Genomic DNA, 230,686 nt, shown 5'->3' on the forward strand with positions numbered 1-230,686 from the left:
CGCGTTCAAGCTGCTGTAATAGCCCTTCCATGCCATAGGCGAATTCAGGGCGGGTGATTTCTTTCGCATAGGTAGGGCTGACCGTGGTGACGTGATCGGCGTAAAACAGCCCGGCTTTTAAGAATGAGATTTGGCCATAAAATTCCAGCCCATAAATCTGGAAGAAATCCTGTGGTAGATATAGCTCAGCCATGTGATGGGCTGAAAATAAGCCCTGATAGGCAAGGTTGTGTACGGTAAACACAGAGCGAGCCGGGCGACCCCGCGCCGCCAGATATGCGCAGGCAAGGCCCGCATGCCAATCATGAGCATGAACGACCTGCGGACGCCAATAGTGGTCACAGCCGCTGGCCAGCTCTGCCGCGACCCATCCCAGCAAACCGAAACGTCGATGGTTGTCTGAGTAGGCATACATCGCCTGATCGTGATACGGGCTGCCGGGGCGGTCATAAAGATGCGGGGCATCAATCAAATAGATACCCACGCCCTGATAATGACCAAAACGCAGCGTAACGCGACCGGCAAAGGTATCCAGCGTGGCGACTTCATGTGTTTCAGGGATACCTTCTTTCAGCGCTGGAAATCCAGGGAGAAGAACGCGGACATTCGCTCCCTGAGCAATTTGCGCAGCAGGCATTGCACCGACAACGTCGGCTAATCCACCTGTTTTGAGCAGGGGAAACAGTTCGGAACAGACGTGCAATACGTACATCGGTAGTCCTCAGTCAGATTGGGCGCTAGTACCCGCTAGCCTTTCTGTTTACAGGGAGTCACACCCAACATTTCATCTCATAAACGAGCCAGCATTTCGCGCGTGACCAAGACAACACCGCCTTCAGAACGGTAAAAACGCTTGCTGTCTTCTTCTGCATTCTCCCCAATCACCATGCCTTCAGGCAGAACGCAGGCGCGATCGATAATGCAGCGGCGTAGGCGGCATGAGCGGCCAATGTTGACGTCAGGTAATAAAACAGATGAATCAATGGTGCAGAATGAATTAACGCGAACCCGAGGGAACAGCACCGAGTGAACGACCACGGAGCCGGAAATAATGCAGCCGCCTGACACCAGAGAGTTCATGGTCATGCCGTGGCTGCCTGAACGGTCTTGAACGAACTTGGCGGGTGGCAGCGATTCCATATAGGTGCGAATTGGCCAGCGTTTGTCATACATGTCGAGTTCTGGTGTGACCGAAGCTAAATCGAGATTGGCGCGCCAATAGGCATCCAAGGTTCCAACGTCGCGCCAGTACGGGGCAACGTCGTGCTCGTCGGTGCTGGTGACGCAGGAAAGCGTGAAGGGATGCGCCCAGGCTTTTCCCTGCGCGGTAATTTTAGGGATCAGGTCTTTACCAAAATCGTGGAAGGAATCCGCGAGGCTCATGTCTTCTTCCAGCAGCTGATAAAGATATTCTGCGTTAAACACATAAATACCCATGCTGGCGAGCGACATATCTTCATTGCCGGGCATAGCGGGTGGATTCTGTGGTTTCTCCAGAAACTTCAATATCTGGTGATCGTTGCCAACTTCCATCACGCCAAATTCGCTCGCTTCACTACGCGGCACGGGAATACAGGCCACGGTACATTCCGCACCGCTCTCCACGTGGTCGATCAGCATGCGCGAATAGTCCATTTTGTAGATATGGTCACCCGCAAGAATAACCACAAATTCAGCGTCATAGCGCCGAATAATATCCAGATTTTGATACACCGCATCGGCGGTTCCTTTGTACCAATGTTCTGACGCATCGCGCTGCTGAGCGGGCAGGAGATCGACAAATTCATTCATTGACTCGTTCAGGAACGACCAACCACGCTGAATATGCTGCACCAAGGTATGCGAGTGATATTGGGTGATCACCCCAATGCGACGAATACCGGAGTTGATGCAGTTCGATAGCGCAAAATCGACGATACGAAATTTACCGCCAAAGTGAACGGCCGGTTTCGCACGCGTCTTAGTGAGATCCTTCAAGCGAGAGCCGCGGCCACCTGCCAGAATCAGGGCCACAGACTGCTGAGGTAATTGACGGGCCAACATCAACTGGTTCTGATTTTCTGACTTAACCATTTCTGACTCCTTGTTTTTATGCGTGCAGTCCGCTCTTTAGGCCTTGGACTGCGCGTTGTAGGGCTATGAACGAATCAGTACGCATATGCTGTGTGCAGGCATGACCACGCGTTCAGTGTTGTTTACGGTATCCAATGCGTTGAATGGTGCAGACGCTTGCCAATGACCCGAAGGGAGGCAAACCTCTGCGTCGTTCTGCGCTGGATTCACGATCATTAACCAGTCGCCAGATAGCTGAATCTGTAGCAGTGACGGGGCGATAGCCTGCCATTCATCGGGCGTGAGCGGCTGTGCATGGGCATTCAGCCAGACAACGTTGCCATCGTTTTCATCCCACCACCGGTTGGCACAGAGCGCGGGAATGCGCTTGCGCAGCTGAATCAGCGAGGCGGTGTACTCCGTTAACGCGGTATCTGCGCAGGACCAATCCAGCCAAGCGATTTCATTGTCTTGGCAGTACGCATTGTTGTTACCTTGCTGGCTGTGGCCCATTTCATCACCGGCCAGAATCATCGGAGCGCCCTGTGAGAGCAGCAGCGTGGCGAGCAACGCCCGCTGGCTACGGCTTCTTCGGCGCTGGATGTCCTCATCGGCGTCTATCCCTTCCACGCCGTGGTTGTTGCTGTAATTGCTGTTGGTGCCGTCGCGGTTTTCCTCACCGTTAGCCAGATTATGTTTGTCGTTAAAACTCACTAAATCGTGCAGGGTAAAGCCATCGTGAGCGGTGATTTGGTTGATGCTCGACGACGGTGCGCGCCCGTGATGGCGAAATAACTGGCTTGAGGCCGCAAAACGCTCGGCAAACGCGCCCGCGCTGAGAGAGCCCTGTAGCCAAAACTGGCGAACTTCATCCCGATAACGATCGTTCCATTCCGAAAAGGTGAGAGGAAAATGCCCTAACTGGTAGCCATTGGGGCCGATATCCCACGGTTCGGCGATGAACTTCACCCGAGAGAGAACAGGATCTTGGGCGATGGTAATAAACAACGGCGCATGCCGATGAAAATCAGCGTTGCGCCCAAGCACGGTGCCTAAATCAAAGCGAAAACCATCCACATGGCACTCTTCAACCCAATAGCGCAGACAGTCCATGACCCACTGCACGCTATGCGGCTGAGTTAGCCTCAGCGCGTTACCACAGCCGGTCCAGTTTTCCAACGCGCCCTGCGCGTTTCGCCAGTAATAGCTGCGGTTATCGATGCCGCGTAACGACACCATCGGGCCGGTTTCGTCCAGCTCGGCGGTATGGTTAAACACCACATCCAGAATGACTTCAATTCCGGCGGCGTGTAGCGCTTTGACCGCGTCGCGAAATTCACTTAGCGGGGTAGTTTTGCTGCGGCCCGAGTGAAAGCTAGGCTCGATGGCAAAAGGGGCGAGAACGTTGTAGCCCCAATAGTTGGTGAGGCCGATTTTCTGTAAACGAGGCTCGTCGGCATGCAGCTGCACCGGCAGCAATTCCAATGCGGTAATACCCAATCGTTTTAGGTATTCAATCATCACCGGATGAGAAAGAGCGGCGTAGCTGCCGCGTAATTCCTTTGGAATTCCCGGATGTTGCTGGGTGAGGCCGCGTACATGAGCTTCATAAATCACGGTATCCCCCATAAAACATGAGGAGGGCGATCGTTCTCCCAGTCGTAGATCTCTTCACGCACGATGCAGTGGGGGACGATGTCGCGATCGTCCCGCCAGTCTGGTTCGTGTAGGCCGCCACACAGGCGATCGTCCAGCGGTAATGTGCCCGTGAGCGCGCGAGCGTAAGGATCAATCAGCAACTTAGCCGGGTTAAAGCGCTGGCCCTTTTCAGGACGCCACGGGCCATGAACGCGATAACCATATTCCAACCCCGCTTTTGCCCCAGGTAACAGCCCGTGCCAAACGTCGCCGCTGCGTGCCGGAAGCTCGTAGGATTCCTGATGCCCAGTTTTGTCAAAAATGCAGAGTTCAACCCGCGTCGCGTGAGACGAGAAGAGTGCAAAATTGACGCCTTCGGGCGTGATGTGGGCTCCCAGCGGGCCCGGATTACCGGGTTTTAGCATCAGACACAGCCTCCGACGGTGACGCTGGTTGAGGTACTAGCTGCAAATAGAGCGTTGCCAGCGGTGGCACGGAGATCTCGATAGAGAGCGGGCAGCCGTGGCTGCCAACGGATTGGCTATCGACGCCGCCCTGATTGCCAACATTGCTGCCGTGGTAATAGTAAGAATCGGTGTTCATGATTTCTTGGTAGTGCCCTGCATGCTCAACGCCGATGCGATAATGTTCGCGAGGTACCGGCGTGAAGTTGCTGACAACCAAAACTTCGTTGCCTGTTTCATCGCGGCGAACGAAGGCAAATACCGAGTTCTCATGATCGTCGACCACGCGCCAGCGGAAACCGCGTGCATCACAATCCCAGCGATGCAGCGCCGGATAGTCGCGATAACAATGGTTGAGGTCGCGCACCAGACGCTGCACGCCGTTGTGCCAGTTGTCTTCACCTTCTAGCAAATGCCAGTCAAGGCTGGTTTCGAAATTCCACTCGCGGCCTTGGGCAAATTCACAGCCCATAAACAGCAGTTTTTTGCCCGGATGAGCCCACATAAAACCGTAGTAGGCGCGCAGGTTGGCAAATTTTTGCCATGCATCGCCGGGCATTTTGTCGAGCATGGAGCGTTTGCCGTGCACGACTTCGTCATGCGACAGCGCCAGCACAAAGTTTTCACTCCATGCGTACAACAGGCCAAACGTCATTAAATTATGGTGATATTTACGATGGACCGGATCGAGCTTCATGTAGTCCAGCGTGTCGTGCATCCAGCCCATATTCCACTTGTAGTGAAAGCCCAGACCGTTGGCGTCGGGCGGCAGCGTAACGCCGGGGAAGTCGGTAGACTCTTCTGCCATCGTGACGGCGCCGGGGCGCTGTTCACCGATGGTTTTATTGGTATAGCGCAGAAAATCGATGGCTTCGAGGTTATGGTTTCCGCCGAAGCAGTTTGGGATCCATTCTCCCTCTTTGCGGCTGTAATCGCGGTGGATCATCGACGCAACGGCGTCTACGCGCAGGCCGTCAATGCCGTAACGCTCCATCCAGTACAGCGCGTTTCCGGCTAAGAAGTTGCGTACTTCGTAGCGGGAATAGTTATAAATCAGCGTGTTCCAGTCCTGATGATAGCCTTCACGCGGATCTGAATATTCATATAAATCGGTGCCGTCGAACTCTGCTAGCCCCCAAGTATCGCTGGGGAAATGGCCCGGAACCCAATCCAGCAGGACGTTGATCCCCGCTTCATGCGCTTTATCCATAAAGTAGCGGAAGTCTTCTGGCGTACCGAAACGGCGCGTTGGCGCGTACATGCCTAGCGGCTGATAGCCCCATGAACCATCGAACGGGTGTTCGTTAATCGGCAGCAGTTCGATATGGGTGAAGCCCATGTCTTTGACGTAGGGCACCAGCTGTTCCGCCATTTCACGATAGCTGAGCCAGAAGTTGTTATCGCTGTGGCGGCGCCATGAGCCCAAATGCACCTCATAGATGGAAACCGGCGCGTTGAGCTGATTAGCCGCGCTGCGTTTTTCATCCGGCGGAACTTTGTCTGGCAGTGGGGTCACTAGCGAAGCGGTGTCTGGGCGCATTTGCGCTTCAAAGGCATAGGGATCGGCTTTAAGCACGGTGTTGCCATGCGCATCGATAAGCTCGAATTTATACAGCTGACCCGCCTGCACGCCGGGAATGAAAAGCTCCCAAATGCCGCTTTCCTGTCGGATACGCATGGGATGGCGGCGGCCGTCCCAAAAATTAAACTCGCCGACCACGGAAACCCGCTGCGCATTCGGTGCCCAAACGGCAAAGCTGACGCCGCTGATATCAGCCAGATGCGTGGGATGGGCGCCTAAACTTTCATAGGGGCGTAGATGCTTGCCTTCGGTGAGCAGCCAATTATCGACTTCGCCGAGTAAAGGGCCAAAACGGTAGGGATCTTCGATGATTTGTTGATGATCGTTCCACGCGACGTTGAGCAGATAATCAAACGGATTTTTACGGCGCGGCAACAGGCCAGTAAAAAAACCGCGTTCGTCGATCAGATCAAGCTGAGCAACCATACGCGTCGTTTTGCGATCGAGTACCTGTACAGAGGTTGCATCAGGCAGCAGAGCGCGTACCACCAAACCTTTGGAGGTTTGATGCATGCCTAAGATAGAAAAAGGGTCAGCACAATGACCCGCTAGAAGCTGTTGCAGCATTTGACTGCTGGGAAGTACGGACATGGCATTCTTCCTTAGATTCACAGCATGAATCCATCATTCAATCATTCGTTTCTGAATAATTGCTAATAGACATCATGCCCGCCATTCAGAATATTTTTTGTGAGTGTTACTCGATAATTTTTGAGTAAAAACACAAAGGCACAAATCGCTACAGCATCACCGCCTGCTGGCTTTTTTATTGGATGGCTAACTTATAAATTAACCATTTTTAAGCATAGCCAGCTTTTCTAGATACATTTGCTAAACGGAGGGTTATTTTTTGTGATAACGAATGGGAAAAAAGAATTAGCAGAAAAATAGACCGCGAAAATGGCTTTCACGGTCTATTGGCAGAGTCGTTGAGTTAAGCCGCAGAAACCTTGCGGCGGCGTTTATCTAAATCGCTGATAAGCAGATTAATATCAGGATCGCTAAACATCTGTTCTAGGGTTTGGGTAAGCTTGCGCCGCCAGTTCGGATACTGGTCGCTGGTGCCCGGAATATTGACCGGCTTTTCCATATCGAGCCAATCTTCTGGCTGTAAGCCGAGTAAAGCGCTGGCGCTATCTGCCACGTAGCGCTGTAAGCCACGGTTGAGAACCGGGCTCATGGCTAAGCGGTCAGCTCGCCGTCCAATTTTTTGCGGTATACAGCCGTATTGATGCAGGCCATCCAGCAATCCTTGCTTAGCCGCCTCGCGATCCTGATGCAGTTTTCTCAGCACCTCAAGATCGGGATAAAGCCCCAGCTCCCTGCCTAAATGCAAATCATCGGCTTGCCAATAGCCGCGCAGCGTTGGCAGATCGTGGGTGGTGATGGTTGCCATTGCCTGCACGGTGTATGACTGCGGCGCACGGAAGCTGTTTTCCTGATCGTGCTCGAAATAGAGAACTTTGTAGGAGTAGACGCCACAATCACGCAGTTTAGCGATGATTTCAACGGGCACTGTACCGAGATCCTCACCGATAACCATGCACTGATTGCGCTGGCTTTCTAGCGCTAAAATGGCCAGCAAATCATCCACCGGATAGCGCACATAGGCGCCTTTATCGGCGGTTTCGCCATAGGGGATCCACCACAGGCGCAGCATCGACATGACGTGATCGATACGCAATGCGCCACAGCAGGTCATGTTAGCGCGCAGCATATCAATGAACGGCTGATAGGCACGCGCAGCCATAACGTGGGGATCCATCGGCGGAAGCCCCCAGTTTTGCCCAAGTGGGCCAAGAATATCCGGCGGTGCGCCTACCGAAGCTTTCAGGCAATATAATTCGGTTTCCCCCCAGGTTTCAGCGCCGCCTTCGGCGACGCCAACGGCGAGATCGCGATACAGCCCAATCGGCATCTTTTGTTGCTGGCAAACTTCGAAACATTCGGAAAGCTGGCTGTACGCAAGCCATTGCAGCCAGAGGTAGAAATCGACTTTATCCGTGCGCTGACGGCAAAAATCGGCTACGCCGCTGCTGTCTGCGCTGCGCAGATTGTCGGGCCATACTGGCCAACCCCACATGGTAGGATCTTGGGCATTCAGATGTGCATGTAATGCATCGAACGCCGCTTGCTGGTACAGGCTATGACCGCCTTGTTCAACAAACTGACGGAACGCTTTCAGGCGCTTATTGCTGCTTTTTTGCTGGATAAACGCGGGGAATGCGCGCTGTAGCGCATTGATCTTCAACGAGATAACGCTGGAATAATCAACCCATTCGCTGGCGCGAGCTTCGCTTAGGCGTCGCTGCGTTTCGGTATTGTTCCACCACGCTTGCGCTTCGTCACTGAGCTTAAACTCTTCCACTTGGTTGACATCAATGTAGGCCACGTTCAACCAGCGACGTGAGGATGGGCTGTAGGGGCTGGCACTTTCTGGGTTAGCCGGGTAGAGCGAATGGATCGGATTAAGGCCGACAAACGCCCCTCCACGCTTCGCCACGTTTAGCACCATCTGTTTGAGATCGCCGAAATCGCCGATGCCCCAATTATTATCAGATCGCAGCGTATAAAGCTGTACGCAGGCACCCCAAAGTTTACGGCCGGTCAGCAAGGCGTCTGGCTCATAACAGCGTTGAGGCGTAACGATAATTTGGCAAGTCCACTGCTGCGTTTCATCGCTTAACGTGAGTTGATGATAGCCCTGCGGTAGATCACGTGGCAGCGTCAGCGTTTTGCGTCGCTGTATTTTTCCTTGGAAGCGAGTCGCGTTAGGTGCCGATTTATCTGACGAGTGGGCTTCTAGCGCGAGCGTCCAGGTGTATTCTCCGGTGGTATGGAGATTGAGGATGCATGGGCGGCCTTGGGTAAACACCATCACCGGCGGAATCGGTGAGCCGACCTGAGTCGGCGTAAATGGATGCATCGCTTCCAGCAGGCGCTGCTTGGTTTCCGCGCTGATCGCCTGTTGTTTGCCGTGAGCATTAATGTAGCTGGCCGCGATACCTGCTTCCACCGCCAGACTTTCCAGCAGCTTCCGCTCGGCCTGCTGATGCTCCGTTATTTGTTCCATTGGTGGCGTTGTTTTCTCTTGCATGGAACAGCTCCTTAACGCTTTGCCTGCCAGATTCTCTTCTGGTAATCGCGGATTGACCGGTCAGAGCTGAACATGCCGACACGTGCGGTATTTAAAATCGTGGCGCGTGTCCATTGCTCTTGGTCGCGATATAACACGTCCACTTCTTTTTGCGCGCGGCAGTAGTCAGCAAAATCGGCCAAGACCAAATACGGGTCACCGCCGTCTAACAGGCTATGCAGCATTTGATCAAACGCTTGCTTATCGCCGTTGCTGTAATGACCTTTGGCCAACTCGTCCAGAATCAATTTCAGCTGCTTATCTTTACGATAAATCGCCTTAGGCTGATAGCCTTTGGCCAGCGTGGCTTTTACCTGCTCTACGGTTTGGCCGAAGATAAAGATGTTTTCCTCACCCACTTCCTGCGCAATTTCGACGTTTGCACCATCCAGCGTCCCGACGGTTAATGCGCCGTTGAGGGCAAGTTTCATGTTGCCGGTGCCTGAGGCCTCTTTACCCGCCGTGGAGATCTGCTCAGAGATATCAGCCGCAGGGATCATGAGCTCAGCGACGGAAACACGATAGTCAGGAATGAATGCGACCTGCAGACGTCCTTTCATCAGCGGATCGTTATTGATCTTCTCCGCGACTTTGTTGATCGCGTAGATAATATTTTTAGCCAAATAGTAACCAGGAGCGGCTTTTGCGCCGAACAGGAAAACGCGTGGTACGCGGTCAGCCTGAGGGTTGTCGCGCAGCTCGTGATAGAGCGCCAGAATGTGCAAGAGATTCAGGTGCTGACGTTTGTATTCGTGCAGGCGTTTGATTTGCACATCAAAGATCGCATCGACGTTAAGCTCCAGACCCATCACGTTTTTAACGTATTTGGCTAATGCGATTTTGTTGTCGCGTTTGATGGCCTGATATTTTTGACGGAACTTCGCATCGTCAGCATAGGATTCAAGGCCTTTCAGCACGTCTAAATCGTTCGCCCACTCTTTTTTCAGCGTTTTGTCGATAAGGCTCGCCAGCGCAGGATTACACTGTTTTAGCCAACGGCGCGGCGTGATGCCGTTGGTGACGTTATGGAATTTGTTGGGCCAGAGCTGGTGGTATTCAGGGAACAGATCTTTAACCACTAAATCTGAATGCAGTTGGGCAACGCCGTTGACCGCAAAACCGCCCACCACGCATAGGTTAGCCATACGCACTTGTTTATCGTAGTGAACAGCCAGTTTAGCCCATACCGCTTCATCATTAGGCCATTGCTTTTGAACCTGTTTTTTGAAGCGGGCGTTGATCTGTTTGATGATGTCAAAGTGGCGTGGCAGCAGGCTGCGAACTAAGCGTTCGTCCCAGCATTCCAGCGCTTCTGGCATCAACGTATGGTTGGTATAGGCAAAGGTGTTGTTGGTGATAGCCCACGCTTCATCCCACGACATCTGATGTTCGTCCAGCAGCACGCGCAGCAGCTCGGGGATCGCAATTGTTGGGTGCGTGTCGTTGAGCTGAATCACTTCATATTTTGGTAAGTCTGCCAGCTTGCGGCCTGCCAGATGGTGTTTGTGCAGAATGTCAGCCACGGAGCAGGCGCAGTGGAAATATTGCTGCATCAGGCGTAAGCGTTTACCGGCCTGATGGTTGTCATTGGGGTAAAGCACTTTGGTGAGCTTGGCGGCTTCAATACCGTCGCTTTCTGCTTTGAGGAACTGACCATCGTTGAACTTAGTTAAATCAAACGGGTGCGCATGGGTGGCTTGCCACAGACGCAGCGGTTGGCTCACGCCGTTGTGATAGCCCAGAATCGGCAAATCCCACGCTTCGCCACGCAGCGTGAGCGCTGGCTGCCAGCGTACTGAACCGTCTGGCTGTTTGACCAGCTTACCGCCAAAGTTAACGTCCACATTCAGGGCGCTGTTATGGCGGAACCACGGGTAGCTTTCGCGCTCCCAGTTGTCTGGCGCCTCCATCTGGTGACCTTCGCTGAAGGACTGACGGAAGAGACCATATTGATAGCACAAGCCATAGCCTGTTGCTGGTTGTTCAACGGTTGCCATGGAGTCCAAGAAGCAGGCCGCTAAACGGCCTAAACCGCCGTTGCCCAATGCTGGATCGGTTTCTTGCTCCAACAAATCGCTGAGCAGAACGTCATGCGCTGCGAGGGCTTTTTCTACGGCGTCATACCAGCCCAGATTAATCAAATTGTTTGCGGTTAAGCGCCCAATCAGAAACTCCATGGATAGGTAGTTAACATGGCGCAGCTCGCTTTTTGCCACGGCCTTTGGCTGCGGTAATGCAGACAGCTGCTCGGCGATTGCCGCACTCACAGCCTGCCACCATTGATGCTCCGTCATCTGGTTTGATGCGGTTAGTCCGAAGTGCTGCCATTGGCGGGTAAGCGCCGCCAAGAATACGTCCTTATCAAATGGTATGTGCGACATATCAGTCTCTCTCAAAGCATAAAGTTCAGGAATTGACGTTATCCTGCCGACCCACCGGTTTTATAACATCCTCCCGAAGGGGGATGAGGCGGGGAGGAGGGGCGGGGCGTAGTCAAAACTGTGATCCAAACCCGTTATCTTTCGCGTCACAGGCGTGTAAATTCAGCTCTGATTACCAAGATGTAGCCCATAAAATCGACAAAGGCTGTGCAATAAACTCGCAACTAAAGGATTAAGAATAGGAGCAAAAATGTTCCTATGTCGAGGGAAGCCGTGCTGAAATGCGGCTTCACGCCAGCAAGAGAAAAAGATGAAGCGCTAACCTAAACAGAGAATCAATGAAACCGTACTGAGTCATTTTCTCAGCAAAGATGTAAGAAGATGTGAGAAGTGTGATCGACTGCAATTTCCTGCTACCTAGTCGTCATGCTCTGTTGCATTAATCGGTGTGATATCCCAAGTTAAACAGGACTAATTAATTACGAAGCGCGAAATAATTAAGCAATATTTAAAACGTATATTGCTGTGGTTTGCTTTGGGCTTTCTTTGTGGGACTTTACCATGCTCATTCCGTCGAAATTAAGTCGCCCTGTGCGGCTACAAAATACGGTGGTACGCGAACGGTTATTAACCAAGCTTGCGTCAGCCGGTAACTACCGTCTGGTGCTGGTTAATGGGCCTGCGGGTTATGGTAAAACCACGCTATTAGCGCAGTGGGCAGAGGAAAATGCACATTTAGGTTGGTTCTCTTTAGATGAGAGCGATAACCAGCCCGAGCGTTTTGCCAGCTATCTGATTGCGGCATTGCAACAGGCTACCGGCGGACATTGCAGCAAAAGCGAAGCAATGAGCCAAAAGCATCAGTACGCCACGCTGTCTGCGCTATTTGCTCAGCTTTTTATTGAGCTTTCTGACTGGTCTGCACCATTGTGTTTGGTTATTGATGATTATCATCTGATCACTAATGCGCAAATCCATGAGGCGATGCGCTTTTTCCTGCGCCATCAGCCAGATAATCTCACCGTCATTTTATTGTCACGCACGCTCCCACCGCTGGGCATCGCCAATTTACGCGTGCGCGAGCAGCTTTTGGAAGTGGGTACTAAGCAGCTGGCTTTTACCCATCAAGAAGCGTCACAGTTTTTCAATCACCGTTTGAAATCACCGATGGCAGAGACTGAAAGCCATCAGCTGTGCGATGAGGTTGAAGGCTGGCCGACGGCGCTACAGCTGATTGCGCTTTCTGTGCGCCAATCAACAACCACGGCGCAGGAGTCGGCGCGGCGCTTAGCAAAGATCAACGCTAGCCATCTTTCGGATTATTTGGTGGATGAAGTGCTCGATCGCGTTGATGCGACGACGCGTAACTTTTTGCTGCGCTGCTCAGTGCTGCGTTCGATGAATGATGTGTTGTTGACTCGCTTAACCGGTGAAGATAACGGCCAACAGCAGTTGGAAGAGCTTGAGCGGCAGGGGTTGTTTATTCATCGAATGGACGCTGACGGTGAATGGTTTTGCTTCCATCCCTTATTTGCCAACTTTTTACGTCAACGTTGCCAATGGGAGCTGGCGGCAGATTTGCCCGATCTTCATCGCCGAGCGGCGCAGGGTTGGCTCGATCAGGGATTTCCCGCCGAGGCAATTCATCATGCATTAGCCGCAGGTGACGTCGAGATGCTGCGCGATGTATTACTCCAGCATGCGTGGGAGTTGTTCCATCAAAGCGAGCTTTCGTTGCTGGAAGAGTGCTTAAAAGCCCTGCCGTATGAAAAACTGATTCAGAACCCGCGCTTAGCTCTGCTACAAGCGTGGCTGGCACAGAGCCAGCATCGTTACAGCGAGGTGAATACTCTGCTGGAGCGCGCTGAGCATGAAATGCATGTGCAGAAAATTGAAATAGATGGCGTGATGTTGGCCGAGTTTGATGCGCTGCGGGCGCAGGTGGCGATCAACGATGGTCGCCCTGACGATGCCGAACGGCTGGCCGTGGAAGCGTTAAAACATTTGCCGATCAGCAGCTATTACAGCCGTATTGTTACTAGCTCGGTGATGGGTGAAGTCCACCACTGCAAAGGTGATTTAGCCCGTGCGTTGCCGATGATGCAACAAACGGAGCAGGTTGCGCGCCGCCATCAGGCCTACCATTACGCACTGTGGGCGATGCTACAACAAAGCGAAATCCTCATTGCGCAGGGCTTTTTACAAGCGGCCTATGAGACTCAAGACAAAGCTTTTGAGCTGATCCATGAACAGCATTTAGAACAGCTGTCGATGCATGAATTCCTGCTGCGTATTCGTTCGCAGGTTTTGTGGTCGTGGATGCGTTTAGACGAGGCAGAAGAAGCAGCCCGTAAGGGTCTAGACGTGTTGGCGAACTACGAGCCGCAGCAGCAGCTACAATGCTTGGCGATGTTAGCCAAGTGCTCGTTGGCGCGTGGCGATTTGGACAACGCCAACCAATATTTGCGGCGTTGTGAGAACTTATTGCAGTCTGGCCGCTACCATCGAGACTGGCAAACCAATACCGATAAGCCGCGGGTGATTGCGTGGCAGATGACCGGCGACCGCGCTGCCGCTACCCAGTGGCTGATGCAGGCGGAAAAACCATCGCGGGCCGATAACCATTTTCTACAAGGGCAGTGGCGCAACATTGCGCGAGTTCAAATTCTGCTGGGGCGCTATGAAGAAGCCGAAGTGGTGCTTGATGAGCTAAACGAAGAGGCAAGGCGTTTGCGTTTAGTGAGCGATCTCAATCGTAATCTGCTGCTGTGTAATTTGCTGTATTGGAGCACCGATCGCAAAAGCGAAGCTCTGCGCGTATTGATTGAAGCGCTAAGTTTGGCTAATCGTACCGGTTTTGTCAGTCATTTCGTGGTTGAGGGCGAAGTGATGGCGCAGCAGCTACGCCAGCTGTTGCAGCTCAATACGCTGCCAGAGCTGGATCAGCACCGCGCTCAGCGCATTCTGCGTGATATCAACCAGCATCATCGGCATAAGTTTGCGCATTTTGATGAGAGCTTTGTTGAGCGCCTGCTCAATCACCCTCAGGTGCCGGAGCTTATTCGTACCAGCCCGTTAACGCAGCGAGAATGGCAGGTTCTGGGGCTGATTTATTCTGGCTATAGCAATGAACAAATCGCCGGTGAGCTCGACGTTGCCGCAACAACCATTAAAACCCATATTCGTAATTTATATCAAAAGCTCGGCGTTGCGCATCGCCAAGAGGCAGTTCAACAGGCGCAAAATATTATGAAAATGATGGGGTATGGCGTGTAGTTAACGCCATCTAACCTTCCCATTTGTAGGGAAGGTTAGCGAGGGCTACAGGAGATAGGCTAGACTTATCGACTCATGGCCGTGATAGGCACTTCTGCATCTGGCTCATGGGTAATTCGGTTACGCAAATCGCGGCGAATCAGCTCAATCGACCAGAACCAAAAGAGATGCCCTAATATTTCAGAGATATATTCATCAACGGGCAGCTGTGACAGCGGCGGTGTGAGCCCCAGCAATGGGAAACTAATGCCGTGAACCGCAATCGTTGAAATAATCCCCGCCATCAGTCCTTGCCACATTTTCACCTTTGGAAAACGTTCTGCCACGATGCAATAGCCGATGGCAAATACCAATGAGAAGATAATGTGAGTCACCATCACCGGATTAATAATATGTTCAGAGAACGTATACACCGTGGTGGTTGGATCGATGCCAAGATAATCACGTAAAAATAGATAGGGCGGATTAAACTCAGCGCGGCCATCGGTAATGGTTCGCGGCGGTAGGGGAACTTCAGCCCCCCATTTTACAAACGCCGACATAATCCCTGCGGCGAAGCCGACTAACGCAGCTACGCCATAGCGGCGGCGTGCTGGGTTACTTTGTACAAATAACGCGTTAATTGTCATGGTAGCCTTCTATAGATATCAAAGAATTACTTCTGCCCGTAATAAGCATTCGGCCCATGTTTGCGGCTGAAGTGCTTATCCATCAGATACCCGTCAATGTGGCGTAGCCGTGGGTTAATACCACAGGCAATCCACGCCATTTTTGCCACCTCTTCCATCACGACGGCGTTATGCACCGCATCGACGGCATCTTTGCCCCATGAGAATGGCCCATGCTGATACACCACGATCCCAGGCGTATGCAGTGGATTAGTATCGCCCAGCGTTTCCACAATCACTTTGCCGGTGTTGAGCTCATATTCTCCAGCGACTTCAGCGGCGGTTAGGGCGCGAGTGCAGGGGATATCACCAAAGAAATAGTCTGCATGGGTAGTGCCAAGCGCGGGAATGGATAACCCTGCCTGCGCCCATGCGGTGGCGTGAGTGGAATGGGTGTGCACAATGCCGCCGAGGTGTGGATAGCGGCGGTAGAGTTCAAGGTGCGTCGGCGTATCGGAGGAGGGACGATAGCGGCCTTCGACGATATTGCCCTGAAGGTCTACCACCACCATGTCTTCAGCCTGCATGGTTTCATACGGCACGCCGCTTGGCTTGATAACCACCAAACCGCGCTCGCGATCGACAGCGCTGACGTTGCCCCATGTGAACGTGACCAGACCGTAATGAGGGAGGGCCATATTAGCGTCAAAAACCTGCTGTTTGAGCTGCTGCATTAGATTGTCTCCTCCACCTTAAGTCCTGCGTTGGTCATACGCTGTTTCACCCAGTCGCGTGCGGCCTTAACTTCTTTAACCGGATCGGCAGCCGTTTCGCTCCACATTTCAATTAGATAAGGGCCACAGTAGCCGGTTTCTTTGAGGGTGGTAAAACAGCGCTCAAAATCAACGACCCCGGTACCAAACGGCACGTTTTTGAATACGCCCGGCTGAGTATCTTTGACATGAACCGCCACAATGTGGCCGCTTCCAGCCTGTAACTCCATTTGCACATCGTTATCCCACGCGGAGAGATTGCCGATGTCTGGATAGAGCTGGAACCAAGGATTATTCAGATAATGGGCATAGCCCATGGCTTTGCTGATTGAATTCATCAGCGGGTAGTCCATGATTTCCATGGCCAACGTGACCTGAGCACGGCTAGCCATTTCGACCGACTGTTTCAATCCATCGCGGAAACGTTCGCGGGTGGCGTTGTTGGCTTCTTGATAGTAAACGTCGTAGCCCGCGAGCTGGATCACCCGAATGCCGACGTCTTGTGCGAAGAGAATAGCTTTACGCATGATTTCTAAGCCCTGAGCACGAACGCTGTCGTCTTCAGAGCCCAAAGGAAAACGGCGATGCGCGCTTAGGCACATCGAGGGTACGCGCACGCCGGTTTGGGCAATGGCATTCACCAGTGCCAAACGTTGTTCACGACCCCAGTCAAGCCGTGCCAGACGTGCATCGCTTTCATCAACTGACATTTCGACAAAATCGAAACCGAGTTCGGCTGCCAACTGCAATCGAGGCAGCCAGTCTTCTCCCGCAGGGAGCGCTTTTTCGTAAATTCCGAGAGGAACGGCTTTCTGGAGCATGATATTTACCTTAGCCCCACAGCTGGGCGATAGAACGTTTGAATTGGCGAGCCGCTTCAACTGGGCTTGCGGCATCGCGAATGCTACGGCCAGCGATAAATACGTGAATTGGAATGCCTTTAAACAGCGGCAAATCTTCTAACGCCAATCCGCCGGTGACGGTGACTTTAAAGCCCATATCGGCGAGGCGGCGGATAGCGGAAATATCGGCTTCGCTCCATGCAACGCCAGCGGCCTGCGCATCACGGCTGCGGTGATAAACCACCTGCTGAATGCCTGCGGTACGCCACTCTGCGGCTTGTTCCCACGTCCAAAAACCAGTCAGCTCAATTTGCACATCGCCGTTAAACTCTTTTGCGGTGTCGAGTGCACCCTTGGCGGTGTTGATATCTGCGCAGCAAATAACGGTGACCCAATCTGCATTAGCTTCAAAACACATGCGCGAAAGAATTTTTCCTGCGTCGGCGATTTTGGCATCGGCCAGTACGATTTTGTGTGGATAGAGCGCTTTTAGGTCGCGAACGGCGCGCACGCCTTCACCGACGCAAAGGATTGTGCCGACTTCAATAATATCGACCTCTTCGGCAATCAGACGGGTGGTTTTGTATGCGTCGTCTAAGGTTTGGTTATCTAAAGCAACTTGCAGCATCGGTAATGAATGAGACATTTTTCTACTCCAAAAGTCAGTTTTTGGCATGATCTTCCCCAGCCTCCCGTTTTAAGGGAGGAGCAAATTTGTACATTGCATTCCCTCCCCACTTCAGGGGAGGGCTAGGGCGAAAGGTAAGCGTTAGGCCTGTGCGGCGTTGGTCTGATCGATCAGATCTAAAACATCCTGTTCGGTGCGGCACGCACGTAGACGATCAAAGTTTGCTTCGTCTTCGAATAGGTTAACGATCTGCATGATCCCCACCTCTTGGTGAGTGTTGGCATCAACGGCAGCCATAGTGATCAGGATATCGACGGGATCGTTATCTTCATGATTAAACGAAAGCGGCGTTTTTAGCGTGACTAGCGAGAACCCTGTTTTCTTCACCCCCTCTTCCGGCCTGCCGTGCGGCATTGCTAAGCCGGGGCACAGCACGAAATAAGGCCCGAAGCGCTCAACGCCATCCAAAATGGCTTGATAGTAACGCGGCTCGACGACGTCGGCCTGAACCAGCAGATCGACTCCGATTTTTACCGCTTCCTGCCAAGTGTTTGCTTCGGCCTGCAAACGAATGGAGTGGTTTTGTGCCAGTGAATCGCGCAGTTTCATATCCGCTCCTATTACTTAATATCTTTAGGGAAGTGCGCTTTAATCACATCCATCAGCTTGGGACCGAAGTCGGCGGCAGAAAGCATATTGCGTACGCCAACCACGTATTTATTGCCCGTAACCGTAATTTCATCGGCGACATGGGTTGATGCAATGATGATGTCAGCACCGCTGAGTTCCGATTTATATTCGCCAACGGCGCAGCTGTTAACGCTGTGGTCGATATTTTGCTGCGTTAGAAACTGGTCAACTTTCATTTTCATAATCATGGAACTGCCTTGCCCACAACCGCATACCGCGAGGATTCGTACTGTCATGATTCGTGCTCCAGTTAATTAATTTGTAGAAGATTCGTTGAGTGCTATTTTTTCGGCGTCTTCTTCGGCTCGCAGAGTACGGCTAGCGAAGAACATATAAATCAGTGCAATAACGATAATAATGCCCATAAACCACAGACCAAGGGTGAACCCTTGCATAATCGGTGGTGCCAGAATTGACCAGTCAGCCATTCCCATCCATGCGCTGAGCCCGGTGAGTTTTATCGCCCATACGCAGCCAAAGATTTCAATCATGCCCATCAGCAGGCAGATTTTCAGCGCTGCTCGCCAGCCACCATAGTGGTTAGCAAATACGCCGATGGTTGCGTTTGAGAAGAACATCGGGATGAATCCCGGAATGATCATGATTGAAGAACCGATTCCAACCAAAACACCCACGGCGATGAGTTGTCCGATGGTGCCCCACATGAATCCCCAAACTACGGCGTTAGGCGCAAAGCTGTAGATGGCCGCACAGTCGATTGCCAGTACAGCTCCTGGGATCAGGCGCTGAGAAATCCCGTTGAAGGCTTCAGAGAGTTCGGCTACGAACATACGCACGCCTTGGATGATGATGAAAATGGCGACGGCGAATTGGAAGCCAGTTTGTAGGATATAAATCGTCCAGTGGGTTTTTCCTGCCATTTTTTGTACGGTATCAATCCCAAAGGAGCACAGGATTGCGCCGAAGAAAATGGTCATGACGATGGCGGTGGACACAATATTGTCGTGGAAGATGTTGAGCCAGCCGGGGAGTTTTAACTCTTCAACACTCTCTTCTTTCTTTCCCAGATAAGGTGCGATTTTACAGGCTACCCATGCGGCAAACTGCTGCTGGTGGCCGATTGAAAACCCGCATCCCTCGGTAACATCCTGCGTGGGTTTGAACATCATATTGGAGGTTATACCCCAATAGAGAGACACCAGAATTGCGGTGCAGATGATGGTTGTCCACATCGGGTAGCCGAAGATATAGAAAAATACGGCAATTAGACCCGCCTGCTGAAACATGATGTGGCCAGTGAGCATAATGGTGCGGATGCCGGTCACGCGGCGGAAAAGTACGTAGAGAATGTTAAGCGCTAGAGCGAGAAGCACGGCGTAGCCGACCCAGCTATACGCATCTCCCATACGTTCGACGGTCGCCATCATTGCTGCATAAGTATCTGAGATGGCGCCGTTGATGCCATAGACTTCGGATAATTTGGCAACAACAGGTTTAAATGTGCCTGTCAGGATCCCCGAACCGGCTTGCAGCAGCATGAAACCAATGATGGTTTTAATGGTGCCTTTGATAATGACCGTTGCACTCTTGCGTAATAGCAAATATCCCAAACATGTCACGATACCCAGTAGTAGTGGGGCGTTGGTCATGACCTGATTAAAAAATATGGTGAAGATGTTGTAGAGGGTTTCCATAAAGCACTCCGCTCGGCTTTTGGCTTTCATTCCTGCCGTGTTTTTCTTTCTTGTGTCACAGACAGGTTCTGTTTTGTACAAAATCACTCTAGCAATCACAAAGAATCACTTAAAGATTTAATTTGATTATTTGTGATTTGTATCTCAACTTGAATTGTGTGGATATAAAATAAAAGATGAAAAGTAACGATGTGTTTATTTTTACCATTTAAAACAGAATATTACCTATTCACTAGGCGAATTTTAGTGTTTGTGATTGTTTTTAGTGATGGTTTTTATGTGAACTAAATCATAAAAAATTTGCTTTTGCTCAGTCACGTAATCGTGGTAGATTTTTCACAACAAATCATATTTAATCTTTTTGTGATTTATATTGATTAATTAGCGCGAAGGTAACGCTATTTACTTATCGCAGACGTGAATATTATGAGGGGCATACCATGAGTAAGATTGAAAGCATCAGCCGTGAGTCTTGGATCCTGAGCACATTCCCTGAGTGGGGTTCTTGGCTAAACGAAGAAATCGAACAAGAGAACGTTGCTCCTGGGACTTTTGCGATGTGGTGGCTAGGCTGCACAGGCATTTGGCTGAAATCCGAAGGTGGTGCCAATATCTGCGTCGATTTCTGGTGCGGCACTGGGAAACAGAGTCACGGTAACCCGCTGATGAAAGATGGTCATCAGATGCAGCGCATGGCTGGGGTGAAAAAACTACAGCCTAACCTGCGCACTACGCCGTTTGTGCTGGATCCTTTTGCAATTCGCCAGATTGATGCGGTGCTTTCTACTCACGATCATAACGACCACATTGACGTTAACGTCGCCGCTGCGGTAATGCAAAACTGCGACAGCAGCGTGCCGTTTATTGGCCCGCAGACCTGTGTGGATTTATGGATTGGCTGGGGCGTGCCGCGTGAACGCTGTATCGTCATGAAGCCGGGTGATGTGGTGAAAATCAAAGATGTTGAGATCCATGCGCTCGATGCCTTTGACCGCACGGCGCTAATTACGCTGCCAGCGAATGAACAAGCCGCAGGTGTTTTACCAGATGGTATGGATAAACGCGCTGTGAACTATCTATTTAAAACACCTGGCGGAAACCTATATCACAGCGGTGATTCACATTATTCTAACTACTATGCCAAACACGGTAATGAGCATAAAATTGATGTGGCGTTAGGATCGTATGGAGAAAATCCGCGAGGTATTACGGATAAAATGACCAGCTCTGATATTCTGCGTATGGCTGAGTCGCTTAAAACTCAGGTGGTTATTCCTTTCCACCATGATATCTGGTCAAACTTCCAAGCCGATCCACAGGAAATTCGTGTGCTGTGGGAGATGAAGAAAGATCGCTTGAAATATGGCTTTAAGCCGTTTATTTGGCAGGTAGGAGGCAAGTTTACCTATCCGTTGGATAAGGATAATTTTGAGTATCATTATCCGCGTGGGTTTGATGATTGCTTCACCATTGAGCCGGACTTGCCGTTCAAATCATTCTTATAGTTATCAGTATAATATCGGTATCTCAAGCCGGGCTATATGCTCGGCTTTTGTGTTTTTAAGCGTGTTATTTTTGATCGTTTTCAAATATAATCACCAAATAATCATTTATGCGCTGGAATTAATCATGACTGAATCGCAAAGACACCAGACTTTACTGGAAATGCTGCAACAAACGGGGTTTGTTACCGTTGAGCAGGTGATTGATCGCCTTCAGGTTTCACCTGCAACGGCGCGTCGTGACATTAATAAGCTCGGCGACAGCGGCAAACTGAAAAAAGTTCGCAACGGCGCAGAAGCCGTAAGCCAAAACCGTGTGGCTTGGACGCCGATGAACATTCATCAAGCACAGAATCATGAAGAAAAGGTACGCATTGCGCGTGCGGCTTCACAGCTGGTTCAGCCCGGCGAAAGTATCGTGATTAATTGTGGATCGACGGCCTTTACGCTGGGGCGCGAAATCTGTGGTAAAGACACTCAGGTGATCACCAACTATCTGCCATTGGCCAATTTTTTGATTGAGCAGGAGCACGATAGCGTTGTCATCATGGGCGGCCAATATAACCGTAGTCAGGCGATTACGCTGGCACCACAGGAGGGAGAATCTTCTCTTTATGCGGGACATTGGATGTTTACCAGCGGCAAGGGGCTGACCGCCGAAGGCCTGTATAAAACCGATATGCTCACGGCGATGGCCGAGCAGAAGATGTTGAACTATGTGGGAAAATTGGTGGTATTAGCCGACAGCAGCAAAGTAGGCCAGCGTGCAGGCATGCTGTTTAGTCGCGCAGAGCAGATTGATATTGTGATTACTGGCAAAGATGCCGATGAGAAAGTGATTGAACAACTGAAAGCGCAGGGCGTTGAGGTGATTTTGGTTTAAGTCGTACCCTATTTTAAAAGCCCTGCTTCTTAGCAATAAGAGCAGGGCTTTACTATTAGCAGCGGCTAATATTAGTAGTAAGAGTGCTCGCCACGCTCATGTTCAGTGAGGTCACGCACGCCCTTGAGTTCAGGGAATTTCTGCAGCAGCTCTTTTTCGATGCCTTCTTTCAGCGTGTAATCGACCATAGAACAACCGTTACAACCGCCACCGAATTGCAGAATCGCAATACCTTCTTCGGTAATTTCCATCAGCGTCACTTTGCCGCCGTGGCCAGCCAGCTGTGGGTTGATCTGCGATTGCAGCACGTATTCAACGCGTTCGATCAACGGTGCATCGTCATCCACTTTGCGTATTTTGGCATTCGGCGCTTTCAGCGTTAGCTGAGAGCCCAACTGGTCAGTCACAAAATCGATTTCCGCGTCTTCCAGATACGGCGCGCTCACGTCGTCAACATAGGCCGATAATTTCTCGAAATCGAGTTTGGTATCGTTCGCTTCTACCGCATCCGGTGGGCAATAAGACACGCCGCATTCAGCGGTTGGAGTGCCTGGATTGATAACGAAAACACGGATTTGGGTGCCTGCTTCTTGGTTTGCCAGCAGCTTGGCAAAGTGCTCTTGGGCAGCTTCGGTAATACGGATCATGGCATTTGCTCAATAGTTGACTTATCTGGTTGGTTATAATACGCCGATTGCAAAGTGCTCACAAGGTTCTACAAAGGCATACAACTTGTATGGATTTAGCACCTTGGGCGAGGAGAAGGCGGCTAACTTCACCAATCGTGCTACCGGTGGTAAGCACGTCATCGACCACTAAAACATGTTTTCCGCTCAGATTTTGTTGGCAGCTGAATGCATTGCGTAAATTACGCCGCCGTTGGATCGCATTGAGGCTCTGCTGTGGTTTGGTTTTCCGCGTGCGTGTAATGACATCGGGGAAATAGGCGCACCCTAGCCATCGGGCTAGAGGGCGAGCTAAGCGGTCGCTTTGGTTGAATCCTCGTCGCCATTGGCGTTGATGATGCAAAGGGATCACGGTGATAAGATCGGGTTTTGGCAGTTGCCGAGTACGGCGGGCGTACAGATAACTCAACATCATCAGGCGCGAGAGTGCCGATGCGATTTGCCATTTGCCCTGATATTTTAGACGATGCACTAACTGACTGAGCGGTGGCTGATAATCACTAACAAATATAAGCTGCTGCCAATAAGGTGCTTTTTGTATGCAGCGGCCACAGGCTTGCGTGGTGTGCTCGCTGGGTAGGCCGCAGCAGGGGCAAACTCGAGGCTTTAGCAGACAGGCAGCAGAACAAAAGCTACAGATCCCTTGTGTAGGCATGACGAGCGGGAGCTGGCAAATCCAGCAATGTGCGCTGAGGTTAAACATATTTCTCCTCCTGAGATGATACTCAACAGACGGACAATAACTGATGAATAAGCTTTATTGGCATACCAGCGGCGAAGGCGATCGCGATCTTGTGTTGTTGCACGGATGGGGATTGAACGCAGAGGTATGGCGTTGCATTTTGCCGCGATTGAGCACGCAGTTTCGTGTGCACCTCATCGACTTGCCGGGCTATGGACGCAGCCAAGGATTTGGCGCTTTAACGCTGGAGCAAATGAGCGATATCGTGATGCAGCAGGCGCCTGACAATGCGGTTTGGCTCGGTTGGTCGATGGGGGGCTTGGTCGCCAGTGATATTGCACTGCGTTACCCAGAACGTGTTGCCGCGCTGGTGACCGTATCGTCTTCGCCATGTTTCACCGCCCAAGGCGAGTGGCCGGGTATAAAAAGCGAAGTGTTAAGCGGATTTCAGCGCCAACTGAGTGAAGATTTCAAACGCACCGTAGAGCGCTTTTTAGCTCTGCAAACCTTAGGTACTGAAAGCGCTCGACAGGATGCGCGAATTTTAAAAGACGTCGTCCTGACTCAGCCGATGTCTTCTGTGGAGGTATTAAACGGTGGACTAGATATCCTGCGCTCCGTGGATTTACGTGAGCAAATGGCTGATTTGAACATGCCGTTGCTGCGTATTTACGGTTATTTGGATGGATTGGTGCCGCGCAAGGTTGCTGCGCTGCTCGATGAATCTTGCCCGAATAGCGAATCTGTCGTTATTCAGAAATCGGCGCATGCGCCGTTTGTGTCACATCCGGGGGAGTTTTGTGGGGTAGTGGAGAGTTGGGTTCAAGAAGTTGGGAAGGTATAAGATTTTGGGCGCTTTTATGAGAACGGTGAAGGTTTTCATATTAGAGCGGTGAAGGTTTTCGTCCGCCCATTAGCAAATATGACCTATGAAACCGCTGGCGTAGGCGTCCGACGAGAGGTTGCCAGCGCGCAACCTCTCGACTCTCGCGCTTTTTACCGAGCCGTATGTCCGACCGGTTTCGGAGCGTACATCCTGTACGCCCTCAACCTGCCACCAGCATCCCTGCTGGCGGCTCTAAAATGCATTCTTTCAACATAAAAAAGACAAAAGACATTTTTGTCTTCTTATCTTTTTATTTTATTTCTCTATTTTTCTTTTAATTGTTTAAGTCTTGGTAGGGAGAGCCGCCGGTACAGGGATGTTCCGGCGGAGTTTGGGGCGCCCTGGATGGGCGATACCAAACCGTAGCGAAGATGGCGTCACGGATAAAAAGCGCGAGGATTGAAGGGGCGCGCGCTGGCGCCCCTCATCGGACGCCTTCGACTTAGTATGTATGTGGATGCCGTTGCTGATAGGCGACCGAAACCTTACATCGTGAGATCATAGATATTTGGTGATGCACTGCAGTTACAAAAGGCTATACGAGCCTCAGTAATCAATGAACACTCTTCGCCTTATACACCACTGTCTCACAGTTCTTACTGGTTTCAGGGCAGCCTTTGCAGCTGCCGCTGACACAACCGTTGTCGATATCGTCGACCTTTTCCACACAACCCATTTGCTCTAAGCGTTGTAGCATCGCCAGCACCATAGCTGGCGATCCATTGACTTCGCGGCAGAGCTGGTTGAGTTCGATACGGCCATGTAGGGCCACCGTATCGCGTACTTTTAACAGGCTTGCCATATTTGGTCCTCTTAGCTCAATGACGCGTAGCTGCCACTAGTGGCAGCTGCCTTTGCCAGTATCGCAGCAGCATTCGCTGGCCGGATCATTGACTAAGCGTACCGTCACACGGTCGCGTGAGCGGCGTAGTGCAACTAACACCAGCGCATTGAATATCACCACCGCAGCAATCGTGATTGAACTGTACTGCGGATGAGAGGCGAAATTAGCCACCTGATAGAAGACGGCTGCCAATGAGTAGGCTACGTTGAGGCCCCAGAGAATGGAGAAGGTCATCCAGCCACGGCTGCTTTCACGCGCAATTGCACCCATTACCGATACACAAGGCACATACAACAGCACGAAGATCAGATAAGCATAGGCGGCGCTGGCGCTGCCGAATTTGCTGCCCATCACGCCCATGGAGCCAGATTCCATTTCACCGTCGCCTTTGCTGGCTTCAATTGGGTTAGCAAATACGCTTAGGCTGAAGGTGTCTTTCAGGCTCTGCCAAGTTTCGCTAACGGCACCTTCAAGTCCGCCAATCAAGCTGTATGCGGCAGGGTCAAACTCTTCCTCATGGATTTGTTCAGCGGTATACAGGGTATTCAACGTACCCACGACCACTTCTTTCGCCATTGCGCCGGTGACTAAACCGACGGTGGCCTGCCAGTTGTCGCTATGCACGCCAATCGGTTTCAGCAACGGCGTCATCACTTTACTCACGGAAGCCAGCGCCGAGTCGTTGATGCTATCAACGGCTTTACCGCTAAAGGAGAAGCTATTGAGTGCGCCAATGAAGATACTGACGATGATGATGACTTTACCGGCGCGCATCACGAAGCCTTTCAGGCGCTGCCAAGTTTGCAGTAGCAGGCTTTTCAGGTGTGGTACGTGATAAACCGGCAGTTCCATCACGAACGGCGAGGCTTCGCCACGCATGATCGTGTGTTTGAGCATCAGTCCGGTCAGAATCGCCATCACGATACCGAGCATATACAGCGAGAAGACGACCAGTGCGCCGCCCTGACCAAAGAATGCGGCAGAGAAGACGGCAAAGATGGCCAAGCGTGCCCCGCAGGACATGAACGGCGCCATCAATACGGTGATTAAACGTTCACGAGGCGCATCCAGAGTACGAGCACCCATAACGGAAGGCACGTTGCAGCCGAAGCCAACGATTAACGGCACGAATGATTTACCCGGTAAGCCCAACGCCTGCATCATGCGGTCAACCACGAAGGCGGCACGCGCCATGTAACCGGAATCCTCAAGGAAGGAGAGGAATAGGTACATCATGCCGATTTGTGGCACGAGCGGCAGCACGGTGTTAATACCGCCACCGATCCCTTGTGCAAGGAAAATGGTTAGCCATTCTGGGAAGTGCAAGGTGTAGCCAACCCATTGCAAACCCTGAATAAAGATGGTTGATGAACCCACATCAAACAGCGGCTGAAGTGCGCCACCGATGTTGATCGCCAGAACGAACATCACATACATCACCAGCAGAAAAATAGGTATTCCCAGCCAGCGGTTAAGAATGATGCGGTCCAGTTTTTCCGTCAAAATATTCGGCAGTGCGGTGGCCGTGTTGCTCACAGAATCACAGATGTCGGTGATACTTTTATAGCGTGAGTCAGCAATGATCAGCGCCGGATCTTCGTTAAGGGTACGCTTTAGCGTTTCCTGAACTTCTGGCAGGATTTTCAACGCATTGCTGGCGCGAGTGGAGCTATAGATATCCCCTTCGAGCAGTTGCAGCGCTAACCAGCGACGTTGCTGAACGGCAAGCGTATCCGGCATGGCCTGAGACAGACGATCAACCTGACCCAACAGCAGCGGCGGGTATTCAACCAATGCTTCAACGGCGCAGGTAGGAGGCAAATCAATGGCTTTTTTCAGCTCAGCAATACCGTTGGCACGCGTCGATACTAAAGGAATGACCGGGCAACCAAGGCGCTTGGACAGCGCATCGATATCAATATCAATTTTCTGGCTGCGAGCAATATCCAGCATATTCAGTGCGATGATGCATGGAATACCCAGCTCAAGCAGCTGCAGTGTCAGATAGAGGTTGCGCTCTAGGTTAGATGCATCAACCACGTTGATGATTAAATCAGCGTCGCCGCTCAGGATATAGTGGCAAGCAATCTGCTCGTCCAGCGACGTTTGCTCAGAAATCGTGGTCAGGGAGTAAGTCCCTGGTAGATCCACCAGTTTGACCTGATTTTCTAGGGTAGAAAAATGGCCTTCCTTGCGCTCCACGGTGACGCCAGCCCAGTTACCTACGCGCTGGCGAGCGCCCGTAAGCTGGTTGAACAACGTGGTTTTTCCCGAGTTGGGGTTACCAATTAACCCGATGGTGAGCTGTTTCATAATCCAACATTGTATGAGAAGAGTTTGTAGTCGACGACAAGGCCACAGGCCGTAATGTCGCCATCCCTAAAAATGGCTGCGGGTAAAAAGTCAGCAGCAAAATGAATCGTTTTGTTATGCGCCGTTGGCGGTGATCTGTGAGGCAATGACGTTAGCCTGATTGGCGTCCACCTGAGCGATTGGCTCAATCATCAATAACTCCAGATCTTTTTTACGCAGCACAAGGCTGACGCGACGAGATTTCACTTCAATGGGATCGCCTAGCGGTGCAATACGTACCACGCTAAATGGAGAACCAGGCAAAAAACCCAGAGAAAGTAATTTCTGACGATAGGCAGGGCTAATTAAAGGCGAGAAGCCAATGATTTTATATTGGTGGCCCGGAAGAAGCTGATGCATAAAAAACCTTCTTACATTCGGTAATTTGCTACGAGGAAACACTCGGGTCTGAAGCTTATAGGTCAGACAGGAGAACCGGATTATCTTTATCCTTGGCGATAGCGCCGTGCATTCTAGATAGGTGATGCAAGTTGGCAACGGAGAATGCGTAAAATAATAATATTGAGAATTATTATTATAATCACAGAACAAAAACCGCCGAGCTCATACTGAAGTGTGTTTCCAGCTCTCTCGGCGTTTCAACTATGATTCGGTCCTTATTATGCCGTTTTAGCACTATTTTTCAGCTATCGCAAATGAGAATCATTGGTTAAAACGGTTAAGGATTTGTTCTTATTTTCATGATTTATGCGTTTGAAATAAGACGATATCAAGACCATATATTCAATATATTTGATGGAATCAATAGCAAAAGTAAGGGTAAGCAGTTAGTTAAGAATTAATAATGGCGGTTTAACTGCGTGGCGGGAATATTTGTGTGTTAATAAAACTGAGTTTCGAAATATTAACGGTGTTAAAAATTACGCTGTAAAAATAAATCCATTAACTATTTATTTTCAATGTATATACATATGCATTTGCGCTCTGCGTGCGTAATTGCAATGAATACTCATTTAGATTTGTAAATTGTGATGCATCTCACTTTCCCTCGCAATAATGGCAAGGGAAAGGAGATTGGCTTATTGCGCGGTTAGCGCTTCATTTTGCCAAAGGCGGCGGCCAGCGCGTCGCCCATTGCGCTGTTATTACCGCTGTCTGGTTTTTTGTCATTTCTCGCTTGGCGAGCCTGATTGTTCGCCGGACGTTGACGATCTGGCGTGCGTTCTGTGCTGCTGCGACGAGAACCGCTTTCGCCCGGTTGTTCGTCCAAACGCATCGTCAATGCAATACGTTTACGCTGCAAATCGACTTCCATCACTTTGACCTTAACAATGTCGCCAGCTTTCACGACTTTATGCGGATCGTCGACAAACTTATCTGCCAGTGAAGAAATATGCACCAAGCCATCTTGGTGAACGCCGATATCAACAAAGGCACCAAAGTTGGTGACGTTGGTGACTGAGCCTTCCAGAATCATACCCAGTTGTAGGTCGTTCATGGTTTCAACGCCGTCGGCAAAGGTCGCGGTTTTGAACTCAGGGCGCGGATCGCGTCCTGGTTTTTCCAGTTCCTTGATGATGTCGGTGACCGTTGGCACACCAAAACGCTCGTCGGTAAACTCGCTAGCCTTCAGGCCGCGCAGCTCCGTTGGATTGCCCATCAACTCCTGTAGACTTTGGCGTGTGGCTGCCAAAATACGTTCAACGATAGGATAGGCTTCCGGGTGAACGGTTGATGCATCCAGCGGATTGTCACCGTGGTTAATACGCAGGAAGCCAGCACATTGCTCGAACGCTTTAGGGCCTAAGCGGCTGACTTTCAACAGCTGTTCACGGTTGCTGAAACGGCCATTTTCGTCACGCCATCCGACGATATTTTGCGCCATCAAACGAGTGAGCCCTGCAACGCGAGCCAACAGCGGAACTGATGCGGTGTTGAGATCGACGCCAACGGCGTTCACGCAGTCTTCTACGACGGCATCAAGTTTTCGTGCCAGCTGGGTTTGGCTAACGTCGTGCTGATACTGGCCGACCCCGATTGATTTCGGATCGATTTTCACCAGCTCAGCCAGTGGATCTTGCAGACGGCGTGCGATAGATACCGCTCCGCGAATCGACACGTCCAAGTCTGGGAACTCTTGCGCCGCGAGCTCAGACGCTGAATAAACGGATGCGCCTGCTTCGCTGACGATAACTTTTTGGCCTTTGACCTCAGGGAACTGACGCTGAACATCTAAATAGAAGCGCTCAGTTTCGCGAGATGCGGTGCCATTACCAATCGCCACCAGTTCCACGTTGTGTTTGATACACAGCGCTGCCACTGAGGCGGCGGCTTTTGCGGCCTGTCCGGTGTGTGGATAGATGGTGTCTGTTGCGACGAGTTTACCTGTGCCATCGACTACGGCCACTTTAACGCCAGTACGTAAACCGGGATCGAGGCCCATCGTTGCTCGCATACCTGCCGGAGCAGCCATAAGCAGGTCGTGCATATTGCGGGCGAAAACGTTAATGGCTTCATCTTCGGCACGTTCGCGCAAGGTGCCCATTAGCTCAGTTTCAAGATGCAGCAACACTTTGATACGCCAAGTCCAGTTCACCACCGCTTTGCGCCAAGCATCAGCCGGTGCATTGTTTAGGCGTAAACCTAAATGATCGATAATGATTTGTTCGCAATAGCTTTCGCGTGGGGCTTGTTCAAACTGAGGATCGGCGTTCAGGGAGAGTTGTAATACTCCCTCGTTGCGGCCGCGGAACATGGCCAGTGCGCGGTGAGAAGGGACATTGGCAATCGGCTCGTGATGATCGAAGTAGTCACGGAATTTTGCACCCTCTTCCTCTTTGCCTTCAATCACTTTGGAAACCAGATGAGCATTTTTCCAGAGGTAGTTACGCACTTTAGCCAGCAGTGCGGCATCCTCAGAGAAACGCTCCATCAGAATATAGCGAGCGCCATCGAGCGCGGCTTTGGTGTCGGCAACGCCTTTATCGGCATCAACGTAGCGGGCGGCCAGCGTTTCAGGATCTTGCTGCGGGTCTTGCCACAGCGAATCGGCCAGCGGCTCAAGGCCTGCTTCAATCGCGATTTGCCCACGGGTGCGGCGCTTAGGCTTGAAGGGAAGATATAAATCTTCCAGCTCGGTTTTGCTCATGGTGCCCTTGATGGCACCGGCAAGCTGTTCGGTCAGTTTGCCCTGATCGTCGATAGATTTCAGAATGGTAGCTCGACGTTCTTCCAGCTCGCGCAGATACCCCAAACGGGTTTCTAACTGGCGTAGCTGGGTATCATCTAAACCGCCGGTGACTTCTTTACGGTAGCGAGCAATAAAAGGGACGGTGTTCCCTTCGTCCAAGAGGCGAATGGCGGAATCAACCTGCTCTGGTCGCGCTTGCAGTTCACTCGCAATAATGCGGCTCAATGAATCATTCATAGAATCAGTATGTCCGTAAGTTTAAAAATTATGGGCAAGTATATACTTTTTGATGCATAAACATGCCAGCTCAAGGGGCCGCGAAGCGCTCGGATAATGCCGAATTATGCTTTCGGATATTCAATCTCATTGATGTACCACACCGCTTCACCTACCGGCGTGGTCACGGTAACCGCATCGCCAACCTCTTTTTTAGCAATGCGCGCGCCATCGGTGAGTCGATAGAGATATAGTCTTTCTGGCCGAAAATTTCATCGTAGCCAACGATACGAAAACGCTTAATGACGCCTTCATCATTTTCGACTTCTACCCACGCGCCGAAGAACACCTTCCCATCCTGCTGTGGTGAATAGTCAACGATGCGCAGTTGCTCAAGGCATTTAGTGAGATAGCGGACTCGACGGTCGATTTCGCGTAGGCGCTTTTTATTATATTGATAGTCTGCGTTTTCGCTGCGGTCGCCGAGGCTGGCTGCCCATGTCACTTTCTTTGTCACTTCAGGACGCTCTTCGCGCCACAAATAATCTAGCTCCTGCTTGAGCTTTTCGTAGCCGCCGCGTGTAATCAGTTGCGTTTTCATTCTTTGCTGCCCTGTAAAACACATGAAAAAGAAGTCGAGGTATTCATTTCTGCCTGCATGAGGCGGGGATGGAACGTTATATCACGAATCGTAAGATTACAATTCGCGGCGAGAAGCTTCATCTTGCGATGCTGATTTGATCGCATTTTTGCCATAATAAGTGTAATAACTGCCCGTAAGCATAAGATAAATAACCTTTGTAACAATTTAGGCTAGAATATAAACCATTATCTGCTGTCTCAATTGCCACAGTTTCTGAACAATAGGCATCCTTAAAAAGATCGCTTTAATTATATCGGCTCAGCGTGTCGGGCATACAGCCTTTGGCGCCTTTGGGAGTACACCATGCAAGAGAACTACAAGATTTTAGTTGTTGATGATGACATGCGCCTACGTGCGTTGTTAGAGCGCTACCTGACCGAGCAAGGTTTTCAGGTGCGTAGTGTCGCCAACGCCGAGCAAATGGATCGCTTGCTAACCCGTGAATCTTTCCACCTGATGGTGCTGGATTTAATGCTACCGGGCGAAGATGGTTTGTCTATCTGCCGCCGTCTGCGCAGCCAAAGCAACCCAATGCCGATCATTATGGTAACGGCCAAAGGTGAAGAGGTCGATCGTATCGTTGGGCTGGAAATTGGTGCCGACGACTACATTCCTAAGCCGTTTAACCCGCGTGAGCTGCTGGCTCGTATCCGTGCGGTGTTACGCCGCCAGGCCAATGAATTGCCGGGTGCGCCGTCTCAAGAAGATGCGGTGATCTCCTTTGGTAAATTCAAACTGAATCTCGGTACGCGCGAGATGTTCCGTGAAGATGAGCCTATGCCATTAACCAGCGGCGAATTTGCGGTGCTTAAAGCGTTAGTGAGTCATCCGCGTGAGCCACTGTCTCGCGATAAGCTGATGAATCTGGCCCGTGGCCGTGAATACAGCGCGATGGAACGTTCTATCGACGTGCAAATTTCACGCTTGCGCCGCATGGTTGAAGAAGATCCTGCACATCCTCGCTATATCCAAACCGTTTGGGGTTTGGGCTACGTCTTTGTGCCGGACGGCAGTAAAGCATGAGGCGACTGCGCTTCTCGCCGCGTAGCTCATTTGCCCGCACGTTGTTGCTGATTGTCACCTTACTGTTTGTCAGTTTGGTGACAACCTATTTGGTGGTGCTGAATTTCGCGATTCTGCCTAGCCTACAGCAATTTAATAAGGTGCTGGCGTATGAAGTCCGTATGTTGATGACGGACAAGCTACAGCTTGAGGATGGTACACAGCTGGAGGTTCCTCCGGCGTTTCGGCGCGAAATTTATCGTGAGCTGGGCATTTCTCTGTATACCAATTCTGCGGCGGAGGAGAGTGGTCTGCGCTGGGCGCAGCACTATCAATTCCTCAGCCAGCAGATGGCGCAGCAGCTGGGCGGCCCAACCGATGTTCGCGTTGAAATAAGTAAGAACACACCGGTGGTGTGGCTCAAAACGTGGTTATCGCCTGATATTTGGGTGCGCGTTCCGCTGACGGAAATCCATCAGGGAGACTTCTCTCCGCTGTTCAGATATACCTTGGCGATTATGCTGCTGGCGATTGGTGGCGCATGGCTGTTCATTCGCATTCAGAACCGACCCTTGGTGGAACTTGAACATGCCGCCATACAGGTGGGGAAAGGACATATACCCCCGCCGCTGCGTGAATATGGCGCGTCTGAAGTTCGCTCCGTGACGCGGGCATTTAACCAAATGGCGGCAGGGGTTAAGCAACTTGCCGACGATCGTACCCTGCTGATGGCGGGCGTGAGCCACGATTTACGCACGCCGCTGACGCGTATTCGTTTAGCGACGGAGATGATGAGCAGCGAAGATGGCTATCTGGCGGAATCGATAAACAAAGATACCGAAGAGTGCAATGCCATCATTGAGCAGTTCATTGACTATCTGCGCACTGGGCAGGAAATGCAGACCGAGATTTGCGATCTGAACGGTATTTTGGCCGAAGTCGTGGCCGCTGAAAGCGGTTATGAACGGGTGATCGACACCGATCTTGCTGAAGGTGAACTGCTGGTTGATGTGCATCCGCTGTCGATTAAGCGTGCTGCGGTCAATATGGTGGTTAACGCTACCCGCTACGGTAACGGCTGGATTAAAGTGAGCAGCGGCACTGAAGGCAAAAGGGCATGGTTCCAAGTGGAAGATGACGGCCCTGGTATCGCTCCAGAGCAGTTAGCGCATCTCTTCCAACCTTTCGTGCGGGGCGAAAGTGCCCGAACAACCAGCGGAACAGGGCTGGGGCTGGCGATCCTGCAACGTATTATCGACGGGCACTCTGGTAGCTTGGATATCGGCACCAGCGAACGCGGTGGGCTGCGTATCCGCGCATTGTTATTGATGCCTGAGTCAGATCCTCTTACAGCGCATGACTCAAAATCAAGTCATAAAAAGAAAGACAAAGAGTCTCATCACTGATGATTCATCGTCTTTGCCGATGTGAATAAGTTGAGATAAACACGCTAGAAAAATAAAAGGAGCCAAATGGCTCCTTTTGTATTTTTACCGCTAAATCAAACCTTAGGGCCGACTTTCACCAGTGCCGCACCTGCTGGCGTGTCGGTGTATTTATCAAAGTTAGTGACAAAACGCTGCGCCAGATCTTGCGCTTTTTCCTGCCACTGCTCTTTGCTGGCGTAGGTATCGCGTGGATCCAGAATGTCAGGATTCACACCCGGCAGCGCCGTGGGTACTGCCAGATCGAAAATTGGTAGCGTGAAGGTTTCAGCGTTATCAATCTCGCCGCTCAGAATGGCATCGATAATGGCGCGCGTATCTTTGATAGAAATACGTTTGCCGGTTCCGTTCCACCCGGTATTCACCAGATAGGCCTGAGCGCCCGCCGCTTGCATGCGCTTAACCAGCACTTCTGCATATTTGGTTGGATGCAGAGACAGGAATGCAGCACCGAAACAGGCGGAGAAGGTAGGCGTTGGTTCTGTTACGCCACGTTCGGTACCAGCCAGTTTGGCGGTAAACCCAGACAGGAAGTGATACTGAGTTTGGTCTGCGGTTAAGCGAGAAACCGGTGGCAGCACGCCAAATGCGTCGGCGGTTAAGAAAATAACCTTCTTCGCGTGGCCCGCTTTTGAAACCGGCTTAACAATGTTCTGGATATGGTAAATCGGGTAAGAAACGCGGGTGTTTTCAGTTTTTGAACCGTCGTTAAAATCGACCGTGCCATCTTCCAGCACGACCACGTTCTCCAGCAGTGCATCGCGGGTGATCGCGTGGTAGATATCTGGTTCAGCCTCTTCAGACAGCTTGATGGTTTTCGCGTAGCAACCGCCTTCGAAGTTAAATACGCCGTCATCGTCCCAGCCGTGCTCATCATCGCCGATGAGCTGGCGCTTTGGATCGGTTGAAAGCGTTGTTTTACCCGTGCCAGACAGGCCGAAGAAAATCGCCACGTCGCCTTTTTCGCCCACGTTGGCAGAGCAGTGCATAGACGCGATATTTTTCAGCGGCAGCAGGTAGTTCATGATGGAGAACATCCCTTTCTTCATTTCGCCGCCGTACCACGTACCGCCGATCAGCTGGATGCGTTCAGTAAGGTTAAACGCAACAAAGTTCTCAGAGTTTAATCCCTGTTCTTTCCACTGCGGGTTGGTGCATTTGGCGCCGTTCATCACGATGAAATCGGGCTTGAAGCTCGCCAGTTCTTCGTCAGTAGGGCGGATAAACATGTTTTTAACGAAATGAGCCTGCCATGCGACTTCGGTAATGAAACGAACGCTTAGGCGGGTGTCGCTGTTTGCTCCGCAGAATGCATCGACAATGAATAAACGCTTACCTGAAAGCTCTTTGGTGACGAGCGATTTCAGATGCTGCCAAGTTTCAACGGAAAGAGGGTGGTTATCGTTTTTGCCTTTCCCTTGATCTGACCACCAAACGGTATCGCGAGTCACATCGTCGCGCACAATGTACTTATCTTTCGGTGAACGACCGGTGAAAATCCCAGTATCAACGGCAACTGCGCCAAGCGTTGTTACTGTTCCGCGTTCATATCCCTCTAGATTAGGAGCGGTTTCTTCTTGGAAGAGCAGGTCATAGCTAGGGTTGTAGATGATCTCAGCTGCGTCAGTAATTCCATATTCTGCTAAATCCTGTGGGGTTAAGCCTTTCGTATGCATGACACTACTCCTTTCCTTGTAAGATTAGATTTTTTACTAGGTCTAGTGTCAAAGATTGGAGCCTGTTTAACCGAGAGAACCATCAAAAAAAACAATTTTCATCCGGCTTTCATTCAGTTATGAGATGGATGCCACGGAATTTGCGCGTAGATAATCTATATATGCTGAGCAGGATCAATGAAAAAGCCCGCACAATGGCGGGCTTCGTGTTTGGCATGACGACATTAATGCTTAATGAACGCACTCGTCGTTGTGGTTTTGTCCACCTGCCAGTAATGATTCGATATCAATTTTATCAAATACATAGTGGTTACCGCAGTAATCACAGTGCATATCGATGTTGCCATCTTCTTCTAACATGTGGTTCAGCTCTTCCACTGGAACGGTCAGCAGTGCGCTGGCGCTGCGCTCGCGTGAACAGGTGCAGCGGAAAGTGACGTCTTGTGGCTCATACAGGGTGACTTCTTCCTGATGATAAAGACGATAAAGCACTTCGTTTGCTGGAAGACCGAACAGCTCTTCAGATTTTACCGTCGCGGTCAGCTGAGCCAGATGCGATAAATCTTCCACGTTATTCGGCTGTGCAGGCATGATTTGCAACAACATACCGGCTGCACATGCATTGCCATCGTGCTCACCGGTACGGATGAACAAACGGGTTGGCAGCTGTTCAGACTGCATGAAATAGGCTTCTAAGCATTCAGCCAGCGTTTCACCTTCTAGGCCAACTACGCCCTGATAACGCTCGCCTTCGCTTGGTGTGATGGTAATAACCATCACCGCATTGCCTAACATTTCACGCATGCTGCTGCCTTCGGCGATATCGCCCTGCAAACGTGCAACGCCGCGCATTTCCTGCTGGTTGTTACCGTTGATGACGGCCATTTTCAATGGGCCATCGCCCTGAAGCTGAACGGTGATGTCACCGTCAAATTTCAGCGTAGCGGTCAGAAGGCTAGTGGCAACCAACAGTTCGCCCAGCAGCGTTTGTACCGGTGCCGGATAGCTGTGGTTTTCGAGCATCTGCTGGAAAGTGTGGCTGGCGGTGACCAGCTCGCCGCGAACGGCCATATTTTCAAACAGATAGCGATGTAATTGGTCGTGATTAGACATGGTTTTCTCTCTTAGGACTGCCGGTTTATCCAGCTAGCCGTTTTTAAATTTATTCGTTTGAAGCTTGTTCGCTTTTAAATTTCAGCAACGTGCGACGCTCTTTTTTGTCAGGGCGGCGATCGGGATGCGGCATGGTTAGCGCATTCATCTTGCGTGCGAGTGCAACCTTTTCGCGGTTTTCAATGCTGGCCGCTGTTTCTTCATAAAGCTGCTGAGCATCGGCGGCGCCGCGTCGCTGTGCCGTGAGCGCGGTGACGATAACGGTTCGATCGTCATTGCCTTGGCGTAGCTTAATTTCAGCGCCAATCTCTACGGATTTGCTGGGCTTACCGCGCTGTCCGTTGTAGTGGACTTTGCCACCGTCGACCATGTCGCGGGCAATGGCGCGGGTTTTATAGAACCGTGCGGCCCAGAGCCATTTATCCAAACGAATGGCGCTGTCTTCCTGTTCGTTCTTACCTTTCATGTCGGCTCCTACCTGTATGAGTTCGCCCAAGGTGCCGAGCTTTCGCTGCCGCAGCGAACTACTGTGGCTGAAAGGCTGGCAATAATGTACGGTAATCATTCATGGACGGATGGCGTGAGAATTGCTTTTCGGCCATGCTTGAGTCCGGGTTGCGAACACCAAGGCAGTAGCGAATACCATAGCTTTGGGCTGCATCCAGAATGGGTTCGGCATCATCGACAAACAGCGTAGTTGCAGGATTAAAACCAGTACGTTTTTGTACCGCCTGCCACAGTCGCTGATCTTCCTTCGGATAACCAAATGTGTGGGTGGAAAATAATAAATCAAGATGCTGATCGAGTCCGGTGTGCTGCAACTTCACCGCAAGCCCGTGTGGATGGGCGTTAGTCAGCAAAATAGTTTTTCTGCCGCTGGCACGAAGTGCCTCTAAAAACGGTTGAGTATCTTGGCGTAAACGCGCACGAGCGCCAACTTCGGAGGTCATTTGATAGATATCTAAGTCTAGACGATCGCTCCAATAGTCAAAGCAGTACCAATTCAGCGTATGTTGCACCGCGTTATATTCATGGCGGATGAGTTTTTTGGCTTCATCAAGCGTAATGCCGCGGCGCTCGCTCAGAGTCTGTGGCACCAGATTAAGCCAAAAGTAGCTGTCAAACTCCAGATCAAGCAATGTTCCATCCATATCTAGCAATACGGTTTCGATTTCTTGCCAATTAAAATTCGGCTGATGGTTCAGGGTAGGGGACATACAGGCTCCTGCTAGATAGGCGAAAAGGCCAGCGGATGCTGGCCTTAAGGAATTATATTTTTACTCGAGTGGCTTGTCATGCCAGCCCTTGAAATTAACGGCGCGGGGCGGTATCAAAAGGCATGATGTTATGGTTAATGCACTGGTCGTAGTAACGTTGTATCTCAGGAATACGATTCATCGATTTCTGTATTCTGAACATAAACATCAGTGCGTTAACGATAATAATCAGCGTCACAGCGAGCAGCAGTGCGCAGGTTAAGATGTATCGCCATAGCGTTAGGCCGTCGGGTTCGCTGTGCAACATAATATGCCGAGTACCGTTGGCATCGGTACTTAGCTCGGTGATCACGCCGCTGGCTTTAAACGGGGTAGCCAGTAGCTGCTGTGAGAGTGACTCCAGCTCACGCCACTGATCGATAGCCGTGTAATCGTAGAGTGAAATGGCAGGCTGTGGATGATTTACCAACTGCTTACCTTCATCGCTGATAATCAAAAACCCGCCCGGCGGCGTTGCGGTGAGTGACTGTGCGGCCTGATGCGTCTCGCGATAATAGAACGAAGAGACGGCGCTATTGACGATGTTTGATAATAGCTGGGCACTCGCCGGACGTAGCAGCACGTTCACGCCGTCCAGCCCCCCGTTTTGCGCTTTTTTCAGCAGTGCGCTCCATGATTTGCTGTTGCCAAGATTCACCAGCGAATTTTTTAGTCTTGTGCATTCAGACTGTTGCGCACAGAGATCTTCGGTTCGCAAAACGATATCAGCAAAGTCATCTAGCAAGATCATGCCGGATTTTTGAATTGCGCTAGCCAGTCCTGGGTTAACTTTCTGATCTTCATTGTTCGCGTTTAGCTGGCGATTCACCGTCGCAAGCAATGCCGCGGCGTTATCTACGATATCAGACGCGGGTGCAGACATTGGGGTTGCGTTGCTCCAGTAAATCGCCGAGCAATCAAAAGGCATAAAGGGATAGCGCACTCCGTCTTGATAGGACGCGGGAACACGGCACATGCCGGTACCTTGAATGTTTAAGGTATCCCCAACGTGCAGCGGCAGCGCAGCCAGCGATTTCACGCTATTCACATCAACGCTGTGTGTTCCATGTAACCACGCGGAGCTGAGTTTGAATGGGATGCTGAGAGGCTGAGTCGTGAGCAGCAACGTGAGCGTAAGAAGCGCTCCACCGAGCAGCACGATATTGCGTCCCCAGCGCTGCAGGGGAAAGTTTTTAACCTCATCGTGCAGTGAGAGGAAACGCCCCTGACGCACCACGTGCCGACTGAGATACATCTCGATATCGGTTTTATGCCCGAGATCTTTTTGAATATAGTTCTGCCAATGTGCGGGATAGATGAGATCTAAGGTGCCTAGAGATACGTTGTTGATTTGCCCAACGTTAGACTCGCCAAATAACCCCCAGCGTTTGGGGATCCCGCGGATGCAGTGGATTTCTTTCAGATCGCGTTCGGAAGGGCGACTGTACAAGCGCCAAATACCCCATGCGATAAGCCCCGTGGCAACGGTGAGCAGCCACGGCATCAAGGCGTTAGGGCTCATGAGGCTGGCATACAGCATGAGTAATGCCACCACGATGACGATAGATTCGCGAATACCGCCTTGCTGGCTGAGCTGGTACTCCAACTGGGTTTCTTTGCGAACGCCTTGCAGCTCGACTTTTTCACTTTCGGTTTGGCGAATTGAAGCGCTGCTGGTGCTATCGGGAGGAGGAAGCAAATCCTCGTGTGCTGCGTCAACCAACGAGTGGCCGTTGATGGAGATAACCAAAGGAATGCTGTGAGTTTTGATCACCTCAAGCTGGTTATCGTCGGCGATATATTGTTCCCAAAAAACGGGCAGGTGAACCTCAATATTATCAAGGTAATAGCGTCTTTTATTGGGATCGTCGGTGGTCAGTTCGTAGCGGGTTATCGCATGGACGAGCGGGTAAACGCGATCCCCCTGAGGCATCAGGCGATGTTGAGCTACGGGCATGGGTGCATGAGAAGAACCTGAAGGAGAGTCTAGCTTATTGAGATATTGCTCAATGGCCTGAAGTTCATCTTTTTGCAGTTTGCGCAGTTTAGTTTTAAGAAATGGGAAAGATGTTGTTAATAAGGCAGATTTTTTCATCTTAGACCAATAGGCACATCCGGCAATCAGCAGGCAAAGGATCAGTAGGATTGATGCGATAGCTGGTGCGCTCATGCCGACCCCGTTTGGTAATCATCACCTTTCCACCTTGTCCAAAAGGACATTATACTGATGAATTATAAAGCGAATATAAATATATGTTATGAAATGATTTTATTTATAGTTTTGCAAAGATTGTCGCATATTTAAGTAAAAAGGTTAGCAGTCGGAGCCTGCTGATTATATCGGCATTATCCGATTTTTCTCATGTGTGGCAAGTAATAGCGGCTTATTGGGTAGAATTTTTTGACTCTGGCTGGCTGGAAACAAGACTGCAAAATATACTCAACAATTGTTGCGAATCTCACACCTTCTGCGCACAATGCAGAGTAGCTAATTACTGTGATCTGCATCTATAAACGAAAATATCGAATCAAAATATGTCGCCTGTCAGTCGCCATTCCCATGATTTGGATAGTGCAGTATTACGATAATCGACGGGAAACCATTAATTCGGGGCCATCATGGAAAAACTCCCACAAAAGCCAAAAATTCTCAGCGTGGAAACCATTGCACGCTCACGCCTGTTTAATGTGGAGTCGGTGGACTTAGAGTTTAGCAATGGTGTGCGCCGCGTGTATGAGCGTATGCGTCCCTCTGAGCGCGAAGCCGTGATGATTGTGCCTATCCTCGGTGACGACCTACTGCTGATCCGCGAATATGCTGTCGGGATTGAGAGCTATGAACTTGGTTTTCCTAAAGGGCTGATTGATCCTGGCGAAGACATTTTTCAGGCGGCAAATCGAGAGTTAATGGAAGAGGCGGGTTTTGGTGCCGAGCAGTTCACTTTTTTGCATAAGCTGACGATGGCTCCTTCCTATTTTTCCAGTCGGATGAATATTGTTTTGGCCGAAGACCTTTTCCCTGAGCGTTTGGAAGGGGATGAGCCAGAACAGATGCCGGTTGTGCGCTGGCCGATCGCGCGCATGATGGAGCTGCTTGACGATCCTGATTTCCGCGAAGCGCGCAGCGTAAGCGCGTTGTTCTTAGTGCGAGAGCTTTTGGCTGCGCGAGCCGTTAAGGCTGGCTGATTTACGTCAGCGCGAAATATAAAAAAGGGGCCAATTGGCCCCTTTGTCATTTCAGTGGTTCTGCACTAGAACAGTTCGTGGCTTTCGCCACCGCTGTCGGTCACCGTGGTGCCTGCTTCATGTACCGAGTACTCCGTTGGCTGAGTGCCATCGATAAAGTATTCAGACTTGCTGCCAGCGCCTCCGCCTGAGAGTTTGCCGGTGTATTTGTCGATAGTGACGCTAACAATACCCGGAGGTGGTGCCATTTTCTGCTCAGGAACGCCTTCTAATGCGGCTTTCATAAAGTCATCCCACGCTGGCTGGGCGCTTTTCGCACCGCCTTCGCCGCCGGAGATTTGATCTTTAATTGCGCCAGACGCGGTGGTTCGGCCTAAATCGCGACGATGATCGTCAAAACCAATCCAAACGCTGGTCACGATATCTGGGCCATAGCCAGAGAACCACGCATCTTTTGAACTGTTGGTCGTACCGGTTTTACCACCGATATCATGACGTTTCAGATCACGCCCTGCACGCCAGCCGGTACCCATCCAGCCGCCACCGGGCTCACCCCAGATATTGCTGTTGAGTGCGTCATGCATCAGGAACGCCAGCGGCGTGTTGATCACATGCGGTGCGTATTGTTGATCCGAATCCTGACTCATCTGCGCTGGTGTAACTTGCTCAAGCTGAGGCATCGGCACCGCCGCGTTAGCGTTGCTATCCTGAGAGACGGCGACGTTTTCGACGCTGTCATCGGTAAGCGCAACGGCTTTTGGCGTTTGCCCATAAATCACTGGCAAATTACAGCTTTCGCAAACAACCTTCGGTTTAGCTTCGAAGACCACTTTATCTTCACCGTCGATAATTTTGGTGATGAAGTAAGGGTCAATTAAGTAACCGCCGTTAGCAAATACCGCATAGCCGCGAACCAGCTGCATTGGGGTAAACGACGCAGAACCTAACGCTAAGGATTCGGTATGCACGATATTTTGCGCAGGGAAGCCGAAGCGCTGCAGATATTCCGCTGCATAATCTACTCCCATCGCACGCATCGCACGCACCATCACCACGTTCTTCGATTCACCTAAGCCCTGACGCAGGCGAATTGGGCCTGCATACGTTGGCGGTGAGTTCTTAGGACGCCAATCGGTGCCTGCACCCGCATCCCAGCGAGAGATCGGTAAGTCGTTCAGAATCGATGCCAGCGTTAAGCCTTTGTCCATCGCTGCCGTATACAAGAACGGCTTGATGTTAGAGCCCGCTTGGCGCAGAGCCTGAGTGACGCGGTTAAATTTACTTTGGTTGAAGTCAAAACCACCCACCAGTGCTTTAACGGCACCGTCTTGCGGGTTAAGGGAAACCAGCGCCGAGTTCACATCTGGAACCTGCGCCAACCACCATTTCTGCTCTTCATCCTGACGAACCCAAATTTGCTGGCCCGGCTGAATCACATCGTTGACGCGACGCGGCGTAGGGCCTTGAACGCGATCGGTTTTGAACGGACGCGCCCAGCGAACTGTCGCCATTGGTAGCGTGACATTATCGCCGTTGGCAAGCATGACGGTGGCTTCATCTGCGCTGGATTCAGTGACAACCGCAGGCAGCAATGGCCCATAGGTTGGCAATGTTTTGAGCGAGTTCATGATTTGCTCACGCGACCATGTTGGCTGACCCACTTTCCACAGCACATTAGACGGCCCACGGTAGCCGTGGCGCATGTCATAGGCGATAACGTTGTTACGTAACGCGCTTTGAGCGGCTAATTGCAGGCGCTTGGTGACGGTGGTGTAAACCTTATAGCCATCGGTATAGGCATTTTCACCGTACTGTTTCAGCATCTCCTGACGCACCATTTCAGACAGATAAGGTGCAGAGAAGTCGATTTCTGGCCCGTGGTAGCGCGCTTCTAACGGCTCGCTACGTGCTTGGTCATATTCAGCGCGAGTGATGTATTTCTCGTCCAACATGCGGCTCAGTACCACGTTACGGCGAGCTAAGGCACGGTCATGAGAATACAGCGGGTTAAAGGTTGACGGTGCTTTTGGCAGACCGGCAATCATGGCAATTTCGCTCAGCGTCAGCTGATCGACGGTTTTGCCAAAATAGACCTGTGCAGCAGCGCCAACGCCGTAGGCACGGTAACCCAGATAAATTTTATTGAGATACAGGTCGAGAATTTCATCTTTAGTCAGCAGTTGCTCAATGCGGATCGCAAGGAAGGCCTCTTTGATCTTACGCATCAGCGTGCGTTCTGGACTCAGGAAGAAGTTTCTCGCCAGCTGTTGGGTAATGGTACTCGCACCTTGCGAGGCATGACCTGTGAATAACGCCACGGAAGCGGCGCGGAAAATCCCCACCGGGTCAACACCGTGATGTTCGAAGAAGCGACTGTCCTCAGTCGCAATAAAGGCATTCACCATCTGCGGCGGAACTTGTTTCAGCGGCAGAGGTACACGGCGTTTTTCACCGTATTGCGCGATGAGATACCCATCGGCGCTATAGACTTGCATCGGTGTTTGCAGACGGACGTCTTTAAGCGTCGCGACATCGGGCAGCTGTGGCTCAACGTATTTGTATAGACCAAATACTGTGGCCGCTCCCAGCAGAATGCAACAGACTGCAAGAATGATTAGATACTTTACGAACTTCACCTAGAATTTCCCATCACTTGTCAATTGGGCAGTTTATAAACAAACGCGCAGTAGTATAAAGGCAACCCAGCACGGAGGATACGTTCTTTTCTTTCATTGACGATACGGAGATCGCTGCATATGTTCGCACGGACTTGGCAGTTAGGGATAGATATTCAGCCTCGGACATTTTGTGCCGTGGCAGTCAGTTATCAGCGTAAAGGCTGGCAGCTCAGGCGTTGGTGGCAGTTTTCATCACACATAAATGTGGTCGAAAGTGGACGATTATGCCAATCGGAATGGCTGAATAATCGACTTTCTGACCTACGCCGCCAGCTTCCCGGTAGAACATCAGTACGTATCGGCCTATCGCCGGAAATCATTATGCAGCAAAGCATTTCAACGCCCGAGATGAGTTTGCCCATCAACCTACAGCGCAACATTCTTGATTTAGCCGCCGAGCGAAGCCTTATGCTGCCTCGATCTGAGTTTGTCTGCGACTACACGCGTTTGCCCTCCCACCCGAAAGCATGGCTGATGACCGCTGTGCGCCAGCAAGATATGCACGATTGGCAAACCCCATTGATTGCTGCCGGTCTGACACCGAACGTTGCGGATATCACCCCTTGCGCGCTACGGCGAGCGGCGGCTCTCAGCGGGCAGTCGCCAACGGCATTATTGCTGCATGTGGGGGAATATGTGCTGACGTGGACTGCGCCTTTCTCTCAGCCGCTGGCGTTTGGGTTTATCGCGCGCCAAAGCGGTGAGTCGATGCCTGAACTGATCGAACGAGCCGTTGCGCATGCAGGGCTTCAAGGGATCGACAGCCCAGAAGTACTCACTTGTGGAACTAACAACGCCTCAGGCTGGTCGCCATTTCGAGCGCTGACTTACCTACAACCGCCTTTGCCCTCGCAGCCGGAGATGTTTGCTTTGGCCGTCGGGTTGGCGTTGTGCGAGGAGAGAACTTCATGGAGCAGATAAACCTTTGCCCTTGGTTTTCGATTTTGCGCACTCAGCGGCTACGGCTTTGTATGCTGTGCTTCGCGGCTGTGGTGGCTATTTTGATATTGATAGCCATCTATTCCGCTTATCAAGTGCATCGCCAAGTTCAACGTTGGGAGGCTGCAACAGCCGTGTCGCAACGACAGAGCCAGCAGTTACAGCATCAGCAGGTTCAACTCGCCGCGTGGACGCTACAGGCAAAAAATCAGCTGCGCCAGAATCAACAATCTGAGCGCAACCGCGAAAACGATCGGCAGATCCTAGCCTTTATTTTAGCGCTACAACGCCGTATTCCGGCGCAGGTGTGGCTGACACGTCTTTCATGGCATGCAAATCGCTTAGCCATTGAAGGGGTGACGTCAACACCGGCCGCCGTTTCAGCCTTTACACAACACCTGCATCAAAGCGCCGTTTTGCCCGAGCTGCAACTCATGAAAATGAGCGTGGCCGAATCAGGGCTACAAAAATTTTTGCTTGAAGGTGGTCAGCATGAATAGCGCTACAGAGTATGTAATTGATTGGTTATGTGAGTTAAGCCAACAGCGTTTTTATGCGGTTGTCTGTGCCATCTTCCTGTCTTGCAGCGCGCTAGGTGGGTTTGGCGTGGTCGCGTTGTCTCAACGGGCTGAATCATCTTCTTGGCAACGTCAGCAAGATGCACAAGCCGCGTGGGAGCGATTGAGTATTCATGTCTTAAGCCAGCAGGCCTCACTGTTGCAGCTTTCTATTAATGCCATATCGATAAAACCGTTAGCGGCGCAGTGTGCTGATTTGCCCGTTGGTGAACGTTTTTCTCAACAGATGGCGTGACAGAAAGAACCGAAAGTTCATGGCGAAAAGGGAGCCGGTTGGGGGATCAAAGGCTCGCTAAGCTTCTCTCAGCTTGTGCAGTTAGTGAATGAACTGGCTAGCTGTGCTCGGTTCATCACACGGCTAGAGCTTGAGTCGGAATCTGAAACGATCTCAGGACAGCTCTCACTCGCGGGAGAGGGAATATGAAGAGTCATGGCTGGCAAGTTCCTGTGTTTGTATGCCTAGGCGTTATATCGGTTAGCTCCTCTCAGGCGGAAAGAGATCCTTTTCATCCTTTGATACCGCCATCAATATCCGTTGAGACTGACACTGGGCGGGTTTTGGGCGTGATTGGTGATGGCCGCTGTTGGCGAGTGTGGGTGGCTTCAACGAGCGGGGGCGCAATGGTTGCTGTGCCGTTGTTCTCGCCGCGTAGTGATGTGGAAGATGCATCGAAAAATAATGAGTTTTCGGTGTTCGAAAAACCGGCTGTTTATCCGTTTAGTTGTCCGGCGATAAGCGCTGAAAGGGAGTCCATGGAATGAAAAAGGTGAAAAAGGAATTTTGGTATGGTTGTTTGCTCTGGCTTAGCGCTTTTTCGGCACTCTCTGCGCCGTCGCGTGATAGCACCCCAATAACCCTTACCTTCTTTGACGCGCCTTTGGTTAACGTGCTGCAGGCGCTAGCGGATAATCGCCACCTTAATTTAATGGTGAGTGACGAGGTTAAAGGAAATACCTCAGTGAAATTGGTTGATGTACCGTGGCAGCGGGCATTACAAGCAATAGCACGTATGAATCAGTTATCGATTGAACAAACGGGCAATATTCTCTTTGTACAGACAGCGGAGAGCGTTGATAGGCACCTGGAGTTGGTGCATAAAAAACAGCAGCAAGAGAAAGATCTGGAGAAAACGTCTGTTTCCATTGCGTTGCAGCAGGCGGATGTGGATGCCGTGGTCAAAAGCCTGACGCAACAAAAAAGTGGGTTGTTAAGCGCACAGGGCAGTATCAGCGCCGATCCGCGCACCAACACGATTTTGGTGCGGGACTTTCCCGAAAATACCCGAGCGGCTCAGGCTTGGATCGCAGAGCTCGATCAACCCGTTTCACAGGTGCAGTTAACCGCGCATATTGTGACCATCAATCGTGAAAGCTTGAATGAGCTAGGGATTCGTTGGGGAACTACAGAGCCTGAAGATAGCGCGACGTCTGACTCAAGCGGCTTTCGGCTGAACCAATTCAACATGGGGTTGCCGGTGGAAGGGCGTGCATTTAACGCTGGTTTTCAAGTTGCGCGCATTGGTGGTCGCTTATTAGAGCTGGAGCTTTCGGCTCTGGAAAAAGAGGATAACGTGGAAATTATTGCCAGTCCTCACCTGATGGCGACAAATTTACAGACGGCAAGTATCAAACAAGGTACTGAAATTCCTTATGAGGTTTCTAGCGGTGCCAGTGGATCGACCTCGATAGAATTTAAAGAGGCGGTGTTGGGGATGGAGGTCACGCCTCGGGTGATGCGAAATGGAAAAATCACGCTGATGTTACAGATCACGCAAAATATGCCGGGTAGGAGTATTAAGCAGGGTGATGGAGAAGCTTTGGCCATTGATAAGCAGGAGATCAAAACACAGGTCACCCTGAATGATGGCGAAACTGTTATCCTAGGCGGGATTTTTCAACGGCAAACTGTGCATGGAAAAACACAGGTGCCAAAATTGGGCGATGTTCCCTTACTTGGTGCGCTGTTTCGCGACTCAACGGAAGAGGCAAAACGGCGTGAACTGGTGATTTTTATCACGCCAAGATTGGTAAAAACGGAAATGCCCACTGCATTACTCAGGAATTAAGCATTCGATACTTTTTTGCTCAAAAGGTAGAAATTTTTATCACATGAATGGTTTCCGCGTTTGACGCTGCGCTTGATTTAGCTTACAAGGGTAGCGAATTAAGCACCGAGCTTTTCCGTACCCCGGCCAAAGCGTTATCGCCGTGAAGTAACCTTTGGCGTGCGCTGTGATTTATTCGGTTGCCAAACTACCTAGAGTGTTGAGATAATTTTTCGTCTGATCTCACACTATCGCTCATGAGGTTTCAGTTTAGGTCCCGTCGCTAATTTGATTGGCGGGGCGGGTTATCATTAACGAATTGTCTTAGTAGTACCGAAAAACATGGCAGAGAAACGCAATATCTTTCTGGTTGGGCCTATGGGTGCCGGCAAAAGTACTATTGGTCGTCAGTTAGCTCAGCAACTGAATATGGAGTTCTTCGATTCCGATCAAGAAATTGAGCGACGCACCGGCGCTGATGTTAGCTGGGTATTCGACGTGGAAGGTGAAGAAGGATTCCGCGATCGTGAAGAAAAAGTCATCAATGAACTGACTGAAAAACAAGGCATTGTTCTGGCAACTGGTGGTGGTTCCGTGAAATCTCGCGAGACTCGTAACCGCTTGTCAGCTCGCGGCGTGGTTGTTTATCTTGAAACCACTATCGAGAAGCAATTGGCTCGTACACAGCGTGATAAGAAACGTCCGTTGTTGCAGGTAGATACACCGCGTGAAGTGCTGGAAGAGTTGGCAAAAGAACGCAATCCACTGTACGAAGAAATTGCTGATGTGACCATCCGTACAGATGATCAAAGTGCTAAAGTTGTTGCTAACCAGATTATTCATATGCTGGAAAGTAACTAATAATACCCTTGTTACTTGGGTTATCGCGACGTTAGCTGTGTGCGTTCGCCGGAATAACTTACTCATGTAGGTTGGTCGGGGTTCGTTCACGTGCTGGCTTTCAGTTATCCCAGCTAATTTGGCTATACACTGAATTCTTAATCTGAAAAAGGTTCTGAGCACACCATGGAAAGGATTACCGTCACTCTTGGGGAGCGTAGCTACCCGATAACGATAGCCTCTGGTTTGTTTGAGGAGCCTGCTTCATTTCTGCCTTTAAAGGCAGGCGATCAGGCTATGTTAGTGACCAATGAAACACTGGCGCCAATATATCTTGAACGTGTCAAACATGCGCTTGAGCAGACCGGTGTTCGGGTAGATCAGGTGATCTTGCCGGACGGCGAGCAATACAAAACGTTGTCTGTGATGGAGCAAGTCTTTACTGCATTGCTGCAAAAGCCCCACGGGCGTGATACCACGCTTATCGCTTTGGGCGGCGGTGTTATTGGCGATCTAACCGGTTTTGCGGCTGCGTGCTATCAGCGCGGAGTGCGTTTCATTCAGGTGCCAACAACATTGTTGTCTCAGGTCGACTCTTCCGTTGGCGGGAAAACAGCCGTTAACCATCCACTGGGTAAGAACATGATCGGGGCCTTTTATCAGCCCGCGTCTGTCGTGGTGGATATCGACTGTTTGAAAACGCTGCCAGCGCGCGAACTTGCTTCAGGCTTAGCTGAGGTTATCAAGTACGGCATCATTCTTGATGGTGAATTCTTCGTATGGTTAGAAGAGCATCTGGATGAGCTATTGGCGCTTGATAATAAAGCTATGGCGTACTGCATTCGCCGCTGCTGTGAGCTTAAAGCTGAAGTCGTCGCCGCGGATGAGAAAGAGCAGGGTGTACGTGCACTGCTGAATCTTGGCCATACTTATGGCCATGCGATTGAAGCAGAAATGGGCTACGGTAATTGGTTACACGGTGAAGCCGTTGCGGCGGGTATGATGATGGCCGCTGAAACTGCGCGTCGTCTGGGCCAATTCAGCGAGGCAGATGTCGCTCGTGTAAGAACGTTAATTGCACGTGCTGGGCTACCAGTTACTGGGCCAAAAAGTATGACTCCAGAATCTTATTTACCACACATGATGCGTGATAAGAAGGTGCTGGCGGGTGAACTGCGTCTGGTGCTGCCAACAGCGATTGGTCAGTCAGAAGTACGTTCAGGCGTAGCCCATGAGATTGTCTTGGCTGCGATTGCGGATTGCCGCGGTTGATGATGTTGTTGAATCATTGAATATTGAATTGACCGGTGAGAATCAAAACGCCCCACCGGTTTTGCCTCTGACTGGAGGGTGGATATGGAAGAAGAAGAGTTCAAACCTGATGAAGATCTAAAGCCTGATGCAAGCGATCGTCGCCCGACGCGCACACGCAAGGCTCGTCCTTCAGCACCGAAATTAGCGGTATCTCGTCAACATATGATGATGGGGATTGGTATTTTAGTGCTGTTGGTGTTGATCATCGGCATTGGTTCAGCGTTGAAATCGCCTTCGAAAGGTGAGGCAGGCCAGCAGGCTAGCAACGGTGGAACCAAAGATATCAGCCTGTCGGGATCTTCTTCCTTATCCAATAATACGGCGAGTAATACCACTGATGCCCACGATGGCAGCGGTGTGAACAACTCCGGTATGATTGATCATTCCGCTGACGCTGGAAACGCGCCAGCCGCGCAGCCACAAGACGTGTCTGTTCCGCCGATTTCCAATACGCCAACTCAGGCTGCACCTGTTCAAGGTGAGCAAGGGCAGCAGCGTATTGATCTGGCTGGCAACAACATGTCTGATGCGTTGACTCAACAGCAAGGGCAGGTTGACTCTGCGGTGCAGGGTATTGATGGTGGAGCTAATGCTTCAACATTGCCAACGGCTCCGGCTACCTTGGGATCGGGTGCTGCTGTTTCTAAGCCTGCTACCAACAACGGAACTGCGCAAAATATCCGTCCGATCCAAACTAAGCCTGCGTCTACGGCAAACAGTAATGTCACCAAGCCGCACTCAGGCAAAACAACGGTTAGCAAAACGCCTACGCATACGGCAAACGCTGCTAAACCAACAAACACCAAGACGCCAGCAACGACGGCCACTAAACCTGCAACACACGCGGTCAGTTCTGCCGTTAGCGGTGCGAATGCGTCACTGAAAGGTGCGCCTTCTAACCACTACACGTTGCAGTTGAGCAGCGCATCGCGTTCAGATTCTTTGAACGCCTATGCGAAAAAACAGAATTTGGCTCATTATTGGGTTTATGAAACTACCCGTAACGGCAAGCCTTGGTACGTACTGGTGAGCGGAAGTTACTCAAGCTCGGCTGAAGCAAAACGGGCGGTGTCTACGCTGCCTGCTGATGTTCAGGCGAAGAACCCTTGGGTACGTCCGATGAGCCAAGTACAAAAAGACGTTAAAAAATAAACAGTGGTATACCTAAGTTATTGCAGCTGCGAGATCGCTTATGGTCGTCGCAGCTGCCAATAAGAACGGTATAAAATGCGCGCTGATGTGCTGTCTAGAACAGTGTTTGATCCGCCGATTTGAATTGTAAAAGTAGCTTACTGACGGCATGAAGAAAAACCGCGCTTTTTTAAAATGGGCTGGTGGAAAGTATCCACTGGTAGACGAAATTCGTCGATATTTGCCTGCCGGAAAGCGGTTGATCGAGCCCTTTGTTGGGGCCGGTTCCGTATTTTTGAATACGGATTATGAGGAATACCTGTTAGCGGATATTAACGCTGACCTGATCAATCTGTACAACATCGTTAAAACTCAGCCTGATAACTTTGTTCGTGATGCTAAAGTGATGTTTAGCGGAGAGTTTAATCAATCTGAGATGTTTTATGCCCTGCGGTCTGAGTTTAATCAGAGCCAGGATCCGTACCGCAGAGCGGTGTTGTTCCTGTACTTGAACCGACATTGTTATAACGGATTATGCCGCTATAACTCTCGTGGTGAATTCAATGTACCGTTTGGTCGCTACAAGAAACCCTATTTCCCTGAAGCTGAATTGTATTGGTTTGCGCAGAAAGCGCAGAAAGCGACTTTTGTTTGCGAACACTATACACAGTCGATGAGCCAGGCGGTGGATGGAACGGTGGTGTATTGCGATCCGCCTTATGCACCACTGTCTGCAACTGCGAACTTTACGGCTTATCACACCAACAGCTTCAGCATGACAGATCAATTAAAGCTCGCTGAAGTGGCATCAAACTTATCGTTGCAGCATAAAATCCCGGTTCTGATCTCTAATCATGACACCGAGCTGACACGCCACTGGTATGCACAGGCCGATCTGTTTGTTGTGAGCGCACGCCGAACGATTAGCAGCAAAGTCGGTGGACGTAACAAAGTAGACGAATTGCTGGCGCTGTATTCCTGAAATTTGCACAGTGTCTGAACCGAGCACATGGAGAAACGGATGAAACAGTATTTAATTGCCCCGTCGATTTTGTCTGCAGACTTTGCCCGTTTGGGGGAAGATACTGCCAAAGTTTTGGCGTCAGGCGCTGACGTTGTTCATTTTGACGTAATGGATAATCATTATGTCCCGAATTTAACCATCGGTCCGATGGTGTGTAAGGCACTGCGCGATTACGGTATCACTGCGCCTATTGATGTGCACTTGATGGTGAAACCCGTCGACCGCATCATTCCAGACTTCGCTGAGGCAGGCGCTAGCATTATCTCTTTCCATCCTGAAGCCTCTGAGCATGTTGATCGTTCATTACAGCTGATTAAATCCTTGGGCTGCAAAGCCGGTTTGGTGTTCAATCCTGCAACATCGCTGAGCTATCTTGAATATGTGATGGATAAAGTGGATGTGATCCTGCTGATGTCGGTGAATCCCGGCTTCGGTGGTCAGTCGTTTATCCCTGCAACGTTGGATAAACTGCGTCAGGTACGTAAGCTTATCGATGCCAGCGGCCGCGACATTCGTTTAGAAGTCGACGGCGGTGTGAAGGTCGATAATATTGGCGCCATCGCTGCCGCCGGTGCAGACATGTTTGTTGCTGGCTCCGCGATCTTTGGTCATCCAGATTACGAACAGATTATCACTCAGATGCGTGGCGAAATTGCCAAGGCGTGTAATGAGTAGCTCCGGCTCTACCCAGTTCATATCCAAACGTTTTGAAGGCATTCAGGCGATTGCCTTCGATTTGGATGGCACGCTGGTGGATAGTGCTTCGGGCCTAGCGGCTGCTATGGACAAAGCTATGAAGGAATTAGGCCTGCCTATTCCTGGACTGGAGCGGGTAAAAAACTGGATCGGAAACGGTGCTGATATGCTGGTGAATCGCGCCTTAGTCTGGGCCGATCAAGAGCCAACCGATGCACTGTGTCAGCGTACCCGCGCCGCATTTGATTTTTATTATGCCAGCACGGTTGAAACGGGCAGTCAGCTTTATCCTGAGGTGGCGCAAACGCTCGCTTCGTTGTCTCAGCATGGTTATTTGCTTGCGCTGATTACCAATAAGCCTACGCCGTTTGTTCGACCATTGTTGATCTCCCTTGGCATCGATAGTTATTTCACTCATATCGTGGGTGGTGATGACGTGGTGAAGAAAAAACCCCATCCCGCGCCGTTATATCTGGTACTGGCCAAAACTGGCGTACTGGCGAGTGAATTGCTGTTCGTCGGCGATTCTCGTAACGATATTCAGGCCGCGCATGCCGCTGGGTGTCCATCGGTGGGGATGACCTATGGTTATAACTACGGTGAACCCATCGAACGCAGTGAGCCAAGCTGTGTGCTAAACCAATTTTCTGACTTGTTGCCCCTGATCGGGCTGCCCCCTTTAAGCTAAGACGTATAGGAACTGTGACATGAGTAAGCCCATCGTTTTCAGTGGCGCACAGCCATCTGGTGAACTGACCATTGGTAACTACATGGGTGCTTTGCGCCAGTGGGTGCAGATGCAAGATGAATACGACTGCATTTATTGCATCGTTGACCAGCACGCTATCACCGTGCGTCAGGATGCTCAGCAGCTGCGTAAAGCGACTTTGGATACGCTGGCGTTGTATTTAGCCTGCGGTATTGATCCAGAGAAAAGCACTATCTTTGTTCAGTCTCATGTTCCTGAACATGCTCAGCTTGGCTGGGTGCTTAACTGCTACACCTATTTCGGTGAGCTGAGCCGTATGACGCAGTTCAAAGATAAATCGGCACGCTATGCTGAAAATATCAATGCGGGTTTGTTCGATTATCCTGTGCTGATGGCGGCGGATATCTTGCTGTATCAAACGACTCAGGTACCGGTGGGCGAAGATCAGAAACAGCATCTGGAACTGAGCCGCGATGTGGCAGCACGTTTCAACGCACTTTATGGTGATATCTTTAAAGTGCCAGAGCCGTTTATTCCTAAGTCTGGTGCTCGCGTGATGTCTTTATTAGAGCCGACCAAAAAGATGTCCAAATCTGATGATAACCGTAATAACGTTATCGGCTTATTGGAAGATCCTAAGTCTGTTGTTAAGAAGATCAAACGTGCGGTCACCGATTCTGATGAGCCAGCAGTAGTGCGTTATGACGTCGTGAATAAGGCCGGTGTTTCCAACCTGCTGGATATTCTGGCTGGCGTAACGGGTAAAACTATCCCAGAACTCGAACAAGAGTTTGAAGGTAAGATGTACGGCCATTTAAAAGGTGCCGTTGCCGATGCAGTTTCTGGAATGCTGACAGAACTACAGGAGCGTTATAACCGTTTCCGTAATGATGAAGCTTTCTTGCAACAGGTCATGCGTGACGGTGCTCAGAAAGCGCGTGCGCGTGCACAAGACACGGTGAAGAAAGTCTATGATGCTATTGGCTTTGTTGCTCAGCCATAATATCTAACGCTTAGTCGTAATCAAAAACCCGCTTATTGATGGCGGGTTTTTTGTTTCTAATAACCCCATGAGTTTTCTATTTATTGAAATGTGAATTTATAATATTAAGAAATTTATGCTTGTTTGTTCGGGGAAATAAGAAAGGAAATAAACTATAACGATAGATGGCGTAGCTTAATATTATTTATGCTCATCAGTAATAAACTGGCAAGCATAAATAGGTTAATTTCTGATATGTTCATTCAACCAAATAATTCTATGGTTGTTTCTCCACAGGGCCACAGCCGCCGATCATTTTAGAAATAGAAAGAGCAGGGGTGAACCAATAGTCATAGCTACAGTTTTTTGCTTTGTTATCAATGTGTCCGCTGCATGCGGTCAGTGTTGAAAGAACTGCGGCGACAATGGCAATTTTAATCAGGTTGTTCATTAGATATTCCTTATCTTAAATGCGTATTGATAGTTTTTAAATATATTCCACTTGGATGAAAATTATAAATATAAACTAGGCTGTAAAATAGAACGGCTGCACTATAAGTTATAAAAAATATACTGACAAGTTAATTGGCTATTTAATTACTCTATAAGTAATGAAAGCTTATTTAAGCAAAGTTAAACTGTTATGAATATGATGCTGTTTATAGATTGGTATGTGCTGATTAGCCTAAAATTAATATATCCTCCTAAATATAAAGGAGGATATATTTTTAGTGAGTCTAAAGTAATTATTTTAATTTTGGCTATCAATAGCGTTTAGTCATTTCTGAAGTTATAGGTAAAGGTGGCGCTAAAACGCCAATCTCGACGATTGCTATCGCTGGGGAGGTCAGCAATCGGACGTGCGCCTTCAAAGGTCAATGAGTAATGCTTGTTATCACCCAACATAACACCAACGGCATAGGAGGCAAGGTTCTGAGTGGGCAGGCCGCTTTGGTTAAACTGGGTATGTGCCGTATCCATCAACACATAAGGTTGCACGGTCTTTAGCCATTCTCCCTGTTCTCTATTATGCAGATAGCGCATTTCTATTTGTCCCCCATAGCCATAATCGCCGCTGGCTTCGCCATCTGGATAGCCTCGGCCATAGCGCTGTGCACCAAATGAGACTCGCTCTGGTTCAGGTAGCGTGTTATCGGTCCAATCACCTTCAAGCGAAGTGCTTAAGCGCCACTTTTTATCAAACAGATAAGCCGCTTCTCCATTCCATCTATAGCTCGTAAATGATAGGTCTGCGGGGGAATTGGTATTGGTTGCGCCGAAGTCGTTAATGCCTTGCCGTATACCAAATCGCGTACTCCAATAGGACTGGGTATATTCACGATAGCCGTTGAGAGAAAATTCTGCCGCTGGATAGCGTGTATGGAAATTGGCATCGGGCAAGGCAGCCTGCTGGGTCGCATTTCTGACCCGCAGTTTGTAGTCGTAGCGTTTGTCGAGATAGTCGAGTTCACCATTCACGGTCCATTGCTGCTGACGAGTTAGCATCAATGGATAACTGAATGCGACGCCTCCGTTGTACTGCGTCTGTTTCTCTTTAGCATCAAGAGAAACACCGTTGCTTGTTGTAAGAAGCGTGGTGTAATCGTCAGGATTTTGTTGAACAAAGCTCCCTTTGAGCTGCATAAGCAGCCCGCTGTCGTTGACATATTGCTGATAGTTCAACCCTAGCAGGCTTTTGCGTGTGCTTTTATCGAGTGGGACTAATGTCGAAACGGCAAGCTGTTCGCCATAGTTGCTAAATCCGCTGAACGTGGCGTTCACGAAAGCGAGGCTTTCGCCTTTACGTGAGTCGAATGTGGTATTGACATCCCAGTTGCGTGGGTGCTTCGCGTCGACAACCATTTCTGCTGCGCCAAAGATATTATTGGGCGGCGCGGCGCTGGCGGTGACTTTGGTATCAGGGGTTTTCGACATCAAAATGCTATAGCGCTCAAAGGTTTTCTGTGTGAGCGGCTTCTCTTCCATGATGCGTTTTGACAGTTTTGTCAGCCAGCCGCCAACGGCCGCGTTATCGCTTTGAATTCTTGTATTAGCAATATAGCCTTCGACCAGACCAACCTGCACGTTACCGTTGTGAAAATTATCAGCGGGAAGATAGGCATAGGAAAGAACATAGCCGTCTTTTTGATATCTCTGGGTTATGGTGTTGGTGATGGAGATAAGTGTGCTCAAAGGCACTTTCTGACCAATAACCCCGGTATAAGGCTGAATCAATTCCTGTAACGGATAGCGGGTTCCACCAATAAAAACGATATGCCTCACATCAATCAGCGTATTCGGTGTGAGCGTAGGGATGTTGTTTGAAGGGGAGGAGACTTTGGGAACATCGACCTTTGAAGGCTGAGGGAGCGGTTTTCCTGCCTGAGTTGCTAGTTTTGTTGGATTATTAGGATCGATAAAAGCAGGAAGTATTTCCGCAAAGCTGCTGCCAATCGTCATACCAGAGAGTACAACGGCCAGAGTTTTTAATTTCATAGCGGGTTCCTTATGAAGAAAAATCAAAGAAACTCAACGAGCAAATTGGCGATCCCGGACCGCTTGGCAATAAACCTACGGGATCGCCATAATAACTTGATATGTTATTTATTCTTAGGTGTGAGTAATCCAGAGACTCCACCCAATAACCCACTAGAGCCGTTATTGCTTGTTGCACCAGAGGCTCCGGTTGTCGAAACCCCAACCCCAGCCCCAGTGACGCTCGTTACTCCAGAGGTTATACCGCTTACCGTGGTGATTAATCCGCCACCTAAGCCAGCACTGCCAGCAGGCGTTGTCGCTGAAACTCCAGCGCCTAAACCTGCCGTGATCGAACCAAGGCCACCAGCGCTACTGCCAGAGGTCGTTGGCTTCACTAACCCACCGCTATCGGTCACCGCATTACCCACGCTTGTTACTGCTTGGCCAGCACCATTTAAGGCAGGGACACTGGTGCTCAGCTGTGAGCCAGCGCCGCTGACACCGTTTCCAACGCTGGTAAGGAGCCCATTCACCGGTGTGCCAAGTCCAGTGGCTCCGCCAACGGTCTGCGTTACGGTTTGAGTCTGAGAAAGTACAGGATTTACCACGCTAGTTACGCCGGTAGTTGTGCCGGAAAGGGCTCCCGTTTGTACGCTGGTCGTCAACCCGTTACTGACATTGGTGACAAGACCTCCGGTTCCGCTTACTAAGCCACCTGCGGTTTGTGTCACACCATTGAGCGGTGTGTTACCACCTAATGCACTGACATTGTTGCCAATGCCTGTGACACCTGATCCGACGTTACCGGTAGCTTTCGTGACACCAGCGACGGTTGTCCCTAATCCGTTGGCATTTGAACTGTTACCGAGCCCGTTTTGTAAACCAGAACCAATATTAGAGACAGCGCCGCCGCCGGTGCTGGTGACTATCTGCACCGTAGATGTCACTGGGTTATTGGCGGGCAGAGGAAGCTGAGTACCCAGCGAACTAATCTGGCTACCTACGCCGTTGAGAGCACCGCCAGTATCTTTGATAATATTAGCCGCTGCCGTTTGTGAGGATGAACCTCCGCCGGTTCCACCACCAGAACCTCCGCCGGTTCCGCCACCAGAGCCTCCGCCGGTTCCGCCACCAGAGCCCCCGCCGGTTCCGCCACCAGAGCCCCCGCCGGTTCCACCACCAGAGCCCCCGCCGGTTCCACCACCAGAGCCTCCGCCGGTTCCGCCACCATCAGACCCACCGCCAACGGTGCCGGGAGAACCATTTTTTGCCGTATTGTGCGAGCCACCGCCGCCGCCACTACAGGCAGCAAGCGACAGCGCTAAAATTATTGCCACCCCAATGGTACTTAGGCGGCCAAAAGTTTTCTGGCTCATAGGATGACTCCGCAGATGAAAACGCCAAAGCGGCGTAATTCAAGTGTAAGAGTTAGAATTATCCTACGCCATGTGAAGGAATCCTTTATTTTCTTCTGTGATGAATAATATGAATTTTTAGTTTTTAATTGATGTGAAGCCTTGAGCTTGCTGCTCTCAAGGCTTTATTTGGATGCGGGGTTTTGCGGAGGTATTAATCCAATTATCTGACAATAATTAAGATTTATTTATTAGTTGTCCCACTGAACCAATTCAGTTTGTCGCGCAGGGAAACGACAGCACCAACGATAATCAGGCTTGGACTTTCAACCTGTTGTGCCAGCTCACCTAAAGCAGCAAGTTCGCCTGTGACCACTTTCTGCTGCACTGAAGTACCGTTTTCCACCAAGGCAACAGGCATGGACTCGCTCATTCCGTGTTTGATTAACTGTGTCTGGATTTCAGTGGCTTGGCTCAATCCCATATAAAACACTAAGGTTTGTTTTTCAGCCGCTAAATTTGCCCAGTCGAGCGAGGTATCTTTTTTGGCATGGCCGGTAACCAAACGCACGCTTTGAGCGTAATCACGATGGGTGAGTGGAATGCCACTGTAGGCTGAACAGCCGGACGCCGCAGTAATCCCGGGAACGACGGAGAAGGCAATGCTGTCATCTGCTAGCACTTCCAGCTCTTCGCCTCCGCGACCAAAAATAAAGGGATCGCCACCTTTTAATCGCACCACGCGTTTGCCATTGCGGGCGTTGCGCAGCAGGATTTGGTTGATTTCATCTTGAGGTACGCAGTGGAAACCCGCGCGTTTGCCCACGAAAATACGTTCAGCGTCACGGCGGACTAAATTCATGATGTCGTCAGAAACCAGACGGTCATAAACCACGACGTCAGCCTGTTGGATCTGCTGCAAGCCTTTCAGCGTCAGTAGCCCTGCATCCCCTGGTCCAGCGCCGACAAGAACCACTTCGCCACGCTGCTCCAATGGTTGTTCAAACAGATCGGTAAGATGCTTATCGACCATCTCGGCGTCTTGGTTTGCCAAAGACTGAGCAAGACGATCGTGCGCGAACAGGCGCTCCCAAAAACGCCTGCGTAGCGTAATCGTTGAGAATTTATCTTTCACCTGCTGGCGTAGGTCACCGGCAAGGCGGGCTAGCTGACCCAAATGCTGAGGCAAAATAGCTTCAAGCTTTTCACGTAGCAATCGAGCAAGTACCGGCGATTTACCGCCTGAAGAAACCGCCACCATCAGCGGGGAGCGGTCGATGATAGAAGGCATGATGAAACTGGCACGTTTAGGGGCATCGACCACGTTGCAGAAGATCTGACGCTCACTGGCTTGCTGATAGACAAGATCGTTAACGTTCTCATCATCGGTTGCAGCAATAACCAGCCAAACGCCTTCCAACAGCGCGGGAGAAAATTCGCCATGTGCCTGTTTTAGCTTGCCATCTTGTGCCCATAGATCAAATTGTGGGGTGAACTCTTTGGCGTTAACCATGATATCTGCCCCTGCATCCATCAGCAGTCGTGCTTTGCGTTCAGCGACTTCGCCACCGCCGACGAGCAGGCAGGCTTTTTGCTGCAGTTGACAAAAAATCGGTAAATAGTCCATCCAACAATCCTCACTACGGAAATTTGCTTCGGCAAAAAATAGCGCACCGCCTGAGCGATGCGCCATAAAATCATTAAGCAGTCTGATTTTTTTGTGCCGCGGCTTCCGTTACCGGGCGCTGTGCGCGCGGCGTTGCATACCAGTAGCCAAGGCCCATAAAGACCGCACCGGATAATGTATTACCCAGAGTTACCCACAGCAGATTATGGCCGATACCGCTCAGGGTAAAGGATTCGCTGTGGTTGCCGAGCCAAGATAGGGCAAAAAGGGTCATGTTGGCAACCGAGTGCTCGTAGCCAGAGGCGATAAATGCGAGCAAACACCACCAAATGGCCAAGAATTTGCCAGCACCTTCAGTGCGTAGCGCCATCCAAATCGCTAAACAGACCAGCCAGTTACACAGCGCGCCTTTGAAGAACAGCACGGCAGCGGGTGCCGTGGTTTTCGCCAGTGCGGCGGTGTGTACTAAGCTGCTATCGACAGGCAGTAAACTTCCGCCACCGTAATAATATAAAACGGCAACGAAGATTGAACCGATCAGATTGCCCAACCACGTTTGCGGCAGAATGGCTAACCACTGGCCTCCGCTAATGGTGCCTGCTTTAACGCCCAGCGTGAGGAACATGGTGTGGCCGGTAAACAGCTCAGAACCGGCAATGATCACCAGCGTTAAGGCGATACCAAACGTTGCGCCCATAAGCAAAGGACGCAGCGCGGGTTCAACCATATTGCCGAGCGTGAAGATCAGAATGATGCCGAGGCCAACATAAGCCCCCGCCATCGCAGAGCTAATCCAAAATCCAAACGGGTTATCTTTGTTCAGGCGAACAATGCGTGCCGCATTGGTTGCGCATTTATTGATGGTGTCGGTAAACATACTGGCTTCCATGATTTAAGGTTAAAAAACGAATTCTTGAATGTCCCCCTCATTTTCCCCCTTGCAGAGGAAAGCGTTGCGCACCGTTTACCTGCCCTCATCTGGGTAAGAGAGGGCAACTATTTATGTTTCGGTATGGCACCGTCTGTCCCTCCCCCTGAGAAGGGGGAGGTTAGGAGGGGGATTTTGCGATGATTAATCCGCCGAACGTACCTGCACAAACCCATCAACCAAACGGGTTGCAAAATGCGGCACGGAATGGGCTTCGTCTTCGAGGCAAAGTCCATCTACCAAGCGGAAATGCTGCTTTTTCAGCGGGCTAGCAACCCACAGCTCGCCCTGATGTTCAGCAATCAATCCACGAGATAGCACGCTTGAACCGGCAAAAGGATCGATATTGGAGATGGCAAAAACCTGCTCATCTTGGTAAGGACGGAACACCGCGACCTGATGAGTCCCCACCAAAGCGCACACGCCGGTGCCGGGCAGAATATCGTTTAACGGGCAAACATTAATCCACTGGCTCATGCGTTAGCCTCCTCGGTTGCGATCAGGGTGACAGGAATACGCTCGTCTGGGCGTGCAGGACGATGCTGAGCGCGTTCAGACACGATCTGAACGTTAGGGTCACGTTGATCGCTGTTGATGAAGTGAGCGAAGCGTACCTGTGCTTCTGGGGTGTTTACGGTTTCAGTCCATTCGCAGATTACTTTTTCGCGCAGGCGGGCAATTTCTTGCTCCAGCAAGGCATTCATCCCGAGTTTATCGTTGATGATGACGGAACGCAGGTAGTCGATACCGCCTTCCAAGCTTTCTAACCAAACAGATGTACGCTGTAATTTATCGCCGGTACGGATGTAGAACATCATGAAGCGATCGAGGTATTTGATCAGCGTTTCGCGATCGAGATCGGCAGCCAGCAAATCACCATGGCGTGGTTTCATCCCGCCGTTACCACATACGTAGAGGTTCCAGCCATTTTCGGTGGCGATAATACCGACGTCTTTGCCCTGTGCTTCTGAACATTCACGCGTACAGCCGGAGACACCGAATTTCATTTTGTGCGGTGTACGAATGCCTTTGTAGCGGTTTTCTAATTCCACGCCGAAGCCAACGCTGTCGCCTACGCCGTAACGACACCAGGTGCTGCCGACGCAGGTTTTTGCCATGCGCAGTGCTTTGGCATAGGCGTGACCCGTTTCAAAGCCTGCTTCAATCAACTTGCTCCAGATCGCGGGCAAATCGTCTTTCTGCGCGCCAAACATACCGATACGCTGTGAGCCGGTGATTTTGGTATACAGGTTGTATTCGCGTGCGATCTGGCCGATGGCCAGCAGGCCTTCTGGGGTGATTTCACCGCCAGCAGAACGAGGGATCACCGAGTAGGTGCCGTCTTTCTGAATATTCGCAAGGAAGTTGTCATTGGTATCCTGCAGCGGAGTGAGCTCCGGTTGCAGAATGTAGTCGTTCCAGCATGACGCCAGCAGAGAGCCGACCGTTGGCTTACACACTTCACAGCCGTAGCCTTTGCCGTATTTTTCCAGCAGCTCGTTGAAGGATTTAATCTCTTCGACGCGGATGAGGTGATACAGCTCTTGGCGCGAATAGGCAAAGTGTTCGCATAGGTGGTTATTGACTTCAATACCTTGCTTCGCTAACTCGGCGTTAAGCACCTGAGTCACGAGCGGAATACAGCCGCCGCAGCCGGTACCGGCTTTCGTTGCCGATTTAATCGCTGCAACGGTATGACAGCCCGCGTTGACCGCTTTGATAATGTCGCCTTTGCTGACGTCAAAGCAGGAGCAGATCTGCGCCGTTTCTGGCAATGATTCCACGCCGATAGCCGGTTTACCTTTGCCCGCGTGTGCAGGCAGGATCAGGCTGTCTGGGTGTTCTGGCAGTTCAATATCGTTGAGCGTGAGCTGAAGCAGATTGCCATAGTCGCTGGTATCGCCCACCAACACCGCGCCGAGCAGGCGTTTGTTGTCGGCGCTGACGATAATGCGTTTGTAGATTTCTTGGCTTTCATCAAGATAAACGTAGCTGCGAGCGCCTTCGGTGCGGCCGTGTGCATCACCGATGCCGCCGACGTCTACGCCCAGCAGTTTCAACTTGGCGCTCATATCTGCGCCGTGGAAGCCGTTTTCGTTGCCAAGCAGGTGGTCAACGGTGACCTGAGCCATCTTGTAACCAGGAGCAACCAAGCCGAAAGTACGGTCGTTCCATGATGCGCATTCGCCGATAGCGTACACGTCAGGATCGGAGGTTTGGCACTGATCGTTAATCACGATCCCGCCGCGACGCGCAGTGGCTAAGCCACATTGATGCGCCAGTTTATCCTGCGGGCGGATACCGGTTGAGAAAACGATGAAGTCGATTTCAAGCTCGGTGCCGTCGGCAAAGCGCATGGTTTTACGCGCTTCGCTGCCGGAATGAATGATTTCTTGGGTATTTTTGCTGGTATGAACGCGCACGCCCATACGCTCGATTTTTTCACGCAGTTGCTGGCCGCCCATCGGGTCGAGCTGCTCAGCCATTAATACCGGTGCAAATTCGATAACGTGAGTTTCAACGCCCAGATTTTTCAGCGCACCAGCGGCTTCTAAGCCGAGAAGGCCGCCGCCGACCACGGCACCGCGTTTGCTACGGCGTGCACAGGACTCAATGGCGTTAAGATCTTCGATAGTACGATAAACAAAGCAATCCTGACCTTCGCTGCCTTTGATTGGCGGGATCCACGGGTATGATCCGGTTGCCATAATCAGCTTGTCGTACTGGATAGTACGGCCAGAGTTGGAATAGATGATTTTCTCACTGCGATTGATCGTAATCGCACGTTCACCGACTAGCACGTTGACGTTGTGCTTTTGGTAGAAGCCTTCTCGAACGAGCGACAGCTCTTCGGCGGTGTGATGTGAGAAGTAGGAAGAAAGATGAACTCGGTCGTAGGCGACACGAGGCTCTTCACAGAAAACGGTAATCTCAAATTGATTCGGTTCAGCCTTTTCTAATAGTTCTTCGATGAAGCGGTGGCCGACCATCCCGTTACCGATAATGGCGAGTCTAATTTTGCTCATTTTTGCCTCAAATTTTAAAATCCTACGCCTACCATAATCCTCCGTAGTTTGTACTTATTGATGTAAATCAATTTGACCCCTATATACCTCTAAGGTGGTAGTTATCTGATTTTATTGATATTTTGTTAAGTTGCGGATTTTTCGCAACTTTGGCTGAAACGTGTCAGTTTGATAATAAAAGAGCCATGAAAAGTGAAATGCTATTTTGTTTTATTTTTAAGCAATCTTGAAAGTGGAGCGGTTCAATGATGAGAAATATATAAAATTTTTATTACCCATACGAAAACGATTGCTTTTTGTAGGCAGAGGAATAGAATGCGGCGGATTTTTTGGCCTGAAAACAGCGAAAGGAGGAATGTCGTGTCGCAAGATAACAACTATAGTCAGGGGCCTGTACCGCAGTCGGCGCGGAAAGGGGTATTAGCATTGACGTTCGTCATGCTGGGATTAACCTTCTTTTCTGCCAGTATGTGGACCGGAGGTGCTCTCGGAACCGGTCTTAGTTATCATGATTTCTTCCTCGCAGTACTCCTCGGTAATCTTCTTCTCGGTATTTACACTTCTATTCTCGGTTACATCGGCGCTAAAACTGGCCTCACCACACATCTTCTTGCGCGATTCTCTTTTGGTGTTAAAGGCTCTTGGCTGCCATCACTGCTGCTGGGCGGAACGCAGGTAGGGTGGTTTGGAGTCGGCGTGGCGATGTTTGCTATTCCGGTAGGAAAAGCCACCGGGCTCGATATCAATTGGCTGATCGCGATTTCCGGGTTGCTGATGACGGTAACGGTGTTCTTTGGTATTTCAGCGTTAACGGTGCTTTCGGTGGTTGCGGTTCCGGCTATTGCTTGCCTGGGGGGCTACTCAGTTTGGCTCGCGGTGCACGGCATGGGGGGGTTAGATGCGCTGAAATCTGTGGTTCCGGCTGAGCCTTTAGATTTTAACGTTGCTTTGGCGCTGGTGGTGGGCTCTTTTGTCAGCGCAGGAACGTTAACCGCTGACTTTGTACGCTTCGGGCGTAATGCCAAAATGGCGGTGCTGGTTTCGATGGTGGCATTTTTCCTCGGTAACTCTTTGATGTTTATTTTTGGCGCGGCCGGTGCGGCGGCATTGGGCATGGCGGATATCTCTGATGTCATGATTGCTCAAGGTCTGTTGCTGCCCGCCATTGTGGTGCTGGGGCTGAATATCTGGACCACCAACGACAATGCGCTCTACGCCTCGGGCTTGGGTTTTGCCAACATTACCGGTATGTCGAGTAAAACGCTGTCGATCATTAACGGCATCATCGGCACTATTTGCGCGCTGTGGCTGTATAACAATTTTGTTGGCTGGTTGACGTTCTTGTCTGCGGCTATCCCACCGGTTGGCGGCGTTATCATCGCTGACTACCTGATGAACCGTCGCCGCTATGAGCACTTTGCTACCGCGCGTATGATGAACGTAAACTGGGTGGCTATTCTGGCCGTCGCGCTGGGGATTGCCGCCGGCCATTGGCTGCCGGGTGTGGTTCCGGTGAACGCGGTGCTGGGCGGAGCGCTGAGCTATCTGGTGCTTAATCCAATTCTAAATCGTAAAACTGCAATGACAGCAGGATCAACAATAACAAATGCGGAGGCAAACGGTGCCGAATAACACATTACAGGCGGTGATTAACGCTCGCTTAGCGGGGAAAGAAGGGCTCTGGCAGATCCATCTTGAAGACGGAAAAATAACGTCAATTGAAGCGCAATCTGACGTGATGCCTGCTTCAACGAAATGTTTGGATGCTGAGCAGGGCTTAGTGTTACCGCCTTTTGTTGAGCCACATATTCATCTGGATACCACCCAAACGGCGGGACAGCCAAGCTGGAACCAGTCTGGAACCCTGTTTGAAGGTATTGAGCGCTGGGCCGAGCGCAAAGCGCTATTGACCCATGAAGATGTAAAACAGCGCGCATGGCAAACCCTGAAATGGCAAATCGCCAACGGTATTCAGCATGTGCGTACTCACGTGGATGTTTCTGACGCCACGCTAACGGCGCTGAAAGCGATGTTAGAAGTGAAGCAGGAAGTGGCTCCGTGGGTTGATCTGCAAATCGTTGCTTTCCCACAGGAAGGGATTATGTCGTATCCCAACGGCGAGGCGCTGTTGGAAGAGGCGATGCGTCTGGGTGCAGACGTGGTTGGTGCTATTCCACACTTTGAATTTACCCGCGAATACGGCGTGGAGTCTCTGCATAAGACGTTTGCGTTGGCGCAAAAATATGACCGTCTGATCGACGTTCACTGTGATGAGAACGATGACGAACAATCTCGCTTTGTTGAAACGGTTGCCGCGCTGGCACACCGAGAAGGCATGGGCGCACGCGTAACCGCGAGTCATACAACGGCGATGCACTCCTATAACGGTGCCTACACTTCGCGTTTATTCCGCTTGCTGAAGATGTCTGGGATTAACTTTGTGGCGAACCCACTGGTGAATATTCATCTGCAAGGACGCTTCGATACCTATCCAAAACGCCGTGGCATTACCCGCGTGAAAGAGATGCTGGAATCCGGCATTAACGTTTGCTTCGGCCATGATGACGTGTTTGATCCATGGTATCCGCTGGGTACGGCAAATATGCTGCAGGTATTGCATATGGGGCTGCATGTCTGCCAGCTGATGGGCTATGGTCAAATTGACGATGGTGTGAATTTGATTACCCACCACAGTGCGAAAACGTTGAATCTAACGGATTATGGTATTGCGGCGGGGAACAGTGCGAATCTGATCGTATTACCGGCAGAGAGTGGTTTTGATGCGGTGCGTCGTCAGGTTCCTGTTCGCTACTCCGTTCGTCACGGCGCAGTGATTGCCTGCACCCAGCCAGCGAAAACCACCCTGCATTTAGGGCAGTCTGAAACCGTCGACTTTAAACGTTAATCGCGTTGTTGCGGCAATAAAAAACCGGCCCTGTTATAGGCCGGTTTTTTTTATCAGGAAGAACCCGATTTATTTAGTGCTGTGACCGTGCAGGCGGTGACGCGTCACGAAGCCCAACAGTAAACACATCACGAAGACCACAAGGTACAAGCCATTGGCTGTTGCCAGCGCTGCGTGAGCACCGCTTTTTGCCACGATTGGGCCAGTCACAATGAAGGTCAACATGGTACCGATGGTGCCGCAGGTCAGAATGAAGTTCACCAGCTTTGGTGAAGATACTTTGGTTTGCAGCGAGCCCAGCGTGATCAGCGTGGTGTAAATTGCGCTGCTGACAAAGCCCAGACCCAGAATGTACAGGCTCAGCATGCCAACCTGCTCGGTGGTGACGAACAGATACATCATCACGGTAGAGAGCGCAGCCAGAACGGTCACGATGCGTTGCAGATCGAAGAAACGCAGAATGAAGCTGAAGATCCACATCCCAACCATATAAGCAGTCCAGAAGTTACTGACTAATGCGCCAGCTTCTTCGATGCTCATGTTGAAATGTTTGCTGGCGTATTCTGGTACCCACTGGATAAAGCCCAACTGGCCGAGGATGTAGCACAGTGCGGCAATCGACAGGAAGAGAACGCCGATACCCCATTTCTCTTTTACTACAGGCTCGCTCTGGTCGTCTTTTTTCTGCCCCAAAATAGGGAAGTCAGACATCAGCGTCAGGACGAAAATGGCCAGATACAGCACGCCGATGCAGGCGTAAACCCAGTACCACGTCACGTGATTCGCCAGCAGCGTAGCGGCAACGATTGGGAATACCATCCCCGCCATACTGAAGAAGGAGTCGGTGAACAGCAGGCGTGAGCCACGCTGACGACCTTCATAGATATGGGTGATGAGGAAGGTACCGATAGACATGGTAATCCCGCTCACTACGCCCAGTACAAACATGCACAGGGAGAACATCACCAAGCTGTGGCCGACCATCAGGCCCGCAACGGCTAAGATCATCAGCACGAAGCCGAAAATCAGCTGGCGTTTAAGAGGGATAATTTCCATTAACCATGCGTTAAGGAAAATAGAGACCAAAATACCGGCATTAAGAAACGTAAAGGTGTTACTCATGCTGGAAATCGGCAGATTAAAGTATTCTGCGATATTGCCCATCACCATCCCGGTGACGATCACCAATGCACCGGTAAGCGCATAGGAGAAGAAACTGATCCATGTTAGGCGAATGCGGTTGCTGTTGGTCATAGCAAGGCCCGTGTCAGTAGTATTGAGAAATAGGAAAGTATTTACGAAGGATCAAACTAAGAATAATCGATCCCACAAGGCGGCGAATCCTAGCATAGTTGTAGGCGATTTTTGTGATATATGTCGATTTTTTGCTGTAACGATATGAATGAGTTTCTTACAAAAGCGATCTGAGTAGAAATTATTGCACTCAGATCGTCACTGATTACCTTTTGGCGGCAATGACCGAACCACGATCGATGATGGTAGGCATAAAAACTTCCGGTGTGCATTCGGGATCGATAAGGCGTTCGGTGGCGTGGCGAGCCATATCGGTGATAGGGAAATGAATACTGGTTAATGCAGGACGCACAAAGGCCGCCCGTTCGCCGCTGTCATAGCAAATCAGCGAGATATCGTTTGGGATCGTTAAGCGATGTTCGGTAATCGCCAGCAGTGCGCCAATCGCCATCTCTTCATTGCAGCAATAGATCGCGGTCGGTCGGCGGCTTTGCAAAAGTTTGTCCGCCATCTGATAACCGCTTTGCATATCATAGTCACCTTCTAAACAGGCCACGGGCAGCAGTCCGGCGGCGTTCATCGTATCGAGAAAACCTTGGCGGCGTAGCTGGCTGGAATGACGAGAGGAAGGGCCGCTGATACAGGCAATTTTTGTATGGCCTAAATCAATCAGCTGTTTGGTGGCCATTTGGCTGGCGCGGTGATGATCGAAGGCAACGCAGCGATCTTCAAGGCCTGGCACCAAACGATCCAAAATCATAAAGGCTTTGCCTTCTTGCGCCAGCGTGCAGAGTTGCTCATCGCTCAGCGCTCTCACGTGCAGGATCAGCCCATCACAGCGTAGGTTGTATAAACGCTGAATGGCCTGCCATTCGTTGTCAGCGCTATTTTTTCCCTGAGTCACCAGAAGCTGTTTACGGCGGCTTTCGGCTTCGCTTTGCACGTTATCCATCAGTGCGCCAAAAAAACCACCGCGATAAGAGGTTGTGACTAAGCCGATCGTTTGACTTTGGTTAGACGCCAGCGCCCGTGCGGCTGGGTGTGGGCTATAGCCTAACTCGGTGATGGCGGCTTCAACCATGAGACGCGTTTTTTCTTTGACGTTGCTATCGCCATTCACCACGCGTGAAACGGTGGCGCGAGAAACACCGGCAAATGCAGCAACGTCTTCAAGCGTCGTCATGGTCAAATTCCTTATGATGATGGGATCTAAAACCCTCCTTGCGGCGAAGCAACGAGGGGATTGCGGTTAATTAAATTGTGGCAGATACGCTTTGTTTACGGCTAGCACTTCATCCAATAAAGGTGAAGCCAGTCCGGCATCGCCAATTAATGGGTTGGTGACCAGCGCTAGCAGCGCAGATTTTCGGTCACCGTGTACGGCGGCTTCGATCGTCAGGCGTTCGAAAGACTTTACCTGTTGCGTGAGGCCAACCATGGAAACGGGTAGCGAACCGAATGCGAGCGGGTGCGCGCCCTGAGCATCTACGATGCAGTCGGTTTCGATAACGGCATCGGCAGGCAGATCGTGAATGGCTCCACGGTTTGGCGTGTTGACGACTAAACGGGTGCCAAGATTATTGTGGATTGCACACATGAGCTCGAGCGCAACTTCTGAATAAAATGAGCCGCCGCGGAAGCTTAACTGTTCTGGTTTATGGTCTAAATGAGGATCGGCATACAGCGCAAAGAGCGCTTTCTCGACTTCCATCACCTGTTCTGCGCGGGTGCCTTCGGCGCTAGCCTCGGTGATTTCATCTTTCAGCATCGTGCGGGTTCGGTAGAAATAGCGATGGTAGGGGCAGGGTATGGCACCTAGCGCGCGCAGAAACTCCGGCGGCCACGGCTCTTCTTTGATGTTATTCATGGTGAGTGCTGCGCCGTCGCAGAGCATGTCGATCACCCGTTGCGTCTGGTCTTGCCCATCAGCGGTGACCTGATGCACCCAAACCATATGGTTGAGGCCTGCGAAACGTAGCTGGACGTCTCGATATGGCCGTTGCAGCATTTTGGCAATCATGTGGTGCATGGTGACGGGAACGTTGCATAGGCCAATGATTTTGGCTTTGGTATAGAGAGAAACTGCTTCGGTAACGATGCCTGCTGGATTGGTGAAGTTAATGATCCAGGCATCGGGAGCCAGCTGTTCGACTTTGCGGGCGATGTTTAGCATCACCGGAATAGTGCGCAGCGCTTTGGCAAAACCGCCGACGCCGGTAGTTTCTTGCCCAATTAATCCAAACTTTAAGCCGAGACGTTCATCGGCCGCACGCGCCGGTAGCTGACCTACGCGCAGCTGAGTTAATACAAAACTGGCTCCACGAATGGCATCGTCGGGGGTGAAATGGACGCTGACCTTCACCTGCTCAAAGCCATTGCGCGCCAGCATTCGACGAGTGAGATCGGCAATGATCTCCACCTTGTGACGGCCTGCTTCAACGTCAACCAATGCCAGTTCAGACAGCGGAATTTGCTTAGCCCGCTGAATAATGCCTTCAACCAACTCCGGTGTATAACTACTGCCTCCGCCGATGATGGCAACTTTTATCGGGATCATGCGAGTTTCTCCGTTTTATCTGGCAATGAGGGTTTCGATGATCATCAGGACAACACGAGGAGCAGCGAGATAAATAGCGTTGGGGTTTATCACCCGCCTCATAAACCTGATAAATCAGATCGCGTATTTTGTGTTAATCATAAAATGAGAGCGCTCTCATTTAGGTTTAAGACTAGCAACTTCCATCAATTGGTTTGCGAGTCAGTTCGCAAAAATTCATTTTTGAATAATTAGGTGGAGGATGAAGTGTGATCTTGATTACAAAATTAGGTGTTTTTCGTCGCTAAGAGGCGGCATTTTTTCAGACTTATCCCATCGTTAAGTAAATGTGAGTAAATGGGTAGCTTATAGGCTGGCGCCTAATTAGAATCGATAAGTTAATTTGTTGTTCACCTGCTTTGAAAAAGCCCGCTGAGAAAGGATGTGTCATGTTCAAGAGAGTATTCGTCACCCTAACCGCGCTATTTTCGCTGACGGTATTGGCTCCGGCCGCATTGGCTGCCAACAGCCATGTTTTACTGTCGACGACCGCTGGTAATATTGAAATTGAGTTGGATAGTCAAAAAGCGCCGGTGTCGGTGAAGAATTTCCTCGACTACGTGAACAGCGGGTATTACAACAACACGATTTTCCATCGTGTGATCCCTGGTTTTATGGTGCAGGGTGGTGGATTTACTGCGGATATGCAGCAGAAAACCACGAATGCGCCAATCAAAAACGAAGCCGATAACGGTTTGCGTAACCTGCGCGGCACTATCGCCATGGCGCGTACCGCGGAAAAAGACAGCGCAACCAGCCAGTTCTTCATTAACGTGGCCGACAATGCCTTCTTAGACCATGGCCAGCGTGATTTTGGCTACGCGGTATTTGGTAAAGTGACAAAGGGAATGGACGTGGTAGACAAAATTGCTCAGGTACGTACTGAGAACGTCGGCCCATACCAGAATGTCCCTTCTAAGCCGATCGTAATTACGTCGGTAAAAGTACTGCCATAATCTCTGACATTCGGTTTGATGTTATGAGCTGAGATTCCCGCCGCTGTTGGCGGGAATTTTGTTTCTAGCGCTGCAAAAAATTCTTCAATAGCTGGTGGCCCTGCTCGCTTAAAATGCTTTCAGGGTGAAACTGCACGCCTTCAACGTCTAGAGTGCGATGTCGCACGCCCATAATCTCGTCGGGTTCGCCGTTGCGTTCACTCCACGCGGTGATCTCCAAGCAGTCGGGCAGCGTCTCTTTTTCCAGAATCAGTGAATGGTAGCGCGTTACCGTTAGCGGGTTGTTTAGGCCATGGAATACGCCGCTGTTGGTGTGGCGAATTGCGCTGGTTTTGCCATGCATGACCTGACGGGCGCGAACCACGTTAGCACCGAAAACCTGCCCCAATGCCTGATGACCTAAGCACACGCCTAACAACGGTATTTTCCCCGCAAAGTGTTCGATGGCGGCTAAAGAAATCCCAGCATCGTTTGGCGTGCAAGGCCCAGGTGATATCACCAGATGTGAAGGTGCCAGCGCTTCGATTTGCTCAAGCGTGAGATCGTCGTTGCGGCGGACGATGACGTCGGCGTCGAGTTCGCAAAAGTATTGGTAGAGGTTGTAGGTAAAGGAGTCGTAATTATCGATCAGCAACAGCATCAGAGGTTCGCTTTGTACGGAAATGACATCAGATGCCCCGATGATAAATCATGCGGGGCATAAGTAAGAGCATAAGAAAGCAGGGGGTTATTTACGCCCGCCCATAATCGAGCCTAAAACGCCGCGCAAAATTTGGCGGCCGAGCGAACTTCCTACCTGACGCGCCATGCTTTTTGCGGTGGTTTGTACCACGCCATCTTTCTTACCGCCGCGAGGACCGGTGGTGCCGAACAGAATTTCATTCAAGCTGCCCATCAATCCGCCGCCTTCTTGCGCGTTAGCTTCTGGTTTTTTCACGTCGTCAGCGCTGGCCTTTTCATCGCCGCTTTCCACCGTGCTGAAACCCTGCTGGGTGATTTTTTCATAGGCGGATTCGCGATCGACGGCTTCGTCATAGCGACCATATAACGGTGAATGGTTTAGAGCGTGATTCAACTCATCGGCGGTTAACGGTCCCATGCGGGATTCGGGGGCGATAACCATCGCGCGCTCAACGATGGTGGGACGGCCGCTTTCATCAAGGAATGAAACCAACGCTTCGCCTACGCCCAGCTCGGTAATAGCCTGCTCGGTGCTGAATTCGGGATTCGCGCGCAGGGTTTGCGCTGCGGCTTTCACGGCTTTTTGATCGCGTGGGGTAAACGCACGTAGCGCATGTTGAACGCGATTGCCCAGTTGGCCGAGAACATTGTCGGGGATATCCAGTGGGTTCTGGGTGACGAAATAGATCCCGACGCCTTTAGAACGGATTAGTCGTACCACCTGCTCTATTTTATCCAGCAGGGCGCTAGGCGCGTCGTTAAACAGCAAATGAGCCTCATCGAAGAAGAACACCAGCTTTGGTTGCTCAACGTCGCCAACCTCAGGTAGCTGTTCAAACAGCTCGGCCAATAGCCACAGAAGGAATACGGAGTAGAGCTTCGGCTGATTGATCAGTTTGTCGGCGGCCAGCAGATTAATAATGCCTTGCCCATTGGCGTCGCAGCGCATCAGATCTTTGATATCCAACATCGGCTCGCCAAAGAAATGATCGCCGCCTTGCTGATCCAGCGTCAGTAATCCGCGCTGAATCGCGCCAATAGACGCGGTAGAAATATTGCCATACTGGGTGGTGAACTGTTTGGCATTATCACCCACAAACTGCACCACGGCGCGAAGGTCTTTCATATCGAGCAGCAGCAGGTTGCTGTCATCGGCAATCTTAAACACCAGCTGCAACACGCCGGATTGCACATCGTTTAAATCCAGCAGGCGAGACAGCAACAGCGGGCCTAAATCTGACACCGTGGCACGAATAGGATGGCCTTTTTCGGCAAAAATATCCCACGGAATAATCGGACACGCCTGCGGCGACCAGTCGGTAACCTGCAAAGCATCTAATCTTTTCTGTAATTTATCGGAAGGCGTGCCGGCAGCGGCGATACCTGACAAGTCGCCTTTTACGTCGGCCAAGAAGACGGGAACACCAATACGAGAGAACTGCTCTGCCATTTTTTGTAGGGTCACGGTTTTACCCGTACCCGTTGCGCCGGTAATCAGTCCGTGGCGGTTGGCCAGCGCCGGAAGAAGTTGCAGCGTGACTTTTTGATTCTTAGCAATGGTAAGCGGAGCGCTCATGGTCAGTCCTTAAGTGAAGAGGCGGAACGTAACTTCCAAGTTCAAAGTATAAGCACGCTGAATCTTAGTCTCAACTTTAACCGTTGTTATTGAGCGGGGAGGTTTTAGCAAAACAAACGCAAATTACGGTTGCCATAAAATGATTTATTATGCATATTTTGTGATTATATTTTCATTAAATGGCTGGCAAATCGTTGTTGGCGATGTGAATAAGGTGGAAAAGTGATGGCGAAGCAGCAGGCAGTTGCAAGAGACACATTTGAAAAGGTGATGTTGCCTATCTATGCACCGGCAGATTTCGTTCCCGTGCGCGGTAAAGGGAGCCGAGTGTGGGATCAGCAAGGGCGAGAGTATGTGGATTTTGCGGGCGGTATTGCCGTGACGGCATTAGGGCATTGTCATCCTGCGTTGGTTGCTGCGCTACATGAACAAGGCGAAAAGCTGTGGCATGTGAGTAATGTTTTCACCAATGAGCCTGCGCTACGTCTGGCACAAAAACTGATTGATGCCACCTTTGCCGAGCGTGTCTTCTTTGCAAACTCCGGCGCGGAGGCAAACGAAGCGGCGTTTAAACTGGCTCGTTACTATGCTTCCAGCAAAATTAGCCCTTTTAAATCCAAGATTATTGCCTTCCACCACGCCTTTCATGGCCGTACCTTATTTACGGTTTCCGTGGGGGGTCAGCCAAAATATTCAGACGGCTTTGGCCCGAAGCCTGCCGACATTGTGCATGTGCCATTTAATGATTTAGACGCCGTTCGCGCTGTTATCGACGATCATACCTGTGCAGTGGTGCTTGAGCCCGTTCAGGGCGAGGGCGGCGTAATGCCTGCGACGCAAAGCTTCTTGCAAGGCGTGCGTGAGCTTTGCGATCGGCATCAGGCGTTGTTGGTGTTCGATGAAGTACAAAGTGGCATGGGCCGAACCGGTAAACTCTTTACCTACATGCACTACGGCGTAACGCCGGATATTCTCACCACCGCCAAAGCGCTGGGAGGCGGTTTTCCGATTAGCGCCATGTTAACAACTCATGAAATTGCCAGCGCCATGCAGGTAGGCACCCATGGTACCACCTATGGCGGTAATCCACTGGCCTGTGCGGTTGCTGAGGCGGCTTTGGACGTGATCAATACATCTGAGGTGATGGCGGGAATTGAAGAGCGCCATGGCCTATTTGTGGAAGCGCTGGAGAAGATCAATGCCCAATACAATATCTTCACTCAGGTGCGTGGAATGGGGCTGTTGTTGGGCGCTGAACTGAGCCCTGCCTATCACGGTAAGGCGCGAGATATCTTACATGCTGCCGCCAGTGAAGGACTGATGCTGCTGAATGCAGGGCCGGATATTCTACGGTTTGCGCCATCGCTGGTTGTCGAGTTTGCCGATATCCATGAAGGCATGGCACGGCTGGAAAAAGCCATTGCCAAAGTCGTAGGCGGTCATTAATCCCTGAGTTTACGGCTCATCCAAATCCCGTGATGTGGCCGTTGCCGCCATGCTATCGACGAAATGGTATGCATGGCGCGTAAGTGCGCAATGATGCGCCGCAGATGCACTTCAATTTGCGTAACGGGCATCCCGTTAGTTTCTTGATCGTCAGACTGAAATACGGCGGCGTTGTCATTGAGCGTTGGACCATCGTGCTCCAAACGTTGCTGGCAAAGCTGCAATGCAATTTCACAACGCTGCAAATAATCCTGTGCCAGATTCTCGGTAAGCATGTAGTGATCGCGTGCGAGGATCGTCATGGCATTGAGGTGCTCAACGATAAACTGGCTGTGGGTGATCCACAGGCGCATATCCGTTAAATAGCGTGAATCAAACCCCGGTTCCTGCATCGCCTGATTCAGCGAAGTAAAGACGGCGTTGTGTGCCTGATTCACTTTCATGCGCGCATAGGCCAGCGCAGCCGTTTTAGGTTCAGGCGACAGTAAAAGGCGCAGCTCGTCTTGATAGGCTTCTAATGCCTGATGCGCATTTTTACGCAGCAAGCCGCTTTGCCACTGTGGCCACAGCCAGATGGTGCTGGCAAAGGCAAGAATACAGCCGAGAACCGTATCGATGAGACGCGGAACTAAGAAATGTAGCCCGTTAAGCTGTAACAGCTGGAGCGTATACACCGCCGTGATGGTGAAACCAATCACGGCCAGCCCGTAATTTTTCCTGAGAACTAAATAAGCCGCGATGGTTATCACCAGCATGCAGCTTAGCGTGACGTTCAACGGCAGGTTGAGCTGGAGCAGTCCTGCGGCAGCAATTAGCCCAACGAAAGTGCCTAGCGCACGGTGCTGGATCCTAACGCGCGTTGCGTTATAGCCATTTTGGATCACCAGCATGATCGTCAGCAAAACCCAATAGGGCTTTGGCAGATGAAATAACATGCCGAGGCTACTGCCTGCCGCCAGCGTAATGCCTAATCGTGCGGCGTTGCGCAGCGCGACTGACTTTAACGAAAGATAGGCGCGCAACGCAGGCCAGAAGGGAAGCCGTTGCTGAGTGGACATCAGATTGCGTTGATATAATGGGCGTTGGCGCTCGAGTAGGCGAGCCACGCGGCTAAAATGGTAGTAACAGAATTTGCCAACGGGGTTATCTGGGTGCTGATTAGACAGTTTTTCTAGCGCAGATAGCTCGTTATCCATCGAGAAATGTTGGGGATAACGGTGATATAAAATATCGTCAGCAACCGTTTTGAGCCGTTCTGTAATGACCTGAGCATTGCGGCGTAAAATCGCTTCGGCCTGACTTTTTTCGACCAGCTTTTGTACTTCATCGGGCTGAGACAGGCTAACGGTGATGTGTTCTTGCAAATCTAATGCGACCTGAAAATAGCGCAGCAGGCGTTTGTATTCAGGATTATGCACCAACGAAAGCATGTGCATTTGTTGGTATATCTGAGCAATAAGATCCATCACTTTTTGCTGACGTTGCAGCAACGGAGGCAGTGCGGTTTCAGGATCGATATGCTGAGTTAGCAGGCTGTACTTGGCTTCCATGTAGTCGCCAAGCTGAACGTAAAGCTGGCTGAGGTTTTCGCGGATCGGTTGCCCCTTCCACAGCAGGAACCAAAACCAGGTGAAAGCGCCATACCAAATAGTACCGACAATATACAGCAGTGGCCCATGCCAGATCGGCACGCTTCCCGCCATACTCAGGGTAAAAATAGAGGCAACCAGCGCTGCTGGCATAAGTCGCGCATGTAGCGGGCTAATCTCACCGTTAACGCCGAGCAATAAAGCCAAACCGAGCATGATCAGCGGTAGGGGAATTTGCCAAAGTAAGCATTGCTGTAGCAGAAAACTGCTAAAGGCAAATAAGCTGCCGCCAACGACTAAGCGTTTGATAAAGCGTTTATGTGGGGTATCGAGTCCGGCAATATTGCAGCAGGCGGGAACTAAAGAGAACATCAGCCCAAGTTGTAGATTACCTATCAACAGACCGAATAGCACAGGAAGACACAGCACCAGCGTTTGACGCAGTGCGTAGTTGACTTCCGGGTGGTAGATGAACCGCCGCCACATAGCCAAAGAAACCCGTGCAGCAAGGCTACACGGGCGTCATCTATCAGCGAGTGCCGTAAACGACGATGGTTTTTCCGTGTGCGGAGATCAGATTTTGATCTTCCAGCATCTTCAGAATACGACCAACGGTTTCACGGGAGCAGCCAACGATCTGGCCAATTTCCTGACGAGTGATCTTGATCTGCATACCATCTGGATGAGTCATGGCATCTGGCTGTTTGGCCAGATTCAGCAGGGTCTGAGCGATACGACCGGTTACGTCCAAGAACGCAAGGTTGCCGACTTTTTCAGAGGTAACCTGTAAGCGGCTAGCCATCTGAGCAGAAAGGCGCATCAGAATATCTGGATTGACCTGAATGAGCTGGCGGAATTTCTTGTAGGAAATTTCAGCCACTTCACAGGCGGTTTTTGCACGAACCCAGGCGCTACGTTCTTGCCCTTCCTCAAATAAGCCTAGTTCACCAATGAAATCGCCCTGATTCAGATAAGAAAGGATCATTTCTTTGCCTTCTTCATCTTTAATCAATACAGCAACGGAGCCCTTAACGATGTAGTACAGGGTTTCAGCCTTTTCACCTTGGTGGATCAGGGTACTTTTGGACGGATACTTGTGGATATGGCAATGAGACAAGAACCATTCAAGAGTCGGGTCTGTTTGCGGTTTGCCGAGAACCATTCGCTATTATCCTCTGTTGTTATCGCTGCCCTAATATCGGGATACTGATCCTGACAGTGTGCTTATCGTGGCACGGGGCTTTGCTTATTAACTTGTTATAGCACTTCATAATCGAGATATAGAGTAATAGGCTAAGGTAATTATTTCCTAGAGTTATTGATCTATACCCGTTTCAATCCATAAAGATCCATTTCGGCATAGTTTGTAGCACAGCTTTGTGCAGGTGTCTTGTGTTGTCTCGCTTCAGCATCAAGAAGTGAGGCCTCGGATTGCCTGTTTTTTATAGAAAGCGTAGTCTGATGCCAAAATTTAACCAAAGGGGTGATAAACATGCAGGCACGAGTGAAATGGGTTGAAGGGATGACTTTTCTGGGTGAATCCGCTTCAGGACACCAGATTCTTATGGATGGAAACGCTGGCGACAAAGCACCAAGCCCAATGGAAATGGTGCTGATGTCTGCGGGTGGATGCAGTGCGATTGACGTGGTTTCAATTTTGCAAAAAGGGCGACTGGACGTGCGCGACTGTGAAGTGAAATTAACCTCTGAGCGTCGTGAAGAAGCCCCTCGTTTGTTTACTCATATCAATCTGCATTTTGTGGTTACCGGCAAAGGGCTGACCGATAAAGCCGTTGAACGTGCGGTTGCCTTATCGGCCGAGAAGTATTGCTCGGTAGCGCTGATGTTGGGTCAGGCGGTGAATATTACTCACAGCTTTGAAACTATCGTGGTTGAGTAACGTTTTTACTCCCAAGCATAGTTTTGGCATTCCCAACGTAATAAATCCAGGAATCGCCGCGCCGTTAAGGTGAGCGGCGATTTTTGCGAATAGAACACGCAGTATTGGGCGGTGGGTAAATCGTCGATAGGCAATGCACAGAGCGTATTGCCTAATCCCAGCGGAGTCCGCATCGCCCGAGCCACGATGGTCAGATATTGTGCCTGTTGCACCATGCTTAATCCGCAAACCACGGAGTCCGTTCGGATCGGTGATTGGCTAAGCTGGTGGTAAAAATTCCCCATGGCGGATTCTAGCTGCTGGTAATAACCCATATCGGTTTCGGGTATCAGCCATTTTGCGTGCTTCAGCTCTTCTAACGATTTCGCTTGAGAAAATGGGTTGTCGCGGTGAGCGATAATGCAAAAGGGCGATTCAAATAACGGCTCACGTACCAGATCTATTGGCGTGGTTTCGGCTGTTAGCGTGCCGATGGCAAAATCGAGTCGCCCTTCACGCAAAGCCGGTAGAAGCGTCGAGAGCTGCGCTTCTTTGGCGTGTATATTGGCCTGTGGAAACTGAGACTTAAAGGTATCAGCGGCCTGAGGAAACACGGTTAGCGCAATTAGCGATGAAAAGCCTACAGAAACTGATCCTTGAGAATATTGGCTTATCTGCTCAATTTCATCTGCCGCGCGCTGTAGTTCTTCCAAAATAAGCTGCGAGCGTGCCGCAAACGCGCTTCCTGTTTCAGTCAGCATCATTCCTTTGGCTCCGCGCACGATAAGCTGCGTATTCAGCGTATGTTCCAATTCTTTGATCGCTCTGCTTATTGCTGGCTGTGACTGGTTTAATGCGCGTGCGGCGGCGCGAATACTTCCGCGACGAATCACTTCCTGAAACGTTTTTAACTGCTGAATTTTTGGCAGATATTTCACCGCGCTTCCCCTATCAATAAAAAGCATCACCCCCAAAAAAATGACATCTTACACGGTGTGGGTAAAGACGATATTTTCATCAATGCCATCTGGCGCGCAGTTAATAAAAAGAAAGCGATGCACATCACATAAGCACCCCTATGCGTTTGAGCCTCTGTCAGGGTTGACGCCGTTCAGCGAGGAGTTTGGCTATGCAATTTCAGCGCCGTTCATTGATGATTTTTTTACTGTTTATCGGTTACGCCATCGTTTATATCGACAAAACCGTGGTGGGGTTTGCTCTGCTACCTATCGAACGTGAGTTTTCACTCCAGCCTGAGCAATTAGGCTATATCACCGGCGTTTTTTTCCTCGCCTATTCTATTTTCCAGATCCCCGCCGGTTGGCTTAACGATCGCTTCGGATTCAAAAAAGTCTTGTGTAGCTCACTGTTCCTGCTGGGCGGGTTTGCTATGTGCTTTGGCTGGTTGGGGCTCACTTTTGGTTTATTGCTGACGTTTCGTTTTCTAGCGGGTATGGGACATGCGGGCTATCCAACCTCCTGTGCGAAAGCGGTGACGGCGAATTTTCCCGTTGAGCAGCGTACTTTTGCTCAGTCTATTCTGTTGTCTTCGGCAGGACTGGCGATGACGTTAGGCCCGCTGGTGGCGGTATATTGCCTTGAGCATATTGGCTGGCGCGGGTCTTTTGCGTCGTTGGGGATTTTGGCATTTATAATCTCTGGCTGCATTTTATGGCTGGTGCCAAATCCACAAAGAGCATTGCCAATATCTTCTCCGCAGCGGCAGAGCGTGCCTTATCGCCAGCTGTTGAAAAGTCCTATCGTTATTTTGCTGTTTATCGCCATTTTTTGTTTGAACATTCCGTCCTACGGTCTGATGGCATGGCTGCCTAAATTCTTGGTGCAAAATCGTGGGCTGCCGCTGGGCGTATCCAGTTTAGTGGCGGCGGCGGGCGGATTAGGGATGTGGATTTCGTCTTTGTGCACCGGTTATTTCGTTGGCAAATACATGCAGGGTAAAGAGCACAAAGTGGTCTGCAGCTGTTCGTTGCTGAGCGCGGTGTGTATTGGGTTGGTTTACGCCACGTCTTCGGCTATTTCGGCCAGCCTGTTTTTATTCTTCGGTTATGTGTTCCTCATGGCGTCGTTTGTCACCGTTTTCACTTTACCAATGAAACGTTTGCCGACTGACGTAATGGGCGCCGCGATGGGGATTATTAACACCGGCGGTACCTTGGGCGGCTTTGTCGCGCCGATTGCCATGGGGTACCTGGTGAAGATGAGCCAAGGCTATTTTTCTACTTTTGTTTTTCTAGTTGTGGTGATGATTGTCTCTGGGCTGGTGATCCTGCCGTTGGCAGGTAAAACCTATCGCCCAGTTCGTGAAGCTGCGTAACGGGGGAGATGTACGATGAAATTTGAACTTGATGCTATGTTGTTATCTGTTATGCCGGATGTTATTCGTTGGCGTCGGCATATTCACGCACACCCTGAACTCTCCTTCCAAGAGCAGAAAACAGCCGACTATATTGCCGAACAACTGTCTCGTGTAGAGAACATTTCGATATCACGCCCGACGAATAACAGCGTGGTGGTTGATTTAGTGGGGGCATTGAGCGGCCCTCGCTATGCGTTACGCGCTGATATTGATGCATTACCGATTCAGGAAGAGAGCGAAGAGTCTTTTGCCTCAACGCATTCTGGTGTGATGCACGCATGTGGGCATGATTCGCATGCGGCGATGCTGATGGGCGCTGTCAGCGTTTTAGCTCAATGTCACCGCCAATTACGTGGACAGGTGCGCTTTATATTTCAGCACGCTGAGGAAGTTCCGCCCGGTGGCGCACAAGAGCTGATTAAGCTCGGTGTTTTAGACGGCGTGGACATGATTTTTGGTTTGCACGTCATGCCGAATTTCCCAACGGGGGTTGTGGGCTGGAAATCGGGCGTGTTTTGCGCATCCAGCGACAACTTTGATATCACCATCAAAGGAAAAGGCGGCCACGGCTCTATGCCGCAGCTGTGTATCGATCCGGTGGTTATTGGCGCTGAAGTGGTGACTGCGCTGCAAAATATCGTTGCGCGTAAAATCGATCCTTTGCAGACGCCGGTATTAACCGTTGCGACGTTTAAATCAGAGGGCGGCTACAACGTGATCCCTCAAACGGCTGCTTTGGCTGGCACGTTGCGCACTCATGTGGCGAGCGTGCGTGAGAAAGTGCCGCAGCTGGTTGAGCAAACCGTCGCAGGAATTACGCAGGCGCACGGAGCGGATTATGATATTCGCTGGACGCGAGGCTATACCATCGGCAATAACGACGTTGAGGCGAGCCGGATTGCGCGTGAGGTTATTGAGCGGCAACTCGGAAAAGAAACCGTGCTTGAAATGCCCGCGCCGATGTTTGGCGGCGAGGACTTCTCTTTTTATCTGGAGAAAGTACCGGGCTGTTTCCTGTTTATCGGCAGCGGGAATGAAAATTTGGGTGCAGTTTATGGCGTCCACAATCCAAAATTTAAATTGGATGAAGACGCTATGCGTATCGGCTTGAAGCTACATCTGGGCTTTATTCAGTATCTATTAATGGCCGAATAATCGGCGCGGTTATTCGATCTTTTTCCCTTCGATCAGGCGCTGCACCAGCGGCGTCATGATCAACTCCATCGCCAGCCCCATTTTCCCCCCAGGAACCACCAGTGTGTTGATGTGTGAAATAAACGAGCCTTGCAGCATCGCCAGTAGGTAAGGGAAGTCAATGTTGTCTAAGCCCTGAAAATGGATCACGACAAAGCTTTCATCGGAAGAGGGAATCGCTTTGGCGGCAAAAGGGTTGGAAGTATCAACCGTAGGCACTCGCTGGAAGTTTATGTGGGTGCGCGAGAACTGCGGCGTGATGTAAGTAATGTAATCTTCCATTGAACGCACCACTGAATCCATCACGGCTTCACGTGAATGGCCGCGCTCGCCGGTGTCTCGCACTAATTTTTGGATCCACTCCAGATTGACGATTGGCACCACACCTACCAGTAAATCGACGTGCTGCGCCACGTTATGCTGTTGGGTGACAACGCCGCCGTGCAGCCCTTCGTAAAAGAGCACATCGGTGGGTTCTGGCAGCGCTTCCCATGGGGTAAACGTACCCGGAACCTGATTGTAGGGAACGGCTTCATCGTAGGTATGCAGATATTTACGGGAACGCCCGCGACCGTGCTGGCCGTATTCAAGAAAGCTTTGTTCTAAAAAAGAGAAGTCATTGGCTTCGGGGCCGAAATAGCTGATGTGGCGGCCTTGTTCGCGAGCTTTACGAATTGCCGCGTCCATTTCTGGCCGCGTATAGCGGTGAAAACTGTCGCCTTCCAGTTCAGCAGCCTTGAGATGGAATTGCTGAAAAATTTTACGGAAGGCGACGCTGGTGGTGGTGGTACCGGCACCACTGGAGCCGGTTACTGCAATAATCGGGTGTTTGGCTGACATAGATAACACGGCTCCAGTGATTGGGGATTAACGGTTTATCTTAGACCGTAATAATTCATCTCTATGGTTGTATCCTGAATCTGGATATCGCTCCACTCTTTTGGTTTTGTTTTTAATTGGCCATTCAAAATGAGACTTTTGAGCTTAGCGCTATCGTGCTTGTTTTTAGCTAAATACTCGTCAAAGTCCATTTTGTTAATCACGGTCCATTTGCCCTCACGCTGGGCATAAACTTGGCAGAATGGCGCTTGAGGATCGCTGAAACTGCACAGGATAGGTTCTTGTTTACCATCCCCGTTCAGATCCAACGTTGTTAAAACACAGCTATTTGCCTGTAGGTAACATTCATCTATGCGCTCTTCCCGAAAGTTATTTTCTGATAGCGACGCCCACCAACTTGAATCTGGCGGTGTGACGCCTGCGGCGAGCTGTATGTTTTTACGTGCGTTCTCCACCGTAAGTATCGCGGGTTTTTGTTGATTGTCATCATTGTCATAACCCCCCCAGCGATTGGTTTGTATCAGTATTTTTTCCAGTTTTAATTTTCGGCCGGGATCGCTGATAAATTTGGCATCGTGGCGTAGTGCTTGAAGTGCGTCGTTGCCTCTACGGCCTGCATCAAAACGTAGCATGCTGAGATCCAGCTTATCCGGTGATACCTTTTCTGCGGCATAACGCTGCATCTGGTTGTTTACGCTAATGCGATACGGGTCGATGACTGGTGAATTGCAAAGAATGAGAATAGCCCCGATCAGGCACATCATCTTTTTGTTGATGTTGCCTAGCGAGTGAAGCCAGATCGTGTTTTTGCGTACTACGGCAGTTGCATAGGCGAGGCTCAGACAAAGCGACAAGCCAACAATGACAGCGGCCCATATCCGATCGGGTGTCCAGCCATGTTGCACGATCCTAAGACCTAAATAGTACGTGGCTAATATTGCGTAGACGGGCAAAACAAGTAGTGAGCCGTTGATGATATAGCGAATGATTTTTGGATAGGGTTTCTGCTCAGCATTGTCGGCGCTGAGGTATACCGCATTAACCAGCAGAGCTAATAGCAGAGACATGGTAGTAAGCAGCGTAGTGGCTGACGACCACTGCTTGGCTAAGGTGTTTATCCCTGTAAACGGCAAACTGAAGATAAAAATCAGTGCGAAAAACGACAGTAGAGGAAGCAAGCCTTTCACCACCAGAGAGAGGAGCTTGCGTACCGTGATGATTAACTTTTGGTTGGTCCGACAGATTAGAACGCCGATGGCGAGAACTAAGCTATTGGCAAAGTATGTGAATATTTGGTGCTTAAAGAAAAGATTGTAAAAGAAATCAATACCAATCAATTTGAAGAGGCCTGCGCCCAGCGACAAAATCCCCCACATCAAGCCCGCAATAAGCAGGGTTAATACTACTGTGATGGTATTTTTCCAAATAGAGTTGTGCAAATCAGCGTAGTTGGCTGGTGAGTTTGGGTTTTCTATTCGCACCTGCAGCCATGGCAGGGTGACAAAGATAATCGCGGCAAGAGAGAAATAAAATGTCGCTAAAATGCCGGTTCCATAATCTCTTAGACCAACATCGTTCCAATTTACCCACGTTGTCATGGCGATAAAAATCACGGCGTAGGCAAGCAGTGCTTTCCAGAGCGTTTTGTTGCGTAATGTATTAACCGACAAGACGAACAACAAAGGTAGCGATAGTGATAATACCAACACATACAGCAGCGTGGTCTTATGGCCTAGCCTCCACTCTTGAGTGCTGAAGTCGTTGCATAGGTAGAGTAATGCACCCTGCATGAGACACGCGATAATAATCAATATGCGAGTGTTGAACGGTAAATCAGAGGGCGATATTTTAGATTCGGAACTATGTTGGGTGACGTTTTGTGAAAGTAGAGACATCCATGCTTCTCCTGATTGTTTAAGCGCCGCTTTTGACATCAAACCAGCCAAAATATTTGGATGCCTTTACTTAATATTGGTTTTATTAACCGGATGTTTAAAGGCTACTCATACTCTTCTGGTGCATCTCGGAACTGCCCTTTAGGCATGATATTCACCGTTTCATGGAGTTCTGACCACACCAAAACGGCTTCACCATTTTTTAGCTGCCGACGCACGTCTTCAACCTTTTGCGTCAATGACTTTTCATGTACGCCATAGTCGGTGCCTTCGCGCAGAACGAAGGATTCGATCAAACTATCCAGCGTATCTGCGGCCAAATTTTCCCAAGGGATAATCACTGCGTGTTCTCCAAAAATGGGGTTAACCAAGAAGGGATGCGTTGTTCTAACCACATCTGAGGTTTGTTAAAACTGCCACCGATGAAGCCAACGTGTCCACCAAATTCGGTGAGCTGATATTCAATATTAGGCGGTAAATCTTCCGGCCGTGGGATCACTTCCGGTGTCATAAACGGATCGTCTTTAGAATGGATGATGAGCAGCGGAACGGTGATTTTTGGCAACAGCGGTAGGGCGCTACAGCGACGGTAGTAGTCCGTTGCATTATCAAATCCGTGGATACGTGAGGTAATCACATCATCGAAATCGCGAATGCGTTTTAAACCTTTCAGCGTTTTTAAGTTCAACGGTAAGGTGTTTGGGTAGCGTTCGAGCTTACGCTGGGCGTTCTGCTTGAGCTGGCCTAAGAGATAGCTTTGATAAACCCGTGAAAAACCTTGTTCTAGCCGATATGAGCAGGGCTCCAACATCAGCGGGGCGGAAACAATAACGGCGGCATTGAGCGTGGCATTTTCGCCTTCTTGGCCTAAATAGTAAGCCAGCATATTGCCGCCGAGTGAAATACCCACCGCGGCAGTGGGCGCCTCGCCGTAAGTTTCGCGTAGCCAGTTGAGGAAGAAGCGCGCATCTTCGGTTTCACCTGAATGGTAGATGCGGTTCATTTTATTTGGCTCTCCGCTACAGCCGCGAAAATGCATAACCACACCCAGCCATCCGGCTTCTTTCCATGCGTGCAGCAAACCATGTGCATAGGGGCTGTAGAAACTCCCTTCTAAACCATGGAACAGCACGACTCGCGGCTTATGCTGCGCCTGTTCAGGCGGCTCGCTCCACGCTAGGTCAATAAAGTCACCGTCGGGTAAGGCTAAGCGCTGCCAGTGTGGCTGTAATAGCGGCTTGCGCCGGAATAACCTTGGCAAAATAGTTTGCAGATGCGGATTACTTATTCCGCGCATAGGAGAGAATTGATTATTCATAAGGTGATTAATTTTCATGTCATCGTTCTTGTGCGATCAATATCACACTGATAGCTTCAAGGTCACGACAAACATAAAGGGGTGGGAGTGCCCAACAAATGGAACTTGGTCTATTTCTTTCAATGCTAGGGTTTTTGTGGGTAGCGGCGATCACGCCTGGGCCAAATAATATGCTGCTGACCTCGTCGGGGGCGAACTTTGGCTTTATGCGCTCGGTGCCGTTGATGCTGGGTATTATGCTTGGAATGCAGTCGCTGCTGCTTTTAGTAGCGTTTGGCGTTGGTAGCCTGCTGCTGGTTTACCCTACGTTGCATACCGCCCTAAAAATATTGGGTAGCTTATATCTGCTGTATATCGCTTGGAAAATCGCGACCTCCAGCTATGAAAAACTCGACCCCACGGCGGTAAAAGTTAAAAAACCGGTTAATTGGTATCAAGGCTGGTTGCTTCAATTCTTGAATCCCAAAGCGTGGCTGATGGGATTAGGTGCCGTCGCCAGTTTTAGCCTTGCGGGTACTGAATATAATCATTCCATTATTGCGATCAGCGTCGCGATGTTTTTGGTTAATTTAGTCTCCGGCATTATTTGGCTAGGTTTTGGCACCGTGATTGGTCGCTTGCTGAACAGCCGTCGCGCTTGGTTTACGTTTAACATCTCCATGGGATTGCTGACCGCAGCCTGTGTCTTGCTCATTTGGCACTGATTCAGATGTCTCCAGCTCGCTGGAGACGCGTTCATTTCTTCAATGTGATATGCCGTCGATAACATTGACCCTAGCCGCTCAGACGCCAAACTTCAATTATCTCTATTTGGAATAAAGAATAATTTTTTATTCCTTCTTAACTAAATTTCGCTCAGCTAAAACTGTGTTCAACGCGGGGCATTGTGCTCCTGACTCAGAAAAATAAGCGGAGCAGATGATGGCGAACAAACCTTTTTCTTTACGTAGCGTGGCTGCGTTTCTCACCCTCTCTTTAGCCGCAACGAGCGCATATGCACTTGATGTGACCGTGGCGTATCAAACTTCCGCAGAACCGGCCAAAGTGGCACAGGCGGATAACGCCTTTGCCAAAGCCTCAGGCGCGAAGGTGGATTGGCGTAAGTTCGACAGCGGTTCAAGCGTAGTGAAAGCTTTAGCTTCCGGCGACGTGCAGATTGGTAATATTGGCTCTAGCCCGTTGGCCGCAGCGGTGAGCCAAGGCTTGCCGATTGAAGTTTTTCTGCTGGCCTCTCAGTTGGGGAACTCAGAAGCGCTGGTGGTGAAAAAAGAGATTAAATCTCCGCAGGATCTTATCGGTAAGCGTATTGCCGTTCCTTTCGTTTCAACCACGCACTACAGCCTGCTTGCGGCGCTTAAGCATTGGGGAATCAAACCCGATCAGCTCACCATTTTAAACCTTCAGCCACCGGCGATTGCTGCGGCGTGGCAGCGCGGTGATATCGATGGCGCTTATGTTTGGGCGCCTGCGGTTAACGAATTGGTGAAAACCGGCAGCGTGTTAACCGACTCAGAACAGGTCGGCAAATGGGGCGCACCGACGCTGGACGTATGGGTAGTACGTAAAGACTTCGCGCAACAGCATCCCGATGTAGTAACGGCTTTTGCGCGCACGACGTTAGCGGCGCAGAAGGCCTATTTGGCCGCGCCCGAGCAGTGGCTGCAAGACGGACAGAATGTCGACAAGCTCTCCAAGCTGAGCGGTGTTCCGCAAGATCAGGTTCCAGGATTGGTGAAGGGAAACCGTTATCTGCCCGTTGCTGAGCAGGTTAATGAGTTGGGCCAGCCGGTAGATAAAGCCATTCATGATACCGCCGTGTTTTTACAGCAGCAGGGCAAAATTCCTCAGGTGGCAGCAGATTATCGTAGCTTCGTGAATAACCAGTTTGTGAAGCAAGTGCAGGCTGAGCCTCAGTCATAAGGAGTTACCCATGCTGTCAGTGAATCATCTCAGTGCTTCCTATGATGGGAAACCTGTTCTGGAAGACGTCTCATTACAAATTGCGAGTGGGCAACTGGTGGTGGTGCTCGGGCCGTCTGGGTGTGGGAAAACCACGTTATTGAATCTGGTTGCGGGCTTTAGTCAGCCAGATTCGGGTTCAATAACGTTGTCTGGTCGCGAAGTTACAGGGCCAAGCGCGGAACGCGGCGTGGTATTTCAAAATGAAGGCCTGTTGCCGTGGCGAAATGTTTTAGCAAACGTGGTGTTTGGTTTGCAGCTACAAGGTGTAGCACGCGATGAACGAAGCGCTATCGCGCTACGGATGCTGCGCTTGGTTGGGCTGGAAGGTTACGAACGGCACTTCATCTGGCAGCTATCGGGCGGAATGCGCCAGCGGGTGGGGATCGCCCGAGCACTGGCGGCGAACCCTCAGCTGTTGTTATTGGATGAGCCTTTTGGCGCGCTCGATGCTTTCACGCGTGAACAAATGCAAGAGTTGCTGCTGGGCGTGTGGCGTAAAACGGGTAAACAGATCTTGCTGATTACCCATGACATTGAAGAAGCGGTGTTTTTAGCCTCTGAACTGATCCTGTTGTCGCCGGGGCCGGGACGCATTGTTGAACGCTTGGCGCTGAATTTTGGCCAGCGCTATGCCGATGGTGAGCCATGCCGAGCGATTAAATCCGATCCCGCGTTTATTGAACGTCGTGAATATGTGCTTAGTCGCGTCTTCGAGCGGCGGACACCACATGCGCAAGGAGTTTGGTCATGAGTCTTCATTCCACGTTGAAGAGTAATACTGCCGATAACACGCACAAAGCAGCCATATACCAAAAGAAAAGCGCTCTCCCATCAAACGTGGTCATCAGCGCACTCACGCTGCTGGCCATTTTATTGGTGTGGTGGGGCGTAACCGCGATGCAGCTTATCAGTCCGCTGTTCTTACCCGCGCCTCAGCAGGTACTTAAGCAACTGGTGAGCATCAGTACACAAGGTTTTATGGATGCGACGTTGGGGCAACATTTAGCCGCTAGCCTTGGTCGCATTCTGGTCGCGCTGCTTGCCGCTGTGGTTATTGGTGTTCCCGTGGGAATTGCGATGGGGCTCAATCCCACCGTGCGCGGTATTTTAGACCCCATTATTGAAATCTATCGTCCGGTGCCGCCGCTGGCCTATCTTCCGTTGATGGTTATCTGGTTTGGCATTGGTGAAACATCCAAGATATTGCTGATTTATCTCGCAATTTTTGCGCCTGTCACATTGGCCGCTGCTGCGGGTGTGCGGAGCGTCGAGCAGGTGCGTGTGCGAGCGGCTCAAGCGTTAGGGGCAAATCGCTGGCAGGTGTTGTGGTATGTCGTGCTTCCCAATGCCTTGCCGGAGATTTTAACGGGCTTACGCATTGGGCTTGGCGTGGGCTGGTCTACGCTGGTGGCCGCAGAGCTGATTGCCGCTACGCGCGGTTTAGGATTTATGATTCAGTCCGCTGGTGAATTTTTAGCTACGGATGTTGTTATCGCTGGCATTAGCGTTATCGCGTTGATTGCTTTTGCATTGGAATTGGGCCTGAGAGCCTTGCAGCGCCGCTTAACCCCGTGGCATGGAGTGAAAAAATGAATGAACGTCTCGCAATTCAGCCTTTAAGCCCTGCCATTGGCGCAGTTGTTAGCAATATAGACCTCACCCGCCCGCTGAGTGATTCACAGTTTGAACAGCTCTATCATTCGCTGCTAAAGCATCAGGTACTGTTTGCGCGTGGGCAGGCTATTACGCCGTTACAGCAGCGCGAGCTAGCATCACGTTTTGGCGATCTGCATATACATCCTGTCTATCCGCATGCGGCGGGCGTGGAGGAGATCATTGAGCTCGACACGCATAACGATAATCCTCCGGACAACGATAATTGGCATACTGATGTGACCTTTATCGAGAATCCTCCACTGGGCGCAATTTTGGCCGCCAAACGTCTGCCAGAGGTGGGCGGTGATACGCTGTGGTCGAGCGGCATTGCCGCCTTCGAGGCGCTTTCACCTCAGCTCAAGATATTATTGAGTGGTCTGCAAGCCGAGCATGATTTTGAAAAGTCGTTCCCTGAATATAAGCATCTGCGTTCGGAAGAGGAACATCAACGCTGGCAGCAGGCAAAACGTCAGCATCCGCCGCTGTTGCATCCGGTGGTGCGAACGCATCCTGTGAGCGGGCGCCAGGCGCTATTTGTAAACGAAGGATTTACCACGCGTCTGGTGGGTATCCCTCAGCAGGAAGGTGGTGCGCTGTTACAGTTCCTTTTCCGGCATACGACGAAGCCTGAATTCCAAGTTCGCTGGCGTTGGCAGCAAGACGATATCGCGATTTGGGATAACCGCGTGACGCAGCACTATGCCAATGCAGACTATTTGCCTCAGCGCCGGATTATGCATCGAGCGACTATTCTGGGGGATAAGCCGTTTTATCGCAGCGAACGAAGGGTGCTTAGAGACTGATACACAACAGATTCCAGCCAACGAACGAGGTATTCCTAGTGGAATACCTCGACGTAAGGCCACTTACCGTTTAGATGCGTAGGCTAAAACGGCGGCAACCTCTTTATTACCGTTTTTGATGTGTATTTCACACAGATATCCATGTGTGATCCCAATGAACGCCAGAAGTGTTATACAGACGATCAATAGACACCAAATAACAGTTTTTTGTGGCATTTTTTGGTTTTCCTTTTCCTTGTTTTGCAACGGGGAAGAGGCTAACCTCACACTGTTGGGTATGAGGGTTGGCCTCACCTTGATTTAATATCAGGTGGGGCTTTTTCCTATCTGCCATACCACTCTATGCTTAAGACAGACAGTCCTAAGCACCCAAGCGCAGAGTAAATGCGCTTTCGGGGGCTTAACAGCGGGTTTGTGAGATTATGCGAAGTGGATTCCAGCGAATATTTCATCGCTGGCAATCAATTACAGCCTCTTTGCGAGGTTTATTCGCTTTCAGCCTCAAAGGCTTGGGTCATGGCTTCTAGCTTTTCCTGCCCATCTAACCATTCCATTTCAGCTTCTTCGAGCGCAGCCTTGGTTTGATTCTGTTGCTGTAGGCATTCGGTCAGTTCCGCTTTGCGGCTGATGTCATACAGTTCGCTATCGGCCAATTTTTCTTCGAGTACGGCTAGCTGCGCGCTCAGTTTTTCCATTTGCTGTTCCATCTTCATGATGTGCTTACGGATCGGCTGAGTTTGGGTGCGGAATTCGGCCGCACGGCGCTTTTGATCTTTGCGCGCTTGAGCGCTGTTTCCGCTAGTTTCGCCTTCGCTTTTATTGGAGACTTGCTGTGCCTGTTGACGTTGCAGGTCAATCATCCACTGTTGATAATCTTCCAAATCGCCAGCAAACGGCTCAACTTGACCATCGTGTACCAAGTACAGATCGTCGGTCGTTGAACGTAGTAAGTGACGGTCATGGGAAACCACTACCAACGCGCCTTCGAAGTCGATAAGGGCTTCGGTCAGCGCTTGGCGCATGTCCAAGTCGAGATGGTTAGTCGGTTCATCGAGCAGTAACAGATTAGGGCGCTGCCACACGACCAGTGCTAATACCAGACGCGCTTTTTCTCCGCCGGAGAAACGCGCGGTGTGCTCGGTGACTTTATCGCCGCGGAAACCAAAACCACCCAGATAGTCACGCAGTTGCTGCTCCGTTTCGCGTGGGGCTATGCGGGTAAGATGCTGCAACGGCGATTCATCTGCGCGTAAATACTCCAACTGATGCTGAGCGAAGTAGCCCAGCTTCACGCCTTTGGCTAAACCGATTTCGCCTTTTTGCGGTGCCAATTCACCGGCCAACAGCTTGATTAGCGTGGACTTACCCGCGCCGTTGCGGCCAAGCAGGCCAATGCGAGAACCGGGAACGAGATTCAGCTTGATGGAATCCAAAATGGTTTTGTCACCGTAGCCAGCGCTCACTTTTTCCATCCGCAGCAATGGATTCGGCAGGCTTTCGGGTTCGCGGAAGCTGAAGTGGAATGGATTATCGACGTGAGCTGGCGCAATGAGCTCCATTCGCTCTAGCATCTTCACGCGGCTTTGCGCCTGTTTCGCTTTAGAGGCTTTGGCTTTGAAACGATCGATGTAGCTTTGCAGATGCGCAACGCGCTGCTGCTGGCTTTCATGCATGGATTGCTGCTGTGAAAGCTTGGTAGCGCGTTGCAGCTCAAACGATGAATAATTGCCGGTGTACTCGAACATCTGCTCTTGCTCGATATGCAAGATTTTGTCGACGATCGGATCGAGGAAATCACGGTCATGGGAGATAAGGATCAATGTGCCGGTATAGCTTTTCAGCCAGCGTTCCAGCCAAATCACCGCATCTAGGTCGAGGTGGTTGGTGGGCTCATCGAGAAGCAGTAAATCGGAACGGCAAATCAGCGCTTGAGCAAGGTTAAGGCGCATACGCCAGCCGCCGGAGAAGGATTTTACCGGCTCTTCGAGCTGGCTTTGGCTAAAGCCTAAACCGTGTAGCAGGCTGGAAGCGCGAGAGCGGATTGTCCACGCTTGGATGGCGTCCAGCTTGCCATGCACTAATGCGATAGCGTTGCCGTCGTTGCGTTCGTTCGCGTCGTTGAGTTCAGACTCTAGCTGGCGGAATTCACGGTCACCGTCGAGTACATACTCTAAAGCGGGCACGTCGAGCGCAGGGGTTTCTTGGTTGACCCACGCCAGCGCCCAGTTACCAGGAAAGTTGAAACTGCCGGCATCGGCGCTCATTTCACCTTTTAACAGCGACAGCAGCGTTGATTTCCCACAGCCATTTTTACCCACCAGACCGACTTTTTGGCCGGGGTTAACCGTTGCACTGGCATTGTCTAGCAGAACGCGGGTACCGCGTCGAATTTGTAGCGATGAGAAAACAATCATAAAGCGCCGTCTATTAGAAATGTGTTAAATTACGGTTGTTTTTGCGTGAACAATAATAAGTTTTCAGAACACGCACACTATTAATTTTAATCTTAGCGCTGCATGGTAGCTGAAATGCTCACCGATGACGACGCTTTGGGGAGGGGAATAGATGTCGCAGCCACCGAAAGTATTGCTGCTGTATGCCCATCCGGAATCACAGGACTCGGTTGCAAACCGAGTTTTACTGCAGCCGGCACAGCAGTTGGAACATGTCACCGTGCACGATCTCTACGCGCACTATCCTGATTTTTTTATTGATATTCATCATGAGCAAAAGCTGCTGCGTGAGCATCAAATCATTGTTTTTCAACATCCTCTTTATACCTATAGCTGTCCTGCCTTATTGAAAGAGTGGCTGGATCGCGTGTTGTCGCGCGGTTTTGCCAGCGGCGTTGGCGGAAATGCTCTGCGCGGAAAATATTGGCGTAGCGTCGTCACAACCGGTGAGCCTGAGGGGGCTTATCAAATGGGGGGTTATAACCGTTACACCATGGATGAAGTTTTGCGTCCATTTGAGCTAACGGCAGCCATGTGCCATATGCATTGGATGACGCCAATGGTGGTGTATTGGGCTCGCCGACTTAAGCCAGACTTTTGCAAACGCATGCCAAAGCCTACGGGCAGTGGTTGGAATCACCTTTGCCTGGAGGCGGTAGCTTATGACCGAAGAGGGCTCACTCTTACCAGCGATACTGCTGTTCTTATTTGCAGCCGTCGTGGCGGTGCCGATTGCACGGCGGATCGGGATTGGTACCGTACTGGGTTTTTTGATTGCGGGTATTGCAATTGGTCCATGGGGGTTAGGGTTTATCCGCGACGTGGATGAGATCCTGCATTTTTCGGAGCTAGGTGTTGTATTCCTGCTTTTCATCATTGGCTTAGAGCTTAATCCTAGCAAGCTGTGGTCGCTTCGGCGCTCGATTTTCGGCGTAGGAGCCGGGCAGGTTTTACTGACCGCCGCCATTCTGGGTGGCTTATTGCTGTTAACGGATTTTTCATGGCAGGCTGCGGTTATTGGCGGAATTGGATTGGCGATGTCTTCCACCGCGATGGCTTTGCAGATGATGCGCGAGAAGGGGATGAACCGCAACGAAGGCGGTCAGCTCGGATTCTCAGTATTGCTGTTCCAAGATATGGCCGTGATCCCCGCATTGGCGCTAATTCCTGTTTTAGTCGGCTCTAGCAATAAAGATACGGATTGGACGTTTATTGCCATCAAAGTGGGCGCTTTGCTGGGGATGCTGATTGGTGGTCGTTTCTTACTGCGCCCCATTTTCCGCTATATCGCCGCGACCGGCGTGCGTGAGATTTTCACCGCTGCCGCATTGTTAGTGGTGCTTGGCTCAGCCATGTTCATGGATGCGTTAGGCGTTTCGATGGCGATGGGGACGTTTATCGCGGGTGTGCTGCTGGCAGAGAGCGAGTTCCAGCATGAGTTGGAAATCGCGATTGAACCGTTTAAGGGCTTGCTGCTGGGGCTGTTTTTCATCTCCGTGGGTATGGCGCTCAATTTAGGTGTTCTCTACACCCATCTGCCTGAGGTATTGGCTGGCGTCGCCATTTTAGTGGCGGTAAAAGGCGGTGTGTTATACCTGCTTGCTCGCATTGCCGGAATTCGCCGTTCGGTACGCATGCAGTTTGCCGCGGTGCTGAGCCAAGGGGGCGAATTTGCCTTCGTATTGTTCTCTGCGGCCAGCACGCAAAAATTATTGCAGGGCGATCAGATGGCGCTGTTGCTGGTGATTGTGACGCTTTCAATGGTCACTACGCCGCTGCTAATGCAGTTGGTCGATCGTATTCTGGAAAAACGCTACAACCCGCAGGAAGAGGACGTGGAAGCGCCGTTTGTGGAGGATGATGATCCTCAGGTGATTATCGTCGGTTTTGGGCGTTTTGGTCAGGTTATTGGTCGCTTGTTGATGGCGAATAAAATGCGAATCACGGTTTTGGAACGTGATGTGAGCGCCGTCAGTATGATGCGTCGCTATGGATATAAAGTTTATTACGGTGATGCCACCGAGCTGGAACTGCTACGTGCGGCAGGGGCAGAGAAGGCGGAGGCGATTGTTGTAACCTGTAATGAGCCAGAAGACACTCTCGCCGTGGTGCACTTGTGCCAACAACATTTCCCGCATTTAAAAATTCTGGCGCGTGCGCGTGGCCGCGTTGAGGCACATGAATTGTTGATGGCTGGCGTGAATCAATTTAGCCGTGAAACGTTTTCTAGTGCGCTGGAACTAGGACGTAAGGCACTGATGGAGCTGGGGATGCATCCTCATCAGGCGCATCGAGCACAGCAGCATTTTCGCCGTTTGGATATGCGCATGCTGCGTGAGCTGATGCCTCATCATCAGGGCGATGTGACGCAAATTTCACGTGTCAAAGAGGCCAGACGCGAGCTGGAGGACATTTTCCAGCGTGAGATGCAGCATGAGCGGCGGCAGATGAATGACTGGGACGAAGAAGACCTGTGAAAAAGGTCTACGAATAAGGTAACAAAATGAAAAAGAGATTTATTGCAGGAGCAACCTGTCCCGCCTGTAAGGCACAGGATACGTTGGTGGTGTGGCGAGAGAATAATATTGAGCATGCTGAGTGTGTTAAGTGCGGGCATCAGCTAAGTCAGCCAGAGGCGGATGTCAGCGAGCATGTACAGCATAACAACCAAATGATCGGTATTTTTAAGCCAGAATAAGCGGCAAGGGTGGCGTTTCAGCGAGGGATTTTTTATCCTTGTGGGTACAGTGGCGCAAAATTCCGCTACAATCTGCGCCAATTTAGTTTCCAACGCTAGGAGATATCATGAAAGTAGCAAAAGACCTGGTGGTCAGCTTGGCCTATCAGGTACGTACAGAAGACGGTGTTTTAGTTGATGAATCTCCGGTGAGTGCACCGTTGGATTATCTGCACGGACATGGCTCCCTGATTTCTGGGCTGGAAGCAGCTCTGGAAGGTCACGCTGAAGGCGATAGCTTTGACGTTCACGTTGGCGCTAATGACGCTTACGGCAACTACGATGAAAATCTGGTTCAGCGCGTTCCTAAAGACGTGTTCATGGGCGTTGACGAACTGCAGGTTGGCATGCGTTTCTTAGCTGAAACCGATCAGGGTCCAGTTCCAGTTGAAATTACCGAAGTTGACGACGACCACGTTGTTGTTGATGGTAACCACATGCTGGCTGGCCAGAACCTGAACTTCCACGTTGAAGTTATCGCAATCCGTGAAGCAACAGCTGAAGAGCTGGAGCATGGTCACGTACACGGCGAGCACGATCATCACCACGAACACGGCGAAGGCTGCTGTGGTGGTCACGGCCACGAACACGGTCACGACCATGGTGAAGAAGGCGGTTGCTGTGGTGGTCACGGCCACGAACACGGTCACGACCATGGTGAAGAAGGCGGTTGCTGTGGTGGTAATGGCAAAGGCAACGGTGGTTGCGGCTGTCATTAATTCTGTGATTGATAAGCAGAATGAAAAAAGCGGCCTTGGCCGCTTTTTTGTTGTTGAATCATCGCTCAATAGTGGGGTGGCGGTGTTTCTTCTGATGGGTGAGCCATCATCGACGGCTGTGCCGCTTTAAGCTTATCCACCAGTAAATGCATTTGTTCGCGGTATTTATTCATCTCTAGCTGAAGGGCGATAACCGTCTGGTTAAGCTCCTCAATCGTTATTTCCTGAAAAGCCAGTCGGCTTTCGAGCATTTCAAATCGGGATTCAAGCTCTTCGCGATCCCAAGCCGATGGTTGCATAATCTTTCCTCTGAAAACGGTGTAGTTTCTGTTCACAATTTCATAGGTGAAATTTCACCTCATAATCGTTATTTTACCCGTAAAGCAGGCGAATTGCGCGTTACGCTTGTTGATTGGCTCAGCGAGTGAAACTTTTTAGGCATGTTGTAGTCTGAATTTATTAGACTGGCACGCTTAGTGATTGTTTTATGCGTCAACTGACCGCTATAGTAGCCAACTACATTTAGCTCATCGTTATTTAAGGTAATTTGCCTTAAAGTTTGGAGAAATGGATGAAATCTTTTTTTAAAGTTACTGTGCTGGCAACCACAATGGCTCTGGCTCTGAATGCATCAGCGTTCGCCGCTGACGCAGCTAAAGCTGCAGATGCTGCGCCGACAGCAACTAACAGCAAATTCAAGAATGACGATCAGCAGGCAGCATACGCATTAGGTGCTTCTCTGGGACGTTATATGGAAAACTCCCTGAAAGAGCAGGAAAAACTGGGCATCAAGTTGGATAAAGACCAGCTGATCGCCGGTGTTCAAGATGCTTTCGCAGGTAAAAGCAAGCTGACCGACCAAGAAATCGAAGGCACTCTGCAGGGCTTTGAAGCACGCGTAAAAGCATCTGCACAGGCTAAGATGGAACAAGATGCTAAAGCTAACGCAGATGCGGGCAAAAAATTCCGTGATGCGTTCGCTAAAGAGAAAAACGTTAAAACCACCAAAACTGGCCTGATGTATCAAGTTGATAAAGAAGGTACCGGTGCTGAGCCAAAAGACAGCGATACCGTAGTGGTTAACTACAAAGGTACTCTGACCGATGGCACTGAGTTCGATAACTCATACAGCCGTGGTGAGCCACTGTCTTTCCGTCTTGATGGCGTTATCCCAGGCTGGACCGAAGGCCTGAAACACATCAAAAAAGGCGGCAAAATCAAGCTGGTCATCCCACCAGAATTGGCATATGGCAAAACTGGCGTCCCAGGCATCCCAGCAAACTCTACGCTGGTATTTGATGTAGAACTGTTGGACGTTAAAGCTGCACCAAAAGCTGATGCGAAAGCAGAAGCTCCAGCAAAAGCTGACGCAGCGAAAGCAGGCAAGTAATTAACTTGAATGTTTAAAAAAAGCCGTGGAATATTCCACGGCTTTTTTGTTTTTTATCGTTGGAAGGTAAAAAAAACTTTTACCCCGCTGGCCTCAAGGATTTTAATAGGGCAGCTTTGCTAAACTTTATTTGCTAACTAGCACGTTTTCTTGAATCTGCATCCATAGATGGATGCGTAGCTAAATCCTCCGTGGGGGTTGTCTTCAATGTCCAATACGCTTATGCCTGGTGACACCAGTGAGCTCGATTTACTGGATGAGCGTCCGTTCAGCCAGACCGATCATGAAATTTTGAAATCATACGAAGCCGTTGTTGATGGTCTTGCTATGCTCATTGGCTCTCATTGCGAAATCGTTTTGCATTCGCTTGAGGACTTGAAATGTTCAGCGGTACGCATTGCTAACGGTGAGCATACAGGACGAAAAATCGGTTCGCCGATTACCGATTTAGCCCTGCGCATGCTGCACGATATGGCCGGTGAAGATAGCAGCGTGTCAAAAGCGTACTTCACTCGCGCAAAAAGCGGCGTGTTGATGAAGTCGGTTACGATTGCTATTCGTAACAAAGAGCAGCGCGTTATTGGTCTGCTGTGTATCAACATGAATCTGGATGTGCCTTTCTCACAGATCATGGAAACCTTCATTCCTAAGGCTTCGCAAGACGTTGCTTCTTCAGTGAATTTTGCCTCTTCCGTGGATGACTTGGTGGCGCAGACGTTAGAGTTCACCATCGAAGAAGTAAATGCTGACCGTTCTGTATCAAACAATGCGAAGAATCGCCAAATTGTGCTGAACCTGCATGAAAAGGGCATTTTTGATATCAAAGACGCCATTAATCAGGTTGCCGACCGTCTGAATATCTCTAAGCACACGGTGTATCTGTATATTCGCCAGTTCAAAAGTGGCGACCTACAGGGCAGCGATCGCTAATGCTAAGCTACTCCTTGTTTGTGACAGGCCCTGCTTATGGCACGCAGGCGGCGAGTAGCGCCTACCAGTTTGCTCAGGCACTGGTGGCCAGCGAGCACCAATTGGTCAGCGTGTTCTTCTACCGAGAGGGCGTGAGTAACGCTAATCAGCTGACATCTCCGGCGAGTGATGAGTTCGATTTGGTTCGTGCATGGCAGAAATTAGCGCAGGAACATAACGTGGTGCTGAATGTGTGCGTTGCGGCAGCGCTGCGTCGCGGTGTGGTTTCAAAAGATGAGGCTGCACAACTTGGCTTACCTGCCGCCAATTTGCAGGATGGCTTTGTCTTGAGTGGGCTAGGTTCACTGGCTGAAGCCGCATTGACCTGCGATCGCATCATGCAATTCTGAGGGGATGGGATGAAACGTTTAGCTTTTATTTTTACTCAGCCTCCGCATACATCAAGCGCAGGACGTGAAGGATTGGATGCCTTATTGGCTGCTTCTGCCTTTAGCGAGGATATTCAGGTGTTTTTTGTTGGGGATGGTGTTTTTCAACTTTTGCCCAATCAAAAACCGGCTGAAATTCTTTGTCGAGACTATGTTTCAACCTTTGGCGTGATGCCGCTTTACGATATTGAAGACGTTTATATCTGTTCTGAGTCACTGCGTGAAAGAGGTTTACATGACAATGAGCAGTGGATTATCGACGTTCAACTGCGAACTGCGGCACAGATTCGACAAAATCTTGAACAACGCGATGTTGTGCTAACCTTTTAGCCTTTGGTGATACTTTACATGTTACATACGCTGGCAAAGTCTCCAACCTCAGCAGATCTGACAACTCTTTGCGCTATTGTGGACAATAATGACGCTATCGTGCTTCTTCAGGATGGTGTTCTGTGTGGGCTAGCAAATACCCACGCTCTTGAAAAGCTCATTTCTGCCTCCACATCCCTATATGCGCTGAATGTCGATGTTATTGCTCGAGGTTTGAGTGCTCGAATTTCATCCAATATCGTGTTGTTAGACTATAATCAGTTCGTTGAACTGAGTGCCAAACACCCTCAGCAAGTATCTTGGTGAGAATGCGATCTTGTATATTTCTTGACACCTATACTGGGCAGCCATAAAATTCTGCGTCCTCATATTTTGCCCATGGCTTTATGGGGAGATTTATCACACTTGTTTACGAAGCAAAAAACGAAGCAAATACCAGGAGCTATTAATGGCAACAATTAATCAGCTGGTACGCAAACCACGCTCCATGAAGGTTGCTAAAAGCAACGTTCCTGCGCTGGAAGCTTGCCCGCAGAAACGTGGCGTATGTACTCGCGTATATACCACCACTCCTAAAAAACCAAACTCCGCACTGCGTAAAGTTTGCCGTGTGCGTTTGACTAACGGTTTTGAAGTTACCTCCTACATCGGCGGTGAAGGTCATAACCTGCAGGAACACAGCGTGATCCTGATCCGTGGCGGTCGTGTAAAAGACTTGCCAGGTGTTCGTTACCACACCGTTCGTGGTGCGCTTGACTGCTCCGGCGTTAAAGACCGTAAGCAATCACGTTCCAAATACGGCGTGAAGAAGCCAAAGGCTTAATGGTTCTCCGTTAAGTAAGGCCAAACGTTTTAACTTTAATGTCAAACTCGAACTATAGAGTTTTGGACAACCCTGAATTAACAACGGAGTATTTCCATGCCACGTCGTCGCGTCATTGGTCAGCGTAAAATTCTGCCGGATCCTAAGTTCGGATCAGAACTGCTGGCTAAATTTGTAAACATCCTGATGGTAGATGGTAAAAAATCTACCGCAGAAGCAATCGTATATACCGCGCTGGAGACCCTGGCTCAGCGTTCTGGTAAAAACGAACTGGAAGCTTTTGAAGTAGCCCTGGACAACGTCCGCCCAACCGTCGAAGTTAAATCCCGTCGCGTTGGTGGTTCTACTTATCAGGTACCAGTAGAAGTCCGTCCGGTTCGTCGTAATGCTCTGGCAATGCGTTGGATCGTTGAAGCTGCTCGTAAACGCGGTGATAAATCCATGGCTCTGCGCCTGGCGAACGAACTTTCTGATGCTGCAGAAAACAAAGGTACTGCAGTTAAGAAACGTGAAGACGTTCACCGTATGGCCGAAGCCAACAAGGCGTTCGCTCACTATCGTTGGTAATCCCTTCATAGTGTTAGTCACCAAGCGGGCGCTTCAAGCAAGCCGCCCGCTGTGGGTAACTTAACTTGAACGTCCTAGGAATAGAGGAATCAAATGGCTCGTACAACACCCATTGCCCGCTACCGTAATATCGGTATCAGCGCACACATCGACGCCGGTAAGACTACTACTACCGAACGTATCCTTTTCTACACCGGTGTAAACCATAAAATCGGTGAAGTTCATGACGGCGCAGCCACCATGGACTGGATGGAACAGGAACAAGAACGTGGTATTACCATTACCTCTGCTGCGACCACTGCATTCTGGTCTGGCATGGCTAAACAGTTTGAACCACACCGCGTAAACATCATCGACACCCCAGGGCACGTTGACTTCACTATCGAAGTAGAACGTTCTATGCGTGTTCTTGATGGCGCTGTAATGGTTTACTGTGCCGTTGGTGGTGTTCAGCCCCAGTCTGAAACCGTATGGCGTCAGGCTAACAAATATAAAGTTCCACGCATCGCGTTCGTTAACAAAATGGACCGTATGGGTGCTAACTTCCTGAAAGTTGTTGGTCAGATCAAAACCCGTCTGGGCGCGAACCCTGTTCCGTTGCAGTTGGCGATTGGTGCTGAAGAAGGTTTCACCGGTGTTGTTGACCTGGTGAAAATGAAAGCCATCAACTGGAACGAAGCTGATGCTGGCGTTACCTTCACTTATGAAGATATCCCTGCAGACATGCAAGAACTGGCTGAAGAATGGCACCAGAATCTGATTGAATCTGCTGCTGAAGCTTCAGAAGAGCTGATGGAAAAATACTTGGGCGGCGAAGAGCTGACCGAGGAAGAAATCAAGAAAGCTCTGCGTCAGCGCGTTCTGAACAACGAAATTATTCTGGTAACCTGTGGTTCTGCATTTAAGAACAAAGGTGTTCAGGCGATGCTGGATGCGGTAATTGATTACCTGCCATCACCAACTGACGTACCTGCAATCAACGGTATGCTGGACGACGGTAAAGATACTCCGGCTGAGCGTCATGCGAGCGATGAAGAGCCATTTGCTGCTCTGGCGTTCAAAATTGCTACCGACCCGTTTGTTGGTAACCTGACCTTCTTCCGCGTGTACTCTGGCGTAGTTAACTCCGGTGACACCGTTCTGAACTCAGTGAAATCAGCACGTGAACGTTTTGGTCGTATCGTTCAGATGCACGCTAACAAGCGTGAAGAGATCAAAGAAGTTCGCGCAGGCGATATCGCAGCTGCGATCGGTCTGAAAGACGTGACTACTGGTGATACTCTGTGTGATCCAGACAACGTGATCATTCTTGAGCGTATGGAATTCCCTGAACCGGTAATCTCCATCGCAGTAGAACCAAAAACCAAAGCTGACCAAGAAAAAATGGGTCTGGCTCTGGGCCGTCTGGCTAAAGAAGACCCATCATTCCGCGTATGGACTGATGAAGAATCTAACCAGACCATCATCGCAGGTATGGGTGAGCTGCACCTCGACATCATCGTTGACCGCATGAAGCGTGAATTCAACGTTGAAGCGAACGTCGGTAAACCTCAGGTTGCTTATCGTGAAGCGATTCGCACGAAAGTTACCGATATCGAAGGTAAACACGCCAAGCAGTCTGGTGGTCGTGGTCAGTACGGTCATGTTGTTATCGACATGTACCCACTGGAGCCGGGCTCGAATCCGAAAGGTTACGAGTTCATCAACGACATCAAAGGTGGTGTAATTCCTGGCGAATACATCCCTGCCGTTGATAAAGGTATCCAGGAGCAGCTGAAATCTGGTCCACTGGCTGGTTATCCGGTAGTTGACCTCGGCGTGCGTCTGCACTTCGGTTCTTACCATGACGTTGACTCCTCTGAGCTGGCGTTTAAACTGGCCGCTTCTATCGCCTTCAAAGATGGCTTTAAGAAAGCGAAACCAGTTCTGCTTGAGCCTATCATGAAGGTTGAAGTAGAGACTCCGGAAGAGAACACTGGTGACGTTATCGGTGACCTTAGCCGTCGTCGCGGTATGCTGCGTGGTCAAGAATCCAACGTTACTGGCGTTGTGATTCATGCTGAAGTTCCGTTGTCTGAAATGTTCGGATACGCAACTCAGCTGCGTTCTCTGACCAAAGGTCGTGCATCTTACTCCATGGAATTCCTGAAGTATGATGATGCGCCTAACAACGTTGCTCAGGCCGTTATTGAAGCTCGTGGCAAATAAGCTACTAGTTTAAAACATTGATCCCGTGCTCTCTCTATGAAGGGAGAGCACAAGAGTAAGGAATAAAGCCGTGTCTAAAGAAAAATTTGAACGTACAAAACCGCACGTTAACGTTGGTACAATCGGCCACGTTGACCACGGTAAAACTACCCTGACTGCTGCAATCACTACCGTTCTGGCTAAAACCTACGGTGGTTCTGCACGTGCATTCGACCAGATCGATAACGCGCCAGAAGAAAAAGCTCGTGGTATCACCATCAACACTTCTCACGTTGAATATGACACCCCGACTCGCCACTACGCACACGTAGACTGCCCAGGCCACGCCGACTATGTTAAAAACATGATCACCGGTGCTGCGCAGATGGACGGCGCGATCCTGGTTGTTGCTGCGACTGACGGCCCTATGCCTCAGACTCGTGAGCACATCCTGCTGGGTCGTCAGGTTGGCGTTCCTTACATCATCGTATTCCTGAACAAATGCGACATGGTTGATGATGAAGAGCTGCTGGAGCTGGTAGAAATGGAAGTTCGTGAACTTCTGTCTCAGTACGACTTCCCAGGCAATGATACTCCAATCATCCGTGGTTCTGCTCTGAAAGCGCTGGAAGGCGAAGCTGAGTGGGAAGCTAAGATCGTAGAACTGGCTGAAACTCTGGATTCTTACATCCCAGAACCAGAACGTGCTATCGACAAGCCATTCCTGCTGCCAATCGAAGACGTATTCTCAATCTCTGGCCGTGGTACTGTTGTTACCGGTCGTGTAGAGCGCGGTATCGTTAAAGTTGGTGAAGAAGTTGAGATTGTTGGTATCAAAGATACCGTTAAATCAACTTGTACCGGCGTTGAAATGTTCCGTAAACTGCTGGACGAAGGTCGTGCAGGCGAGAACGTTGGTGTTCTGCTGCGTGGTATCAAGCGTGAAGACATCGAACGTGGTCAGGTTCTGGCTAAACCAGGTTCTATCAAACCACACACCAAGTTCGAATCAGAAGTTTATATTCTGAGCAAAGATGAAGGCGGCCGTCATACTCCGTTCTTCAAAGGCTACCGTCCACAGTTCTACTTCCGTACAACTGACGTGACCGGTACCATCGAACTGCCAGAAGGCGTGGAAATGGTAATGCCAGGCGATAACATCAAAATGATCGTTACCCTGATCCACCCAATCGCAATGGACGATGGTCTGCGTTTCGCAATCCGCGAAGGCGGCCGTACCGTTGGTGCTGGTGTTGTTGCTAAGGTAATGAGCTAATATTTAGCTTCTGAACCAAATGCAGTAAAAGGGCGCTTAGGCGCCCTTTTTTATTACAAGAAAAACATGAACTGATTCAAGTTAGTACGGTTTATAAGCAGTAAAGTTAGATACCTTTATTGAAATGATAACGTTTATTATTTAGACTATTATTATCAAATCAGTAAAGAGTAAAATATGTACGTTTGCTTATGTAATGGGATTTCGGACAAAACAATACGTCATGCAATCCGCAAATATCAGCCGAGCTCTCTCCATCATTTGCGCAAAATCGTTCCTTTCGGATCTGAATGCGGCAAATGTATTCGTCAGGCTCGCGAGATTTTTGATGAGGAAAACGCGGTACTTCAAAGCAACTTCATAAACGTGGCATAAAAGTATGGTTATTTTTTGACTCTTCAGACTCTGGTTCTACACTAAAAGAACTGGAAGCGGAGGGTTTTGTTTATGAAAGGCGATAAAAAAGTTATTGGCCACCTCAATAAGCTACTTGGTAATGAACTCGTAGCCATCAATCAGTATTTCCTTCATGCCCGTATGTTTAAAAATTGGGGACTCACACGACTCAATGATATTGAGTACCACGAGTCGATCGATGAGATGAAGCATGCCGACCGTTACATCGAAAGAATTCTTTTTTTAGAAGGACTGCCAAATCTTCAAGATCTAGGGAAAATCAATATCGGAGAAGATGTGGAAGAAATGCTGAAATCCGATCTTAAGTTAGAACTCGACGGCGCGAAGAACTTGCGTGAAGGTATCGCTTATGCGGATTCAGTCCATGACTATGTCAGTCGTGATCTCATGATTGAAGTCCTGTCTGATGAAGAAAAACATATTGATTGGCTAGAGACTGAGCTTGAGCTTATTCAACGTTTGGGTATCCAGAATTACCTGTTAGCTCAGGTGAAAGAAGAAGCTTAATTTCCATGAGTGCAATATATCGAAAATAACCACCCAGCCGGCGATGGCCAAACAAGGTCCAAAAGGCAGAGGGTGGTTTTTTTGTCACTGAGTGTAGTTGCCGAATTCCCCACCAGATAATTCCTACAAATGATGCAATAGCAGATATCAGCGCCAAATTTTCATATCCAGCCCATGCGCCAAGTGCGGCCAATAGTTTGGCATCGCCTAATCCGATCCCCATCTTTCCTGCCAAATGTCTAGTTGCCCAGCCTAGAAACCAAATAAAGATATAACCCGTGATGGCACCTACAACGGCGTGTTCTATAGGGATTGCATTAGTGTAAGCATTAAAACAAAGACCGAGCCAAAGTAGGGGGAAGGTAAGTACATCGGGTAAGAGGTAATGTTGAATATCCAAAAGGGACAAAGTAATGAGAAACCAGCTGATTAGCCAAATAATGGGTAAAATTGTTAGGCTGATATGGGGCCAAATGGATATGCTTAGAAAAAGCAGAGTATAGCTGGCTTGTTCCCTTAGGCTACCTTTGCAAATAGAAGGCAAAGCCAGAGTGTTAAAAGTGGTAACTGCATCTATTGAACAAAATCGTCTAAGTATGGCACTCCTTGCGATGTGAGTGGCGCAACCACCGCAACAGGCAAATACGAGGCTTAGTGCTACACGCGCTCCACGATCTGACATCACGCAAGAATAGATTTCCGTAAACAATTCCATCTGTGTTTTCTCCATTCGATATACGCAACATCATATCCGGGCACATCGAGCTATAGAGGCGGTTTTATTGGAATCAATGTCACACGATTGTATGAATTTTATGCAAATTAGATCTAGGGCGCGTATTTTACTCGTGTGTATTTGAAGAAAATCAAATCGTGCAGGCAGGATAGGGTAAGAACCTTTCCACTATTTTTACGCATTTAGGTTGCTTCCTGAGCTGGTTTACGTATAATGCGCGGGCTTACCTAATCTTGGTAAGTCTGATTCTGAATCAGAGATGGTCCTAGACTATCGAACAATACTCCCGATATGGGGGTTATATGTTGAACGATTACACTCCCCCATCAATCGAAATGGGTGCGAGGAGTAATTTTTTACGTTTATAAAATAATTGGAGCTCTGGTCTCATGCAGAACCAAAGAATCCGTATCCGCCTGAAAGCGTTTGATCATCGTCTGATCGATCAATCAACTGCGGAAATCGTCGAGACTGCTAAGCGCACTGGTGCGCAAGTCCGTGGTCCGATCCCGCTGCCGACCCGCAAAGAGCGCTTTACCGTTCTGATTTCTCCGCACGTCAACAAAGACGCGCGCGATCAGTACGAAATTCGCACTCACAAGCGTCTGGTTGACATCGTTGAGCTAACCGAGAAAACCGTTGATGCTCTGATGCGTCTGGATCTGGCTGCTGGTGTAGACGTGCAGATCAGCCTGGGTTAATCAGGTCATTGAACGATTGAGAGGTTGAAACAATGATTGGTTTAGTCGGTAAAAAAGTGGGTATGACCCGCATCTTCACTGAAGATGGCGTATCTATCCCAGTAACCGTTATCGAAATCGAAGCAAACCGTGTTACTCAGGTGAAAAGCCTGGATAACGACGGCTACTGCGCTGTACAGGTAACTACGGGTGCTAAAAAAGCAAACCGTGTATCTAAGCCAGAAGCTGGTCACTTCGCTAAAGCTGGCGTAGAAGCTGGCCGCACCCTGCGCGAATTCCGTCTGAACGAAGGCGAAGAGTTCACTGTAGGTCAGAGCATTAGCGTTGAAATTTTTGCTGACGTTAAAAAAGTTGACGTTACCGGTACTTCTAAAGGTAAAGGTTTTGCTGGCGCAGTTAAGCGCTGGAACTTCCGTACCCAAGATGCTACCCATGGTAACTCCTTGTCTCACCGCGTTCCGGGTTCTATCGGTCAGAACCAGACTCCGGGCAAAGTGTTCAAAGGCAAGAAAATGGCAGGCCAACTGGGTAACGAACGCGTAACCGTTCAGAGCCTGGATGTAGTACGTGTTGACGCTGAGCGCAACCTGCTGCTGGTTAAGGGTGCTGTTCCGGGTGCAACCGGTGGCGACCTGATCGTTAAACCAGCTGTTAAGGCGTGAGGAGATAGGAATGGAATTAGTATTGAAAGACGCGCAAAGCGCGCTGACTGTTTCCGAAACTACCTTCGGTCGTGATTTCAACGAAGCGCTGGTACACCAGGTTGTAGTTGCTTATGCAGCTGGTGCCCGTCAAGGTACTCGTGCTCAGAAGACCCGTGCTGAAGTAACTGGTTCAGGCAAAAAACCGTGGCGTCAGAAAGGTACTGGTCGCGCTCGTTCTGGTTCTGTTAAGAGCCCGATCTGGCGTTCCGGTGGCGTTTCATTCGCTGCGAAGCCTCAGGATCACAGTCAAAAAGTTAACAAAAAGATGTACCGCGGCGCGCTGAAAAGCATTCTGTCCGAACTGGTACGTCAAGATCGTCTGATCGTCGTTGAGAAGTTCTCTGTAGAAGCGCCTAAAACTAAGCTGCTGGCACAGAAACTGAAAGACATGGCGCTGGAAGACGTGCTGATTGTAACCGGCGAAGTCGACGAAAATCTGTTCCTGGCCGCTCGCAACCTGTACAAGGTTGATGTGCGTGACGTTACAGGTATCGACCCAGTTAGCTTGATCGCCTTCGACAAAGTGGTTATGACCGCTGACGCTGTGAAGCAAGTTGAGGAGATGCTGGCATGATCCGTGAAGAACGTCTGCTGAAAGTACTGCGCGCGCCGCACGTTTCTGAAAAAGCGTCTATGGTGATGGAAAAAACCAACACCATCGTTCTCAAAGTTGCTAAAGACGCAACTAAAGCAGAAATCAAAGCCGCAGTTAAGAAACTGTTCGAAGTTGAAGTTGATGCAGTTCACACCCTGGTAGTTAAAGGTAAAGTGAAGCGTCACGGTCAGCGTGTTGGTCGTCGTAGCGACTGGAAAAAAGCTTACGTCACCCTGAAAGAAGGCCAGAATCTGGACTTCATCGGCGGCGCAGAGTAAGTCGGAGGAGTAGCGAACAATGGCAATTGTTAAATGTAAACCGACATCTCCGGGTCGTCGCCACGTTGTTAAAGTGGTTAACCCTGAGCTGCACAAGGGCAAACCGTATGCCCCGTTGCTTGAAAAACTGAGCAAATCCGGTGGCCGTAACAACAATGGCCGCATCACCACTCGTCACATCGGTGGTGGTCACAAACAGCATTATCGTCTGGTTGACTTCAAACGCAACAAAGATGGTATTCCTGCTGTTGTTGAGCGTCTGGAATATGATCCGAACCGTTCTGCGAACATCGCACTGGTTCTGTACAAAGACGGCGAACGCCGTTATATCCTGGCGCCTAAAGGCCTGAAAGCGGGTGACCAGATTCAGTCTGGTGTTGATGCTGCTATCAAACCTGGCAACACCTTGCCGATGCGTAACATCCCGGTTGGTTCTACCGTTCATAACGTAGAAATGAAACCAGGCAAAGGTGGTCAGCTAGCTCGTTCTGCTGGCGCATACGTTCAGATCGTTGCTCGCGATGGTGCATATGTCACCCTGCGTCTGCGTTCTGGTGAAATGCGTAAAATCCCATCCGACTGCCGTGCTACTTTAGGCGAAGTTGGTAACGCTGAGCATATGCTGCGCGTTCTGGGTAAAGCAGGTGCAAGCCGCTGGCGTGGTGTTCGTCCTACCGTTCGCGGTACTGCGATGAACCCAGTCGACCATCCACACGGTGGTGGTGAAGGTCGTAACTTTGGTAAGCACCCTGTTTCCCCATGGGGCCTGCAGACCAAAGGTAAGAAGACCCGCAGCAACAAGCGTACTGATAAATTCATCGTACGTCGCCGTAGTAAAAAATAATTAGAGGATAAGCCATGCCACGTTCTCTCAAGAAAGGTCCTTTCATTGACCTGCACTTGCTGAAGAAGGTAGAGAAAGCGGTGGAAAGCGGAGACAAAAAGCCTATTAAGACTTGGTCCCGTCGTTCAACGGTCTTTCCAAACATGATCGGTTTGACCATCGCTGTCCATAATGGTCGTCAGCACGTTCCAGTATTTGTAGCCGATGAAATGGTCGGTCACAAGTTAGGTGAATTCGCGCCGACTCGTACTTATCGCGGCCATGCGGCTGATAAAAAAGCTAAAAAGCGCTAAGGTAGGAGGAAGAGATGGAAACTATCGCTAAACATCGCCACGCTCGTTCTTCTGCTCAGAAGGTTCGCCTCGTTGCTGACCTGATCCGCGGTAAGAAAGTGTCGCAAGCTCTGGAAACTTTAGCCTACACCAACAAGAAAGCTGCTGGTCTGGTTAAGAAAGTACTTGAGTCTGCTATTGCTAACGCAGAACACAACGATGGCGCTGACATCGATGATCTGAAAGTGACGAAAATCTTCGTCGACGAAGGCCCAAGCATGAAGCGCATTATGCCGCGTGCTAAAGGTCGTGCAGATCGTATCCTGAAGCGCACCAGCCACATTACAGTGGTTGTGTCCGATCGCTGAGACTCTGGAGACTAGCAATGGGTCAGAAAGTACATCCTAATGGTATTCGCCTGGGTATTGTCAAACCTTGGAACTCTACTTGGTTCGCGAATACCAAAGAGTTCGCTGACAACCTGGACAGCGACTTTAAAGTTCGTCAATTCCTGACTAAGGAACTGGCGAAGGCTTCCGTTTCTCGCATCGTTATCGAGCGTCCTGCGAAGAGCATCCGTGTGACTATTCACACTGCTCGTCCAGGCATCGTTATCGGCAAGAAAGGTGAAGATGTCGAAAAACTGCGTAAGGTCGTAGCGGATATCGCTGGCGTTCCTGCGCAAATCAATATCGCCGAAGTTCGTAAACCAGAACTGGACGCAAAATTGGTTGCTGATAGTATCACTTCACAGCTGGAACGTCGTGTTATGTTCCGTCGTGCTATGAAGCGTGCTGTACAGAACGCAATGCGTCTGGGCGCTAAAGGTATTAAAGTTGAAGTAAGCGGCCGCCTCGGCGGTGCTGAAATCGCGCGTACCGAATGGTACCGTGAAGGTCGTGTTCCGTTGCATACTCTGCGTGCGGATATCGATTACAACACCTCTGAAGCGCACACCACTTATGGTGTAATCGGCGTTAAGGTATGGATCTTCAAAGGTGAGATCCTGGGTGGTATGGCTGCAGTTGAACAACCGGAAAAACCGGCTGCTCAACCTAAAAAGCAGCAGCGTAAAGGCCGCAAGTAAGGAGAGTCGCTGAATGTTACAACCAAAGCGTACAAAATTCCGTAAGGTGCACAAAGGCCGCAACCGTGGTCTGGCGCAAGGTACGGATGTTAGCTTCGGCACTTTCGGTCTGAAAGCTGTTGGCCGTGGCCGTCTGACTGCTCGTCAAATCGAAGCAGCTCGTCGTGCGATGACTCGTGCAGTTAAGCGTCAGGGTAAAATCTGGATCCGTGTGTTCCCAGACAAGCCGATCACTGAAAAGCCGCTTGAAGTTCGTATGGGTAAAGGTAAAGGTAACGTAGAGTATTGGGTTGCCTTGATCCAGCCGGGTAAAGTCCTGTACGAAATGGACGGCGTGCCTGAAGAGCTGGCCCGTGAGGCCTTCAAGCTGGCAGCAGCGAAACTGCCTATCAAAACCACCTTTGTAACTAAGACGGTGATGTAATGAAAGCACAAGAGCTGCGTGAGAAAAGTGTTGAAGAGCTGAACACTGAACTGCTGAGCCTGCTGCGTGAGCAATTTAACCTGCGCATGCAAGCAGCAAGCGGTCAGCTGCAACAATCTCACCTGTTGAAGCAAGTGCGTCGTGATGTCGCACGCGTTAAGACTTTACTGACTGAGAAGGCGGGTGCGTAATGACTGATCAAATCCGTACTCTGCAAGGTCGAGTAGTTAGTGACAAAATGGAGAAATCCGTTGTTGTTACGATCGAGCGTATGGTGAAGCACCCAATGTATGGTAAATTCATCAAACGTACGACCAAGCTGCACGTACACGACGAGAACAATGAATGTGGTATCGGTGACGTGGTAGAAATCCGCGAATGCCGTCCACTGTCAAAGACTAAGTCTTGGACACTTGTTCGCGTTGTAGAGAAAGCCGTTCTGTAATACAGTACGCATCTCGAGTACTATAAACGGCTCAAAAACTGAGCCGTTTATTTTTTCTACCCATATTCTGGAAGCGGTGTTATAATGCTGCGCCCTCAATTGTGGGGATTTCAAACGACCCATTCTGGGTCCAAAGTTGTAGTTGACATTAGCGGAGCACTAACATGATCCAAGAACAGACTATGCTGAACGTGGCCGACAACTCCGGTGCACGTCGCGTAATGTGTATCAAGGTTCTAGGTGGCTCGCACCGTCGCTACGCAGGCGTCGGCGACATCATCAAGATCACCATCAAGGAAGCAATTCCTCGTGGCAAGGTCAAGAAAGGCGATGTGCTGAAGGCGGTAGTGGTGCGCACCAAGAAGGGTGTTCGTCGCCCGGACGGTTCTGTCATTCGCTTCGATGGCAATGCTTGTGTTATTTTAAACAATAACTCTGAGCAGCCTATCGGTACGCGTATTTTTGGGCCGGTAACTCGTGAACTGCGTAATGAAAAGTTCATGAAAATTATCTCTCTGGCACCAGAAGTACTCTAAGGAGCGAACCATGGCAGCGAAAATCCGTCGTGATGACGAAGTTATCGTGCTAACCGGTAAAGATAAAGGTAAGCGCGGTAAAGTAAAAAATGTCCTGTCTTCTGGCAAGGTCATCGTTGAAGGTATTAACCTGGTTAAGAAACATCAGAAGCCGGTTCCGGCCCTGAACCAACCAGGTGGCATTGTTGAAAAAGAAGCTGCTATTCAGGTTTCTAACATTGCTCTCTTCAATGCGGCAACCGGTAAGGCTGACCGTGTAGGCTTTAGATTCGAAGACGGAAAAAAAGTCCGTTTCTTCAAATCTAACAGCGAAACTATCAAGTAATTTGGAGTAGTACGATGGCGAAACTGCATGATTACTACAAAGACGAAGTAGTCAAGCAACTCATGTCTGAGTTCGGCTACAATTCTGTCATGCAAGTCCCACGGGTCGAGAAGATTACCCTGAATATGGGTGTTGGTGAAGCGATCGCTGATAAGAAACTGCTGGATAATGCAGCAGCTGACTTAGCAGCAATCTCCGGTCAAAAGCCGTTGATCACTAAAGCACGCAAATCAGTTGCAGGCTTCAAAATCCGCCAGGGCTATCCGATCGGCTGTAAAGTAACTCTGCGTGGCGAACGCATGTGGGAGTTCTTTGAGCGTCTGATTTCCATTGCTGTACCTCGTATCCGTGACTTCCGTGGCTTGTCCGCTAAGTCATTCGATGGTCGTGGTAACTACAGCATGGGCGTGCGTGAACAGATCATCTTCCCGGAAATCGATTATGATAAAGTCGATCGCGTTCGTGGTTTGGATATTACCATTACCACTACTGCGAAATCCGATGATGAAGGCCGTGCGCTGCTGACTGCTTTCAACTTCCCGTTCCGCAAGTAAGGTAGGGTTACTAATGGCTAAGCAATCCATGAAAGCACGCGAAGTCAAGCGCGTGAAATTAGCTGATAAGTTCTTTGCCAAACGCGTTGAACTGAAAGCGATCATCTCTAACGTGAACGCTTCTGACGAAGATCGTTGGGATGCTGTTCTTAAGCTGCAGACTCTGCCGCGTGATTCCAGCCCGTCCCGTCAGCGTAACCGCTGCCGTCAAACTGGCCGTCCGCACGCTTTCCTGCGTAAGTTCGGGTTGAGCCGTATTAAGGTCCGTGAAGCCGCTATGCGCGGTGAAATCCCGGGTCTGAAAAAGGCTAGCTGGTAATTGTCACCAATTGAATCACGGGAGTAAAGACAGATGAGCATGCAAGATCCGATCGCGGATATGCTGACCCGTATCCGTAACGGTCAAGCCGCGAACAAAGTTGCGGTCACCATGCCTTCCTCCAAGCTGAAAGTGGCAATTGCCAACGTGCTGAAGGAAGAAGGTTTTATTGAAGATTTCAAAATCGAAGGCGACACCAAGCCTGTACTGGAATTAGTACTGAAGTACTTCCAGGGCAAGGCAGTGGTAGAAAGCATTCAACGTATCAGCCGTCCAGGTCTGCGCATCTATAAGAAAAAAGATGAGCTGCCAAAAGTTATGGCCGGTTTGGGTATCGCTGTTATTTCTACCTCTAAAGGTGTTATGACTGATCGTGCAGCTCGCCAGGCTGGTCTTGGTGGCGAGATTCTCTGCTACGTAGCTTAATCGGGAGGAAAGAATGTCTCGTGTTGCAAAAGCACCCGTCGTCATTCCTGCCGGCGTAGAGGTCAAACTCAACGGTCAGGTAATTTCGATTAAGGGTAAAAACGGCGAGCTGACTCGTACAGTCCACGACGCCGTTGAAGTTAAGCATGCTGATAACGCACTGACTTTCGCTCCACGCGAAGGTTTTGCAAATGCGTGGGCCCAAGCGGGTACCACTCGTGCGCTGCTTAACGCAATGGTTGTTGGTGTTACCGATGGCTTCACTAAGAAGCTTCAGTTGGTAGGTGTCGGTTACCGTGCAGCAGTTAAGGGCAACTCTGTGAATTTAGCTTTAGGCTTCTCTCACCCAGTTGAACATGCTCTGCCAGCAGGTATTACTGCTGAATGCCCGTCCCAGACTGAAATCGTGCTGAAAGGCGCTGATAAGCAGTTGATCGGACAAGTGGCAGCAGATCTGCGCGCTTACCGTCGTCCTGAGCCTTATAAAGGCAAGGGTGTCCGTTACGCCGACGAAGTCGTGCGTACCAAAGAGGCTAAGAAGAAGTAAGGTAACACTATGGATAAGAAATCTGCTCGTATCCGTCGTGCGACCCGCGCACGCCGCAAGCTCAAAGAGCTGGGTGCAACTCGCCTGGTGGTACATCGTACCCCGCGTCATATTTACGCACAGGTAATTGCTCCGAATGGTTCTGAAGTTCTGGTCGCTGCTTCTACTGTAGAAAAAGCAATCAGTGAACAACTGAAATATACTGGGAACAAAGATGCTGCAATCGCTGTAGGTAAAACTATTGCTGAGCGCGCGTTGGAGAAGGGCATCAAAGGCGTATCTTTTGACCGCTCTGGTTTCCAATATCATGGTCGTGTCCAGGCACTGGCAGATGCTGCCCGTGAAGCTGGCCTTCAGTTCTAAGGTAGAGGTGTAAGATGGCTCACATCGAAAAACAAGCTGGCGAACTGCAGGAAAAGCTGATCGCGGTAAATCGCGTATCTAAAACTGTAAAAGGTGGCCGTATTTTTAGCTTCACCGCACTAACTGTAGTGGGTGATGGCAATGGTCGCGTAGGTTTTGGTTACGGTAAAGCGCGTGAAGTTCCAGCAGCGATCCAGAAAGCGATGGAAAAAGCCCGTCGCAACATGATGAATGTCGCGCTGAACAGCGGCACCCTGCAGCATCCTGTTAAAGGTGCTCATACGGGTTCTCGTGTGTTCATGCAGCCGGCTTCCGAAGGTACCGGTATTATTGCCGGTGGTGCAATGCGCGCCGTCCTGGAAGTCGCTGGGGTGCACAACGTTCTAGCTAAGGCCTATGGTTCCACCAACCCAATTAATGTGGTTCGTGCAACTATCGATGGTCTGGCTAGCATGAAGTCCCCAGAAATGGTCGCTGCCAAGCGTGGTAAATCCGTTGAAGAAATTCTGGGGTAATTGACCATGGCAAAGACTATTAAAATAACTCAAACCCGCAGTGCAATCGGTCGTCTGCCGAAACACAAGGCAACGCTGCTTGGCCTGGGTCTGCGTCGTATTGGCCACACCGTAGAGCGCGAGGATACTCCTGCTGTACGTGGTATGGTCAACGCGGTTTCCTACATGGTTAAAGTTGAGGAGTAAGAGATGCGTTTAAATACTCTGTCTCCGGCCGAAGGGTCCAAGCACGCTTCCAAGCGTCTGGGTCGTGGTATCGGTTCTGGCCTGGGTAAAACCGGCGGTCGTGGTCACAAAGGTCAGAAGTCTCGTTCTGGCGGTGGCGTACGTCGTGGTTTCGAAGGTGGTCAGATGCCTCTGTACCGTCGTCTGCCGAAATTCGGCTTTACTTCTCGTAAAGCAATGATCACTGCAGAAGTTCGTCTGTCAGAGATCGCTTTAGTTGAAGGCGATGTTATCGACCTGAACACTCTGAAAGCCGCTAACGTAGTTGGCCCACAGATTGAATTCGCGAAAGTTATGCTTTCTGGTGAAATCAATCGTGCTGTGACTTTGCGTGGCCTTCGTGTCACCAAAGGCGCTCGTGCTGCTATCGAAGCTGCTGGCGGTAAAATTGAGGAATAAGTAGCAGATGGCTAAGCAACCAGGATTAGATTTTCAAAGTGCCAAGGGTGGACTTGGCGAACTCAAGCGCAGACTATTGTTTGTAATTGGGGCGCTCATAGTTTTCCGTATTGGCTCTTTCATTCCGATCCCTGGTATTGATGCCGCTGTACTTGCCAAACTGCTCGAACAGCAGAGAGGCACCATCATTGAAATGTTTAACATGTTCTCTGGTGGTGCTCTCAGCCGTGCTTCTATCTTTGCTCTGGGTATTATGCCGTATATTTCTGCGTCAATTATTATCCAGTTACTGACGGTGGTTCATCCGGCGTTAGCGGAAATTAAGAAAGAAGGGGAGGCTGGCCGTCGTAAGATTAGCCAGTACACCCGTTACGGTACGCTAGTTTTAGCCATATTCCAGTCGATCGGTATTGCTACCGGTCTTCCGAATATGCCAGGAATGCAAGGCCTGGTTATTAACCCTGGCTTTGCGTTCTACTTCACCGCAGTGGTGAGCTTAGTTACAGGGACAATGTTCCTAATGTGGCTAGGTGAGCAGATAACTGAGCGTGGTATCGGTAACGGTATCTCAATCATTATCTTTGCGGGGATTGTAGCGGGTTTACCGCCGGCAATTGGCCATACTATCGAGCAAGCGCGGCAGGGCGACCTGCACTTCCTCCTGTTGCTGTTGGTTGCAGTGTTAGTATTTGCAGTAACCTTCTTCGTTGTTTTCGTAGAACGTGGTCAGCGCCGTATTGTCGTTAACTATGCTAAGCGTCAGCAAGGTCGTCGTGTTTATGCAGCACAGAGCACACATTTACCGTTGAAAGTGAATATGGCCGGTGTAATCCCTGCTATCTTTGCTTCCAGCATTATTCTGTTCCCAGCCACGATTGCATCTTGGTTCGGGGGCGGCACCGGTTGGAACTGGCTGACTACAATTTCGCTGTATTTGCAGCCTGGGCAACCGCTTTATGTGTTACTCTATGCGTCTGCAATCATCTTCTTCTGTTTCTTCTATACGGCGTTGGTTTTCAACCCAAGAGAAACAGCTGATAACCTGAAGAAGTCCGGTGCATTCGTACCAGGAATTCGTCCGGGAGAGCAAACGGCGAAGTATATCGATAAAGTAATGACTCGTTTAACCTTAATTGGTGCGTTGTATATTACCTTTATCTGCCTGATCCCGGAGTTCATGCGTGATGCAATGAAAGTACCATTCTACTTTGGTGGTACATCACTACTCATCGTAGTTGTGGTCATCATGGACTTTATGGCTCAAGTGCAAACTCTGATGATGTCAAGTCAGTACGAGTCTGCATTGAAGAAAGCGAACCTGAAAGGCTATAACCGCTAATCTTGGTGAGTTTGAGAAGTTACGGAGAGTAAAATGAAAGTTCGTGCTTCCGTCAAGAAATTATGTCGTAACTGTAAAATTGTTAAGCGCAACGGTGTTGTGCGTGTGATTTGCAGCGTAGAACCGAAGCATAAACAGCGTCAAGGCTGATTATCTCGCATATTTTTCTTGCAAAGTTGGGTTGAGCTGGCTAGATTAGCCAGCCAATCTTTTGTATGTTGCTACAGTATCATTTGAGTATCCTGAAAACGGGCTTTTCAGAGTGATGCTGTTGTATAAAAATTTAGGAGTGCATAGTGGCCCGTATAGCAGGCATTAACATTCCTGATCAAAAACATACTGTAATCGCATTAACTGCGATCTTCGGTATCGGCAAGACCCGTTCACAGGCTATCTGTGAAGCAACGGGCATTGCTGAAAATGTTAAGATCAGTGAGCTGTCTGAAGAGCAAATCGATAAGCTGCGTGACGAAGTTGCCAAGTACACTGTAGAAGGTGACCTGCGTCGTGAAGTAACCCTGAGCATCAAGCGTCTGATGGATCTTGGTACCTATCGTGGTTTGCGTCATCGTCGTGGTCTACCGGTTCGCGGTCAGCGTACTAAGACCAACGCACGTACCCGTAAGGGTCCGCGTAAACCGATCAAGAAATAATCGGGGTGATTGAATAATGGCAAAGGCACCTATTCGTGCACGTAAGCGTGTAAGAAAGCAAGTCTCTGACGGTGTGGCTCACGTCCATGCTTCTTTCAACAACACCATTGTTACCATTACTGATCGTCAGGGTAACGCACTGGGTTGGGCAACAGCCGGTGGTTCCGGTTTCCGTGGTTCTCGTAAATCCACTCCGTTTGCCGCACAGGTAGCAGCAGAACGTTGCGCCGAAGCAGTAAAAGAGTACGGAATTAAGAATCTGGAAGTTATGGTTAAAGGACCTGGTCCTGGCCGTGAGTCTACTATCCGCGCGTTGAACGCGGCTGGTTTCCGCATCACTAATATTACTGATGTGACTCCGATCCCTCATAACGGTTGTCGTCCGCCGAAGAAACGTCGCGTATAACGTCGTTCCTCGGATTGTTGGAGAAAGAAAATGGCAAGATATTTGGGTCCTAAGCTCAAGCTGAGCCGTCGTGAGGGCACAGACTTATTCCTTAAGTCTGGCGTTCGTGCGATCGATACCAAGTGTAAAATTGAGCAGGCACCTGGCCAGCACGGTGCGCGTAAACCGCGTCTGTCTGACTATGGTGTTCAGTTACGTGAAAAGCAAAAAGTTCGTCGTATCTACGGCGTTCTGGAGCGTCAGTTCCGTAACTATTATAAAGAAGCAGCCCGCCTGAAAGGCAACACCGGTGCAAACCTGTTGCAACTGCTGGAAGGTCGTCTGGACAACGTCGTTTACCGTATGGGCTTCGGCGCCACTCGTGCAGAAGCACGTCAGCTGGTTAGCCATAAAGCAGTCGTAGTAAATGGTCGCGTTGTTAACATCGCTTCTTATCAGGTATCTCCTAATGACGTAGTCAGCGTGCGTGAGAAAGCTAAAAAGCAATCTCGTGTGAAGGCCGCTCTGGAGCTGGCTGAGCAGCGTGAAAAGCCGACTTGGCTGGAAGTTGATGCTGCTAAGATGGAAGGTGTGTTCAAACGTAATCCTGAACGTTCCGACTTGTCTGCGGACATTAACGAACACCTGATCGTCGAGCTTTACTCTAAGTAAAGCTTAGTACCAAAGAGAGGACACAATGCAGGGTTCTGTGACAGAGTTTCTAAAACCGCGCCTGGTAGATATCGAGCAACTGAGTTCGACGCACGCCAAGGTGACCCTTGAGCCGTTAGAGCGTGGCTTTGGCCATACTCTTGGTAACGCACTGCGCCGTATTCTGCTTTCATCTATGCCGGGTTGCGCGGTGACCGAGGTTGAGATTGATGGTGTACTACATGAGTACAGCACCAAAGAAGGTGTACAGGAAGATATCCTGGAAATCCTGCTCAACCTGAAAGGGCTGGCGGTGAAAGTTCAAGGCAAAGATGAAGTTATTCTTACCCTGAATAAGTCTGGCATTGGCCCTGTGACTGCAGCCGATATCACCCATGATGGTGATGTCGAAATCGTCAAGCCGCAGCATGTGATCTGCCATCTGACTGATGAAAATGCATCAATTAGTATGCGTATCAAAATTCAGCGTGGTCGTGGTTATGTGCCGGCTTCTGCCCGAATTCATTCGGAAGAAGATGAGCGCCCGATCGGCCGTCTGTTAGTCGATGCTTGCTACAGCCCTGTAGAGCGTATTGCTTACAATGTTGAAGCGGCTCGTGTTGAACAGCGTACCGACCTGGACAAGCTGGTTATCGAGATGGAAACCAATGGTACGATTGATCCGGAAGAATCAATCCGCCGTGCGGCAACTATCTTGGCTGAACAACTTGAAGCTTTCGTTGACCTACGTGATGTGCGTCAGCCGGAAGTTAAAGAAGAGAAGCCGGAGTTCGATCCGATCCTGCTGCGCCCTGTTGACGATCTGGAATTGACTGTCCGCTCTGCTAACTGCCTCAAGGCAGAAGCTATCCACTACATCGGTGATCTAGTACAGCGTACCGAAGTTGAGTTGCTGAAAACGCCGAACTTGGGTAAAAAATCTCTTACTGAGATTAAAGACGTGCTGGCTTCACGTGGTCTGTCTCTGGGCATGCGCCTCGAAAACTGGCCGCCAGCTAGCATTGCTGACGAGTAACTAGGTCACAGGTTAAGGTTTTACTGAGAAGGATAAGGTCATGCGCCATCGTAAGAGTGGTCGTCAACTGAACCGTAACAGCAGCCATCGCCAAGCTATGTTCCGCAATATGGCCGGCTCTTTGGTTCGTCATGAAATCATCAAGACGACCCTGCCGAAAGCGAAAGAGCTGCGTCGCGTGGTTGAGCCGCTGATTACTCTTGCCAAGACCGACAGCGTTGCTAATCGTCGTCTGGCATTCGCCCGTACTCGTGATAACGAGATCGTGGCAAAACTGTTTAACGAGCTAGGCCCGCGTTTCGCGAGCCGCGCCGGTGGTTACACTCGCATTCTGAAGTGTGGCTTCCGTGCAGGCGACAACGCGCCGATGGCTTACATCGAACTCGTTGATCGTTCTGTATCTGATGCAGAAGCAACTGCAGAGTAATCTGTAGAAGCATGAAAATGCCGGGCTTAGGCCCGGCTTTTTTATATCTAAAATTTATCACCTTTATTTAGCCTTCTACGTATCCCTTCATTTTTACTACCATCCTGCTATAAGCTATAGATAGATTCATTTGGGTTAAGTGCTATGTTTTTAGTCGATGAATGGGCCGAGCGCCATATCAGTTCAGCATTGAAACGCGGTGAGCTGGATAATCTGTCCGGTGAGGGCAAACCTTTGGTGCTGGATGATGACTCTCATGTTCCAGCAGACTTACGTGTTGGTTATCGTCTTTTAAAAAATGCGGGATGCTTACCTCCAGAAATAGAGCAAAGGAAGGAGGCGGCAACGCTAGCATCACTACTTCGGGGGCTGTCTCATGAGCATCCTGATTTTATAGAACTGAATAAAAGATTGGCCGTATTAGAATTTCGTTTACAGCAGGCGGGCATGAGCACTGATTTTTTGCATACCGAGTATGCGGATAAGTTCATACAGCATTTTGACCCTGAGTAGAGATAAACTATGTATCGTATCGGACAATTGGCGAAGCTTGCTGGCGTAACGCCAGACACCGTTCGTTATTACGAAAAGCAGAAGATGATGGATCATGAAGTGCGGACAGAAGGTGGATACCGGCTCTACACCGATCATGATCTTCAACGATTGCGTTTTATCCGTTATGCTAAACAACTTGGTTTTACCCTAGAGTCGATTCGTGAGTTACTCTCGATCCGAGTCGATCCTATGCACCACACTTGCCAAGAATCGAAATCAATCGTTGACGCCAGATTGGCTGAGGTAGAAAGTAAGATTAGTGAGTTGGAGCTTATGCGTGGTTCTTTAAAACGCTTAAGTGATGCCTGTTGCGGAAAAGCGCATACGAGTACCTACTGTTCCATTCTTGAGGCCTTGGAGCAAGGGGCGGCAGAGCGGTTGACGCGTGTAGATTTGCGCGGGGTTTACCCTAAACCATCATATTGTTAATGAGGAAGTTATGACGACTAAATATCAACATACCAAAGGCGTAATTGCCGATAATGCTATTCAGGCTCTTTTACATGATCCATTGTTCAAACAGCGTGTAGAGAAAAATTGCAAAGGGAAAGGCAGCTATAGCCGTAAAGCTAAGCATGGCAAAAAAGGCAGCTGGGAGGCTGTAGGCAAACTGCATTAATGATAATGTATTTTACCTACAGCCTTCTGCTTTCTATCAGAAACAAAAAAGCCGCTTTATTAAGCGGCTTTTTTATTAACACCAACAAACTATTTTTGTTGTTGTTTTAGCAGATCGCGAATTTCTGTTAACAGCTTTTCTTCTGTAGTTGGTGCAGGTGGCGCTGCTGGGGTATCTGCTTCTTGACGACGCATTCTGTTCATCAGCTTAATTGCCAAGAAAATAGCAAAAGCGACAATGACAAAATCGAAGATATTTTGAATAAATTGTCCATAGTTCATGATGACTGCCGGTGTTGCACCTTCTGCGGCACGCATGACCCAATGGAATTGTTTGAAATCAACACCGCCAATGAGCAGACCTAGTGGAGGCATAATAATATCGGCAACTAAAGATGAAACAATTTTGCCGAAAGCAGCACCGATGATAACACCGACCGCTAAATCAACTACGTTGCCACGCATGGCAAATTCACGAAACTCTTTTAATAAACTCATAGATCACCCCTTATAAAATCAATAACACAAGTTTAACAAACATAGCATTAATTGACAAAATTCAGATGCAAAATTAACAGTATCTACTGCGTCTAAACCTGAATACACGCTATCACTCATTTGTACTGCTATAAGAAGAATGGGCTTGGTTGGAATAAGCGCTCAACGTCGGTAATAAACTTTTTGTCGGTTAAGAACATGATGACATGATCGCCTTGCTCAATTTTAGACTCGCTATTGGCGATGATCACGTCGTCACCACGAACGATAGCCCCGATAGTCGTACCCGGTGGCAGCTTGATTTCTTCAACTCTACGACCAACGACTTTTGACGTGCTTTCATCACCGTGCGCGATGGCTTCAATGGCTTCAGCAACACCACGACGCAGGGAGGAAACGCTGACGATGTCTGCTTTTCGAACGTGCCCGAGCAGAGCAGAAATAGTGGCTTGCTGTGGTGAGATGGCGATGTCGATTACGCTGCCCTGAACCAAATCGACATATGCACTTCTTTGAATCAGTACCATGACTTTTTTGGCACCTAGGCGCTTAGCTAACATCGCGGACATAATGTTGGCTTCGTCATCGTTAGTTAGGGCAATAAATACATCAACCTGATCAATATGCTCTTCCATCAACAATTCTTGGTCAGAGGCATCGCCGTAGAACACGATGGTGTCATGCAAAATTTCAGCTAATTCAGCAGCGCGTTGTTGATTACGCTCGATCAACTTCACGCTGTAGTCTTTCTCTAAGCGATGCGCTAAACCTGCGCCGACGTTCCCGCCGCCAACAATCATGATGCGCTTATAAGGTTTTTCTAAACGTTGAAGCTCGCTCATCACGGCGCGGATATGCTGCGAGGCAGCAACAAAAAAGACTTCATCACCGGCTTCAATGATCGTAGAACCCTGAGGCCTGATCGGACGATCTTGACGGAAAATAGCAGCAACGCGCGTATCAATGTGCGGCATATGCTCTTTCAGAGAAGCTAATGCGTTACCCACCAATGGGCCACCATAATAGGCTTTTACCACCGCAAGGCTGACTTTCCCCTCAGCAAAGTTCACAACCTGCAATGCACCAGGATATTCGATTAAGCGATAGACATAATCAGTCACCAGTTGCTCAGGAGATATGAGGTGATCTATAGGAACGGCTTCGGCATTAAACAGACGCTCGTTTTCGCGTATGTATTCTGTGGAGCGGATACGCGCAATACGGTTTGGTGTATTAAATAGTGAATAAGCAACCTGGCAGGCAACCATGTTGGTTTCATCAGAACTTGTCACTGCCACGAGCATATCTGCATCATCTGCACCCGCTTCTCGTAATACGCGCGGGTGAGAACCGTGGCCTTGAACTACCCTGAGATCGAACTTATCCTGCAATTGGCGGAGGCGATCGCTATTTGTATCGACAATGGTTATGTCGTTGTTTTCACCCACTAGGTTTTCAGCCAGTGTGCCGCCCACTTGTCCGGCGCCAAGAATAATTATCTTCATTGTGCTCTCTGCTTTGCGCTATCTATAAGCCTGTGTCGTCCGCAGGCAGACACTGTCATGCTTTAATCAGCTTAGCGTAAAAGAACCCATCACCATCCTGTGCATGGGGAAGATGTTGCTGCCCTGGATTTTCTTTATCTCCGGTGGCCACAAGCTTTGCTTCAGGATGGCGGGCAAGAAACTCGCGCATCTGTTGAGCATTTTCTTCAGGTAAAACGGAGCAGGTTGCATACACCATCACACCGCCTGATTTTAAACGTGGCCAAATAGCTTCGATGATCTCTTTCTGCAACGCAGCCAATTCTGCGATATCGCGATCGCGGCGTAACCACTTGATATCAGGATGGCGACGGATCACGCCGGTCGCAGAGCACGGGGCATCAAGCAAGATGCGATCGAATTGTTTATCGCCACACCAGTTTTCAGGATAGCGTCCATCGCCGCATTTCACTTCGGCCTGCTGTTGCAAGCGTTGCAGGTTTTCTTTTACGCGCTTCAGACGATTTTCATCAACATCAACGGCAAGCACATGTGCTTTTGGCGCTGCTTCCAGAATATGCGTCGTTTTTCCCCCTGGTGCACAGCAGAGGTCGAGGATCTGTTCGCCGTTTTGCGGATCAAGGAGATCGACGCAGTGCTGGGCGCTGGCATCTTGCACGGTGACCCATCCTTGCTCAAATCCTGGCAGGCGCCCGACAGGAGAAGCTTCTTCAAGGCATATAGCATCAGGGAACTGTGGATGAGCAAAAGCATTAATTTCAGCGTTTGTCAGCAATGCCAGATATTCATCGCGAGTGTGGTGAAGACGATTAACGCGTAGCCACATTGGAGGACGCTGATTATTGGCATCAACGATAGATTCCCACTGCTCTGGATAAGCCTGCTGCAAGCGTTTAAGTAACCAAGACGGGTGGAGGAAACGGCATTCGTTATTTTGCGACCGCTCTTTTAACTGATCTTCTTGGCGTTGGAACTGACGCAGTACGCCGTTGATCAATCCTTTCAACTGCGGACGCTTTAACGCTACCACACCATTTACCGTTTCTGCCAAAGCGGCGTGAGGCGGAATTCGGGTATAAACCAGCTGGTAAATGCCCACCATGATGAGGTAATGCAGTGAGCGCTGCTTGCCGGTAAGAACCTTGGCCATCAATTGCTGAATATACCATTCAAGCTGAGGTAGCACGCGCAGCACCCCGAAGCAAAGTTCCTGCAGCAGTGCGCGATCTTTTTCACTGACTTCTTTGCTCAGCGCTGGAAGAACCGTGCTGAGGGATTGCCCTTGATCGAGTACCGAACTGAGAGCTTTAGCAGCAATAGCACGCAAATTATAAGGAGTGTTTTTCATAGCGTAAGGCTGACCATTGCAGCATAAATTAAGAATTTGAATAATTACGCGAAGTTTACCGCGAATAGGGGGCTGGTTTGAAGTTTAGAGACTATTTTGCGTCAATTTCAAACAAAAAGGGCCCAAATGGGCCCTTTACGTAATCGTAAATCGCTTACTCGAGACAATTGCCCGGAGTGAACCATTCGCGACGAGAATTCAGTAAATCCTGTGCGGACATGCTTTTTTTGCCAGAAGGCTGTAGCTGAGTCATCAGTAAGATACCCTCGGCGGTAGCCACGGCGATGCCCTGTTTATCAGCACTGATGATTGTTCCCGGCGCTTGATTATGCTCCGCGTCCAATGCTTGAGACTGCCACACTTTTACCGGTTGCTCATCAATCATAAAGAAACTGACAGGCCATGGGTTGAAAGAGCGAACGCAGCGTTCAAGCTGAACGGCTGAAAGAGTCCAATCCAGACGAGCTTCATCTTTGCTGAGTTTCTCAGCATAGGTGACTAATGCTTCATCTTGTTTCTCTGGTACCGCGGTTCCGTTGGCTAATTGAGTCAGCGTGGTGATAAGGCCCTGTGGACCTAAATCTGCCAACTTATCGTACAGCGTTGCGCTAGTATCTTGAGAGGTAATTGGGCAAGAGACTTTATGCAGCATGTCGCCGGTATCTAGACCTACGTCCATTTGCATAATGGTGACACCGGTTTCTGCATCACCCGCCCAGAGTGCGCGCTGGATAGGCGCTGCGCCACGCCAGCGCGGAAGTAGAGAACCATGCACGTTAATACAGCCAAGACGAGGCATGTCTAATACGGCTTTAGGCAGGATCAAACCATAGGCAACCACGACCATCACATCCGCGTTAAGGTCGGAAACCAATTTCTGGTTTTCTTCAGGACGCAAAGATGCAGGTTGGAATATGGGCAGATCATGCTGTTGAGCTAATACTTTAACTGGGCTTGGTGTGAGTTTATTGCCGCGTCCAGCAGGACGGTCGGGTTGAGTAAACACGCCAACGATTTGATGCTGGGAAGACAAAAGCGCGTCAAGATGACGCGCTGCAAAATCGGGAGTTCCCGCAAAAATAATACGCAAAGAATCAGACAATGTTGTTTCCTGCTAATGATGAACTAATTAGCCTCTGGTTTGCTGTTTATACAGCTTTTCCAGTTTCTGACGGATACGCTGACGCTTCAGAGGCGAGAGGTAATCGACAAATAATTTTCCGATCAAATGATCCATTTCATGCTGAATACAGATAGCGAGCAGATCGTCTGCTTCAAGCTCGAAAGGTTTACCTTCACGATCGAGAGCACGAATTTTGACTCGCTCAGCGCGTGGAACCAATGCACGATGCTCAGGAACGGAGAGGCAACCCTCTTCAATACCCGTTTCACCGTCGCTGGAGAGCAATTCTGGGTTGATCAGAACTAAGCGCTGATCGTGGTTTTCAGACACATCAATGACGATAATACGCTGGTGAACGTCTACCTGGGTGGCAGCCAGACCAATACCTTCTTCTGCGTACATGGTGTCAAACATGTCATCAACGATACGCTGAATTTCTGGTGTGACTTCTTTTACCGGCTGCGCCACTGTGCGGAGCCGCTCATCGGGGAAATGTAATACCTGCAATACCGCCATAAATTATTCGATCTGTCTCTGAGTAGTGGAATGATTGTCACTCACTATTCTAGACATTTCCGGCCCTGATTGACAGTATTGTTCACCTATTGAACACATAGGTGCAGGCTGCACAAGGGGCAAACATGGATGTTCAGGAAATATGGCTTCGGATAAGTCGATTGCAAAAAGTCTCTTTGCCGCAGTGTCTTGTTATTGTGCAGCATTGTTCTGAAAGCAAACCAAACGTTCTCTTGCTGCGAAAACTGGGATTAACTCAGACTCAAGCGCAGAAATTTCTAGCGGCTGAACATATTGAAAGCGATCTGCGTTGGCTTGGCCAGCAGGAAAACGCGCTAATTGCCTGTGATGATCCTCGCTATCCAGAAAAACTGAAAAATATTGCTAACCCACCGCCGGTGTTGTTTGTGAAGGGAAACACCGAATGTCTCTCTCAAACCCAAATTGCTATCGTCGGCAGTCGGCGTTATAGCGACTACGGCGAAACGTGCGCGACCTATTTTTCCAGTGAACTTTCAGCGGCGGGTCTGGTGATAACCAGTGGTCTTGCATTAGGGATTGATGGTATCGCGCATCGTGCCTGTCTAGAAACTCAGGGCACAACCATTGCGGTATTGGGTTGTGGAATAGCGCAGATTTATCCTGCCTGTCATGAGCATCTTGCGTCGCGTATTGTGGCAAACCACGGTGCGATTGTTTCTGAATTCCCTCCTAGTACCAAAGCAAGAGCGGAGTATTTCCCGCGCCGGAATCGTATTATTAGCGGACTGAGTGAGGGAGTGCTGATAGTTGAAGCCGCAGAGAAAAGTGGCACATTGATAACAGCGCGTTGTGCCCTCGAGCAGGGAAAGGACGTATTTGCTGTCCCTGGTTCTATTGATAGCCTGCAAAGCGCAGGCTCCAATTGGCTGATTCAGCAGGGCGCTTATTTAGTAGCGCATCCTAAGGATATTATTGAACAAATTGGCGGCCTGCGTTGGTTACCAAGCCCTAGTCCAGAAATTATTTATCCTGAGCAAGACGTTGCGGAATTGCCATTTGCCGAGGTGTTGGCTAACGTAGAATATGAGGTGACATCTGTTGACGTCGTCGCCGAACGTGTCGGCCAACCTGTGCCAGAGATAGCGGTGGCTTTGCTCGATCTGGAGTTAGCAGGATGGATTAAAGCTGTGTCCGGCGGCTATGTCCGACTGAAGAGGGCTAGCCATGTTCGACGTATTAATGTACCTGTTTGAAACCTATATACACACAGCATCAGGGATGCAGGTTGATCAAGATAAGTTAACCGATGATTTAACGCGTGCGGGGTTTGAGCGGGAAGATATATATAGTGCCCTCGATTGGTTAGAAAAACTTGCTATGATGCAAGAAGCTGATGCTATGCCGTATATTTCATGCGCAGACCCCCATGTCATGCGTATTTATACGGATGATGAGGCTATACGCCTTGATTGTGCTTGCCGAGGATTTCTACTTTTTCTTGAACAAATACAGGTGTTAACTCCAGAAACAAGAGAGATGGTCATTGATCGTGTGATGGCGCTGGATGCGGATCAGTTCGATCTTGAAGACTTGAAGTGGGTAGTGCTGATGGTTTTGTTTAATGTACCCGGCCATGAGCACGCCTATGAACAGATGGAAGAACTGCTGTTTGAAGTTAACGAGGGCTACCTGCACTAAAGGGATGCCCTACGAATTAAGAAACTATTTATGAGTCAGGCAACATTGCTTGCGGTTAAAAATACGGAAAATTGTCCCGAGTGCGGCGCTGAGTTAGTTATGCGCAGCGGTAAACATGGGCCGTTTCTCGGCTGTTCACGTTATCCAGAATGCCAGTTCATTCGCCCGCTTAAACCGCAGGCGGATGGACATGTCGTTAAAGTTCTGGATGGTCAACTGTGTCCAAAATGTGGCACAACGCTGGTATTGCGGCAGGGGCGCTATGGAATGTTTATTGGCTGTGGCGCCTATCCTGATTGTGACCATACCGAGGTGATTGATAAACCAGATACCACCTCGATTACTTGTCCTCAGTGCCAGCAAGGGCAACTACTTCAACGAAAATCCCGCTATGGCAAAATTTTTCACGCCTGCGATCGATATCCAGAGTGTCAGTTTGCGATAAATCTAAAACCTATCGAGGGTGTGTGTGGCTATTGTCACTATCCTCTGTTAGTAGAAAAACGAACTGCACAGGGCGTTAAACTATTTTGTGCGAGCAAACTCTGCGGCAAAGCCGTGGTAAACGAATAGAAGATAATGAATAAAGAACAAAATACATCGCTAGAAAATGTACTGAAGGCGCTAAAAGATGAAAAAGTCGTAGCGTATCCAACCGAGGCTGTTTTTGGCTTGGGCTGCGATCCTGATAGTGAACGTGCCGTGCATGCATTACTCGACCTAAAACAACGTCCGTGGGAAAAGGGGCTAATCCTAATTGCCGCAAGTTATGAGCAGCTATTGCCGTATGTCGATGATGCTAAATTGTCGGGTGAAAGACGTGCAGAGGTCTTTTCTTATTGGCCTGGTCCCGTCACATGGGTGATGCCAGCCAAAAGCTCCACGCCAAAGTGGCTCACTGGTCGATTCTCAACAATAGCGGTTCGAGTTAGCGATCACCCATTGGTTCAAACATTATGTACGCAGTTTGGTAAACCGCTGGTATCGACAAGTGCCAACCTTAGTGGTTTAGAACCTTGTCGCACGGCCCAAGAGGTTCGTGTGCAGTTCGGTGACGCTTTCCCCGTCGTTGACGCTGATGTGGGCGGGCGTTTGAACCCATCCGAAATCCGTGATGCGCTGACCGGCGAATTGTTCAGACAAGGATAATGGTGATGAAGCAGTTTGCCGTCTTCGGTAATCCGATTAAACACAGCAAGTCGCCACGCATTCATCATCTGTTTAGCCAACAGACTGGGATTGAGCTTAGCTATGAAACTCGGCTTGCTCCACTTGATGACTTTCAGAAAAGCATCCAGCTGTTCTTTGCTGGTGGCGCTAGTGGGGCAAACATTACTACCCCGTTCAAAGAACAAGCTTATGAACTCGCCGATGAACTAACGGAAAGAGCCTCATTGGCGGGGGCGGTTAACACGCTTAAGTTATTAGACGATGGCCGATTAGTCGGTGATAACACTGACGGTATAGGTTTGCTTAGCGATCTTGAACGTTTAGGCATGATCGCTCCTCAGGCAAAAGTTTTGCTGTTAGGGGCCGGTGGCGCAGCTCGAGGCGTTATCCAGCCGATTCTCTCTTTAGACTGTGATCTCACGATAGCTAATAGAACCGATAGCCGTGCTCAGGAGCTGGCAAACGTGTTTAGCCATTTGGGAAATATTGATGCCGTGGAGTTTGGTGCGCTATCAACAAGACGCTTTGATCTGATTATCAATGCGACAGCTTCAGGTATTCATGGCGAAATTCCGCAAATACCCGCTGAGGTTATTGATGAGCATACGGCCTGCTATGACATGTTCTATCAGAAAGGGCTTACACCGTTCTTGTCTTGGGCAAAAGCGCAAGGTGCGGCTCAGCTAGCCGATGGCTTTGGCATGCTGGTGGGGCAGGCTGCCCATGCATTCTTATTGTGGAATGGTGTGATGCCCGAAATCTCGCCGGTGCTGCAAATCATGCGTGAAGAATCGACGTTATGAATCAAGCCATACAGTTTCCCGATCAAGAAGAATGGGATGCGAACAAGAAGGCCGTATTATTCCCAGCAACGCTAAACGGTTTTCAAATATGCTGTGCTATCTATATAGAAGAACTTAAACGCATGTCAGAGGATCGACAGAATGTTGATCCTCTGGTTCTTTTCAGATCGCTACGTTGGGATCTTGAGGATATAGCAGAGCACAAGATCCTAAATGAAGACTACAGCGACGATGGCTGGGTATGGATCTCAGGTTGAGACAGATAGTCATCTTTCCAACGAACATAGTTATTCGCTGAATACAGCAATCCTGCTTTCTCTTCTTCTGTTAATGGGCGAATTTGGCGAGCAGGGCTGCCAAAATACATATACCCACTCTCCAAACGCTTGCCTGGCGAAACTAAACTTCCCGCACCAATGATTACATCGTTTTCTACTATTGCACCATCCAAAATGATGCTCCCCATACCAACAAGCACTCGATCGCCGAGGGTACAGCCGTGAAGCATGGCTTTATGACCTACGGTGACATCTTCTCCGATGATCGTAGGTAGGCCTTCAGGAGTGTTCGCCGATTTATGAGTGACGTGAATTACCGCCCCATCCTGAATATTGGTGCGTGCACCAATGGAAACATAGTTAACATCTCCTCGGATCGCGACCAGAGGCCAGATACTTACGTCATCTGCCAGATCTACTGCGCCAATTATTGTGCTGGTGGGATCAATAAATACGCGATTTGCGATCTTTGGGTGTAAAGAGAGATAGGGACGAATAGAAAAAGACATAAAAAGGACGCCAAAAGAAGAATGGATGTAGCCAATACTATCGCGCATAAGTGAAAACTCAACGGATGGATCCTTATATCTGTGGATAAGTTTGTGTACAAAAGGGTATAAGGCGGGGTTTTGCTGTGGAATGCAGCAAACGATCAATTTAATGGAAATTAAGGGTTGTCAGCCCGCGAGAACTCCCTATAATGCGCCTCCATCGACACGGAACATGTGAATCACTTCACACCGTATCGGCGGTTTCGATAAGAAATCGCAAGAGAAAAAATCCTGAAATTTAGGGTTGACTCTGAAAGAGGAAAGCGTATTATACGCCACCTCGAGTTAGCAAGCTTAGTCTCCTAACTCACTGCTCTTTAACAATTTATCAGACAATCTGTGTGGGCACTCACAAGACAATATCTAACGTCCTCGGACGATAAAATATTAAAGTCTTGAAGAGTGACCAAGCAGTAATTCATTTAGTTGAATTATTACGAAAGTTAATTTTCGAGCATCGCTTAACTTGTTTAAGCAAATCAAGCTTTTAATTGAAGAGTTTGATCATGGCTCAGATTGAACGCTGGCGGCAGGCCTAACACATGCAAGTCGAGCGGTAGCACAAGAGAGCTTGCTCTCTGGGTGACGAGCGGCGGACGGGTGAGTAATGTCTGGGAAACTGCCTGATGGAGGGGGATAACTACTGGAAACGGTAGCTAATACCGCATGACGTCTTCGGACCAAAGTGGGGGACCTTCGGGCCTCACGCCATCAGATGTGCCCAGATGGGATTAGCTAGTAGGTGGGGTAATGGCTCACCTAGGCGACGATCTCTAGCTGGTCTGAGAGGATGACCAGCCACACTGGAACTGAGACACGGTCCAGACTCCTACGGGAGGCAGCAGTGGGGAATATTGCACAATGGGCGCAAGCCTGATGCAGCCATGCCGCGTGTATGAAGAAGGCCTTCGGGTTGTAAAGTACTTTCAGCGAGGAGGAAGGCATTGTGGTTAATAACCACAGTGATTGACGTTACTCGCAGAAGAAGCACCGGCTAACTCCGTGCCAGCAGCCGCGGTAATACGGAGGGTGCAAGCGTTAATCGGAATTACTGGGCGTAAAGCGCACGCAGGCGGTTGATTAAGTCAGATGTGAAATCCCCGAGCTTAACTTGGGAACTGCATTTGAAACTGGTCAGCTAGAGTCTTGTAGAGGGGGGTAGAATTCCAGGTGTAGCGGTGAAATGCGTAGAGATCTGGAGGAATACCGGTGGCGAAGGCGGCCCCCTGGACAAAGACTGACGCTCAGGTGCGAAAGCGTGGGGAGCAAACAGGATTAGATACCCTGGTAGTCCACGCTGTAAACGATGTCGACTTGGAGGTTGTGCCCTTGAGGCGTGGCTTCCGGAGCTAACGCGTTAAGTCGACCGCCTGGGGAGTACGGCCGCAAGGTTAAAACTCAAATGAATTGACGGGGGCCCGCACAAGCGGTGGAGCATGTGGTTTAATTCGATGCAACGCGAAGAACCTTACCTACTCTTGACATCCAGAGAATTTGCTAGAGATAGCTTAGTGCCTTCGGGAACTCTGAGACAGGTGCTGCATGGCTGTCGTCAGCTCGTGTTGTGAAATGTTGGGTTAAGTCCCGCAACGAGCGCAACCCTTATCCTTTGTTGCCAGCGCATAATGGCGGGAACTCAAAGGAGACTGCCGGTGATAAACCGGAGGAAGGTGGGGATGACGTCAAGTCATCATGGCCCTTACGAGTAGGGCTACACACGTGCTACAATGGCATATACAAAGAGAAGCGAACTCGCGAGAGCAAGCGGACCTCATAAAGTATGTCGTAGTCCGGATTGGAGTCTGCAACTCGACTCCATGAAGTCGGAATCGCTAGTAATCGTAGATCAGAATGCTACGGTGAATACGTTCCCGGGCCTTGTACACACCGCCCGTCACACCATGGGAGTGGGTTGCAAAAGAAGTAGGTAGCTTAACCTTCGGGAGGGCGCTTACCACTTTGTGATTCATGACTGGGGTGAAGTCGTAACAAGGTAACCGTAGGGGAACCTGCGGTTGGATCACCTCCTTACCTAAAGATAGCGTTAAGTGCAGTGTCCACACAGATTGTCTGATGAAGAATAACGAGCAGAATACCTTTATATAGGCTTGTAGCTCAGGTGGTTAGAGCGCACCCCTGATAAGGGTGAGGTCGGTGGTTCAAGTCCACTCAGGCCTACCAATTCTTACGCCTGTGTGTCAGGAGTTGGTATCAAAGGTAAACTGTTGACTGTATGGGGTTATAGCTCAGCTGGGAGAGCGCCTGCCTTGCACGCAGGAGGTCTGCGGTTCGATTCCGCATAGCTCCACCATTACTTTTGTTTTTAATAAATAATAAGTATTCAGTCTCAAAAACATACTTCAGAGTGTATTGGAAACAGTATGCTGCGAAGTATTTTGCTCTTTAACAATCTGGAACAAGCTGAAATTTGAAAGCTTAAGCAACTGTGAGACACACTGACACAGTTTGTATTAAGCAGTCTCTCAATTTTTTGCAATCTTGAATGCTGTCTTGAACCGGTTCGTAACCGTGTTCACTAAAGAGACACCTTCGGGTTGTGAGGTTAAGTGACTAAGCGTACACGGTGGATGCCTAGGCAGTCAGAGGCGATGAAGGACGTGCTAATCTGCGATAAGCGTCGGTAAGCTGATATGAAGCGTTATAGCCGACGATTTCCGAATGGGGAAACCCAGTGCAATTCGTTGCACTATCGTTAAGTGAATACATAGCTTAACGAAGCGAACCAGGGGAACTGAAACATCTAAGTACCCTGAGGAAAAGAAATCAACCGAGATTCCCCTAGTAGCGGCGAGCGAACGGGGAACAGCCCAGAACCTTAATCAGCGTATGTGTCAGAGGAACGGTCTGGAAAGTCCGGCGATACAGGGTGATAGCCCCGTACTTGAAAATGCATATGTTGTGAGTTCGATGAGTAGGGCGGGACACGTGACATCCTGTCTGAATATGGGGGGACCATCCTCCAAGGCTAAATACTCCTGACTGACCGATAGTGAACCAGTACCGTGAGGGAAAGGCGAAAAGAACCCCGGCGAGGGGAGTGAAATAGAACCTGAAACCGTGTACGTACAAGCAGTGGGAGCCTCTTTTATGGGGTGACTGCGTACCTTTTGTATAATGGGTCAGCGACTTATATTTTGTAGCAAGGTTAACCGAATAGGGGAGCCGTAGGGAAACCGAGTCTTAACTGGGCGTCAAGTTGCAAGGTATAGACCCGAAACCCGGTGATCTAGCCATGGGCAGGTTGAAGGTTGGGTAACACTAACTGGAGGACCGAACCGACTAATGTTGAAAAATTAGCGGATGACTTGTGGCTGGGGGTGAAAGGCCAATCAAACCGGGAGATAGCTGGTTCTCCCCGAAAGCTATTTAGGTAGCGCCTCGTGAACTCATCTTCGGGGGTAGAGCACTGTTTCGACTAGGGGGTCATCCCGACTTACCAACTCGATGCAAACTACGAATACCGAAGAATGTTATCACGGGAGACACACGGCGGGTGCTAACGTCCGTCGTGAAGAGGGAAACAACCCAGACCGCCAGCTAAGGTCCCAAAGTCATAGTTAAGTGGGAAACGATGTGGGAAGGCATAGACAGCCAGGATGTTGGCTTAGAAGCAGCCATCATTTAAAGAAAGCGTAATAGCTCACTGGTCGAGTCGGCCTGCGCGGAAGATGTAACGGGGCTAAACTATGCACCGAAGCTGCGGCAGCGACACTTAGGTGTTGTTGGGTAGGGGAGCGTTCTGTAAGCCGTTGAAGGTGGCCTGTGAGGGTTGCTGGAGGTATCAGAAGTGCGAATGCTGACATAAGTAACGATAAAGCGGGTGAAAAACCCGCTCGCCGGAAGACCAAGGGTTCCTGTCCAACGTTAATCGGGGCAGGGTGAGTCGACCCCTAAGGCGAGGCCGAAAGGCGTAGTCGATGGGAAACAGGTTAATATTCCTGTACTCGGTGTTACTGCGAAGGGGGGACGGAGAAGGCTAGGCTATCCGGGCGACGGTTGTCCCGGTTTAAGCGTGTAGGGGGAAAGCGTTGGTAAATCCGCGCTTTTATTAACCCTGAGGCGTGATGACGAGTCACTACGGTGATGAAGTAGTTGATGCCAAGCTTCCAGGAAAAGCCTCTAAGCTCTAGGTAACATTGAATCGTACCCCAAACCGACACAGGTGGTCAGGTAGAGAATACCAAGGCGCTTGAGAGAACTCGGGTGAAGGAACTAGGCAAAATGGTGCCGTAACTTCGGGAGAAGGCACGCTGGCGCGTAGGTGAAGTCCCTTGCGGATGGAGCTGAAGCCAGTCGAAGATACCAGCTGGCTGCAACTGTTTAATAAAAACACAGCACTGTGCAAACACGAAAGTGGACGTATACGGTGTGACGCCTGCCCGGTGCTGGAAGGTTAATTGATGGGGTCAGCCGCAAGGCGAAGCTCTTGATCGAAGCCCCAGTAAACGGCGGCCGTAACTATAACGGTCCTAAGGTAGCGAAATTCCTTGTCGGGTAAGTTCCGACCTGCACGAATGGCGTAATGATGGCCAGGCTGTCTCCACCCGAGACTCAGTGAAATTGAACTCGCTGTGAAGATGCAGTGTACCCGCGGCAAGACGGAAAGACCCCGTGAACCTTTACTATAGCTTGACACTGAACATTGAGCCTTGATGTGTAGGATAGGTGGGAGGCTTTGAAGTGTGGACGCCAGTCTGCATGGAGCCAACCTTGAAATACCACCCTTTAATGTTTGATGTTCTAACTCCGGTCCCTAATCGGGATTGAGGACAGTGTCTGGTGGGTAGTTTGACTGGGGCGGTCTCCTCCTAAAGAGTAACGGAGGAGCACGAAGGTTAGCTAATCACGGTCGGACATCGTGAGGTTAGTGCAATGGCATAAGCTAGCTTGACTGCGAGAGTGACGGCTCGAGCAGGTACGAAAGTAGGTCATAGTGATCCGGTGGTTCTGAATGGAAGGGCCATCGCTCAACGGATAAAAGGTACTCCGGGGATAACAGGCTGATACCGCCCAAGAGTTCATATCGACGGCGGTGTTTGGCACCTCGATGTCGGCTCATCACATCCTGGGGCTGAAGTAGGTCCCAAGGGTATGGCTGTTCGCCATTTAAAGTGGTACGCGAGCTGGGTTTAGAACGTCGTGAGACAGTTCGGTCCCTATCTGCCGTGGGCGTTGGAAGATTGAGAGGGGCTGCTCCTAGTACGAGAGGACCGGAGTGGACGCATCACTGGTGTTCGGGTTGTCATGCCAATGGCATTGCCCGGTAGCTAAATGCGGAAAAGATAAGCGCTGAAAGCATCTAAGCGCGAAACTTGCCTCGAGATGAGTCTTCCCTGAGACCTTGAGTCTCCTAAAGGAACGTTTAAGACTAAGACGTTGATAGGCTGGGTGTGTAAGCGTAGCGATACGTTGAGCTAACCAGTACTAATGATCCGTGAGGCTTAACCTTACAACACCTAAGGTGTTTTAAGACGCAGAGACGCGAAACACAAAGAGTAGGCTTGTGAACAGATTGGATTGACTGGTGAGCTGTAGGAATACGGAGCACGGGTTAATTAACAGAATATGCCTGGCGGCGATAGCGCGGTGGTCCCACCTGACCCCATGCCGAACTCAGAAGTGAAACGCCGTAGCGCCGATGGTAGTGTGGGGTCTCCCCATGCGAGAGTAGGGAACTGCCAGGCTTTAATTAAAGTAAAGAACCTCAGTCGAAAGACTGGGGTTTTTTGCTATGGGGAATTTGAACATTTGATTCAATAAATAACCGCTAACGCGGCTATTTCCCATCCAATATCACAAAAAACTCTGCAAGTGACCGATGATTTTTTCATTGGTTAGTTGGCTATTGAAGTCTTTATTTAACCAATATATAACAATTAACTTACATTGAAGCGAGTGGCGACATGACCACCTCGCACTTTTACCTCTGTAGGGAATATTGTTATGGCAGATACGACCCCGTCGCTGACGGAACAACAACCTGACGATCATGACACGCGTAAGCGTATATTGGCGATTGTTGGTGCATCATCAGGCAACCTCGTCGAATGGTTCGATTTTTACGTATATTCGTTTTGTGCGTTGTATTTTGCTCCCGTATTCTTCCCCAGTGGAGATTCCACGACTCAACTCCTACAAACCGCTGGCGTGTTTGCCGCAGGTTTTCTGATGCGCCCAATCGGTGGGTGGATGTTCGGCTATATTGCCGACAAACATGGCCGTCGGACATCAATGATGATTTCGGTCTGCATGATGTGTTGCGGCTCGTTAGTGATCGCTTGCCTCCCAACCTATGCCGCAATAGGGAATTGGGCCCCGGCACTCCTGTTGCTTGCTAGATTATTCCAGGGGCTCTCCGTCGGCGGTGAGTATGGAACCAGTGCCACCTATATGAGTGAAGTTGCGGTAGAAGGTAAGCGCGGATTTTATGCATCGTTTCAATATGTCACGCTGATTGGCGGACAACTGCTAGCCCTGCTGGTTTTGGTGGTCTTACAGCAGACGCTGAGCACTGAAGAGCTACGCTCGTGGGGCTGGCGAGTCCCGTTTGTGCTTGGCGCGTTATTAGCGGTGGTTGCACTTTATCTGCGCCGTTCACTGCATGAGACATCAACCAAAGAAACCAGAACGCGTAAGGATGCGGGGACGTTGTCTGGATTGTGGAATAACAAGAAAGCGTTTCTGATGGTGCTGGGTTTTACCGCAGGGGGCTCGCTGAGTTTCTATACGTTTACAACCTATATGCAGAAGTATCTGGTCAACACCGCAGGTATGGATGCCAAAATGGCGAGCGGAATAATGACGGCCGCCTTGTTCGTCTTTATGCTATTGCAGCCTATTTTTGGCGGATTATCAGATAAAGTTGGCCGTCGAAACTCAATGATCGCTTTTGGCGCTTTGGCCTCATTGCTGACGGTACCGATACTCACGACGCTACAAGATGTGACGAATCCCTACCTTGCCTTTATCCTCATCGTTGCTGCGCTAACGATTGTGAGCTTGTACACCTCAATCGGTGGGCTGCTGAAGGCCGAAATGTTCCCGCCAGAGGTTCGTGCGTTAGGCGTTGGCCTTTCCTATGCCGTTGGTAATGCCTTGTTTGGTGGCTCGGCGGAATATGTTGCTCTATCGATGAAAGCGGCTGGCATTGAAACGGCCTTCTTCTGGTACGTTTCAGGTATGTGCTTTATGGCGATGCTGGTTTCATTGCTATTACATAAAAAGGGTCAAGAAATCAGGATGTAAGCATTATTGCTCGCAAAATGCAGGATGAAAGATTTTCAACTTCATCCTGCATGCTGTACAAGCTAGTGAAAACTCGTTATCGTCAGGCATCTAGAAGTCTAAACGTTTATATGGATGCTTTCTTAACAGAGTCTAGGAGCGAGCGATTATGCCAATCAGGGTGCCAGATGAATTACCTGCCGTAAGCTTTTTGCGGAATGAAAATGTCTTTGTCATGCCCTCTTCACGAGCGGCAACACAGGAGATCCGCCCGCTTAAAGTTTTGGTACTCAATCTGATGCCTAAAAAGATCGAGACGGAAAATCAATTTCTTCGATTACTTTCCAATTCTCCGCTGCAAATTGATATACAGCTGCTGCGCATAGATAGCCGTGAGTCGAAAAATACGCCTGCCGAGCATCTGGATAATTTCTACTGTAATTTCGAAGATATTAAAGACCAAAATTTTGATGGGCTGATTGTCACCGGTGCACCTCTCGGTCTGGTTGATTTTTGTGACGTTGCATATTGGCCGCAGATTGAACAAATTGTTCACTGGGCTAAAGAGCATGTGACCTCTACGCTGTTTGTATGTTGGGCGGTTCAGGCTGCGCTAAACGTTCTCTATGGCATTCCTAAACTGACGCGTGAAGCCAAGCTATCGGGTGTTTATCATCATCAAACGTTACAGCCGTTAGCGCTTCTAACCCGCGGTTTTGATGAAACCTTCTTGGCTCCACATTCTCGCTATGCTGACTTCCCAGCGGATGTGCTGCGTGAATGTAGCGACCTCGATATTTTGGCAGAGTCTGAGCAGGCTGGGGCATACCTATTTGCGACCAAAGATAAGCGGATGGCTTTTGTGACGGGGCATCCTGAGTATGATGCGCATACGTTGTCGGGAGAGTATTTCCGTGATGTTGCGGCAGGTTTGTCTCCAGATGTTCCTGTGAACTACTTCCCTGATGACAATCCAGAACATAGCCCTAAAGCGTCATGGCGTAGCCATGGGCACTTACTGTTTACTAACTGGTTGAACTACTATGTTTACCAGATAACGCCGTTTGACCTGCGTTATATGAACCCTACGCTGGAATAAGACCACCTCACTATATTTTCAACTTTTCCCTAATGCTGCTGAATGTCTGTTTAGCAGCATCCTCAAATTTTATCTCTCCCCTCAATTCTTTTTCTTAATTAACAGCCTATTGTGTTTAAACAATCTAATGGAACCGGTTTTCTTCTTGTTGTTATTAATATATTCACCTATCCATATGAAATCTAAAGAATATAAAAATAATTATAATAAAAATGGAAATTGTTTTTGATTTTGTTGAATCACTGTCTACGCTTTAATCTGTTGGTACGAAATTTAGTCGCTGATGAGAAGTGCGAAAGTGAGCTAAATGACAGGAGTGGGGTTCTGGTTGTACCCCTAGCAGAGGGCGGAGACAAACATATGACACAACAGATCGTTGATACTGAGCTGGAATTTACCCAGCAATTTGGCAATCAGGAGCAGCAGGTTCTTACCGAAGAGGCTATTGAGTTTTTAACTGACTTAGTCGCTCGATTTGCACCTCAACGCAAGCAGTTACTTGCTACTCGTCAGGTGCAACAACAAAAAATAGATCGTGGTGAACTGCCAGATTTTATTTCGGAAACTAATTCCATTAAAAATTCCGATTGGAAAATTCGCGGCATTCCTCGCGATCTTCAAGACCGTCGCGTTGAAATCACGGGGCCGGTCGAACGCAAAATGGTGATTAACGCGCTTAATGCGAACGTTAAAGTTTTTATGGCCGATTTTGAGGATTCACTTGCTCCAAACTGGGACAAAGTGATTGAGGGCCAAATTAACCTGCGTGACGCGGTGAATGGCACGATCAACTTCACCAATGAAGCAGGAAAAATCTACCAGCTGAAACCGAATCCTGCGGTGCTGATTGCTCGTGTGCGTGGTCTTCATCTGCCTGAAAAGCATGTGACATGGCAAGGTGAGCCTATCCCCGGTGGGCTGTTTGATTTCGCGCTCTACTTCTTCCACAACTACCAAGCACTCTTGGAAAAAGGCAGCGGCCCTTATTTCTATCTGCCTAAAACGGAGTCTTACCATGAGACTGCGTGGTGGAGTGAGATCTTCAGCTTTACCGAAGATCGTTTTGATCTACCGCGTGGAACAATTAAGGCCACCGTATTGATCGAAACCCTGCCAGCGGTATTCCAGATGGATGAGATCTTACATAGCCTGCGCGATCACATCGTTGGTTTGAACTGTGGCCGATGGGATTACATCTTTAGCTATATCAAAACGCTGAAAAATCATAGCGACCGCGTTTTACCCGATCGCCAGTCCGTGACGATGGAAAAACCGTTCTTAAGTGCTTATTCACGTTTGCTGATCAAAACCTGCCACAGACGCGGCGCTTTTGCGATGGGCGGAATGGCGGCATTTATCCCGAGCAAAGACGCTGAGCGCAATGCATGGGTGATGGATAAAGTCCGTGCGGATAAAGAACTTGAAGCAAACAACGGCCACGACGGCACTTGGGTTGCACATCCGGGCTTAGCTGATGAAGTGATGCAGGTTTTTGGCCGCGTGTTGGGTGAACGCAGCAACCAGCTTGAGGTAACGCGTTCGCAGGATGAGCCTATTACCGCGGCTCAACTGCTGGAGCCTTGCCCTGGTGAACGTACCGAAGAGGGAATGCGTGCCAATATTCGCGTTGCCGTTCAATACATTGAGGCTTGGATTTCGGGTAATGGCTGCGTACCCATCTACGGCTTGATGGAGGATGCGGCTACGGCTGAGATCTCTCGCACATCAATCTGGCAGTGGATCCACCACGGGAAAACGCTTAGCAATGGCCAGCAGGTTACCCCAGATCTTTTCCGTCAGTTACTGAAAGAAGAAATGCAGGTTATTCGTCAAGAGCTTGGTGATACACGTTTCGACAGCGGTCGTTTTATTGAGGCTGCCAGTCTGATGGAACGTATTACAACCAGCAGTGAGCTGATCGATTTCCTGACACTACCCGGCTATGAACTGTTGAATTAAGTACGAAAACTAACCCTACACCGAAACCATAAAATAGAGAAAAAAGCCAAGGAGCGCTTGCCATGTCTACCTCACGTAATCAGCAAATTCAGCAGTTGGAACAGGATTGGAAAACTAACCCGCGTTGGGAGGGCATTACCCGTCCTTACAGCGCAAATGACGTGGTTAATCTGCGTGGTTCGGTAAATCCAGAATGCACTTTGGCGCAAAAGGGCGCAGCTAAACTTTGGGAGCTGCTGCATGGCGGTTCACGCAAAGGCTATGTTAACTGCCTTGGCGCATTAACCGGTGGTCAGGCATTACAGCAGGCAAAAGCCGGCGTCGAAGCCATTTACCTCTCTGGCTGGCAGGTAGCTGCGGATGCAAACTTGGCATCTAGCATGTATCCAGATCAATCACTGTATCCCGTTAATTCGGTGCCAGCGGTGGTTGAACGTATCAATAATTCATTCCGTCGCGCAGACCAAATCCAATGGTCGAACGGCGTAGAGCCGGGTGATAGCAAATTTACCGATTACTTCTTGCCGATTGTTGCCGATGCTGAAGCCGGTTTTGGTGGCGTACTGAATGCGTTTGAATTAATGAAATCGATGATTGAAGCCGGTGCCGGTGGAGTTCACTTCGAAGACCAATTGGCATCAGTGAAAAAATGCGGCCATATGGGTGGCAAAGTACTGGTTCCAACACAGGAAGCGATTCAAAAATTAGTCGCCGCACGTTTAGCCGCAGACGTATTGGGTGTGCCAACTTTGGTGATTGCGCGTACCGATGCCGACGCTGCCGATCTGATCACATCAGATTGCGATAGCTACGACAGCGCTTTCGTCACCGGTGAGCGTACCGTGGAAGGCTTTTTCCGTACTCATGCCGGTATCGAGCAGGCTATCAGCCGTGGCCTCGCCTACGCCCCTTATGCAGATTTAGTCTGGTGCGAAACGTCTACGCCAGACTTAGACGCCGCGAAGCGTTTTGCCGATGCGATTCACGCCCAGTATCCGGGCAAGCTGCTGGCCTATAACTGTTCACCTTCCTTCAACTGGAAAAAGAACCTCGACGATCAAACTATTGCGCGCTTCCAAGATGAGCTTTCTGCGATGGGCTATAAATACCAGTTCATCACCTTGGCGGGCATCCACAGCATGTGGTTCAACATGTTCGATCTGGCACATGCATATGCCAATGGAGAGGGCATGAAGCACTACGTTGAGAAAGTGCAGGAGCGCGAGTTTGCGGCACAGAAACAAGGTTATACCTTTGCCTCTCATCAACAAGAAGTGGGCACTGGATACTTTGATAAAGTGACGAATGTGATTCAGGGCGGCGCATCATCGGTAACGGCTTTGACCGGATCAACCGAAGAGCAGCAATTCTAAAAACACGGGTAAGCATGAACGCTAAAACGGGCAGGGCAATGCGCTCTGCCCGTTTTGTCTGAGAGTCAGCGAGGTGAGCGAGATGGCTATTGGTATGGAACAACTGATTGCGCAGACGATCTTGCAGGGCTTTGATGCTCAGTATGGTCGTTTTCTCGAAGTGACCGCTGGAGCGCAGCAGCGTTTTGAGAAAGCTAACTGGGGCGCTGTTCAACTGGCGATGAAAAAACGTATTCATCTCTACGATCACCATGTGGGGCTGGTAGTTGAGCAGCTACGCAGAATGACAGGGCCTTTATGCCATGATGCTGAATTCTTGGCTCGAGTGAAGACGGTCTACACCGACATGCTGCCTGAATATCCGCGTTTTGAAATTGCCGAGAGCTTTTTTAATTCCGTGTACTGCCGCTTGTTTAATCACCGTGAGTTAACCCCAGATAAGCTATTTGTTTTTAGCTCCCAGCCAGAGCGTCATTGGCGCGAATTCCCCCGTCCATTAGCCAGAACCTTTAAGCCTGAGGCGGGTTGGCATGCGCTAATCAATGATTTACTCGGCGAACTCCCACTTCGATTGCCGTGGGAAGATCGCGCCCGCGATGTGGACTATATCGTCAGCCATTTAGAAAGTACCTTCGGTGAAAATACGCTGAATCACAGCCGCCTACAGGTGGCCAATGAGCTGTTTTATCGCAATAAAGCAGCTTGGCTGGTGGGAAAACTGCACACGCCAGAAGGCATTTATCCCTTTTTGCTGCCGATTCATCATAACGAACAAGGCGCGCTGTTTGTCGATACCTGCTTAACGCGTTTAGACGAGGCCAGCATTGTTTTTGGCTTCGCTCGTTCGTACTTCATGGTGTATGCGCCTTTGCCTGCCGCACTGGTTGACTGGCTGCGCGAGATTTTACCGGGGAAAACAACCGCTGAGCTATATATGGCAATTGGCTGCCAAAAGCATGGGAAAACAGAATATTACCGCGAGTATTTAAAGCACCTTGCCGAATCCAAAGAGCAATTCATTATTGCTCCTGGCATTCGAGGAATGGTGATGCTGGTTTTCACGCTGCCTTCGTTTGACCGCGTATTTAAGATCATAAAAGACAAGTTTGCGCCGCAAAAAGAGGTCGATCCTGCACGGGTTCAAGCCTGCTACCAGTTGGTTAAGGAACACGATCGCGTTGGCCGCATGGCTGATACCCAAGAATATGAAAACTTTGTGATTGAAAAGTGGCGCATCAGTCCTGAGCTGATGGAGGAATTACACAGGGAAGTTCCTGAGAAACTGGAAGATTTAGGCGATCGTATCGTGATCCGCCATCTGTATATTGAGCGCCGCATGATCCCGCTCAATATCTATCTGGAGCAGGCAGATGAACGCCAGCTACATGATGCCATTGAAGAGTATGGCAATGCGATCAAACAGCTGGCTGCGGCGAATATTTTCCCCGGCGATATGCTGTTTAAAAACTTTGGTGTGACCCGACATGGGCGAGTCGTGTTTTATGATTATGACGAAATTTGCTACATGACCGAGGTTAACTTCCGCGATATTCCACCGCCACGATATCCCGAGGACGAAATGGCCAGCGAGCCATGGTATAGCGTATCGCCTAATGATGTATTCCCTGAAGAGTTTCAGCATTTTTTATGCGGGGATGCGCGTATCAGAACGTTGTTTGCCGAAATGCACGGTGATTTATTTACCGCAAACTATTGGCGAAGTTTACAGCAGCGGATCAGTCATGGCGTGGTTGATGATGTCTTTGCCTATCGACGCAAGCGCCGATTTGCACAGCGCTAATTAGTTTGGGCTGCGCAATGTGCAAGGCACCGTAATGTGCTTGCCGGGCTGTGGCGCGTTTTGCAGGGAGAGTAACTGCTGTACTGCCATTCGTCCGCCTTCGGCATAGCCTAAGTCGACAGAAAAGGTCTTGGGATACAAGAATTCCAGCAGCGAGTTATTCCCCATACCGCAGACAATTACATCGTTTTGCGACCGCTCCTGTAAGTACTTACTTACGCCGAGGGCAATGGTATCTGAAGCGCAGATGATAGCGCTGGTATCCGCAGAGATAACCTGCTGAGCCAACTGATATCCACTCTGAAAGGTAAGCTCCCCGAGCGCGGCACAGGGCGTTATCTGGTGCTTTTGGCAGAGCGCGTGATAGGTGTCGTAACGACGTCCGCCCGTGGTGGCATCTGAAAGTTTGACCCCAACGAAAGCGATATGCTGATGTTTTTTGGCGATTAGCGCGTTCATTAGCAAGGTGACTGCGCCGCTATCGTCATAACGTACCGAGGTCAGCTGTTCATACTCCCATGCTAGAACAACGATTTTATCTCGCCACGGCAGCAGCATCGATTCATCCAGACCGGTAAAGCCGAACAGCAAAATACCATCAACGTGACGGCGCGACAGAACGGTTAAATGTTCCCGCACTCGCTCAGGTTCAAACTGGCTTTCCAATAAAATAGGATCGTAGCCTTGGGCGTACAATAGGGGCAACATGGCACGCACGGCCTGATTTTCAGCGTTGGAATCTAAACGCGAAACAATGATGGCGACGACTTTATCCGTTTGCCCGCGCATGGCTCGAGCCGATTTTGATGGGGCAAAGTTATGTTGATTGATGATTTCTTCTATCCGTGCGCGCGTTTCAGGTTTCACGCCGGATTCTTTATTGATCACCCGAGAAACGGTGGATTTACCCACGCCGCTGAGGCGAGCAATATCTTTAATCGTCAATCGTTCGGACATAACGTAACGCCACGCAGAGTCAGTGATAAGAATGCTATTGTTGTGGGTAAAAGCCGCTAAGGCAAGCCCCTGTCATGAACTTTGCCGCAGCTCATTCAGGGAACGATAAGGGTGATAACAGGCCAATCTCAGATATCCCTCTCTTTTACGTGTGCAAATGCGTATAATCGCCGCCCTGATATTGATGCTTTGTTAACCACCCGAATCGTTAACGGCACAACGTATTGCAGTTCCGCTTCAGCGCAAACTTCCCCAGATAAATAGAAAAGAGTGATGTCATGAGTAGTATCAGCCTGATCCAGCCAGAACGTGATTTGTTCTCCTACACGCCCTATTGGGCAGAGTGCTACGGCACGGCCCCGTTCTTACCGATGTCGCGTGAGGAAATGGATACTCTCGGCTGGGATAGCTGTGACGTCATTCTCGTTACCGGTGATGCCTACGTTGACCATCCAAGTTTTGGGATGGCAATCGTTGGCCGTATGCTGGAGGCTCAGGGTTTTCGCGTGGGGATCATCGCGCAGCCGGACTGGACCAGCAAAGCCGATTTTATGCGTTTGGGGAAACCGAACCTGTTTTATGGCGTCACTGCGGGCAACATGGATTCGATGATTAACCGCTATACCGCCGATCGCAAACTGCGCCACGACGATGCTTACACGCCAAACAATGAAAGCGGTAAACGCCCAGATCGCGCAACATTGGTTTATACCCAACGCTGTAAAGAAGCGTTCAGCGATGTTCCGGTGATTTTAGGTGGGATTGAAGCCAGCCTGCGCCGTATTGCTCACTACGACTATTGGTCTGATACCGTGCGCCGTTCGGTGCTGGTGGACTCTAAAGCCGATATGCTGATGTATGGCAACGGCGAACGTCCGCTGGTAGAAGTTGCGCATCGTTTAGCCTCCGGTGAGCCAATTGCCAGCATTATCGACGTGCGTAATACCGCGGTCATGCGCAAAGAGGCGCTACCGGGCTGGAGCGGCGTGGACTCTACACGCTTAGACAAGCCGGGCCGTATCGAACCGATTCCAAACCCTTACGGCGACGATTTGGCCTGTGCGCCAGATGCCGATAAGAAGAAAGACGATAGCGTACAAACCATCACCGTGCGTGCGCCGAAGCCTAAGCCGTGGGAAAAAACCTACGTGCTGCTGCCGTCTTATGAAAAAGTTAAAAATGACAAAGTGCTGTATGCGCACACGTCACGTATTCTGCATCATGAAACCAATCCCGGCTGTGCGCGCGCTTTGATGCAAAAACATGGCGATCGCTATATTTGGATTAACCCTCCGGCGATCCCGTTGAGCACGGAAGAAATGGACAGCGTATTTGCGCTGCCTTACCAGCGTGTTCCTCATCCGGCCTACGGCAGCGCCCGTATTCCTGCCTATGAGATGATCCGTTTCTCCATCAACATCATGCGCGGTTGCTACGGCGGCTGTTCATTCTGTTCGATTACCGAACACGAAGGCCGCATCATCCAGAGCCGTTCAGAAGATTCAATCATTCGGGAAATCGAAGAGATCCGCGACAAAGTCCCTGGCTTTACCGGTGTGATTTCCGATTTGGGAGGCCCAACGGCTAACATGTATATGCTGCGCTGCCAGTCACCGCGCGCCGAGCAAACCTGTCGTCGTGCATCCTGCGTTTACCCAGAGATTTGTCAGCACATGGACACCAACCATGAGCCGACCATCAAACTGTATCGTCGTGCGCGCGATCTGGATGGCGTGAAGAAAATCCTCATTGCCTCTGGGGTTCGTTATGATCTGGCGGTTGAAGATCCGCGTTATATCAAAGAGCTGGCAACCCATCATGTGGGCGGTTACCTGAAGATTGCGCCAGAGCATACCGAAGAAGGGCCGCTGTCTAAGATGATGAAGCCGGGTATGGGAAGTTATCATCGCTTTAAAGAGCTGTTTGATACTTATTCCAAGCAGGCTGGCAAAGAACAGTATTTGATCCCGTATTTCATTTCAGCCCATCCGGGAACGCGAGATGAAGATATGGTCAACTTAGCGCTGTGGCTGAAGAAAAACCGTTTCCGTTTGGATCAGGTGCAAAACTTCTATCCATCGCCGTTGGCGAATTCCACCACGATGTACCACACGGGCAAAAACCCGCTGGGTAAAGTCGATTATAAAAGCGAAGACGTTGTGGTGCCGAAAGGCGATCGTCAGCGCCGTTTGCACAAAGCGCTGCTGCGCTATCACGATCCGGCCAACTGGCCGCTGATCCGTGGTGCGCTGGAAGAGATGGGGATGAAGCATTTGATCGGTTCACGCCGTGAGTGTTTAGTTCCTGCCCCAACGTTGGAAGAACAACGCGAAGCGCGTCGTGGATACCAGAGAAATATGCGCCCAGCGATGACTAAGCATACCGGTGCTCCGGCGAAGCCTGAACAGCGTGGTGCAAAACCTAAAACAATTCGCGGTGAAGCGCCATCAGCGGAGCGCAATGGAAAAGCGCATGATAAGGCTTCTCCGGCGGGCAAGCCTGTTAAAGGCAAGCCGCAAGCAACTAAACCAACGGCGCATACACCAGCTGGAAAAACTGCGGCGAAGCCATCAGGGCGCAAGGCACCTCGAGTGACCAAAGGTAAATAACGATAAAAAATCCCCGCGGTGTTACGCCGCTCGTTTAAAAGATCGAGATACACGGGTCTACCACACCGCGGGGCGCTCCGGCGGCTAACGCCGCTACGACCCCATCGGTGTGCTCCCCCTAAAATCGAGCTTTGTTAACGGCGTTACCGCACCGCGGGGATTTTTTTAGCGATTAATCAAAGCTTTTCAAACGTATCCGGATCAGGGCCCAGACGTTTTCCGCTATCAAGTTTGGCAATCAGACTCAGTTCATCTTTATCCAGCCTAAAATCAAACACCCCAAAGTTTTCCTGAATGCGTTTTGGCGTGACGGATTTAGGGATCACTATCAATCCTGAATCCAAGTGCCAGCGAATAACAATCTGAGCCGGGGTTTTCTCATACTTCTGCGCCAGCTTATGAATGATTTCGGTATCAAAAACGCCTTCACCGCCCTGCGCCAGCGGGCTCCAAGACTCGGTGGCAATATGATGCGTGGCATTCCATGCGTGCATGGGTTTTTGCTGCATCAAAGGATGAAGCTCAATTTGGTTCACTGTGGGTGAAACCCCGGTTTCATCGATCAGGCGCTGTAGGTGTGGGATATTAAAATTACATACGCCGATGCTCTTAATCAGCCCCTGCTTCTTGAGATCAATCAGCGATTTCCACGCGGTAACGTATTTATCCTGCGCAGGAGCAGGCCAATGAATCAGATACAGGTCAATGTAATCTAACTGTAGCTTTTTCAGACTTTCTTCCAGCGCTTTCGCCGCATTATCTTGGTCTGTGTTCCATAGTTTAGTCGTGATGAAAAGCTCATCGCGAGCAATTGACGAGTTCGCTAACGCTTTACCGACGCCTTCTTCATTAGCATAAATAGCCGCAGTATCGATTGAGCGATACCCTGTCTCTAACGCTGTTTCGATAGCGGTGATGACTTGCTCATTCGAGGCCTGCCATACGCCTAAACCGAGCTGTGGCATGGTATTTCCGTCGCTCAGTTTGATAAGAGGTTGTGTGGACATCGTTTTCTCCTATACATCTGCTGGTAAGGCTAAACAGAAAGCCTCATCCGTTATGGTGAAACGTATCCTTTAAGCCTAGCCCAAAAAGATCGGTATGGACGAAGTAATTGGCTCTAGCTTTATGACCTGTGACAAGGTTATTGTGTTGTTAAAGCCATTTTTACCCCCCGTGATTTCAAGGAGAGCACCCGTGTTTCAGCATGTAGACGCCTATGCAGGCGATCCGATTCTCTCGCTGATGGATACCTACAAACAGGATCCTCGAGCCGATAAAGTTAACCTTAGTATCGGTCTGTACTATGACGAAAAGGGAACTATTCCTCAGTTGAAAGCCGTTGCTGCGGCGGAAGAAATCCTGAATGCTCGCGAGGGTGCCGCGTCGTTATATCTGCCGATGGAAGGATTAGCGCCATACCGTAACGCCATTCAGAGCCTATTGTTTGGCGATACTCATCCTATGGTTGCTCAAAAGCGAATTGCGACGGTACAAACCATTGGTGGTTCCGGTGCGCTGAAAGTTGGGGCTGACTTTTTAAAGCATTATTTCCCTGATTCTGAGGTGTGGGTCAGCGATCCAACGTGGGAAAACCATATTGCGATCTTCTCGGGTGCGGGTTTCAAAGTGCATCAGTATCCCTATTTCGACCCTGAAACGCTGGGTGTGAATTTTGATGCGATGCTCAACACGCTCAATCAACTGCCTGCGCGCAGTATTGTGTTAATGCACCCTTGCTGTCACAACCCAACGGGCTCAGACCTCACCAATGCGCAATGGGATCGCGTGATTGAAATCGCGAAAGCGCGTGAACTTATTCCCTTCCTCGATATTGCTTATCAAGGTTTTGGCGCAGGTATGGAAGAAGACGCCTATGCCATCCGCGCGATGGCGCAGGCAGAGTTGCCTTGCCTCGTGAGTAACTCGTTTTCGAAGATTTTCTCCCTCTACGGTGAACGCGTTGGTGGGTTATCCGTCGTGTGTGAAAGCGAAGAAGCCGCAAGTCGAGTATTGGGCCAGTTGAAAGCGACCGTGCGCCGCATTTACTCCAGCCCGCCTAACTTCGGCGCACAGGTGGTGGCAACGGTGCTTAACGATCCGAAGCTTAAAGCCTTATGGCTAGAAGAAGTTGAAAGTATGCGCCTGCGCATCATTGAAATGCGTCGCACGCTGGTGGATGGTTTGAAAACCGTATTACCACAGCGCAACTTTGACTATCTGATGTCGCAGCGCGGTATGTTTAGCTATACCGGCCTCAGCGCTCAGCAGGTTGAGCGACTGCGCGAAGAGTTTGGCGTATATCTAATCGCCAGCGGTCGCATGTGCGTAGCGGGCATGAATCACGCTAATGCGCAGCGCGTTGCTCAGTCATTTGCTGCTGTATAACCACTTAACCCTATCTTTTTTAGCCTATGCTCTGATACGCATAGGCTTTTTCATTTTTTCACCAAGAATAAATAACTTTTTGGCTGAAAACACGCAGTTCGAAGAGTAACCTGAACCCTTCTTTACATAACTTTTGATGCTCAAAAGTTGCTGACTATTGTACAAAGAATATACTAGTTAAGGACGTCTGAAGATGTGGTATCAGCACACTATTGTTTTGCATGCAAAGCCGCGTGGTTTCCATCTGGTCACCGATGAAATTATCGAGAAACTCCCTCAGTTAGCCTCTGTCGAGGTCGGGATATTGCATCTGCTGCTGCAGCACACCTCCGCGTCGTTAACCCTCAACGAAAACTGTGATCCCACTGTCCGTTACGATATGGAGCGACACTTCATGCGAGCGGTCCCCGAAGATGCTCCCTATGAGCACGACTATAAAGGCGATGATGATATGCCTGCGCATATTAAGTCTTCGCTGTTAGGGGCTTCCCTAACGTTACCGATATGTCGGGGAAAGCTACAGTTGGGAACCTGGCAGGGGATATGGTTTGGCGAACACCGCGTGCACGGCGGTACGCGCCGGATCGTCGCAACTATACAAGGGGATATTGTTCATGAATAATTCGGCATTTTTGCAATACTGCATGGCTAAACCGGGAGCAGAGCAAAGCGTTCAAAATCGTTGGCGAGCCAATCAGGTTAAAGTAGGCGGCGTGATGTTTGCGATGGTTGACCATGTTGAAGGCCGTCCAGCCGTGGCGCTTAAAATGAGCTGTGAGCAGGCAGCGCAACTGCGCAGCGAGCATAAAGATATCGTCCCAAGCCCTAACCTGAATAAAGCGCATTGGAGTACGATTTTCCTCGACGGCACCCTCAAGGATTCTTTGCTCTATAAACTGGTTGATGGCTCTTATTCTTTAGCGCTTAACCATATCGGTGAACAAACTCGCCAAGGGCTGTAATCTCTTTTTAATCGGTAAGCGGATCGCGAATGCCAAAATATAAAACGCCCCGATGAACGTTCTCATCGGGGCGCATTAATTTTAGGCTTGTGACGATACTCTATTTTTTATTAAGTAACGGTTTCAAGAACCTAGCAGTATGTGATTGCTCACATTCAGCCACCGTTTCCGGTGTGCCTGATACCAGAATCTGACCACCGCCGCCGCCGCCTTCTGGGCCCAAATCAACGATCCAGTCAGCCGTTTTAATCACGTCCAAGTTATGTTCAATGACCACGATGGTGTTGCCCTGATCGCGTAATTGATGCAATACCGCCAGCAGTTGCTGAATATCGGCAAAATGCAGGCCGGTGGTTGGCTCGTCCAGAATATACAGCGTTTGGCCGGTTCCGCGTTTGGAGAGTTCGCGAGACAGCTTCACACGCTGCGCTTCACCGCCAGATAACGTGGTTGCTGACTGACCTAAGCGAATATAGGACAGACCGACATCGATCAGCGTTTGCAGCTTACGCGCCAGCGCCGGAACTGCATCGAAGAACTCACGTGCTTCTTCAATTGTCATATCCAGCACTTCGTGGATGCTCTTGCCCTTGTATTTAATCTCCAGCGTTTCACGGTTATAACGCTTACCTTTACATTGATCGCAAGGCACGTAGATATCCGGCAAGAAATGCATTTCAACCTTGATAACCCCATCACCTTGGCAGGCCTCGCAGCGTCCGCCCTTAACGTTAAAGCTAAAGCGTCCGGGGTTATAGCCGCGTGCGCGTGACTCTGGCACGCCAGCAAATAGCTCACGTACCGGCGTAAAGATGCCGGTGTAGGTTGCAGGGTTAGAGCGTGGCGTGCGGCCGATTGGGCTTTGGTCAATATCGATAACTTTATCGAAATGTTCCATCCCTTCCACTGCGCGATACGGCGCAGGTTCCGCAAGCGTTGCACCGTTTAGTTGGGTTTGCGCAATCGGGAACAGGGTATCGTTAATCAGCGTTGATTTGCCGGAGCCAGAAACGCCGGTGATACAGGTGAAAAGACCTACAGGCAGCGTCAGCGTAACGTCCTTCAGGTTATTTCCGCTGGCGCCAATCAGCTTAAGTACTTTGGTTGCGTCGGCAGGAACGCGTTCCGCAGGCACCGCGATTTCACGTTTACCGCTAAGGAACTGGCCGGTGAGCGATTCAGGCACCGCCATGATTTCATCCACTGAACCTTGCGCAACCACTTCACCGCCGTGCACGCCCGCACCTGGACCGATATCAATCACGTAATCTGCGGCGCGGATGGCGTCTTCATCATGCTCCACCACAATCACGGTATTACCCAGATTGCGCAGGTGGATCAAGGTTTCCAGAAGTCGCTCGTTATCGCGCTGATGTAGGCCGATTGAAGGCTCATCCAGCACGTACATCACCCCAACCAGACCCGCACCGATCTGGCTCGCTAAGCGAATACGCTGCGCTTCCCCGCCGGAAAGTGTTTCGGCAGAACGAGACAAGCTTAAATAGTTCAGACCCACGTTAACCAAGAACTTCAGACGATCGCCGATTTCCTTCAGGATTTTTTCGGCAATCTGCGCACGCTGGCCCTGCAGTTTAAGATCGCGGAAGAACGCCAGAGCATCGCCAATGCTGAGATCTGAAATCACAGGTAGCGTAGTGTTCTCAACGAACACATGACGAGCTTCTTCACGCAAACGGGTGCCGTGGCACGATGCGCATGAACGGTTGCTGATAAATTTCGACAGCTCTTCGCGTACCGCAGAAGATTCCGTTTCTTTATAGCGGCGCTCCATATTGTGCAACACGCCTTCGAACGGATGGTTGCGCACCGTAATATCACCGCGGTCGTTGATATATTTAAACTCAATCGACTCTTTGCCGGAGCCATACAGCACGGCTTTCTGCGTTTTAGCATCCAAACTACCGAACGGTGCTTCCACATCAAAATGATAATGGTCTGCTAACGATTTCAGCATCTGGAAATAGTAGAAGTTACGACGATCCCAACCGCGAATTGCGCCGCCGGCCAGCGACAGCTCAGCGTTTTGTACCACGCGATCGGGGTCGAAATATTGCTGCACACCCAAGCCATCACAGGTAGGGCAAGCGCCTGCCGGGTTGTTAAACGAGAACAAACGTGGTTCAAGCTCACGCATGCTGTAGCCACAAATTGGGCAGGCAAAGTTAGCGGAGAACAGAAGCTCAGGCGCTTTAGCGTCATCCATGTCGGCAACAATGGCGCTGCCGCCAGACAGCTCTAGCGCGGTTTCAAAGGATTCCGCCAAGCGTTGAGCCATGTCATCACGCACTTTGAAACGATCGACCACAACTTCGATGCTGTGTTTTTTCTGAAGCTCCAGCTTAGGAGGATCGGAAAGATCGCAGACCTCGCCGTCGATACGGGCGCGGATGTAGCCTTGTGCCGCCAGATTTTCCAGCGTTTTAGTATGCTCACCTTTGCGATCTTTAACGATCGGCGCCAGCAACATCAGACGCTTGCCTTCCGGCTGCGTCAGCACGTTATCAACCATTTGGCTGACGGTCTGTGCGGCTAAGGGAACATCATGATCCGGGCAGCGTGGCTCACCAACGCGGGCAAACAGCAGACGCAGATAATCATGGATTTCAGTTATTGTCCCCACGGTTGAACGCGGGTTATGCGAGGTAGATTTCTGCTCAATGGAAATTGCCGGAGATAGACCTTCAATGTGGTCAACGTCTGGCTTTTCCATCAAAGAAAGAAACTGACGCGCATAGGCAGACAACGATTCGACATACCGACGCTGACCTTCAGCATACAGCGTGTCAAACGCCAGAGAGGACTTGCCTGAGCCTGACAGACCGGTCACAACAATCAGCTTGTCGCGAGGAATGATCAGATTGATATTTTTCAGGTTGTGGGTGCGAGCACCCCGTATTTCTATTTTATCCATTAACGACTTCCCGGATGAAGAACCCATCTCATTAGGCTTACCTACCGCAGTTTGCTGATAAATCGTACACAGCAGGCAACAGCGGAGTACCTATTGGGATAGGCTCTGGATAATCTTGGCCCAGCGTTGTGCTCTCGGTCGGTAAAATGCGCTGAGGCCAGTAACGGCGCGGCCTGCTGCGATATTTAGCGGGTTTAGGAGTACACAACGATGCTTGAAACGATCAATTATGGCACAATAAAACCTGAATGAATATCCAGTATATGAATGCAAAATTGTTCTATGCTTAAACAATTAAGGAATCCACTTCACAGAAGCGAACAGTGATGCTGTTAGGGCTCTAGCGTGATAGAATTAACGGTTTAGACTACGCGCTATAATTATTTTTAGTGTGTACAAATTTACTTCATCAGGAGAATCGAAATGGCCAGCAGAGGCGTTAACAAAGTGATTCTTGTCGGGAATCTGGGTCAAGATCCAGAAGTCCGTTATATGCCGAATGGTGGTGCTGTAGCCAATATTACTCTGGCCACCTCCGAGACTTGGCGCGACAAGCAAACCGGCGAACAGAAAGAAAAAACCGAATGGCACCGTGTAGTGTTGTTTGGCAAGCTGGCAGAGGTTGCAGGTGAATATCTGCGTAAAGGTTCTCAGGTTTACATCGAAGGTGCTTTGCAGACTCGTAAGTGGACCGATCAGGCTGGCGTTGAAAAATACACCACTGAAATCGTCGTAAACGTTGGCGGCACCATGCAAATGCTGGGTGGACGTCAAGGCGGCGGCGCTCCTATGGGCGGCGGTCAGGCACAAGGGCAGCAGGGCGGTTGGGGTCAGCCTCAGCAGCCACAGGGCAATCAGTTTAGCGGCGGTTCTCAGCCAGCGGCTCGCCCACAGAATGCGCCTGCAGCTCAGCCACAAAGCAATGAACCTCCAATGGATTTCGATGACGATATTCCATTCTGATTTCTGTTAAAGAAATCAGCTCATAGCCCTGCATTGCGGGGCTTTTTTTTGAGTGGAAATCGAGATTTAGCTATATCTCGGTCTTAGTTTTAGGGAGAAGGCAATGATTAGACGTATTTCATGGATCGCTGGCGCAGGCTCATGGCTGCTGCCGCTGGTATTGCTACTGTGGCAATGGATGGCTGAAGGGCAGCATCAGGCGACGGTATCGCCAGAAGCTTATAATGCATGGAAGATGTCTGTGCTATTTGCCGATTTTAGTTTTGCTGGTGCCCTGTCTTTACTGGCCGTGCTACTGGGGGCGATGGCGCTAGCCAAAACGAAAGAGGATGAGGTTTTGCATCCGGGCAAGCGCATGCTGGAATTACTGGTTTTAGCTCTGCCGATGATGTTATGTCTGTTCATTATGGGCATGCTGTTGGTTCACGGTTAACACAATCTGCGCATTGGCTATCGAGCCAAATGTGGGATGCGGGCAAGCCCCTGCGCAGCATTAGCGCAAGGGGCTCAGTGCCTAAAGTGACGTAAGTTCGTATTTTTTGATTTTTCGATACAACGTTGCGATACCAATGCCAAGCTCGTCGGCGGCCTGCTTTTTATTATTATGGCGGCTCAGCGCTTCGCGGATCATCTGTCGCTCCATGTCTTCAAGCCCTGTTGCGCCGTGCTCTTCACAGGCTGCCGCGCTTTGATAAGGGACATCCTCTCGGTAGCTGCGTATCACCTGCCCATTAACCAAGTTCGGAGGGAGCAGCGAGATATCAATCACCTCTCCGCTTGGAACCACGTTAATCAAATATTCCATCAGGTTGCTGAGTTCGCGCACGTTGCCAGGCCAGCGGTAAAGCTTGAGCAAAGACATCACTTCTGGCGCCATGCCCGGATAAACAATCCCGATACGCTTGGTGTGCAGATTTAAAAAATAATGCACTAGGAGCTCAATATCGCCTTGGCGCTCACGCAGCGGCGGTAGCGTCATTGGAATAACGTTCAAACGATAGTAGAGGTCTTCGCGGAATTTCCCGTCGGCAATGTATTGCTCTAGGTTTTGGTTAGTCGCGGAAATAATTCTGATATCGACAGGGATTGGCTTACTAGAACCAATTGGCTGAACTTCTCGTGATTCAATCGCACGCAGTAATTTAGCCTGCAGCGTCAGGGGCATATCTCCAATTTCATCTAAAAAAAGCGTTCCATTGTTGGCCGCTTGAATCAGGCCTATTTTCCCATTCGCCGAAGCTCCGGTGAATGCGCCTTTAACATAGCCAAATAATTCGCTTTCTAGCAGTTGGTCTGGAATAGCCGCGCAGTTGATGGCAATAAAAGGTTTGTTATTACGATCGCTCAGTTGATGTATCGCACGCGCCACCACTTCTTTACCGGTTCCGCTTTCACCAACCACGAGAATGCTGGATGGACTAGGTGCAACGCGGGTGATCAGGCGCTTTAAGGTACGAATTGGGCGGCATTCACCGACCAAATGTTCAATGCGTGGGTCGTCTGGATTAAAATCAACGTTCATCGGTGAATGAGATTGATGAAATGCCATTAAAAAAAGCTGGTGGTCTTGAATATCATGCAGCTGACCAATAATAAGTTCCTGTTGTTCATCAAAGGAAATAATATGTTGCAGATGGCCACTGGTATAATTTTGTTGAAAAGTAAGCGGTCTGATATTAAAGGTTTTACCCATAATTTGATCTTGAGACGCATTAAGCTGTTTTAATGCCGTGGGGTTAGCAAACTTAGCTCTATTCTCATTATCAATAACCAGTACGCCTTGGTCCATATTCTCAATGAGACTCATGAGTATTTTATTTATTCCATCGCTGCCCCCTTGATTTTCTAGCAGCTTAGAGACAAAAAGATTGGATATATGGCGGACGTAGTCAGAGAACTCATGAATATTATCTTTTATTCTCTCTTGTTGTTCCGGCGTAAATGCCACCAAGCTGATCACTCCGATGCAGGCGTTTTGAAAAATAATGGGGATCCCAAGAAAGGCTTTTTCTTTGCAGCTGTCTTTGCTAGTGCAGCCGTCACAAACTGGATCGAATCGTGAATGGATAACAACTTTTTCCTGCTTGGTATCAAGAACATATCTAAGAAGTCTTGAGTTGCTATTGAGCTTTCGGCCAAAAAATTTCCCGTAGGGGCCGGTGCCCGATACTCGCGTCATATTGGCATCCACGATTTCGACTTCCAATTGTAAGACGCTGGCGAGCATTTTTGTGAAGCGTAAGATCGTCGGCTGAATTTGCATCAATATGGACTGAGCATTTACGGGTGTCATAATCAGAACCTTTCTCTAACGCTAAATTATTCGCGTTTATGGTTAACGGGAATTATGTCCTTTTCACCTTACGATAATACATGAATAGAAAGTGTGGTTTGATAAACATCAATTGCCTTTTCTTCACTAGGATGAGTTTCTGTTGTTGGCATCACACTTTATTATCAAACTGATAAGAATATGGTTTTTGTTATCATTCTGGGTTGTTACAAAACTGAGAATAACGTTTTTATTTGCGTTGCTTGCAAAGTGAAATAGCTTTCTTAGTGAGTTAATAATGTAACTATTACTGATATTCATAACTGCACACGCTGATTTTGAATAAATAATGAGGCTTGGCTCACATTATTCCCCCTATTTCATCCGTTCTCTCTCCATTAATCACAGCTTGGCATAGTTATTGTTTAAGAGTTAACAGTCGCTATTCACGGCGAGCGTTGAACCACCCGCCATACGTGCGCCATAGCAGATTAAATCAAACGCCAATCACTTACTTTGTAGGGCCATGAGATGAGAACAGTTAACGAATTAATCAAGGATATCAACGCGCTTAAGTCGAATCTGCATGAAAAAGATTTTCTGCTGACCTGGGAGCAAAGCCCAGATGAGCTGAAACTGGTTCTGGATCTGGCCGAAGCATTAAAAACCATGCGCGCAGAGAACATTGCGACCAAGATTTTCAACAGCGGTTTAGGCATCTCTGTTTTCCGCGATAACTCCACAAGAACTCGTTTTTCTTACGCTTCAGCCCTGAACTTGCTGGGATTAACCCAACAAGACCTGGATGAAGGCAAATCACAAATTGCGCATGGTGAAACCGTGCGTGAAACCGCGAACATGATCTCTTTCTGTGCCGACGCCATTGGTATTCGTGATGACATGTATCTTGGCGCTGGTAACGCTTATATGCGCGAAGTGGGCGCAGCGCTGGATGAAGGCTATGAACAAGGCGTTCTGCCGCAGCGTCCGGCATTGGTAAACCTGCAATGTGACATCGACCACCCAACGCAGTCGATGGCCGATTTGGCTTGGCTCCAAGAACATTTCGGCAGCCTAGAAAACTTAAAAGGCAAAAAAATTGCGATGACGTGGGCGTATTCACCAAGCTACGGTAAACCGCTCTCTGTGCCACAGGGCATCATCGGTCTGATGACCCGCTTTGGTATGGACGTTACGCTGGCTCATCCAGAAGGTTATGACCTCATTCCAGACGTGGTTGCGGTAGCAAAACAAAACGCGGAATCCTCTGGTGGCAGTTTCCGTCAGGTGAACTCCATGGCTGAAGCGTTCAAAGACGCTGATATCGTTTATCCGAAATCTTGGGCTCCTTATAAAGTCATGGAAGAGCGTACCGAACTGCTGCGTGCGAACGATCATGACGGTCTAAAAGCGTTGGAAAAACAGTGTTTATCTGAGAACGCTAAGCACAAAGATTGGCACTGCACCGAAGAGATGATGAAGCACACCAAAGGTGGCGAAGCGCTCTACATGCACTGCCTGCCAGCGGATATTTCAGGCGTGTCTTGTAAGGAAGGCGAAGTTACCGAAGGCGTATTTGAAAAATATCGTATTGCTACCTACAAAGAAGCCAGCTGGAAGCCTTATATCATCGCCGCCATGATCGTCGCGCGTAAATTCTCGAAACCAGGTCTGGTGTTAGAACAACTGCTGAAAGAAGCGCAAAAACGTATCAAGTAATACTGTCTGCACCGGCGCATCTGTCGATGCGTCGGTATTTCCGCCTCTGGCGGATACTCTCCTGATGAGGATGGGTTATGTCTGTTTTCTCTATGAAAGTGGATATTGCGCAAAACCGTTTTTTCAACGGTGAAACGTCTCCACTTTTCTCTCGCGCAGAAGCGCAAAAGGCTCGTGCCTTCCACAAAAAAATAACGGGTTATCAGCCTACGCCGCTCTGTTCTTTAGACGAACTGGCTCAGCTTTTTGGCGTTAATAAAATTTTAGTCAAAGACGAGTCTCAGCGTTTTGGTTTGAACGCTTTCAAAATGTTGGGTGGGGCTTACGCGATTGCGCGTTTGCTGTGTGAAAAATACCAGATCGACATCAATACGTTTTCTTTCGAAAAGCTGAAGTCGACGCTGACGGAAAAAATGACCTTCGCCACCACTACCGATGGTAACCATGGGCGTGGCGTGGCATGGGCCGCTCAGCAACTGGGCCAAAACGCCGTTATTTATATGCCGAAAGGCTCCGCACGTGAGCGCGTAGATCATATCCGCAATCTGGGTGCGGAATGCATCGTGACCGATATGAACTACGACGACACGGTGCGTTTAACCATGAAAACCGCCCAAGAACGCGGCTGGGAAATCGTGCAAGACACGGCGTGGGAAGGGTACACCAAGATCCCTACGTGGATTATGCAGGGTTATTCCATGCTGGCCGATGAAGCGGTCGAGCAAATGCAGGCCATGGGCATTCAGCGACCAACACACGTCTTCTTACAGGCAGGCGTTGGCGCAATGGCCGGCGGTGTTTTGGGTTATCTGGTTGATGTCTTCGGTGCTGAAAAACTGCATTCCGTGATTGTTGAACCCGATCTTGCCGACTGTGTTTTCCGTTCAGGTTTAAAAGGTGAAATCGTCAATGTGGGCGGCGATATGGCCACCATTATGGCCGGTTTAGCCTGCGGTGAGCCTAATCCGCTCGGATGGCCACTGCTGCGCAATTGCGCCACTCAGTTTATCTCCTGCCAAGACAAAGTCGCTGCGTTAGGTATGCGCGTTCTCGGCAATCCGCTGGGAAGCGATCCGCGCATTGTTTCTGGTGAATCTGGTGCCGTAGGGCTGGGCGTCTTGGCCGCCGTTCATCACCATCCAAAACGTGAAGAGCTGATGCAACAGCTGGGTTTAAATCATGACTCCGTTGTGTTGCTGATCAGCACGGAAGGCGATACCGACGTCAAACATTACCGAGAAGTCGTTTGGGAAGGGAAACATCCCGCCTGTAGCTGAAAGCGATGAAATTAACGACTTTCTGACCTTTATTTTCTCGCCGTAAGCGAGCTAACACATTGGAGTTTAAGAAAAATGGCTAAGCAAGTTCCTTTCGAAATGGTGTTGGAAAAAGCGTATCAGTACAAAGATGAAATGACCCGCTTTCTGCGCGATATGATCGCGATCCCAAGTGAAAGCTGTGATGAAAAACTGGTTGTACAGTGCATTAAAAAAGAGATGGAAAAAGTCGGTTTCGATAAAGTCGAAATTGACCCAATGGGTAATATTTTAGGGTATATCGGCCACGGGCCGCATCTGATTGCAATGGATGCCCATATCGATACCGTTGGGATTGGTAATATTAAAAACTGGAACTTCGATCCGTATCAGGGGATGGAAGATGATGAGCTGATCGGTGGACGTGGTGCATCGGATCAGGAAGGCGGCATGGCATCGATGGTTTATGCCGGTAAGATCATTAAGGATCTGGGGCTGGAAGATCAATACACGCTGCTGGTGACCGGTACTGTTCAAGAAGAAGACTGCGACGGTCTGTGCTGGCAGTACATTATTGAGCAATCCAAAATCCGCCCTGAGTTTGTCGTTAGTACTGAACCTACAGACTGCCAAATCTATCGCGGCCAGCGTGGACGCATGGAAATTCGCGTGGACGTACAAGGTATCAGCTGCCACGGCTCTGCGCCAGAACGCGGTGACAACGCCATTTTCAAAATGGGCCCGATTCTTAACGAATTGAAAGAGCTGTCGAACCATCTCGGTAACGATGATTTCTTGGGCAAGGGGACATTAACCGTATCTGAAATTTTCTTCACCTCGCCAAGCCGTTGCGCCGTTGCTGATAGCTGCGCAGTCTCCATCGACCGCCGCTTAACCTGGGGTGAAACATGGGAAGGGGCACTGGATGAGATCCGTGCGCTGCCAGCGGTGAAAGCGGCAAACGCCGTGGTATCAATGTACAACTATGAACGACCTTCTTACACCGGCTTGGTCTATCCAACCGAGTGCTACTTCCCAACATGGAAAGTGGAAGAAGACCACATCACGGTGAAAACCCTAAGCAAAGCCTACGAAGGGCTGTTTAACAAAAAACCGGTTGTAGATAAGTGGACCTTCTCGACAAATGGCGTTTCTATCATGGGGCGTCATGGCATTCCGGTTATCGGTTTTGGCCCAGGCAAAGAGCCAGAAGCGCATGCGCCAAATGAAAAAACCTGGAAAGACCATTTGGTGACCTGTGCTGCCATGTACGCTGCTATCCCTCTGTCTTACCTTGGTGAACTGAAAAAATAATTAGCGTTTATTGCGTAACCCACTCCCGCCGAAATTTGGCTGGAGTGGTTTTTTCAGTATGGCATTCAAGGAAACTGATCCCATGAAAAAGCTGATTAAAAATGGCGTAGTCGTTAGCGAAAACGGCGAAGTTCGTCAGGATCTGCTGATTGAGAACGGAGTGATTGCACGCGTAGCGGCACACATCTCCGACGATGAGACTGAAGAGGTGATCGATGCCAATGGGTGCTACGTGATGCCCGGAGGAATTGATGTTCATACGCATTTTAATATTGATGTTGGAATAGCCCGTAGCTGTGATGATTTTTTTACCGGCACACGCGCAGCAGCCTGCGGCGGTACAACAACCATTATTGACCATATGGGATTTGGGCCAGCGGGATGCAATTTGCATCATCAGCTAAATGCTTATCATCAATATGCGGCGGGAAAAGCCGTCGTTGATTACAGCTTTCACGGGGTGATCCAGCATATCGACGACGACATTCTCAATGAAATGTCATCCATGGTGCATGACGAAGGGATTAGCAGTTTTAAGCTCTATCTGACGTACAACTACAAGCTAGGCGATGCCGATGTGCTGCGCGCTTTGCAGCAGCTACATAAGGTCGGTGCGTTGGCGACGGTACATCCTGAAAATGACGCTGCGATTGCGTTGCGGCGCGAACAGTTTATCTCCGAAGGTAAAACATCGGCGATGTACCATGCATTGAGCCGTCCGCTCGAGTGCGAGGCTGAGGCCATTAGCCGAATGATTAATCTAGCCCAGCTCGCGGGAAATGCACCGCTGTATATCGTCCATCTCTCGAACGGGTTGGGGTTGGACTATTTACGATTGGCACGAGAACGGCACCAGCCTGTTTGGGTGGAAACCTGCCCGCAATATTTGCTGCTAGATGAACGTAGCTATCAACGAGAAGACGCGTTGAAGTTTATTCTCAGCCCTCCGCTACGTAACCATCGAGAGCAAGACAAATTGTGGTGCGGCATTGCTGACGGCGCCATCGATACGGTTGCAACTGATCACTGTACGTTCCCTTATCAACAGCGTATTGCCATGTCTGAGGGGAATTTTACCCGCTGCCCAAACGGCTTGCCCGGCGTCGAAAACCGTATGCAGTTGCTGTTCTCTGAAGGGGTGATGACAGGTCGGATTTCGCCTTCACGTTTTGTGCAGCTAACCAGTACCAATCCTGCTCGCCTGTTTGGCTTGTGGCCACAGAAAGGCAATCTCTCGGTGGGGGCTGATGCTGATGTCATCATTATTGACCCACTGAAAAACGTCACCATCGAACACGCTCATCTTCATGATAATGCGGACTATTCACCCTATGAAGGCTATCGCTGCCAAGGTGAAATTATCACCACGCTTTGCCGGGGTGAATGCGTATACCAGGACAAAAAATTTATCGGGCAGGCTGGCTTTGGTCGCTTTATTCACCGCCAGCCTTTTGCTCAACCCACCATTATTTAATCGTTTAACTTACGTCACCAATATTTGCGAGGGATAGGATGAAAAAGAAAATTGTGCTTGCGCTGGGCGGCAATGCGTTAGGTGAAGGACTCGCCGAGCAAATGCAGGCGGTGAAATCGACGGCGAAAGCGATTGTGGATTTGATTGCCCATGGTCATCAAGTGGTGGTGACGCACGGCAATGGCCCACAGGTGGGAATGATTAATCAGGCTTTTGAAGCAGCGGCGAGAACAGAAGCGCATACGCCTATGTTGCCGATGTCTGTTTGTGTCGCGTTGAGTCAGGGCTACATTGGCTACGATCTGCAAAATGCGCTGCGTGAAGAACTGCTCGATCGTGGATTACATACGCCGGTGGCCACGATTATTACGCAGGTCATTGTTGACGCCAAAGATCCCGCTTTCGCTAACCCAACTAAGCCAATAGGCTCTTTCTTCTCACAAGAAGAGGCGAAACTGCTGACGCAAAATGGCTACACCATGAAAGAGGATTCAGGCCGTGGCTATCGTCGAGTTGTGGCTTCGCCAAAACCGGTTGATATCGTTGAGAAAGAAACCGTGGCCGCGATGTTGAATGCGGGACAAGTCGTAATTACGGTCGGCGGCGGCGGTATTCCTGTTCTGCGTGAAGGTAACCACTTACGCGGTGCGGGCGCGGTTATCGATAAAGATTGGGCGAGTGCCAAACTGGCTGAAATGATTGACGCAGATATGCTGATTATTTTAACCGCGGTAGAAAAAGTGGCGATTAACTTTGGTAAGCCTAATGAGCAATGGCTTGATCAATTGAGCATCGCTGATGCTCAGCGCTTCATTGAAGAGGGGCATTTCGCCAAAGGTTCGATGTTGCCTAAGGTCGAAGCGGCGGTTTCATTTGCGGAGTCTCGCCCTGGTCGCCAAGCTCTGATTACCGTGTTGAGTAAAGCCCAGCAGGGCATTGAGGGAAAAACCGGAACGGTGATTTCTCATTAAGTTGTGAGGTAGTGAACTCGCTCCATTTTCTTTTCTTGATGCCTTGCCAAACTAAAGAAAAGAGATGGAGCGAGCGAATAAGTAAGAAAGAAGAACTTAGTGTTTACGATCCAGTTTCATCATGGCTTCCAGTACCGCTCCACCGATGGCACGCGCCTTATCTGAAACGGTGGTGTAGTCAGCCTCAGCGCCGCGCGGATCGATATCGCCAATTTTAAATCCGGCACTCACCTCTAATCCTTCACTCAATAAACCGCGCACCATTCCCGACAGCGGAGCAAACACCGGTGTTTCTCCGATATGCCCCATTACCTCGCCTTCTTTAACTAAATCACCCAGCGCAACGCAGCAATGCATGATGCCTGAAGCTGGCGAACGAATAACGCGGCGCGTGGTATGACCGGCAATATTGCCTGGGATACCCGTATTGGGTTGGGTGTAACCTTGATAGATAACGCGGCCAAGATAGTGTCCGCGATTAGTTTCAATAACGGCGTCGCAGTCATGTCCGGCATTAAATCCGGGGCCCAGAGCGACAGTCACCGGCGCCATATCTTTGTGGGTGCCTAAGTTCTGCTTTGCCAAAATAGCATCCACTAAAAAACGCGGTTTGAGTTCGCTGAGATAGCTGGCTTGCTCATCAACAAGCACGGGAATTTCAGCGCGATCAAGGATGCTAAAGGCCTCGTCGACGCTGCTCGCTTTTCTCGCCGTTACGCCTTCAACCGTCATTTCGTTATCGAAAATAGCCTGAGCAAACGCGACGGTTCGGCGGATGACGGTGGGCTTGGCAATGTCTAACATGATGACATGAAAACCGGCGTGATAAAGCCGTAACGCGACGCCGGTGGCGATATCGCCAGACCCGCGAATGACGACGAGTTTGTCGCGCTTCAATCTCACATCATCCTGTTTTAACCCGCCAGCGGCATGATTTTTTATCTGTAAGACTTCAGCCATTATACTGACGGTAATTTCTTCAGGCGTTTCAGCTCCGATGTTGTAGCCAATCGGGGCATGCAGGCGTTCAAGATGCTCTTGCGCGATGCCCTGCTGACGCAATGCCTGCGTGAACGTTTGTACTTTTCTGCGGCTCGCAAGCAGACCAAGATAGCTCACCGGTTTTTCGATCAAGACATCAAGGGCTTCTTTGTCTTGGCTGTTGGTTGCAATGATGACGAAGTTTTCTTTCTCGATATTCAGTTTTTCAATAGCCGCGCTGAAAGTCTCGGCATGAACCAGCGTAGTGCCTGCTGGAAACAGTGATGGATCAAGGCTGGAAGCGTAGGTATCAGCAACGTGCAAATCAAAACCGAGCAGGGCTGCGGCCTGAGCAATTGCGCGGTTAACATGGCCCGCACCAATTAAAATTAAGCGTGGGCGTAATCCATGCACATCAATATAAACCGACATCGCCCCGCCGCAGTCAGAGCCGACTGCATCTTGGCCGTTACGCGCCATTCGTCCATGAAAAACACGTGCTTTGCGTTCAGATAAGGCTTCTAGTGCCTGATCGATGACCAAGCGCTCAACCATGCCGCCACCGATAGTGCCAACGATGCTGCCATCGGCCAATACCAGCATTTGGCCTGAGTGACGCGGCGTTGATCCTCGACTCTCAATAATCTGTGCCAAAGCAAAGGGTTTGTTCTCTTCTTCCAGTCGTGCTGCTTGTGCAAAAATGTTCATAGCAACCTCAAGATCCCCGTAATTGTTCGTCAATTCCTTTATGTGGTTTGCGACTGACATAACTGGTGTGTAATCGGAGGTGACTCTCGAACTGCGCCAACCCAAATGGCGTTGAGCTCGGGCCGTGCATCTAGCAGAGCAGTCAGTGAGCCCAATAGCGCATTATCAATCTGATAAAGTCGGTTAATAAACCAAACCCGAAGCGCTTGCTGCGGTGCGCCTTTGAACATCCCATCGGGGTGAGCGATGAATCGCTCAAATACTGAAATATTTAAGCTATCTCCGGCTTTTATGCCGCAAAGTTCGGCAAAAATAGGCCAACGATGGATCTGTTCAGGGTCGGCAGGATTATTAATGACAAGGCCTCCAGTCAGTGCAATGACACATTTACTGCTTTGGGGGATGCAAGGTTCATGCCCTGCTGGCGCTTTGAGTAATCGCTGATGGGCACCGTCAGCTTCCACTAAGATGACATCAAAGAGCTGGGTGGCTTGAAGCATGTCGGCCTGCTCAGGCGTAATACCTGAAACTTTATGAGTGGCCGCGTTATATTCAGTGAATAGTGCTACGATCTTGGAAGTGGAGGATGATGCTTTTTGGTGGGTAAGGAGAGCATGCCAATCCTCTTTTTCAATGATAGTCTGGGCCTGTGACGGTTCAGGTCGGTACATATGCGTGGTGGTGGTGATCAATACGCTCAGGCCTTGCTGAGAAAATCGCTGGGCAAGCCAAAATAGCGTACTGGTTTTACCACCGGCACCAATGAGGCTTATCAAGTATGACTTATTATTTTTCACGCTTGAAAGTACATCATTAAATAGTACGTCTAGGTCAGAATTCATAAGCATTCATTAAAGGTTATGCAGAGAGGGAATGATGAATCAGAAAAGAGGAAAACATCTGAACGCGAATATATCTCCGGTTGGAAGTTTGAAGCCGCGTGAAAATGTTGACTGTATCATTACCGCTGCGGGCCTTTCCTCTCGAATGGGGCAATGGAAAATGATGCTACCTTATAAAGAAGGAACGATTCTTGATTCAAGTATAGAAAATGCGAGGCAGTTTTGTAGCCATATTATATTAGTGGTTGGATATCGCGGTGATGAACTGTATGAACGTTATAATACTGAGAGTGATATCACAGTTGTTGTAAATAATAATTACGCCAGCGGATTATTTTCTTCCATACAGGCAGCAGGTCCGATCGTGAAAACAGATTATTGCTTTATCACTCACGGTGATATTCCTTGTTTGAACCGTGAGATTTTCCATCAGGTTTGGCTTAAACGTGGGCCATACGCGCTGTTGCCCTGCCACCAAGGAACGCCTGGACACCCGGTTTTGCTGCCTCAAAGCATCATGAAAAGAGCTTGCCAAGATGATGTGGCTGTATCATCAATGCGCGAGTTTTTGCTCGCAGGGGAGTACCGCTATCTTAATATGCTGCAACCGGAAACGGTTATGGATATAGATACGCCAGAGGCATATCAGCGCTTGCTAAAAATATAATGTTTGCGGCTATTTATTATTTTATTCCTTGCTGGATATTTAGTAAGGAATAGATGTTTTAATTCTGTTTATCGATTGCGCTCTCACTTTTAAAAGTAACGTTCATTATTTTTTATCAAACTGATATCGTGTGATTCTAATTTGATAATTTATTTCTGAGTTAGATAATTGGCTAATTATGTGTTGCTGCCGCGTTGATTTATATTCTCATTTGTTTAGTGAGCAATTTCACAAATAAAAATCACTATTCGAGTTAGCTCACGAAATTAGCTTTTTTATTATGGCTAGAAAACCTTTGGCTCGATTGTTGCTCCCATATCTCCTATCCGTAGAGGATTGAGAATCCTCTGCCATTTTACATTTGAGCATGTCGCAGCAAGGAGATAGTCATGGGAGATATTATGCGCCCCGTTCCTTTCGAGGAACTTTTGACGCGTGTTTTCGACGAGTATAACGAAAGCCACTCAATCTTCGGGATACCGGAAAAGCAATTTTATCGCAAAGATAATGACCGACTCATCAAGGTATTTGGCGAAACCTGTGAAACGCCTATGGGGCCTGCGGCAGGGCCACATACACAGCTTGCGCAAAATATCATTGTGTCTTGGTTGACCGGTGGGCGCTTTATTGAGTTGAAAACGGTGCAAATTCTTGACCGCTTAGAATTAGACAAGCCGTGTATCGATGCTGAAGACGAATGCTTTAATACCGAATGGTCAACGGAATTCACGCTGCAAAAAGCCCATGACGAATACCTGAAAGCCTGGTTTGTCTTGCATTTACTCGAAGCTCTTTTTGACCCTCGCACGCAGGGTGAAGCCAAGTCCTTCATCTTCAATATGAGCGTTGGCTATAACCTTGAAGGCATCAAGCAGCCCGCTATGCAGAACTTTATTCATAGTATGATGGATTCAGGCCAGCATCCGAAATATGTCGAATATCAGTCTATTCTGTCTCATTTCATTCGTGAACAGTTTGAATCGCGTTCAGCGCAGCTCAGCCAACTACCACAGCAAATCCCCGCGCAAATGGTTCATGGGGTCACGCTCTCCACCATGCACGGTTGCCCGCCCAATGAAATTGAGGCTATCTGCCGCTACATGCTCGAGGAAAAAGGGCTCAATACCTTTGTTAAGTTAAACCCTACGCTGCTTGGCTATCCTCGCGTGCGTGAAATTCTCGACACCTGCGGTTTTGACTATATTGGTCTGAAAGAAGAGTCTTTTGAGCATGATTTGAAGCTAGAACAGGCCATTTCTATGCTGCAAAGATTAACGGCTTTAGGTCAGCAAAAGCAGCTTTGCTTCGGGGTGAAACTCACCAACACGCTTGGCACCATCAATCATAAAGGCGCGCTGCCGGGTGAAGAGATGTATATGTCTGGGCGTGCACTGTTCCCACTGTCTATTAACGTGGCAGCCGTTTTATCGCGTGCGTTCGACGGCAAGCTGCCGATTTCATATTCCGGCGGCGCGAGCAAATTTAATATTCGCGATATCTTTGATACCGGTATTCGTCCTATCACGATGGCAACGGATTTACTCAAGCCGGGCGGGTACTTACGCCAGCTAGAGTGCATGCGTGAGCTGGATCAGTCTGATACGTGGGGTATGACCAAAGTTGACGTTGAGCGCTTGGAAGCGCTGGCGAAGAAAGCCGTTAGCATGGAATACACCCAGAAACATTGGAAAGCGCAGGATCGTATTGATGCTGGCGGCCCACTGCCGATGACCGATTGCTATGTGGCACCGTGCGTAACGGCCTGTGCGATCAAGCAGGATATTCCTGAATATATTCGTTTGCTCGGTGAACAACGCTACGCCGATGCATTAGAGCTGATTTATCAGCGCAATGCGCTGCCTGCCATCACCGGACACATCTGTGATCATCAGTGCCAGTACAACTGTACTCGTATGGACTATGACAGCGCGCTAAACATTCGTGAGCTGAAAAAGGTGGCCTTGGAAAAAGGCTGGGATGAATATCAGAAACGCTGGCATAAACCTGCTGGCTCTGGCTCTAAGCATCCGGTTGCGGTGCTAGGCGCAGGGCCAGCAGGACTCTCCGTGGGATATTTCTTGGCGCGAGCTGGTTATCAGGTCACCTTGTTTGAGCGTGAAGCCAACGCGGGTGGGGTGGTGAAAAACATTATTCCTCAGTTCCGTATTCCGGCTGAAACTATCCAGCATGATATCGATTTTGTTGCCGCACACGGAGTGAAATTTGAGTTCGGCTGCGATCCGGAGTTAACCGTCGATAAGCTTACTCAGCAAGGTTTCCGCTATGTTTTTATTGGGGTCGGAACCGATAAAAACAGCGGCGTGAAACTGGCGGGTGACAACCGCAATGTTTATAAATCGCTGCCGTTCCTGCGTAGCTATAACCGTGGCGATAAACTCTCTTTAGGTCGTCATGTTGCCGTCGTTGGTGCGGGGAATACCGCCATGGACTGCGCACGTGCGGCGCTGAAGGTTCCCGGCGTAGAAGACGTGACCGTTATCTATCGTCGTACCCTGAATGAAATGCCTGCCTACCGCGAAGAGTATGAAGAGGCGGTTGAAGACGGCGTGAAGTTTATGTTCCTGACGAACCCAGAACAGTTTGATGCCGACGGCACGCTCACTGCGCGGGTGATGGAGCTTGGCGAGCCCGATGAGAAAGGCCGCCGTCGCCCAGTGGCAACGGATAAAACCATCAAACTACGCATGGACGCGCTGATTACCGCCATTGGTGAGCAGGCCGACTGCGCGGCGCTTAGCGCGATGGGTGTGCCATTAAATGCCGAGGGTTGGCCTGCGGTAAACGCGGAGACGGGTGAAACCCCACGCCCTAACGTGTTCTTAATTGGTGATGTGCAAAGTGGCCCATCCTCCATCGTTGCGGCTATCAGTACCGCTCGCCGTGCGACAGACGAAGTGCTCAAGCGTGAAAATATCCGTACTCATCACAGCGATAAGCAGTGGTCTAACGTCGATCCGGCGGAGATTTATCAACGTAAAGGCGCGATCAGCGTGCTGATGGTGGATAAAGAAGAGCGTGAGGCCTTTGTGGCTCAGGAAGCTCAGCGTTGCTTGGAGTGTAATTATATCTGTAGCAAGTGCGTCGACGTTTGCCCAAACCGCGCCAACGTGTCTATCGCCGTTCCTGGCTTCCACGATCGTTTCCAAACCCTGCATTTAGATGCTTACTGCAACGAATGCGGCAACTGTGCGCAGTTCTGCCCGTGGCAGGGAAAACCCTACAAAGACAAAATTACCATCTACAGCCTGCCAGAAGATTTTACCAACAGCACCAACCCAGGATTCTTTGTCGATAACGATAACGTCAGCGTTCGACAAGGTAAGCAAATCTGGCACCTGCATATCGATAAACAAGGTCAGCTTGATGATGTTCCGCCGGAGCTGGAAGACATGTGTCGCATCATTAGCCATGTTCACAACCATCATCACTACCTGCTTGGCCGAGTGGAGGTTTAATTATGCTGATCCTAAAAAATGTTACGGCGGTTCAGTTCGAACCGGCTTCGGTACAACACGGTATTGATATTGCGATTGAAGGTTCGCTTATCAAAGAAGTGGGCAGCCAGTTGGTTGCCAAATATCCGCAGGCGGATGTGAAAGATATGCAGGGTAAATGGGTTATGCCGGGCATTGTGTGTGCACATAACCATTTTTACTCCGGATTATCACGCGGGATTATGGCCAATATTGCGCCTAGCCCTGATTTTATCTCCACGTTGAAAAACCTGTGGTGGCGCTTGGACCGCGCCTTAGATGAGGAATCACTGTATTACAGTGGGCTAATTTGCTCGCTGGAGGCCATCAAAAGCGGCTGTACTGCCGTTATCGATCACCATGCTTCGCCTAACTACATCGCGGGATCGTTAAATACGCTGCGTAAAGGCTTTATTAAAGCAGGGCTGCGCGGCATGACCTGCTTTGAAACCACCGATCGTAACGGTGGTAATAAAGAGCTGCAGGCGGGTGTGGAAGAGAACATTGCCTTTGCCCAGTTAATTGATAACGCGAAGAAGCAGGGGAATGAGCCCTATCTCGTCGAAGCGCATATTGGTGCTCATGCGCCTTTCACCGTGTCGGATGCGGGGCTAGATATGCTGCGTGAAGCCATTAAAGCTACGGGGCGAGGCCTGCATATTCACGCGGCGGAAGACAGTTATGACGTATCCCACAGCCACGATAAATATGGCAAAGATCTGATTGTACGCTTGGCCGAACACGATCTGATAGACGCAAAAACGCTGGTGGCGCACGGTCTGTATCTCTCTGAGGCTGATATTCAGATCATCAATCAGCAGGACGCGTTTTTGGTGCATAACGCCCGTTCCAATATGAACAATCACGTTGGCTATAACCATCGCATTGGCGAATACCAGAACGTGGCTTTAGGCACGGACGGCATAGGCTCAGATATGTTTGAAGAGCTGAAATTCGCCTTCTTTAAACACCGTGATGCTGGCGGCCCAATGTGGCCAGATAGTTTCACGCGTTTCTTATGGAATGGTAATCGCTTACTGGAACGTAACTTCGGCGCGAAATTCGGTTGCTTAGCCGCAGGTTATAAAGCCGATCTTACCGTGTGTGATTATCCAGAGCCAACGCCGCTGGCGGCCCAAAATATTGGCGGGCATCTCGCGTTTGGTATGGGCTCGGGCAGCGTCCGCAGTGTGATGGTTGAAGGGCGCTTCGTTTATGAAAACGGTCAATTCCCATTTGATGTAACGCCAATTTATGCCGAAGCCAGCAGGGTGGCGGCACGGTTATGGAAGCGGATGGATGACTTAGCATAACTGTTATACCGCCCCTTATTAGGGGCGGTTTGTCCTTCTAGGGGCAAATAACAAGAGGATGAAAAATGATTGAGCAATTTTTCTGGCCAGAATCCGTTAAGCAGGCGCTTGAACTCAAGCGCCAGTTTCAGGATGAGGCAGTCTATTTTGGCGGGGGTAGCAAGTTAAACGCGACGCCGACCAAAACGACAAAGAAGTTTGGTATCGCTTTATCAAAACTCGGGCTTGATAAGGTGAGTTTGCAGCAGGGAAAACTACACATTGGTTCTCAGGCAACGCTACAGCGGCTGATTGATACCCCGCTGATCCCCGATGCGCTGCGTCATGCTCTGGGATTTATCTATTCCCGCCATCTCCGTAATCAAGCCACTCTAGCAGGCGAAATTGTCGCCAAGCAGAAAGAGCGCGTTCTACTTCCCGTGTTGTTAGTGCTTGATGCACTGGTGGTGACGGCAAAAGGTGAAACGATCAGCTTAGAAGAATATCTGGATAACGATCGTGACGATCTTCTGCTTGAGGTGATCCTCCCCGATCCTTATCAAAACTGTTCAACGCGTAAGATCGCACGTTCTGCGGCAGGCTTGGCCGTGATAACCGCGGCGGTAGCAGCTGGCTCCAATGGTGAAATGAAAATTGCGCTAGATGGCGTGTCAGAACGAGCAATACGGCTGCGTGACGTGGAGTCTCGTGGTCTGAGTGATGACGAATTAGAGAAGGCCGTGAGCGATGCCATTTCCCCACGTGCTGATATCGGAGGCAGCGAAGCATACAAGCGCTATATCGCGGGTGTTGTCGTTGCAGAACTGTTGGCTGACTGTCAGCAGATGAGTGAGGAAAAGTGATATGAATATTCGCTTTACGCTAAATGGTACCCCTTGCACGTTGTCATGCGAAGCGGGGGATAACGTGCAGAAAGTCTTGTTCAATCTAGGCCTGCATTCTGTACGCAACAGTGACGATGGGTTTGGATTTGCGGGTTCAGATGCCATTATTTTCGATGGTGTGGTGGTTAACGCTTCGCTGTTGATCGCCGCTCAACTTGAGGGATCGGTAGTACGCACCGCAGAATCACTGGGCACGTGGAATCAACTTAGCCCAGTACAACAGGCGATGGTTGATGTGGGGATTGTGCAATCAGGCTATAATGATCCTGCTGCTGCGCTAATTCTTACCGAGCTGCTTGAGCGTATTCCATCGCCAACGCGTGCTCAGATCGATGATGCATTATCGGGATTATTTAGCCGTGATGCGGGCTATCAGCAGTTTTATCAGGTGGTTGAATTAGCCCAGGCGCGCATGGCCGATCCTTTCTGCCAGCAGGAGATCGCTCCGGAGTTTCGCGATGATTTGCAGGTGGTGGGCAAGCTGTGCCCAAAGGTCGATTCTGCCAAAATGGTGCAGGCTAAACCTTGCTATGTAGAAGATCGCGTCCCTGCCAATGCTTGTATTATCAAGATGCTGCGCAGCCCCCATCCGCACGCGCTGATTACGCATTTAGATGTAAGCAAGGCGGAAGCATTGCCGGGCGTAGTACATGTGATTACGCATTTGAACTGCCCTGATATTTATTACACGCCGGGTGGACAAAGTGCGCCTGAACCTTCTCCGCTCGATCGCCGTATGTTTGGTAAGAAGATGCGCCATGTGGGCGATCGTGTGGCTGCGGTCGTGGCCGAAAGCGAAGAGATTGCGTTGGCGGCATTAGCGTTGATAGACGTCAGTTTTGAAGTATTGAAACCGGTCATGTCGATTGATGAGGCAATGGCCGACGGTGCTCCGCTTGTTCACGATGAACCTATTGTTTATGTGAACGGCGCACCGGCTGACCTTGAGGTGCAGAATCGGGGCTCGGCGACGCGGGGCGAGCACATGATCATCAACTTCCCGATTGGTGCAAAACCACATAGCAATATTGCCGCAGGCGTTCACGGCCGTATTGGGGATGTTGAGAAGGGATTCGCTCAGGCGGATGTCGTGATTGAACGCACGTATGAATCGACCCAAGCTCAGCAATGCCCGACAGAAACTCATGTTTGCTTCACCTATATGGACGGTGAGCGATTAGTGATCCACGCGTCTACACAGGTACCGTGGCATGTTCGTCGTCAGGTTGCGCGTTTGGTTGGGCTGAAGCAAAATAAAGTCCATGTTATCAAAGAGCGTGTGGGTGGTGGATTTGGCTCTAAGCAGGACATTCTGTTAGAAGAAGTCTGTGCATGGGCGACCTGTGTGACGGGGCGTCCGGTCTATTTCCATTACACTCGCGAAGAAGAATTTATCAGTAACACCACGCGACACGTTGCCAAAGTGAAGGTGAAAATTGGGGCAACGAAAGAAGGTAAGCTTACCGCCATTGATATGGATTTCCGTGCCAATACCGGCCCTTATGGCAACCATTCTTTAACGGTTCCCAGCAATGGCCCCGCGCTTTCATTGCCCCTCTATCCTTGCGACAACGTTAATTTCCAAGTGACGACGTACTACAGCAATATCTGCCCAACTGGTGCTTACCAAGGCTACGGCGCGCCGAAAGGAAACTTTGCGCTAACCATGGCGTTGGCTGAGTTAGCTGAACAGCTCAATATCGATCTGCTGGATATGATCGAACTAAACCGCGTCATCGAAGGGCAAGAGCTGAAAATACTGGGCGCAATTGGCGAAGGTAAAATGCCAACGTCGGTACCCACCGCAGCGAGCTGTGCGTTAGAACCGATTTTGCGTAAGGGACGCGAGCTGATGAACTGGGGGGCTAATAAGGCACCGCAGGGAGATTGGCGAATCGGACAAGGTGTGGCGATTATCATGCAGAAATCCGGCATTCCAGATATCGACCAAGCAAACTGCATGGTGAAGCTGGAATCTGACGGCACGATTATCGTTCATTCTGGCGGCGCAGACATCGGTACGGGATTGGATACGGTAGTCACTAAACTTACCGCAGAAGTGTTGTGTTGTTCACTGGCTGATGTGCATGTTATTTCGGGTGATACCGATCATGCGCTCTTTGATAAGGGGGCTTATGCGTCCTCAGGTACGTGTTTCTCCGGCAACGCTGCCAAGAAAGCGGCTGAAAATCTGAAAGAAAAAATCCGTTTCCACGGAGCCCAGATGTTAGGTGAACCTATCGACGACGTAGTGATCGTCCACCCAAGCATCGTGCGAGGTAAACAGGGCGAAGTGAGCTTTGCTGAAATTGCACATAAAGCTGAAACGGGGACGGGCTTTGGTACGCTGGTTGCGACCGCGTGTTATATCACGCCTGATTTTGCTTTCCCGTTTGGCGCGAACTTTGCCGAGGTTGCGGTCAATGTGCGAACCGGTGAGATTCGGCTCGATAAGTTCTATGCATTGCTCGACTGCGGTACGCCGGTTAACCCAGAACTGGCGTTAGGGCAAATCTACGGCGCCTCTATGCGTGCCATTGGACACAGCCTGACAGAAAAGCTGTTTTACGATGAAAACGGTAGCCCAATAACGCGCGATCTACAGACCTATGGGGCACCAAAAATTGGTGATATCCCACGAGATTTCCGCGCATTTCTGGTGCCCAGCGACGATAGGGTTGGCCCATTCGGTGCTAAATCCATTTCTGAAATCGGTGTGAACGGCGCTGCGCCTGCAATAGCGACGGCGATTCACGACGCCTGCGGTGTTTGGCTACGAGAGTGGCACTTTACACCGGAAAAAATCCTCCGAGGACTGAATAAGCTCGAGGCGTAAGCGTAATAAGGCGCGAGGAGATCGTTCTCGCGCCTCTACGATTCAATAGTTAACTAAGCATGAGCTTAAGTCTGGATTCAATTTAATCTGGGCAGGGTTTCTGCATGGTTTTTCCCGCATTTATTGAATCAGATATTCAATTTCTCACTGGAGTAGAAAATGTCTGATGTACAGCAAGTTGCAGATAAAACCGTTAAAAATGAGTCCTTATATTCTGAGGATTCAGAGCTTATTTACCATCTTGATGATAAACCGCCGTTGCATGAAATGTTGATCGGCGCGGTGACGCATCTCCTCGCTATTTTCGTTCCCATGGTTGCTCCTGCGTTGATTGTCGGCACTGCGCTAGGGCTATCTTCAGAGGTCACCGCCTATTTAGTTTCTATGGCGATGATTGCCTCGGGGATTGGTACGTTCATCCAGGTCAATCGATTTGGTCGCGTAGGTTCAGGATTACTCTCCATTCAGTCGGTCAATTTTTCGTTCGTGACCGTCATGATTGCGCTGGGGGGTTCGATGAAAAAAGACGGGCTCGACGAACAGGCGATTATCTCCGCCTTACTCGGCGTGGCCTTTGTCGGCGCGTTTCTGGTTGTTGCCTCGTCACAGGTTCTCCCGTATCTCAAACGCGTGATCACGCCGACCGTCAGCGGCGTTGTGGTTCTGATGATTGGCCTTAGCCTGATCAAAGTTGGGATTATTGATTTTGGCGGAGGCTTGCCAGCCAAAGGCGATGGCTCCTTTGGCAGCTATCAAAATCTCGGTCTGGGATTTTTAGTGCTGTGCGTGGTGATTGGCTTTAACTGCTGCCAGAACGCGCTGTTGCGGATGGGTGGGATCGCCATCGGCTTAATCGTGGGATATGTCTGCGCGTTATTTATGGGCATTGTTGATTTCTCGCCTCTAAAAGATCTGCCGATTATCACTATTCCTCAGCCGTTTAAATATGGTTTCTCATTTGATTTTCATGCCTTTTTGGTTGCGGCTACCATCTACCTTTTAAGCATCCTAGAGGCGGTGGGCAGCATCACCGCAACGGCGATCATTTCTGAACGCCCAATCGTGGGTGAGGAATACGACCGGCGGTTATCCGGTGGGGTGCTGGCCGATGGTTTGGTTTCGGTGATTGCCTGTGCGTTGGGCTCTCTGCCGCTGACCACGTTTGCGCAAAACAACGGCGTGATCCAAATGACCGGCGTGGCCTCTCGGCACGTGGGGAAATACATCGCGGCGATATTGGTGATCCTTGGGCTGTTTCCGGTTATTGGACGTTTCTTTACCACCATCCCCGCGCCTATTTTAGGAGGCGCAATGACTCTGATGTTTTCGATGATTGCCCTCGCCGGGATAAAAATCATTCTGTGCGGCGGTATGGATCGGCGTGAAACCCTGATTGTGGCAACTGCGCTGGGGATTGGGCTGGGCGTTTCCTACGATCCGCAAATCTTCCGTGTCCTTCCTGATTCTATTTATGTGCTGTTCGAAAACCCCATCTGTGCGGGTGGCGTAACCGCCATCATTCTTAACCTGCTGATCCCTAGAGTGAATAAGCGCGGTCAAGAAGATGAGTTGGAAGAACTGATTAAGCCGGTAACTGAGAATTTTACTCAAGCGAAATAGCGGTTTGTCACTCTGACATGCGAATGGAGAAAACATCATGTCTGAACAACATTCTTTGAAAGCGATACGCGGTAATTTTTTAGATATTGTCAAAACAGTAGAGCAGCCTGAGGAAATTGAATCTCATCTGCGCTTTATTGAAGACGGCTTAATGCTGCTCCGCAGTGGGAAAGTTGAGTGGTTTGGTACATGGCAGGAAGGGAAGCATCTGATCCCTGAGGGCATCCGCGTGCGTGACTACAGCGGAAAAATGATCGTGCCCGGTTTTGTGGATACCCATATTCACTACCCGCAAAGCGAAATGGTGGGGGCCTATGGTGAACAGTTGCTGGAATGGCTGAATAAACACACGTTTCCCGCCGAGCGGCGTTACAACGACATTGAATACGCGCGCGAAATGTCAGCTTTCTTTATCAAGCAGCTATTGCGCAACGGCACCACCACGGCGCTGGTATTTGGCACCGTTCACCCCGAATCGGTTGATGCGCTGTTTGAGGCCGCGCATAACATCAATATGCGAATGATTGCGGGCAAAGTGATGATGGATCGCAATGCCCCTGATTATTTGCTCGATACGGCGGAAACCAGCTATAGCCAAAGCAAAGCGCTGATCGAACGCTGGCACCATAACGGGCGTTTGCTCTATGCCATTACGCCGCGCTTTGCCCCAACGTCAACGCCAGAACAGTTGGCAATGGCGCAGCGGCTGCGGGAAGAGTATCCCGATACTTATTTACATACCCATCTTTGTGAAAATAAAGACGAAATTGAGTGGGTTAAAGCTCTGTATCCCGAACGAAAGGGCTATTTAGACGTTTACCATCACTATGGATTAACCGGTAAAAATAGCGTTTTTGCGCACTGCGTGCATTTAGAAGAGCCTGAATGGGACTGTTTGCGCGACACCGGCTCGTCTATCGCGTTTTGTCCAACGTCGAATTTGTATCTCGGCAGCGGTTTGTTCAACTTGAAAAAAGCGTGGCATAAGCAGATTAAAGTCGGCATGGGAACGGATATCGGCGCTGGAACCACCTTCAATATGCTGCAAACGCTGAATGAAGCCTACAAAGTGATGCAGCTTCAAGGGTGGCGAATGTCAGCCTATGAGGCGTTTTATCTGGCGACCCTCGGCGGTGCCAAAGCATTAGGGCTTGATGACATCATCGGGAATTTCAACATAGGCAAAGAGGCGGACTTTGTAGTTTTAGAGCCAACGGCAACGCCGTTACAGCAGCTTCGTTACGATAACTCTGTGACTCTCATGGACAAATTATTCGTGATGATGACGCTTGGCGATGACCGTTCGATCTACAGAACCTACGTGGATGGACAATTAGTGTACGAACGCACCTAAAATGTCGATATCTTTAGTTGAAATGACGGTTTATAGGCCAGATAATCGTTTGCCTTAAATAACCGTCCCATTTTTATGACTGATGTGCTTGATGGGGTAATCGTTTGCTTTGTGGTTTCGTCGCAAGTTATAGATACCGCAAATGGATATCGCAAAGTTACGGTAATAAGAAAAACGCAGGTTCAGGCGTTAGCAATCTTGAACAACATTATTGTCATCATGCGCAATGTTAAAACACTCAGAGGACATCAATATGTCTAGCAATTCATCTCAAGAAGGGTCAGCGGGTAAATCGGGCGGTTCGCTTGACGCTTACTTTAAAATTTCGGCTCGTGGAAGCAGCGTTCGCCAAGAAGTGTTGGCGGGTGTGACGACTTTCCTTGCCATGGTGTATTCCGTTATTGTCGTGCCGAGCATGTTGGGCAAGGCTGGATTCCCCCCAGGAGCCGTGTTTGTTGCAACTTGTTTAGTGGCGGCTTTTGGTTCTTTGCTCATGGGGCTGTGGGCGAATTTGCCAATGGCTATCGGGTGTGCGATTTCCTTGACGGCGTTTACCGCGTTTAGTTTGGTGCTTGGGCAGCACATCAGTATTCCAGTGGCTTTGGGCGCCGTATTCTTGATGGGCGTTCTGTTTACCCTGATTTCGGTCACGGGAATACGTTCGTGGATATTGCATAACCTGCCGATGGGGATTGCTCACGGAACGGGGATTGGTATTGGTCTATTCCTGCTGCTGATTGCCGCGAACGGCGTGGGCCTCGTGATTAAAAACCCACTTGAAGGGCTGCCGGTTGCGCTGGGCGCATTCACTTCTTTCCCTGTGATGATGTCCTTGCTGGGGCTTGCCATTATCTTCGGCTTGGAAAAACTGAAAGTCCCAGGCGGTATCTTGCTGGTGATCATTGGTATTTCAATCGTCGGGCTGATTTTTGACCCAAGCGTGAAATATCAGGGGTTGTTCGCATTACCAAGCCTGTCTGCTGCCGATGGTTCATCGCTGATCTTCAGCCTCGATATTATGGGGGCATTGAAGCCGGTAGTCCTGCCAAGCGTTCTAGCGCTGGTGATGACGGCGGTTTTTGATGCGACCGGTACGATCCGTGCGGTGGCTGGTCAGGCAAACTTGTTGGATAAAGACGGCCAAATCATCAGCGGTGGCAAGGCGTTAACCGCTGACTCCGTGAGCAGCATTGTCTCGAGTTTTGTTGGCGCTTCCCCTGCGGCGGTATATATCGAATCGGCGGCGGGTACGGCAGCAGGCGGTAAAACTGGGCTTACGGCTACCGTTGTCGGCGTGCTATTCCTGCTGATCTTATTCCTGTCTCCGTTGTCTTATTTGGTTCCTGGATACGCAACGGCACCGGCGTTGATGTATGTTGGCTTGCTGATGCTGAGCAACGTTTCCAAGTTAGACTTCAATGACTTCGTTGATGCGATGTCAGGTCTGGTATGTGCGGTGTTTATCGTACTGACCTGTAATATCGTGACCGGTATCATGTTGGGCTTCACCACCTTAGTGATTGGCCGTATCTTCTCCAATGAGTGGCGCAAGCTGAATGTGGGAACGGTAATTATCGCGATTGCGTTAGTGGCATTTTATGCGGGCGGCTGGGCAATTTAAGTTCGCCGGGTGAAAACCGATAACGTTTATAAGAGCGCCTTAGGGCGCTCTTTGTTTTTATAGGATGAGCGCTTGCGGTCGCTATCTTCAACAGAAATAATACCATTGGTTACTTTCAGGTAATTCTCAGCCTTTTTGCACACTTTTTCCTTTAGGACAAAAATCATAAGGTGATATGTTTGAAAGGGTATTTATAAGCAAAACGCGGTTGTATTTTGTAGTGAGACTAAGGAAAGCATGGAAATCTTCTTTACTATTCTGATCCTGATCCTAGTGGTGTCTTTATCTGGGGTGGTAACGCGTATGTTGCCGTTCCAAATACCGTTGCCGCTGATGCAGATTGCTATCGGGGCTCTGCTGGCATGGCCGCATTTTGGCCTGCACGTCGATTTTGACCCTGAACTTTTCCTCGTACTGTTTATCCCTCCGCTGCTGTTTGCTGACGGGTGGAAAACGCCAACGCGAGAATTTTTACACCATGGGCGTGAGATTTTAGGTCTGGCGCTGGTGCTGGTGCTCATCACGGTGGTTGGCGTCGGGTATTTCCTGCATATCCTGTTGCCTGAAGTTCCTTTGGTGGCTGCGTTTGCTCTGGCCGCCGTGCTCTCGCCAACTGACGCCGTGGCGTTAGGTGGGATCGTGGGCAAAGGCCGCATTCCGAAAACCATTATGGGCGTGCTGGAAGGCGAAGCCCTGATGAACGATGCGTCTGGTCTGGTTGCGCTGAAGTTTGCTATCGCCGTTGCGATGGGCACGATGGTGTTCACCGTGGGTGGTGCGACGCTTGAGTTCCTTAAAGTCGCGATTGGTGGTCTGCTCGCCGGTGTTGCCGTGACATGGTTATACAGTAAATCACTGCGCCTTATAAGCCGCTGGGCGGGCGATGATCCTGCCACGCAAATCGTATTCTTGATGCTGCTGCCGTTTGCTAGCTATCTGATTGCTGAACACGTGGGCGTTTCCGGTATTTTGGCCGCGGTTGCGGCGGGGATGACCATCAGCCAGTCGGGCGTGATTCGTAATGCACCGTTGACGATGCGTCTACGCGCTAACAGCGTTTGGGCAATGCTCGAGTTCGTGTTTAACGGCATGGTCTTTATCATGTTGGGGCTGCAACTGCCGGGGATTTTGGAAAGCTCCATTATTCAGGCAGAGCGCGATCCTACCATCCAGACATGGTTCCTGTTCACTGATGTTGCGTTAGTGTACGGCGTGCTGCTGGTATTACGTTTCCTGTGGCTATGGTGCATGCGTCGCTTAAGTTTGCGCTTCATCAAACGTAATCCACTTCAGTTCGCCAGCTACAGCCTGCGTGACCTGTGGATTGCGTCGTTTGCAGGTGTGCGCGGTGCGATTACCTTAGCCGGTGTGCTCTCTATCCCGCTGTTCTTGACCGATGGCACGCCGTTCCCAGGGCGATATCAGCTCGTGTTTATCGCCACCGGAGTGATTTTATTCTCGCTTATCGTCGGGGTTGTGGCGCTGCCATTGCTGCTGAAAGGCATGGAGGTCAACGATACGAATACCTATCGTGAAGAAGAGACGATGGCCAAATCGGTTACGGCAGAAGTCGCGATTGAAAGCCTGAAGAAAATGCAGGAACGCTTGGAAGTCGATACCGAGGAAAACATCGATCCTCAGTTGCTGACAGAGGTGAGTTCGCGTGTGATAGGGAGCCTGCGTCGGCGCATTAGCACCAAGGAAAACGCCGAAGAGATGCGCAAGGTGGAAAACCTTGAACGTCGCTTCCGTTTAACCGCGCTACGCGCTGAACGCGGTGAGCTTTACCATCTGCGCGCCACACAAAAAATCAGCAATGAAACGTTGCAGAAGCTGCTGCACGACCTTGATTTGCTGGAAGCGTTGCTGGTGGAGAAGAGTGGGTAAGGTGTTTTAGGTTTACTTCGCCTCGTAGGAACATGACCCCCCCCCAGCCTCCCCCTTAGCAGGGGGAGGAGCCGATCGAGAATCTTTCAATTAACGCTGAACGATTCCCTCCCCTGCGAAGGGGAGGGTTAGGGTGGGGTCATCTAACTACTTCAACGTTATCCACTCTGGATGCATTTCCCCGTTCGGCCAATATTCTCGGCAGCGCGCGATCCACGCTTGAGCGCTGTGCGACAAGTATCGCCCTTCACACCAAATCAAACCCAGTTCCCACATCAGTTTTGGCTCTAACGGCAGCCAAAGTAGGGTCTTTGGATCGAGGCGTTGGCAGATAGGTTCGGGCAAAATCGCGATGCCTACGCCAGCCTGAACCATGGCGGCGAGAAAGTCCCACTGTCCGCTGCGAACCGCAATCTGCGGCGTTACGTTGTGGGTTGCAAAAGCCTGCATCAGCTGTTTATAAAGCGCGAAATCTTCGTTGTAGATCAGGATATTTTGCTCGGCGAGTTCGGGCATAGCGATGCTGGTGCGCGATAGCCACTCTTCGGTGCGGGGCAGTAAAACGCATAGCGGATGGCTGAACAGCGGCAGCGACGCGATGGCACCATCGGTATCTCCTGAAAGCGCCGTTAAGGCAAGATCGAGTTCACCTGACAATACGGCCTGTTCAACGGTAAGCCCGCCAAACTCAGAGATAATCAGTTCGATTCCCGGATAGTTATGGCGAAATTCATTAATCAATCCGGCCATTTGGGTACCGACCATCGGAGGAATACCTAACTTAAGCTGGCCACGTTTCACCGTGCTGATATCTTCTAGCTCTGATCTTAATTGGCTAAATTGATCCAGTATGGTGAGGCCTCGTTGATAAACCGCTTGTCCACTGTCGGTAAGATGTAAACGACGCCCTTCGCGGATGAGCAGCGTACATCCCAGCTCATCTTCTAGATGGCGCAGCATTTTGCTGATGGTTGGCTGGGTAACAAACAGTTTTTCCGCCGCGCGGGTAAAGCTTTGTTGGCGTACCACTTCCACGAAATAGCGCAGCGTTCTGACGTCCATGGTGTCTCCATAAGAGCGTTTTGTTGATGGAATAACAAAGTATGCCAATTTGGCATAAAGGCAATAATATTAATTCATTTTATGCAGGTATTGTTTACTGCCTATACTGTGCGCTCATTCACACTTTTGCTCATTCTGAGGTTATCATGTCTCTGGCGTTGCGCTCTCGCGCACCGTTCGTCCTAAGCCGCTTACAGGTGCCTGTTCAGGTTGCTTTGTATGCCGCACTGTTTTTGGTTGCACAATGGGCAGTGGTTAGATTCCACCTTCCTCTTCCCGCCAATATCGTGGGTATGCTGATGCTGCTGGCGATGATCGTTTTACGTGTTTTACCTATCAAGTGGGTTAAGGCGGGTTCGCGTTGGTTATTGGCTGAAATGTTGCTGTTTTTTGTTCCTGCCGTGGTTGCGGTGGTGAATTACGCTTCGCTATTAATGGTAGAAGGTTGGCGGATTTTTGCTGTGATTGCGGTGAGTACCACGCTGACGCTCGGTTTGACGGCGCTGGTGGTGGACAGGGTTTATCGTTTAGAGATTTACCTACAGCGTAAAAAGCAATCTGCGGCCTATAAGCGAGATCGCGCATGAGCAGTTTAAGTATTAGTGTGCTGTGCCTGTTGATGACGTTAGCGCTCTATTTTGCCAATAAGAAAATCTACCGTCGCCTTCATACCATTTGGATGATGCCGCTGGTTTTAACGCCGCTGATTCTAGTGCTGTTTTTGGTGATCACACATGTTTCCTATCAGGATTACATGGGAGAGAGTCGTTGGCTGCTTTGGCTATTGGGCCCGGCGACTATCGCGTTTGCGGTACCGGTTTATGAAAATATGGCCGTGATTCGCCGCCACTGGATGTCGTTGAGTGCGGGCGTGATTACGGCAACGGTCGTTGCGGTGAGCAGCTCGGTTTGGCTGGCTCGGTTGTTAACGTTGCCGGAGGAAGTACAGCGTAGTTTGGCTGTGCGTTCAATTACCACGCCATTTGCGTTGGAAGCGGCTAAACAGCTGGGTGGACAACCCGATTTGGTCGCGCTGTTTGTGGTGATTACCGGCGTATTCGGCATGGCCGTGGGGGATATTTTATTCCTACGTTTGGCGGTGCGCAGCGGTATGGCGAAAGGGGCCGGATTAGGTGCCTCGTCGCATGGTGCAGGGACCGCAAAAGCTTATGAAATAGGGCAGACCGAAGGCGTGGTTTCAAGTTTAGTTATGATGTTAGCGGGGGTAGTGACCGTGGTGTTAGCCCCGCTGATCGGCCATGTGATGTGGTCATGAATTTCAATAATAAGCCTGTATAAAACAGCGCTATAACTGCAAGAGTTTGCCTCTGCCTAGCACCCGCACGGCAGAGGTTTTTTTTGCTCTATTTTCAGCGCTGCTATTGGAACATTTTTTCCAAATACTGGCTGAGGCGCGCACGCGAGGTAAAACCATGGGGAATTCCGACGAACGCGGTATCTACGGCATGGGGATCCTGAGGGAAACGCGTATAGGCCACGCTGCTGCGTAGCGGCTCCGCGGGGTGTGCAAATTTCAGACTTTTCTGTCCGAGCGCCGGATGGATAACCAGCGCGGTTCGGCCCATTCTGGCCTCGCGGTTAACATACACATAGTGATCGCCTTTATGAAAACCATAGGCTTTATCGGTCACGTAATCTCTAATAAAACCAGTTCGTTCAAGTACCTGTGCGACTTCGTCAGGGCGTAAATACATGCTGACTCTCCCATTGTTCTCTCTTATAGGCACAGACCATAGCGGATTGAAAATGTGGGACAACCGGACTTTTCTGGAAGAGAGATCCCGCATGGTACTCTGCGCAATGAGAATGATTAGCCCTGTTATGTGAAGCGTGACAAGAACATAACGGAGATACCTATCTACACTAAGCCTCGTGAATTCCATTTGGTAACCCTTCAATTTGTATAAGGAAACGAGCAAATGAAAAAAATAACTAAGGGCTTTTTCTCGCTGAGCGCATTGGCGTTATTCATTCCGCTGGCGGCTCAGTCTGCGGATGTTTCTCCCGCTGCGCCTGAAGGTTACCAGCTAGAACAAGTTCTCATTTTTAGCCGTCATGGTATTCGTGCACCGCTGGTGGGATACGGCGATATCTTGGCAGAATCGACGCCACATCAATGGCCTATATGGAAAACGGAAGGGGGATTGCTGACGCCTAAAGGGGCTGAGGTAGAAACACTCTTTGGTAAATATATGCGAGATTGGCTCGCCCAAAGCGGTATTTTGTCTGCGAATGGTTGTCCAACCGACGGTACTGTGTTTGTTTACGCTAACAGCCTGCCTCGCACCATTGATACCGCGAAAAGCTTTGTCAACGGCGCATTTCCCGAGTGTTCACTCAAGGTGAATCATCAGGCCAAAATTGGCACCATGGACCCAACGTTTAACCCGATAATTACCGCGAAAGTCACTGATGAGTTCAAACAAAAAGCCATTGAGTCGATTAACCAACATGCGGGACCGGGGGGGATTGACGGTCTTAACGAGCGCTTGAAACCTAACTATGCGGTACTTCAGCAGGTGATGGACTACGGGCAATCGAAAGTTTGTACCGAGAAAAAAACCTGCTCTTTGGCGGAACAGCCAAATACGGTCAACATCGTCCAGGACAAAGAGCCCGGTATTACGGGACCGCTACGTGTAGGAACCGGCGCATCTGATGGGTTTATGCTGCAGTTTTACGAAGGATATCCGCTGAAAGAGGTGGCTTGGGGACAAATCACCGATGAAAAACAGTGGGAGCAATTGGAAGAGATAAAGAATCTTTATCATGAAACCCTGTTTGGCTCGTCAGCGGTAGCCCAAAATGCGGCGGCACCTTTGATGCGTTTCGTTAGCGCAACGCTGGTGGGAACGCCAGATAACAATGCGCTGGCGGCAGACGCTCATAAAGCGAAGGTTGCGGTACTGGTGGGGCATGATTCCAACATTGCGTCTTTATTAGCAGCCATGAAAACGGCCGAATATGAATTGCCTAAGCAGTATGAGAAAACCCCGATCAGCGGAAAAATTGTTTTCCAACGTTGGCATGATAAAAACGACAATCGTGATTTGATGAAGATTGAATATGTATATCAGTCAACCGATCAAATCCGTAATGCTACGCCGTTATCATTGTCATCACCGGCTCAGCGTGTGGTTTTACAAATCGATGGTTGTAAAATTGATGCCAACGGTTTCTGCCCAATGGATGATTTTAAAACCGCGATAGCGAAAGATATTCAAGGACAGTAAAGATAATCTGCCTGAGCACCGCGCATATTTGCCGTGCTCAGGCGTTAAGCTTGTTTGAGGAACGTTTCGCCACTCAAATCTGAGATACTTTGTCATCGCTATGATGTTCTGATACTTTGTCACGATAACTCGTTACTGGATACTCGCATGTTTACCCATATCGCCTTATCGACGCTGAATGGCTTGGAATTGATGGTATATAACTATGTCATCAAAAATAAAGATAAGGTGATGTATATGACTATCCGCGAGTTGGCGGATGAAGCGGATGTTTCCACCACCACCATATTACGCTTTTGCAAGAAAATGAATTGCAGTGGCTATTCTGAATTTCGTATTCGTTTTAAACTTTATCTTGAGCAAGAAGAGAAATTATTATTGACCTCCGGAGCGAGTGAAATAATGAGTTTCTTTAAAAGTATTCATAATGATGAGTTTGAAGAACTTATTACGCGCACGGCGAAGCAAATCGCTGAAGCGGAAAGAATAATATTTGTTGGTGCCGGTACTTCGGGTACGCTCGGGAAATATGGCGCGCGTTTTTTCTCTAACGTAGGGAAATTTAGTAATTATATTGACGATCCCTATTATCCTATTAGTACAGACATGTACAAAAATGCGATCGCAATTATTTTATCTGTTTCTGGTGAAACCCCAGAGATATTAAAATTGGCGAGCCAGTTTAGCCTGCATCACTGTAAAATCATCAGCATTACCAACAGCGAAACCTCCTCTTTAGCGCGCATGGCGGACTTCAATCTCTCCTATCACATGCCACAAATTCTGATTGCTAGTGAATATAATATCACCACCCAGGTTCCGGTAATTTATATGCTAGAGGCAATAGGAAATAAATTGGAAAAGAATATTTCTAGTTAATAATTGAGACATTGATCTGATAAAAAACAGCGTGTTTTCACGGTGTGACAAATCACATTTGTGTTTTTTTGTTATATCGTGACATTAATTAATTCTTTGCTACTATCCAAATTATAAATCATAAATATTCCCCTTCCGTTTATTAAAAGGGGTTTCTGTTCCTACAGAAGGACTCATTCTATGGCAATTAATTATGCGGACTCGGCCAAGGAAATTGTAAAATTAATTGGTAGCGATAATAATGTGATTAATGTCACACATTGTGCAACGCGTCTACGATTTGTATTAAAAGATAATTCGCAGGTAGATAAAGAAACCCTTAAACGTGTTAAAGGCGTTATTACAGTTATTGAGTCTAGCGGGCAATTACAGGTGGTGATTGGTAACCACGTGGGTGATGCCTATCGAGAAGTGCTAAAGCTGATTCAGGTGGATGAAAATGCCGCCGTCAGCGCACCTAACGTCGGCATTGTTAGCCGTCTGATGGATATCATTTCCAGTATTTTTGCGCCTTTCCTCTATCCGCTGGCTGCATGTGGTGTTTTGCAGGGGCTAATTTCGCTGTTTGCCGTTTTAGGCTGGATGGATCCTGCCAGCGGAACCTACCGTATCTTGAACTTCGTTTCATGGACCGGATTTACTTTCCTGCCGGTGATGGTGGCTTACACCGCTGCGAAGAAATTTAACGTTAATCCATTTACTGCCGTGATTGCCGCCTGTGCGCTGGTTTGCCCTGACTACATGAGCATGCTGACAGCCAACAAGATCCTGCTGGTTAACTCAGCCGATCCTGCAATGCAGGAGCTGATGAAAGAAGCGGTGAATAATCCACAGATTGCCCGTGTGCTAACGGAAGTTGTGGGGATCCCGCTTAGCGCAGATCCGCTCACGTTTTTAGGTATGCCTGTGGAGTATTTGAGCTATACCTCGGCGGTTATTCCGATCATTTTGATGGTGTGGATGATGTCGTATGTGCAGCGTTTCTTTGAACGAATTCTGCCGCTGGTGATCCGCAATCTGTTCACGCCGATGTTCTGTCTGGCGATTATTGTTCCTCTGACACTGCTGGTATTTGGCCCGATTGGCAACATGATTGGCGGTGCCATCGGCGGGGTTTACAACACGCTTTATCACCTCAGTCCTGCGGTAGCCGGTTTTGTGGTTGGCGCGCTGTGGACGCCGTTAGTTACCTTGGGTGTGCATTGGGGGATTACTCCGGTCACCGTGGGCAACTACGCGACTTTGGGCTACGACACCTTTACTGGCCTGCAAGCCTCCGCCGTGTTTGCTATGGCGGGCGCCGTTCTGGGCGTTTACCTGAAATCTAAAGATGCCGAGATGAAACGCGTTGCGCTGTCTGCGGGGATGACGGGTCTGTTCGGGATTACTGAACCTGCAATTTATGGTGTGGCATTGCGCTTAAAGCGTCCGATGGTCTGTGCCTGCATGGCGGGTGCGGTCGGCGGTGCCATTGCCGGTTCCTTCAATGCGGTATCGTGGAGCTACTGTATCCCAGGGATCGCGGTGCTGCCGGTGTTCTTCAAAGAAGGGCATCTGCCTCAGTTCCTTGGTTTCGTCCTGTCGATAAGCGTGGCCTTTGTCCTCGGTGCCGTATTCACCTGGTTTGCCGGATTTAAAGAAGAAATTCCAGCAGCAGTGACAGATACCAAAGCAGCGGCGCAGCCTGAAGTCGCTTGATTACGCAACAAAATTCATTAAAGAAGAGAGCAACAGAATGAAACAACAACGGTTACCGGATGATTTTCTGTGGGGCGGCGCGGTCGCGGCTCATCAGGTTGAAGGCGGCTGGGATCAGGGCGGCAAAGGGCCAAGCATCGTTGATGTCTTATCCAGCGGATCGCATGGCGTCGATCGCGTGATCACCGATGGCATCCAAGACGGTTACCTTTATGCCAACCACGACGCGGTCGATTTTTATCATCGCTACAAGGGTGATATCGCGCTGTTTGCTGAGATGGGCTTTAAATGTTTTCGCACCTCGATTGCGTGGTCGCGCATTTTCCCGAAGGGGGATGAAGTAGAACCAAATGAAGCAGGGTTACAGTTTTACGATGAGATGTTCGATGAGCTGTTGAAATATGGCATTGAGCCGGTGATTACGCTGTCGCATTTCGAAATGCCGTGGCATTTGGTGAAAGAGTATGGCGGCTGGAAAAACCGTAAAGTCGTTGATTTCTTTGTTCACTTTAGCGAAGTAGTGATCAAGCGTTACCAGCACAAAGTGAAATACTGGATGACGTTCAACGAGATCAACAACCAGCGTAACTGGAAAACACCGCTGTTTGGTTATTGCTGTTCAGGGGTGATTTACACCAATGAGCCTAACCCTGAAGAGTGCATGTACCAAGTACTGCATCACCAGTTTGTTGCCAGCGCACAGGTGGTGAAATTAGGGCACGATATTAATCCTGCGCTACAAATCGGCTGCATGATTGCGATGGTGCCGCTCTACCCATACTCCTGCCATCCCGATGATGTAATGTATGCGCAGGAAGCGATGCGTGAGCGTTTCCTGTTTGGCGATGTGCATATGCGTGGCTATTACCCTTCATACATTCTTAAAGAGTGGGAGCGCAAAGGCTATCACATTGAAATGCAACCGAATGACAAGCAGATTTTGTTAGATGGATGTGCGGATTATATCGGCCTGAGCTACTACATGAGTAATGCGGTACAGGCAAACTCAGCGGGAACAGGAACGGCGCTGGCGGGCTTTGAGGGATCGGTACCAAACCCGCATGTGAAAGCATCAGAGTGGGGATGGCAGATCGACCCTGTAGGTCTGCGTTATACGCTGAACATTTTGTATGAGCGTTACCAGAAGCCGCTGTTTATCGTTGAAAACGGCTTTGGCGCGGTCGACAAAGCCGGTGCCGATGGGCAAATTCACGATGATTACCGCATCGCGTATTTAAAATCCCACATCGAGCAGATGAAAAAGGCGGTGATTGACGACGGCGTTGAGCTGATGGGGTATACCCCGTGGGGCTGCATCGATTGTGTTTCTTTCACAACCGGCCAGTACAGTAAACGTTATGGCTTTATCTACGTTGATAAACATGATGATGGCACTGGCACGCAAGAACGGTCGAAAAAACAGAGTTTCGATTGGTATAAGCAAGTGATTGAGAGCAATGGTGAGAAGTTGTAGTCGTTTGATTTAAATAAAAAACAAAAAAGCCATCTGCGAATAGCGATGGCTTTTTTACGTTTTTTAATCAGACGATGTTATTTTTTGCTTAATGAATTGAAGATGGTGAACTGCTTACAAATATAGGTCTGTCCAGCCATCGTCAGATTGTATAAGTCATTGCCCGGTGTACCTGGATGGCCCATTTTGATGCCGAAATTGATGGTGGTATTCGATGGATCAGGCGTGAACTGTTTGGTTTTCTCATCGTAATTAGACAGCACATACTGCACTTTCTCACTCTCGTCGTCAGTACGATTCCCGTAATAAATCTGCGATGCCTTGCTGATAGGGTCGGTGATTTGCAACACCATCACATTCTCGTTACTGATGGCGCTGGAGAGCACTTTAAACCCGCCGCAGGTGGTATAGCCTACCGCATGATAGTTGCCGATCATCGGCTGTGCTGGCGCTGCGGCCAAGCTGGCGAACGGTGAGAGAACGAATAAGGCTAACAGTGTTTTCTTCATGAAATTGTTCTCAATGGTTAAAAATTAAACTATTCAGCGTGTTAAGCTAATTCGCTTTTATTTGGACAGTAGCTTGGACAACAGATTCTATAAAACCTTCGGTATCTGTCCAATTTGCACTGCAAGAATTTATGTCTAGAGGTAGGGGATTGGGAAGCTTTTCTCGTGGTTTCGAAGGTAAAGATATATAAATCATTTATAATTCAAAGTGATGTGGAAATTAACGTTATTGTCTGAACGTTTCAAATTGAAAATATCAGCAACACTTTTTAGGAATCAATGACTTTCAATATGGTGCTCATAGCAAAAAGCGCCTACCTATAAAGGTAATGCGCTTTTCTATTGAGTTATCAGATCATCAGTCCTGCATCAGAGCACTTCGCCCACCGTCCATCACGATGGTGGTTCCCGCGATAAATCCAGCCGCGGGGCTGGATAAGAACAGGCACAGTTCGCCAACTTCTTCAGACGTTCCGATACGGCCAACAGGATGTTTGGCGATAGTTTCCTGCCGTGCTTTTTCTCCGTCGCCGTGTGAGTCAAACCAAACCTGATTTCCCGCAGTATCAATGAAGCCTGGAGCTATTCCCACGCTGCGAATAGCTGGACCCCATTCAATGGTGAGGCTTTGTACCAGCGAGAGCAACGCGCGCTTGGTGATGTTGTAAGGCGCGCAGCCTGGCATGGTTGAAAAGGCATGATTGGAGGTCATCACCAGAATAACGCCTCGTGATTTCTCTAACATCCCGCGGCAGCACTTCGCCATATACCAATGCGAGCGCAGGTTAAGATCGAGATTGTGGTGCCAATCTTCTAGTTCGCAATCAATGCCTTTAAAGACGTTTTTGCCTGCGTTGGAAACCAGTACGTCAAGACGGCCAAAGCGTTGCTCAACGGCGGCAACAAATTCGCTGATGTTTTCGGTGCAGGTGATATCAACTGAGTAGTAGCAAAAATGCTCGGGGAAGTGCTCTAACAACGTTTTGGCATGCGGGGCTTTTTCCAATGATGAAAAAGCGCAGCCAATAACGATATCACCGTTTTTTAAGAATGTTTGTGCGATGGCGTGGCCGATGCCTTGGCTGGCGCCGGTCACGATGACAACGCGTGGCTGCTGGGCTGATGTAGACATAAATACTCCGTCAATTTAAAGAGCAAATGTTGAAATGAAACTGTCGATCATCAGACGATCTTGCTCCGTCAGTGACCAGCCAGGGTGACGACAGTAATCAGTGGCGATGATCCCTCGGCGTTGCAGGATCGTTTTCTCCACCTGAATAATGTATTCGCAGTGTGTCATCCAGCGCTGGATCCACGGCAGCAGCTGCTGATGTAATTCCTGTGCGGCGGCTTTTTCCCCTTGCTGCCAGCGCTGATAAATCTGTACATAGATCTCGCTGAAGGAGCAACCCGGCATCACGCCTTTACCTCCCGCCTCGAGCATTTGCAGCATATAAAGCCCTGCATAACCGTTAAGAACGCTGGCCTGCGGCGCTTGTTGTAAAAATTCACGGGTGTAAGCCACCGGTGGATTGCATTCAATTTTAAACACCGCGTGTGGATAGCGGGTGGCGACCTCGGCTAGCTGTGCAGGCGTGATGGCCAGCCCAGTTTCACCCGGTGCGTATTGCACCATAACCGGAATATCGACCGCTTCTAGCACCGAGAAAATATGATGTAAAATTGCCTCAGGGCTCGGCTGTAGAAAGAAGGGCGGCAGTAGCATCAGAGCGTCGGCACCGCGTTTTTGATAGTCGCGAGCGCGTTTCATGGCAACCTCAGTGCTGTGGTCGGTGACCGAAATAGCGCGAAAAACGCCGCTGCCGCGAAGGTCGGATAAAAACTGATTGGAAAGCAGTAAGCGTTCGTTGTCATCCAACTTAGGAAATTCGCTGGCGATGCCGAATAGGGTTAATCCCTGAATACCGGCTGTGGCCAGATGCTCTAACATACGGCTAAAGCTTGAGTAATCCAGTTCGCCCTGCGATGTGAAGGGCATGGCTGCAATCGGATTGACGCCGCAGATGTCTGTTGATTGATACATGATTACTCCTCATCTCGGTCTGCAAGCACGGCACCTTGCGCCGCAGGCAGTGCCCAGCGGCGATATAAACGCAGGAATCCACGTGGTACCTGTTTTTCAATCGGTACCCAATGCTGACGGCGTTTTGCTAACGTGGCTTGGTCAACGTTCAGCGTGAGTTCGCGGGTAGGAATATTGATGGTGATGATGTCGCCATTTTCGACCAATGCCAGATCGCCGCCGTCACTGGCTTCGGGTGAAATGTGGCCAACAAACAGCCCGCGGTTGGAGCCGGAGAAGCGGCCATCGGTGATCAACGCACAGCTATCAGAAAGCCCCATACCTTCTAGATGTTTCATGGGCTTATACATTTCTGGCATACCCGGCCCGCCTTTGGGGCCTTCATAGCGCAGAACCAGCACGCTGCCCGGGGCGATATCGCCGGAAAGAATGGCATCAACCGATTCTTGCTCGCTGTTGAACACGACCGCAGGGCCGCTGAACGTCATCAGGTGTTCAGGTACGGCAGCTGGTTTAACTACGCAGCCGAGCGGCGATAAGTTGCCATGTAAGACGGCAACCCCTGCCTCATTGCGTACCGGAATGGCCAATGTGTGAATGACTTCAGGGCGATGACTGACTGGAACCTGAGCCAGCCATTCGCCTTTGGTTTGTCCATTGACGGTCAGCGCGTTGAGATCCATCAGCGACGCGATCTCTTTTTCAACTGCGGCCACGCCGCCTGCCTCCCAGAAATCGATCATGTCGTATTCCGATGCGGGGTAGAGCGACGCGACGAGCGGAACCTGATGGCTTAACTTATCGAAGTCTGACAGCGGTAGATGACCGTATTCCCCTTCGTAATGAATCGCCTGTAAATGTAGGATCGCGTTGGTTGAACCGCCGGTTGCCAGCAGATAAATCATGGCGTTACGGATCGACTGCGGTGTGATAATTTGCCGCGCATTGACGCCGCGTTTGACTAAGTCAACGGCGGTTTGGCCGGTGCGGAAAGCGCATTCACGACGCGCTTGAGAGATGGCGGGAAGCATCGCGCTACCCGGCAAACTCATGCCTAACACCTCTGAGATACTGCACATCGTATTGGCGGTGCCATACATGGTGCAGGAGCCTGGGCCGGGCTCGGCGATATCTTCAATATGTCGGAACTCAGCTTCGTCGATTTCACCACGTTTTTTCCAGCCGATAGCCTCGGTAACGATATTGCCGTCCCAATGTTTGCCGTGATATTCCGCCGGATACATTGGACCACCGTTAACCAGAATGGCCGGAATATCCAGACGTGCTGCGGCCATGAGCATGGCGGGAACAATTTTGTCACAGGAGCCGAGCAGCACCATGCCGTCAAAACGGTGGGCGCGCATCATCACTTCGATTGAGCTGGCGATCACTTCGCGGGCCGCAAGAATGTAGCGCATGCCCAAATGCCCTTCGGCAATACCGTCGCAGGGTGCAATGGTGCCAAAGACCATGCCAACGCCGCCGGCTTCATCAATTCCTTTCAGCACTTCGGCGGTAAGCTCATTGAGGTTCGCATGACCAGCCGTAGCGTTGGTATAGCTGTTCACGACCGCAATAACCGGACGACGCAACTGTTCGTCCGTATGCCCCATTGATTTGTACAGCGCGCGTTTAAGCGCACCGTCATCGCCGCTCAGTACTGGGTTAAAATGACCATCACCACAGGTGCCACAGCTTTTACATCCACTCATAAACTGCCTCTTTTCAATAACGATACAACGCCTACTGCGCTTTGCATTTAGGGTCTGCTTGCATCACGGCGGGGATTAACCAGCTTGGCTGGTAACAAAAACATCAGGGGAGCGCACAGCAATAAAAATGCGGCGAGGATATACAGCCCGACATTGGTGCTGCCGGTGTTGTCTTTGAGCCAACCAAGAACCGTAGGGCCAAAGAATCCAGCCAGATTGCCGACTGAGTTAACTAATGCGATACCCGCAGCGGCAGCGGTGCCAGACAGCAACGTACCGGGAAGGCTGATATAGGTTGGGATCAGCGCCAAGGTGCCGGACATCGCCAAACATATCCACGCCATCATCCATACGGTTGAGCCGCTGCAATATGCACTGAGCGTAAGTCCCACCGCACCGAGTACGGCAGGAATAGCAATGTGCCAGCGCCGCTCGCAGTGCAGATCGGAGTGATGGCTGTTCCACACCATGAAGATGGCACCGAAAACATAAGGTAGCGCGGCGAGTAAACCGATATGGAAATCGTCACTCACGCCAGAACTTTTAATGATTGAAGGAAGCCAGAAGTTGATGCCGTAGTAGCCAATATTGAAGCTGAAAAAAATCAGCGCCAGTAGCCAGACATAGCCATTACGAAACATCATTTTTAGGCTTTGTGGTGGCTTACCTTCGTTCGCTTTCAGGCTGCGTTGACGGTCGATCTCAAGATCGTCGGTGACGACCTGTTTTTCATCATCGCTAAGCCAACGGGCGGATTTCACGTCGTTGTCGAGATAGCGTAATACCACGAAGGCCAACAAGAATGAGGGGATTGCTTCGACCACAAACAGCCATTGCCAGTTATGCAGGCCTTCAACGCCTTCAAACGCTTTTAGAATAAAACCAGACAGCGGGCTGCCGATGATGGTGGATAGCGGTGTGACGAGAATAAACAACCCCAGCGTGCGCGCCGAACGCCACGACGGAAACCACAGCGTGAGATAAAACACGATGCCGGGGAAGAATCCTGCTTCTGCCACACCTAGCAGGAAACGAAGTACGTAGAACTGAGTGGGTGTTTTTACGAAGATCATCGCAGCCGATAGTACTGCCCAACTGATCATGATCCGTGCGATCCAAAAGCGCGGGCCAAAACGCTGCATCAGCAGATTACTTGGCAGCTCAAACAGAAAGTAGCCGATGAAGAAGATCCCTGCGCCGACGCCATACACGGTATCGCTGAAGCTGAGTGCATCCTGCATATGCAGTTTGGCAAAACCGACGTTCACGCGATCTAAATAGGCGAAGAAATAGCACAGGATCAAAAACGGAATGAGGCGGCGGGTAATTTTGTTATATACCGCGGCGATCCTTTTTTCATTTTCAGAGGTATTACTGATGTCCAAAGCTGTCATGGGTGACCTCGACGAAACAAAAATAATCGTGAATTAAAAATTAATCATGAGTTAGAGCGCGCTGCCGATGCTTCTCAGCGGTGAGCCAGCCATTAGCTTTTTCTCGATGTTTTCCAAAGAGATATTTTTAGTTTCAGGGACAAACAGCAGGGTAAGCACGATGCAAACCACGTTGAGCCCGGCATAGAGCCAGAAGGTGCCAGCGCTGCCGATGGTGTCGATGAGCGTGAGGAAAGTGGCGCCGATGATCATATTGGCGATCCAGTTGGCCATGGTGGAGCACGTGACACCAAAATCACGACCGGCCAGCGGTTGGATCTCGGAACAGAGCACCCAGATCAGCGGGCCTGCGCTCATGGCAAAGCCGACGATAAAGATCAGCAATAGCGTGACGGCGGTGTATTGCTCTGTGGCACTGGTGATGCCAACAAAGAACATATAGCCCATTGCTGCCATGCAGATCGCCATCACGCTAAAGCCGAGTTTGAGGATCGGTTTACGTCCCCAGCGATCGACCAAGCCAATCGCAATAAAGGTGGCGAGCACGTTGGTGAGTCCAGCAATAACGGTTCCCCACATTTGCTGCTCGGTAGAGGCAAATCCAGCAATGGCGAAGATCTTCGGTGCGTAATACATGATCACGGTCATGCCGGTGAACTGCTGCATAAACTGCAATAAAATGCCCAAGTAGGTGGAGCGGCGGAAATGGCTATTGGCGCGGAATAACTGCCAGCCGCGCTGCTTTATCTGCACGCTTTGGCGAATGGCTTCGAGTTCGGCATGGGCTTCTGTGTGGGTGGAACGCAGCAATAGCAGAACTTTTTCCGCCAGCGCATGTTTGTCTTTCATCATCAGCCAGCGAGGGCTTTCAGGCAGCGTCAGCACGCCGATAAATAGAATCAGGGCAGGAATGGTGATAACGCCCAGCATCCAACGCCAGTTACCGCTGGCGCTGAGCGCCGTATCGGATAAAAAGGCGGCTAAAATCCCAATGGTGATCATCAACTGATACAGGGAAATCATGCTGCCGCGGATGTGTTCTGGTGCGATTTCAGACAGATAGAGCGGGGCCACAAATGAAGCCACGCCAACCGCCGCGCCGAGTAAAAAACGCGAAATAATCAGCATCTGCAAATCACCCGCCAGCGCACAGCCAATCGAACCGACAACAAATAAAACAGAGCCGATGAGCAACGTTTTTTTACGTCCAATTCGGGTACAAAGCGGGCCACTGCATAATGCGCCGAGCGCCGCGCCTAACATCATGATGCTGACAACCATCTCTTGCTGGTGGCTGCTAAGGGCGAATTCTTTGGCTAAGAACGGGAGCGCTCCGGCAATCACGCCCATATCGAGGCCGAAGAGCAAACCAGCCAGTGCAGCTAAAAAACAGATCAGCAATGTTTGCCGATTGGTATGGGGTACAGACTGCGGAATTGAATGCGTAGTCATGGTAAGCCTCTAAAATAATTAATTGTTTTAATGATTATTTAGGGTGAACAGCGTGGCTTGCTGCCCGGTGTAGGAGGTTTGATAACGTAAAAGTGCGCCCTCAGTGTTTGCAGGCTCGACGAGCCCATCAGACGCTGAAGTGATATAGAGATCGTGGAAATCTGGCCCGCCGAAGGCACCGCTTGTCGGTTGAGTGACGGGAAGTGAATAGGTTGCCAGCCATTCAGGTGCGGCATCGCCCAAGCGGTAGGCGGTAATACAGGCACTTCCCCAGCAGGCATTGAGCAATATTCCGTTATGCGTAAGCGCTGAACCGTCGGCCAGCAATGAAGTGATCGGCCATTCGTGGAGCGTGCTTTCGCTCATGTGCTGAGCATCACTACGGCAAAAACAATGGCGAAAAGTATCGACAAACCAAGCGTGTCTGCCGTGCCAGACCAGCGTATTGGGAACATGCTGCCCGCTGAGCATTTTTTCTGGCTGGGCGCAGCCGTAGCGAAAGCGATACCAGCTGCCGATGGCTAACTGAGCGGTTTTATCCATGGTGCTGAACCACAGCGAGCCATCTGGTGCAATGGCCGCTTCGTTCGGGCGTGTTCGGTTATCTTCAGGCCAGCAGCACAATGCGCGATAGCTTTGCTGGCGATAGTCGTACAGCATCACGCCCTGTGTGGTGACCAGCAGAAATTGTTCAGGTTCGGTCGTAAGCAGCGCGGCGCTACAGAGAAAAGGTAATGTGTGGATCTCGATACGTTCATCCTGCTGCGGCCAAAAGCGCAGCAGGCGGTGCTGCAAAATATCCACCCAGATCAGCGACTGAGAGCGGAAACACCACACTGGAGACTCCCCGAGCGTGGCGCGGTAATCGCCGACAATAGACGGATTTTGCAGCGCGTTGAGGTTCATTTTTTATCAGCCTGATGCCAAGCGTCGTGATAGGCCTTCGCTCGTTCACGTAGCGTGGTTAGCGAAATTCCCGGCTGATATAAGCCGCCACCTAAGCCAAAACCACGCGCGCCAGACTGCCTGTAGCTACGCATTTGCTCGGCGTCAGGATGAATCCCGCCCACGGGAAGACAAACAGCTTCTGCGGGTAAAACAGCTCGCATCGCTTTAACGATCGCGGGCGTTATCAGCTCCGCGGGAAAGAGCTTGAGCGCACTGGCTCCCGCACGCAGTGCAGTAAATGCTTCACTCGGCGTTGCGATGCCGGGCAGGCTGGTAAGCCCTAACTCACCGCTGGCGCGGATAACCGAAGAGTCCATATTCGGTGAGATAATCAACTGCCCACCGGCATCAGCGACCTGATGAACCTGATGCTCGGTGAGTACCGTTCCGGCCCCAACGAATCCACGACTACCGACGGTCTTCGCCATAATCGCAATAGATTCGAATGGCTGAGGGCTATTAAGCGGCACTTCCAAATAGGTAAAACCGCATTCAAGCAGCGTTTCCGCCACGCCCTGCGCTTCTTCAGGCGTAACCCCGCGCAAGATAGCGATTAGCGGCAATGAACACTGCTGCCAGCGAGATGCAAAGCTAAGGTAGTTCATGCGAATGCTCCGTCTAAGGATTGATAGATTTTGTTCATGCCGTGGATAAAGCAGCTATCGCCATCGACAGAGATCAACGTGATGCCAAGCAGGCTGGCTGCGCGCATATAGCGCTCAGAAAGTGCTGGTGAACCGACGATCCACGCTTGGGTTTCTGATAAAGCAGCTAGCTCTGAGCCAATGAGCAATCCAGATAGATAGCTAGCAACCTGAGCCGCGTTGATGACGCCGCCGAGTTTTAACGTGCGCGCAGAGAAGAGGGCGTTGCTGAGATACGGGGCAGTTTGTGCATTCTGCACCCCAAGGACGAAGGCAGAATTATCTTCACGAGGCTCCGGTAAATCCTTGCCTAGCAGTGAATGGTTCAGCATTACGGCGTAGATTTCGCCGGTCATAAACGTGTTGAAGTGCAGAATACGGTCGTGATCAAGCGTGGCGTGTTTGCTGTGCGTACCCGGCAAAATAACCCGATGGCGTTCCTGCGGATATTGGGCTGCCAATCCAATCAGCTGGATTTCCTCGCCACGCATGACATCCGGTAAACCGAAGTCGTTCACACCGCAGGCTCCGGCGACAATCCGACAAGGGCTTCCCCATGAGGTAACAACCTGTGCGGTTTGCTGAGCAAAACGTTGGCCACCGGCGGGTAATTCAACATAAGGCACTTCTTGCCAACCCTGCTGTGAGCCGACCATTCCCGCCATGAGCAAAGGAAGGTTAGGGTGTTGTGCCAACCACGGGGCAATCAGAGGTAAAAGCGCAGCGTCAAACTGGCGATTGGGCACGCTAAGCAGCCCGCAATGTGCGCTGACGCTATCAATGCATTGGTTATGGTTCATCAGGAACGCACGAAAATTTGAGGTTCCCCAGTCGATCGCAATCCAGTGGTTATCCATTCTTGACTCACAACATATCAATTCTTGTATGACAAGAATAATGGCGAAAAAATAACCCTAGATCTGTGAAGGAGATCGAAAGTTAGCTACGCGTGAGGAAGAATGATGAAAAAAGCCTAGAAAAAGTGCTGATACTTTTCTGGGATTTCACGCCAAATATGCTTATGGGCTGCGCTCAATAAGATGTGGCGCATGCATTGGCGAGCTGTATCTGCCTGTTTTAAGCGGATAGCTTCAAACAGATCGCGATGCTGCTGGACGGCGTCTTGGGTTAATTGGAGATCGTCTTCCAGCGTTTGTTTGAATGACAACAGCATGGCGGCAGAAAGCGCGTTGCCTACGGAGGCGAGAAAAGGGTTATGGCAGGCGCGCAGCACCGCAGTATGAAAGGCCAAATCGCCGCGCTCAAACTGCTCTGCGGAGTTATTTTTTTGCCCCGCTTGCATGGTAGTCCAAGCATCTTCGATGGCGGCTAAATCATGGCCGTTAGCGTTAAGCGCTGCCATTGCCGCAACGTCGGGTTCGAAGATGAGGCGAGTTAGCATCAGTTGCTCAACCAGTTCGGATTCAATGCCAACGTCTTCTAACCAAGAGAGAACTTCGGCATCCAGAAAGCTCCACTGCTCACGCGGTGTGACCGTGCTGCGGCGTTTAGCCTGAATCAGCAGCATACCTTTGGCTCCCAGCACCTGAAGCGCATTTCTTACCGACGTTCTTGAGGCGTCGTACTGCTGCGCCAGTTCATGCTCGCCGGGGATCGCCATACCTTCTGCCAACTCGCCACGAATGATACGAATAGCGAGATCACGAGTGATTGATTCAGAAACAGAAGACGTTGGTTTGCTCATGACTTTCTCGGTGGCCACTGTAAGTAGAAATAGATTTTAGATTGAACGGGATAAACATCATGCTCGCGCTATCTTAGCATTGTTACTTCTGAGGGGATATTGGTGAGAAATGAAGATGTTAGAGATGACTAGATAGCAAAAAGGCGCTTTATCTTGCGATAAAAGCGCCTTTTTTCAATACGTTAACTGATTAGTATCAGTTCATGCCGTATTTTTTCAATTTCTTACGCAGAGTTCCGCGGTTAATTCCCATCATCAGCGCAGCGCGGGTTTGGTTACCGCGAGTGTACTGCATCACCATGTCTAACAGTGGCTGTTCTACTTCAGCCAGTACCAGCTCATACAGATCATTAACGTCCTGACCATTCAGTTGAGCAAAATAGCCTTTCAGGGCTTGTTTAACCGAGTCACGCAGTGGCTTTTGAGTCACCTGGTCCTGGGAGTTTACGGTAGAAACGGTCAGTACGTCAGAATTTACGCGTTGTTCGAACATAGTTCTGTCAGCTCTTTTTTTACGCTAAGATTTTCGAAATATGCCTCCAACGCCTCCAGCTGTTCGCTGGCATCCTCTATGGCGTTGAATGTGCGCCGAAACTGGTCACATGGGGCGTGTTCTTGGAGATACCAAGATACGTGCTTGCGGGCAATGCGAAATCCCTTACCAGAACCGTAAAAATTATGCAGTTCTTGTACATGCCCTAATAACAAGTGCTTAACTTCCTCCAACGGCATGGGTGGAAGCAGCTCCCCTGTGTCCAGATAATGCTGGATTTCCCGGAAGATCCAGGGTCTCCCCTGAGCGGCACGTCCTATCATCAGAGCATCGGCTCCAGTGTAGTTGAGTACCTCTCTGGCTTTATGCGGGTCAGTTATGTCTCCATTCGCGATAATCGGGATGGAAACACTCTGCTTAACTGTCCGAATGCTGTCGTACTCCGCCTCGCCGTTGAATAAGCAAGCACGTGTTCGGCCATGAATAGTCAGGGCCTGAATTCCGCAGCGTTCAGCCAATTGGGCAATCTCAACACAGTTACGGTGTTCTGGGCTCCAGCCCGTGCGAATTTTAAGCGTTACCGGTACATCTACAGCGTTAACCACCGCGCTGAGGATTTTTTCAACCAAGTCGGGATACTGCAAAAGCGCAGAACCCGCGAGTTTGCGGTTCACTTTTTTCGCTGGGCAACCCATATTGATATCAATGATCTGCGCGCCGCTATCAGCGTTGATTTTGGCCGCAGCAGCCATGTCATCAGGGTCACACCCGGCAATTTGCACGGCTCGGATCCCAGGCTCGTCTAAATGCACCATACGCAGACGCGACTTATCTGTCTGCCATACTTCCGGATTGGAAGAGAGCATTTCAGAGACAGCCATCCCTGCACCCATTTCGTAGCAAAGCGTCCGAAAAGGGCGATCGGTTATGCCGGCCATAGGCGCAGCAATAAGGCAATTTTTAAGTTCAATGTGTCCAATGCGCATAGACAAAGACTGACCATACTGTGTCCGCAAGGGCGCGTATATTACGCATTTTTGCTTGGATATGAAAGGCCAAACTTTGAACAATCCTCTGTTGTAGATCAATGAAATCGCGGGCTGAGGGCTGGTGTTTGATTATTTTTGTTGTTTAACATATGGTTATAGTGCAATGGTTAAAAAATGCTCTTTTGTTTTTTACCTTTAGTATTCGCGGTTTTAAGGTGTTTTTGGCAGCGGCAGTCAAACTAATTGCTGATTAAAGCAGCAATAATGGCGCTATAAATGGGATACATATCGCATTTTAGAGGATGATATGGACAGTGAAATCGCATTATTTTGGTCGAAAATAGTACAAGCACACCCAGATTTAGCTGGCCGTCCTTATCACGCTGAACAGTTTGGTTCGCCGGGTGAGTTAGCGCAGCAGCTTGCAGACCTTATCGTCAGCGGCGAAAAATATGCTACCTGCGGCTCTTTGGTGGAGTATCAGCACCAAGGAGGCACCATTCCTCACGTGGGTTACCTGACTATCGTGCTAGATGGGCGTGAAAAGCCCGTGGCGGCGATAGAAACAACGCAGGTGTCTTTGCGTCGCTTTCGTGATGTAGACGCTGTACTAGCCGCGGCAGAAGGAGAAGGGGATAAGTCTTTGGCTTATTGGCGGCAGGCTCATCAGACATTTTTTGAAACATCCCTTGCAGCGATAGATAAAAGTTTCACTGAGGATATGTGGTTGGTCTGTGAGTATTTTCGATTGTTGGGTATTGCCGAAACAAAAACAGCGCCTGAATAAGGCGCTGTTTTTAACGGTGGTTCGTTGCGAACGTGGGAATATCGCTTAGCGGCGAACGCCGGTAATACGGCACCACTCTTCGCGTTCCGCTACCGGATCGATAATGAATTTATCTTCGTAGGCTTCTGCAACGCTTGGTGCCTGCGTTGCCAATACACCAGATAGGCCCAAATGGCCGCCTGATTTTGGCAGATCGCTGATCAGCGGTGCCAGTTCACGCAATGGACCTGCGAGAATATTAGCGACAACCACATCGGCACTCAGATCGGCTGGCTGATCTTTTGGCAGGTAGAGCTCCAAACGTTCAGAAACACCGTTACGCTGGGCGTTATCGCGGCTGGCTTGAATTGCCTGCGGATCGATGTCGATCCCAATTGCCCGTGCCGCACCCAATTTCAGCGCGGCGATCGCCAGAATGCCTGAGCCACAGCCGAAGTCGATCACGGTTTTGCCTTCCAGATCCAAACCATCCAGCCATTGTAGGCAAAGGGCGGTGGTTGGATGCGTACCCGTACCGAATGCCAAGCCCGGATCGAGCATAACGTTCACGGCGGTTGGATCGGGAACATCGCGCCAGCTTGGGCAGATCCACAGGCGACGACCAAACTGCATTGGGTGGAAGTTGTCCATCCACTCGCGTTCCCAGTCTTTGTCTTCGATCTGCTCGATTTTGTGGTGGAAGCCTTTGCCTAGTGCGGGATCGTTTTCCAGAATTGCGACAATCTCTTTCATGTCTGTTTCAGCGTCGTACAGGCCGATAACGTCGGTATCGCCCCACAGCAGGGTTTCACCCGGCAGCGGCTCAAACACTGGGTTGTCATGAGTATCTTGGAATGTAACGGATACCGCGCCGCTTTCCATCAGCGCATCACTCAGTGATTCTGCCTGATTGCCGGTTGTATTGATTTTGATTTGAATCCAAGGCATCTCGAAGTCTCTATTTGGAATTTAATTCAGTGACAGCGGGCGTGGACGTACCACGTTCGCCAAAAAAGTTTCCGATCCAGAATGCCGCCAAGCTGATTAACAGTGACGGGATGATCGGATGTAAGCCGAAAATATGCCAGTCGGCGGTGGCAAGAACGGTATAGCAAACGGCACCAGCAACCATTGAGCTAAGCGCCCCGTGCGCATTAGCGCGTTCCCAGTACAGGCCCAGAACCAGTGGCCATAGGAATACCGCTTCAAGGCCGCCAAAGGCTAACAGGTTCAGCCAGATGATCATCTCAGGTGGACGCCATGCGGCCAGCAGCAATAGCAGACCTAAAATCAGCGTAGACAGACTGGACATTCTTGCCAAACGCTTTTCATTTTTGAGCGCGTGAGGCTGCATTCCCAAGTACAAATCTTTGACGATGGTCGCCGATGATTGTAACAGCTGAGCATTAATGGTGGACATGATCGCGGCCATCGGCGCAGCCAAGAAGATACCTGCGGCAAACGGCGGCAGGACTTTCACCATCAGCGTTGGAATAACCAGATCGGGCACTTTGAGATCGGGCAGAACCGCACGGCCGAGCGCACCGGCTAAGTGCATGCCAAACATCAGAATGGCGACCACGATGGTGCCAATAATAATGGCACGGTGTACCGCTTTGCTGTCTTTGTATGAAATACAACGCACGGCGGTGTGCGGCAGGCCAATCACGCCAAAGCAAACTAATACCCAGAATGACGCCATAAACGGCGCACTCAGAATATCGTCAGCCCCTTCCGGTGCAACAAGTTTAGGGTCGATATTTTTCAGGGTATCTACGGCGGCGTGCAAACCGCCAGCGGCGTGGATAACACCGGCCAGCAGAATAATGGTGCCGAGCAGCATCACGAGGCCCTGCATGGCATCATTAAGCACGCTAGCACGGAAGCCGCCCACTGACGTATAGAGCGCAATACTAACGCCAAAAATGAGCAGACCGGTGTCGTAAGGAATACCCGCAGCGGTTTCCAGCAGGCGTGCACCACCAATGAATTGCACGGTCATGGCGCCGATGAAAGCGACCAGCAGACTCAGGCTCGCCACCCAAACTAATAAACGGCTTTTATAGCGGGCATACAGCATGTCGTTAAGCGTAACGGCATTATACTTGCGCGCCAGAATAGCGAATTTCTTGCCGAGAATGCCAAGAGAAAGCCAAACAGCAGGCAGCTGTATCATCGCTAACAGCACCCATCCTAGCCCATATTTATAGGCCGCGCCGGGTCCACCGATAAACGAGCTGGCGCTGATATAGGTGGCGGTTAGCGTCATTGCGAGTACGAAGCCACCCATTGAACGATCGCCAATGAAGTAATCGTTCAGGAAGTTGCCCTTTTGGCGGCGACGATAGGCATACACCGATAAACCAAATACCAATAATAAGTAGCCTACCAGCGGTAAAATGACATCAGTCTGCATCATTGTTCCCTAAAGGTATGTCTTTAAAAATCAGGCGAACCATCGCCCAGCACAGCAAAATAAACACCAGCGGCAACAGTAAACAGGCCATTTCAAACCAATGTGGTAATCCTGTTATGCCCTGCAAGTTGTTTGGGATATATGCGGCAGCGATCCATAGCACCATATAAGCAATCGTTAGCCACAAAGCCCAGCGTGCTTCACGGTTCGCCTGCGAAAAGCGTGCATCCATGGGGATCTCCCCTGTTTGAATAAAAGTCAGAAGGTACGGGATTTTACGGCAACCCTACTTTTTATGCAGCGTTATCGTTTCTCTGGACGATTCGGCAGCTAAAAAGCAAAAAGGCCGGTTACCCGGCCTTTTTAGGGAGCTAAAACTCACGCGCAGTTATTTTTCCTGCAAACCGAGTTTTTTCTCCAGATAATGAATGTTAGTACCGCCATGTTGGAAGTTCTCGTCACTCATGATCTTTTGTTGCAGCTCAACGTTGGTTTTGATGCCGTCGATGATCAGTTCCGCCAACGCATTTTTCATGCGAGCAATAGCCACGTCACGGTTTTCACCGTAGCAGATAAGCTTACCAATCATGGAATCATAGTACGGAGGTACAGTGTAGCCCGCGTAGATATGAGATTCCCAACGAACACCAAAGCCACCCGGTGCGTGGAAGCGCGTAATTTTACCCGGGCTTGGCATGAAGGTATCAGGATCTTCGGCGTTGATACGGCATTCTACCGCATGACCGCGAACCTGAACTTCGTGCTGTTTGATAGACAGAGGCTGTCCCGCAGCGATACGCAGCTGTTCTTTAATCAGATCGACGCCGGTGATCATTTCGGTCACTGGATGTTCAACCTGAATACGGGTGTTCATTTCGATGAAATAGAACTCGCCGTTTTCGAACAGGAACTCAAAAGTACCTGCGCCGCGGTAGTTGATGTCTACACAAGCTTTAGAGCAACGTTCGCCGATGTAGCGACGCAGTTCAGGCGTGATGCCTGGTGCTGGTGCTTCTTCGACGACTTTCTGGTGACGGCGCTGCATTGAGCAGTCACGTTCAGCCAGATAGATCGCGTTGCCTTGACCGTCTGCCAGCACCTGAATTTCGATGTGGCGTGGGTTTTCCAGATACTTCTCCATGTAAACCATGTCGTTGTTGAAAGCCGCTTTGGCTTCCGCTTTCGTCATGATAATGGATTGTTCCAGATCTTTATCGCCGCGAACAACACGCATACCGCGTCCGCCGCCGCCGCCAGAAGCTTTGATAATCACTGGGTAACCGATGCGTTTGGCGATGGCTTTGTTCTTCACCATATCGTCGCCTAATGGGCCGTCAGAACCCGGTACGCAAGGGACACCAGCTTTTTTCATCGCGCTAATCGCAGAAACTTTATCACCCATCAGGCGGATAGTTTCAGCGCGTGGGCCGATAAAGATAAAGCCAGAACGCTCGATTTGCTCAGCAAAATCAGCGTTTTCAGACAGGAAGCCATAACCCGGGTGGATCGCCACTGCGCCAGTAATTTCGGCCGCAGAGATAATCGCAGGGATGTTTAAATAGCTTTTGACTGATTGTGCAGGGCCGATACAGACGGTTTCGTCTGCCAGCAGCACGTGTTTCAGATCGCGGTCAGCCGTGGAGTGAACTGCTACGGTTTTAATTCCCAGCTCTTTACAAGCGCGTAGAATACGCAGGGCAATTTCACCACGGTTGGCGATAACAATTTTATCTAGCATGACTCGCCTCGTTATTCGATGACGACCAGAGGCTCGTCAAATTCAACCGGTTGGCCGTTTTCCAGCAGAATGGCTTTCACCACACCGGATTTGTCGGCTTCAATCTGGTTCATCATTTTCATTGCTTCTACGATGCACAGTGGATCGCCAACATTCACTTTTTGGCCCACTTCAACAAACGCTTTCGCATCTGGGCTTGGAGTACGGTAGAAAGTACCGACCATCGGAGAACGTACAATGTGACCGCTAATCGCTGCCGGAGCTTCTGCTACAGGTGCTGCCGCAGGCGCTGCTGCTACTGGAGCTGCCGCTTGCGCAGGTGCTGCTGCATAGTAAGGCTGCATCATAGGCATGCTGCCTGCTGCTGGGGCACGACTAATGCGTACTGATTCTTCACCTTCAGAGATTTCCAGCTCAGAAATGCCAGATTCTTCAACCAGTTCGATCAGTTTTTTGATTTTACGAATATCCATGTGTGATTCCGTACTCTTTGTTGTTACGTAGAATATAGATGCTCATCTGTCTGAATCTGAACACTGGGTTCGGATCGACCGGGATGACATCCTTAGTTAAATTTTTTCAGGCGGTTAACTGCCGCCTGCAGGGCGAATTCGTATCCATCTGCACCCAAGCCGCAGATAACGCCAACAGCGATATCAGACAGATAGGAGTGATGACGAAAAGGCTCGCGTGCGTGCACGTTCGACAGGTGGATCTCGATGAACGGGATTTGAACTGCCAACAGTGCGTCGCGGAGTGCTACGCTGGTATGCGTAAATGCCGCAGGGTTGATCAGAATGAAGTCAGTGTTGCCTCGGGCAGCATGAATGCGATCGATAAGCTCAAATTCGGCATTAGACTGCAAATGACTGAGCGAAACGTTCAGCGCATCGGCGGCCTGTTCTAAATGGCTAACAATTTCTGGCAACGTGGTGCTGCCGTATTTGTCTGGCTCACGCGTTCCTAACAAATTTAGGTTAGGTCCGTTTAAAAGCAAAATGTTGAACTTATCTGCCATTGTGCTGCTATCTCCGGCAATCAGACGATCATCGTCAAAATAACCCTATGTCACCGACTTGTCACCTTTTCTGTGTCAATTTGTGGCACAGATCTGCGTATAAGGTCGGGCATTATAATGATTTCGTGGCAATTAGCAGCTAAATACTGGTCGAATCAGCGAAGATATTCAACTACCAACTTCGCTAGATAGAAACACGTTGAATGAATTTGGATAGAAAAATACTAATAAGTTCCAACCGTTACCGCCACCATTGGCGAATTTTCTGATAACGGAATGCTAACAATATAATCGCGCCAATCGCATAAAAAACAGGCAATGGTGAGAGTGTTTTCACCGACCATAGGTAGTGAATCGGCGCTAGGATGGCCACAATATAGACAAAATTATGTAATTTCTGCCAGCCAGAACCCATTTTTCGCATTGCCCACTGGGTGGATGTCACCGTTAAAGCAAATAAAATCAGCCAACTGATGATACCTAAGGTGAGATAAGGTCGCTTGATCAACTCACTGCCCAGCAGGGTGAAGTCTAACCCAAGTTCCAGAATTGTATAGCTGGCTAAGTGAATTGATGCCCAAACAAAACACCAAACCCCGAGCAAACGGCGGCAGCGAATCAGCAACGGTTGTTTTCCGTAGCGAGCCAGTGGGCTAATGAGAAGGGTGGCCAGCAGCAGTTTCAGCGCCATTCTGCCGGTGAAATGCTGAATATCTTTAGCGGGATCGGCGCTAAGTAGTCCCTGTGTAGTCGCGAATACTAACCACAGCAGCGGCAGACTCGCCGCGAGCCAGATCAGCACTTTGACTATCTTTATCTGTTTGAGCGTGAGTCTTTTCATGTTTGGCTGTTGACCTCGTACTCTAGACTTCTGATGGATGCTCTTGAGCACATCGGGTTAGATGGCTAGAAAAATTTCCTAAGATCCATGCCTTGATAGAGCGATGCGACCTGTTCGGCATAACCATTAAAAAGCAGCGTTGGCTGACGTTTGACGTCCAAAATGCCGCCAGAGCCAATAAAACGTTCGCTGGCCTGCGACCAGCGCGGGTGATCGACATGTGGATTCACGTTGGCGTAGAAACCATATTCGTCTGGGGCGCTGGCATTCCAGGTTGTCGGTGGCTCATCGTGAGTTAAACGGATACTGACAATCGACTTAATCCCTTTGAAGCCATATTTCCACGGCACCGTGAGGCGCAAAGGAGCACCGTTTTGCGGCGGCAGCGCTTTGCCATAGACGCCTGTGGTGATCATAGTGAGTGGATGCATGGCCTCGTCTAAGCGCAGACCTTCAATGTAGGGATATTTCAGCCCGCCGCCGATAAAGCGATCTTTTTGCCCCGGCATGTTGTCAGGGTCATAAATGGTTTGAAACGCCACGTAGCGAGCTTTGCTGGTGGGTTCCGCCATTTTTAGCAGTTTTCCCAGCTCAAACCCTACCCACGGCACCACCATCGACCAAGCCTCAACGCAGCGCATGCGATAAATACGTTCTTCCAAGGCAAAGTGTTTATAGATGTCGTCCATATCGAGCGTGAGCGGTTTGGCGACTTCGCCGTCAATGCGAATTTTCCACCCTTCGGTTTTTAATGTTCCGGCATTGGCGGCAGGATCGGCTTTATCCAAGCCGAACTCATAATAGTTGTTATAGCCCGTCACCTTATCTTCCGGCGTGAGTGCGAGCTTTGCTTGATATTCTGCGGGTTTGGTAAATTCTAACGGTTTGCCTGCTGGAGCGGCGGGGCGATCGTGCCCTTTAAACCAAGAAAGAAGATCGGCCTGAGCCGCATGGGGAAGCGCTAAAGATGCCGCGGTAATGCCTAACGCCTTGAGTACGCTGCGGCGTTGCTGAAACACGCTCTCCGGCGTGACATCTGATTCAGTGAATCTTGGAAATTTAGCCATGATCGATGCCTCGTGTTTTTCTTAATTATCGTCGCTGTTGAAAAACATGATGGCAGGAATTGCGCGTAATGGAGGAGTATCACGAAATTGTTATAAACTCGTCATACTTAGCCTGAAGGTTCCCCCTCCTTCGCAGGAGAGGGAAGTTTTAGCGCGAACGAGCAAGACGCTGCTTAGCGAACTTTCACTAAGGTGCGACCTGTTACTTTGTTATCGATTAAGGCCGCTGCGGTTTCTGCGGCTTTTTCCAGTGCAACTTCTGTTGATGCGTTTTCATAGAAGCTTTCTGGCAGTAAATCAGCTAAACGCTCCCATGCTTGGGTGCGGCGCTCATGCGGTGTCATAACGGAATCAACGCCTTGCAAGCGTACATTGCGTAAAATAAACGGCATCACGGTTGTAGGCAACTGATAGCCACCGGCTAACCCACAGGCGGCAACCGTGCTGTTGTAGTCCATCTGAGCCAAGACTTTCGCCAGCACTTTATCGCCAACGGTATCAATCGCGCCTGCCCAAATTTGCTTCTCTAATGGTCGGCTGTCGGCGGTGAACTCACTGCGTGGCAGAACACGTTCTGCTCCCAGTGATTTTAAATACGCTTCATTACTGTCACGGCCGCTCACGGCAACAACGTGATAGCCCAAGCGAGTCAGCAACGCAATGGCGGTGCTTCCCACGCCGCCGCTGGCACCTGTAACCAGAATTTCACCGCTTTCTGGCGTCACGCCGCCATCTTCGAGAGCCATAACGCACAGCATGGCGGTAAAGCCCGCGGTGCCAATAATCATGGCCTTACGCGCATCCAGCCCCTGAGGTAATGCCACGAGCCACTCACTGCTAACACGAGCCTGCTCAGATAAACCGCCCCAATGATTTTCTCCCACGCCCCAGCCGGTGAGGATCACGGATTGACCAATATGGAAACGCGGATCCTCGCTGTGATGGACGGTACCCGCAAAATCAATGCCGGGAACCATTGGGAAATTACGGATAATTTTACCTTTACCCGTGATCGCCAACGCGTCTTTGTAGTTAAGGCTGGACCACTGGACATCAACGAGAACATCTCCTGCGGGGAGATCGTCAGTTTTCAGAGTCTGAATATTGGCAATGGTTTTGCCATCAATTTGTTCAAGCACTAAAGCTTTCATTCGGGAGCCCTCGTTGAGGTCATTAAATTGCCAAAAGATCGAGAAAATACCGCGAGACGCCTCATTCATTGACAAAAATCGTCTCGGATTAATTAGGAATTCGCTATGCTAATAGATTAATCAGTGTGTGAATAATTTCAAAAGTTGTCTTTGATATAGAGCAATGAAGCTCTTAGGATGTCGGTGTGCGCAATGGAAAGGCGCTTGGGAGCCAAATTTACGGCTAAGTTACATTATATAGGTGGGTACTGACAGGGATGCGTATCACAACCAAGTTGTTTGCGTTTATTACGGTCTTAGTGGCATTGGCGATGTTGCTGATGTTGCTGGGAAGTACATACAGTTTTTTCAATCAAAGCCATCATCGGGCTGAAAACCAGCTTAATGCCCTCGCTACGACTATCGATCAACTGCTGTTGACCGAGCAGCGCAGCAATATCAAAAAATGGCTGCCGGTGGTTATGCGCTCATCTGGCGTAAATGAAATCATCGTCCACAATAATTCTCATCAGGTTTATCAGCTTAAATTACCGACCAGCTACAACGCGTGGGATACGCTAACCAACCAGCGTTATGTTGACGCGCCTTTAATGCATCATCCAGGCTATAGCCTAAAAATGGTGTATATCGATCCCACGGCGAGCTATACACGCTCGCTGGAAACCATGTTTCCCGTAACGGTTTCTATCGGTCTGATGATTTTGGTGCTGCTATTTAGCTATCGTTGGCTACGTGAACAAACGCTGGGACTCGAGAAGCTAGAGCGGCGGGCGCGTAAAATCTTGGGCGGTGAGCGAGAAAATGCGATTCGTGGCGACGTGCATGAGTTTCCACCTAACGCGAGCAGCGCTATCGATCGTTTGCTCTCTGATCTCGCGGATGCGCGCGAAGAGCGCGGGCGAGTCGATACCTTGATCCGTGCTTTTGCGGCGCAGGACTCCCGCACTGGCCTTAATAACCGCCTCTTTTTTGATAATCAACTGACGACGCAGTTAGAAGATGAAGGTGCGCACGGCGTAGTGATGGTGATCCGCGTACCGGACTGGGAATCGATGGCGGGTTTGCAAGGCAAACGCGAGCGTGAAGAGTACCGATATTCGCTGGTGAATATGCTGTCGACGTCGGTCATGCGTTATCCATCTGGGCTGTTAGCCCGCTATTTCCAAAATAATTTTGCCGTGTTGCTGCCTCATCGATCGTTAAAAGAAGCCGAAGGGTTTGCATCTCAGCTTATTAACTCGGTCAGCGCCATCCCTCCTGCCAACGGTATTGATAGTGAAGAAGTGCTGCATATCGGCATTAGTCTTTATCATTATGGGCAAAGTACCGAACAGGTGATGGATCAGGCTGAGCAGGCAGCGCGCAACGCGGTGCTGCAAGGGAGTAACGGCTGGTTTATTGACAGTAACCCCGTGCCGGAAGTGGTGCGCGGCAGTGTGAAGTGGCGCACATTGTTAGAACAAACGCTTGCTCGAGGTGGCCCAACGCTATTGCAAAAAGAAGCCGTCAGCGTGAGTGGCGAAGTGCATCATCACGATATTCTTCCTTATATTTACGACGGTGGTCAGGCATTACCAAGCGCTGAATATTATCCGCTGGTTCAACAGCTTGGCATGGCTGAAAGCTATGACAGACAGATGTTGCTTCAGATTATTCCTTTATTACGTCATTTTTCTGCTGAGAAACTGGCCTTTCCGGTTAGTATTGACTCATTATTGCAGCGCAGTTTTCAACGGTGGCTGCGTGACACGCTGCTTCAAAGTGAAAAATCGCTTCGCCAGCGTATTTTCTTTGAACTGACTGAAGCGGATGTGAGCCAGCATATTGACCGTTTGCGGCCTGTCGTGCGCTTGCTGCAAGGTTTGGGTTGCCACATTGTTATTTCTCAGGCGGGACTCAAAGTGGTTAGCACTTCTTATATCAAGCAATTACAGGTGACGTTGGTAAAACTTCATCCTGGCTTGGTTCGTAATATCCATAAGCGCGTAGAAAATCAGCTGTTTGTTCAGAGCTTGACGGGCGCGTGTGAAGGCACGTCGGCGCAGGTTTTTGCCGCGGGAGTGCGAACTAAAGAAGAATGGCAGGTACTAAAAGACAAAGGGATCGCCGGTGGCCAAGGAGATTTTTTTGCAAAACCAAGGCCTGTTAGTCGTGTGTAAAAAAAATATTCACATCGGCAATAAATTGGCCTTTTTGTCGCGTGAAATCCACGTAGAATAGCGCGCGACCAAGTCATTCATAGTTGGTAGGTGCTAACGTTAGTGACCACCTGCCGATTGATACAAAAGACCGTCCGCAGTATTCGACGCATTAATGCATCGAAACTGTTCAGCAATAGGTTGTCTATTGGTCAAATATTGTCTGTCGGTCAGTTTTAAAGCTCATGTGTGCTGTGTTTTACCGTTCAACGAATTACCGGCGTGGTGTTTCTGTGGCCGCTGAAGGTGAGATTGTGCTGTTATTTCTCTGACCTGTAGGCCTAATTCATTGAATCTCAAACATGGTGTAAATTTTCACCGAAGTAGGACGTTTTTGCGCCTTGTCGCTGCTTCGCGTGGTTGGTAAAGTAGGCGGATTTTATTTTTCGCCCCCAGCTTTCAGGATTATCCTTCAGTTATGTTTAAGAAATTTCGTGGCATGTTTTCAAATGACTTGTCCATCGACTTGGGTACAGCCAATACCCTGATTTATGTGAAAGGACAAGGCATTGTATTGAACGAACCGTCCGTAGTGGCGATTCGTCAGGACCGCGCAGGCTCCCCGAAAAGCGTTGCTGCGGTAGGGCATGAAGCTAAGCAAATGCTGGGCCGTACCCCAGGTAATATTGCCGCGATTCGTCCAATGAAAGACGGCGTAATTGCCGATTTCTTCGTGACTGAAAAAATGCTTCAGCACTTTATCAAACAGGTGCACAGCAACAGCTTTATGCGTCCAAGCCCGCGTGTCTTGGTATGTGTGCCAGTGGGTGCAACGCAGGTTGAACGTCGTGCAATCCGTGAATCTGCGCAGGGTGCAGGTGCACGTGAAGTCTTCTTGATTGAAGAACCAATGGCAGCGGCCATTGGCGCAGGCTTGCCTGTTTCTGAAGCGACCGGCTCAATGGTGGTGGATATCGGTGGTGGTACGACTGAAGTGGCCGTTATCTCCCTGAATGGCGTGGTTTACTCTTCTTCTGTTCGTATCGGTGGTGACCGCTTCGATGAAGCTATCATTAATTATGTGCGTCGTAACTATGGCTCACTGATTGGTGAAGCAACCGCCGAACGCATCAAACACGGTATCGGTTCTGCTTACCCAGGTGATGAAGTTCACGAAATCGAAGTTCGTGGCCGTAACTTGGCTGAAGGTGTTCCTCGTGGCTTCACGCTGAATTCCAACGAAATTCTGGAAGCTCTGCAAGAGCCTCTGACCGGTATCGTAAGCGCGGTGATGGTTGCTCTGGAACAGTGTCCACCAGAGTTGGCTTCTGACATTTCTGAACGCGGTATGGTTCTGACCGGCGGCGGCGCACTGCTGCGCAACTTAGACCGTCTGCTGATGGAAGAAACCGGTATTCCAGTTGTTGTTGCCGAAGACCCGCTGACCTGTGTGGCGCGTGGTGGTGGTAAAGCGTTGGAAATGATCGATATGCATGGCGGTGATTTGTTCAGCGAAGAATAATCGGCCTGTAGGTAGGAGCTTGGCTCCTGCTTGCCGGTGATGCCACGTGTTTGCCACCGGATTGGGAATTCCCAAGCCGGTGGTTGTGCATCGTGGAATCGCTAAAACCGCTCGGGAAACGCTTGCCTGTTTCCCTGCTGTCGAGGATAACGCAATTTTATGAAGCCGATATTTAGCAGAGGCCCTTCTCTGCAACTCCGACTCTTTCTGGCGGTGGTTGTTGCTATTGGATTAGTGATTGCAGATAGCCGTTTTGGCACTTTTCTGCAGATTCGTAGCTATCTTGATACCGCCGTTAGTCCTTTTTATTATCTGTCAAATGGACCTCGTCAGATCCTGGACAACGTCTCAAGCACGTTGGCCACTCGCGAACAATTGGAATTGGAAAACAGGGCATTACGCCAAGAACTCCTATTAAAAAATAGCGATACCCTGTTACTCGGTCAGTTCAAACAAGAAAATGCCCGTCTGCGTGAGCTGCTGGGATCGCCGTTGCGTCAAGATGAGCACAAAATGGTGACGCAGGTTATTTCCACATTGCCCGATCCGTATAGCGATCAGGTGGTGATAGATAAAGGCAGCAACAGCGGCGTTTATTTTGGCCAGCCTATCATCAGTGATAAAGGCGTAGTGGGTCAGGTGGTTGCCGTTGGCAAAATGTCGAGCCGAGTGCTGCTGATCTGTAATGCCTCACATGCTTTACCTATTCAGGTATTACGCAATGACATTCGCGTGTTAGCTGCGGGTAACGGTTGTACTGACGATCTCCAACTTGAGCACCTTCCTGCCAATACCGATATTCGCGTCGGCGATGTTTTAGTGACATCCGGCTTGGGTGGACGCTTCCCCGAAGGCTATCCGGTTGCTGTGGTTTCTTCGGTTAAAGTGGATAACCAACGTGCTTACACCGTGATCAAAGCGCGTCCAACCGCAGGGCTACAGCGCTTGCGCTATCTGCTGCTGCTGTGGGGGGCCGATCGTAATGGCACCATGCCGTTGCCGCCAGATGAAGTGCATCGCGTTGCCAATGAGCGTTTAATGCAGATGATGCCGCAGGTGTTACCGACGCCGTCAGAAATGGGGCCTCAACAACCTGCGCCAGCCGCCGGTATTACGCCACCGGGAACAACGACGGTTGCGCCCGCAGCGCCTGCTAATAACGCGACCAGTCCCGCGAATCCGGTCGTTTCACCGTCAGCCACAACGCTTCCTGCTCGTGCGCAAGGAGGCCGTTAATGTCGGGATATCGTAGCCAAGGACGGTGGATTATTTGGCTGTTCTTTCTGCTGGCTTTCGTATTGCAGGTTATGCCGTGGCCGGACGAACTGATGATGTTCCGGCCTAATTGGTTAGCTTTATTTCTGATTTACTGGGTGATGGCGTTACCGCATCGGGTTAACGTTGGCACTGGTTTTGTTCTGGGCCTGATCTGGGATCTTATTTTAGGTTCAACGCTTGGCGTTCGCGCGTTAGCGTTTAGCCTGTTGGCGTATCTGGTCGCATTCAAATTCCAACTATTCCGCAATATGGCACTCTGGCAGCAGGCTCTGATGGTGGTATTACTCACGGCTGCTATGGACGTTGTTGTTTTCTGGGGCGAATTTGTTGTGGCAAATGCCTCTTTCCGTCCAGAGGTATTCTGGAGTAGTGTGGTTAACGGTGTGCTGTGGCCGTGGCTATTCTTGCTGATGCGTAAAGTTCGCCGTCGTTTTGCGGTGCAATAATTTACCTTAGGGTAAAGCTCATTCATTTATAACGATATATAACGAGAATTTTCAATGGACTCTATCTATCTGGGATCTGGATCGCCGCGCCGTCGTGAATTATTAGCGTTAATGGATATTCCATTTGAGCGCCTGATTATCGATGTGGAAGAACAGCGCCAGCCAGAAGAAGCGCCATTGGAATACGTTTGCCGTTTGGCACAAGATAAAGCGCGTGCGGGTGTTGCCGCTGCGCCAGAAGATAAACCGGTGCTGGGTGCCGACACGATCGTGGTGTTAGAGGGTTCCGTTCTAGAAAAACCTAAAAATGAGGCTCATGCAGCACAGATGCTACGCCAGCTATCAGGGCAAACTCATCAGGTGATTACCGCGGTTTCATTGGCAGATAGGCAGCATCAGTTATATTGTCATGTGGTAACCGACGTGACATTTCGATCTCTCAGCGAACAAGATATTCACGACTATATCGCTAGCGGCGAACCCATGGATAAAGCGGGTGCATACGGAATACAAGGAAAAGGTGGCTGCTTCGTAAGATCTATTACCGGTAGTTATCATGCCGTAATGGGACTACCGTTAGTAGAAACACAAGAGCTACTTAAACAGTTTATGGCGTTACGGGACGTGAGGAGAGACCATGACAGCTGAATTGCTAGTTAACGTTACACCTTCAGAAACACGGGTCGCCTACATTGACGGGGGGATCCTGCAAGAAATCCATATTGAGCGCGAATCTAAGCGTGGCATTGTGGGCAATATTTACAAAGGGCGCGTCAGCCGTGTACTACCCGGCATGCAGGCGGCTTTTGTCGACATTGGGTTAGATAAAGCGGCATTTTTACATGCCTCGGACATCATGCCGCACACCGAATGTGTGGCGGGTGATGAGCAAAAAAACTTCCATGTACGTGATATCGCTGAGCTGGTTCGTCAGGGACAAGACCTGATGGTTCAGGTTGTCAAAGATCCCCTCGGTACGAAAGGCGCACGCCTAACCACGGATATCACGTTGCCTTCTCGTTATCTGGTCTTTATGCCGGGAGCGAGCCACGTGGGCGTCTCTCAACGTATTGAAGGCGAAGCCGAACGTAATCGTCTGAAGTCTATCGTTTCTGAATACTGTGATGAGCAGGGCGGATTTATTATCCGCACGGCGGCGGAAGGTATTGATGACGAAGAATTGGCACAAGATGCCGCATTTTTAAAACGTTTGTGGACCAAAGTAATGGAACGCAAGCGTCGTAATAAAACCAAATGTAAGCTGTATGGCGAATTAGCCTTAGCGCACCGCGTATTGCGTGATTTTGCGGGCGCCGCGTTAGATCGCATCCGCGTTGATTCGCGCCTGAATTTTGATTCATTGACCGAATTCACCCGTGAGTACATTCCGGAGATGACGTCTAAGCTTGAGTTATATACTGGCAAGCAGCCCATTTTCGATCTCTATGACGTTGAGAACGAGATCCAGCGGTCGCTCGATCGTCGCGTTGAGCTAAAATCGGGTGGCTATCTGATCATCGATCAAACGGAAGCCATGACGACGGTGGATATTAATACCGGCGCGTTTGTGGGCCATCGCAATCTGGATGAAACCATTTTCAACACCAACGTTGAGGCCACTCAGGCGATTGCTCGTCAGCTACGACTGCGCAATTTAGGCGGGATTATCATCATTGATTTCATCGATATGAGCAGTGAAGATCACCGCCGCCGCGTGCTGCATTCGTTAGAACAGGCGCTTAGCAAAGATCGTGCGAAAACCAGCATAAACGGTTTTTCCCAGCTAGGATTAGTGGAAATGACGCGCAAAAGAACGCGCGAAAGCATTGAACATGTGCTGTGTAGCGATTGTCCAACCTGTCGCGGACGTGGAACGGTGAAAACCGTTGAAACCGTATGCTACGAGATTTTGCGTGAGATCGTCCGCGTACACCATGCTTATGACAGCGATCGGTTCTTGGTTTATGCGTCACCTGCCGTTGGCGAAGCGCTGAAAAGCGAAGAATCTCATTCTTTGGCTGAGGTGGAGATTTTTGTGGGTAAACAGGTCAAAGTACAGATTGAGCCGCTTTACAACCAAGAGCAATTCGACGTGGTTATGATGTGATTTGAACGCTCAGCTTACGATTATGATTTCAAGGAGAAGAGCGTGAGGCGACTGTCTGGATACTTACTAGCGACACTGGTGGCATTGATTGTTCTGGTGGCGTTGATAGTGAGTGGCCTGCGCTTGGCTCTGCCTCACCTTGAAACATTTCGCCCGCAGATCGTTGAAAAGATTGAACAGTATTCTGGTGTGCCGGTAAAAATCGGCGCGCTGAATGCAAACTGGCAGTCATTTGGCCCCACGCTGGAAGTGCGCAATATTTCTGTGGCGCAGCCAAAAGGTAATATCAGTATTCAGCGGGTAACCGTTGCGCTGGATGTTTGGCAATCTCTGCTGCATTGGCGCTGGCAGTTCCGCGATCTCACTTTTTACCACCTACAGGCCGATAGCAATGAGCCTTTAAGCGGTTCTTCGTCCGATTCCAAGGGCATCGAAAGTGACGGTATTACGGACATCTTCCTTTACCAGTTTGACCACTTTATTCTGCGCGACAGCAAGATCACCTTTCCAAGCCCGTCGGGCCCGCGTATCCAGCTTGAAATCCCTAATCTGACTTGGCTAAACACCGCGACGCGCCATCGCGCTGAAGGTCAGGTCATGTTCTCCACGCCGGAAGGTCAGCACGGCAATATGCAGGTCAGAATGGATCTGCATGACAAAAACGGCTTGCTCAGTGATGGCACCGTTTATTTGCAGGCCGATGAAATAGAGATGAAGCCGTGGCTGAGTCGCTGGGTAAACCGCAATACTGGTTTGCATAGCGCGCGATTCAGCTTAGCGTCTTGGCTAACCGTGACCGATGGCGAAATCCAAGGTGGGCATCTGCTGTTAAAGCAGGGGGAGGCCAACTGGAGCACGGCAGATAAGCAACATGAACTGACGGTGGATAATCTTACGCTACAGGTTGGGCGCATTGCCGGCGGTTGGACGTTTGATATTCCTCAGCTTAATTTGAGCACCGATGGCGTTGCATGGCCGAAAGGCTCGTTGAGCGCCATGTATCGTCCCGAAAATACCCATTTTATCGGCCCCGATCAGCCTGAAGAACTGCGTCTGCGAGCGACAGATTTACAGTTAGAACGCATTGGACCGATTTTACCTACGCTAGCGTTTCTTACGCCTGACGCCATTGGGCGCTGGGACGATATTCGCCCTAAGGGCCATGTTGCCTACGCGGGTGTCGATATTCCCCTGCAACAACCTGAACGAGCGCGATTTGTTGGGGCATGGCAAGACGTCAGCTGGCAGCCGTGGAAATTGCTGCCAGGCGTCAATCATTTCAACGGTAGCGTATCCGGCAGTGCGATGAACGCGGGCCTGCAATTCTCGTTGAAAGACAGCTTATTGCCGTATGGCGATATGTTCCGAGCGCCGCTCGAAGTGAGTCACGCCAGCGGCGTCGCCACGTTTATCAACAATGACAAAGGCTGGTCGCTGTCGGGTGATAATCTTGACGTACAGGCGAAGTCTTTGTGGGCGACCGGTGAGTTTAATTATCAGCATCCTAAAGAAGGTCAGCCATGGCTGAGTATCTTGTCAGGGATCCGTCTGTATGACGCGGCACAGGCATGGCGCTATTTCCCTGAGCCCTTGATGGGAACGCACTTGGTTGACTATCTCACCGGCGCATTGGAAGGCGGGAAGGTGGACAATGCCACGCTGGTTTACGCAGGGAACCCGCATTATTTCCCTTATCAGCATAATGAAGGTCAATTCCAAGTCTTTGTTCCTCTACGTGATGCGACTTTCCGTTTCCAGCCCAACTGGGAGCCGCTGAACAATCTCGCTATTGATTTGAATTTCCTCAACGATGGTCTGTGGATGAATGCGCCGCACGCTAAACTTGGCGACGTTGACGGCACAGATATCACCGCCGTAATCCCTGTTTACCAGAAAGAAAAGCTGCTGGTTGACGCAAAGGTGGCTGGTTCTGGCAAGGCCGTTCATGAATACTTTAAAACATCGCCATTAGCCGATTCTGTGGGCGCGGCCTTGGATGAATTGGAAGTGAGCGGTGATGTCAGTGGGCGCTTACATCTTGATATCCCGCTGGATGGCAAAGAAACCCGTGCTACCGGTGACGTTGCTTTTAAGAATAACTCCTTGCTGATCAAGCCGCTGGATAGTACTTTTACTCAGCTCAATGGTTCACTGCACTTCGATAATGGCAACTTAACCAGTAGCCCAATGAACGCCGCTTGGTTCGGTCAACCGGTCAACTTTACTTTCTCAACGGCGGAAGGTGCACAGGACTTTGGCGTAGATGTTGCGCTGAATGCCGATTGGCTGCCCGCGAAGCTGCCGTGGATGCCGTCCGCATTAGCGAAAGACGTTGCCGGTTCTGCGCCTTGGAATACCAAAGTGGCGATTAAGCTGCCGCATAAAGGCCGTCCATCGTATGACGTTCAGGTTAATGCCGATCTGAAAAATGTAAGCAGTCACTTACCATCACCACTAGATAAAACACATGGTCAGGCACTGCCGTTGGTTGTGAATGCCAAAGGCGATTTGAATGGTTTCATGCTGACAGGGAATCTGGGACCGAAAAACCACTTTAATAGCCAATTCATTTTGCAGAAACACGGTGTGAAACTGGCTCGTGCCGCATGGAGCGACAATAGTCGTAAAATACCTGCGTTGCCTGAAAGTGAGTCGTTAACGTTGAATCTGCCTGCTCTCGATGGTGAAGAGTGGCTCGCGGCGCTGGCTCCGGCACTGGGTGAGAAGGCGGGAACCACAGGTTCAAGTTTCAGCTATCCGCAGCAGGTTAACCTAACCACGCCACAGTTAATTTTGGCGGGGCAAACCTGGCATCAGCTAGCTGTTTCGGCTTCAAAGCTGGCTAATGGCACGCATATCAGCGCAAAAGGGCGTGAAGTTAACGGCGAAGCTGATTTAGATAATAACAATGTGTTACGCGCCAACGTGGCCTACCTATATTACAACCCGCAGTGGAGCACTACGCCTCCAAGTGCTGCGCCTTCAGCAAACAGCGATACGCCAGCAACGCCACCGGCCGTTGAGCGCGTCTCCTTTAGTCAGTGGCCAAGCATGATCCTGCGTTGCCAAGACTGCTGGATGATGGGACAGCGTCTACGTCAGGTAAATGCCGATTTAACGCCGAACGGCGATCAACTGATGTTGAAAAATGGCCTAATTGATACCGGAAATACCAAAGTCACGCTGAGCGGCATGTGGAATCAGAGCACCAGCAAAGATCATACTTGGCTGAAAGTGCAGGTTAAAGGCGCTAACATTACCACCAGTAGTGACTATTTTGGCTTTAGCTCGCCGCTGAAAAACTCACCGTTTGATGTTCATCTTGATTTGAATTGGATAGGCGAACCGTGGCGCCCGCAGGTGAACTCGCTTAATGGCACGCTAAGCAGTAAGCTGGGTAAAGGTGAAATTGATAATGCGGGCGGCGGCCGTGCTGGGCAACTGTTGCGATTGGTGAGCTTCGACGCCTTGCTACGCAAGCTAAAACTCGATTTTAGCGATACTTTCGGGCAGGGCTTCTACTATGACAGCATTCGCGGCAATGGTAAGTTTAAGGATGGTATTCTATCCACCAATGATTTACTGGTCGATGGCTTAGCCGCAGATATAGCGATGGACGGTAACGTGAATCTTGTGACTCGCCGTATCGACATGCAGGCGGTCATTGCGCCAGAGATTTCGGCTACCGTCGGCGTTGCAACGGCATTTGTCATCAACCCTGTCGTTGGAGCCGCCGTGTTTGCTGCATCAAGAGTATTGGCGCCGTTGTGGAATAAAATATCGCTGATACGCTACAACATTACAGGCAGTTTGGATCACCCAACCATTAACGAAGTTTTACGCCAGCCAAAGGAGAAATAGCACGATGAGGAATGCAAATATTGCTTTATTGCAACTGTGCAGCGGAGATAATACCCGTTCGAACCTGGCGCAAATAGAACAGCAAATCAAGCAGTTGAATAACAACATCAAGCTGGTGATGACGCCAGAAAATGCACTGTTGTTTGCTGATTCGAAAGCCTATCACGAGCAGGCCGAGCAAGAAGGCAAAGGCCCGTTGCAAGATGCCATCCGCGATATGGCGCGCCGTTACGGGGTGTGGATCCTGATTGGCTCAATGCCGTTAATTAGCCGTGAAGACAGTAAGCAAATCACCGCCAGCAGCCTGTTATTTGACGATCAAGGCGAGCTGAAGGCGCGTTACGATAAGCTGCACATGTTTGATGTTGATATTAAAGATACGCACGGACACTACCGTGAATCTGATACCTATCAGCACGGTGAACATTTGACCGTAGTCGATACCCCAGTGGGAAAATTGGGTATGACTATTTGCTACGATCTGCGTTTCCCCGGTTTATTCCAAGCGTTGCGTGATAAAGGGGCCGAAATTATTTCCGTGCCTGCGGCGTTTACCCGCGTAACTGGGGAATCTCATTGGGAAATCTTGCTGCGTGCTCGCGCAATTGAAACCCAGTGCTATATTTTGGCTCCGGCTCAGGTTGGTCGTCATGGCGCAACGCGCCGCACGTGGGGACATACCATGGCGGTGGATGGCTGGGGCAATGTTATTGAACAGAATGCCGATTTGGTCATGCCGATTAAAGTGAAGGTGAATACTCACTCACTTGAAAATATTCGCACCCAAATGCCGGTCGCGCAACACAACCGATTCCAGCCGAAGCTGGTTAATCCTTTGGATCAAGAAGAGTAAAACGCTATGAGTCTGACGTTCGTCAGTGAGCAGCTATTGGCTGCTAACAAACTGAGTCATCAAGATCTGTTTTCAGTATTGGGTACACTGGCTGAACGTCAGCTTGACTACGCCGATCTCTATTTTCAGTCCAGTTACCATGAATCTTGGGTGATTGAAGACCGTATCATTAAAGACGGTTCTTACAATATCGATCAGGGCGTTGGCGTGCGCGCTATTAGCGGTGAGAAGACCGGCTTCGCCTACGCTGACCAGATTACCCTTAATGCACTGAATCAAAGCGCACAGGCGGCTCGCAGCATCGTTCGTGAACAGGGCAATGGCAAAGTTCACACCTTGGGCAACGTGCCTTATAGCTTGCTGTATCCCGCCATTGATCCGCTGCAAAGCCTGCCGCGTGAAGAAAAAATTGCTCTGCTGCACCGCGTTGATAATGTCGCGCGTGCGGAAGATCCCCGCGTGCAGGAAGTGTCTGCCAGCATTACTGGGGTGTATGAATTAATTCTAGTGGCCGCAACCGATGGCACCTTGGCGGCAGATGTTCGCCCATTGGTTCGTCTTTCTGTCAGCGTGCTGGTAGAAGAGGATGGTCGCCGTGAGCGTGGTTCAAGCGGCGGCGGTGGTCGTTCTGGCTACGAATACTTCCTCGAGCTCGTCGATGGTGATGTGCGTGCTGATGCTTTTGCCAAAGAAGCGGTACGCATGGCGCTGGTAAATCTGTCTGCGGTAGCGGCTCCAGCTGGTTCAATGCCGGTTGTACTTGGTGCAGGCTGGCCGGGCGTGCTGTTGCATGAAGCGGTTGGTCATGGTTTAGAAGGTGATTTTAATCGTCGTGGTACGTCGGTGTTCAGTGGCCAGATGGGGCAACTGGTGGCTTCTGAACTGTGTACCGTTGTCGATGACGGCACGATTAGCGGACGTCGTGGCTCGCTGGCAATTGATGATGAAGGCGTTCCGGGTCAATACAACGTATTGATTGAAAACGGCATTCTGAAAGGCTTTATGCAGGATAAAATGAATGCTCGCCTGATGGGGCTTGCGCCAACCGGTAACGGTCGCCGTGAATCCTATGCGCATCTGCCAATGCCACGCATGACCAATACCTATATGTTGGCGGGCAAATCATCGCCACAGGATATTATTTCTAGCGTTGAATATGGCCTGTATGCGCCGAATTTTGCCGGTGGTCAGGTCGATATTACGTCGGGCAAATTTGTCTTCTCTACGTCAGAGGCTTATCTGATTGAGAATGGCAAAATCACCAAACCGGTGAAAGGCGCAACGTTGATTGGTTCAGGCATTGAAGCCATGCAGCAAATTTCTATGGTCGGTAACGATCTGGCGCTGGATAAAGGCGTTGGCGTATGCGGCAAAGAAGGGCAGAGCGTGCCGGTTGGCGTGGGTCAGCCAACGTTGAAGCTGGATTCAATGACGGTGGGGGGAACGGCGTAAGCTGTCGCCTTACATTTCGGTATTTCTATACTTGAACGGTGAAGGGTTTCGTCCGCCAGTCAGTTTCTGGTTTTTCTATGCTGTTACTTGGCGTAGGCGTCCGACGAAAGGTTGCTAGCGCGCAACCTCTCGACTCTCGCGCTTTTTACCGAGTTGTTTGACCGACCGGTCTCGGAGCGCACATCCTGTGCGCCCTCAACCTGTCACCAGCATCCCTGCTGGTGACTCTAATATGCATTCCATTCAACAAAGCAAAAACGTTGTCCGTATTTGCCTTTTAATTGTTTAGTTTTTGGTTGGACGAGCCAGCATGACATGGATGTCATGCTGGAGTTTGGGGCGCCCTGGACGGGCGATACCAAACCGGAGCGAAAATGGCATCTCGGATAGAAGCGCGTGAGTTGAGAGCCCCCGCGCAATGGGGCTCTCATCGGACGCCTTCTATTTAGTTTTCATAGAAATGCTTTTTAAACAGGCGGACGAAATATTACACGGAGTTTGCATAGTGAACCCCAAACGAAAAGTTAGCTCACTCCTCCTGCCGATAATCCTGATAAATCTCCCCAACCTTGGTGAAATATTCGCTGAGGTAGTTAATACAAACCTGCACCTTGAGCGGCAGCTTATCTTTTTGGGTATGTAAGGCGTAAACCGGTCTTGGGTCGGATTGATAGCGGCTGAAGAGAATTTCAACTTCACCGCGTTTTATCTCTTCGATGACCCACATCAGCGGCACGTAAGCAATGCCCACGCCTTCGCTAAGCCAGCGGATGAGCGTTTGCGAGTCATTGGTGACGAAGCGTCCCTGAGGCGAGAGGTGCAGCGTTTGCCCTTCTGGCGCAATCAGCTCAAATTCGCTGTCGGGGCGAACGCTGTAGGTCAACCAGCTAAAACTGGTGATGTCCGCGGGTTTCTCAGGCGTGCCGTGCTGCTGGAGATAGCTTTTCGCTGCGCAGACGACCATTGGCATGGAACCCAAGCGCTTGGAAAACAGGCTGGAGTCTTGTAATGCGCCCACCCGCACCACCAGATCGAGCCCATCAGCGATAAGGTCTGGAGCAGGTACGCCGGTAACTAAATCGATCGATAATCCAGGGTATTCACGCAGCATTCTGGCCGTCATCGGTGCCAATACATTTTGTGCCATGGTCGATGAACTACCGATACGTAAGGTGCCCGTTGGCGTATTGTTGAAGGCGTAAATCTGTTCGTGGACTTCCTGCGCCTCAAGCAACATTTTGCGGCAGCCCTGATAATAAATTTTCCCTGCCTCGGTTAAACCAATGCTGCGCGTGCTGCGGTTGAGCAGCTTAATATTGAGCTCATTTTCCAACTTGGAAATGGTTTGGCTTATGGACGAAACGCTCATCTCAAGCTGGCGTCCTGCGCTAGTAAAGGAGCCGCATTCAACTACTTTGGCAAATACGGCCATGCGCTTAAGTCGTTCCATTGTTCAATCTACCTTAATAGGGTCATGGGATTGCACAGGAGAAATTGCCATACAATCAGCCTTTGAGGTAACGATGATAGCTTAAAAAAACGACTGATTGTTTATTTTAAATAAAAAGTGATTTAGCTCACACATTCTATACATGGTGATTATTATTGCGCTAAGATATTGTCATTGACGATGCGGAAATAATCCTCTGTGTATCGAAACGACGAAATGTCCTTCTGCCATCAGATCCTGTAGTTCACATCCTCTGACAGACATCCTTTTTCTGAGTTAAACGCCATCAGCCAGTATTTCAGGGTGAGGGCGGTTAGTGGATCGCGTAAGGCAAAAGTTATCGCTCGTGGCGCTATGCAGCCAACGAAGAACGCCGCGTTGAGCTAGGCTAAATATTATTTGAGTGGAGAGAATTATGGGGCTGCTACCGGTAATGGTCGTTTTTGGCCTGTCCTTTCCACCGGTGTTTTTTGAACTGCTGGTGGCTTTGCTGCTGTTTTTACTGTTCCGGCGAGTATTACAACCGACGGGGATCTACGACTTTGTTTGGCATCCGGCGTTGTTTAATACCGCGTTGTACTGCTGTTTGTTCTACTTGATTACCTGCTTATTTGTCTGAGGTCACTGTGAATCAAATTATGATAAAAATGACCCGCATCGCTATCACCGTGATTATCGTGATAGTAGCGGCAATTGCCGTGTTTAAAGCATGGGCCTTTTATACCGAATCTCCCTGGACGCGTGATGCTAAATTCACCGCCGACGTTGTTGCCATTGCACCAGACGTCAGCGGTCTACTCTCGGACGTACCTATTCGCGATAACCAGCTGGTGAAGAAAGGGCAGATCCTGTTTGTTATCGATCAGCCGCGTTATCAAGAAGCGCTAAATCAGGCCGAAGCCGATGTGCGTTACTACCAAACACTGGTGGGCGAAAAAGCGAAAGAGGCTGGGCGTCGTGTACGTTTAGGCGTTCAGGCGATGTCTCAAGAAGAGATCGACCAGTCAAGCAACGTGCTGGCAACGGTGCGTCAGCAGTTGGCGAAAGCACAGTCAACGCGGGATCTGGCGAAGCTGGATCTAGAACGTACCGTGGTGCGTGCCCCAGCTGATGGCTGGATAACCAACCTGAACGTGCATCAGGGTGAGTTCATTAACCGTGGCGCTACGGCGGTTGCGTTGGTGAAAAAAGGCACCTTCTACATTCTGGCCTACATGGAAGAAACCAAACTCGACGGCATCCAGCGCGGCGATCGCGTGGAAATTACGCCGCTGGGCAGTAACCGTATTCTGTACGGGACCGTAGACAGCGTATCCGCTGGGGTAAACAACAAAAGCTCTACTGCGGATAGCAAAGGCTTGGCGACCGTTGACTCTAACCTTGAATGGGTTCGTTTGGCGCAGCGCGTTCCGGTGAAAATTTTGCTCGATAACAAAGAGCAAGAAACACCTTATCCGGCTGGGACAACCGCCACCGTGGTGGTGAGCAACCAACAAGACGTTGAGCGTAAATCGTCATCGCCGGTGGTGCAGCTGCTGCACCGTCTGCGCGAATTTGGCTAATCCCTCCTTACGACGTTTTCATTGATTTTCACTTGGGATTTGCATGCACGTTAACGTGCAAATCCCTATCACTTTTTAGCGCAGACAGAGGCAATGATGAATAATGGTGGCATGTTTTTGCGCTTACGTTTTGCCTGTAAGTTAGCATTTGCTATCGTGCTGGCGCTGTTTCTTGGCTTTCATTTGCAGCTTGAAACACCGCGCTGGTCGGTTTTAACCGCGGCTATTGTGGCCGCGGGCCCCGCGTTTGCAGCTGGTGGCGAACCTTTCTCTGGCGCGATCCGTCACCGTGGTTGGCTACGTATTATCGGGACATTTATCGGCTCGATTGGCGGTTTGCTGATCATGATGCTGTTTATCCGTGCGCCGCTGGTGATGATGCTCCTGTGCTGCGCATGGGCGGGCATATGTACCTGGATCTCTTCGCTGGTGCGCGTGGAGAACTCTTATGCCTTCGGTTTAGCGGGCTATACCGCGCTTATTATCGTGGTGACAACGGCAACGGAGCCCTTGTTGAGCCCGCTGTATGCGGTTGAGCGCTGTAGTGAAATCGTATTAGGTATCGTGTGTGCGGTACTGGCCGACATTATCTTTTCGCCACGCTCTATCAAAAGTGATATCGACCGCGTGGTGAGTTCGCTGATCGTCGATCAATTCCGGTTACTGCAAATGTGCGTTCGCCCTGACGAGCGAGACGTGCTGGATAAATCGTGGAACGATTTAGTGAAAGGCACCAATGCGCTTAACGGGATGCGCAGCAATCTGATGCTGGAATCCACCCGTTGGGTACGCGTAAACCGCCGTTTGAAGGCGTTGAACACCGTTTCTTTAACGCTTATCACGCAGGCCTGTGAAACCTTCTTTATCAGCTCAAATGCGCCAGAACGTATTCCTAGCGAAATGCAGGTTCTGATCCTTGAGCCGGTAGAAACTATCGGCGATGTTCACAAACGCATGAAACAGCTGCGTCAGCTGTTATCGATGCAGCCCACAGACTCGGTGCCGTTAACCATCAGCAGCTGGATTGGTGCCGCTACGCGCTACCTGCTATTGGCAAAAGGGGTGCATACCAACAGCAGTATCAGCTCGGTAGAAGAAAATATTCTTGAAGGCGAGTATGTAGTAAAACCCGCCTCCGCAGAGCGCCATCACGCCATGATCAACGGCTTGCGCACGTGGGCAGCAACGTCTATTGGTGCGCTGTTCTGGCTGTGGACTGGTTGGACATCCGGCAGTGGCTGTATGGTTATGATTGCCGTGGTGACCGCGCTGGCGATGCGCACGCCGAACCCACGCATGGCATCGATTGATTTCCTGTTAGGCACGATTATGGCGCTGCCGATCGGTGCGCTGTTTTATATGCTCATTCTTCCCGCTACGCAGCAAAGCATGTTGTTGCTGTGTATAAGTTTGGGACTGATGGCGTTTGTTATCGGTTTGGAAGTGCAAAAACGCCGTTTAGGATCGCTGGGGACCTTGGCTTTGACGATTAACATTATGGTGTTAAGCAACCCGATGACGTTTCCGGTTAGCAGCTTTTTGGACAACGCGATTGGCCAGATCATTGGCTGCTTTGTGGCGATGATCGTGCTGTTCTTGATCCGCGATCGTTCTAAAGCTCGGACGGGGCGCGCCTTACTCAACGGCTTTGTATACAGCGCGGTATCGGCGCTAACAACCAATCAGGCGCGTCGCAATGAAAACCATTTACCGGCGCTGTACCAGCAGCTCTTCCAGCTGTTGAGTCTGTTCCCGAATGACATTGCTAAATACCGTTTGGCGCTGACGTTAATCATCGCTCACCAGCGTTTACGCAATGCGCCGATTCCGGTCAACCAAGAGCTGTCTGATTTCCACAAACAGATACGTGCGACCGCCAATAAAGTGATTTCAGCCGGTGGCGATAGTAAGCGAAGAGGGTACTTTTTCCGCTTGTTAGACGAACTGAATCAGTATCAGGAACGCTTAGTTCACTATCAGGCACCGTACACCGTTACGATCCCGGTCAAACGGCTATCGACCATGTTGGAGAAATACCAGCATGCGCTAATTGATTAAATCCTAAGCATGCGGTGAATAGGGCTTAGGAATAGAAATCGTTTGCGTAGGATCATAAAAATCGTGATTTAGCGCTTGCAGCATCGCTGCGGGTGAGTATAATGCCCGACAATTTGCCGGGAGACTGCATGAAAAACGTTGTGGCTATCAGTGCTGTTTGGGTCGCTTGTCGACTAGACGCCCTGCCTGAACAAGGCGGCTGCCACCGTTTTTTTCTTCCGTTGCTAAAACGATCGTTAATCGCCCCTCAATGAGGGGCTTTTTTTTGCCCAGCGATCGGGTTGATTACATTTTAAATATCCAGTAGCCCCGGCCAGCGGGCGCGAAAAACAGGAGAACAAGAAATGGCTAATCCGTTGTATAACAAAGATATCATCTCCATAAACGATCTGAATCGTGAGGAACTGGAGCTGGTATTACGTACTGCTGCAAGCCTGAAGGCGAATCCGCAGCCAGAATTGTTGAAACACAAAGTGATTGCCAG

210 protein-coding genes, 2 tRNA genes, 3 rRNA genes and 3 pseudogenes (2 of these 218 running past the window's edge) are annotated in these 230,686 nt (G+C 50.0%); 133 read left to right on the forward strand and 85 right to left on the reverse strand.

Going from position 1 to position 230,686, the window contains the following annotated elements; translation table 11 throughout:
- From glgA to malP, 6 genes and pseudogenes are all read right to left on the reverse strand, one after another.
- Positions 1 to 712 carry the beginning of a glycogen synthase GlgA gene (gene glgA / locus DSM2777_RS04675; protein ID WP_061553298.1) on the reverse strand. The gene continues 719 nt to the left of window position 1, outside the view, so 712 of the gene's 1,431 nt are visible here — the first part of the coding sequence; it begins with the start codon at positions 710 to 712; the stop codon falls past the left edge of the window.
- A gap of 77 nt (positions 713 to 789) precedes the next feature.
- On the reverse strand, positions 790 to 2,073 hold the full coding sequence (gene glgC, locus DSM2777_RS04680) for a glucose-1-phosphate adenylyltransferase (RefSeq protein ID WP_046459452.1): 1,284 nt from the start codon (positions 2,071 to 2,073) through the stop codon (positions 790 to 792).
- 63 nt (positions 2,074 to 2,136) lie between these two features.
- A pseudogene (gene glgX, locus DSM2777_RS04685) lies at positions 2,137 to 4,115 on the reverse strand (glycogen debranching protein GlgX).
- Positions 4,099 to 6,327: a 1,4-alpha-glucan branching protein GlgB gene (gene glgB / locus DSM2777_RS04690; protein ID WP_061553299.1), complete on the reverse strand. Its 2,229-nt coding sequence runs from the start codon at positions 6,325 to 6,327 to the stop codon at positions 4,099 to 4,101. The pseudogene glgX and the gene glgB overlap by 17 nt, the downstream one beginning before the upstream one ends.
- A gap of 343 nt (positions 6,328 to 6,670) precedes the next feature.
- A complete protein-coding gene (gene malQ / locus DSM2777_RS04695; RefSeq protein WP_237087844.1) occupies positions 6,671 to 8,809 on the reverse strand; it encodes a 4-alpha-glucanotransferase in 2,139 nt (712 codons plus the stop codon).
- 35 nt (positions 8,810 to 8,844) lie between these two features.
- On the reverse strand, positions 8,845 to 11,253 hold the full coding sequence (gene malP / locus DSM2777_RS04700) for a maltodextrin phosphorylase (RefSeq protein ID WP_061553301.1): 2,409 nt from the start codon (positions 11,251 to 11,253) through the stop codon (positions 8,845 to 8,847).
- A 561-nt stretch (positions 11,254 to 11,814) separates the two neighbouring features.
- On the opposite strand from malP, the gene malT reads away from it, so the two are divergent.
- Positions 11,815 to 14,529, forward strand: coding sequence for an HTH-type transcriptional regulator MalT (malT, locus tag DSM2777_RS04705; protein WP_061553302.1), 2,715 nt, complete (start codon positions 11,815 to 11,817; stop codon positions 14,527 to 14,529).
- Between the two features lie 65 nt (positions 14,530 to 14,594).
- Here the strand turns inward: malT and DSM2777_RS04710 are convergent, their stop codons facing one another.
- The 7 genes from DSM2777_RS04710 to ulaA form a co-directional block, all read right to left on the reverse strand.
- The gene (locus tag DSM2777_RS04710; RefSeq protein WP_061553303.1) at positions 14,595 to 15,158 is read right to left on the reverse strand and encodes a YagU family protein; all 564 of its coding nucleotides are present in this window, start codon (positions 15,156 to 15,158) and stop codon (positions 14,595 to 14,597) included.
- A gap of 26 nt (positions 15,159 to 15,184) precedes the next feature.
- Positions 15,185 to 15,871: an L-ribulose-5-phosphate 4-epimerase gene (locus DSM2777_RS04715; protein WP_061553304.1), complete on the reverse strand. Its 687-nt coding sequence runs from the start codon at positions 15,869 to 15,871 to the stop codon at positions 15,185 to 15,187.
- Positions 15,871 to 16,731 carry an L-ribulose-5-phosphate 3-epimerase gene (locus DSM2777_RS04720; protein ID WP_061553305.1) on the reverse strand — a complete coding sequence of 287 codons (861 nt, stop codon included), beginning with the start codon at positions 16,729 to 16,731 and terminating at the stop codon, positions 15,871 to 15,873. The genes DSM2777_RS04715 and DSM2777_RS04720 overlap by 1 nt, the downstream gene beginning before the upstream one ends.
- Positions 16,732 to 16,741: 10 nt before the next feature.
- Complete coding sequence (locus DSM2777_RS04725) at positions 16,742 to 17,398, reverse strand: 3-keto-L-gulonate-6-phosphate decarboxylase UlaD (protein WP_096388616.1); 657 nt, start codon at positions 17,396 to 17,398, stop codon at positions 16,742 to 16,744.
- A gap of 123 nt (positions 17,399 to 17,521) precedes the next feature.
- Positions 17,522 to 17,989: a PTS ascorbate transporter subunit IIA gene (gene ulaC / locus DSM2777_RS04730; RefSeq protein WP_025799335.1), complete on the reverse strand. Its 468-nt coding sequence runs from the start codon at positions 17,987 to 17,989 to the stop codon at positions 17,522 to 17,524.
- A gap of 11 nt (positions 17,990 to 18,000) precedes the next feature.
- A complete protein-coding gene (gene ulaB, locus DSM2777_RS04735; protein WP_040047020.1) occupies positions 18,001 to 18,306 on the reverse strand; it encodes a PTS ascorbate transporter subunit IIB in 306 nt (101 codons plus the stop codon).
- Between the two features lie 18 nt (positions 18,307 to 18,324).
- Positions 18,325 to 19,725: a PTS ascorbate transporter subunit IIC gene (ulaA, locus tag DSM2777_RS04740; protein ID WP_061553306.1), complete on the reverse strand. Its 1,401-nt coding sequence runs from the start codon at positions 19,723 to 19,725 to the stop codon at positions 18,325 to 18,327.
- A gap of 440 nt (positions 19,726 to 20,165) precedes the next feature.
- Between ulaA and ulaG the strand changes: the two genes are divergently transcribed.
- Together ulaG and ulaR are read left to right on the forward strand one after the other, a co-directional pair.
- The gene (gene ulaG / locus DSM2777_RS04745; protein WP_061553307.1) at positions 20,166 to 21,230 is read left to right on the forward strand and encodes an L-ascorbate 6-phosphate lactonase; all 1,065 of its coding nucleotides are present in this window, start codon (positions 20,166 to 20,168) and stop codon (positions 21,228 to 21,230) included.
- 124 nt (positions 21,231 to 21,354) lie between these two features.
- A complete protein-coding gene (gene ulaR, locus DSM2777_RS04750; RefSeq protein ID WP_040047039.1) occupies positions 21,355 to 22,110 on the forward strand; it encodes an HTH-type transcriptional regulator UlaR in 756 nt (251 codons plus the stop codon).
- Between the two features lie 71 nt (positions 22,111 to 22,181).
- Here the strand turns inward: ulaR and nfuA are convergent, their stop codons facing one another.
- Together nfuA and gntX are read right to left on the reverse strand one after the other, a co-directional pair.
- Positions 22,182 to 22,757 (reverse strand): Fe-S biogenesis protein NfuA, encoded by a 576-nt coding sequence (gene nfuA, locus DSM2777_RS04755; protein WP_061553308.1) that lies wholly within the window; start codon positions 22,755 to 22,757, stop codon positions 22,182 to 22,184.
- 58 nt (positions 22,758 to 22,815) lie between these two features.
- A complete protein-coding gene (gene gntX / locus DSM2777_RS04760; RefSeq protein WP_061553309.1) occupies positions 22,816 to 23,499 on the reverse strand; it encodes a DNA utilization protein GntX in 684 nt (227 codons plus the stop codon).
- 43 nt (positions 23,500 to 23,542) lie between these two features.
- Between gntX and bioH the strand changes: the two genes are divergently transcribed.
- A complete protein-coding gene (bioH, locus tag DSM2777_RS04765) occupies positions 23,543 to 24,322 on the forward strand; it encodes a pimeloyl-ACP methyl ester esterase BioH (RefSeq protein WP_061553310.1) in 780 nt (259 codons plus the stop codon).
- A gap of 595 nt (positions 24,323 to 24,917) precedes the next feature.
- Here the strand turns inward: bioH and DSM2777_RS04770 are convergent.
- From DSM2777_RS04770 to greB, 5 genes and pseudogenes are all read right to left on the reverse strand, one after another.
- Entirely contained in the window at positions 24,918 to 25,166 is a 249-nt protein-coding gene (locus DSM2777_RS04770; protein ID WP_046459747.1) for a FeoC-like transcriptional regulator, read from the reverse strand.
- 36 nt (positions 25,167 to 25,202) lie between these two features.
- Positions 25,203 to 27,521, reverse strand: a complete 2,319-nt coding sequence (gene feoB, locus DSM2777_RS04775) for a Fe(2+) transporter permease subunit FeoB (RefSeq protein ID WP_061553311.1) — start codon at positions 27,519 to 27,521, stop codon at positions 25,203 to 25,205.
- Between the two features lie 114 nt (positions 27,522 to 27,635).
- On the reverse strand, positions 27,636 to 27,920 hold the full coding sequence (feoA, locus tag DSM2777_RS04780; protein WP_046459749.1) for a ferrous iron transporter A: 285 nt from the start codon (positions 27,918 to 27,920) through the stop codon (positions 27,636 to 27,638).
- Between the two features lie 691 nt (positions 27,921 to 28,611).
- The gene (locus DSM2777_RS04785) at positions 28,612 to 30,948 is read right to left on the reverse strand and encodes a Tex family protein (RefSeq protein ID WP_061553312.1); all 2,337 of its coding nucleotides are present in this window, start codon (positions 30,946 to 30,948) and stop codon (positions 28,612 to 28,614) included.
- 104 nt (positions 30,949 to 31,052) lie between these two features.
- Positions 31,053 to 31,528, reverse strand: a pseudogene (gene greB / locus DSM2777_RS04790) (transcription elongation factor GreB).
- A 345-nt stretch (positions 31,529 to 31,873) separates the two neighbouring features.
- Between greB and ompR the strand changes: the two are divergent.
- Complete coding sequence (ompR, locus tag DSM2777_RS04795; RefSeq protein ID WP_004091002.1) at positions 31,874 to 32,593, forward strand: osmolarity response regulator transcription factor OmpR; 720 nt, start codon at positions 31,874 to 31,876, stop codon at positions 32,591 to 32,593.
- On the forward strand, positions 32,590 to 33,978 hold the full coding sequence (gene envZ, locus DSM2777_RS04800; RefSeq protein ID WP_061553313.1) for a two-component system sensor histidine kinase EnvZ: 1,389 nt from the start codon (positions 32,590 to 32,592) through the stop codon (positions 33,976 to 33,978). The genes ompR and envZ overlap by 4 nt, the downstream gene beginning before the upstream one ends.
- Before the next feature lie 95 nt (positions 33,979 to 34,073).
- Here envZ and pckA read toward each other — a convergent pair whose 3' ends face one another.
- The 5 genes from pckA to DSM2777_RS04825 all read right to left on the reverse strand — a co-directional run bounded on the left by pckA (position 34,074) and on the right by DSM2777_RS04825 (position 40,232).
- Positions 34,074 to 35,693: a phosphoenolpyruvate carboxykinase (ATP) gene (gene pckA / locus DSM2777_RS04805; RefSeq protein ID WP_040047010.1), complete on the reverse strand. Its 1,620-nt coding sequence runs from the start codon at positions 35,691 to 35,693 to the stop codon at positions 34,074 to 34,076.
- A gap of 231 nt (positions 35,694 to 35,924) precedes the next feature.
- Positions 35,925 to 36,806: an Hsp33 family molecular chaperone HslO gene (gene hslO, locus DSM2777_RS04810; RefSeq protein ID WP_040047009.1), complete on the reverse strand. Its 882-nt coding sequence runs from the start codon at positions 36,804 to 36,806 to the stop codon at positions 35,925 to 35,927.
- 49 nt (positions 36,807 to 36,855) lie between these two features.
- Positions 36,856 to 37,272 (reverse strand): ribosome-associated heat shock protein Hsp15, encoded by a 417-nt coding sequence (hslR, locus tag DSM2777_RS04815; RefSeq protein WP_046459754.1) that lies wholly within the window; start codon positions 37,270 to 37,272, stop codon positions 36,856 to 36,858.
- A 58-nt stretch (positions 37,273 to 37,330) separates the two neighbouring features.
- On the reverse strand, positions 37,331 to 38,023 hold the full coding sequence (gene yrfG, locus DSM2777_RS04820) for a GMP/IMP nucleotidase (protein WP_025799303.1): 693 nt from the start codon (positions 38,021 to 38,023) through the stop codon (positions 37,331 to 37,333).
- A gap of 94 nt (positions 38,024 to 38,117) precedes the next feature.
- Positions 38,118 to 40,232 (reverse strand): IgaA/UmoB family intracellular growth attenuator, encoded by a 2,115-nt coding sequence (locus tag DSM2777_RS04825; protein ID WP_046459755.1) that lies wholly within the window; start codon positions 40,230 to 40,232, stop codon positions 38,118 to 38,120.
- A gap of 449 nt (positions 40,233 to 40,681) precedes the next feature.
- On the opposite strand from DSM2777_RS04825, the gene nudE reads away from it, so the two are divergent.
- On the forward strand, positions 40,682 to 41,248 hold the full coding sequence (nudE, locus tag DSM2777_RS04830) for an ADP compounds hydrolase NudE (RefSeq protein WP_046459756.1): 567 nt from the start codon (positions 40,682 to 40,684) through the stop codon (positions 41,246 to 41,248).
- A 65-nt stretch (positions 41,249 to 41,313) separates the two neighbouring features.
- On the opposite strand, the gene mrcA is transcribed toward nudE, so the two are convergent.
- Positions 41,314 to 43,884, reverse strand: coding sequence for a peptidoglycan glycosyltransferase/peptidoglycan DD-transpeptidase MrcA (gene mrcA, locus DSM2777_RS04835; RefSeq protein ID WP_061553314.1), 2,571 nt, complete (start codon positions 43,882 to 43,884; stop codon positions 41,314 to 41,316).
- Positions 43,885 to 44,004: 120 nt separating this feature from the next.
- Between mrcA and DSM2777_RS04840 the strand changes: the two genes are divergently transcribed.
- From DSM2777_RS04840 to trpS, 12 genes are all read left to right on the forward strand, one after another.
- A complete protein-coding gene (locus DSM2777_RS04840; RefSeq protein ID WP_061553315.1) occupies positions 44,005 to 44,847 on the forward strand; it encodes a type IV pilus biogenesis protein PilM in 843 nt (280 codons plus the stop codon).
- Positions 44,835 to 45,365, forward strand: coding sequence for a PilN domain-containing protein (locus DSM2777_RS04845; RefSeq protein WP_061553316.1), 531 nt, complete (start codon positions 44,835 to 44,837; stop codon positions 45,363 to 45,365). The genes DSM2777_RS04840 and DSM2777_RS04845 overlap by 13 nt, the downstream gene beginning before the upstream one ends.
- Positions 45,358 to 45,678, forward strand: a complete 321-nt coding sequence (locus tag DSM2777_RS04850) for a hypothetical protein (RefSeq protein WP_061553317.1) — start codon at positions 45,358 to 45,360, stop codon at positions 45,676 to 45,678. The genes DSM2777_RS04845 and DSM2777_RS04850 overlap by 8 nt, the downstream gene beginning before the upstream one ends.
- Before the next feature lie 185 nt (positions 45,679 to 45,863).
- The gene (locus DSM2777_RS04855) at positions 45,864 to 46,205 is read left to right on the forward strand and encodes a hypothetical protein (protein ID WP_061553318.1); all 342 of its coding nucleotides are present in this window, start codon (positions 45,864 to 45,866) and stop codon (positions 46,203 to 46,205) included.
- Positions 46,202 to 47,509 (forward strand): DNA uptake porin HofQ, encoded by a 1,308-nt coding sequence (gene hofQ, locus DSM2777_RS04860; protein ID WP_061553319.1) that lies wholly within the window; start codon positions 46,202 to 46,204, stop codon positions 47,507 to 47,509. Before DSM2777_RS04855 ends, hofQ begins: the two co-directional genes overlap by 4 nt.
- A 321-nt stretch (positions 47,510 to 47,830) precedes the next feature.
- Positions 47,831 to 48,349 carry a shikimate kinase AroK gene (gene aroK, locus DSM2777_RS04865; RefSeq protein ID WP_046459763.1) on the forward strand — a complete coding sequence of 173 codons (519 nt, stop codon included), beginning with the start codon at positions 47,831 to 47,833 and terminating at the stop codon, positions 48,347 to 48,349.
- 165 nt (positions 48,350 to 48,514) lie between these two features.
- On the forward strand, positions 48,515 to 49,600 hold the full coding sequence (gene aroB, locus DSM2777_RS04870) for a 3-dehydroquinate synthase (RefSeq protein WP_040047001.1): 1,086 nt from the start codon (positions 48,515 to 48,517) through the stop codon (positions 49,598 to 49,600).
- A gap of 84 nt (positions 49,601 to 49,684) precedes the next feature.
- Positions 49,685 to 50,794: an SPOR domain-containing protein gene (locus tag DSM2777_RS04875; RefSeq protein ID WP_046459764.1), complete on the forward strand. Its 1,110-nt coding sequence runs from the start codon at positions 49,685 to 49,687 to the stop codon at positions 50,792 to 50,794.
- Between the two features lie 148 nt (positions 50,795 to 50,942).
- Positions 50,943 to 51,755 carry an adenine-specific DNA-methyltransferase gene (dam, locus tag DSM2777_RS04880; RefSeq protein WP_046459765.1) on the forward strand — a complete coding sequence of 271 codons (813 nt, stop codon included), beginning with the start codon at positions 50,943 to 50,945 and terminating at the stop codon, positions 51,753 to 51,755.
- Positions 51,756 to 51,794: 39 nt separating this feature from the next.
- Positions 51,795 to 52,472 carry a ribulose-phosphate 3-epimerase gene (gene rpe, locus DSM2777_RS04885; RefSeq protein WP_025799279.1) on the forward strand — a complete coding sequence of 226 codons (678 nt, stop codon included), beginning with the start codon at positions 51,795 to 51,797 and terminating at the stop codon, positions 52,470 to 52,472.
- Positions 52,465 to 53,181 carry a phosphoglycolate phosphatase gene (locus tag DSM2777_RS04890; RefSeq protein WP_046459766.1) on the forward strand — a complete coding sequence of 239 codons (717 nt, stop codon included), beginning with the start codon at positions 52,465 to 52,467 and terminating at the stop codon, positions 53,179 to 53,181. Before rpe ends, DSM2777_RS04890 begins: the two co-directional genes overlap by 8 nt.
- A gap of 19 nt (positions 53,182 to 53,200) precedes the next feature.
- Entirely contained in the window at positions 53,201 to 54,205 is a 1,005-nt protein-coding gene (gene trpS / locus DSM2777_RS04895) for a tryptophan--tRNA ligase (protein ID WP_046459767.1), read from the forward strand.
- A gap of 256 nt (positions 54,206 to 54,461) precedes the next feature.
- Here the strand turns inward: trpS and DSM2777_RS23635 are convergent, their stop codons facing one another.
- The 7 genes from DSM2777_RS23635 to nirB form a co-directional block, all read right to left on the reverse strand.
- Entirely contained in the window at positions 54,462 to 54,635 is a 174-nt protein-coding gene (locus tag DSM2777_RS23635) for a YhfL family protein (protein ID WP_064645381.1), read from the reverse strand.
- 323 nt (positions 54,636 to 54,958) lie between these two features.
- Positions 54,959 to 56,680, reverse strand: a complete 1,722-nt coding sequence (locus DSM2777_RS04900) for a ShlB/FhaC/HecB family hemolysin secretion/activation protein (RefSeq protein ID WP_061553320.1) — start codon at positions 56,678 to 56,680, stop codon at positions 54,959 to 54,961.
- A 104-nt stretch (positions 56,681 to 56,784) separates the two neighbouring features.
- A complete protein-coding gene (locus tag DSM2777_RS04905) occupies positions 56,785 to 58,038 on the reverse strand; it encodes a collagen-like triple helix repeat-containing protein (RefSeq protein WP_061553321.1) in 1,254 nt (417 codons plus the stop codon).
- A gap of 223 nt (positions 58,039 to 58,261) precedes the next feature.
- The gene (cysG, locus tag DSM2777_RS04910) at positions 58,262 to 59,644 is read right to left on the reverse strand and encodes a siroheme synthase CysG (protein WP_061555331.1); all 1,383 of its coding nucleotides are present in this window, start codon (positions 59,642 to 59,644) and stop codon (positions 58,262 to 58,264) included.
- 73 nt (positions 59,645 to 59,717) lie between these two features.
- Entirely contained in the window at positions 59,718 to 60,521 is an 804-nt protein-coding gene (gene nirC, locus DSM2777_RS04915; protein WP_061553322.1) for a nitrite transporter NirC, read from the reverse strand.
- Positions 60,522 to 60,716: 195 nt separating this feature from the next.
- Entirely contained in the window at positions 60,717 to 61,049 is a 333-nt protein-coding gene (gene nirD, locus DSM2777_RS04920) for a nitrite reductase small subunit NirD (RefSeq protein WP_025799268.1), read from the reverse strand.
- Entirely contained in the window at positions 61,046 to 63,598 is a 2,553-nt protein-coding gene (nirB, locus tag DSM2777_RS04925) for a nitrite reductase large subunit NirB (protein ID WP_061553323.1), read from the reverse strand. The genes nirD and nirB overlap by 4 nt, the downstream gene beginning before the upstream one ends.
- Before the next feature lie 360 nt (positions 63,599 to 63,958).
- Here nirB and codB point away from each other — a divergent pair, with 360 nt between their 5' ends.
- Both codB and codA read left to right on the forward strand, forming a co-directional pair.
- Entirely contained in the window at positions 63,959 to 65,230 is a 1,272-nt protein-coding gene (codB, locus tag DSM2777_RS04930) for a cytosine permease (protein WP_046460051.1), read from the forward strand.
- The gene (codA, locus tag DSM2777_RS04935; protein ID WP_061553324.1) at positions 65,220 to 66,503 is read left to right on the forward strand and encodes a cytosine/isoguanine deaminase; all 1,284 of its coding nucleotides are present in this window, start codon (positions 65,220 to 65,222) and stop codon (positions 66,501 to 66,503) included. Before codB ends, codA begins: the two co-directional genes overlap by 11 nt.
- A 69-nt stretch (positions 66,504 to 66,572) precedes the next feature.
- Here codA and tsgA read toward each other — a convergent pair whose 3' ends face one another.
- The 3 genes from tsgA to DSM2777_RS04950 form a co-directional block, all read right to left on the reverse strand.
- Complete coding sequence (tsgA, locus tag DSM2777_RS04940) at positions 66,573 to 67,757, reverse strand: MFS transporter TsgA (RefSeq protein WP_025799261.1); 1,185 nt, start codon at positions 67,755 to 67,757, stop codon at positions 66,573 to 66,575.
- A gap of 205 nt (positions 67,758 to 67,962) precedes the next feature.
- Entirely contained in the window at positions 67,963 to 68,940 is a 978-nt protein-coding gene (locus DSM2777_RS04945) for a LacI family DNA-binding transcriptional regulator (protein ID WP_061553325.1), read from the reverse strand.
- 66 nt (positions 68,941 to 69,006) lie between these two features.
- Positions 69,007 to 70,314: a 6-phospho-beta-glucosidase gene (locus DSM2777_RS04950; RefSeq protein ID WP_061553326.1), complete on the reverse strand. Its 1,308-nt coding sequence runs from the start codon at positions 70,312 to 70,314 to the stop codon at positions 69,007 to 69,009.
- A gap of 428 nt (positions 70,315 to 70,742) precedes the next feature.
- Between DSM2777_RS04950 and ppiA the strand changes: the two genes are divergently transcribed.
- Complete coding sequence (gene ppiA / locus DSM2777_RS04955) at positions 70,743 to 71,309, forward strand: peptidylprolyl isomerase A (RefSeq protein WP_025799256.1); 567 nt, start codon at positions 70,743 to 70,745, stop codon at positions 71,307 to 71,309.
- A 64-nt stretch (positions 71,310 to 71,373) separates the two neighbouring features.
- Here the strand turns inward: ppiA and DSM2777_RS04960 are convergent, their stop codons facing one another.
- Both DSM2777_RS04960 and DSM2777_RS04965 read right to left on the reverse strand, forming a co-directional pair.
- Positions 71,374 to 71,949: an aminodeoxychorismate synthase component II gene (locus DSM2777_RS04960; RefSeq protein ID WP_046360104.1), complete on the reverse strand. Its 576-nt coding sequence runs from the start codon at positions 71,947 to 71,949 to the stop codon at positions 71,374 to 71,376.
- A gap of 87 nt (positions 71,950 to 72,036) precedes the next feature.
- On the reverse strand, positions 72,037 to 73,566 hold the full coding sequence (locus DSM2777_RS04965; protein WP_061553327.1) for a helicase HerA-like C-terminal domain-containing protein: 1,530 nt from the start codon (positions 73,564 to 73,566) through the stop codon (positions 72,037 to 72,039).
- A gap of 225 nt (positions 73,567 to 73,791) precedes the next feature.
- Between DSM2777_RS04965 and argD the strand changes: the two genes are divergently transcribed.
- A complete protein-coding gene (gene argD / locus DSM2777_RS04970) occupies positions 73,792 to 75,012 on the forward strand; it encodes a bifunctional acetylornithine/succinyldiaminopimelate transaminase (protein WP_061553328.1) in 1,221 nt (406 codons plus the stop codon).
- Here argD and DSM2777_RS04975 read toward each other — a convergent pair.
- Complete coding sequence (locus tag DSM2777_RS04975) at positions 75,009 to 77,087, reverse strand: YccS/YhfK family putative transporter (RefSeq protein WP_046460044.1); 2,079 nt, start codon at positions 77,085 to 77,087, stop codon at positions 75,009 to 75,011. The two genes, argD and DSM2777_RS04975, sit on opposite strands and share 4 nt — an antisense overlap.
- A 43-nt stretch (positions 77,088 to 77,130) precedes the next feature.
- The gene (crp, locus tag DSM2777_RS04980) at positions 77,131 to 77,763 is read right to left on the reverse strand and encodes a cAMP-activated global transcriptional regulator CRP (RefSeq protein WP_004090925.1); all 633 of its coding nucleotides are present in this window, start codon (positions 77,761 to 77,763) and stop codon (positions 77,131 to 77,133) included.
- 330 nt (positions 77,764 to 78,093) lie between these two features.
- Here crp and DSM2777_RS04985 point away from each other — a divergent pair, with 330 nt between their 5' ends.
- Positions 78,094 to 78,501, forward strand: a complete 408-nt coding sequence (locus DSM2777_RS04985) for an OsmC family protein (RefSeq protein ID WP_025799244.1) — start codon at positions 78,094 to 78,096, stop codon at positions 78,499 to 78,501.
- 5 nt (positions 78,502 to 78,506) lie between these two features.
- Here DSM2777_RS04985 and DSM2777_RS04990 read toward each other — a convergent pair whose 3' ends face one another.
- A complete protein-coding gene (locus tag DSM2777_RS04990; RefSeq protein ID WP_061553329.1) occupies positions 78,507 to 79,418 on the reverse strand; it encodes a LysR substrate-binding domain-containing protein in 912 nt (303 codons plus the stop codon).
- A 191-nt stretch (positions 79,419 to 79,609) separates the two neighbouring features.
- On the opposite strand from DSM2777_RS04990, the gene DSM2777_RS04995 reads away from it, so the two are divergent.
- Both DSM2777_RS04995 and DSM2777_RS05000 read left to right on the forward strand, forming a co-directional pair.
- Complete coding sequence (locus tag DSM2777_RS04995; RefSeq protein ID WP_061553330.1) at positions 79,610 to 80,815, forward strand: MFS transporter; 1,206 nt, start codon at positions 79,610 to 79,612, stop codon at positions 80,813 to 80,815.
- A 15-nt stretch (positions 80,816 to 80,830) separates the two neighbouring features.
- Positions 80,831 to 82,012, forward strand: a complete 1,182-nt coding sequence (locus tag DSM2777_RS05000; RefSeq protein ID WP_061553331.1) for an amidohydrolase — start codon at positions 80,831 to 80,833, stop codon at positions 82,010 to 82,012.
- Positions 82,013 to 82,021: 9 nt separating this feature from the next.
- Here DSM2777_RS05000 and DSM2777_RS05005 read toward each other — a convergent pair whose 3' ends face one another.
- The 4 genes from DSM2777_RS05005 to DSM2777_RS05020 form a co-directional block, all read right to left on the reverse strand.
- Entirely contained in the window at positions 82,022 to 82,891 is an 870-nt protein-coding gene (locus tag DSM2777_RS05005) for a phosphoribulokinase (protein WP_025799235.1), read from the reverse strand.
- Between the two features lie 35 nt (positions 82,892 to 82,926).
- Positions 82,927 to 84,786, reverse strand: coding sequence for a DUF4153 domain-containing protein (locus DSM2777_RS05010; RefSeq protein ID WP_061553332.1), 1,860 nt, complete (start codon positions 84,784 to 84,786; stop codon positions 82,927 to 82,929).
- 104 nt (positions 84,787 to 84,890) lie between these two features.
- A complete protein-coding gene (locus tag DSM2777_RS05015; protein WP_025799233.1) occupies positions 84,891 to 85,127 on the reverse strand; it encodes a YheU family protein in 237 nt (78 codons plus the stop codon).
- Positions 85,124 to 86,104, reverse strand: coding sequence for a hydrolase (locus DSM2777_RS05020; RefSeq protein WP_061555332.1), 981 nt, complete (start codon positions 86,102 to 86,104; stop codon positions 85,124 to 85,126). The genes DSM2777_RS05015 and DSM2777_RS05020 overlap by 4 nt, the downstream gene beginning before the upstream one ends.
- Positions 86,105 to 86,202: 98 nt before the next feature.
- Here DSM2777_RS05020 and DSM2777_RS05025 point away from each other — a divergent pair, with 98 nt between their 5' ends.
- The 5 genes from DSM2777_RS05025 to tauD all read left to right on the forward strand — a co-directional run bounded on the left by DSM2777_RS05025 (position 86,203) and on the right by tauD (position 90,525).
- Positions 86,203 to 86,808, forward strand: coding sequence for a LysE family translocator (locus tag DSM2777_RS05025; protein WP_061553333.1), 606 nt, complete (start codon positions 86,203 to 86,205; stop codon positions 86,806 to 86,808).
- Between the two features lie 217 nt (positions 86,809 to 87,025).
- Positions 87,026 to 88,024 (forward strand): taurine ABC transporter substrate-binding protein, encoded by a 999-nt coding sequence (tauA, locus tag DSM2777_RS05030; RefSeq protein ID WP_061553334.1) that lies wholly within the window; start codon positions 87,026 to 87,028, stop codon positions 88,022 to 88,024.
- A 10-nt stretch (positions 88,025 to 88,034) separates the two neighbouring features.
- Positions 88,035 to 88,817: a taurine ABC transporter ATP-binding subunit gene (gene tauB, locus DSM2777_RS05035; protein ID WP_061553335.1), complete on the forward strand. Its 783-nt coding sequence runs from the start codon at positions 88,035 to 88,037 to the stop codon at positions 88,815 to 88,817.
- Positions 88,814 to 89,659, forward strand: a complete 846-nt coding sequence (gene tauC, locus DSM2777_RS05040) for a taurine ABC transporter permease TauC (RefSeq protein WP_061553336.1) — start codon at positions 88,814 to 88,816, stop codon at positions 89,657 to 89,659. Before tauB ends, tauC begins: the two co-directional genes overlap by 4 nt.
- Positions 89,656 to 90,525 carry a taurine dioxygenase gene (gene tauD / locus DSM2777_RS05045; protein WP_061553337.1) on the forward strand — a complete coding sequence of 290 codons (870 nt, stop codon included), beginning with the start codon at positions 89,656 to 89,658 and terminating at the stop codon, positions 90,523 to 90,525. The genes tauC and tauD overlap by 4 nt, the downstream gene beginning before the upstream one ends.
- Positions 90,526 to 90,588: 63 nt before the next feature.
- On the opposite strand, the gene DSM2777_RS05050 is transcribed toward tauD, so the two are convergent.
- Positions 90,589 to 90,741, reverse strand: a complete 153-nt coding sequence (locus DSM2777_RS05050) for a Hok/Gef family protein (RefSeq protein ID WP_040046978.1) — start codon at positions 90,739 to 90,741, stop codon at positions 90,589 to 90,591.
- A 269-nt stretch (positions 90,742 to 91,010) separates the two neighbouring features.
- Positions 91,011 to 92,939 (reverse strand): ABC transporter ATP-binding protein, encoded by a 1,929-nt coding sequence (locus DSM2777_RS05055; RefSeq protein ID WP_061553338.1) that lies wholly within the window; start codon positions 92,937 to 92,939, stop codon positions 91,011 to 91,013.
- Positions 92,940 to 93,090: 151 nt separating this feature from the next.
- Between DSM2777_RS05055 and kefG the strand changes: the two are divergent.
- From kefG to slyD, 4 genes and pseudogenes are all read left to right on the forward strand, one after another.
- Positions 93,091 to 93,644 (forward strand): annotated as a pseudogene (kefG, locus tag DSM2777_RS05060) (glutathione-regulated potassium-efflux system ancillary protein KefG).
- Entirely contained in the window at positions 93,641 to 95,455 is a 1,815-nt protein-coding gene (gene kefB, locus DSM2777_RS05065; RefSeq protein WP_061553339.1) for a glutathione-regulated potassium-efflux system protein KefB, read from the forward strand. The pseudogene kefG and the gene kefB overlap by 4 nt, the downstream one beginning before the upstream one ends.
- A gap of 26 nt (positions 95,456 to 95,481) precedes the next feature.
- On the forward strand, positions 95,482 to 95,676 hold the full coding sequence (locus DSM2777_RS05070) for a YheV family putative zinc ribbon protein (protein ID WP_004090904.1): 195 nt from the start codon (positions 95,482 to 95,484) through the stop codon (positions 95,674 to 95,676).
- Between the two features lie 107 nt (positions 95,677 to 95,783).
- Positions 95,784 to 96,434 (forward strand): peptidylprolyl isomerase, encoded by a 651-nt coding sequence (gene slyD, locus DSM2777_RS05075; RefSeq protein ID WP_061553340.1) that lies wholly within the window; start codon positions 95,784 to 95,786, stop codon positions 96,432 to 96,434.
- Between the two features lie 65 nt (positions 96,435 to 96,499).
- Here slyD and DSM2777_RS05080 read toward each other — a convergent pair whose 3' ends face one another.
- Positions 96,500 to 96,733, reverse strand: a complete 234-nt coding sequence (locus DSM2777_RS05080; protein ID WP_025799204.1) for a SlyX family protein — start codon at positions 96,731 to 96,733, stop codon at positions 96,500 to 96,502.
- Positions 96,734 to 97,005: 272 nt separating this feature from the next.
- On the opposite strand from DSM2777_RS05080, the gene fkpA reads away from it, so the two are divergent.
- From fkpA to bfr, 11 genes are all read left to right on the forward strand, one after another.
- Positions 97,006 to 97,824, forward strand: a complete 819-nt coding sequence (gene fkpA / locus DSM2777_RS05085) for an FKBP-type peptidyl-prolyl cis-trans isomerase (RefSeq protein WP_040046973.1) — start codon at positions 97,006 to 97,008, stop codon at positions 97,822 to 97,824.
- Between the two features lie 207 nt (positions 97,825 to 98,031).
- Entirely contained in the window at positions 98,032 to 98,754 is a 723-nt protein-coding gene (locus DSM2777_RS05090; RefSeq protein ID WP_008815470.1) for a helix-turn-helix transcriptional regulator, read from the forward strand.
- A complete protein-coding gene (gene tusD / locus DSM2777_RS05095; protein ID WP_046450571.1) occupies positions 98,754 to 99,143 on the forward strand; it encodes a sulfurtransferase complex subunit TusD in 390 nt (129 codons plus the stop codon). Before DSM2777_RS05090 ends, tusD begins: the two co-directional genes overlap by 1 nt.
- A gap of 9 nt (positions 99,144 to 99,152) precedes the next feature.
- Positions 99,153 to 99,512 (forward strand): sulfurtransferase complex subunit TusC, encoded by a 360-nt coding sequence (tusC, locus tag DSM2777_RS05100; protein ID WP_043489377.1) that lies wholly within the window; start codon positions 99,153 to 99,155, stop codon positions 99,510 to 99,512.
- 18 nt (positions 99,513 to 99,530) lie between these two features.
- Positions 99,531 to 99,818: a sulfurtransferase complex subunit TusB gene (gene tusB / locus DSM2777_RS05105; RefSeq protein WP_061553341.1), complete on the forward strand. Its 288-nt coding sequence runs from the start codon at positions 99,531 to 99,533 to the stop codon at positions 99,816 to 99,818.
- 142 nt (positions 99,819 to 99,960) lie between these two features.
- On the forward strand, positions 99,961 to 100,335 hold the full coding sequence (gene rpsL, locus DSM2777_RS05110) for a 30S ribosomal protein S12 (RefSeq protein WP_002212323.1): 375 nt from the start codon (positions 99,961 to 99,963) through the stop codon (positions 100,333 to 100,335).
- Between the two features lie 96 nt (positions 100,336 to 100,431).
- A complete protein-coding gene (gene rpsG / locus DSM2777_RS05115; protein WP_017803037.1) occupies positions 100,432 to 100,902 on the forward strand; it encodes a 30S ribosomal protein S7 in 471 nt (156 codons plus the stop codon).
- Positions 100,903 to 100,995: 93 nt separating this feature from the next.
- Complete coding sequence (gene fusA / locus DSM2777_RS05120) at positions 100,996 to 103,110, forward strand: elongation factor G (protein WP_046460033.1); 2,115 nt, start codon at positions 100,996 to 100,998, stop codon at positions 103,108 to 103,110.
- A gap of 70 nt (positions 103,111 to 103,180) precedes the next feature.
- Positions 103,181 to 104,365 (forward strand): elongation factor Tu, encoded by a 1,185-nt coding sequence (gene tuf / locus DSM2777_RS05125; RefSeq protein ID WP_061553342.1) that lies wholly within the window; start codon positions 103,181 to 103,183, stop codon positions 104,363 to 104,365.
- A 177-nt stretch (positions 104,366 to 104,542) separates the two neighbouring features.
- Positions 104,543 to 104,740, forward strand: a complete 198-nt coding sequence (gene bfd / locus DSM2777_RS05130) for a bacterioferritin-associated ferredoxin (RefSeq protein ID WP_061553343.1) — start codon at positions 104,543 to 104,545, stop codon at positions 104,738 to 104,740.
- 72 nt (positions 104,741 to 104,812) lie between these two features.
- On the forward strand, positions 104,813 to 105,289 hold the full coding sequence (bfr, locus tag DSM2777_RS05135; protein WP_046458476.1) for a bacterioferritin: 477 nt from the start codon (positions 104,813 to 104,815) through the stop codon (positions 105,287 to 105,289).
- Here bfr and DSM2777_RS23640 read toward each other — a convergent pair.
- On the reverse strand, positions 105,231 to 106,004 hold the full coding sequence (locus DSM2777_RS23640) for a prepilin peptidase (protein WP_064645379.1): 774 nt from the start codon (positions 106,002 to 106,004) through the stop codon (positions 105,231 to 105,233). The genes bfr and DSM2777_RS23640 overlap by 59 nt on opposite strands.
- Positions 106,005 to 106,414: 410 nt before the next feature.
- Between DSM2777_RS23640 and rpsJ the strand changes: the two genes are divergently transcribed.
- The 31 genes from rpsJ (at position 106,415) to DSM2777_RS25100 (ending at position 121,249) form a co-directional block, all read left to right on the forward strand.
- On the forward strand, positions 106,415 to 106,726 hold the full coding sequence (gene rpsJ, locus DSM2777_RS05140; RefSeq protein ID WP_061553344.1) for a 30S ribosomal protein S10: 312 nt from the start codon (positions 106,415 to 106,417) through the stop codon (positions 106,724 to 106,726).
- A gap of 32 nt (positions 106,727 to 106,758) precedes the next feature.
- A complete protein-coding gene (gene rplC / locus DSM2777_RS05145) occupies positions 106,759 to 107,388 on the forward strand; it encodes a 50S ribosomal protein L3 (RefSeq protein WP_061553345.1) in 630 nt (209 codons plus the stop codon).
- A gap of 10 nt (positions 107,389 to 107,398) precedes the next feature.
- Positions 107,399 to 108,004, forward strand: a complete 606-nt coding sequence (gene rplD / locus DSM2777_RS05150; protein ID WP_004846606.1) for a 50S ribosomal protein L4 — start codon at positions 107,399 to 107,401, stop codon at positions 108,002 to 108,004.
- A complete protein-coding gene (gene rplW, locus DSM2777_RS05155) occupies positions 108,001 to 108,303 on the forward strand; it encodes a 50S ribosomal protein L23 (protein ID WP_004846604.1) in 303 nt (100 codons plus the stop codon). The genes rplD and rplW overlap by 4 nt, the downstream gene beginning before the upstream one ends.
- A gap of 19 nt (positions 108,304 to 108,322) precedes the next feature.
- Positions 108,323 to 109,147: a 50S ribosomal protein L2 gene (gene rplB, locus DSM2777_RS05160; RefSeq protein ID WP_025802669.1), complete on the forward strand. Its 825-nt coding sequence runs from the start codon at positions 108,323 to 108,325 to the stop codon at positions 109,145 to 109,147.
- A 14-nt stretch (positions 109,148 to 109,161) separates the two neighbouring features.
- On the forward strand, positions 109,162 to 109,440 hold the full coding sequence (gene rpsS / locus DSM2777_RS05165) for a 30S ribosomal protein S19 (RefSeq protein ID WP_004846600.1): 279 nt from the start codon (positions 109,162 to 109,164) through the stop codon (positions 109,438 to 109,440).
- A 14-nt stretch (positions 109,441 to 109,454) separates the two neighbouring features.
- Entirely contained in the window at positions 109,455 to 109,787 is a 333-nt protein-coding gene (gene rplV / locus DSM2777_RS05170; protein ID WP_004391423.1) for a 50S ribosomal protein L22, read from the forward strand.
- A gap of 17 nt (positions 109,788 to 109,804) precedes the next feature.
- Positions 109,805 to 110,506, forward strand: a complete 702-nt coding sequence (gene rpsC, locus DSM2777_RS05175; RefSeq protein WP_004846598.1) for a 30S ribosomal protein S3 — start codon at positions 109,805 to 109,807, stop codon at positions 110,504 to 110,506.
- A 13-nt stretch (positions 110,507 to 110,519) separates the two neighbouring features.
- Positions 110,520 to 110,930 carry a 50S ribosomal protein L16 gene (gene rplP, locus DSM2777_RS05180; protein ID WP_002438716.1) on the forward strand — a complete coding sequence of 137 codons (411 nt, stop codon included), beginning with the start codon at positions 110,520 to 110,522 and terminating at the stop codon, positions 110,928 to 110,930.
- Positions 110,930 to 111,121, forward strand: coding sequence for a 50S ribosomal protein L29 (rpmC, locus tag DSM2777_RS05185; RefSeq protein ID WP_004846592.1), 192 nt, complete (start codon positions 110,930 to 110,932; stop codon positions 111,119 to 111,121). Before rplP ends, rpmC begins: the two co-directional genes overlap by 1 nt.
- Positions 111,121 to 111,375, forward strand: coding sequence for a 30S ribosomal protein S17 (gene rpsQ / locus DSM2777_RS05190; RefSeq protein WP_004846590.1), 255 nt, complete (start codon positions 111,121 to 111,123; stop codon positions 111,373 to 111,375). The genes rpmC and rpsQ overlap by 1 nt, the downstream gene beginning before the upstream one ends.
- 164 nt (positions 111,376 to 111,539) lie before the next feature.
- Positions 111,540 to 111,911, forward strand: coding sequence for a 50S ribosomal protein L14 (rplN, locus tag DSM2777_RS05195; protein ID WP_000613954.1), 372 nt, complete (start codon positions 111,540 to 111,542; stop codon positions 111,909 to 111,911).
- Positions 111,912 to 111,921: 10 nt separating this feature from the next.
- Positions 111,922 to 112,236, forward strand: a complete 315-nt coding sequence (gene rplX, locus DSM2777_RS05200; RefSeq protein WP_004846586.1) for a 50S ribosomal protein L24 — start codon at positions 111,922 to 111,924, stop codon at positions 112,234 to 112,236.
- A gap of 14 nt (positions 112,237 to 112,250) precedes the next feature.
- Complete coding sequence (gene rplE / locus DSM2777_RS05205) at positions 112,251 to 112,790, forward strand: 50S ribosomal protein L5 (protein WP_004846583.1); 540 nt, start codon at positions 112,251 to 112,253, stop codon at positions 112,788 to 112,790.
- Between the two features lie 13 nt (positions 112,791 to 112,803).
- The gene (rpsN, locus tag DSM2777_RS05210; protein WP_004846582.1) at positions 112,804 to 113,109 is read left to right on the forward strand and encodes a 30S ribosomal protein S14; all 306 of its coding nucleotides are present in this window, start codon (positions 112,804 to 112,806) and stop codon (positions 113,107 to 113,109) included.
- 33 nt (positions 113,110 to 113,142) lie between these two features.
- Positions 113,143 to 113,535 (forward strand): 30S ribosomal protein S8, encoded by a 393-nt coding sequence (rpsH, locus tag DSM2777_RS05215; RefSeq protein WP_025802663.1) that lies wholly within the window; start codon positions 113,143 to 113,145, stop codon positions 113,533 to 113,535.
- Positions 113,536 to 113,548: 13 nt separating this feature from the next.
- Positions 113,549 to 114,082, forward strand: a complete 534-nt coding sequence (gene rplF, locus DSM2777_RS05220; RefSeq protein WP_025802661.1) for a 50S ribosomal protein L6 — start codon at positions 113,549 to 113,551, stop codon at positions 114,080 to 114,082.
- A 9-nt stretch (positions 114,083 to 114,091) separates the two neighbouring features.
- Positions 114,092 to 114,445, forward strand: coding sequence for a 50S ribosomal protein L18 (gene rplR / locus DSM2777_RS05225; protein WP_004846572.1), 354 nt, complete (start codon positions 114,092 to 114,094; stop codon positions 114,443 to 114,445).
- A 14-nt stretch (positions 114,446 to 114,459) separates the two neighbouring features.
- The gene (rpsE, locus tag DSM2777_RS05230; RefSeq protein ID WP_004846569.1) at positions 114,460 to 114,960 is read left to right on the forward strand and encodes a 30S ribosomal protein S5; all 501 of its coding nucleotides are present in this window, start codon (positions 114,460 to 114,462) and stop codon (positions 114,958 to 114,960) included.
- Between the two features lie 6 nt (positions 114,961 to 114,966).
- Complete coding sequence (rpmD, locus tag DSM2777_RS05235) at positions 114,967 to 115,146, forward strand: 50S ribosomal protein L30 (RefSeq protein ID WP_004846568.1); 180 nt, start codon at positions 114,967 to 114,969, stop codon at positions 115,144 to 115,146.
- Between the two features lie 3 nt (positions 115,147 to 115,149).
- Positions 115,150 to 115,584, forward strand: a complete 435-nt coding sequence (gene rplO, locus DSM2777_RS05240; protein WP_004846562.1) for a 50S ribosomal protein L15 — start codon at positions 115,150 to 115,152, stop codon at positions 115,582 to 115,584.
- A 7-nt stretch (positions 115,585 to 115,591) separates the two neighbouring features.
- Positions 115,592 to 116,923 carry a preprotein translocase subunit SecY gene (gene secY / locus DSM2777_RS05245; RefSeq protein WP_025802655.1) on the forward strand — a complete coding sequence of 444 codons (1,332 nt, stop codon included), beginning with the start codon at positions 115,592 to 115,594 and terminating at the stop codon, positions 116,921 to 116,923.
- A gap of 33 nt (positions 116,924 to 116,956) precedes the next feature.
- Entirely contained in the window at positions 116,957 to 117,073 is a 117-nt protein-coding gene (rpmJ, locus tag DSM2777_RS05250; protein WP_008815462.1) for a 50S ribosomal protein L36, read from the forward strand.
- Between the two features lie 146 nt (positions 117,074 to 117,219).
- Entirely contained in the window at positions 117,220 to 117,576 is a 357-nt protein-coding gene (rpsM, locus tag DSM2777_RS05255; RefSeq protein ID WP_008815461.1) for a 30S ribosomal protein S13, read from the forward strand.
- A gap of 16 nt (positions 117,577 to 117,592) precedes the next feature.
- Complete coding sequence (rpsK, locus tag DSM2777_RS05260) at positions 117,593 to 117,982, forward strand: 30S ribosomal protein S11 (RefSeq protein WP_002438687.1); 390 nt, start codon at positions 117,593 to 117,595, stop codon at positions 117,980 to 117,982.
- 30 nt (positions 117,983 to 118,012) lie between these two features.
- Positions 118,013 to 118,633, forward strand: a complete 621-nt coding sequence (rpsD, locus tag DSM2777_RS05265; RefSeq protein ID WP_025802647.1) for a 30S ribosomal protein S4 — start codon at positions 118,013 to 118,015, stop codon at positions 118,631 to 118,633.
- Positions 118,634 to 118,658: 25 nt separating this feature from the next.
- Complete coding sequence (locus DSM2777_RS05270) at positions 118,659 to 119,648, forward strand: DNA-directed RNA polymerase subunit alpha (protein ID WP_004846552.1); 990 nt, start codon at positions 118,659 to 118,661, stop codon at positions 119,646 to 119,648.
- A gap of 40 nt (positions 119,649 to 119,688) precedes the next feature.
- A complete protein-coding gene (gene rplQ / locus DSM2777_RS05275; RefSeq protein WP_008815460.1) occupies positions 119,689 to 120,075 on the forward strand; it encodes a 50S ribosomal protein L17 in 387 nt (128 codons plus the stop codon).
- Between the two features lie 144 nt (positions 120,076 to 120,219).
- On the forward strand, positions 120,220 to 120,588 hold the full coding sequence (locus DSM2777_RS05280; RefSeq protein WP_061553346.1) for a DnaJ family domain-containing protein: 369 nt from the start codon (positions 120,220 to 120,222) through the stop codon (positions 120,586 to 120,588).
- A 9-nt stretch (positions 120,589 to 120,597) separates the two neighbouring features.
- Positions 120,598 to 121,059, forward strand: coding sequence for a Zn(2+)-responsive transcriptional regulator (gene zntR, locus DSM2777_RS05285; protein WP_046458479.1), 462 nt, complete (start codon positions 120,598 to 120,600; stop codon positions 121,057 to 121,059).
- 10 nt (positions 121,060 to 121,069) lie between these two features.
- Entirely contained in the window at positions 121,070 to 121,249 is a 180-nt protein-coding gene (locus DSM2777_RS25100; protein WP_061553347.1) for an alternative ribosome-rescue factor A, read from the forward strand.
- 89 nt (positions 121,250 to 121,338) lie between these two features.
- Here DSM2777_RS25100 and mscL read toward each other — a convergent pair whose 3' ends face one another.
- The 5 genes from mscL to def all read right to left on the reverse strand — a co-directional run bounded on the left by mscL (position 121,339) and on the right by def (position 126,238).
- Positions 121,339 to 121,746 carry a large-conductance mechanosensitive channel protein MscL gene (mscL, locus tag DSM2777_RS05295; RefSeq protein WP_046458481.1) on the reverse strand — a complete coding sequence of 136 codons (408 nt, stop codon included), beginning with the start codon at positions 121,744 to 121,746 and terminating at the stop codon, positions 121,339 to 121,341.
- Positions 121,747 to 121,874: 128 nt separating this feature from the next.
- Positions 121,875 to 123,251, reverse strand: a complete 1,377-nt coding sequence (gene trkA, locus DSM2777_RS05300) for a Trk system potassium transporter TrkA (RefSeq protein ID WP_025802637.1) — start codon at positions 123,249 to 123,251, stop codon at positions 121,875 to 121,877.
- Positions 123,252 to 123,306: 55 nt separating this feature from the next.
- A complete protein-coding gene (gene rsmB, locus DSM2777_RS05305) occupies positions 123,307 to 124,599 on the reverse strand; it encodes a 16S rRNA (cytosine(967)-C(5))-methyltransferase RsmB (RefSeq protein ID WP_061553348.1) in 1,293 nt (430 codons plus the stop codon).
- A 154-nt stretch (positions 124,600 to 124,753) separates the two neighbouring features.
- Positions 124,754 to 125,701 (reverse strand): methionyl-tRNA formyltransferase, encoded by a 948-nt coding sequence (fmt, locus tag DSM2777_RS05310; RefSeq protein ID WP_061553349.1) that lies wholly within the window; start codon positions 125,699 to 125,701, stop codon positions 124,754 to 124,756.
- A gap of 27 nt (positions 125,702 to 125,728) precedes the next feature.
- Positions 125,729 to 126,238 (reverse strand): peptide deformylase, encoded by a 510-nt coding sequence (gene def, locus DSM2777_RS05315; RefSeq protein WP_046458484.1) that lies wholly within the window; start codon positions 126,236 to 126,238, stop codon positions 125,729 to 125,731.
- 125 nt (positions 126,239 to 126,363) lie between these two features.
- Here def and dprA point away from each other — a divergent pair, with 125 nt between their 5' ends.
- The 6 genes from dprA to DSM2777_RS05345 are packed head-to-tail and all read left to right on the forward strand — an operon-like array spanning position 126,364 to position 130,148.
- Complete coding sequence (gene dprA / locus DSM2777_RS05320; RefSeq protein ID WP_061553350.1) at positions 126,364 to 127,473, forward strand: DNA-protecting protein DprA; 1,110 nt, start codon at positions 126,364 to 126,366, stop codon at positions 127,471 to 127,473.
- A complete protein-coding gene (locus DSM2777_RS05325) occupies positions 127,445 to 127,918 on the forward strand; it encodes a DUF494 family protein (RefSeq protein ID WP_061553351.1) in 474 nt (157 codons plus the stop codon). Before dprA ends, DSM2777_RS05325 begins: the two co-directional genes overlap by 29 nt.
- 30 nt (positions 127,919 to 127,948) lie before the next feature.
- Positions 127,949 to 128,491, forward strand: a complete 543-nt coding sequence (locus DSM2777_RS05330; RefSeq protein WP_061553352.1) for a DNA topoisomerase family protein — start codon at positions 127,949 to 127,951, stop codon at positions 128,489 to 128,491.
- Positions 128,492 to 128,497: 6 nt separating this feature from the next.
- Positions 128,498 to 129,067: an L-threonylcarbamoyladenylate synthase type 1 TsaC gene (gene tsaC / locus DSM2777_RS05335; protein ID WP_061553353.1), complete on the forward strand. Its 570-nt coding sequence runs from the start codon at positions 128,498 to 128,500 to the stop codon at positions 129,065 to 129,067.
- Positions 129,068 to 129,072: 5 nt separating this feature from the next.
- A complete protein-coding gene (gene aroE, locus DSM2777_RS05340; protein ID WP_061555333.1) occupies positions 129,073 to 129,891 on the forward strand; it encodes a shikimate dehydrogenase in 819 nt (272 codons plus the stop codon).
- Positions 129,888 to 130,148, forward strand: coding sequence for a DUF1488 family protein (locus DSM2777_RS05345; RefSeq protein WP_061553354.1), 261 nt, complete (start codon positions 129,888 to 129,890; stop codon positions 130,146 to 130,148). The genes aroE and DSM2777_RS05345 overlap by 4 nt, the downstream gene beginning before the upstream one ends.
- Here the strand turns inward: DSM2777_RS05345 and DSM2777_RS05350 are convergent.
- Entirely contained in the window at positions 130,112 to 130,678 is a 567-nt protein-coding gene (locus DSM2777_RS05350; RefSeq protein WP_061555334.1) for a gamma carbonic anhydrase family protein, read from the reverse strand. The genes DSM2777_RS05345 and DSM2777_RS05350 overlap by 37 nt on opposite strands.
- Positions 130,679 to 131,208: 530 nt before the next feature.
- On the opposite strand from DSM2777_RS05350, the gene DSM2777_RS05355 reads away from it, so the two are divergent.
- From DSM2777_RS05355 to aceK, 10 genes are all read left to right on the forward strand, one after another.
- Positions 131,209 to 132,751 (forward strand): 16S ribosomal RNA (locus DSM2777_RS05355).
- Between the two features lie 73 nt (positions 132,752 to 132,824).
- A tRNA-Ile gene (locus tag DSM2777_RS05360) sits at positions 132,825 to 132,901 on the forward strand.
- Between the two features lie 54 nt (positions 132,902 to 132,955).
- Positions 132,956 to 133,031: transfer RNA gene (locus DSM2777_RS05365), tRNA-Ala, on the forward strand.
- 250 nt (positions 133,032 to 133,281) lie between these two features.
- Positions 133,282 to 136,190 (forward strand): 23S ribosomal RNA (locus DSM2777_RS05370).
- Positions 136,191 to 136,309: 119 nt separating this feature from the next.
- Positions 136,310 to 136,425, forward strand: a 5S ribosomal RNA gene (rrf, locus tag DSM2777_RS05375).
- The 16S, 23S and 5S rRNA genes sit together here with 2 tRNA genes alongside, the layout of an rRNA operon.
- A gap of 259 nt (positions 136,426 to 136,684) precedes the next feature.
- On the forward strand, positions 136,685 to 137,986 hold the full coding sequence (locus DSM2777_RS05380; protein WP_061553355.1) for an MFS family transporter: 1,302 nt from the start codon (positions 136,685 to 136,687) through the stop codon (positions 137,984 to 137,986).
- Between the two features lie 148 nt (positions 137,987 to 138,134).
- The gene (metA, locus tag DSM2777_RS05385) at positions 138,135 to 139,064 is read left to right on the forward strand and encodes a homoserine O-acetyltransferase MetA (RefSeq protein WP_061553356.1); all 930 of its coding nucleotides are present in this window, start codon (positions 138,135 to 138,137) and stop codon (positions 139,062 to 139,064) included.
- Between the two features lie 360 nt (positions 139,065 to 139,424).
- Positions 139,425 to 141,023, forward strand: a complete 1,599-nt coding sequence (gene aceB, locus DSM2777_RS05390; protein WP_061553357.1) for a malate synthase A — start codon at positions 139,425 to 139,427, stop codon at positions 141,021 to 141,023.
- A 62-nt stretch (positions 141,024 to 141,085) separates the two neighbouring features.
- Positions 141,086 to 142,396: an isocitrate lyase gene (gene aceA / locus DSM2777_RS05395; protein ID WP_025798567.1), complete on the forward strand. Its 1,311-nt coding sequence runs from the start codon at positions 141,086 to 141,088 to the stop codon at positions 142,394 to 142,396.
- Positions 142,397 to 142,478: 82 nt separating this feature from the next.
- Positions 142,479 to 144,197: a bifunctional isocitrate dehydrogenase kinase/phosphatase gene (aceK, locus tag DSM2777_RS05400; RefSeq protein ID WP_061553358.1), complete on the forward strand. Its 1,719-nt coding sequence runs from the start codon at positions 142,479 to 142,481 to the stop codon at positions 144,195 to 144,197.
- Here the strand turns inward: aceK and treR are convergent, their stop codons facing one another.
- A complete protein-coding gene (gene treR, locus DSM2777_RS05405; protein ID WP_061553359.1) occupies positions 144,198 to 145,154 on the reverse strand; it encodes a trehalose operon repressor TreR in 957 nt (318 codons plus the stop codon).
- A 278-nt stretch (positions 145,155 to 145,432) separates the two neighbouring features.
- On the opposite strand from treR, the gene DSM2777_RS05410 reads away from it, so the two are divergent.
- Positions 145,433 to 147,763: a YgiQ family radical SAM protein gene (locus DSM2777_RS05410; RefSeq protein ID WP_061553360.1), complete on the forward strand. Its 2,331-nt coding sequence runs from the start codon at positions 145,433 to 145,435 to the stop codon at positions 147,761 to 147,763.
- 176 nt (positions 147,764 to 147,939) lie between these two features.
- On the opposite strand, the gene dkgA is transcribed toward DSM2777_RS05410, so the two are convergent.
- Positions 147,940 to 148,770: a 2,5-didehydrogluconate reductase DkgA gene (gene dkgA / locus DSM2777_RS05415; protein WP_061553361.1), complete on the reverse strand. Its 831-nt coding sequence runs from the start codon at positions 148,768 to 148,770 to the stop codon at positions 147,940 to 147,942.
- A gap of 190 nt (positions 148,771 to 148,960) precedes the next feature.
- On the opposite strand from dkgA, the gene DSM2777_RS05420 reads away from it, so the two are divergent.
- From DSM2777_RS05420 to DSM2777_RS05430, 3 genes are all read left to right on the forward strand, one after another.
- Positions 148,961 to 150,151: an amino acid aminotransferase gene (locus DSM2777_RS05420; RefSeq protein WP_061553362.1), complete on the forward strand. Its 1,191-nt coding sequence runs from the start codon at positions 148,961 to 148,963 to the stop codon at positions 150,149 to 150,151.
- A gap of 193 nt (positions 150,152 to 150,344) precedes the next feature.
- Entirely contained in the window at positions 150,345 to 150,773 is a 429-nt protein-coding gene (locus DSM2777_RS05425) for a secondary thiamine-phosphate synthase enzyme YjbQ (protein ID WP_061553363.1), read from the forward strand.
- Positions 150,766 to 151,113 (forward strand): MmcQ/YjbR family DNA-binding protein, encoded by a 348-nt coding sequence (locus DSM2777_RS05430; protein ID WP_025798545.1) that lies wholly within the window; start codon positions 150,766 to 150,768, stop codon positions 151,111 to 151,113. Before DSM2777_RS05425 ends, DSM2777_RS05430 begins: the two co-directional genes overlap by 8 nt.
- 100 nt (positions 151,114 to 151,213) lie before the next feature.
- Here DSM2777_RS05430 and uvrA read toward each other — a convergent pair whose 3' ends face one another.
- Complete coding sequence (gene uvrA / locus DSM2777_RS05435) at positions 151,214 to 154,045, reverse strand: excinuclease ABC subunit UvrA (protein WP_046459905.1); 2,832 nt, start codon at positions 154,043 to 154,045, stop codon at positions 151,214 to 151,216.
- 423 nt (positions 154,046 to 154,468) lie between these two features.
- Here uvrA and DSM2777_RS05440 point away from each other — a divergent pair, with 423 nt between their 5' ends.
- Positions 154,469 to 155,008 carry a single-stranded DNA-binding protein gene (locus tag DSM2777_RS05440; RefSeq protein WP_043488863.1) on the forward strand — a complete coding sequence of 180 codons (540 nt, stop codon included), beginning with the start codon at positions 154,469 to 154,471 and terminating at the stop codon, positions 155,006 to 155,008.
- A 103-nt stretch (positions 155,009 to 155,111) separates the two neighbouring features.
- Positions 155,112 to 155,441 (forward strand): hypothetical protein, encoded by a 330-nt coding sequence (locus tag DSM2777_RS05445; protein WP_046359512.1) that lies wholly within the window; start codon positions 155,112 to 155,114, stop codon positions 155,439 to 155,441.
- Between the two features lie 81 nt (positions 155,442 to 155,522).
- On the opposite strand, the gene DSM2777_RS05450 is transcribed toward DSM2777_RS05445, so the two are convergent.
- The gene (locus DSM2777_RS05450; RefSeq protein WP_025798538.1) at positions 155,523 to 157,301 is read right to left on the reverse strand and encodes a sigma-54 interaction domain-containing protein; all 1,779 of its coding nucleotides are present in this window, start codon (positions 157,299 to 157,301) and stop codon (positions 155,523 to 155,525) included.
- Between the two features lie 510 nt (positions 157,302 to 157,811).
- Between DSM2777_RS05450 and ygeW the strand changes: the two genes are divergently transcribed.
- From ygeW to arcC, 5 genes are all read left to right on the forward strand, one after another.
- On the forward strand, positions 157,812 to 158,999 hold the full coding sequence (ygeW, locus tag DSM2777_RS05455) for a knotted carbamoyltransferase YgeW (RefSeq protein ID WP_046459904.1): 1,188 nt from the start codon (positions 157,812 to 157,814) through the stop codon (positions 158,997 to 158,999).
- A 77-nt stretch (positions 159,000 to 159,076) separates the two neighbouring features.
- The gene (gene dpaL / locus DSM2777_RS05460) at positions 159,077 to 160,276 is read left to right on the forward strand and encodes a diaminopropionate ammonia-lyase (protein WP_061553364.1); all 1,200 of its coding nucleotides are present in this window, start codon (positions 159,077 to 159,079) and stop codon (positions 160,274 to 160,276) included.
- Between the two features lie 75 nt (positions 160,277 to 160,351).
- Entirely contained in the window at positions 160,352 to 161,569 is a 1,218-nt protein-coding gene (locus tag DSM2777_RS05465) for a YgeY family selenium metabolism-linked hydrolase (RefSeq protein ID WP_046459902.1), read from the forward strand.
- Positions 161,570 to 161,651: 82 nt separating this feature from the next.
- Entirely contained in the window at positions 161,652 to 163,043 is a 1,392-nt protein-coding gene (gene hydA / locus DSM2777_RS05470) for a dihydropyrimidinase (protein WP_061553365.1), read from the forward strand.
- Between the two features lie 38 nt (positions 163,044 to 163,081).
- Positions 163,082 to 164,014, forward strand: coding sequence for a carbamate kinase (gene arcC, locus DSM2777_RS05475; protein WP_046459900.1), 933 nt, complete (start codon positions 163,082 to 163,084; stop codon positions 164,012 to 164,014).
- Positions 164,015 to 164,110: 96 nt separating this feature from the next.
- Here arcC and yqeB read toward each other — a convergent pair whose 3' ends face one another.
- Entirely contained in the window at positions 164,111 to 165,703 is a 1,593-nt protein-coding gene (yqeB, locus tag DSM2777_RS05480; protein ID WP_061553366.1) for a selenium-dependent molybdenum cofactor biosynthesis protein YqeB, read from the reverse strand.
- Positions 165,704 to 165,741: 38 nt separating this feature from the next.
- Entirely contained in the window at positions 165,742 to 166,545 is an 804-nt protein-coding gene (gene yqeC, locus DSM2777_RS05485; RefSeq protein ID WP_061553367.1) for a selenium cofactor biosynthesis protein YqeC, read from the reverse strand.
- Between the two features lie 31 nt (positions 166,546 to 166,576).
- On the opposite strand from yqeC, the gene DSM2777_RS05490 reads away from it, so the two are divergent.
- The 9 genes from DSM2777_RS05490 to DSM2777_RS05530 all read left to right on the forward strand — a co-directional run bounded on the left by DSM2777_RS05490 (position 166,577) and on the right by DSM2777_RS05530 (position 182,221).
- Positions 166,577 to 167,212 (forward strand): NTP transferase domain-containing protein, encoded by a 636-nt coding sequence (locus DSM2777_RS05490; protein WP_082790857.1) that lies wholly within the window; start codon positions 166,577 to 166,579, stop codon positions 167,210 to 167,212.
- Between the two features lie 389 nt (positions 167,213 to 167,601).
- On the forward strand, positions 167,602 to 170,688 hold the full coding sequence (gene ygfK / locus DSM2777_RS05495; protein WP_061553368.1) for a putative selenate reductase subunit YgfK: 3,087 nt from the start codon (positions 167,602 to 167,604) through the stop codon (positions 170,686 to 170,688).
- A 2-nt stretch (positions 170,689 to 170,690) separates the two neighbouring features.
- The gene (gene ssnA / locus DSM2777_RS05500) at positions 170,691 to 172,019 is read left to right on the forward strand and encodes a putative aminohydrolase SsnA (RefSeq protein ID WP_061553369.1); all 1,329 of its coding nucleotides are present in this window, start codon (positions 170,691 to 170,693) and stop codon (positions 172,017 to 172,019) included.
- Positions 172,020 to 172,084: 65 nt separating this feature from the next.
- A complete protein-coding gene (gene ygfM / locus DSM2777_RS05505) occupies positions 172,085 to 172,861 on the forward strand; it encodes a molybdopterin-dependent oxidoreductase FAD-binding subunit (RefSeq protein WP_061553370.1) in 777 nt (258 codons plus the stop codon).
- Position 172,862: 1 nt separating this feature from the next.
- Entirely contained in the window at positions 172,863 to 175,739 is a 2,877-nt protein-coding gene (locus tag DSM2777_RS05510; RefSeq protein ID WP_046459894.1) for a molybdopterin-dependent oxidoreductase Mo/Fe-S-binding subunit, read from the forward strand.
- Positions 175,740 to 175,898: 159 nt separating this feature from the next.
- Positions 175,899 to 177,359, forward strand: a complete 1,461-nt coding sequence (locus DSM2777_RS05515; protein ID WP_061553371.1) for a nucleobase:cation symporter-2 family protein — start codon at positions 175,899 to 175,901, stop codon at positions 177,357 to 177,359.
- A 37-nt stretch (positions 177,360 to 177,396) separates the two neighbouring features.
- Positions 177,397 to 178,713, forward strand: a complete 1,317-nt coding sequence (gene guaD / locus DSM2777_RS05520) for a guanine deaminase (protein ID WP_046459893.1) — start codon at positions 177,397 to 177,399, stop codon at positions 178,711 to 178,713.
- 253 nt (positions 178,714 to 178,966) lie between these two features.
- Complete coding sequence (locus DSM2777_RS05525) at positions 178,967 to 180,334, forward strand: NCS2 family permease (protein WP_061553372.1); 1,368 nt, start codon at positions 178,967 to 178,969, stop codon at positions 180,332 to 180,334.
- A gap of 237 nt (positions 180,335 to 180,571) precedes the next feature.
- Positions 180,572 to 182,221 carry a Na+/H+ antiporter gene (locus tag DSM2777_RS05530; protein ID WP_061553373.1) on the forward strand — a complete coding sequence of 550 codons (1,650 nt, stop codon included), beginning with the start codon at positions 180,572 to 180,574 and terminating at the stop codon, positions 182,219 to 182,221.
- Positions 182,222 to 182,368: 147 nt separating this feature from the next.
- Here the strand turns inward: DSM2777_RS05530 and DSM2777_RS05535 are convergent, their stop codons facing one another.
- Entirely contained in the window at positions 182,369 to 183,283 is a 915-nt protein-coding gene (locus tag DSM2777_RS05535) for a LysR family transcriptional regulator (RefSeq protein ID WP_061553374.1), read from the reverse strand.
- 146 nt (positions 183,284 to 183,429) lie between these two features.
- On the opposite strand from DSM2777_RS05535, the gene DSM2777_RS05540 reads away from it, so the two are divergent.
- Both DSM2777_RS05540 and DSM2777_RS05545 read left to right on the forward strand, forming a co-directional pair.
- On the forward strand, positions 183,430 to 183,870 hold the full coding sequence (locus DSM2777_RS05540) for a CidA/LrgA family protein (protein WP_025798503.1): 441 nt from the start codon (positions 183,430 to 183,432) through the stop codon (positions 183,868 to 183,870).
- On the forward strand, positions 183,867 to 184,559 hold the full coding sequence (locus tag DSM2777_RS05545; RefSeq protein ID WP_046459743.1) for an LrgB family protein: 693 nt from the start codon (positions 183,867 to 183,869) through the stop codon (positions 184,557 to 184,559). Before DSM2777_RS05540 ends, DSM2777_RS05545 begins: the two co-directional genes overlap by 4 nt.
- A 103-nt stretch (positions 184,560 to 184,662) precedes the next feature.
- On the opposite strand, the gene DSM2777_RS05550 is transcribed toward DSM2777_RS05545, so the two are convergent.
- Complete coding sequence (locus tag DSM2777_RS05550) at positions 184,663 to 184,998, reverse strand: DUF2002 family protein (protein ID WP_025798499.1); 336 nt, start codon at positions 184,996 to 184,998, stop codon at positions 184,663 to 184,665.
- A gap of 225 nt (positions 184,999 to 185,223) precedes the next feature.
- Between DSM2777_RS05550 and agp the strand changes: the two genes are divergently transcribed.
- The 4 genes from agp (at position 185,224) to DSM2777_RS05570 (ending at position 190,588) form a co-directional block, all read left to right on the forward strand.
- Positions 185,224 to 186,537 (forward strand): bifunctional glucose-1-phosphatase/inositol phosphatase, encoded by a 1,314-nt coding sequence (agp, locus tag DSM2777_RS05555; RefSeq protein WP_061553375.1) that lies wholly within the window; start codon positions 185,224 to 185,226, stop codon positions 186,535 to 186,537.
- A 147-nt stretch (positions 186,538 to 186,684) separates the two neighbouring features.
- The gene (locus DSM2777_RS05560) at positions 186,685 to 187,416 is read left to right on the forward strand and encodes a MurR/RpiR family transcriptional regulator (protein WP_061553376.1); all 732 of its coding nucleotides are present in this window, start codon (positions 186,685 to 186,687) and stop codon (positions 187,414 to 187,416) included.
- Positions 187,417 to 187,596: 180 nt separating this feature from the next.
- The gene (locus DSM2777_RS05565) at positions 187,597 to 189,114 is read left to right on the forward strand and encodes a PTS transporter subunit EIIC (protein ID WP_025798493.1); all 1,518 of its coding nucleotides are present in this window, start codon (positions 187,597 to 187,599) and stop codon (positions 189,112 to 189,114) included.
- A 37-nt stretch (positions 189,115 to 189,151) separates the two neighbouring features.
- Entirely contained in the window at positions 189,152 to 190,588 is a 1,437-nt protein-coding gene (locus tag DSM2777_RS05570) for a 6-phospho-beta-glucosidase (protein WP_061553377.1), read from the forward strand.
- Positions 190,589 to 190,665: 77 nt separating this feature from the next.
- Here the strand turns inward: DSM2777_RS05570 and DSM2777_RS05575 are convergent, their stop codons facing one another.
- The 12 genes from DSM2777_RS05575 to dusB all read right to left on the reverse strand — a co-directional run bounded on the left by DSM2777_RS05575 (position 190,666) and on the right by dusB (position 202,475).
- Positions 190,666 to 191,097 (reverse strand): hypothetical protein, encoded by a 432-nt coding sequence (locus tag DSM2777_RS05575; protein WP_043488917.1) that lies wholly within the window; start codon positions 191,095 to 191,097, stop codon positions 190,666 to 190,668.
- Positions 191,098 to 191,455: 358 nt separating this feature from the next.
- Positions 191,456 to 192,229, reverse strand: coding sequence for an SDR family NAD(P)-dependent oxidoreductase (locus DSM2777_RS05580; protein ID WP_061553378.1), 774 nt, complete (start codon positions 192,227 to 192,229; stop codon positions 191,456 to 191,458).
- 15 nt (positions 192,230 to 192,244) lie between these two features.
- Complete coding sequence (locus tag DSM2777_RS05585; protein WP_061553379.1) at positions 192,245 to 193,141, reverse strand: dihydrodipicolinate synthase family protein; 897 nt, start codon at positions 193,139 to 193,141, stop codon at positions 192,245 to 192,247.
- A 2-nt stretch (positions 193,142 to 193,143) separates the two neighbouring features.
- Entirely contained in the window at positions 193,144 to 194,853 is a 1,710-nt protein-coding gene (gene ilvD, locus DSM2777_RS05590) for a dihydroxy-acid dehydratase (protein WP_061553380.1), read from the reverse strand.
- Positions 194,854 to 194,900: 47 nt separating this feature from the next.
- Complete coding sequence (locus DSM2777_RS05595; protein WP_061553381.1) at positions 194,901 to 196,247, reverse strand: MFS transporter; 1,347 nt, start codon at positions 196,245 to 196,247, stop codon at positions 194,901 to 194,903.
- Between the two features lie 51 nt (positions 196,248 to 196,298).
- Positions 196,299 to 197,699 (reverse strand): sugar porter family MFS transporter, encoded by a 1,401-nt coding sequence (locus DSM2777_RS05600; RefSeq protein ID WP_061553382.1) that lies wholly within the window; start codon positions 197,697 to 197,699, stop codon positions 196,299 to 196,301.
- A gap of 27 nt (positions 197,700 to 197,726) precedes the next feature.
- A complete protein-coding gene (locus tag DSM2777_RS05605; protein WP_061553383.1) occupies positions 197,727 to 198,605 on the reverse strand; it encodes an SMP-30/gluconolactonase/LRE family protein in 879 nt (292 codons plus the stop codon).
- A complete protein-coding gene (locus tag DSM2777_RS05610; protein WP_061553384.1) occupies positions 198,602 to 199,252 on the reverse strand; it encodes a 2-dehydro-3-deoxy-6-phosphogalactonate aldolase in 651 nt (216 codons plus the stop codon). The genes DSM2777_RS05605 and DSM2777_RS05610 overlap by 4 nt, the downstream gene beginning before the upstream one ends.
- Complete coding sequence (locus DSM2777_RS05615; RefSeq protein WP_061553385.1) at positions 199,249 to 200,148, reverse strand: 2-dehydro-3-deoxygalactonokinase; 900 nt, start codon at positions 200,146 to 200,148, stop codon at positions 199,249 to 199,251. The genes DSM2777_RS05610 and DSM2777_RS05615 overlap by 4 nt, the downstream gene beginning before the upstream one ends.
- A 116-nt stretch (positions 200,149 to 200,264) precedes the next feature.
- Complete coding sequence (locus DSM2777_RS05620; RefSeq protein WP_046459730.1) at positions 200,265 to 200,996, reverse strand: FadR/GntR family transcriptional regulator; 732 nt, start codon at positions 200,994 to 200,996, stop codon at positions 200,265 to 200,267.
- A 196-nt stretch (positions 200,997 to 201,192) separates the two neighbouring features.
- Complete coding sequence (gene fis, locus DSM2777_RS05625; protein ID WP_004097144.1) at positions 201,193 to 201,489, reverse strand: DNA-binding transcriptional regulator Fis; 297 nt, start codon at positions 201,487 to 201,489, stop codon at positions 201,193 to 201,195.
- Positions 201,471 to 202,475, reverse strand: a complete 1,005-nt coding sequence (gene dusB, locus DSM2777_RS05630) for a tRNA dihydrouridine synthase DusB (RefSeq protein ID WP_040045618.1) — start codon at positions 202,473 to 202,475, stop codon at positions 201,471 to 201,473. Before dusB ends, fis begins: the two co-directional genes overlap by 19 nt.
- A 310-nt stretch (positions 202,476 to 202,785) precedes the next feature.
- Here dusB and DSM2777_RS05635 point away from each other — a divergent pair, with 310 nt between their 5' ends.
- Complete coding sequence (locus DSM2777_RS05635; protein WP_061553386.1) at positions 202,786 to 203,265, forward strand: ASCH domain-containing protein; 480 nt, start codon at positions 202,786 to 202,788, stop codon at positions 203,263 to 203,265.
- A 45-nt stretch (positions 203,266 to 203,310) separates the two neighbouring features.
- Here the strand turns inward: DSM2777_RS05635 and prmA are convergent, their stop codons facing one another.
- The 9 genes from prmA to acuI form a co-directional block, all read right to left on the reverse strand.
- Complete coding sequence (prmA, locus tag DSM2777_RS05640) at positions 203,311 to 204,192, reverse strand: 50S ribosomal protein L11 methyltransferase (RefSeq protein ID WP_025798460.1); 882 nt, start codon at positions 204,190 to 204,192, stop codon at positions 203,311 to 203,313.
- A gap of 10 nt (positions 204,193 to 204,202) precedes the next feature.
- The gene (panF, locus tag DSM2777_RS05645; protein WP_061553387.1) at positions 204,203 to 205,660 is read right to left on the reverse strand and encodes a sodium/pantothenate symporter; all 1,458 of its coding nucleotides are present in this window, start codon (positions 205,658 to 205,660) and stop codon (positions 204,203 to 204,205) included.
- Positions 205,650 to 205,892: a YhdT family protein gene (locus DSM2777_RS05650; RefSeq protein ID WP_040045621.1), complete on the reverse strand. Its 243-nt coding sequence runs from the start codon at positions 205,890 to 205,892 to the stop codon at positions 205,650 to 205,652. The genes panF and DSM2777_RS05650 overlap by 11 nt, the downstream gene beginning before the upstream one ends.
- A gap of 156 nt (positions 205,893 to 206,048) precedes the next feature.
- Positions 206,049 to 207,398 carry an acetyl-CoA carboxylase biotin carboxylase subunit gene (accC, locus tag DSM2777_RS05655; protein WP_046459727.1) on the reverse strand — a complete coding sequence of 450 codons (1,350 nt, stop codon included), beginning with the start codon at positions 207,396 to 207,398 and terminating at the stop codon, positions 206,049 to 206,051.
- Positions 207,399 to 207,409: 11 nt separating this feature from the next.
- Positions 207,410 to 207,871 (reverse strand): acetyl-CoA carboxylase biotin carboxyl carrier protein, encoded by a 462-nt coding sequence (accB, locus tag DSM2777_RS05660; protein WP_046459726.1) that lies wholly within the window; start codon positions 207,869 to 207,871, stop codon positions 207,410 to 207,412.
- A 92-nt stretch (positions 207,872 to 207,963) separates the two neighbouring features.
- Entirely contained in the window at positions 207,964 to 208,416 is a 453-nt protein-coding gene (aroQ, locus tag DSM2777_RS05665; protein WP_040045623.1) for a type II 3-dehydroquinate dehydratase, read from the reverse strand.
- Between the two features lie 241 nt (positions 208,417 to 208,657).
- Positions 208,658 to 209,257 carry a protein-methionine-sulfoxide reductase heme-binding subunit MsrQ gene (msrQ, locus tag DSM2777_RS05670; RefSeq protein WP_061553388.1) on the reverse strand — a complete coding sequence of 200 codons (600 nt, stop codon included), beginning with the start codon at positions 209,255 to 209,257 and terminating at the stop codon, positions 208,658 to 208,660.
- 65 nt (positions 209,258 to 209,322) lie between these two features.
- Complete coding sequence (gene msrP / locus DSM2777_RS05675) at positions 209,323 to 210,324, reverse strand: protein-methionine-sulfoxide reductase catalytic subunit MsrP (protein WP_046459724.1); 1,002 nt, start codon at positions 210,322 to 210,324, stop codon at positions 209,323 to 209,325.
- 173 nt (positions 210,325 to 210,497) lie between these two features.
- Positions 210,498 to 211,475: an acrylyl-CoA reductase (NADPH) gene (gene acuI / locus DSM2777_RS05680; RefSeq protein WP_061553389.1), complete on the reverse strand. Its 978-nt coding sequence runs from the start codon at positions 211,473 to 211,475 to the stop codon at positions 210,498 to 210,500.
- Positions 211,476 to 211,732: 257 nt separating this feature from the next.
- Between acuI and csrD the strand changes: the two genes are divergently transcribed.
- The 9 genes from csrD (at position 211,733) to tldD (ending at position 225,132) form a co-directional block, all read left to right on the forward strand.
- On the forward strand, positions 211,733 to 213,634 hold the full coding sequence (gene csrD, locus DSM2777_RS05685) for an RNase E specificity factor CsrD (protein WP_046459722.1): 1,902 nt from the start codon (positions 211,733 to 211,735) through the stop codon (positions 213,632 to 213,634).
- 457 nt (positions 213,635 to 214,091) lie between these two features.
- On the forward strand, positions 214,092 to 215,135 hold the full coding sequence (mreB, locus tag DSM2777_RS05690; RefSeq protein WP_012147106.1) for a rod shape-determining protein MreB: 1,044 nt from the start codon (positions 214,092 to 214,094) through the stop codon (positions 215,133 to 215,135).
- Positions 215,136 to 215,294: 159 nt separating this feature from the next.
- Positions 215,295 to 216,371, forward strand: a complete 1,077-nt coding sequence (gene mreC, locus DSM2777_RS05695) for a rod shape-determining protein MreC (protein ID WP_046459721.1) — start codon at positions 215,295 to 215,297, stop codon at positions 216,369 to 216,371.
- A complete protein-coding gene (gene mreD / locus DSM2777_RS05700; RefSeq protein ID WP_046459720.1) occupies positions 216,371 to 216,859 on the forward strand; it encodes a rod shape-determining protein MreD in 489 nt (162 codons plus the stop codon). The genes mreC and mreD overlap by 1 nt, the downstream gene beginning before the upstream one ends.
- A gap of 54 nt (positions 216,860 to 216,913) precedes the next feature.
- Positions 216,914 to 217,507 (forward strand): Maf family protein, encoded by a 594-nt coding sequence (locus tag DSM2777_RS05705; RefSeq protein ID WP_046459719.1) that lies wholly within the window; start codon positions 216,914 to 216,916, stop codon positions 217,505 to 217,507.
- Positions 217,497 to 218,966, forward strand: a complete 1,470-nt coding sequence (gene rng / locus DSM2777_RS05710; RefSeq protein WP_040045631.1) for a ribonuclease G — start codon at positions 217,497 to 217,499, stop codon at positions 218,964 to 218,966. Before DSM2777_RS05705 ends, rng begins: the two co-directional genes overlap by 11 nt.
- Before the next feature lie 42 nt (positions 218,967 to 219,008).
- Complete coding sequence (gene yhdP / locus DSM2777_RS05715) at positions 219,009 to 222,827, forward strand: AsmA2 domain-containing protein YhdP (protein WP_061553390.1); 3,819 nt, start codon at positions 219,009 to 219,011, stop codon at positions 222,825 to 222,827.
- A 4-nt stretch (positions 222,828 to 222,831) separates the two neighbouring features.
- A complete protein-coding gene (nit1, locus tag DSM2777_RS05720; protein ID WP_025798433.1) occupies positions 222,832 to 223,680 on the forward strand; it encodes a deaminated glutathione amidase in 849 nt (282 codons plus the stop codon).
- Between the two features lie 6 nt (positions 223,681 to 223,686).
- On the forward strand, positions 223,687 to 225,132 hold the full coding sequence (tldD, locus tag DSM2777_RS05725) for a metalloprotease TldD (RefSeq protein WP_025798431.1): 1,446 nt from the start codon (positions 223,687 to 223,689) through the stop codon (positions 225,130 to 225,132).
- A gap of 529 nt (positions 225,133 to 225,661) precedes the next feature.
- On the opposite strand, the gene aaeR is transcribed toward tldD, so the two are convergent.
- The gene (gene aaeR / locus DSM2777_RS05730; protein WP_025798429.1) at positions 225,662 to 226,582 is read right to left on the reverse strand and encodes an HTH-type transcriptional activator AaeR; all 921 of its coding nucleotides are present in this window, start codon (positions 226,580 to 226,582) and stop codon (positions 225,662 to 225,664) included.
- 415 nt (positions 226,583 to 226,997) lie between these two features.
- Here aaeR and aaeX point away from each other — a divergent pair, with 415 nt between their 5' ends.
- The 4 genes from aaeX to pyrB form a co-directional block, all read left to right on the forward strand.
- The gene (gene aaeX, locus DSM2777_RS05735; RefSeq protein WP_004097177.1) at positions 226,998 to 227,201 is read left to right on the forward strand and encodes a p-hydroxybenzoic acid efflux pump operon protein AaeX; all 204 of its coding nucleotides are present in this window, start codon (positions 226,998 to 227,000) and stop codon (positions 227,199 to 227,201) included.
- 19 nt (positions 227,202 to 227,220) lie between these two features.
- Positions 227,221 to 228,144 carry a p-hydroxybenzoic acid efflux pump subunit AaeA gene (gene aaeA, locus DSM2777_RS05740; protein ID WP_061555336.1) on the forward strand — a complete coding sequence of 308 codons (924 nt, stop codon included), beginning with the start codon at positions 227,221 to 227,223 and terminating at the stop codon, positions 228,142 to 228,144.
- A 111-nt stretch (positions 228,145 to 228,255) separates the two neighbouring features.
- The gene (gene aaeB / locus DSM2777_RS05745) at positions 228,256 to 230,202 is read left to right on the forward strand and encodes a p-hydroxybenzoic acid efflux pump subunit AaeB (RefSeq protein ID WP_418009385.1); all 1,947 of its coding nucleotides are present in this window, start codon (positions 228,256 to 228,258) and stop codon (positions 230,200 to 230,202) included.
- Between the two features lie 344 nt (positions 230,203 to 230,546).
- A protein-coding gene (pyrB, locus tag DSM2777_RS05750; RefSeq protein WP_046459714.1) for an aspartate carbamoyltransferase crosses the window boundary here: on the forward strand, positions 230,547 to 230,686 show its 5' end (the start). The gene runs 796 nt beyond the window's last position; only the first 140 of its 936 coding nucleotides appear in the window; its start codon is at positions 230,547 to 230,549; the stop codon falls past the right edge of the window.

The organism is Obesumbacterium proteus (assembly GCF_001586165.1).
In the GTDB taxonomy this organism is placed as follows: domain Bacteria; phylum Pseudomonadota; class Gammaproteobacteria; order Enterobacterales; family Enterobacteriaceae; genus Hafnia; species Hafnia protea.

Excerpts from the sequence above, each read along its gene's own strand:
- tusD (WP_046450571.1), top strand. The coding sequence starts at position 98,754 with ATGCTAAGCTACTCCTTGTTTGTGACAGGCCCTGCTTATGGCACGCAG.
- DSM2777_RS05465 (WP_046459902.1), top strand. The coding sequence starts at position 160,352 with ATGGCTAAGCAAGTTCCTTTCGAAATGGTGTTGGAAAAAGCGTATCAG.
- malP (WP_061553301.1), bottom strand. The coding sequence starts at position 11,253 with ATGTCGCACATACCATTTGATAAGGACGTATTCTTGGCGGCGCTTACC.
- dam (WP_046459765.1), top strand. The coding sequence starts at position 50,943 with ATGAAGAAAAACCGCGCTTTTTTAAAATGGGCTGGTGGAAAGTATCCA.
- DSM2777_RS05705 (WP_046459719.1), top strand. The coding sequence starts at position 216,914 with ATGGACTCTATCTATCTGGGATCTGGATCGCCGCGCCGTCGTGAATTA.
- DSM2777_RS04725 (WP_096388616.1), bottom strand. The coding sequence starts at position 17,398 with ATGTCTCATTCATTACCGATGCTGCAAGTTGCTTTAGATAACCAAACC.
- DSM2777_RS05565 (WP_025798493.1), top strand. The coding sequence starts at position 187,597 with ATGGCAATTAATTATGCGGACTCGGCCAAGGAAATTGTAAAATTAATT.
- DSM2777_RS05050 (WP_040046978.1), bottom strand. The coding sequence starts at position 90,741 with ATGCCACAAAAAACTGTTATTTGGTGTCTATTGATCGTCTGTATAACA.
- DSM2777_RS05380 (WP_061553355.1), top strand. The coding sequence starts at position 136,685 with ATGGCAGATACGACCCCGTCGCTGACGGAACAACAACCTGACGATCAT.
- kefB (WP_061553339.1), top strand. The coding sequence starts at position 93,641 with ATGACCGAAGAGGGCTCACTCTTACCAGCGATACTGCTGTTCTTATTT.
- DSM2777_RS05330 (WP_061553352.1), top strand. The coding sequence starts at position 127,949 with ATGAGTCAGGCAACATTGCTTGCGGTTAAAAATACGGAAAATTGTCCC.
- aaeB (WP_418009385.1), top strand. The coding sequence starts at position 228,256 with ATGTTTTTGCGCTTACGTTTTGCCTGTAAGTTAGCATTTGCTATCGTG.
- bioH (WP_061553310.1), top strand. The coding sequence starts at position 23,543 with ATGAATAAGCTTTATTGGCATACCAGCGGCGAAGGCGATCGCGATCTT.
- hofQ (WP_061553319.1), top strand. The coding sequence starts at position 46,202 with ATGAAAAAGGTGAAAAAGGAATTTTGGTATGGTTGTTTGCTCTGGCTT.
- dpaL (WP_061553364.1), top strand. The coding sequence starts at position 159,077 with ATGTCTGTTTTCTCTATGAAAGTGGATATTGCGCAAAACCGTTTTTTC.
- mreB (WP_012147106.1), top strand. The coding sequence starts at position 214,092 with ATGTTTAAGAAATTTCGTGGCATGTTTTCAAATGACTTGTCCATCGAC.
- DSM2777_RS05605 (WP_061553383.1), bottom strand. The coding sequence starts at position 198,605 with ATGAACCTCAACGCGCTGCAAAATCCGTCTATTGTCGGCGATTACCGC.
- rpsG (WP_017803037.1), top strand. The coding sequence starts at position 100,432 with ATGCCACGTCGTCGCGTCATTGGTCAGCGTAAAATTCTGCCGGATCCT.
- aroQ (WP_040045623.1), bottom strand. The coding sequence starts at position 208,416 with ATGGCAGATAAGTTCAACATTTTGCTTTTAAACGGACCTAACCTAAAT.
- DSM2777_RS05000 (WP_061553331.1), top strand. The coding sequence starts at position 80,831 with ATGAAATTTGAACTTGATGCTATGTTGTTATCTGTTATGCCGGATGTT.
- DSM2777_RS05550 (WP_025798499.1), bottom strand. The coding sequence starts at position 184,998 with ATGTATTTACGCCCTGACGAAGTCGCACAGGTACTTGAACGAACTGGT.
- feoA (WP_046459749.1), bottom strand. The coding sequence starts at position 27,920 with ATGCATCAGCTTCTTCCGGGCCACCAATATAAAATCATTGGCTTCTCG.
- ulaG (WP_061553307.1), top strand. The coding sequence starts at position 20,166 with ATGAGTAAGATTGAAAGCATCAGCCGTGAGTCTTGGATCCTGAGCACA.
- nfuA (WP_061553308.1), bottom strand. The coding sequence starts at position 22,757 with ATGATCCGTATTACCGAAGCTGCCCAAGAGCACTTTGCCAAGCTGCTG.
- prmA (WP_025798460.1), bottom strand. The coding sequence starts at position 204,192 with ATGCCTTGGATTCAAATCAAAATCAATACAACCGGCAATCAGGCAGAA.
- DSM2777_RS05535 (WP_061553374.1), bottom strand. The coding sequence starts at position 183,283 with ATGGACGTCAGAACGCTGCGCTATTTCGTGGAAGTGGTACGCCAACAA.
- mreC (WP_046459721.1), top strand. The coding sequence starts at position 215,295 with ATGAAGCCGATATTTAGCAGAGGCCCTTCTCTGCAACTCCGACTCTTT.
- rplE (WP_004846583.1), top strand. The coding sequence starts at position 112,251 with ATGGCGAAACTGCATGATTACTACAAAGACGAAGTAGTCAAGCAACTC.
- yqeC (WP_061553367.1), bottom strand. The coding sequence starts at position 166,545 with ATGAATTCTGACCTAGACGTACTATTTAATGATGTACTTTCAAGCGTG.
- DSM2777_RS04715 (WP_061553304.1), bottom strand. The coding sequence starts at position 15,871 with ATGCAGCAGCTCAAACAGCAGGTTTTTGACGCTAATATGGCCCTCCCT.
- msrQ (WP_061553388.1), bottom strand. The coding sequence starts at position 209,257 with ATGAAAAGACTCACGCTCAAACAGATAAAGATAGTCAAAGTGCTGATC.
- DSM2777_RS05580 (WP_061553378.1), bottom strand. The coding sequence starts at position 192,229 with ATGTCTACATCAGCCCAGCAGCCACGCGTTGTCATCGTGACCGGCGCC.
- DSM2777_RS05445 (WP_046359512.1), top strand. The coding sequence starts at position 155,112 with ATGATTAGACGTATTTCATGGATCGCTGGCGCAGGCTCATGGCTGCTG.
- rpmJ (WP_008815462.1), top strand. The coding sequence starts at position 116,957 with ATGAAAGTTCGTGCTTCCGTCAAGAAATTATGTCGTAACTGTAAAATT.
- DSM2777_RS04840 (WP_061553315.1), top strand. The coding sequence starts at position 44,005 with ATGTTCGCACGGACTTGGCAGTTAGGGATAGATATTCAGCCTCGGACA.
- tauD (WP_061553337.1), top strand. The coding sequence starts at position 89,656 with ATGAATGAACGTCTCGCAATTCAGCCTTTAAGCCCTGCCATTGGCGCA.
- nirB (WP_061553323.1), bottom strand. The coding sequence starts at position 63,598 with ATGAGCAAAATTAGACTCGCCATTATCGGTAACGGGATGGTCGGCCAC.
- rplW (WP_004846604.1), top strand. The coding sequence starts at position 108,001 with ATGATCCGTGAAGAACGTCTGCTGAAAGTACTGCGCGCGCCGCACGTT.
- hslR (WP_046459754.1), bottom strand. The coding sequence starts at position 37,272 with ATGAAAGGTAAGAACGAACAGGAAGACAGCGCCATTCGTTTGGATAAA.
- pckA (WP_040047010.1), bottom strand. The coding sequence starts at position 35,693 with ATGCATACGAAAGGCTTAACCCCACAGGATTTAGCAGAATATGGAATT.
- malQ (WP_237087844.1), bottom strand. The coding sequence starts at position 8,809 with ATGGAACAAATAACGGAGCATCAGCAGGCCGAGCGGAAGCTGCTGGAA.
- DSM2777_RS05560 (WP_061553376.1), top strand. The coding sequence starts at position 186,685 with ATGTTTACCCATATCGCCTTATCGACGCTGAATGGCTTGGAATTGATG.
- rpsL (WP_002212323.1), top strand. The coding sequence starts at position 99,961 with ATGGCAACAATTAATCAGCTGGTACGCAAACCACGCTCCATGAAGGTT.
- DSM2777_RS05430 (WP_025798545.1), top strand. The coding sequence starts at position 150,766 with ATGAATAATTCGGCATTTTTGCAATACTGCATGGCTAAACCGGGAGCA.
- ygfK (WP_061553368.1), top strand. The coding sequence starts at position 167,602 with ATGGGAGATATTATGCGCCCCGTTCCTTTCGAGGAACTTTTGACGCGT.
- fusA (WP_046460033.1), top strand. The coding sequence starts at position 100,996 with ATGGCTCGTACAACACCCATTGCCCGCTACCGTAATATCGGTATCAGC.
- rplQ (WP_008815460.1), top strand. The coding sequence starts at position 119,689 with ATGCGCCATCGTAAGAGTGGTCGTCAACTGAACCGTAACAGCAGCCAT.
- DSM2777_RS05080 (WP_025799204.1), bottom strand. The coding sequence starts at position 96,733 with ATGCAACCATCGGCTTGGGATCGCGAAGAGCTTGAATCCCGATTTGAA.
- DSM2777_RS04975 (WP_046460044.1), bottom strand. The coding sequence starts at position 77,087 with ATGTGGCGGCGGTTCATCTACCACCCGGAAGTCAACTACGCACTGCGT.
- metA (WP_061553356.1), top strand. The coding sequence starts at position 138,135 with ATGCCAATCAGGGTGCCAGATGAATTACCTGCCGTAAGCTTTTTGCGG.
- ygfM (WP_061553370.1), top strand. The coding sequence starts at position 172,085 with ATGATTGAGCAATTTTTCTGGCCAGAATCCGTTAAGCAGGCGCTTGAA.
- rpsJ (WP_061553344.1), top strand. The coding sequence starts at position 106,415 with ATGCAGAACCAAAGAATCCGTATCCGCCTGAAAGCGTTTGATCATCGT.
- DSM2777_RS05270 (WP_004846552.1), top strand. The coding sequence starts at position 118,659 with ATGCAGGGTTCTGTGACAGAGTTTCTAAAACCGCGCCTGGTAGATATC.
- DSM2777_RS05585 (WP_061553379.1), bottom strand. The coding sequence starts at position 193,141 with ATGTATCAATCAACAGACATCTGCGGCGTCAATCCGATTGCAGCCATG.
- tsaC (WP_061553353.1), top strand. The coding sequence starts at position 128,498 with ATGAATAAAGAACAAAATACATCGCTAGAAAATGTACTGAAGGCGCTA.
- feoB (WP_061553311.1), bottom strand. The coding sequence starts at position 27,521 with ATGAAACAGCTCACCATCGGGTTAATTGGTAACCCCAACTCGGGAAAA.
- aceK (WP_061553358.1), top strand. The coding sequence starts at position 142,479 with ATGGCTATTGGTATGGAACAACTGATTGCGCAGACGATCTTGCAGGGC.
- hslO (WP_040047009.1), bottom strand. The coding sequence starts at position 36,806 with ATGTCTAATCACGACCAATTACATCGCTATCTGTTTGAAAATATGGCC.
- aroB (WP_040047001.1), top strand. The coding sequence starts at position 48,515 with ATGGAAAGGATTACCGTCACTCTTGGGGAGCGTAGCTACCCGATAACG.
- malT (WP_061553302.1), top strand. The coding sequence starts at position 11,815 with ATGCTCATTCCGTCGAAATTAAGTCGCCCTGTGCGGCTACAAAATACG.
- DSM2777_RS05620 (WP_046459730.1), bottom strand. The coding sequence starts at position 200,996 with ATGAGCAAACCAACGTCTTCTGTTTCTGAATCAATCACTCGTGATCTC.
- DSM2777_RS05490 (WP_082790857.1), top strand. The coding sequence starts at position 166,577 with ATGATGAATCAGAAAAGAGGAAAACATCTGAACGCGAATATATCTCCG.
- dkgA (WP_061553361.1), bottom strand. The coding sequence starts at position 148,770 with ATGTCCACACAACCTCTTATCAAACTGAGCGACGGAAATACCATGCCA.
- DSM2777_RS05345 (WP_061553354.1), top strand. The coding sequence starts at position 129,888 with ATGAATCAAGCCATACAGTTTCCCGATCAAGAAGAATGGGATGCGAAC.
- dprA (WP_061553350.1), top strand. The coding sequence starts at position 126,364 with ATGGATGTTCAGGAAATATGGCTTCGGATAAGTCGATTGCAAAAAGTC.
- bfr (WP_046458476.1), top strand. The coding sequence starts at position 104,813 with ATGAAAGGCGATAAAAAAGTTATTGGCCACCTCAATAAGCTACTTGGT.
- rpsE (WP_004846569.1), top strand. The coding sequence starts at position 114,460 with ATGGCTCACATCGAAAAACAAGCTGGCGAACTGCAGGAAAAGCTGATC.
- acuI (WP_061553389.1), bottom strand. The coding sequence starts at position 211,475 with ATGAAAGCTTTAGTGCTTGAACAAATTGATGGCAAAACCATTGCCAAT.
- DSM2777_RS05350 (WP_061555334.1), bottom strand. The coding sequence starts at position 130,678 with ATGTCTTTTTCTATTCGTCCCTATCTCTCTTTACACCCAAAGATCGCA.
- rpmD (WP_004846568.1), top strand. The coding sequence starts at position 114,967 with ATGGCAAAGACTATTAAAATAACTCAAACCCGCAGTGCAATCGGTCGT.
- DSM2777_RS04900 (WP_061553320.1), bottom strand. The coding sequence starts at position 56,680 with ATGAAATTAAAAACTCTGGCCGTTGTACTCTCTGGTATGACGATTGGC.
- envZ (WP_061553313.1), top strand. The coding sequence starts at position 32,590 with ATGAGGCGACTGCGCTTCTCGCCGCGTAGCTCATTTGCCCGCACGTTG.
- rpe (WP_025799279.1), top strand. The coding sequence starts at position 51,795 with ATGAAACAGTATTTAATTGCCCCGTCGATTTTGTCTGCAGACTTTGCC.
- ulaB (WP_040047020.1), bottom strand. The coding sequence starts at position 18,306 with ATGACAGTACGAATCCTCGCGGTATGCGGTTGTGGGCAAGGCAGTTCC.
- hydA (WP_061553365.1), top strand. The coding sequence starts at position 161,652 with ATGAAAAAGCTGATTAAAAATGGCGTAGTCGTTAGCGAAAACGGCGAA.
- tsgA (WP_025799261.1), bottom strand. The coding sequence starts at position 67,757 with ATGACCAACAGCAACCGCATTCGCCTAACATGGATCAGTTTCTTCTCC.
- DSM2777_RS05635 (WP_061553386.1), top strand. The coding sequence starts at position 202,786 with ATGGACAGTGAAATCGCATTATTTTGGTCGAAAATAGTACAAGCACAC.
- tusC (WP_043489377.1), top strand. The coding sequence starts at position 99,153 with ATGAAACGTTTAGCTTTTATTTTTACTCAGCCTCCGCATACATCAAGC.
- DSM2777_RS04960 (WP_046360104.1), bottom strand. The coding sequence starts at position 71,949 with ATGCTGTTGCTGATCGATAATTACGACTCCTTTACCTACAACCTCTAC.
- DSM2777_RS04720 (WP_061553305.1), bottom strand. The coding sequence starts at position 16,731 with ATGCTCCAGAAAGCCGTTCCTCTCGGAATTTACGAAAAAGCGCTCCCT.
- rng (WP_040045631.1), top strand. The coding sequence starts at position 217,497 with ATGACAGCTGAATTGCTAGTTAACGTTACACCTTCAGAAACACGGGTC.
- glgB (WP_061553299.1), bottom strand. The coding sequence starts at position 6,327 with ATGTCCGTACTTCCCAGCAGTCAAATGCTGCAACAGCTTCTAGCGGGT.
- rsmB (WP_061553348.1), bottom strand. The coding sequence starts at position 124,599 with ATGAAAAACACTCCTTATAATTTGCGTGCTATTGCTGCTAAAGCTCTC.
- DSM2777_RS05510 (WP_046459894.1), top strand. The coding sequence starts at position 172,863 with ATGAATATTCGCTTTACGCTAAATGGTACCCCTTGCACGTTGTCATGC.
- aaeR (WP_025798429.1), bottom strand. The coding sequence starts at position 226,582 with ATGGAACGACTTAAGCGCATGGCCGTATTTGCCAAAGTAGTTGAATGC.
- rpmC (WP_004846592.1), top strand. The coding sequence starts at position 110,930 with ATGAAAGCACAAGAGCTGCGTGAGAAAAGTGTTGAAGAGCTGAACACT.
- rplF (WP_025802661.1), top strand. The coding sequence starts at position 113,549 with ATGTCTCGTGTTGCAAAAGCACCCGTCGTCATTCCTGCCGGCGTAGAG.
- rplR (WP_004846572.1), top strand. The coding sequence starts at position 114,092 with ATGGATAAGAAATCTGCTCGTATCCGTCGTGCGACCCGCGCACGCCGC.
- gntX (WP_061553309.1), bottom strand. The coding sequence starts at position 23,499 with ATGTTTAACCTCAGCGCACATTGCTGGATTTGCCAGCTCCCGCTCGTC.
- msrP (WP_046459724.1), bottom strand. The coding sequence starts at position 210,324 with ATGGCTAAATTTCCAAGATTCACTGAATCAGATGTCACGCCGGAGAGC.
- DSM2777_RS05525 (WP_061553372.1), top strand. The coding sequence starts at position 178,967 with ATGTCTAGCAATTCATCTCAAGAAGGGTCAGCGGGTAAATCGGGCGGT.
- DSM2777_RS05005 (WP_025799235.1), bottom strand. The coding sequence starts at position 82,891 with ATGTCAGCCAAACACCCGATTATTGCAGTAACCGGCTCCAGTGGTGCC.
- agp (WP_061553375.1), top strand. The coding sequence starts at position 185,224 with ATGAAAAAAATAACTAAGGGCTTTTTCTCGCTGAGCGCATTGGCGTTA.
- DSM2777_RS05595 (WP_061553381.1), bottom strand. The coding sequence starts at position 196,247 with ATGACAGCTTTGGACATCAGTAATACCTCTGAAAATGAAAAAAGGATC.
- glgC (WP_046459452.1), bottom strand. The coding sequence starts at position 2,073 with ATGGTTAAGTCAGAAAATCAGAACCAGTTGATGTTGGCCCGTCAATTA.
- crp (WP_004090925.1), bottom strand. The coding sequence starts at position 77,763 with ATGGTTCTCGGCAAACCGCAAACAGACCCGACTCTTGAATGGTTCTTG.
- rplN (WP_000613954.1), top strand. The coding sequence starts at position 111,540 with ATGATCCAAGAACAGACTATGCTGAACGTGGCCGACAACTCCGGTGCA.
- arcC (WP_046459900.1), top strand. The coding sequence starts at position 163,082 with ATGAAAAAGAAAATTGTGCTTGCGCTGGGCGGCAATGCGTTAGGTGAA.
- aroK (WP_046459763.1), top strand. The coding sequence starts at position 47,831 with ATGGCAGAGAAACGCAATATCTTTCTGGTTGGGCCTATGGGTGCCGGC.
- aroE (WP_061555333.1), top strand. The coding sequence starts at position 129,073 with ATGAAGCAGTTTGCCGTCTTCGGTAATCCGATTAAACACAGCAAGTCG.
- accB (WP_046459726.1), bottom strand. The coding sequence starts at position 207,871 with ATGGATATTCGTAAAATCAAAAAACTGATCGAACTGGTTGAAGAATCT.
- DSM2777_RS04825 (WP_046459755.1), bottom strand. The coding sequence starts at position 40,232 with ATGAGCGCACCAGCTATCGCATCAATCCTACTGATCCTTTGCCTGCTG.
- dusB (WP_040045618.1), bottom strand. The coding sequence starts at position 202,475 with ATGCGCATTGGACACATTGAACTTAAAAATTGCCTTATTGCTGCGCCT.
- trpS (WP_046459767.1), top strand. The coding sequence starts at position 53,201 with ATGAGTAAGCCCATCGTTTTCAGTGGCGCACAGCCATCTGGTGAACTG.
- DSM2777_RS04950 (WP_061553326.1), bottom strand. The coding sequence starts at position 70,314 with ATGATCCCGATAAAAGTTGCCATCATCGGCGGAGGCAGTAGTTATACA.
- DSM2777_RS05025 (WP_061553333.1), top strand. The coding sequence starts at position 86,203 with ATGGAACTTGGTCTATTTCTTTCAATGCTAGGGTTTTTGTGGGTAGCG.
- DSM2777_RS04850 (WP_061553317.1), top strand. The coding sequence starts at position 45,358 with ATGAATAGCGCTACAGAGTATGTAATTGATTGGTTATGTGAGTTAAGC.
- ssnA (WP_061553369.1), top strand. The coding sequence starts at position 170,691 with ATGCTGATCCTAAAAAATGTTACGGCGGTTCAGTTCGAACCGGCTTCG.
- tauC (WP_061553336.1), top strand. The coding sequence starts at position 88,814 with ATGAGTCTTCATTCCACGTTGAAGAGTAATACTGCCGATAACACGCAC.
- DSM2777_RS05325 (WP_061553351.1), top strand. The coding sequence starts at position 127,445 with ATGTTCGACGTATTAATGTACCTGTTTGAAACCTATATACACACAGCA.
- rpsK (WP_002438687.1), top strand. The coding sequence starts at position 117,593 with ATGGCAAAGGCACCTATTCGTGCACGTAAGCGTGTAAGAAAGCAAGTC.
- DSM2777_RS04770 (WP_046459747.1), bottom strand. The coding sequence starts at position 25,166 with ATGGCAAGCCTGTTAAAAGTACGCGATACGGTGGCCCTACATGGCCGT.
- mscL (WP_046458481.1), bottom strand. The coding sequence starts at position 121,746 with ATGAGTTTATTAAAAGAGTTTCGTGAATTTGCCATGCGTGGCAACGTA.
- treR (WP_061553359.1), bottom strand. The coding sequence starts at position 145,154 with ATGTCCGAACGATTGACGATTAAAGATATTGCTCGCCTCAGCGGCGTG.
- DSM2777_RS05530 (WP_061553373.1), top strand. The coding sequence starts at position 180,572 with ATGGAAATCTTCTTTACTATTCTGATCCTGATCCTAGTGGTGTCTTTA.
- ppiA (WP_025799256.1), top strand. The coding sequence starts at position 70,743 with ATGTTCAAGAGAGTATTCGTCACCCTAACCGCGCTATTTTCGCTGACG.
- mreD (WP_046459720.1), top strand. The coding sequence starts at position 216,371 with ATGTCGGGATATCGTAGCCAAGGACGGTGGATTATTTGGCTGTTCTTT.
- argD (WP_061553328.1), top strand. The coding sequence starts at position 73,792 with ATGGCGAAGCAGCAGGCAGTTGCAAGAGACACATTTGAAAAGGTGATG.
- rplD (WP_004846606.1), top strand. The coding sequence starts at position 107,399 with ATGGAATTAGTATTGAAAGACGCGCAAAGCGCGCTGACTGTTTCCGAA.
- DSM2777_RS04785 (WP_061553312.1), bottom strand. The coding sequence starts at position 30,948 with ATGAATGATTCATTGAGCCGCATTATTGCGAGTGAACTGCAAGCGCGA.
- aceA (WP_025798567.1), top strand. The coding sequence starts at position 141,086 with ATGTCTACCTCACGTAATCAGCAAATTCAGCAGTTGGAACAGGATTGG.
- DSM2777_RS05575 (WP_043488917.1), bottom strand. The coding sequence starts at position 191,097 with ATGAAGAAAACACTGTTAGCCTTATTCGTTCTCTCACCGTTCGCCAGC.
- rpsH (WP_025802663.1), top strand. The coding sequence starts at position 113,143 with ATGAGCATGCAAGATCCGATCGCGGATATGCTGACCCGTATCCGTAAC.
- uvrA (WP_046459905.1), bottom strand. The coding sequence starts at position 154,045 with ATGGATAAAATAGAAATACGGGGTGCTCGCACCCACAACCTGAAAAAT.
- DSM2777_RS04905 (WP_061553321.1), bottom strand. The coding sequence starts at position 58,038 with ATGAGCCAGAAAACTTTTGGCCGCCTAAGTACCATTGGGGTGGCAATA.
- nudE (WP_046459756.1), top strand. The coding sequence starts at position 40,682 with ATGGAAAAACTCCCACAAAAGCCAAAAATTCTCAGCGTGGAAACCATT.
- DSM2777_RS04985 (WP_025799244.1), top strand. The coding sequence starts at position 78,094 with ATGCAGGCACGAGTGAAATGGGTTGAAGGGATGACTTTTCTGGGTGAA.
- aaeX (WP_004097177.1), top strand. The coding sequence starts at position 226,998 with ATGGGGCTGCTACCGGTAATGGTCGTTTTTGGCCTGTCCTTTCCACCG.
- ygeW (WP_046459904.1), top strand. The coding sequence starts at position 157,812 with ATGAGAACAGTTAACGAATTAATCAAGGATATCAACGCGCTTAAGTCG.
- DSM2777_RS05615 (WP_061553385.1), bottom strand. The coding sequence starts at position 200,148 with ATGGATAACCACTGGATTGCGATCGACTGGGGAACCTCAAATTTTCGT.
- DSM2777_RS04890 (WP_046459766.1), top strand. The coding sequence starts at position 52,465 with ATGAGTAGCTCCGGCTCTACCCAGTTCATATCCAAACGTTTTGAAGGC.
- rpsQ (WP_004846590.1), top strand. The coding sequence starts at position 111,121 with ATGACTGATCAAATCCGTACTCTGCAAGGTCGAGTAGTTAGTGACAAA.
- ulaR (WP_040047039.1), top strand. The coding sequence starts at position 21,355 with ATGACTGAATCGCAAAGACACCAGACTTTACTGGAAATGCTGCAACAA.
- yqeB (WP_061553366.1), bottom strand. The coding sequence starts at position 165,703 with ATGAACATTTTTGCACAAGCAGCACGACTGGAAGAAGAGAACAAACCC.
- ilvD (WP_061553380.1), bottom strand. The coding sequence starts at position 194,853 with ATGAGTGGATGTAAAAGCTGTGGCACCTGTGGTGATGGTCATTTTAAC.
- aceB (WP_061553357.1), top strand. The coding sequence starts at position 139,425 with ATGACACAACAGATCGTTGATACTGAGCTGGAATTTACCCAGCAATTT.
- DSM2777_RS04945 (WP_061553325.1), bottom strand. The coding sequence starts at position 68,940 with ATGACGACGCTTGAAGACGTTGCTGCATTTGCCGGTGTTTCTCGCGCC.
- cysG (WP_061555331.1), bottom strand. The coding sequence starts at position 59,644 with ATGGACTATTTACCGATTTTTTGTCAACTGCAGCAAAAAGCCTGCCTG.
- DSM2777_RS05540 (WP_025798503.1), top strand. The coding sequence starts at position 183,430 with ATGTCTCTGGCGTTGCGCTCTCGCGCACCGTTCGTCCTAAGCCGCTTA.
- DSM2777_RS04965 (WP_061553327.1), bottom strand. The coding sequence starts at position 73,566 with ATGAGCGCTCCGCTTACCATTGCTAAGAATCAAAAAGTCACGCTGCAA.
- accC (WP_046459727.1), bottom strand. The coding sequence starts at position 207,398 with ATGCTAGATAAAATTGTTATCGCCAACCGTGGTGAAATTGCCCTGCGT.
- DSM2777_RS05010 (WP_061553332.1), bottom strand. The coding sequence starts at position 84,786 with ATGTCTCTACTTTCACAAAACGTCACCCAACATAGTTCCGAATCTAAA.
- nirC (WP_061553322.1), bottom strand. The coding sequence starts at position 60,521 with ATGTTTACCGACACCATCAATAAATGCGCAACCAATGCGGCACGCATT.
- DSM2777_RS04845 (WP_061553316.1), top strand. The coding sequence starts at position 44,835 with ATGGAGCAGATAAACCTTTGCCCTTGGTTTTCGATTTTGCGCACTCAG.
- DSM2777_RS05280 (WP_061553346.1), top strand. The coding sequence starts at position 120,220 with ATGTTTTTAGTCGATGAATGGGCCGAGCGCCATATCAGTTCAGCATTG.
- rplX (WP_004846586.1), top strand. The coding sequence starts at position 111,922 with ATGGCAGCGAAAATCCGTCGTGATGACGAAGTTATCGTGCTAACCGGT.
- DSM2777_RS23635 (WP_064645381.1), bottom strand. The coding sequence starts at position 54,635 with ATGAACAACCTGATTAAAATTGCCATTGTCGCCGCAGTTCTTTCAACA.
- nit1 (WP_025798433.1), top strand. The coding sequence starts at position 222,832 with ATGAGGAATGCAAATATTGCTTTATTGCAACTGTGCAGCGGAGATAAT.
- rplB (WP_025802669.1), top strand. The coding sequence starts at position 108,323 with ATGGCAATTGTTAAATGTAAACCGACATCTCCGGGTCGTCGCCACGTT.
- DSM2777_RS05055 (WP_061553338.1), bottom strand. The coding sequence starts at position 92,939 with ATGATTGTTTTCTCATCGCTACAAATTCGACGCGGTACCCGCGTTCTG.
- tusB (WP_061553341.1), top strand. The coding sequence starts at position 99,531 with ATGTTACATACGCTGGCAAAGTCTCCAACCTCAGCAGATCTGACAACT.
- def (WP_046458484.1), bottom strand. The coding sequence starts at position 126,238 with ATGGCGGTATTGCAGGTATTACATTTCCCCGATGAGCGGCTCCGCACA.
- DSM2777_RS05600 (WP_061553382.1), bottom strand. The coding sequence starts at position 197,699 with ATGACTACGCATTCAATTCCGCAGTCTGTACCCCATACCAATCGGCAA.
- tldD (WP_025798431.1), top strand. The coding sequence starts at position 223,687 with ATGAGTCTGACGTTCGTCAGTGAGCAGCTATTGGCTGCTAACAAACTG.
- DSM2777_RS05425 (WP_061553363.1), top strand. The coding sequence starts at position 150,345 with ATGTGGTATCAGCACACTATTGTTTTGCATGCAAAGCCGCGTGGTTTC.
- trkA (WP_025802637.1), bottom strand. The coding sequence starts at position 123,251 with ATGAAGATAATTATTCTTGGCGCCGGACAAGTGGGCGGCACACTGGCT.
- DSM2777_RS05410 (WP_061553360.1), top strand. The coding sequence starts at position 145,433 with ATGAGTAGTATCAGCCTGATCCAGCCAGAACGTGATTTGTTCTCCTAC.
- guaD (WP_046459893.1), top strand. The coding sequence starts at position 177,397 with ATGTCTGAACAACATTCTTTGAAAGCGATACGCGGTAATTTTTTAGAT.
- slyD (WP_061553340.1), top strand. The coding sequence starts at position 95,784 with ATGAAAGTAGCAAAAGACCTGGTGGTCAGCTTGGCCTATCAGGTACGT.
- ulaC (WP_025799335.1), bottom strand. The coding sequence starts at position 17,989 with ATGAAACTGCGCGATTCACTGGCACAAAACCACTCCATTCGTTTGCAG.
- tauB (WP_061553335.1), top strand. The coding sequence starts at position 88,035 with ATGCTGTCAGTGAATCATCTCAGTGCTTCCTATGATGGGAAACCTGTT.
- DSM2777_RS04855 (WP_061553318.1), top strand. The coding sequence starts at position 45,864 with ATGAAGAGTCATGGCTGGCAAGTTCCTGTGTTTGTATGCCTAGGCGTT.
- DSM2777_RS05610 (WP_061553384.1), bottom strand. The coding sequence starts at position 199,252 with ATGAACTACCTTAGCTTTGCATCTCGCTGGCAGCAGTGTTCATTGCCG.
- aaeA (WP_061555336.1), top strand. The coding sequence starts at position 227,221 with ATGATAAAAATGACCCGCATCGCTATCACCGTGATTATCGTGATAGTA.
- rpsD (WP_025802647.1), top strand. The coding sequence starts at position 118,013 with ATGGCAAGATATTTGGGTCCTAAGCTCAAGCTGAGCCGTCGTGAGGGC.
- rpsN (WP_004846582.1), top strand. The coding sequence starts at position 112,804 with ATGGCTAAGCAATCCATGAAAGCACGCGAAGTCAAGCGCGTGAAATTA.
- ulaA (WP_061553306.1), bottom strand. The coding sequence starts at position 19,725 with ATGGAAACCCTCTACAACATCTTCACCATATTTTTTAATCAGGTCATG.
- nirD (WP_025799268.1), bottom strand. The coding sequence starts at position 61,049 with ATGAGCCAGTGGATTAATGTTTGCCCGTTAAACGATATTCTGCCCGGC.
- DSM2777_RS05440 (WP_043488863.1), top strand. The coding sequence starts at position 154,469 with ATGGCCAGCAGAGGCGTTAACAAAGTGATTCTTGTCGGGAATCTGGGT.
- secY (WP_025802655.1), top strand. The coding sequence starts at position 115,592 with ATGGCTAAGCAACCAGGATTAGATTTTCAAAGTGCCAAGGGTGGACTT.
- rplP (WP_002438716.1), top strand. The coding sequence starts at position 110,520 with ATGTTACAACCAAAGCGTACAAAATTCCGTAAGGTGCACAAAGGCCGC.
- csrD (WP_046459722.1), top strand. The coding sequence starts at position 211,733 with ATGCGTATCACAACCAAGTTGTTTGCGTTTATTACGGTCTTAGTGGCA.
- DSM2777_RS05090 (WP_008815470.1), top strand. The coding sequence starts at position 98,032 with ATGTCCAATACGCTTATGCCTGGTGACACCAGTGAGCTCGATTTACTG.
- DSM2777_RS04875 (WP_046459764.1), top strand. The coding sequence starts at position 49,685 with ATGGAAGAAGAAGAGTTCAAACCTGATGAAGATCTAAAGCCTGATGCA.
- tauA (WP_061553334.1), top strand. The coding sequence starts at position 87,026 with ATGGCGAACAAACCTTTTTCTTTACGTAGCGTGGCTGCGTTTCTCACC.
- rplO (WP_004846562.1), top strand. The coding sequence starts at position 115,150 with ATGCGTTTAAATACTCTGTCTCCGGCCGAAGGGTCCAAGCACGCTTCC.
- rplV (WP_004391423.1), top strand. The coding sequence starts at position 109,455 with ATGGAAACTATCGCTAAACATCGCCACGCTCGTTCTTCTGCTCAGAAG.
- DSM2777_RS05020 (WP_061555332.1), bottom strand. The coding sequence starts at position 86,104 with ATGAATAATCAATTCTCTCCTATGCGCGGAATAAGTAATCCGCATCTG.
- DSM2777_RS05570 (WP_061553377.1), top strand. The coding sequence starts at position 189,152 with ATGAAACAACAACGGTTACCGGATGATTTTCTGTGGGGCGGCGCGGTC.
- DSM2777_RS05650 (WP_040045621.1), bottom strand. The coding sequence starts at position 205,892 with ATGGATGCACGCTTTTCGCAGGCGAACCGTGAAGCACGCTGGGCTTTG.
- fis (WP_004097144.1), bottom strand. The coding sequence starts at position 201,489 with ATGTTCGAACAACGCGTAAATTCTGACGTACTGACCGTTTCTACCGTA.
- bfd (WP_061553343.1), top strand. The coding sequence starts at position 104,543 with ATGTACGTTTGCTTATGTAATGGGATTTCGGACAAAACAATACGTCAT.
- DSM2777_RS25100 (WP_061553347.1), top strand. The coding sequence starts at position 121,070 with ATGACGACTAAATATCAACATACCAAAGGCGTAATTGCCGATAATGCT.
- fkpA (WP_040046973.1), top strand. The coding sequence starts at position 97,006 with ATGAAATCTTTTTTTAAAGTTACTGTGCTGGCAACCACAATGGCTCTG.
- DSM2777_RS05450 (WP_025798538.1), bottom strand. The coding sequence starts at position 157,301 with ATGACACCCGTAAATGCTCAGTCCATATTGATGCAAATTCAGCCGACG.
- DSM2777_RS23640 (WP_064645379.1), bottom strand. The coding sequence starts at position 106,004 with ATGGAATTGTTTACGGAAATCTATTCTTGCGTGATGTCAGATCGTGGA.
- rpsS (WP_004846600.1), top strand. The coding sequence starts at position 109,162 with ATGCCACGTTCTCTCAAGAAAGGTCCTTTCATTGACCTGCACTTGCTG.
- ompR (WP_004091002.1), top strand. The coding sequence starts at position 31,874 with ATGCAAGAGAACTACAAGATTTTAGTTGTTGATGATGACATGCGCCTA.
- DSM2777_RS05070 (WP_004090904.1), top strand. The coding sequence starts at position 95,482 with ATGAAAAAGAGATTTATTGCAGGAGCAACCTGTCCCGCCTGTAAGGCA.
- DSM2777_RS05545 (WP_046459743.1), top strand. The coding sequence starts at position 183,867 with ATGAGCAGTTTAAGTATTAGTGTGCTGTGCCTGTTGATGACGTTAGCG.
- yrfG (WP_025799303.1), bottom strand. The coding sequence starts at position 38,023 with ATGTCCCCTACCCTGAACCATCAGCCGAATTTTAATTGGCAAGAAATC.
- DSM2777_RS04710 (WP_061553303.1), bottom strand. The coding sequence starts at position 15,158 with ATGACAATTAACGCGTTATTTGTACAAAGTAACCCAGCACGCCGCCGC.
- rpsC (WP_004846598.1), top strand. The coding sequence starts at position 109,805 with ATGGGTCAGAAAGTACATCCTAATGGTATTCGCCTGGGTATTGTCAAA.
- panF (WP_061553387.1), bottom strand. The coding sequence starts at position 205,660 with ATGCAGACTGATGTCATTTTACCGCTGGTAGGCTACTTATTATTGGTA.
- rplC (WP_061553345.1), top strand. The coding sequence starts at position 106,759 with ATGATTGGTTTAGTCGGTAAAAAAGTGGGTATGACCCGCATCTTCACT.
- zntR (WP_046458479.1), top strand. The coding sequence starts at position 120,598 with ATGTATCGTATCGGACAATTGGCGAAGCTTGCTGGCGTAACGCCAGAC.
- DSM2777_RS04995 (WP_061553330.1), top strand. The coding sequence starts at position 79,610 with ATGCAATTTCAGCGCCGTTCATTGATGATTTTTTTACTGTTTATCGGT.
- DSM2777_RS05515 (WP_061553371.1), top strand. The coding sequence starts at position 175,899 with ATGTCTGATGTACAGCAAGTTGCAGATAAAACCGTTAAAAATGAGTCC.